Consider the following 230,686-nt stretch of genomic DNA (forward strand, 5'->3'; position numbering starts at 1 on the left):
CATGCAATGGTACATCAGTGGATACGATTAAGGCAATGGAATCCAACTACGACAACCATAACAAGACCATTGAACTAATTGGTGAGTTCGACGCTCCATCCTTTACCTTTTCATCGGGTAATTCAAAGACAATGGCAATGAATTTTGTTGTGAAACCGCATGCGATCAGCTCCGAAAAATTTACAGCATTCAGCGTGATATTACCGGTTGGCACAGAAAACAACAGTGTTCTATTTGAACTTCCGGCGGACCAAAAGAACTATACACTCAAAAATTTCCACGTCATTGATAAAAATGGGGAGAAAACCAATCTCGACACACATACTACGTTTAAAATGACCGGCACCGTACATTACAATGAATTAGAAAAGCCTGAAGCTGAGCGCGACAAAACTAATTTCAATTACAAGATAACGGACGTAACATTTGAAAAAGACTAAAATACGATTACGCAAATCTGATCTAATACATTATTAAAAAACTAAAAATATGATAAATATTGAGCTTGGAAACAGCTTCTCATTTGGATGGATAATTATTGCAATTGCCTTGATCATGGCACTGGGGATTTACATTGCGTACCGAAAACAACAAGTGATTAAAGTAAAATACATCATCGCGGTAATCGTGATGTTGGTAGTAGGAATAAAATGGCTTTTTGAAAATTAAATGCAGCGTGGTATAACGTCCGGTAGCTGCGCTACAAGCTATCTTCAATGACCTGTGGGATAAGTAAAAAACTTACAGCGTTGAATAGATTTATTTTTGTAAATTCAAATTTGAAGGTGCGCGCGATCGCCACCAAATGTCAAAAGTCAGTTTACGATGAAGTTTATTTTCGCTTTTAGTATTTTTTTATTTTTTTCCTGTGCATTCGCTCAGGAGCATCCCCAGTTTATTCCTTTCAAATCCGAAGGTAAATTAGGTTTATTAAAGATTTCCGAGACGGAACTTGTCCCGCCCGATGCTTTTGTGGACGGCCCCGGTAATTATGATGTGGTCGGAGATTTTCAAAGTTATATCATCGCGAAAAATGAAGGCGAGGACGAGGTCATTGATGCCCGTTCTGGAAAAGCGCAGTTTGTTGGACATCTGGATCGCACATGTGGCCTTTTGAAAATCAACAAAGACAGCTATTATCACTTTGAGGTAAATGGAAGCTCTATTCTGTTAAATTCGGCAAGTTCGCCAATACAACTTACGCACTCCTACAAAAAAATCGAACCAAATCAGGATGCTTGGGACAACGAAAGCGTGGATGGTAAACAGTATCTCTGGGCGTTAAAAGAAGATGAAACCTACGCTGTTTTGGACGCTAACAATAGTTTTGTTCCAATAAACTCCTTACCCAAATTTGAAAGCTTTGATCTCATATACCGAATAAACGAAAATGCACCTTTGACCCTGATCGGATTTGTGCTGGGAAGCAAAACCGCAATCCAACGTACTTTTGGTCAGAAATACGGTATACCTGAGTCGAGTCACACCGTGGAAGTCTACAATACCAGTTTTAAAAAAATAGGCAGCACAGTTTATAAACGTGAGGCAATTGCAAAACTATTCAACCAGAAAATTGAACTACGCGGCAGTATGATGCCACCTCCCAGTATGGCGAACCAGATACTTATTCCTCATAACAAAGCTATTGTACTGAACAATGAATTTAGCTTAATACCGGCAACGGACGATCCCGGACAACTGGTATTGGTTAACACCCAACAGGGAAATGCTCCCGTCCTGGGAAATGACCATTTTGATTACAGATATATCAGTACATCCCAAAATCTAAAAGCGCTCCTACAGATAAGACATGCCGAAACAGGAACTTTCTTTTATTTTGATTTTAACGGGCTATATTTCCCAAAAGGGCTTCCTTTAATCCCTAAGAATTACAGGAAATGGAACTAACAGAACGAAGAAAGATTTCAATGGAGAATAAACAAAATACGATCACAAATATCAATTTTTAACAGATGATTATTTTGATTTTAGTATTAAGTGCAATGCTGGCGACTGTAGCTTTTCTAGTCACCGAAAAAAATGCAGACGCATCACTTTCTGGATATAACACACTTTCCACAGCTGAAAAACAACAATTTGATATAAAGGCTTTTATTCCATATTTCCGAAAATTTCATCTATTACTAGCGGTTTCATATTTGCTGATTTCTATCTTCCTGCTCTTCGCTATCAGTTCGCATTGGGCGAAGATTTTTAGTATAGCTTATCCTCTGCTTGCTTATATATTTTTTATCTGGAAAGCCAATAGCTTTTTCCTAAAAAGGAATAAAAAACAGTATATTCTTTCAATTGCTGTCATTTGCTTTCTTTTTATTGTGCTTATAGCGATGATGGTTCTGTTTTTAAGGGGCTGATCCTTTGATAGCCATAATCAATCCTGGTAGGATCGAAAGTATCAAAAAAACTATTTCTAATTTTATAGGATTATCGTTGACTACATGGACAAACGCTCAGAACATATACAACAATGGATCGACACCTACAGTGAAACACTTCTCAATAGTGCACTTTTTTTGTTATCTGACAAACAGGATGGGGAGGATATTGTCCAGAATGTATTTATTTCCGCATTTGAATCTTACTATTCTTTCGAAGGCCGAAGTAGTGTGAAAACCTGGTTAATGGCTATTCTCAAAAATAAAGTCGCTGAATTTTACCGCAAAAAATATCGACACACAGAAAATGTTCCACTGGACCGATATTTTGATCAGGAAGGATCATGGAAACATGCCGATATCCTACAAGACTGGAATGAACAAGACGAAAACCTGCTTGACAACAATGATTTCAACAAAGTAATGGCGGATTGTATAGATAAATTACCTTTAAAATGGCTTATCCCAATAAAGCTTTACTACCTGGAAGAAAAAAAAGCAGACAAAGTATGTCAGGAAACAGGCATTACGACAACTAACCTATGGAAGATCCTTCAACGTGGCCGTATGCAACTTCGGGAGTGTCTGGAATTCAATTGGTTTAACATTTTATGATTTTGTAAAGGATGGTAAGACGACTCATACATCTGCTATTGATGCCCTGCAGGCAGGCAACCCTACTCATGGAAAAGCGAAACACGAACAGCATAACGTCCCTACAAAAAATCCGTCTAAACGCGCACCTCATGATCTGTAAATGGTGCCGCGCTTATAGCCGTAAGATCAATGTAATGGAAGATGCGATGAAAAAAATATTTACACAGGACGTTCCTGACAGATTCAACAAAACTGATTTACAACTATTTAAAGATAAATTAAAAGAAAAACTGAAATAATAAGATTTTTTTGTCAGGAATTTGAGGTGCATACTACTAAGAGAGAAACAATAGAAACAATTTAAATGTTAGAAAAATGCATCCCATGACACAAACAAAAAATCCCACGACCCCATCATCGCAATGGGGGTTTTACATGTCCACATTTGGCGTTGTTCTCATTCTTCTGTGGCTTGGAATATTCAAGTTTACAGCGACAGAAGCCATGGCCATTAAGCCATTGATAGCAAATCATCCGCTTTCTTCCTGGTTGTATCGCCTGCTAAGCGTACAAACAGTATCCAATATTATCGGCATCTTTGAAATCGTGGTTGCCCTACTTATTTTACTAAGTTTAAAACTCAATCCGCTGAGGCGATATGCCGGTGTGGGATTATGCATTATTTTTACAATGACCCTCAGTTATCTTTTTACCACTCCCAATATGTTGAGATATGTAAATGGGGTTCCGGTAACGGACTTCTTTATCCTCAAGGACATATTATTTCTTGGATTTGGAATCAATTTACTACAATCAGCTAACAAATAAAAGATCATGAAAATTATATCGACCATTACTATGCTCATCCTTTTTGGCTTCGCGATAGTAAAAATAGGCTTTACAAAAAGTGAAGAAAAGGTATCAGTTTCGGGGGAGAGTACCGTAGATTACAGGCTAACCAAGGAAATTTATTTCGCTGGAGGGTGCTTTTGGGGAACAGAACATTATTTTAAACAAATAAGAGGCGTAACGGCCACCGAAGTTGGTTATGCGAATGGAAAACTAGCCAATCCCAGCTATGAACAGGTATCCGAGGGCAATACTGGTTTTGTTGAAACCGTAAAAGTCAATTACGACCCGGCCAAAGTTGATTTGAAATTGTTGATTGACTTATACTTTAAAACGATTGACCCAACAAGTTTGAATAAACAGGGGAATGACATAGGTACGCAATATAGAACCGGAATTTACTTTACAAAAAAAGAGGATGAAAAAACGATCCGGGGAGAAATCGAACAGCTCGCGAAAAACTATAATTCCAAACTTGTCGTCGAAATTGCTGCATTACGTAATTTTTATACTGCTGAAAATTATCATCAGGATTATTTAGGAAAGAATCCGGGCGGCTATTGCCATATTCCGGCGGACCTATTTGAAAAGGCCCGGCAAGCAAACCAGCCCACGCGTTACAAGAAGATAGATAAAAAAATTTTGAAGAAAGAATTGACACCATTACAATATGATGTCACGCAAAATAGTGCGACCGAAAAGGCTTTTGACAATGCCTACTGGAATGAATTTAAGGAAGGTATCTATGTTGACATTACAACCGGCGAACCCTTATTTATTTCGACAGATAAGTTTGAGTCAGACTGTGGTTGGCCGAGCTTTTCCAAGCCGATTAGCGATAGTTTAATTGCCGAAAAAAACGATAAATCTTTTGGAATGAGCCGAACTGAAGTGAGAAGCAAAACAGGTGATGCTCATTTAGGGCATGTTTTTAATGATGGTCCCACCGAAAAAGGGGGATTGCGGTATTGTATCAATAGTGCCTCCTTACGCTTTGTTCCAAAAGAACAGATGAAAGCCCAAGGTTATGAGAAATTTATTCCTTTATTACAGAAGAGCGATAAATCAAAGTAGTATCCTACTCCCGATAGCCTTATTCGTAACGAGAATAAAAGTTTATTTATCTGTCTATAACTTGTTATTTTAAGATCTGCATAAGCTATTATATTGCGGCTTTTTGGATACTACCTTATAGATCAGCTATCGTAAATGTATCGGAAGTATAGGAACAAAAAAGCCAGGTTAAAAACTGGCTTTAAAAATAAACATATGATGGATTAGTAAATGGCTTCGACTGGATTTAAAATACCTTTATAAATTTACTTTTAAAGGTTTCCACGGAAACGTGAATAAGCTGTTCGATAACGACCGTCGCGGAGTCTTTGCTAAACTCTTCTAGAAATTTTCATAAATCATTTACTCTTACAGGAACAAAATACTGATAGGTATCTTCTATACTATTCTCAGACTTAAGTATATTATAACCTTTACGTTTCAAGTCCTGAAGGATATCACTCGTCAATGGTATATTCATTTTACTATTATTCCTATCTCAGACGTTCATCACGCTGTCCATTTAATTGTTCGGATTTATAGGAATTGAAAGCAATGAACATGCAAGAATAATGAGCAACCAATGTTCTTATATGTACAACGATATATCCTAGCGCATTATATATACTGTTCGACGCCGGGACATCATACATTAAACACATTCATCAGCTTTCAATCCGTGTTCAAATATAGTAAACAAAACTAATTAAATTAGCTTTATTTACTATATATTTTAGCTGAAAAATAACAAACTATTACCTATGGCATTTAATTCGACGCGGCCGGTTTTTACAACAAACAAGACAAATCCCCGGAAATATCAATTGAGGCTTACCAATCCGTGCTTGCATACCGAAAAATACACGCTGCTAATATTTGGATGAACATGTTTTCATGATGGTCAATCGTCGTCAGGTAGTTTTGTTGCGAATACCACTTCAGCGGAGTCCTATAATGAACGGCTGATATCAACGACATTGAAGATCTGATCCACGTCATCCAAACTAACTTCAAAGTCCGGATAGGTCGCTTTATCCGAATTTAGCGAACGTAATGTAAGGATTCCGTTCGCGACATCGTGATGGGCGATTTCTTTAATGATTACTCCTTCATATCGATGAACGATGACCCAGTATCTATATTTATGGGTATGGAATTTCGATTGCCAGAGCTCCCGTTTAATCAGACGCCCAGTAACAATATCACCATCCAGAACACTGGCGTCAGTCCCATCGGTCATACTGTCACCACTAACTTCAAAAGAACGGTAAGCCCCCTTGTGAAATTCATTCACCGTAATAAAATGTGCTGGTAAATCATCCATGTATTCGGCATCTGAGAATCCCGAAAGATAACCCGCTTTTGCCTTCTCAGTAACGAGCTTAGTTTGCATCAGATATCGTCCGGGCGATACCTCAAAGAATATATTGTTCTTATTTTCATCAATAAACTTAACGTCATTTGAAAAATACCCAATTGATTTTCCATTCCCAACGCTGACTGCTGCAAGAGCATCAGACTGAACGAATATACCTGACTGGGCTCGCTCCCCCTTCCCATACAGCAGCCAGTCGTATTGAACCTGTGGAAAGGCATTTTGAATCCGTGTTTTCATGGTAAGTCCAATTGGATATTCCCCTTTCTTAATGCGGGAATATACCTGCTCACGCACGCCCAATAAACTCGCGAATTCCCGATTGGTAATCCCCATCTCCAAGCGTAAAACCTCAAAATTATTATGTGGATAAGTTTCCATGTTTTTATAGGATAAGAATAAATGTTACACTAATTCATAACAATCTGACACTAAGTTACACAAGATATTAAACCTAAACAAATAAATAAACAAATAAAACACATTAAACACTAATTATGAGATAGTTATAATTAAACAAATAAGTTTAACAACGGTAGTAAACAATAAAAAAATGCGTAAAATAAAATTCAAAACACTTGAATGATTAACAATTTTGTTTAACTTTGTTTAACAATGAATTCACATCGGTAAATTATATCCGAGAAATTTATTAGACGTCAATGTCCCATCAATGGCTTCGCTTAACGAATAACAAAAAGACAGAGAAAAAAACAGGTATATACTTAAAAGGAACATCAATATGGAACGCTTCATCACAACGCATGCACAGCTAAACGGATCCGTCGGATTAAACCGGAAGGATATCAGAAATCAGAACATTATTTCAAAACAAGCACAGGAAATGGAGCTTATGTCAGTTCTATTTCCACAACAAAAATTAACTGCTGTAAAAATGCAACGAAATAACAAGACCAATTCCCGACGCATGAACACATTATATTACTCTTTCATTTTAAGCTTCTTAAAAGAAAATCATCCGGAAATATTAAGATCAATTGACAAAATTTATGAGCCTGATCTTTCCAAAATCAGTCAAGTCATCGACTGTTATTGTGAATTTATGGGTATACCCACCCAACAGATCATGGGTGAATATATCAATTATAAAGATATTCAACATCGCTACAAAGCAATCGCGGTAGTCTTGCGCATTTTTCAGCCAGAAAAATTAGACAACTTAAAAACTAAAGTAAAGAGCACAATATACAAGGAACTTGGACCGTATTTAAAGATTAATAGTGATACCTTACAAAAATCCATTATCTGCGCATGCAACCAATTTGACTTATATAATGATTTTAAGAAAGATATCAAACAGGCGTCAAATTACTATTTCATTCATAAACGTTTCAATGATAAGTAAGATGATTTTCCCAGAAATTATACCGATCATAAAATTAGTGAGCTCAACACTTTCTCTGATCGGTATAATAACCCTTAACCTTTTCGCCATATCTTCCTTCGCAGCCACCAGAGCATAAGGCTTGCCAGGACAAGTAGACCAGTAATAAAAAATAGCATACTTGTTACCATTGGTCGCTCCGTTCGTCTTGTCGTTCTTTCCGCTGACTTTAATTTTTCATCTTTGCGCAGTAGATTTTCAATGACCAGCTGACTTTGTCCAGAAATAGACTTCCGGAATACATTGCTGCTATCCGCATAAAGCGTCCGTTTTTTATTGATCTTCCCTTTACCTATCCGTACAATTCCATCCGGACTGATCTCGATTTCCGCACCCTCGATCTGCATAAGATCTTCAGATTGTTTCAGATTTCGGACGTAGGACTGCCCAACCTCCAAATGACTGCTACTGGAATCTATTTGTGACGATACCATCACTTTCCCCCTTGCCTCAAGCATATGCGATTCACTTGTCTTTACTGTTTTTTTAAATAGACCGCAGCTACTAACGAGTAGTAGCATTACGGTCAATGCAAGTATATTTTTCATTTTTCACTTTTTTTAATTCAATCTGCAATTCTTTATAAAGCTTCATCAGATCATCATATTTCACCTGTAACTCCGCCAAGGTCTTTGAACAGGCCATACGATCGTCATTGGCCAGCCTGAGTCCTTCATTGAGGTCTTCAATAATTGCTCTTAAATGTTCAATGTCTTTTTCGAGCCGGTTTGCGTAACCTTCCCATTTGTCGATGACTTTCCCGGCATTCTCTACATTCGTTGCTTCCACTTCCGCCTGCTGTTTAGGCCGTCCAACAAGGTAACCACCGATAGCCGTAACGATAGGGATAATCAATTTTTCTAAAATCTCAAGTATTTCCATAGTAGTTCTTTTTTATGAGTGATTTAAACTTCATCCATGGGAACTGTTTTCCCGGATCCTCTTTTCTTCCCGGAGCAATATCACTGTGCCCTAAAATTTCCTGAATCGGATAATGGGCAACGATTGCCTCACAGACTTCAATCGCCGCAGCAATCTGCTTCTCCGTATAAACCTCATTTCCTTTATTTTGCAGCTCGATCCCAATGCTATAATTGTTCAGATCTTTTAAACCAGCCCATGAACTCAGTCCCGCATGCCAGCATTTAATATTGAACGGTGCCAATTGTGTCACTATACCGTCCCGGCTGATATGCACATGGGCCGAAACCCTGCTCTGGGGATCCAACATCCAATGAATCGCACTAGTGGCATTGGATGCACCATCATAATGCATAATGATAAAAATAGGGCTGATAACACGGCCTTTATTAGATGTCTCGTGATAGGAAACTCCTACCAATTTGTTTTTTTCAATATCCATATCTTCTTATATTATTGATGATTTATTTCTATATTCAGCGCTTTTCCTTATTAAAATCCGGAGTTTAGTTTTATTCAATAAAAGCTGTCATGCATATTTCAGCTAGTATTTCAATACAAATTTATTTATGGGCAGCACCTGAAAAATGAAATATTACGCATATACAAGCGGTATGAAACAACTACCGAATATCAGTGAAAGAATCGCTTCTTTTTATTCCTGATGTAAAAATAAAAGCCACTTCGGACTGATGTGGCTTTAAAATTGGCGCATGGATTCGTTAAGAATATATGATCATGATTGTTAAATGTTGGCAATAAAATGAGCTTTACGAATATAACTTCTGGCTTCTAACCGACCGATAAGAAAATTCGCCAATTCAAAAGCGGTCATAGCATCACTGGGACAATCTACAAGACTTGCTTCCACTGCTCGTCCGTATTCATTTGTTGATTCGATCTTGGGCAGTCGAACCGGCATACAGTCAATACTGTTTTTTGCCAACAGCTCGTATCCAAGCTGTTTGTCCACGGTGGATAGAGGATAGTGTGTTTTCATCATTTTTTGATCAAATGGGCTATCGACATCTACACCTGCAATAAAGATATAACGTTTTACTCAGACTCGTTTGACAAAGAAATGTATTGTCCCGAAATCATTGACCGAAAATTAGCACTCCTTTGGTCGGATAAAAACATTTTTGTTACTCTTTTGTTATTTGATCGTTATAGCATAGGATGAGTTATACCGTGAAGGCTAGGAAATCGGTTCGCCTAGCCTTTTTCATCAGTCCCGCCATTTTCGGAATTCGATTTCCGATAAATAAATGAGGTCCCTAAAATAAAGCAAAAATTTAAGATTCCTTGTTAGCCACCCTAACCAAAAGAAGGTTTAAAAAGCCGCTTGACCTCCTTCGTTCTTTTTTATTAAATTAGAGACCGATCAATAATTTTCATGATGGAATTCATACTATCATAAATCGAAATATGCGTAAAACAATTAAATAGAACAAAAAATCTTCAATAGAAATTAATTACAAATGGATAAATTCAGTCTTTTAGTTGGGAATGATATCAACAATATTTCTCCGGGGATCAGTTGGAGCGATTTATTGACCAATATTAAAGCAAAATATCAGCTGACGGGATTGGAAAATGGGCAAAAACCTTTCCCAATGTTATATGAAGAGATTTTTCTAAATGCGATCAAGATGCAGCAGCTTAATGAGAGGGAACTTAAAACATATATCTCGGACAGCGTCTCCCAAATAAAGCAAAATGAAATACACCAATTAATCCGATCTCTTCCGACTAGGAATATCATCACAACAAATTATGAATTCAGTCTGGAAGGCCCCACAGCAAAGGTTAATACAAGTCTTGTCAGGGAAACAACCTATAGTGTTTTTCGTCGGCATGAAACAGCAGATAAAACATTTTGGCATATCCATGGGGATTGTGACAATCCGACCTCCATCAATCTGGGCTACGAACATTATTGCGGACAGCTCCAAAAAATGAGAGATTATGTTGTCAATGGCACCAATTACACGTCTGATACAGTATTTAAAGCGGCATTAATAAAAAGGCTGAAGCAAAAAAAGAACCTGAAACTGCAATCCTGGATAGATCTTTTCTTCACACAAGACATTCATATCCTGGGTCTTTCACTGGATTTTGTAGAGATTGATCTCTGGTGGCTATTGACCTATCGTGCTCGAAATAAGTTTTATCGAAAGAGTAATTTTATTCAAAATCAGCTATTTTATTATACAACAAAAAAATGGCATCAAATCGCTGTGGATAAAATGCAATTACTCAAAGCTAATGATGTGGAAATTATTGTTATTGATGAATCGGACAAAACAAAGTATTACAAAAAGATATTGAAAGAGATCAAAAAGCGCTATCAGCTTCCACCAGATAAATAATCCTTTTTATATGAATAACCAGAACGGAGTTTTTATAAGATTTTTGTTTCAGCGTATAGCACACTTTTTGAAGGCGCACTATGCATAAAAAAGGCATTTCCTCAATAGAGTCTCATTGACAAATTTCAGAAAAGTTGATCTTAACACTTTTTCAGCGATCGTTTTCTCTCTATTCTTCAGTTTCAGTAAAAAAATCCAGCATCTGTTGCAAAGCAGTTGCCGAATGCATTCTGTCACTATTTTCCAATGTATCCTGTGTCGCTGCGACTCCCCGTTGAACCATCTGTTTTTCAAAATAGGAAAGTGCAAGTTCTAAGCTTTCAAAATTGCCATCTGTCAGGCACGCCGCAAGTTCAAATGCATCTTGCATGGCAACATTTGCGCCCTCTCCCGCAAAAGGCGGCATACGGTGGGCAGCATCGCCAATCATGGTGAGATTAGACTGCGTAATCCAACTTTGATCGAGCGGAAAATAGTACTGTGGCCGAGGTATAAAATACACATTTTCGTTAGCAAAAAATTCCTCCCAGGCTTCCCCCCAGCCCGAAAAATTAACATTTAGCCAATCGGAAACCTGTTGTTTAAGATTAACATCATTAGACTGCTCTTTAAAAACATGTTCGGGCGCTTTTGTACTGGCGACAAACATAATGGATCCATCTCCTTTCGTTCCATACCCAATGAATTGTTCATCGCCAAAAGCCATCACCTTCCCTCCTTTTGTAAATTCAAATAGTTTAGGGGCATTTTTTTGCGCATCATAAATATTTCCCTCTACCAATGTAATTCCCGAATAAATTGGATTGGGTGCATTGAGATAAGGACGTATTTTAGAATTTGCACCATCGGCGGCAATAATGAGATCCGCATAGGCCGTTTGTCCATTTTTAAATTGCAATTTCCAGCCTTCGCCTTTTTTTTCCATTGAAACAAAATGACGATTCCAGACCACAGTATCTGTATTCAGCGAATTCAATAAGATCTCACGTAGTGGAGCGCGATCAATTTCTGGTCGGTTTTCGGCAACTGCGGCGATATGGTCATGATCGTCAAATATAACATGGAGTTTCTTATCTACGATACGTAACTTACTGGCTGTCGGACGATGATATTTATAGAATTCGTCAATAAGTCCAGCACGTGTTATCGCTTCAAGACCTGTTCCTTCATGAAGATCCAGTGTAGATCCTTGCACACGTACCCCGCTGTCAATATCGCGTTCATAAACTTGTATATCCGCCCCGCGCATCTGTAATAATCGGGCAAGGGTCAAGCCGCCTATTCCACCGCCAACGATGGCAATTTTTTTGTTTTCAATTAACATCATAGTGTTCTTAAAATATTTAAGACAAAACTATTTCGATGTCAGGGAAGATAATAGTATAAATCGGTCATTTTTATTTTTTAGCAATTCCTTAGGAACCACTCCTGCGAATTTCTTGATTTCTTTGATAAAATGATTCTGATCAAAAAAATGCTCCTCAGGAAAGAGCTTGCCCTGTGCTATATGATCTAAAGAAGCCCGAAAACGTAAAATGTTGGAATACGCTTTTAGGGAGAGCCCAAACCACTGATTAAAATAACGATTGATCTGTCGACTTGTCCAGCAGACTTTTTCTGAAAGCTCAGAAACTGTTACAGAGCCTTTACTCTTGTATATAAGATCAAATAATTTCTGTTTACGCTTATCGATAACTGTCGGTAAAACTGACAGCAACAATTGGGTAGATTTTTCAATAAACCGATCAAAATTTTGTAGATCCTGCTCACTAAAACCCAAAAAATCTTCCTTCAATAATTTACCGGAATTTATAATATCAGCTATGCTCTCCTGTAAAATATATTCTACTGCAAGTAACTTTAAACTAATGCAAAACATTACGCAATCAACTGGAATTGATGCCTGCTCATGTGGCTGTGTACCCAGGCCGAGCAATAGAATCCGGAAACCATCTGCCGGAGAGCAAAAAAGAAACAAATCCACCCGTCCATCCGGTAAGCCTATTGTTTCTTTTACCTCATTTGAGTGATTATATAGACACCAAAAACTATCCACAAAATTAGAAAGCGGGTCATCGGGTTTAATAATCTTGTAATATAGCCCTTCTTCCATTATATTATTCCACTTGTATATTATGACGTTCTTATTTATTGATTCATGCCGCTTTTATCCTTTGTTAAATTTAAAAATTAATCTCACAACATCGGGGGATCAATTCTTTTATTAACACAGAAATATACTACCGATTCCGACAGGCTTTGCGGAATAAATTTTCGTCTATTTGAAAAGCCGTTGTTCTCATAGCACGTTTATTGTTCGGCAGTATTTTCCAAATCTTCTTCAATAACTAATATCGAGTTCGGTGCCGTCATAGGATATAAATCAGGAGCCTTCGGTTATAGGGAATTTAAGTTAGACAAAAAGGTATTGGAAGATGGGTTAAAATAAAAAACAACGTGCGCTACCGGGAGCATTAACATACAGGACTCAGCAAAAAAAATTAGGATGCCATGGAAAAAAAACATGAAGAATAGCCTAGGTAGAACTATATTTTCCTATTTTATCTGGAGCGTATTACTTACTTTTATACCTTGACCTTAACACGCTAAAAATGGCAATCAAAGATATTGAAATTGTAAAAACAGAAATTCTATCCAATAATTGGTATACCTTAAAAAAGGTCACCTATCAATATACAAAACCAGACGGAACGGTGCAACAGCAAAGCCGCGAAGCTTATGATCGAGGAAATGGAGCCGTAATACTATTATATAATAAAGAATACAAGACTGTCATTTTGACCAGACAGTTCAGAATTCCAACCTATATCAACGGAAATGAATCTGGAATGTTAATTGAAGCCTGTGCTGGTTTATTGGATCAAGATTCGCCACAGGATTGTATCCGTCGGGAAACAGAAGAAGAAACAGGTTATCAGATCAAGGAAGCAAAAAAGATATTTGAAGCGTATATGTCACCCGGTTCGGTTACCGAAATTCTACATTTCTTTATCGCGGAATATACGAACGGCATGAAGATCAGTGATGGTGGTGGATTAGAAGAAGAAGAGGAAAATATAGAGATACTGGAGCTAAATATTCAAGATGCATTAGCTATGATCGAAAGCGGCGAAATCAAAGATGGTAAGACCATTATGCTACTGCAATATATTAGATTGAACAATATTTTGTAGCGATATCCTCCCAGCCGAACATCTTAATGGACTACCGCTGTAAAAACATACTTGGCCTGCTGAAAACTGATCGTTGATGGTATGTAATGTGGTATCCCCATATACACCTGTTCGGTACCCGTTCCTAAAATATATTGAGACCCTTTCTTAAGCAAAACAAAGGGTCTTCTTTTTTTCTGTCCCCAGCCAAAGGGAACATAGTAATAATCACCAGCCAGCGTATCTTTTTTGATATTCCCCTGAATCTCTCCTGAATCAATTTCACCACCCGGGCGATAAAATCGTAATTTCCCATGAAAACGGCTTTCAAAGAGATTAAGTTCAAGTTGCGCACTATCGCGATTACTATAAGCAACGTACTTCGATAGCTCTGCATCCCTTCTCTTTTCCTGGCAACCTGTAAATAGGAGGACAAACAGGATAAAACAAATTGCAATTAACCGCATTCTTCTGATAAAATTTGACTAGCCATTGATTCAGCTAAAATACAATTCGTAAATCTAACACTAAAATATTAGCCGTTACCTACGTTTGTCACGATTTTATCTGCTAAAGCTTTAAGCTGCTGCATATCGGAATAATCCAGCTTTAAGGCTTCAAAGATCTGCATGGGAATGCAACTCGCTTTTTCTTTCAGTTCTGTCCCTTGTGTAGTTAATTGTATCTTCACGACCCTTTCATCTGTTTTGCTTCGGGTACGGGTGAGCAATGACTTGCCTTCCAGCCGTTTCAGTAAAGGTGTAAGGGTTCCGTTATCCAAAAACAACTTTTCCCCAAGCTGGTTTACGGTTTGTCCGTCATTTTCCCATAGGGCCATCATCGTAATATATTGCGGATAAGTCAAATCTACCTCTTCTAAAATAGCACGATAACGTTGCATAATCTCCCGATGCAAAACATATACAGAAAAACACAACTGTTTGTCCAATTTCAATAAGTCATCCATTTTACAAAGATATTGTTTTCTTAAAGTCTGAAGATCAGGAAGTGCCTATTTATATTCGACGACAAATTCTTCTTTTGGCATTCTCACTTTTTTCATGGTAGAGATCCAATCACGAGAAGCGTCGGCAACACCGACATACATTAACGATACACTTTTCAGCCCAAGTTTATCCAACTGCAGCACCTCATCCACAACTTTATTATCAAAGCCCTCTGCCGGAGTACTGTCTACCCGCAATTCGGCTGCTTGTGCCAAGGCTAAACCCAATGCGATATAAGTTTGTCGGGCAGTATGGGCAAAATTATGCTCTGCTGCCTCATTTAGATAAATGGACTTCAATTTATCTGTATAAGATCCGAAGCGGCCCCGCGGCAAATCCCGCTCATCTGTTGTGAAATCATATACTTTATCAATGCGCTCTTCTGTATATTTATCCCAGGCCGCAAAAACCAGCACGTGAGAGCATTCGCGCATACAGTCAGGATTTAAGGCACCTTTTGCCAGTTCATCTTTCAAAGCCTGATTTTCGACCACCAATACTTTAAATGGTTGTAGCCCCGAAGATGTTGGCGCAAAGCGTGCTGCCTCCAATATCTTATCAATATTTTCTTGTGAAACCTTTTTTGTAGGATCATACGCTTTCACAGCATGTCTCCATTGTAAGTCTGTAATTAATGACATTTAATTGCTATTTTATTTTGAAAAAAGAACGGATAATATCGCCAACAATGCCGGAATCCCCTGTACAAAGAATATCTTTCTACCTGCCGTAAAACCGCCGAAAATGCCTGCAACAAGAACACAGCCCAAAAAGAATAGGCGAACATTATCGCTCCAGCCCGGATCGCTGATAAAAAACGACCAAGCCAAACCGGCTACCAAGAAGCCATTATATAAACCTTGGTTTGCGGCCAGTCCTTTTGTGGGCTTAAACAGTGCATCGGGAAGCGATTTCCCGAAACTACGCCGTCCTGCAGTCTCCCATGCAAACATTTCCATCCAAACAATGTAAATATGTTCTACCAGGACAAGTAGAGTAAGCACAGTGGCCATATGATCCATATATTATTCGTTATTTGATACTGTTAATTTTACTTCGATATTACCTCTGGTCGCATTGGAATACGGACATACCTGATGCGCTTTCTCAATCAGCTGCTGCGCAATGTCCAAGCTAACCGCAGGGATATTCGCATGCAATTCTGCCGCAAGTCCAAAACCGCCATTCTCCAATTGACCAATGCTCACCCTAGCGGTAACAGCCGTCTCACCTGTTTGTATCTTTTCTTGTCGAATCACTAAATTCAAAGCACTGTCAAAGCAGGCAGCATAACCAGCCGCAAAAAGCATTTCTGGATTTGCATAATTATCATTTGCACCACCAAGCCCCTTCGGCATCCGAACCTCCAGGTCCAATACACCATTTTCACTTTTCACCTGACCGTTTCGGCCGCCTTTGGCGGTAGCCCCTATTGTGTATAACGTTTTCATATTTTATTTTGTTTTGTTTTCGTTTCAACACCACAAATGTAGATTGAAAAATTATATTGTGCAAAATATAATTACTCTATTGACATTAAAATGAAAATTGGCGGCAATCCGAAGGGATAGGTCGTGGATATTTTGAGTTAATGAATAAAAATATCTAAATTTGATTCTTGCAAATTTAATCCATATGGAAACAACCTCAATTGAACAGTTCTACCACGAAATCAACGCAACGATACCCAAGGAAATAGCACGGGAGATCGGTCATTTTAACGTGTTTAGTTACGCAGAACTCGCTGCCGCATTGAAAGAGAAGCCCATTATGCCATACAACAAACGAACTTATTATAAAATCAGCTTAATCACAGGAAAGAATACCGCTGAATACGCCGATAAAGTGATTGAAATAGAAGAGTCTGCTTTAGTATTTGCGACACCGAAAGTACCCTATCATTGGATACCCAGAGACGAGCAGCAACAAGGTTATTTTTGCGTTTTTACCGATGATTTTTTAGCACGAAATAAAAGTGGCGTTGTTTTGGATGATCTGCCTATTTTTCAACCGGGGGGACTTCCCGTTTTTCAGATCTCCCCGGAGCAGCGTCTTGAGATTGAACACATTTTCGAAAAAATGAATAAGGAGTTATCTTCCGATTACGTGTTTAAATATGATCTTTTAAGGAATTATGTGCTAGAAATTATTCATTATGGACAGAAACTACAACCGAAAGGCATCAGCAACCCGACCCATAATGCCGCCTCTAGAATTACTTCCCTATTCATCGAGCTATTGGAAAGACAGTTCCCCATAGAATCTCCGATGCAGCGTTTGCAGCTACGGACAGCAAATGATTTTGCCGAACGCCTTGCAGTCCATGTGAACCATCTGAATAAAATTCTGAAAGACAGTACAGGGAACACAACCACCCACGTAATTAGTGCCAGAATCACACAGGAAGCAAAAATTCTTCTCAAACAAACAGACTGGAATATTTCCGAGATTGCCTACTCGCTCGGTTTCGAAGAAATAGCACATTTTTCTAATTTCTTTAAAAAGCAGACCAAGCTTTCTCCAAACAATTTTCGTTCTCAGCCGCTATAATTTGAATTTCGCAAATATTCATTTGCTTTTCACAAACGCATCGGATACTTTAAAAGCGAAATTTGTACTATTAAATTTTAAAACAAAATAAAAATGGCTAAAAATAAAATCGCTTTAGTAACTGGCGGAAGCCGGGGGTTGGGAAGGAACATGGCAATTAATCTCGCTAAAAAGGGAATCGATGTCATACTGACTTACCATAGCAACAAAGAAGAAGCAGATCATGTGGTGTCTAACATTCAGGCCTTAGGACAGCATGCCGCTGCATTTCAATTCGATGCGGGTAACATCAATTCCTTTGATCAGTTTATAGCACAAATAACCGATCATCTAAAAGAACAAACGGGGCAGCCGAATTTTGATTTTTTGATCAACAATGCAGGTACGGCATTATATGCCCCTTTTATGGATACGACAGAGGAGCAATTTGACGCAGTATACAATATCCATTATAAAGGTGTCTTTTTTCTAACCCAGAAAGCGCTTCCCTTTATAAACGACAGCGGACGTATTATTAATATATCGTCCGGTCTTGCCCGTTTCGCTTTTCCAGGCTCTTCCGCTTACGGTTCGATGAAGGGTGCGGTCGAAGTTCTGACAAGATACCTGGCCAAGGAGCTTGGACATCGTGGTATTGCAGCAAATGTCGTCGCTCCGGGCGCAATTGAAACAGATTTCGGCGGCGGACATGTACGTGATAACAAGGAAACAAATGCACATATTGCGAGTGTAACGGCATTGGGGCGTGCCGGCGTACCGGATGATATCGGCGGCGTTGTAGCCTTTTTGTGCACAGAAGACGCCCGATGGATCAATGGACAACGCATTGAGGTATCCGGAGGAATGAACCTTTAATCATCTTAATAGAAAATAAGTATATATCTTACTGTTATAATACAGGTTATATACTTATTAAAATATTGTATATTATTTTCGCTGCTATCACTCATGATTCATCTTAATGAATATAATACCAATTTCATTTTCTTTTTAAAAACAATAAGCATACTGTTAATTTGCGCTTCGAATGGCTAAGTTTGTAGGATAGATGAAGATACAACTTGCAATAATAAGTGATATACATGCCAATATTGTGGCATTGGACGAAGTACTAGCGGACATAAAAAAGAGCGGGGTAACACAGATTTACTGTTTAGGTGATCTGGTCGATTTTGCCCCATGGGGAAATGAGGTTATTGCCCGAATACAGGAAAGAAATATCCCCTGTTTACTCGGAAATCACGATCAGAGGATTGCCTTCGATGAGCCTATTATTCCCTTACCACACCACGATGCGATCGAAACAGTAAACCGTGACATCGCCATCAATCTCAGCAAAAACGATATAACAGCTGCTCACAAAAAATGGCTAGCAACATTACCTTACAATATTGAATTAACGTTCAAAGTCGGTGATCGTCTTAGAAAGATCCTGCTTGTGCACGCCAGTCTTCATAGTAATGATGAATACATTCATGAATCAACACCCAAAGCGGACCTCTCAATTCAATTACGTGAAAGAGCCATTGATATCTTGGTCATGGGTCATACCCATCACGCCTATGTCCAACGGACTGAAGAAGTCCTGTTTATCAATTGTGGGTCTGTCGGCCGAAGCAAAGAAAAAGACAGAAAGGCTTCCTATACCTTAGTGACGCTGACAGAAGAAAACATAGAAGCCAAAATAGTTAAAGTAGATTATCCGATTGAGGAAGTCGCAGCGGCTATTTATCACAGTGATATTCCCGATTTCTATGGCGATTTTTTACGCACCATAGAAAGTAATTAACAAAAATCCCCGATTGCTTATCTTATATCGTTTTAAAAAATAACTTAACTTTTTTAGGACAATATTAACACATCGGGGATATACATTTTTATTTCAGGAACAATTTCCGAATCGCTTTATTCGCCACATCCATAAGGTAAATATTGCCCTCTTTATCCACCACAACATCCTTTACCGACGTGAATTTAGCTGTCGCCAATGTACCATCCGCATAGCCATAGTTTGCTTTTATCAAGGTTGTTACCTCTTTGGTCGTCATATTGACTTCACGGATAGCATAATTATTGTTATCAGCGACGATTAATCGGTTATTCAGGCCAGGGCTAATTCCACCGATACCATTAAACCTTGCGGCAGTTCCTATGCCATCTACGTATCCAGCATCCGAATTTCCAACAAATATTATCCCGCGGTTATCACCCGGTTTCACTATTTCAATCCCATTGTTGCTGCTTGTATTCTGATCGGAATAATACAGGTAGCCCTGGTTATCCACAAAGGGTTTGCCCAACACCCAGGATGGTCCCGTTACCCTTGTATAACTTCCAGTGTTATTGACTTTGTTGACCCCCAATCCAAATCCAGCAACCGAGACATACAAATTTCCTGATAAGTCAATACACATGGCTGTCGGCGAAAATCCGCGTGCGTGTACTGTACGTTTACCTGTAGGCGTAATTTTAAAGATCTGATTTGCACGTTGATCGCTGACGTAGATATTATTTTGCTGGTCAATTGCTATTCCTGACGGATAATCAAAAATTGCGTTGGCGCCATCGACCTGCAGGATGGAAACACTCCCTGTAGGCGATACCTTCTTCACTTGTTTATTCTCTGGATCTGTGACGTAGATATAGCCTTGTTGATCAATTGCCATTCCAGCCATGTTACTGCCAAAAGTGGTCATTCCGGGGCCACCTGCCAGAGTCGTTATTCCGGCCCTACGGAATGGTCGCGGTGCCAGGGCGTCTTGGTTGCCAACGACAACTTTCACCTGACCTGTTGTTACTCCTTGTGGTGCTTCCAGTACTAATTGATTCTCACTGGCACTGCTTACCCGCGTCAAAACTCCGTTAAAATAAACGAGATTTTCTGCCAGATTTGTACTAAAACCAGTTCCCAGGATTGTAACACTCGTCCCGGCCAGACCATTGTCTGGACTCATTGAACGTATCCCCAATGTCTGATCTTTGAATTGTGGGCCTTCGACCGATTGATCATTGACAACAACCTTTACCTTGCCTGATCCAGTCCCCCCTGGAATGATCAGCTTAATCTGATTTTCGCTAATTGAAGAAATAGCGACCTGCTTTCCATTGATGAATACCTGATTTTCGTCCAATATCTTACTAAATAATAGCCCATTAATCGTCATTTCGGCTCCCTTTGGACCACTTAAAGGTGAAACTGCTTCAATCACAGGCTTGCCGACCACTGTAAACACCGGACCGGAGATCTTCTGTTCATTGATATTGACGGACAAGAGTCCCGTACCCACTCCTGCTGGTGCAACAACGACAATTTTCTCAGGGCTGGATTCCAGGACGGTAGCAATTTTACCATTAAAATCTACCACATTGCCCGAATTCAGCTTCTCGAAGCCTTCTCCTGTCAACGTAACCTTTGTTCCTGCTCCACCAGTGGCTGGTTTAATGCTGCGAATAACCTGATAGGTAAAATTCTGTCCCTGAGACTTTTTCCCGTCTACACGTACTTCCACAGCACCATATCCAGCGTCTTCGGGAACTTCAGCAATGATCACCTTATCGGTCACGCTTACCACCAATGCTTTCTTGCCATTAACGTAAACCTCCGCTGGAGTTTCAGTGCTGCCAAATCCCTCTCCGTCAATCCGTAATTGGGTACCGAGGGTACCATTCGTCGGAAAAACTTTTGCTATAGACAGGTCCTGATAAGTATAAGTGCCCACATCAAAGCTATTGTTACCATATTTCAAGACAACTGTTCCACTTTTATCACCTTTCGGCACACGTAATACGACTGCTGTGGGAGTCGCACTGATTACCTCTGCCGAATTTCCAGCAACTGTGGCTGTAAATTCAGTTATTGAACTACTGAATCCCTCTCCTTCAATGGTAACCAATGTGCCCGCCTTGCCTGAATTAGGATAATAGCTGTTCACTTTCGCTATCTCCTTATCTATCAATTCCTCTTTTTTACTACAGCTGATGAATGCAATCGCCATTGCTATGCATATCATTGTTAGTTTTATTATATTTTTCATAAGAATAAATTCTTTTTTTCACCTTATTTATTGAGTTTCACCACTCGAATCATTGTTTCAATTGTTACAATTTAAACTGTCTTCTAGGCGTCTTTTAATTAGAAAGTATAGCGAACGCCACATTGTATCTGTGCCCTCGAGTTAAAATAATCTATGCTATAAGGCTGGCCCGGATCGCTGAACGTAAATACAGGCCAGTTTTCCGCATTTTGGCTCGGGGGGAACAATGTAGGTGTTAACCCTACACTACTCGTCGAATTAAATGTATTGGGCGAAAAGTATTGAATACCCCATTTTCTATAGATCAGATTAGTCAAGTTCATAATATCCACTGAAAATGTAATAAATTGTTTTTTTGACTTCTGAACAAAGAGATCATGGGCAATGCGTAAGTCTGCCTGCAGATTCCATGGTGTTCTTCCCATATTTCGCTCTGTGAAGTCACCTCTACGGGAACTTAAGTATTCGTTGCCGTCAATAAATTGGTTAAAAGCTTCCGCCTGCTGTTGGGCGGACATCCCACCGGCGATATCCTTGAAATAACGGATTGCTTCTGTTGCTCTCGGAATGTATACCAAGCTGACCTGCTGAGGCAGTCCCTGAATACTATTATTGACGATACCATAGGTGAATGGGCTACCCGATTGCGCACTAAAATATAAGGTAAAACTTGTCCGTCCGGCGCTGCGCCATACTTGTTCATAATTTATACTTGAAACGATGCGGTGACGTATATCAAAGTTACTATAGGCCAATTTCGGATTGTTCGGAATTAACGATTGGTTGAGCTGCCAATTACTCTCCATAGAATTACGGACCCCATTGCTCAAATCTTTGGACTGTCCATAGGTATAGCTCAAAGTCGCATTCAGCTTTTCTTTGATCGTTTTCCCGATCGTCCCTGTGATGCTATACCGATAGCCTTGACTGGTATTGCTCAACAGATAAACATTTGAAAAACGATTATCAACAGTACCACTGTAAACAGGTTGCTGCTTGCCGATATCATATCCATACCATAACGGATTATCTTTATTATTTAGCTGTTGGAATAATACATCTTTTATATTTTTTGTATAAATACCTTCCAGTGTGAACTTCCAGCCTTCCGCCTGATAGTCTATCCCTAAACTTGACCGTAGAACTTGCGGCAGTACAAAATTATTATCAACCAAGTCTACCTGTGTCTTACCCGTGCTTGGATCATTGATTATGGCACCGTTTTGTCCAATAAAGTCACCTATCCCATTCTGGCTAGGTTTAATGGGATCAGAGCCCGGAGCAAAAGGTTTTTGATCAGCTTTTTGATCAAATGCACCATAACTGTCACCCGTATTGTAATAAGCATAGGCGAGCCAGGCAAATGGTATACGTCCCGTAAATAATCCGGCCCCTCCTCTTATGACCAACTGTCGGTTGTCCATTGCTTCCCATCGAAACCCAATACGTGGGGAAAGTTGGATTTTATTTAAAAATTCGTTTCTAAGGCGATTGGCGGGGGTGTATGTATAACTTGTCCCAAAACCAGGATCCGCCCACATATCGCTGACTTTGTCACTTAACGTTGGCATATCGGGTAGGCTAGCTAAATCTGCTCTAAGTCCAGGGATAATTTGTAAATGATCATTTACACGGATTTCATCCTGAACATACAGACTATACATATTGACCGAGAAGTCCGCTGCGGGATGATCTAAAATATAGGATCGTGTATTGTCTGTATAATTATAGCTCCCTCTAACACGATAAGGTACATTGGCAACAAAATCGGCAATACTGTTGTAATCCACTCGACCATTCCAACTGTTGACAAAACCATAGCGAATACGATAAAGTTCATTATGTGTTCCAAACAAAAACTTATGTCTACCTTTCGTCCAGTTCAGGTTTGCTGTAATCTCCCATGTCCCTTGTCGCATATTAAAAATACTGGCTTCGCGATCAGTTCCGAGATAGATTGTTGTTCCTGGTGTACGTCCCTGAATCTGCACCTGAGGCAAAGAAGGGTCACTCAGCGGGTCACGACGGTCGTTTACCTGCGTATACCCCAATACAACATTGGAGGAGAGATTGTTACTAAATCTACTCTTTAATTCTGCAACAGTACTCGTTTGGTTATTTTCCTGCTCAAATGCCATTCCACTGAAACGAAAATCTTGCTGATCCCTGTCCATATGTGTCGCTTTGCTGAAGATCGTATTGTTACGAATAGCCAGCTGATGCAAGGCATTGATATTCCAGTCCAAGCGGTTAAAGAATTTGGTTGAACGTGACCAATTGGTATAATTATCAGCTGTTCCAATATTAAAAATATCTCCGTAACGCGACTGCGCCGCCGTTTTTATCGCCTCGACATCAGCGCGATCCAGAATATGGGCCGTTTCAACCGTTCCTACACGCAGTTGTGTAGGATCTTGACGTCGTGTCAGCTCTTCATTGCTGAAGAAAAACAACTTATCTTTTATCAATGGAAACCCAATTCGAAATCCCGTTTGATAGTCATAAAAATCTTTATTCATTTTCCCTAGCGTTCCCACACGATCTTTCCCAGTAAGGGCGGCATTACGTCCATAAGCGTACACCGAACCCTCGACCTGATTCGTCCCGCTCCGTGTTACGGCATTGACAGATCCACCCGTAAAATTTCCTATTTTAACATCATAGGGAGCCAGATACACTTGCATATCCTGGATAGCATCGATCGATATCGGATTGGTCCGCGTGCTGCTTCCTGCCATTCCCGAGGTACCCGTCTGTCCGCCTAGAGAAGGGCTAAAACCTATCGCATCATTATTGACAGCTCCATCCACAGTCACATTATTGTACCTGAAGTTAGTTCCGCCAAAGCTATTATCCCGGCTTCCCTGTGGTGTTAGTCTAGTCACATCCGTAATCGAACGATTTGCTGTTGGCATATTTCGTACCTGTTCACGGCTAATATGACTCCCTGTTCCTACTGTACCGGCCCTAGTTTCCCGTTTTCGGCCTGTTATGACAACTTCACCAAGGGTTTCTGTGCGCTGCTGCAGGATAAAGTCAATTTGCAAAGCTTCTCCCAGGCGTACAAAGATATCCTCTCTGTGATCGGCCTGAAGCCCTATACTGCTCACATCCACTGTATACGGCCCACCGGTACGAATATTGTTCAAAGTAAAATGTCCATCTTTATCTGTGGACTGTACGTAACGCGTGCCTGTGGGGGTGTGTACAATAGTAACTGTCGCTTTCTCGACAGCGCTTCCAGCACTATTTTGAACCTTTCCGATGAGTGCACCTGATGTTTCCTGTGCCGAAGAAACAAATCCTTGCACGAGAAGTAAAAAGAGGAAAATTAACTTGAGTGTTGACAATAGCGGATAGGCGATCCCGATTGATCTTCCTATGCATATATTGTCATATTGATATCTATTCATTTCTTGTTTTCCTAAATCGTGAGATAAAACTTTTTTATTATTGTGTAATCTGCAAGCCCTGATCGACAATATGCAGTACCCCCTCACCAGTTAATATATCCTGTTTATACAGGAGGACGTCACTGGTATTACCCAGGCCACGGAGTGCGATGCCCATAAATGATCCCGGGGAGTTTACATTGGGAATCAATCTTATTTGAATACTATTTCCATCCAGCATCGTTTGCTTAGATAAATTTGTGTTACCTGTACTTAGAATATAATCGTATACAAAGCGGCGATCGCGAACGATATGATAGTTGACTACTTGTTTCAACTCTGCCAAACCTGCTTTGTCAACCTCTTGTACCGAAGCGAATCCCAGTTTCGCCATCGCCGTATTGATTGGTGCGAAAACGGTATAAGGCCCTTGATTACCTTTATCCGATAACACAGCAGTTCTTTTGACAGCTCGGGCAAATATGCTGATGCTTGCATCTGCATTGATCGCGTCCACAATCTTATCATGTACATAAGGCGTCATCACCCGGTCGAGGACCTGTACCAGTCCATTCGAGGCTGGCAAATTTTGGGTCAAAATACGGGCACCATTTAATGTGAGTACCGTATCTGCGCCTTTGACCCAATGTGTTGCATAAACTTTACCTTTTCGTGTTTGCAGCTCTTGATTAAATAAAAATGGCAGTTTATCCAATTCATATTTCCCGTCCAGTAGGTGATAATTGGCAATGTCCGCAATGATCGAAGCTCGCTCAGCTAATATTTCCACGACACTGGTGTACCCTGCGTTGGCGAAAGCATCATCTGACGGTGCAAGTAAGGTATAAGGTCCCTTACCTGTTTTCAGTTCCTTATCCATATTGCTTACACGCAAAGCAGCATTAAACGCCGATAAATTAAAATTATCAGCAACGACAAGATTCACACTGTTATTATCGAAGCCAACAGCACTGTCCTCCTTTTTACAGGCAAATGTTAGGCTACTGATCAGCAAAAGCATTACATATCTGCTAGCGCTAAATTTATATTGTCTCATCTCTATTTAAGTTTAAAACCTTTCGGAACTAACAAATTATCAAGTACGTGAATAGGTCCATTGATGGTATTGATATCCGTTTCCACCATATTGACCGGCGCCTGTTCTGCATTCTTGATCTTCATCTGGATTTTGTTTTCATTCGTTGAAAAGGCGAATGGCATTTTATAAGCATATTGAACCTGACCTGAACCGCCTATATTCACATAATAATCGTTTAACAATACAGGATCCAGGTCATTGCTATAAAATACAGTGTTGTTACCCATCGCCATACCATATGCCGGATCCTTTGTCGCCACTATCCTTCCCCAATTGCGATGATAGCTGAACAGAGTATCCATCGGATAGGCTCCACGGGGCTCAAAGTATAATTCATCATATCTCACATCTCCTCTTTTGGCATTGAACGCTAAAATATCCTGTACACTGTTAAATCCCGCCCGTTTAAAGGCATCATCCGTAGGTGCAAATGTTGCGGTCAAGGTCAGATTGGCCTCATTTTCGTAAATAGGATCGCTTTCCGCCACCCAGCCACGGGTATAAGGTGCCCTGGCATCGGGATAATAGCTTAAAAACTCCTCTTTGCTCATTCGATAACCCCACAATGGTTCAATATCATCCAACATTTTCTCAAAAAATGCCTCCTCTGCCAATCGCTGAGATTCAATAAAAAAGGTAAACCTTCCGTCTGCCTTTAATGCATCCAATATGGTCATAGTCGGTTTTTGAACAAATTTCTCCATGAAATAGATCCCCCCATCTGTTGCGGATTCGTAAGTTAATTTGCCTACTGATTTACCATTAACCAGTAGCTCTCCATCTTTTACAGCTAGATAATGTCTGTAATAATAAAGGTCATAGCGGCGTCCTATAGGTTCCTCATTATCATAAAAAGGAACACGAAATTTTGAATTTTTCAACATCGAACGAACCATTAAACTATATTTACCAAGTTTAGTCTGATCAAGCTCACCCCAGAAGCTATAAAACTGAACAAATTCGATAAGTTCTTCGGTTGTCATTTTTTGAATAGTCTCCGCTGTAATTCCAGCTTGCTTGAGCGCATTATCGGTTGGAGCCAAAACCGTGACTTTCGTATGAATACCTTGCGCTTTAATAAGTGCTGAGATATTGCTTTTTTGCCAGGCACCTAAAAATACTTTCGTCTCGTTATGTTTAGCCAGTAATTGGCCTATATCTTGTGTTGCCTCGTTTTGATAAGGAACCTGTTCACCTACAATGTCAGGCATAAATTCGGTCTTACGACAAGAGAAGATCAGGAGCAAACCCGCAACCCACATCAGTACGATATGTCGAGTGACCTTAATTGATTTATTTTTCATTTTCTTCCTTTTTAATAACCTGATCAGGACTTACTAAGCCTTGATCCAAATCATGTACCACACCGTTACTACACAGATAGTCCATTTTAGCCCCGACCGAATAACTTATATCCGCCAGGATAATTGAATAAAATGTATCGTTACTTCTAAGCTTCATATAGTAACTCATTTTCCAGGTCGGATAAGTCTCATTCGCCAAGTATTCCATGTAATGGATATTATCTTTCAAATGATACTTATACGAACCGTTCGAATTAATAATGCTGAACACCTGCGAATCCGAGATAAAAAAATGTTTATCATACATAATATAGGCACCGAATAATACCTCAGCTATATATCTTTCAGGCACGGCGGTATCTAAAAAGCTCATCGTAATTCCTTTCTTTTCCAGTGCCTCATTTGTTGGTGCGAACACCGTGAATGGACCTTTTTCAGCAAGTTGGTCCCACAGTCCAAATTTTTTCAATCCGGCGACAAACACCGTATATTCTTTTTTATCACTCAGCCATTCCTGAATATTTTTTTCAAACTGGGGCTTCATCAGCTTATCAAGCACATGCAGGACACCGTTCGACAGAACCACGTCCTTACGGATTGCCTTTGCACCGCTGAAAAACAACATGTTGGATGGTGCAGTTGCCCCGGGCATGATCGAACCTATAGACGCATATAATTCTGACCCCTCAAAAGTCGCATACCGAAAATCGACAGCGTTGCTCGGAATATCACTCAAATAAAGGCGTCGGGGAAGGATATGGTAGGCAATGATCCGCCGTAGGCTATCTTTATTCATCCTGTCAAAATCAGTTGGCCTAAATATCCCTATTTCATTAAATGCAAGATCATTGGGTACGAGCACTGTGAATGGTCCCGCTTCATTGAGCTCCACTGCCATTCCTGTCTTTTGGAGCGCAGCATCAAATAGGCGCATTTCGTAATTATTATGAATAAAATCTGCTGCCGGCCGTATATTTTCATTCGGTACAGGCATAGTAAGATTGTCATGTTTACAGCTTTGTAGGATAGAAATAGACAGGTATACAAAAAAGCAGCCTATAAACCTCATCTTAGCCATCTTATATTTTATATTTCGATTCATCTTTGCTTATGTTTAGTAGATAGGAGGTGCATATTTCCGTTGTATTGTCGTTAAGTACACTCGACCATTAACAACTTCAATCGTGTTGACCGTAGCGAAAGTGCGCGGGTTGTCTTTTCCGGAATGGACATTGACCAATAAATTCGGAAGCAGCGTTCCATTTTCATTACTTGTTAATCCAACTTTTCCATTCAGAAGACAGTTAAGTACAGCCCAATTGCTTCCTGTATTGCGGTCACTATCGTAAAAAGGATTTGTAACCGGATTCATTCCGGGCGTAAAAAAGTCAAACCGTTCCCATATGGATGTTCGAATGCCATTCGCATGATTACTTGCCCATAGCGGAAAGCTCGCATAGGAACTTACAACATCTGAGCTCGTATTACGTCTGATTGTGGCCATAAACTTACCGCGATATCCTTTTATGGTGGCGGCATAGTGGCTCAACTCTTCCTGACTTTCATAAAGCGACATATACACGTTCATTTCATCCTTGATGCCATACTTAAAACTTGCGAGTTTGTAATCGTCATCTTTTAAACTGGCATCAGCTTCCCAGAATCCTTTTGCGCTCATATTGTAAAAATTCACGTAGACCAATGAATCCGATAAAGGGAGTTTATGGAAGTTTTCCTGCCTCAATAAAATCCCATGGTCTTTCTTGACAAAATCTTTTTGCAGCAGATGCAATGTATACACCTCCTTACTTTGGAGGTTAATCACCGTATCTATCAGGATGTCATTTCTTAAGCGTTCTTCCAATTCAAAGAACGGAACTGTATTTTTGGGTCGGTAAGCAAATACAAGGCGCACTTCTCCAGATGGAATCTGTGCCCAGCTGCTTAGATCAAATCCATTTAAAACCGGACCAACCAGTACATTCTCTTTTCCCGGATATTCTGGATTACTCAAACTTGTGCTGTTGCCGATATGTGAAGGATAAGGTGGCGCATAAGGATCACGCTTGTCCAAAAAATCACCTATGATTTCTGCTCCTGTAAATTTCCCGTCAGCTCCAGTCTTTGGATTGATGAGCATACAGAAATAAGGTACCTTATCATCCTTGCTGCCCATGGTCTGCACATAATTGATGTTATTAAATACCCTGAGGTAAGCGGGCTCATCGATCTGTGTATAGTCAATTTTGGTACAAGCTGTGAACAGGATGAGAAAAAGGCCTAATACACTTACGCCATGTAATATTCTTTGTGTTTTCATCGTTTAATTTTATTTTTCAGCTGTAGTGAAGCGATCAGATTTATTCATCGAGTGTTTGCTTTAAGCGGCATTCATGAGCTCGCTTCGCCCGGTTAACCATTCCCCTATGTGAATGAATAAATCGTGATGGTTTCATTACTTATTATGTTTGATAATGATCATTCTAGCTTTCTCTTTAGCAGATGCTCCTGCACCGCTTTTTCCAATTAATGCGACGGTATAAATTCCGGGTTCGTGAGCAGGTAATGCTCTTTTTATTTTTGTATAAAGAGATTTATCCGCAATAAAGTCAGTAGATTTCAGTACATTGATATCTTCGGCCCATACGCCGGGAACCACATCAGGCTTAGATCGATAAGCCATAATCTCGTAAGGCTCCATCATCGTATTCATATTCGTGTAAGGTATATGTGTCGACGGAATTCCCGGCTGAAGATTCACATTGGAATGATTTCCGATAGCTTGCCCATTTGGAAGTGTAAACGTGATATAAGGATTACCAATGGATAGATTTAAGAAACGATTGAAAAAGAAAAACTTAAAGGCGAGCCTGCTATACGTACCATCATCTTCGGCAGGTAAAGGCAGCGTACCACTTAGATCATTGGCAATCAGTAACAGTTGAGCCCTTCCATTTTGATCCGGGTATAACCAGATCGTATAATTTTGATTACTGCGTAGCTCCGAGTTTAGGGAAGCGATAACATTGCCCGAATTGTCGACTGCCTCAATCGTATACCGTTTCTGGGTAAATACACCATACGCACTCACTTCTCCAAAATCAAGGCCCGATGCAAGTGTCTTTCCGTCTATCTTAAATCCGATGGACTGGTCTTTGTATGCATTGACTCCCTGTATCCGAAGATAACTTTGGTTCACCGGCGCAGCGATATCTGTAATAATCTGAAATGAATTCTGATAGACATTCACAGTTTCATCTATTTCATTGGAGATATAGCTAAATTTCTGCGGAGCAACTACAATCGTATATACCCCACCGGGCTTGAAGTCCTGAATGGGAGCATAGACCAGATTAGTTGATCTTGCATGATTTTCCGGGATGGTAGAAGTTGGCAGATCAATCAGACCATATTCATGTCGTTCGGATCCCAATGCAGGAAGCGGTCTCCCATCCTGAAGCAATACCTTGAATTGATAAGTACCGTAAGGCAATTCAACATAATCAGATACCTTGCGGGCAACGGATATTGCATTGGTCTTTGGGCTAACTAGCGTACCGTCGGCATAGGCCAGCGATATCTCCCCAACCAAATTCTCCTGTGGCCCCGTCAATCCACTGGCTGGATTTTTAATTGCCCCAGCTAGATTCACAATCCTGATCTTGAAATGATCGGGTTTATCCGGGCTTGTCGCTGCCCGCGCTATGGAGACAACCTCAGGCTGACCATTCATGAACGTAGTTGGTAGCAAAAAATAATCTTTGGGTGTATCATAACTATTATTTACATTGATTTTAAGATCATGGTCTACACCAAATCCCGTATAATAACGTGCAGCAAAACTCAATTCAGCCTCTTCTTTCTGGTTAAAAAGATCTTGTGGAATAGGCCATATTTTCCCCAGACGTCCATCCGTTGGGAAATACGATGTCCCCGGATATTTGTAGTTATCCTGATTTAGCGGATGTAATACCACAAAATTGGTCAAGCTATCACCATTGGCAATAAGTTGGTTGTAGTCAAATAAGTTAACAATTCTCGAATTCGAATTTGGTCTATTTTCGGTTACAGAACGATTGTCGGTAATAACGTCCAGCTTTTCTTTTTTACAAGCGGAAAAAGAAAGGGAACATAAAGCCGAAACTCCCAACAACCGCCAATAACTATTAGTAAAGACATTGATTTTCATTGGATTAAAATAAGTTATAGGTAAAACCGATCATAATTTCCGCACCACGTTTGTAGCTTCGGTTGATGTATTCATTTCCATACCATTTCCCGCCGGTCTGTGGGTTTGCATACACTGTTTTTATGGCAGGATTCATAATATTTTTGGCATAGCCTTTAAACAAGATCCGTTTATTCAACTTTTGTGAAAACACAAAATCAAGATAAGGCACGGGTTGCGTGTACAGATCAGGCTCCCCTGTCAGATTGATCTGTACCAAACGTTCGCCCACCATGTTGAAGGTCAAGGTCAGATCAGTGCCGGACTTGCCATTATCATAATTTAACCAAGCATTGATGGAATAAGGGGCTTGTTCAAACAAAGGGCTATTTTTAGGCGTGTACCGATCAAGGGAACGATTCGCTTCATAACGTTCGGCAGATTTTTTTATCTCGCTCTGTGCCAACAGGAGGTTTGTACCGAGGAACAGATTTTTCAAAGGATCATATAAGCTTCCTAAATTCTTGACTACCTCGAACTCCAGTCCCCACACTTTACCGACATTAGCATCATTTTGGAATTGAATTGTCGGAAATTCAGGGTAAGTGGCGGCCAGACCTTCCGTTTTTAAATTAAAAACTTTGACCAATTGATTCTCGATACGTTTTCCGAAAGCAGAAATAGCGATCACTTCCCCTTTTGCAGGAAACCATTCCCAACGAAAATCTGCATTTTGTGTATACTGATTTTTCAGATTAGGATTACCGACGACCAACCCCATCTGGAACGCATCAAATTCAAAGACGTTCGTAATCTCCCGCAGCTCCGGTCTTGCCAAGGTCGTATTGAAAGCTCCACGAAAATTCATATTATCGTTGAGCGTATAAGTGGCATTTACCGAATAAAAAGGTTTGTAACCTGTTTTATAGACAGAATTTGGATTAATTGGATCCAATGGAATACGTGTTCCATCCGGAGATGTTGCCGTAAGTGCAGGATCTAAAAATACATTGGCTGTATCTACCGCCGACCCGATATTGGTGAGCTCAAACCGTACTCCTCCCGCTATACGTAGCTGCTCCGCAATTTTAAGATCTAGCATACCATAAAGCGCATTGGTTTCGAAATAGCCTTTATAGTTGTTTGGTGATTTTTGGCTATTGTATAGAAATCCTCCTATTGGCATCATTCCTTCCCCCTGTCCGGCCTTGGGCAGCACAACGCCAACTATTTCATTGCTGACCAGGCGATCCAGATTTCCTTGCACATCATACAAAGGAATTGATTTATTGCCCGTAAAATTCGATCCCGGCAGAAACAATTGGTTTTCCATGAATTTGCGGTCTCTGAACAGGTAGTTAAAGCCCGTCTTTAACAACTGTTTCTGTCCAAACAGCTTAAAAGGAAAATTTAAATCCGCTTTTGCATTAAAATTGTCTTCATTTAAATTGCGCCATCTCCGACCATTGGGTTCGGCCTGGATAATGCCATAATTTCCAAATCCGTTGACATATCCCGATGTGAGTGCATACAGGTGTTCAGAATAAACATAATCATCGCTACCTGCCTGTTCTCCGACAATCGGTCGCCTATACCAGCCCCCGCCTCTGGGGGTGTAATCCACCAGACTTACAAATCTAAAATCCGGATCATTTTGTGTGGATTTTGATGTCGCCACGTTATAGCTCAATCGCGGGGAAAATTCATCTTTCAAAAACTTATGTTCACCTTGTAAATTAAATGTATTCAGATTTCGGAAAGTCTGTTTTAAAGAATGAATGGTGCTTCGGACCTCCCCCGGTAAACCTGAATATTCATAACGCCCATTCAGATTAGTTGCGATTGATTCACCCCCCCAGCTTCCGAGGTATTGCATGCTGATTTCATGCTGTGGATTGAAACGATAGGTAACACCGACAAGTGTACCATAGTTAAGAGTTTCTGTCCCTGTATTTTCTTGATAGGTTTGATATTTGCCCATAAATAAGCTATTGGGTGTAATATAATTGGGGATATTTCTAAAACTAAATATATCGGGATTACCTGTGACGACACCTTGGTAGATACTGTATTGTGTCAGTTCGCCTTGATAAGTATCAGAGAACCTTCGGTAATAATTTCCACCGACAACAAGTCCCAACTTGTGTTTACCGAAGACATCGTAGCTATTTCCAAAGGTAGCGGAATACAGTTGATTCATAGGTGCCCGTCGATATCGCGTCGTCATGACAGGATCAAAACTTTTCATAATACCATTGATGCGGTTCACTTCCTGATATCCGGAGGGACTATAGTTGCTATTGGCGATCATATCCTGAATCGAACTGAGGCCATTGGGGTATTGTTTCGCGAGATCCAGGAAATCCCGTGACAGGTCCTTTTTATTAATTCTTGTCCCTAACAATCCCATTTCGCTATTCCAGAAGCTATTATAATTACCGCCCAGACCGATATTCGAATTGAGACCGGTCTGCGCGATAAGTTCGAATGTCATCTTATCTGGTACAGATTTCGTTTTGAGTTCAACGATACCAGAAGCTGCATCTGCGGGCTTATCTGGAGTAACTGTTTTATAAACCGTAATATTGTCCAGCAGTGACGCAGGCACGAGATCCAGGGGGATCGCACTACGATCAGGATCTGAAGATGCCAGCCGCACCCCATTCAACTGCCCAATCACAGACCGGTCTCCCAGCCCTCTAACGGCAATATATTTATCATCCGTTACGGTTACTCCCGTGACACGCTGAAGTGCCTGAGTAGTTGTTATACTTCCTGTACGTTCGATCATTTCAGCAGAAATAGCATCCTGTACAATGGATGCACGCTTACGTTCTTCCAGTACGGCCGTTTCCGTATTCGTTTTGCGCCTTGCCTGAACAGTGACCTCCTCCAGGGCTGTCGCCAGTGGTGCCAGACTGATCACAAGATTTCCCTGTCCTTCTTTTATCTCCAGTTCCCTTGTCTGATAGCCTAAATACGAAACAACCAATGTTGCTGGAATTCTGGAAACCGTTAAGGAGAAGTTTCCATTGCCATCGGAATTTGTTCCGCCCGAGGTTCCCTTGACACGGATAGACACACTGGCCAGCGCGCGCTTGGTTTCCTGGTCGGTTACCCGCCCCGAGAGGAGCTGTTGCTGTACTATAGGAGTTGCTTTGCTGGAACCCGAAGGCGCAGCTGTCACAACAACTAATTTATTCTTCACGACATAACCAAAAGGCTGTCCTGCAAAACAGATCGCTAACGCCTCCTCCACGGTCGCATTTTTGAGGCTTATACTAATGGTTTTTGCTCGATTAAATAAGCCATTATCGTAAAAAAAATCATAGCCGCTCTGCTGCCTTATTTCTTTTAAAATAGTTGGGATATTGCTATTTTGCCTGTTGAGTGTAATCCGTTGACCATAAGTAAACGCACTGACTTTCACCAACAAACAAGTTAAAAATACCATGGTGATTTTCATAACACGCATGCATTGATAAAAACTCATATATTTGTTGTTGTTAATATTATTTGATGATTATTGAATCGCAACGTTATCGATAAGCTTAACACATTGACCAAAGGTGTTACCAGCACCTTTGGTTGTTTTCATTTGGCTTATCGCATGATTAGATAGGTCAATCTATCACAATAAGCCTCCTTCCATTAAGTTTTATTTTTACTTTCCCTGTGATTTCTAACATATCAATGATGGTGGATAACGGCTGAGAACGCGATACCATACCATCAAATCTGAGTTTTTCTAGTCGTTGCGGACACTCCACATCCACATTGTACCACCTCGAAATCTTACGCAACAAACTACTCAACTCTTCACCTTTAAATACAAAATCGCCCTGTGTCCATGCTACATCGTGCGAGCTATCGGTATCATCTATACGCAAGCGCTCATTTAACAATGACCTTTGTCCGGGTTTTAACAAAACAGATTCATTCCTTTTTAAAGAAGTGACGCGCACACTGCCTTCCAACAGCGTTGTCGTGGTATAGGGTTCATCGGGATAAGCATTGACATTGAAATGAGTTCCGAGTACTTCGATTTTTTGTTCTGCTGTTTCCACATAGAAAGGAATCCGTTTTCTATTCGCTCCAGTCCCTATTTCCAATTTTGAGATTTCAAAATAAATTTCGCCCGTCATACGCACTGTTCGGGCATTTTGAGCAAACTTCAATGGATAGGTTAGCGTGGAATTTGCATTCAAAAAAGCTTTGGATCCATCGGGTAGAATAACCTGATATTGATTGCCCCTATTTGTTGCAATTTTATTGACCGCAGCAGTGGCTGCGACATCTTGCTCAACGGCCCGATAGACCAATTCACCGTCTTTGTTCTTTTGTATCTCTACGCCACCCTGGAGCGCCACAACACTTCCCTTGCGAATATCTGCCAAAGAAATTACTGAACCATCTTTTAACGTGAGCACTGCAGCATCTTTTCCCGGAGAACCGACCTGTTGGACAGTTGCCATTGTTTCTTCAGGAACTTGTTGGCGGAATAAAAACAGTGAAATTGCCCCCACAGCAAATAAGGCGGCTGCAATTTTAAACCAGACCGTTTTGCCAATTTTCTTAAAACGGTGCTGGTCAGAACGCTTTTTTATCTGTTGCTGCAAACGGGAATAATTTGCCTGAACGGATTCTTCACCAGAATAATAGCCCAATGCCAGGATAGTTGTCTTTAATTCTCCAATGGACTGTTGATGTTCCGGATATTTTTGCAACCATTTTTCCCATTTCTCAATATCCTCTTTATCCGTTCTCTTGCAATAGTTAATAAAAGATTCATCTCGCAATAAAGCCTGTAAATTCAGTTCGTCCATTCTGCTCTAATTGTAATTTATCCAATAGAGCAAGGGACATCATTTTTTCACTACTTATTTTTAAGAAAAAATCAACAAAAATGAAGAAAGCAGTCCTACGGCCACTTTAAGAAAGATTTCTTGTTCACTGGATAGATTATTTTTGATCTTTTCCAGCGATTTATAGATGGTATTATAAATGGTATGAATAGAAACTTGATTCGCATCAGCAATCTCTTGATAGGAAAGGTCCAGAAAAAAGCGCTGATAAATGACCAGACGTTGTTTTGCCCCCAGCTGTTCCAGGTGCTCTTGCACCAATTGCGCAACAGTGTTTGTTGTTACCGTACGAATATATTGTTCTTCGACAGACTGATGGACAGCCGGATCATGTGGTTCTTCGGTAAAGTCCAGATCTGTTAGTTGAAGTGTTTCTTTCCGAAAGAGCTTTCGAAAGAATACGGTGATGATATAATTGTGGTAATTCCGTATTTGTCGATTGCCTGTTTTTTTCTCCCACAGTTGTAAGAACACATCATTGATAGTATCCTGAATGCGCTGCATCGACATTTTTTTCTTCAGCCCCAAATAGGAAAGATAATGGTAATAGTGTTTATATAAGGTATAAAATGACTCCTCACATTCATCTTCCACAAATTGGTCCCAAACATTCTTTAAATCTTTTCCGGTTAGTGCAAACATGATCTCCTGGTAACAATGAATTGAACAAAAGAACAAAAGTCTTATTAACAAGAGATTAACCCAAGATGAAGAATAAGGAAATTGTATGTAAATTAGCGAAGGAAGAAACTAATCAATAAACCACATAATAAGTCATGGATAGAAATTCCTTCATTGCAAACAGACTTAGAGAAGTTTTATTAAGCGGTCATTGGATTGCAAATACCAATTATCAGGAACAACTGTCGGATATCAGTTGGCAGCAGGCGATCTTCAAGATCAAGGATTTAAATACAATTGCGGCCCTTACTTATCATATCAATTACTATTTAAGGGGACTGCTTGCGGCGCTTGAAACAGGAAAACTGGAAATCAGTGACAAATACAGTTTCGACCTGCCTGAAATAACTGAAAAGAACGATTGGGATAAACTTCGGTCTGATTTTTTGACAAATGCAGCGCTTTTTGCCGATAAAGTCGAACAACTTGATGCAGAAATTTTTGACCAGCCTTTCTTTGAGGAAAAATATGGATCCTATCTCAGGAATATTGAGGGTGTGATTGAACACAGTTATTATCATTTGGGACAAATTGTCCTGATAAAGAAAATGATCAGCCAATAAATCGCATTATCGAAGGAAATTTAGCTAAGTTTGGCACCTATGATAGCAGCTTATTTTCAGTCATTAGGCCTCTTCAATCCGGAAGAAATTGACCAGATTGTTCAGCTTTTTGAATTCAGAAAGCTGAATAAAAACGATTTTTTTTTCAAGGAGAATCAACCCTGCAACGAGGTCGCCTTCATTGCCTCTGGAATTTTTCGTTCGTATTACAGCAGCTCAAGCACAGAAGATGTCACCTATTGTTTTCGATTTCCAAACAGCCTAATCGCTGCCTACTCCTCTTTTATCACCGGTGGACCAAGTGTTGAGACCATGCAGGCCCTCAGCCCCGCAGAACTCTGGGTCATCAAAAAAAGTGCTATTGACAAACTTGCTGCCGAAAGTCTAGTCTGGACAAAATATCTTAAAATGATTGCTGAACAGCAATACCTCGAACTTGAAAAACGCATCTTTCAATTACAGAAAGAAACAGCTTTACAACGTTATATGGTTTTACTTCGAGATCAACCCGAATTTGTCCAACAAATACCGCTACAATATTTAGCCTCTTATCTGGGCATTACACAACGGCATTTAAGCCGAATCCGAAGCGAAATCACTTTTTAGACATTTGTCCTATAAATCAGGGATGAGTACGGCTAACTTTGTGTTGTCAAAAGAATAACATGAAGAAGAAAATACTTGTCCTCAACGGCCACCCCAATAGGGAATCCTTCAACTTTGGTATTGCGGCAGCATACAAAAAAGGCGCTGAAGAAGCTGGAGCAGAAGTCCGTTCGATTAACATCGCTGATCTGAATTTTAATCCCAATCTTCAGTTTGGGTACCAGAAGCGAACAGCGCTCGAACCCGACCTCCTGCAAGCCTGGGAAGATATCCAATGGGCAGATCATTTAGTTTGGGTACATCCCGTTTGGTGGGGCGGTCTTCCGGCTATGATGAAAGGTTTTATCGATAGGCTCTTTTTGCCCGGTTTTACGTTCCAATACCGTGAAAACTCTCTTTTTTGGGACAAATTACTCAAAGGAAAATCTGCGCGGATTATCACCACATTAGATCAGCCCGGTTGGTATTATGCCCTTATCTATGGCAGGCCGAGTGTCAATCAACTCAAAAGATCAACCTTGCTATTTTGCGGTATATCGCCTGTAAAAGTGACATACCTCGGAATTATAAAGACTTCCGATGCGACAAAGCGGGATAAATGGCTGCAAAAAATCAAACAGCTCGGACAAAGACAAGCTTAAACCCGCTTTGTTTCGCCGGCAAATTTTTCAAAGAGTAAATGCCCTCATTTGTCTTTTTGCCAAATGGCAATTGTCCCTTTCGCGCTATGCCCTAGTTTTGTTCCATCAATTCAATACAACAGCAATATGGATATTTTAATTGGACTCCAGTGGGGAGATGAAGGAAAAGGAAAAATCATTGATCTGATCAGCCGTGATTATGACATTATCGCCCGGTTTAATGGTGGGGCAAACGCGGGGCATAGCATTTACCATAAAGGCAAACGTGTCACACTCAAACTGCTGCCCTCAGGAATCTTTTATCCCCATATCAAAAATATCATCGGTACCGGTGTGGTCATCGATCCTTTGGCACTTCGGGCGGAAGTGGAACAGCTTCAAGCCGATCTGTCTGATGCCGATTTAATTCATCGGATTATCCTATCAGCAAAGGCCCATCTTGTATTACCTACCTACAGGTACTGGGATATGTATTTCGAAGAATCCCCACAATACCGTACTATCGGAACAACAAAAAATGGCATTGCCCCCACCTATTCCAATAAAATACTCCGACACAATGTACGTGTTGGTGATATACTCTCCAACAATTTCGAAGCAGACGTGTTTCAGGTCCTAAAAAAGCAGCACCTTGAGCTGCAAGCTCTGGAGCAGGATATTCCGGCAGTACAAGAATTATTTGATAATTTTCTGAACGCATGTAATTTTTTAAAAAAGCTACAGATTACGGATACCGAAATTATCATCAATGAAGCACTCAGCAACAATAAAAAAGTATTGGCTGAAGGTGCTCAGGCCACTTTATTGGACATTGATCACGGCAGCTACCCCTATGTCACCTCCTCAAATACCATTGCCTCCGCAGCATGTGTAGGTTTGGGTGTGTCGCCCAGACTAGTTGATAAGATCTATGGAGTTACCAAGGCCTATTGCACACGTGTGGGAAACGGTCTATTTCCAACAGAGCTAACAGGCACCCTTGCTGATGAACTACGTGAAAAAGGAGGCGAATTTGGATCCAACACCAAACGGCCCCGGAGGGTGGGCTGGTTAGACCTTCCTGCATTAAAATATGCGGTCATGTTAAACGGCGTGACCGATCTTGTCCTGACAAAGGCTGACATTTTAAATGGCATGTCCGAAGTACCGATTTGCACAGCCTATGAGATAAATGGCAACACAAAAACCTTAGCCGCCCCATCTTTTGTGGACGATGCTGCGCGGCCAGTCTGGAAATTTTTTGACGGGTGGGATACACCCCTGAATAAAATCAACCAGCAGGCACAAGTTCCGAAAGAACTGAAACTATTTATCTCCTTTTTGGAAGAGGAGTTAAAGATCCCCGTAAAATATCTATCCACTGGACCGCAACGGGAAGAAATGATTATCTTAGGTAATTAATGCATGTATTATGGAGCAGCTTTTAGCCTATATCCGAAAATTTGGTCAGCTTGATAAGCGGGAGGAAGGCCTGATCAGGCAGGCCTTTGAGAAGAAGACTACTCCAAAAGCGACCTATTTTGTTGCCTGTGGAAAGGTTACCAATAGTATAGCTTTTGTAGAAAGCGGTGTATTTCGTTCCCTTTATTACAATAATAAAGGCGACGATTTTACAAGATACTTTATCTACGAAGGCCGATTTATCGGCGATTTTCAAAGTTTTCTGGACCGTACTCCATCCAACGATTATATCGAATCCATAACAGATGCACAGCTATGGAGCCTTGATATCCATAATTTTCTGCTGTTGGAAAAAGAGATCAAAATCTGGCCCTTACTGATGGCTAAGCTGTACGGTTTTGTCATTGAAAGCAAGTTAAAAACAGCAAATACGATGATGAATCTCGACGCCAGCGAGCGCTATCTGCTGTTTCTAAAGCTCTATCCCGGGCTGGCAAACCGAGTGCCCTTAGCCATGCTGGCTTCCTATCTGGGCATTACCGCTTCATCCTTAAGCCGCATCCGAAAAAATATCGTATAAAAGATACTATTCATAGCGGCCCACCATCCGCAGTGAGCCCGGCGGGCTGTCACGGAACCATGCATCAAACTGTGGTTTTGCGATATGAAATGTCAGTTTATTACCTCATTTACTCTACCATCTGTATAGCAAGCGGGTTGTAAAAACGTTGTCTTTGAGATCATCAGAAAAATTCGGCAAACTAGTCGCCTCATTGGTTACATGCTCGTTATAGACGGTAAGTTTCAGACGATTGCTGATCTGATAAGCAACACCGTAACCCAATGTACTGAATTTTACATCTCCATCGGCCGTAAAATTATCAGGCATTCCGATGGTCATTCCGCTTGCCTTTGTATTGGGATCATACACATCGTAAGCTAACAAAGCTGTCACACCTGTTTTTGCGATTTCCTGCGTAAACCAAAGGTAATAACCGTTAAATTTTCGCTGGTACAAATCCGTTGTCGGCTGTGTCGTAAAACTTCTGCTTGCATACGGGCCTTTGATATCCGCCCCTCCTGCGACACCGGGCTGGTCGCCAGCGACATATTCTGTTTTGAAGCTGGATTTTCCAAAGCTGTTGTCCAGTTCAATCTGTAAGTTTGCCCCATAGTAATTTCTGCCAATTCCTTTGCCTTCATTCTCATCGCTGGTATGCGCAATATAACCGGCTCCATTAGAGGTATAATAAGTCTTTGTGTCGTTACGGACAGATCCTTTATAGAAAGAGCCCCCAAAACCAAGGTGCAATCTCTCATCGGCAAGACTATCGAATTTAAAAGCTAAGTTTCCGATTAGATCTTTTTTGGAATCATAGTCTTTTGCTGAGTGTCCACTTCCATTTACCAGGGCGAGGTCTAAATTCAAGAATTTCACTTTACCCCCAGGGTGATAGCTGACCATCCCGCCAAGATCACGCTCCCGTGGCATTAAAGTTTGAAAAACACGTGCTCTTTCCGGGAAATCACGATAACCTGAGGAGTAAACGATAGAATAACCAAAGGGTCTGTTGAAGAGACCGGCTGTAAGACTTAAGCCTTTCTGATCAGGATGTCTCAATTGGATAAAAGCATCCATTAACTGCACGCCGTCCTGAGTCGCATCGAGTTGGAATACAATACTTGAATAGGTATCCACCCGGTCGATCTTAAGGCGGCCACGTCGGATCATAAAACGGTTGTCCGAGTTCTTGGAGAAATCGCCACCGGAGAACGAAGTTATTCCTGGAGATTGCGCCTTTTGAAACTGTGTCTGAAGGTATCCCGTGATTTTGATATCATGTGGGTCATAACTTGAGGGCGCATTGTTATTTTGCGCCATGGCTACTGCTGGACCGATCAGAGTTGCGAGTAAAAGTGCTTTTTTCATTGAATAACTTTTTTGTAGCAATGAATATCATCAGGACTTGCGAACATGTCTATAAACAGATCTTATGTCCAGATGGTTCATTGGTATTATAATAATCTCTAATATAATGAATGAATCTTAAGAGGATTACAGGTTCTGATTAAATATTACAAGCCCCCCTTATTTCAATGCCGTAAAAATAGATTCTCAATGTTAAGTTAGTATTAATAAATTGTTAGACTATTAATTTGTACACATAAAATTAATAATTTGATAATAATAGCACACGAATTTTATTCCTTTATCGCAATAGAATATCTCTTGTATAAGATTTGTTATTTTATATCCATAAAAATAGGCGAGACATCGTTCAAGATGCTCACCTACTATTTTTATAAATTAATAAAAATTAATTACCGTAACCTGGATTTTGTTCTAGATTAGGATTTGAGGAAACTTCAGATTGAGGGAGCGGCCATATAAACGATTTATCTGTATATGGAATTGCTGCACGCTTAGCCTCAACAACCACTCCCGGTTTGTAATTATCTAAACCTCCAGTCGTAAGCTGAGCAGACAAAACTTTCGCTGGCACGCCGTTTTTCCCATAAGAACTTAGCGCTAAACGGTGTAAGTCCCCCCAACGCTTTCCTTCCCCAGTAAACTCAATTCTGCGTTCCTGATAGATGGCTAGTTTTAGGTCACTAGGTGCAACCATAAACTGTTTGCTTGAAGGAACTGCTCTATTTCGAACTGCATTTAATAAGGCAAAAGCCTGTGTATTATTACCTTTATAAGCATAGGCCTCAGCAGTATTCAATAATACTTCAGAGTATCTAATAATTGGATTCCAAGAATCTAAAACCGCTATTGCTCTATATTTGTAATTGAAAACCATTTTATAGTTGCCAGTTGTCTGAATATATTGCAACTTAGTTTTCCTAGCATCTCCCTCTACCCAGAAATCGGCATTGTAAAGATTAGGGCTAGTAGCGATTAAATCACGTCCCTTGAAAGCACTTGCGGAAAACATACTCGCAATAGCTCCATTGACCCCTCCATTCTGCGCCTGCGTTTGGGCAATAGAAAAAATTGATTCCAGGTTATTTGCTTGAGAAGTAAATGGCGTCTCAACATCTGCTTCCAGTTTATACCCCCCGATCGGAGAAGTAAATGCGCCAGAACCTACATCAGCACCTAATTTCTTACCTTCAGCGATCACATTATCATAATCTGCCATGTGTAGGTAAACCCTAGTTTTCAATGCAATTGCTGCACCTTTCGTTGCTTTAGAAATGGATAGTGCCTTATCAGCTTTGGCTGCAGGAAGATAATTCTCTGCGTTATTGAGATCTTCAATAATCTTGGCGTAATCTTCAGCAACAGTACCACGTTTTTGAGAAATTCCTTCTTCTACATCAGGTGCACCCATCATCGCTTTTGTCCGATACGGCACCCCTAGATTACTACCTTTATTATCGGCATAAGGCTTACAAAAATGTAAAACTAACTCGTGATGAGCCAAAGCTCTCAAAAATAGTGCTTCTCCTTTATAAGCATTACTTTCGTCTTGCGTAATGACCCCCTTTCCAACGGCATCTTCAACTCCTTTGATAAAAACATTCGCTTGATTTATTAAGGCGTACAATTGCTCCCAGTGATTTACGTTATTAGCAGTTGTTGCAGTATAAGTTCCCTCATACGTGATTTGATAAAAAGCCTGAAGATTAACCATATCTTCACCACGCATTTCTCCCTGTTCGATTGAAGCCCCTCCGAATGGGTAGCCACGTCCAGTGGTCAAACCGGTACCAGGATTGTAACGTCCCACGGCCGCTTGCCAATATACACCGTTTAGCGCTAGTTCAATGTTTTGTTTGGAAGAAAATGCCGTGTTATCCGACAGCTTATCCAATGGTGAAAGTTCAGTAAATTTTTTACATGAAGGCATCGCTAGTGCCATTAATAACCCAGCCAATGCGAGTTTACTTTTATATTTTAGTTTCATTTTGATTTCCAATTAAATAAGTCATTAATTAAAATGAGGCATTGACGCCAAATGTAAAGGTTCTTGGAAGAGGATTAGATCTGAAGTCCAATGCAGGTTGTGCATTTGAAGTTGAACTATTCGCTAGATCCGGATCCAACCCTTTATAACCTGTGAGTACAAAAGCATTATCTACGGTAGCAAATACGCGTAGCTTGCTCAAATAAATAGTTTTCAAGAATGGCGCATTGGAAAAATTATACCCTACCCCAATACGTTGCGCTCTCAAATAAGCACCATTTTCCAAGAAACGACTATTTAAACTACCATTTAAATTCAATGCGTTGTCAACACCATAATATAATTTAGGCACATCAGTTTCTTGTCCTGGAGTAGTCCATCTGTCAAGTAACTCTTTTCCCGCATTCGCAAAGTTGGTATGGTTAAGAAGTTCCTGGCGCGTTTTGTTGTAAATCTTATATCCAAAAGCAAAACTGAAATTTAGTGACATATCAAATCCTTTATAAGCAAAAGTGTTATTAAAACCACCAAACCATTTTGGATTCCCCTGACCAAGCCATTTTTTATCAGATTCACCCAATGCCGCTCCAGAAGTATTTTTTACATTAGTTGGGTCTGCCTCATCATAAAATGCATAACCAGTGGTCCCACCAATGTTTTGAACAACACTTCCATCCGCCTTAGAATACATTGCATTTCCGTTTGCCTTATTTACGCCAACATATTCATAGCCATAGAAAGAACCCAGCGCGTGACCTACTTCCACTCGATGATAATTATATGGAATAGGTCTGCCAGCCAAAGTTTTTACACTGTTGGTCACATAGGTTGCATTTAAATTGGTATTCCATGAGAAATTCTCTTTTTTTATAATTGCTCCAGATAAACTAACTTCAATCCCCTTATTAGACATCGTACCGATATTCTGTGCGATTATATTGTCTGGAATTCCCAAAGACGGCGCTGTCGGGACCTGTAATATCATGTTATTAATATTGTTCGCAAAGTAATCAGCTGTAAAGAAAAATCTATCCTGAAGAAACGCTAAATCAATACCAAAATTCCATTTATTACTTGTTTCAAATTTTAGCTTATCATTGCCTGCTTGAGAAAAATAGATTCCATTTTCGGCACCATACTGTGTCGCTGCAAACAAACCGGCATATGGATAGAGGCCAATCTCAGTATTACCAACCTTAGCATACCCACCACGAACTTTAAATTGAGAAATTACGTTACTATTAAAAAATCCCTCTTTAGCAACGTCCCATCCCAATGAAACTCCAGGCAGCACAGCCCCTTGTTCACCAAAAGGAAGGTCCGAGAGTTTATCATGACGCAAGGATGCAGAAATTAAATACCTCTCTTTGAAAGCATAGTTTAATTTTCCGAAAATAGAACTAAATGATCTTTCAGAAGCAGCTCCTCCTAGCAGTTGATTTGTTAATGATCCTGATATAATATTTTCGTTTTCAGCAAAGTAAGTAGATGATAATCCAAATCCATGCGCAAAGAAATACCGGGTTTTTGATTTTTGGTATTCGGATCCCACTACTACAGATAGCGAGTTGTCTGTCCATTCAGTTGTATAATTAAGTAAGTTCTGCCAATTGTAGAGGTTTCTTGGCAAAGAATACTGATAAACACGTCCGCCAACACTCTGTCCGTCACCATGTCCCGGATCCCAATAAAGAAAATCTTCTCCATTTTGTGTTGTTACCCCAATTTGAGATCTAAAACTAAGTCCTTTTAAAATTTCAACATTGATAAATCCATTCCCATTAAAAGATAACATATTAGATTTATAAATATTCTTATCGAGAACATAGCGTTGATTGGTATAACTACCATAAATAGGGAGTTTGTTACTGCCCTGGCCTAGGCTCTTTAAATCCGCGGATAAATTATAGCTACCGTCAGCCCATTTCGCAGGAACATTTGGAAATGCAAAAATTGCTGCCGCAACATTGGAAGAAAGTCCGGCCTCTGAGGTATTAAAACCATAGTTGGTCTGATTGCTAACCGCTGAATTGAAACCAATTGTAACTTTATCATTAAAAACCTTTTGCTCCGCTTTGGCTCTTAAAGAAAATTTTTGTAAACTATTCGCATCAGATATCCCCTGCATATTTGTAAAGCCACCAGAAAAATAATAATTTGTTTTTTCTGTAGCCCCGCTAAATGAAAGAGCATGGTTATGCTGAAGACCTGTTCTGAAAATCTCCTTTTGCCAGTCCGTATCATAAACTTGACCACTTAGAGGATCCTTTGTCTCAAACGCGGCATCAGCTTGATTTGAATTTTTTAGCTTCTCGTTTGTGATCTCCATAAATTCTTTTGCATTTAAAAGATCAAAATATTTTGAAGGAGAGGCAGCGGCAACCCAGCCATCATAAGTCATGACAGGTGTTCCTACTTTACCCTTCTTAGTTGTAATCAGGATAACACCATTTGCAGCACGAGATCCATAGATAGCTGTAGCAGCACCATCCTTCAATACTTCTAAGCTAGCAATATCATTGGGATTGATATCTGCTAACGGGTTATTTGCCATAATCGCACCGTTGTCGCCGGAAAGGTATGGAACTCCGTCAATCACATATAATGGGGAGCTAGAACTAGATATGGAGTTTGTACCACGAATGCGAATCTTAGCGGCCTGTCCTAATAAACCTGAAGTTGTTGAAACCTGAACCCCAGCGGCCTGTCCTTGTAATGCTTTATCCAGGGATGGCACTGGAATATCCTTAATTGTTTCGCCCTTAATTGATGTGATGGCACCAGTGATTTCGCGCTTACGTTGCGTGCCATAGCCCGTTACAATAACCTCATCTAGTGCCGATGAAGATCCGTCCAAGCTTACATTATATAAACTTGAATTCTGGTTAACTAAAATTGTTTTGTCAGAAAATCCAACAGAGCGAAAAACCAATGTTTTTCCTGAGGGGACATTAATAGAATAGTTACCATTTGAATCCGTTTGAGTAGCTTGGTTGGTCCCTTGAACAAGCACAGTTACACCTGGTAATCCCTTACCATTTTCTCCTGTTACTCGGCCATTAACCTTCTTTTCTTGGGCAAATGCGACTGATGTAATAATCGCACCACCCAGCAAAAAACTGAGTAATTTGTGTTTCATATGTTTATGTTTATTTAAATTAATATGTTTCGTTAGCAATGTAGAAAAACACTTTGGTTAGCTTTTTACTTTCCAATAATTTAAGTGTGATTTCCAGTTAGTTTCATATTATTAAACATTAGACGGCCCTAATGTTAAAAATATGTTAAAACAAATATTAAAATATATTTTCACATTTGCAATGCACACATAATATTTACAGAATAAAATTTTAAAGAAAAATATTCAAACATCACAAAAACAAGGATTTATAACAATAAAAAAGGTTTTTACATTGTAACAAACATGTAAAAACCTTTTTATCCATTCAAATAGAATGTAACTCTGTACATCTAATCAAATAAATACAAGTGAATGGAAGTAAAACATTTCCTTTACTAGCAAATAAGAATGCCGCATAATTTTAGAATTATGCGACCTCTTAATTAAATATCTGATTATTTTACTTTCTTCAATTTCAAAATAAACGCACCTTGGTTTCCAAACTTAGAAAACACGTATTGTATGTTTAATTGAATTTCATCATTACATGGATCAATAAAACTTGCTGAAGCTGAACCAGCAGTAGAAACTGTTAATGATCCGTAAGCCCCCCCGCCTCCATAAACACTTGTAACGGTAGCTTCATCTCCTGCTAAGGTAGACTTGACGACAGCCGTATTATCATTAGTGTTTATATCAACAACAAATGGTTTAAACACTGGATATGCCCCAGGAATCGTCAGTTGGTTCGCACCAGTTTTAGTTAAAGTTATCTTTTGTCCAGGTTGAAAGTCAGCCCACTCATCTGATACAACTTCAAACTTACCGTCTGCGAGAAACCCATCAATATCAAATCCACAAATACAGCTATAACGAATAATTGTACTAGTTCCTGTTTGCTGCCCAACTGTTGGGCCATATGGCAAACCTCCACCCAAGGGAAACGCTAAATAAGTCTTGTTATCATCAGTAATATAATTCGCACCGAAATCAAAATTGTCGCCGCTTACGATTGTTCCAAACAAAGCTTTTAGCTGTGTACCCGTTACTTCAATCTCTGAAGGAAAACTAGTTACCTGTCCCTTCAATACCTTTACATTTGCAGCATCACCGTTTTTCATAACAACGATATCCAAATATTTCGGCTTTTTTGAATCCTTGAAATAGAGGTCAATTTTAATTTTAGCGTTGAACTTATCCGGTTCATTATCTTTTATTGATGCGTCACCCGAAACCTTTGTTATTGTGGGTTGATTCAAATAAACAATCCCATCCATCATCGCAGGGTTATCACTTTTTCTACAGGAAGCTATAAATATAATAGCAAGTAGCGTTAAAGAATATATTATCTTTTTCATAGTTTTTCAATTAAGGCATCCAAAATACTTTTGCAGTACTCAAATCCGTTTTTTGCTTTGGCGCGTTTTGATTTTTACTGATTTCATCTAAAATATAAGGAAGAGAAAGCGGAAATTTCAAGCTTTGACTTACAACAACACTAGGGCTATCTTGACCACCATTTCCTCCTGCAGGAGGTGTCATTTTTCCACCAAAATTAGCCGGATCAAACAATACTGGATATCCTGTTCTACGGTAGTCGTTATAAGGTTCGACCCAAGCTCCAAAATTAGATATCCATTTTTGGGTCATAATAATTTCCATTTTCTTTGCTGCGTTAGCTGCATCAAAAGCCGTCTTAACTTTATCCACAAAACTATCAGATGCTGCTCCAGATAATTTAGGAATTTGCTGTGAAGACCCATTTCCTTCGACTACAGCATCCACCATTTTCATAGATTCTTTCATAGCAGTTTCGAAGGTTGTGCTTGCATTTCCAGTAATTACACCAGCCTGAATCAATTCAGCCTTCCAAAACAGGATATCAGAATAAGTAATTAAACGATAAGGAGCAGCTCCTGTCGCGCTGCTGGCATTCACTCTACCGCCGTTACCATCATCATAACGACCACCGACAGGAAAAACACCCAATACAGTAACCTGATTTTGGTTATTTTTACCTTTGTTTGGTCCCTGGGTTCCGAAATACTGTGTGACAAAGCCACCATCTCTATATTCAAGATCTCCATTGAAAGCATCTGAAGCTTTCATTTGATTGAACCAGTAGTATGGGATCCTAGGGTCAACAATGTTTTTAAAAATATTTGTATTATATCCCTTCATGATCTCATAAATCCAAGGGCTTACAAACATTGTTCTTTGTGTGGCAAAATATTCTCCAAACCCAGGATTACGGTCGTCGGTAGCTCCATTAGGGCCAAAAGGAACCATAAAAGACTCAGCTGTGGTCGAAATTAAATTTCCAGAATTAATGATTGCATTAACATCTGCCGAGACATTTTTTATCTTCCGTTGCTCAAGTAATAACTTAAACTTTAGTGAATAAGCAGCCTTATTCCACTTTTTAATATCACCCTTATAAATTACATCATCATTACCGGGAATATTTAGGTCATTTTCAGAACCATTTTTCAAGTCCCCAACAGCCTCATCGATTAAGGCAATGAGTTGTGGATAAATATCTTTCCCTTCGTCATACCGAGGATATTTTATTCCTCCAACCAAACTATTAGCTTCAGTAAATGGCACAGAGCCATATAAGTCAACTAAGACAGAGAAAGTATAAGCTTTCAATATTTTCCCAATCCCAGCGTAATATAGATCCCCAGATTGCGTACTTTGTTTTATAAGTATATCTGTATTTGTCAAAACTTCTCTATACGCAAAATCCCAACCCTGTACCCAGTTAAATTCGCCTGCACCTGCACTATACTGATCTGCATCACCATACATCGTCATTTGATGCATGTAAACGGACAAATTTTGGCCGAAACCACCTTCAGACCCGCTAGCTAGTGCTTTGCCTAAATATTTTTCAACACGAGGTAAGAGCACACTGGATTTTACAATTGTTGGATTATTGGGATCATTATTAATATCTAATTGCTTTGAACAAGATACAACAGTGACTGCCAAAGCGATTCCTATTATTAATTTTATTTTTTTCATGTTATAAGCAATTAAAATCTAGCAATTAAGTTAAAGCCATATCTTCTAGTTGTCGGTGCGGCTGAAAGTTCTACACCTTGAACTGCACTAGCTCCAAAACTATTTACTTCAGGGTCAAAGTTTGAGTATTTAGGGAATCCCGGGGCAAAATGCCATAAGTTTCTTCCGGTTAGACTAACACTTAACCCTTTAATAAAGGAGTTTTCAAAGAGACGTTTAGGAAACTCATAACCTATAGACAGCTCTCTCAAACGATAAACAGTAGCATCATAAATATTCCATTCAGTAGCTGTATTAATTGCAAAGGTTTGGCCAGTTGTCGCATTAGGTGAAAAATACAGGTCATTTACCGTTATTTTAGTTTGATTCCATATGGTGTTGCCATTAGCATCCAAAATAGGTTTACCTGTATTAGGGTCTCCATATACACCAGGAAGAATCACATTGTATTCGCGATCCTCCGTTAATTTTGCAACCCCACGGCCTAGCATAGACGAATTGGTAACAGAGTACATTTTTCCACCTTTGGTCCAATCGAAAAGTGCTGCGAAAGTGAAATTTTTGTAGCTAACAACGTTATTTATACCTAATTTAAAATCGGGATTTGGATTACCTACGTTATATTCATTATTAGGATCTTGAATCATCCCGCCTGTCGCAGGATTAATCAAAACATTACCTTTATCATCTCTAAATACTTTCGTTCCACGTAAATATCCAAATGGTTGACCAGGTTCATAATACGTAGAAATCGTACCGGATAATATTCCTCGTTGTTCCATTCTATCGGTCCCTTCAATTAACTCCTCAACCATGTTCTTATTTTTGGTAAATGCAAATTGCATATTCCATTTCACATTACTTTCTGAACTTAATGGTTTTATCGTTAATCCAACTTCAATACCTTTGTTACTTATTTTACCAAAATTGGTAAAGTATTCATCGTAACCTGAAGATGTCGGTACACGGATTGCCTCTAACAAATCGGTCGAAATTCTATTGTACCAAGTAAAATCTAAATTTACACGGTCCTTAAAAAAGCGTAATTCTGTTCCAAGTTCGAGCTCTTTCGTAAACTCAGGTTTTAAGTTTGGATCAAAAGAAGTTGTATTAATACTTCCATTTGGCTGTCCTAAGAAATTCTGATCGATGATAAAGGTGTTAACCAAATTATATGGATCTGTATCTTTCCCTACTTTCGCCCAAGCAGCTCTAAGTTTTGCAAAACTTAGAATATCACTTTTCATATTCAATGCATCTGTTAAGATGAAAGATGTTGAAACAGCGGGATAGAAATAAGAACGCGAATTACTAGGCAATGTCGAAGACCAATCATTTCTTCCTGTCAAAGTCAAGAACCAATATTCTCTAAAACCTACCTGTCCCTCCGCGAATACACCCATGATACGCCTTTTGTAGAAATTATCATTGATGAATTTCTGAGCAGCAGTATTCGTTAATGAGTGGATACCTTCAGATATAAAACGTCTCCCCTCATCTGTATTACGGTCAGTGACCCGCTGATTATAGTTAAATCCGACGAAACCAGTGAAAGAAAAGTCATCATTTATCTTAGGACTAAAAATACTCCTAAATGTAGTCTCGAGCTCTCGATGATTACGTGAATCCACCACAAGTCCACCTAGCCCCTCGTACGCTCTAGATGATATTTCATAGATCTCATTGCGATCCATAAAACTCATAGATGTACCTAAATTATAGTCTAATTTCCACCAATCATTGATTGTATAATCAAAACCGAAAGAGGCAAGAACACGATTTTCCGTTGTATTTGCGTAGTTATTGTAGTCAGACCATAATGGATGGTCAAACTGAGAGCCACCTAGCCAATTCAAGTTGTGTCCATTTTTATCCTCCCATGGGAGACTCATATCCCAGTTTCTAGCCAAAAACAAAGATCTCGCAAACGCAGAGGCTGCTCCATCAACTTGGTTTTCACCGAAAAATCCCCCTCTTTGATTTGAATTACTTAACGATACAGTTCCCCGTGCATTAAATTTTTCCGAGATTTTTAAGACCCCCCCAGCTCCAATATTATATCTTTTGAAGAATGAATTCGGTACATAACCTTTGTGGTCCAGTTGCGAAATTGTTAAGTTGAAACCAGATTTGGCCGAGCCTCCAGCGATATTTACAGAATTCTCTAACAATACACCAGTTCTGAATTGTTCTTTAATATTATTTGGATACGCTCTGTAAGCAACTTTAGAACCCGGAGGATACAATTCAGGAAAAGCATCGATATAAGATGGCCACATTGGTATGCTATCGATACTACCAAATTTGGGACCCCATGAGCCATTGGAATTTGAGTAATTGAATTGTGAACCGGCACCAAACATATTTTGATACTGCGGTAAGTTCGCAAGATTTTCTGTTGAAACTGAACTTTTTAGTGTGATAGAAGTAGGTTTATCTAATTTAGCAGAACCAGATTTGGTTGTAATGATAACAACACCACTCGACGCCCTTGAACCATACAAAGCAGCAGCAGCAGATCCTTTCAAAATATTGAACGTTTCAATATCATTCGGATCCAAATTTGCAATACCAGATCCATAACCAGATCCTCCAGAAGTCATGTTACTTGTCTCCGTCATGGTATTATCGTATGGAACACCATCGACGATAATTAAAGGTTGAGTTTCCCCTGAAAAGGAATTATTACCACGCAATTGAAAGCGGGTAGCGGCACCAGGAGTACCTTGTGAAGTCCTAATATCAACCCCGGCCACTTTTCCTTGCAGATTTTTAAACAAATCCGGTTCCGAATTTTGCACCAATTCATCTGGTTTCACTTGACTCGTAGAATAGGACAAGCTTTTTGCAGATCTAGAAATACCTAAGGCAGTAACTACTACTTCTTCTAAAGCATTATCAGCTCCCGACAAAGAAACATTAAATGATGATTGTCCATCCCTAACAATTAAAGTTTTATCTGCAAATCCGACCGAGCGAAATACAATAACTTTGCCATTAGGCACCGATAATGAATAATTACCATTTGCGTCTGTTTGAGTAGCGACATTTGACCCTTGAACGGAAATTGTTACACCAGCTAATGGTTTGCCATCAGCACCCGTAACGCGACCGCTGACTTTCTTTTCCTGCGCAAAAGCAACGGATGTCAAGATCATACTGCCCACGAATAAACTGAGTAATTTGTGTTTCATATGTTTACGTTTATTAAAAATGTTTATTTTTTAAAAAAATACTATGGTTAGTAATATACTTTTCAATAATATATATTATAGTTAGTAACATGTTTTTCAACAGATTGTTTTCACCTGTTAAAAAATGTTAAATACAAAATTATAACTTTTTTCAATTTTTACAATGCTAGCATAACTTTATGATAACAATAAATTCACAAACCACTCCAACACACTGACTAACAAACAATTAATTTTAAAACAATTACCATCCAAAGTAACATTGTTAATCATAAAACCAAGTTTTTAAACTAGAATATATTGCCTGCTGATTGATTCTATATATATTTTCTCAGACAGTGTTATTTCTTCATTATTCATCGCTCTTTATTTTTCGGGACAAAGCTGTTTATTCCTTTCTGTTCATTAAAGTTTGCTTTCCAGGTTGCCGCAAAATCGCATTATCGATCAACATTATACCATTAATTTGTACTGAATGAGATTCATTTCATATTCTTGATTTACCCTCTGCCAGCTTGTATTGAACCACCAAGTCCCAATCGAAGAAATTATAAAATATGTACAGCTAAACAAAAAAGGGGGTGTCCCAAAAATGGTCAAGCTGGACAACCTGCGCTCGGGTCTAACCAAGGTAGATCTCTACGAACCCACCCTACAGGCACAGTATGCGGAATTTCTCAGTTATTATCATTGTGCAGGTATTGCCTGCAGACCTCGCCGGCCAACAGACAAAGGTAAAGTAGAGTCTTCCATAAAATATGTCAGGAACAACTTTCTGAAAGCCTTTGAAAAACTCCTCTGCTGATAAGTATCCTAAGGCAAAATGTTGCCTTTTTCGGTTATACCAAGTCTCAATATATTCGAAGACAAAAAGCCATTCCTTTGCAGAAATGGCTTCAAATAGCTATTTTTAAACTTCAAAAAATCACTTTATTTCAATTTTTCAATCTCTTCGACAGAAAGACCTGTACCACGGGCGATATCTGCTATCGGTATACCCATTTTTTTGAACTCTAAGGCTATAGCTATAGCTTCTTCCCGTTTGCCTTTTTCAATCCCCTTTCTGATGCCTTCCTTGATACCTTTCTCTACTCCTTTTCTCTCCGCTTTGTCCAATAAATATTCTTGAGTGCCCATTGTGTTACTCCTTCCTACTTTTGTTTTTATTTCTTCCTCAAAATTAGATAAATTGCATATAAAAAGCAATTTATCGTTCTCTCCTCTGCAATTGAGAATTAATTATTGAGGAAATATACTCAAAACTCGCTCATTATCGAGAATCAGAAATAATAAAAACACAAAAAGCGATCTCTTTCGAGATCGCTTTTTGTCTTATATTAAATTAAATAGACTAGCGTGTACCGCCTGCCCACCAAACATTTTCAGTGTAGACATATTGTCCATTACCGTATGCTGCCTGAACATTTGGATTCGTTGTTGTATCATCATTACCATATGGTAAGCGTAATGGAAATTTACCGGGATTTTTCAATTCGATAAGATTTTCTCCATTTGCTTTCCAACGGCGGATATCATTGTACATCTCAGTTGACTCACCAGAAGCTCCAAAGAATGCTAAATATTTTTGGTTTGCAATCTCTTTCAATGGATTAGCTTGAAATAATGGTTTAACGTTATTATCAAAATATTCGGAAGCAACTGAACTTGTAATTCTATCTGATGTTTCAGCCATTGTACCATTTGCAGCTACTGTCGGTGCTGCCAAAGCTGCATCAACGGAAACTTCCGAGTTGACGATTGAAGCGATTACTGCTTGTTTTAAAACCGGCTCTACAACACTGGCTCCCTGTCCTAGACGTTGCATTGCCTCCGCTTTCAAAAATAACAGCTCATGATAACTCAAAAGCTGAGTAGGAGCAGTTTGAGAAAATACAAATGTTGAGGTTAAATACCGATACTGTACCTGCTCGCTTTCTCCATTTGGAGCCAATAGCTTATACGATGCTGCATTTGATGCGATATCATTTACCTGTGTCCACACACCAGTCTTTGAATTTTGTGGCGTAAAAAAGTCACGGACCAAACGCGGATCTTTGCGATCAATCATTTTATCCGCTAAACTTTTACTCGCTGCCAAACCGTCTCTTGACCACTGAAAATCAAATAATGGATTTAAGTTTGTCTTACTATATAATGCAAACTTCGCTTCATCAGCAGCACTCGCGAAAGATTTATCCACATTCTTGATAACCTCGGTTAATGCAGCCGACTTATTTGAAGAAACTTTCAAAAGACGCATTCCGTAACGGGCTTTAAGCCCATACGCAAATTTCAGCCATTTGGCACTATTGCTATTATATAATATATCTTGTCCACCTGCTGCACCTGACGCATGTGTATCTCCTTTAGGAAGATTCACTATTGCCGCATCAAGATATGCAATAACTTGTTTATACAAATCTTCTTGCTTATCTAATTTGGGATTCTTATTTTCCAAAGGCTTAAACCCTTCAGAATAGGGTACATCACCAAACATATCGGTCAACAAAGCTAAGTTGTAAGCTGCCATTACCTGCCCCATACCCAATGTGGTATGGTTGCCAGCTTGTGAGCCTCCTTCTGAACATTTCTCAATGACAATACGGGCATCGCGGAGTGCAAAATACATATTCCCCCAAGTATTGTTAAACGTCGATGCTGCCGAAGGCTCATTTGTACGATGCTCTGCATTCCATGTCTGATTGAATACCCCTACTTCATGCTCCACATAGGTAGAAAGATAGGTGTTAAAATCCCCTCCTACATTGGAAAAAGCAGTTCTAGTGATCACATCAGTCAACAAAAATTTAGCCTGTACATCTGTAGGTTTGTTCACATTTTCGTTGATCTTGTCCATCGCATCCTCTGAACAAGAAGTAAAAATTACTGGAGTAGCCAAGACGCCCATGGCCAATAATCCTACTATATTTAATTTTAATTTCATTGTATTAATCTTAGAATTTAATGTTAACACCTAGTCCATAACTTGATGTGCCCGGTAGAGAAAAACGCTCGAATGCACCCGACATATTTGTATTTCCCTGTGAAACCTCAGGATCAAATCCTTTCAATTCAGACCAAAGAATAATGTTACGTGCAAATGCATTTACATCAACCTTGATTTTCGAATTTTGATAAACAGGATATCCTACAGCAACTTCACGTAACTTAACAAAAGAGGTACCTTGTATAGAAGCTTCGGAAATATTGCTCAACGTATTGAAATAATCGTATGCTTTAGAAGGATCAATCAGGATATCGTTGTTTTCGTATTGACCCGGAGCTACTTCTTTTACTGCAGCTTGCTCAAATAAAAATCCGTCTCCACTACGGAAATCAGCCGATTTTTGGGAAACACCATACACGTCTAATAATCCAGAAGTACCATGATACATTTGCCCACCTTGTTTCCAATCCAATACTGCTGAAAGCCTCACTTTCTTATATTCGAAGTTTGTATTGAAACCTAGGTTAAAATCTGGAGAAACGCTACCGATTACTTTTTCTTCACCTGCCTGCGGAAGGCCATCTTTATCAACGACAATCTGTCCGGCATCATTTCTCAAATAGGATACACCATAGATAACCGGGAATTTAGATCCTATACCTGCACGAACTTGCGGAGTAACAAAACCGCCCATAAAAATGCTGTTTACACCCTCGGCTAATTCATCGACATAATTATCGATTTTGGTAAAATTGAATGCAAAATCCCATTTGAAATCACCCGAACGATATGGCGCAACGGCTAAAGTAACTTCATGTGCATTGGTATGAATTCTACCGCCATTTGTAACTAAGCTAGAGTAACCTGTAGAAGCTGCCAAAGGTACTTCGAATATTTGGTCTTTTACATTTTGACGGGAGAAGGTATAATTCAAATTGATTAAACCATTCCAGAAGGTCAGATCCGTACCGACTTCAATCGCTTGGGTATTTTGCGGTTTCAGATTCGGGTCATAAACAATGGAGTATGGGGTATAAGAAGTTATACCGTCACTGTTGATTGGATAAATAATTGGCGTACCACTGGAAAAACCACCACCATATGTTGGTTTGTCATAATAGCTTTCGTAGTAATCTCCAGCTTGGCCAACCTCAGCATATGATGCTCTTAATTTACCCATGGTCAATACCGAATTTTTCACACCTTCCAATTCTGTAAAGACAAAGCCTGCCGAAACAGAAGGATAGAAAAATGAACGGTTGTTTCTAGGCATGGAAGAAACAATATCATTACGACCGGTTGCGTTCAAAAACAACATGTTTTTGTACGCCAACGCCAAACTACCAAATGTACCAAAGGTGCGCGTGTGACGCAATGTTTGCTCTCCGGTTACACTTGAAGCATTATTGATATGATTCCATCCCGGAAAGTTGAAATTCATTCCATAAGCGTAATCTCTTCTCCGAACACGATTTACAATCTCGTTACCAACCATGGCATCAAAGACCAAATCATCGTTGATTTTCCAATTGTATGCAGCTGTCCCCAAGGAGTTCCACTCTGTCACAGAGACATTAAAATTTTCAACTTCACCAAATCCATTTGCATGGCCATAGCCCCACAGGTCGGTATAATTGGTTGTATACGAATCAACACCTGCCTGATATTTCAGCGTTAATTTTTGGTTTTCACCTAAGTTAGTCGCATATTGTCCAAAGCCGTTACCAAAGAAACGTTGCGTATCCTCAGTGAATTTATTATTCTCAACAGCCCAATAAGCATCATCAAACCCCGATGTACCACGATAAGTATTTTGGCTTGTCGGCGCGTTTAGATAATAGGAAGGTATGCCTTTTAGATCATATGAAGCTGGAGCGCCATAAACTGTAGCTATAATTCCATTATTTGCACCTGTTTGCTTTGAAATATGTGAATTGACATAATTACCTGTGAAACCGGTCGTCCATTTATCGGACAACTTAGCTTCTCCCGATAATTTAGCTGTATAACGATCCATTCCAGTTGATGGAACAATACCGTCAGCATTTGTTGCTCCTAAAGATAACGCATAACTTCCTTTTTCAAATCCTTGCACAATATTAAAGGAGTTGTTAAAGGTATTTCCTACGTTAAAGAAATCTTTCGCATTGTTGTAAACTCGAGGAGTAGCCCAAGGATCTAAGCCTGCGTTAGCGCGTTGTGGCACATAATACTTATCTTTCTGTTTACCAAACTCCTTAGTATAATCATTATCCATATTCCCACCATACGTCGCATCATTGGCCAATTGATCGATAAGAGGGCCCCAAGACATAGAAGACAATGGTGAATACTGCCCACCTGTTCCTTGCGCATATTTTGTTTGAAATTCTGGCAATACTGAAACCTTGTCAAAAGAAACATTGGAATTGTAAGAAATCTGTGGTTTTCCCTGTTTTCCTTTTCCGCTCTTTGTGGTGATAATAATCACACCATTGGAAGCACGCATACCGTATAAAGCAGATGCCGCCTGTCCTTTCAAAACATTAATACTTTCGATATCGTTTGGATCAATATCCAGACCTCTTGACGAGTAATCGGCTCCGGTAACGGAGTTTCCAGTTGACTGATCTGAAGTCGATGAAATCGGCAATCCATCAACAATGTATAATGGCGAGTTATTTCCAGTGAATGAACGTGCACCACGGATCGTAATATTAGCAGATGCTCCCGGCATACCTGAAGAAGGTGTTACCTGAACCCCTGATACTTTACCTTGTAATGCTGTCGCCAAGTTGCTGTTAGCAGCCTCAGTCAATTTACTCCCCTTCACTTCTTGTGTAGCATAACTTAATGCTCGTTTTTGGCGCGATTGTCCCATCGCCGTCACCACCACCTCTTCCAATGCATTGTCCTGTCCTGACAAAGATACATTGAACACAGTGCTGTTGTTGTTAACAATAATGGTTTTATCATCAAAACCAACTGAACGGAAGACGACAACTTTGCCTGCAGGCACACTCAAAGAATAATTACCATCAGCATCTGTTTGTGTCGCTTGATTAGTGCCTTGTACTACCACTGTCACCCCAGGTATTGCTTTACCATCAGCAGATGTAACACGACCACTAATCTTTTTTTCCTGTGCGAATGCGACCGAAGTCAAGATCATTCCGCCAACAAGAAAACTTAGTAATGTTTGTTTCATGTTTTAGTTAGTTAATTTTATTATTTTTCTAATCCTATATATTGATATAAACTATATCCATTAACATAACTGTCTAAACACACATTGCCTAGACAATAAACAACAATATGCAAAATAGCATACCGCCATTCATGGGATAACAGTTGAAAATATTAATGGAAAAATATACCCTAGGTAGATGTAGAGTCAATCCGTTGAAAATACTCAGCTGTAAAATTTGCTCTTTTCAGCATTTACAGTATATAATAGTTAGTGCGATTTTTATTAACGGTTTCAAATATAGAAAGCCAAAGTTGCTTTTACAAGTTTTTTAACATTCTCTCCTAAAAACAAAAAATAAGGCAACAAAGCCTTCAGTATCTTGCAAATTCAAACGCAAGATTCATTTTAGAATAAAAACTCTTCAAACAATTTCAAAACAGAATTTTATACGGAATCACACATATTTAACAAAACATTAACAATGTATTAAGAAAACATTAACATGACATTCCCTTATTTTTCATCCCTAAAAAAAAGAGTAATTTATAACGATTCTAAAGTTCGGTTGAATGGAATTCTAAAAAAAAGAGACTTTACCTGGTCTGGTAAAGTCTCTTGCTATCACAAATCCTACGATGGGAATCTGTTATTTGATAGGTTTGATTAATCAATATATTCGAATTTCGTATAAGGAACCAAAACTGCAGGTATCCGCACTCCTTTATCCGTTTGATTATTCTCTAAAATCGCAGCAACAATGCGTGGCAGAGCTAATGCTGATCCATTTAGCGTATGGGCCAATTGCATTTTTCCATCTGCATTCTTGAAACGGACTTTCAGACGATTGGATTGATATGTTTCAAAATTGGAAACAGAAGAGACTTCGAGCCAGCGTTTTTGTGCAGAGCTGTATACTTCCATATCGTAAGTCAGTGCAGAAGTGAAACTCATATCACCACCACATAGGCGTAGCACACGGTAAGGTAATTCTAGTTTTTTAAGCAAACCCTGTACGTACAAGCTCATTTCCTCCAACACTTCATACGATTTTTCCGGATGTACTAGCTGTACGGCTTCTACTTTATCAAACTGGTGCAGACGATTCAAACCGCGTACATGGGCGCCATAAGAACCGGCCTCGCGACGGAAACATGGGGTATAGGCACAATGCTTAATAGGAAATTGCGCTTCCTTAACAATCACATCCCTATAAATATTGGTAACCGGCACTTCCGCTGTGGGGATCAGGTATAAATTGTCATTGTTGACGTAATACATCTGTCCCTCCTTGTCCGGCAATTGCCCTGTAGCAAACGCAGAATCTTCATTAACCAGGATGGGCACCTGTACCTCTTCATATCCTTGCTCAGCTGCCTGATCCAAAAAGAAATTGATCAATGCTCGTTGCAATTTTGCACCCTTGCCTTTATAAATTGGGAATCCCGCTCCGGCAACTTTTACGCCAAGCTCCAGATCCACGATATCATATTTGCTTAACAATTCCCAATGGGGCAATGCATCTTCTGATAAAACTGGAATTTCCCCGTTGGTTAAAACCACCTCATTGTCATCAGCACTTACACCTGCAGGAACCGATTGATGCGGTAAATTAGGCAATTGAACAATTTTATCGTTCAACTCGATTTCGATTGCTCCTAATTTATCCAACAGTTGCTTCACCTGTTCTTTATATCCGGACGATTGGGATTTAACGGCTTCAGCTTCTTCTTTTTTTCCTTGGCGCATCAGATCTCCAATCTGTTTTGCTGCCGCATTAGCTTCTGCCGAAAGGGCGTCAGATTCCGCTTGGATCTTACGGCGGTCTTCATCTAAACTGATGATTTCGTCGACCAATCCAATTTCCTTGAAATGCTTGACAGCCAATCTTTCGATAACCGTATCCCTGTTTTCACGGATATAATTTAATTGCAACATAATATAAATGTGTTATTTAAAAAATAGTGAACAAAGATAGTGAAAATTGCCGCTTTTTGGCAATAATTACAGTGATTATCCACTACACATCTTATACTATCGTAACTTCTTTACATAAATAGACATCTTGAATTGCATGAAGCAATTCTACACCTTCGCTCATTGGCTTTTGGAAAGCCTTCCGCCCTGATATCAAGCCTGTCCCACCCGCTCTTTTGTTGATCACAGCGGTTTTCACAGCTTCCTGTATATCATTCTGGCCCGAAGCCCCACCTGAATTGATCAGTCCTGCTCTGCCCGCGAAACAGTTGAGCACCTGATAGCGGCACAGATCAATCGGATGGTCTGACGACAACTGCGTATACATGCGTTCATCTAATTTTCCATAACTGCTCTTACCCATATTAAGGGCTTTAAACCCACCGTTCAGTTCGGGAAGCTTTTGTTTAATAATATCCGCTTTGATTGTCACGCCAAGGTGGTTGGCTTGACCGGTTAAATCTGCCGCTAAATGATAGTCTTTGTCTCCGGTTTTAAACGCCGGATTCCGCAAATAACACCATAGTACGGTAGCCATACCAAGTGAATGTGCTTCTTCAAATGCCTTTGCGACTTCGATAATCTGACGGTCAGATTCTTCTGAACCGAAATAAATAGTCGCGCCAACGGCCACTGCTCCCATGTTCCAAGCTTCGCGTATGGTTCCGTACAGGATTTGATCAGCACGGTTGGGATAGGTCAACAATTCGTTATGATTGATTTTGACCAGAAAGGGAATCTTATGGGCATATTTTCGCGATACCGCGCCCAATACGCCAAAAGTCGATGCTACCGCGTTACAGTTGCCCTCCAATGCCAATTTCACGATATTCTCCGGATCAAAATATTGCGGATTGGGTGCAAAAGAGGCCCCGGCACTGTGTTCTATTCCCTGATCTACCGGCAATATGGACAGGTATCCTGTATTGGCTAAGCGGCCGGTTCCAAAAAGCTGCCCCAAACTGCGTAAAACCTGCGGTGTACGGTCACTGCTACCATATACCTGATCGATAAATGTCCCTTCGGGAAGATGAAGCATCGTTTTGGAAACCGCAGGTTTGTCAAACGCTAATAGATAATCTGATTCGGCACCTAGATGTGCTTGTATTTTTTCAATGTATTGCATAATTTATACGTGCATTTATATTAGAAAATAACTCCAAAAGAGGCAGAATGTTTTAGCACATATTATATAGTAAAAAAAACTTAACTTTGACCATGTTATATTTAGTTCCAACACCTATTGGCAATCTGGAAGACATGACCTTTCGTGCAGTCAATGTTCTGAAAGAAGTAGACATCATCTTAGCAGAGGACACAAGGACAAGTGCTCCTCTTTTAAAGCATTTTGGGATAGATAAAAAGGTCTTTGCGCACCATCAGCATAACGAGCATAAAGCGGTTTCTGAAATCATCAAATTTCTGAAAGAAGGGCAACATATCGCTCTCATTTCAGATGCTGGAACACCAGCAATCTCCGATCCCGGTTTTTTATTGGTCCGCGCGGCCATCAAAGAAGGGCTGGAGGTACAATGCCTACCCGGTGCCACCGCTTTTGTTCCGGCACTGGTCAACTCAGGCCTGCCTAATGACCGCTTCTGCTTTGAAGGTTTCCTTCCCGTAAAAAAGGGACGCCAAACACGTTTAAAGGCATTGGCGGAAGAAAAAAGAACAATGATTTTCTATGAATCTCCACACCGTATACTCAAGACAATAGAAGAATTTATTACTGTTTTCGGAGCAGAAAGGCAAGCCTCTATCTCCAGGGAATTAAGTAAGCTGTACGAGGAAAATGTCCGCGGAACTTTAACTGATTTAAAATTACACTTTGAAAACAATCCAATCAAAGGAGAATTTGTATTTTGTGTAGGTGGATTGGAATAAATTTTGACAATCTTTGATTACTAAAACGTATTTGACATGAACATGGAACAATTTGCACAAGACGGACAGGATATAAAAATCATTGAAAAATTGATTACTAAAGTCCAGGACATGCTTACTCCAGGAGAAAAAATAGATTATATCGCGGTACAGAAAAAACCTGCTGTGACAATTTTACCGGACAGTATCACCATTAGTAATAAACGCATTTTTATGTGTGAATTTACCAAATTGGGCTTAGCGACGGATTTTGAAATTTTCGGATGGCAGGATATTAAGGATATTGCGTTCAAAGAAGAGATCTTTGGTTCAAAGGTCACTGTCATTCCTTTTACTGGAGAAAACTTAAGCATTGACTACATTCCAAAAGTTCAAGCCAGAAAACTCTACCAATATATCAAGGCTGCTCTCGAAAACTATAAAAAAGCGGAATTGGCCGCTGAAAAGGAAAAGATCGTCATTGCGCCAAGCAGTCCCCGGGAGACCGTTGTTGAGAAAGCTGAACCAAGCCAGCAAGCTCCGGCTCCGGCAGCAGCACCGGCACCGGTCATTGCTCCTCCGTCTGCTACTGTACAACCTGCGGCCTCTGCGCCGGTTACACCTCCGGCGACTCCCGTTCCGGTTGCTCCGATAATAGAAGAGGAAGATGATGAAATTACTTTAAAACTTAAAAAACTAAAAACACTCTTCGACAAGCAATTGATCACTCAGGACGAATACGAGCAAAAGAAAAGAGAAGTTTTATCCAGTTTATAAAATAGGTGGGTATTGTGAAGAATAACTATTTATTGGCACTTTTAAGTGCCTTTTTATTGTGGTTGGGCTGGCCTCCTATCCCCTATTCCAGCCTGCTGCTCTTTATTGGGTTTCTGCCCTTATTGATTGCACTGGAAAACATCATCCGCAGCGAAACAATTAAAAAAAAAGGGAAGAAGATTTTTCTAACGGCGGGTCTTATGGCTGTTGTCTGGAATACGGCATCCATTTACTGGGTATACAATTCCATCTCCGCAGTTATGCCTCCTTTTGCGGCTATTGTGATCAGTTTGATCCCTTTCTGCCTTGGGGCAGCTTTAATGGCGCTTGCGTTTTCCCTATATTATCAATTAAGGCGTAAAACTTCACTGCTATTATCCCTTTTTGGATTAATGGGATTCTGGATCAGCTATGAATTTCTCCACGCCTCCTGGGATCTGGCGTTTCCATGGATGACTTTAGGAAACGGCTTTGCCAACTTTCATCAATTGATCCAATGGTACGACATGACCGGCATATACGGCGGGTCTATGTGGATCTGGCTGGTAAATATCCTGGTTTTCGTACTATACCTCAATCGGAAAGGAATCTACCAGCTCAGAAACAGGCTTGTCCCTATCCTTTGCCTGGTTTTGATTTTAGCGGTTCCTGCTACTTATTCTCTGTTTCGTTATTTCAGCTACGAGGAGCATCAAAACCCTGCCCAGGTCGTGGTAGTACAGCCGAACGTGAATCCTTACATTAAGTTTCGGATCAGCCCTGAAGAACAATTGAACACCTTGTTTTCTCTTTCCAATTCTGTAGCGAAACCAAACACGGAGTTTTTTATCTGGCCCGAAACCGCCCTTTCACAAAACGGTGATTTTGATGAAGAAAACCTCCGTGAGACCTATTCCTATCAACGGATTCTACAATTTTTGGATCAGTACAAAAATGGCAATGTCTTATCGGGCATAGAGAGTTATCAATTATATAATTATGCGAAGACAACGACTGCACGTGAAATTACACCTCATATTTACCAGGACAACTTTAACGCTGCAACATTGATCGATTACTCATCCAAACTGCAATTTTATCATAAATCCAAATTGGTCCCCGGTGTGGAACAGATGCCCTTTGGCGCGGCGATGAATTTTTTAAAACCATTATTTAAAGCTTTTGGTGGCACGACAGGCGGTTACGGGAAACAGGCCGAGCCTTCGGTTTTCTATGCCCAGAGTGGTATCGGTGCTGCCCCGGTCATTTGCTACGAATCCATCTGGGGTGACTATGTAGCGAAATATGTTAAAAAAGGAGCTCAGTTTATCGCGATCATTACCAATGACGGCTGGTGGGGCAATACTTCGGGGAAAGACCAGCATCTGCAATATGCTAAACTAAGAGCCATTGAAAATAGACGCTGGGTTGCCCGGTCGGCAAATACTGGGATATCCGGTTTTATCAATCAACGCGGTGATATTGTACAGCGGACAAAATGGTGGGAACCCGCAGCACTGAATCAGGAAATCAATTTAAACGAAGAAATTACAATATATACCAAAACTGGCGATATAGCTGCTTACCTGGGCTTAGCAATTGCCCTGGGTGGATTCCTTATTATAATTATACGTCGGCAACATGCTCATTTACCATAATCTACGCGGGTTCAAAAAAATATTTCCCCAAAAACGGGAATGATCGACGCTCCCCCGGTTCATACGGAATTTGTCGCAACGATTTCAGCACAGCCTAAAAAAACGACCAAATTCTGATGAAAATAAGTCATTTAATGCATTTGATTTACTTTTGAGATTTGTAATTTTGCACCATGCAAGTATATTTTGACAATGCTGCGACTACAGCCTTAGATCCTGAAGTTATTAAAGTAATGGTAGATGTCATGGATAACAACTTTGGAAATCCATCTTCTATTCACAGTCACGGAAGACAAGTAAAAACAATCGTAGAAAAAGCGCGGAAAACGATCGCCAACCTACTCCATGTATCTCCGGCAGAAATTTTCTTTACTTCGGGGGGCACCGAAGCCGACAATATGGCCATCGTACGTTCGATCACGGACTTTGGCATCACGCATGCGATCACTTCACCAATAGAACACCATGCTGTCCTGCATACGCTGGAGGAGCTGGAGAAAGCGGGAAAAGTTCATCTTGATCTACTCAACGTAGACAGCAAAGGTAATTTAGACCTTAATCAACTGGAAGAGCTCTTAAGTAGCAATCCCCGTACGTTTGTTTCTATCATGCACGCTAATAATGAAATCGGCAACCTCAACGATATCCAACGTATATCGGAATTATGTCAGCGCTACAATGCCGTATTTCACTCCGACACGGTACAGACCATGGGGCATTATCCGCATGATCTGGGACAGCTTAAAATTGATTTTATTACTGGTGCAGCCCACAAGTTTCACGGTCCGAAAGGCGTAGGTTTCCTCTATATCAATGCCAATAACAAAATCAAACCGTTGATTTATGGTGGCGCCCAGGAACGGAATATGCGTGGCGGCACCGAAAATGTTTATGGGATAGCAGGTCTCGCGAAAGCGTTGGAACTCGCTTATGAGCATATGGATGAGCACCAGGCTTATATTCAAGCTCTTAAATCCTATATGATTGAAGAGTTACAAAAAGCTATTCCAGCTATCGAATTCAATGGCGTTGTCGAACCAGAAAAATCTTTATATACCGTACTGAATGTCTCTTTCCCTTGCAGTGATCTTGCAGATATGTTATTATTCAATTTGGATATAGCAGGCATATCCTGTTCCGGTGGAAGTGCCTGTAGCTCGGGGACCGATATTGGCTCACATGTGCTTGGGGCGATCAAAACAAATTCTGACCGGCCTTCGGTGAGATTCTCCTTTTGCAAGAACAATACAAAAGAAGAAGTGGATTTTGTTGTGTCGACGTTAAAAGAACTTTGTTTAAAAAGTAGCTAAAACTGTGGGAATATAAAAGCAAAAAAATCCGAAGAGTATTCTCTATTCTCTTCGGATTTTTTTGCTTTTATATAAATGTTATTTCCCGCGGCGGATTTCAATTCTTCGTCAGCACATAGTATTTGGAAATATCTCCCGTAATATCATTACCTGATAGATCCAATTGACTCAAGATATGGTTGCCCAATTTGAATTTATAATCGACACCATCCAACGTGATTATATTTTCATCCAATTTCCATTTTCCCTCGCGCACAAAAACATCATCGCTTTTGTTAAGATATTTGGACGAGTATTTATAGGTATTGTCTTTATGTAAAGAAATAAGCGTCTCTATACCATCGCAATCCGCACAGGGCATCACCCCTTTATATTCTCCGATCACAATTTCAGCTTTGTCTCTTCCTTTTAATTCCTGCAAATTATCTTTATAGGCAGCCACACTCTGTTTCGGATTATCACACCCTCCTAATCCAATCATTATCATCACTCCTACTGTCCAAATAAACCTTTTCATCTCTTTCCAAATTCAAAAAATCAGCATCTCATAGTTACTCTCTTAAAATTCATAACAAATTAGATACCAAAAATTTAGAAAGAACTAAAAATCATCATCTTCTTCTTCGTCCAAAAATGATAAAGCGCCCTGCAACTCGCCCAATGCATGGAAATTGCGGCTTTTACGTGCCACATCAATTCCCTGTTTATATGTTTTGATCGCAAGTTCCTGTTTGTCCAGTTTTTCGTATAATTTTCCCAGATGATAATACGTTCCGACGTAGTCCGGATGGCTATTGATCAGCTTCTCAAATCTGTCCAAAGCTTCCTGCTCATTATTTTGTTTCAGGTACTCCGCAGCAATGGCATATTTTAAAAAAGGATCTTCAGGGCTCTCTTTCAAAAATTCGTTGAGTTGATCCAATCGTGTTGACATATCTTTTTTATTTCAAACTTAATTAAAATTGGGCTCATCTGTAAACAATTATTTTTTTGCGCCCGCGTTCCCAAATGTAAATTATCTGATCGCTCCCCCTTTTTTCTGCATTTTCCACACATAGCAGGTGTTAGCTAACACTTTAGGTTTCTTTGTCGCCACTCCGTCCTTCCCTATCGAGCAATAACTTCGCAACAGATATATTCTATTTAAAATATATTTTCTATTAAAAATACTATGCTAGCATACAAAATGACATTATACTGACGGATTGTTCCTATTCAAAAAATAGATGTAGAGTTGAACAAAATTTATTAAAAAAACCATAAAATTGAACTTAATTTACAAATAAAACAAAATAAGCAGTAAAAAACCATTATAAATTCAAAATAACGTAATAGCAAAATCACGCGGTAAACCAAAATTTTAAGCGGTTGGGGGCTTTTTATTTGGGAGAAAATATGGTAAGTTTGGGTAAAACCAATCGTATATGAAAATATTAGTTTGTATAAGTAATGTCCCTGACACTACATCGAAGATCACTTTTACAAATGACAACACTGCCTTTAATACAACTGGGGTGCAGTTTATTATAAACCCTTATGACGAGATTGCCCTTTCAAAGGCAGTTGAATTAGCTGAAGGAGGAAAAGGTACAGTGACTGTCATCAATGTCGGAGATGCATCAACTGATGCGACCATTCGCAAAGCATTGGCTATAGGCGCTGACAATGCAGTACGTATTAATGCCGTTCCGAGAGATGCCTGGTTTGTTGCGAATCAGATCGCAAATTATGCCCGGGAAAATGCTTTTGACCTTATTTTAACTGGACGGGAATCCATTGATTATAATGGTGCGCAAGTTGGTGCAATCGTTGCAGAATTACTGAATATACCATCGGTATCCATTGCCAAGAAGATCGATATCGCTGCTGATGCTGTCAGTATTGAACGTGAAATAGAAGGTGGCAAAGAAGTGTTAACAGCCAAACTTCCAATTGTTATTGGTACAGCAGAAGGAGTCGCGGAGCCTAAGATACCTAACATGCGTGGTATTATGAGCGCACGCACCAAACCATTGGATGTGCTGGAACCATCCGCAGTTGATACGCTTTCCCACATTGTTAATTATGAGACTCCAGCTCCACGCAGCACTGTAAAACTAGTTGATGCTGCAGAAGTTGAGAAACTGGTTGCTCTATTACATGATGAGGCCAAAGTTATTTAATCATTAAATTCCGAAAAAACTATGTCAATACTTGTATATGTAGAAAATACCGATGGGAAATTCAAAAAGTCTGCTTTTGAAGTCGTTTCTTATGCGAAAGCCATCGCCGATAATATCAGCACCGACCTTGTTGCCATCTCGATCGGCAACGTCGCGCAGGATGAACTCGCTACACTGGGCAACTACGGTGTTTCAAAAGTGCTTACGGTCAATAATGAGCAGCTTTCCTCTTTTGTCAACCAAGCTTATGCGAGCATTATCGCGGAAGCCGCAAAGAATATAGGCGCTAATTTGCTTGTACTTTCCAACTCTTTTTCCGGCAAAGGTCTGGCACCTCGCATCGCGGCAAAACTTCACGCTGCACTCGCTGATGGGGCTTTGTCGTTACCGACTATCGAAGGTGAAAAGTTAACCGTCAAAAAGACCGCGTTTTCAAATAAAGCATTTGCTACAGTGGAATTGACCGCAGCGATCAAACTGATCGCTTTAAATCCCAATGCTTACGAAACCAAGGTAACCGGAGGTACCGCCGTTGTTGAACCTTTTGCAGCCAATATTGCTGCCACGGACTTCTCGACAATTGTTAAAGAAATTGTGCGCGCAACAGATAAAGTTTCCCTACCGGAGGCAGAAATCGTTGTCTCTGCTGGCCGTGGGCTAAAAGGTCCGGAAAACTGGGGGATGATCGAAGAACTCGCAGATGTCCTTGGTGCCGCGACAGCCTGTTCAAAACCTGTTTCTGATGCAGGATGGCGTCCACATTCCGAACACGTCGGCCAAACGGGTATCGTTGTAAGTCCCAACCTCTATATTGCTATCGGTATCTCCGGTGCTATCCAACATTTAGCCGGTGTTAGTTCTTCAAAAACAATTGTAGTGATCAACAAAGATCCCGAAGCACCATTCTTCAAAGTTGCGGATTACGGTATCGTTGGTGATGCATTTGATATTGTACCCAAATTGACACAGGCTTTAAAGGCTTACAAAGGTCATTAAGATTTTACCGCATATTTTCCTCCCCATTCATTCCAAACATGATTGGGGAGTTTTTATTTACCCTTTACCTAATTGCAATTTCCTCGATTAAAAAGGTCGGCGCAATCGAGGGAGATCGATAAATTTGTTTCACACGGAACGTAATTATAATTGCATATAAAAGCAAATTTATCTAAGTTTGTAGACCGCTTTGGAATTAAAATGAAGAAAATCAGATTAGATATCGTTGGTTTATCCTATAGTCAAACGCAATCTGGGGCTTACGCCCTTGTATTGGGAGAAGTGGAGGGCAACAGAAGACTGCCCATCATTATTGGTAGCCATGAAGCACAAGCCATCGCTATTCGGATAGAAAAAATGATTCCAAGCCGTCCCCTTACGCACGACCTGTTTCAGTCTTTTGCAGAATCTTTTGGCATTAAACTCGTCGAAGTACTCATCTACAATCTGATTGAAGGCATTTTTTATGCAAAGATCATTTGTTCTGACGGCAATAAGATGGTCGAAATTGATGCGCGTACTTCCGACGCGGTTGCTTTGGCAGTTCGTTTTGAAGCACCAATTTATGCCTACGAATTTATTATGTCATCTGCAGGGATTATTATTGAGGGACATGAATTCGCATTTTTGGAAAATCTCGACAAAGCCAACAAGGTACAAGATCCCAGTATGGTCGAGGTCGAAGAGAAGACTCCTTCCCAATCCGCTAACAACCCTTTTTCTTCGTTGACAGATGAACAACTGGAGCAGGCACTCAACCAGGCATTAACGGAAGAGAACTACGAACAAGCCGCGTTGATTAGGGATGAAATTTCCAAAAGAAAATAACTCCTCTCATTAAAGCGAAACAAAAACTCTAAATAATATCGTTTTATGTCTATTAAATTAAGATTGACCATTATGAGCTTCTTTCAGTTTTTTGTCTGGGGAGCATGGTTGATTACAATAGCTAACTATTGGTTTGGCACAAAGCAATGGGATGGTACACAATTCGGTGCCATCTTCGCTACAATGGGGATAGCTTCGCTATTTATGCCAACATTGATGGGGATAATTGCTGACCGCTGGATAAATGCTGAAAGACTATATTTTTTCCTTCATTTATCTTATGCTGCTGTTCTTTTCTACTTACCACAAGTTAATGATCCCAACACTTTTTTTTATGCGATGCTCGCAGCAATGTGTTTCTATATGCCGACATTGGCTCTATCCAACTCTATTGCCTATACCGCATTGAATGAAAACAACTATGATCTGGTCAAAGCATTCCCCCCTATCCGTGTTTTCGGAACTGTTGGATTTATCGTAGCGATGTGGATCACAAATCTGACAGGTAACAAAGCAACAGCATACCAATTTTATATTGCGGGAACAGCGGCCTTGGCCTTGAGTCTCTATGCCTTTACATTACCGAAATGCCCACCTAAAAAATTACAGCAGGAAAGTGCATCTTGGACACAGCTGTTGGGCTTAGAAGCCTTTAAATTATTTGGAAACTATAAAATGGCGCTGTTCTTTATATTTTCCATGTTCTTAGGAGCCGCATTGCAGTTGACCAACGCGTATGGGGATGTATTTTTGGACGAATTTAAATTCTATCCAAAATTTGCGGAATCCTTTGTGGTGAAATATTCGACAATTATTATGTCGATCTCGCAGATATCGGAGACGCTTTTTATCTTGGCTATCCCATTTTTTCTGAAGAGATTCGGGATCAAAAAAGTTATGTTGATCTCTATGTTTGCCTGGGTATTACGTTTTGGGCTGTTCTCATTTGGAGACCCTGCTGGCGGCCTGTGGATGATTGTACTTTCCTGTATCGTTTATGGAATGGCATTTGACTTTTTCAATATCTCAGGCTCTTTGTTTGTTGAGACATCCACAACATCAAGTATACGTAGTTCTGCTCAAGGCTTATTTATGATGATGACCAATGGTTTCGGAGCAGTATTCGGCAGTTTTGCATCCGGGTGGATAATCGACCATTATTTCACCAAAAGCTTTCAGAATGGGCAGGATCTGGCCAACTACCTGGATACGGATATCAATGATATGCATTTCCTGAATTTCTTAAAAGAGAAAAGTATCTCGCTGTTGCCTGATGGTACCCTGAACAATAATATTATGCTCAAGGACTGGCATGACATCTGGCTAGCCTTTGCCATCTACACCCTGGTTATCGCAGTACTTTTTGCAATATTCTTTAGACATAAACATGAGCGTGAGCCGCTAAATTCAAAATAACAAAAAGTCGCAAATGCGGCTTTTTGTATATTTGCAGGATGCAAAATACATCAATGGAATTGTTAACGGATTCACAATCCCAAATTTACAACTGGACTTTTCAATGGATTAACAAGCTAGGTTTGGATAACCAGACCAATCATTTTATCAATTCCATTGTTTTATTATTGCTGGTTGTCTTATTTCTGTTCATTGTCGATTACTTCAGCAAAAAAACGCTTCTGCTACTCACCATTAAAGCGATCCGGAGAAGCGCCAACCGATTTGACGACTTATTAATCCGGAATAAGACCTTAAAACTGATCGCGCATTTCGTCCCTATATTAGTTGCCCAATATATCATTCCCATTATTTTTATGGGCTTTCCTAACTGGAAAGAAAATATCAACAAATTATTGGCCATCGCAACCACCGTCGTCAGTTTGTTGATCATCCATTCCTTATTAAAAAGTATCCGGGATATCCTGCGTACCAAAAAGTCCTTTGCCGATAAACCGTTGGAGAGCTACTTACAGGTCTGTCAGATTATCATGTACTTTATCGGTGGCACCATCTGTTTCTCGATCTTGACAGGAAGCTCTCCCTGGTCATTTTTGTTGTCATTAGGAGCAGCATCAGCGATCTTAATGTTGGTATTCAAAGATACGATCCTGGGTTTTGTTGCAAGTATACAGGTATCAGCCAATGATTCAATACGTGTAGGGGACTGGATCGAAATGCCCAAATACGGCGCAGATGGGACGGTAAAGGAAATCAACCTCAATAATGTCAAAGTGCAGAACTTTGACAAGACGATCACGACAATTCCGACACATACCCTATTATCGGATTCCTTTAAAAATTATAGGGGTATGCAGCAATCTGGAGGAAGGCGCCTGAAAAGGGCGATAAATATTAAAATTTCCACGATCCGATTTTTGGACAACGAAGAAATCGAAAGACTAAAACACATACAGATTCTCCGTGCTTATATAGAAGATCGCGCGAAGACAATAGACGAATTTAACCGTATTCATCAGATAGATCCTTCCAGTCCAATAAACGGCAGGAAAATGACCAATCTGGGCATGTTCAGAGCTTATGCGCTTGCCTACCTGCGTCAAAATCCTCAGATCCACAAAACCATGCCCTTAATGGTGCGACAATTGGCTTCAACCGAACATGGTGTACCGGTCGAACTGTATTTCTTTGTCAATGACATACGGTGGGAATATTATGAAGGTATTGTCTCCGATGTTTTTGATCACCTCTTTGCCGCCACAAAATATTTCGACCTTGAGATATTCGAAAATCCGGCTTCGGATGATTTCAGGCAATTTGTTAGGAAACAACAGATCAATGTACTGAATTAGTAAAAAAGAAAACAAGATCCATAAAAACAGTGAAAGGTAATCCGGGGAGATTACCTTTTCACTTTAAAAACAAACTAAATTTTCAGACGTGTTTCACAACAGATCTACACATTAACCCTAACTCTTTATGAATCAAAAATTACTCTACACAAATATAGGACTGCTATGTTAAGTCCATCTTAAGGGAACTTTAAACTTAAAACAATTCGACAAATAGTTATTTAAATCATTTAATTCGCATCTTTTATCAATAAATCAGACTTCAATACGCTTAAAATAACTCTTGGTTCGTCAACTGAACCAATCCTATAATATTGTGTGCCAAACCTGCTGGAATTGTTTTTCAATTAATTTCTTACCCCTATTGCAATAGGGCTACTCTGGTATTTCCAAAAAAAAGGCAATCCGAAGATTGCCTTTCCTGGGATAGTAAATACTCAATTATTCTACCACAATACTTTTCGTCGCGAAATGTTCTCTGTTGAACATATCAACTGCTTTAATTTCTAACTGATATGTCCCAGCTTTAAGTTTCGGCAAATTCGTTACCCACAAATGGCTGGATTTTTCTGGATTAGATGGGCGGCGAGTTGTCATCAGCTTTTCAGCGGTATCGTATTTCGCTAGGGACTTTAAGAAAGCAGGATCACTCTCGTTGACATATTCCATCTCTTTCCAATCTCCTTGGTTAATTCGATAAGCCACTTTGTCCCCTTCCCTACCAATGAAGAAGTTTGCGTAAATGGGGTATCTTTTCGTATACTTTTCGGGTACTACAGAAGCTCCATAAATATCGATCTGATAGCTTGCTGGCTTACCTACCACTTTATAATCGAAACTATATTGATTACCTTCAATTTTCAAAACGGCATAACCCTTTGGCGTACCGTCCCGCATGGTCGAAACCGGAATTCCCTTGTCGTTCAGCTCCCCTGAATACCAATCCCCTGATGTGGTTCCGACATTATATTCGTGGTGCGCATGTTCCTGTTTCCAACCATCTTTCTGTCCATAAAAATATTGGCGTTGAAAATGTGTATGTGCCGAAAGCGAAAGTGTATGCTCAAAAGGGGCCAAAATATCAAATAGACGCTGTCTGTCTTCATTGCGAAACACATTTGAGTTTTCATGATATAATGGGATATGGAACGAAAGGACAATCAATTTGTCTTTAGCTACCTGCTTTAAGTCATTCTCAACAAAATCCAATTGATCTTTCCGAAAACCTCCAAGATACCCTTTTCCGGTACGTGGATTAGGATAGATAATATTGTCCAATACAATGAAGTGTGCATTGCCATAATTAAAGGAATAATTATTAGGGCCAAAAGTTCGCTCAAAAGACTCATCCGAAAGGCTGTCCGTTTTGGCATCATAGTTCATGTCGTGATTCCCCATGACATTATACCAAGGTAATCCCATCGTAGAAATGACCGACTTGTATTTTGGTTGAAGGGAAAGATCGTCACCGACCAAATCTCCTAGACTGATTCCGAATTTAGCGACAGATTTGTCAGCGATTTCATTGATGATGCCCTCCTTAAAAAATCCCAATTCTTCCTCGGTATATGCTTGTGGGTCACCAAAGACAAAAGCGGAAAAATTGGCTGGCTCATCTTGTTGATATAGCGCAAAGTTCACGCTGGAAGGGATTTTACCCGTTGCAGTAACACCGGGATACTTTGATGTTGGGCTACCATTAACTTTATGGATATAATAGAATTTTGGATGGTTATTCTCATCTACGGGTACTGCATATCCCGAAGGTTTGACAACGAAAATGATATTATCATTTCCCACTGGTAATTGATAGTTACCATCTTTATCTGTAGCAACAACTTCGCGGCCGTTACTGACCGAAACAGATGCTATCCCCTTCTCATTCTTATCTAATTTTCCGTTTCTGTTTACATCTAGAAAAACTTTTCCCTTTGCAAATTCTTGTGCTTGTACTGTCTGGGCCAGCGCCAAAGAAATGGCCAATGCCATAAATGTTTTCATATCGAACGTTAGTTTTGCCGCTAAAGTACCCTATTAGCATTAAGATAATATCAATTGAATATAAAGGATTCGTAAATATAAACCCGTATCAAGCAGTGACCAACTTAACAAATAAGACCTAATTAGTTCTTATATAATAGGGATTTAAATCGGACTTTATACGTGTTTATCCGAATGAGGTCCGAGTGAAGTCCGAATAAGATCCGTATCAAGTCCCTATTAGCCTATTGTTTAATATGAATTTGTCCCCTACTTGATATAAAGTTTTCCGACATCATTTCATTCAAATTTTAGGATTATAATCGCGCGAAATTATTTGAATAGTTTGGCTTATCGATAATGGATCCCATTAAATCGGAAAAAGCGTTAAAAAAAGAAGGAGAAACCAAATGCTTGGTCTCTCCTTCTTTCAATAAATATATTTATCCTTATTATCTTGCTTGGGCAGTCGCTAACATACGGTTGACTTCGTCTATCATCGATTTGGCGGCATCATGCATCCGTGGATTACCTGCAAAGTCCGCATCTAAAGTGACACGTTTTGATTTATCTTTGTAATTATATTCCAGATAAAAACGAGGTACTTTAGAATTTGTTGAATCTTTCTTCCATTCCGGACCTGTCATATCTGTATCCAAATTCCAAAACCCCAATTCCATTGCTTTGCGATGCAAATACAATAGATCATCTTTTGTGAACTTTACAGTATCCGTAATTAATGAATCTTGTTTGTCTAAATATTTATAGATACGCGTTTTTGAATTATATTCATTGACCATATGATTCGGTTCGCCATATTTGAATTCAATGGATTCAAAATCAGCAAAACGGAATGGTGCGTTTTTAATCATATTGCTATAATAATAAACACAATACATTAAAAATGGCACAATAATACAAAGGCCTAAAAAAATCTTTTTACTCTTTATTGTCATTTCTATAAAATTTTGACAAAAATAAGGATTTATATAGGGTATAAAAGTTTATGTCAAGATATGACATAAAACCTACATGGATTTCACCAGGTTAGATCTTTGGAGAACCTGCATCAACGAAAGTTTTGGCGTACCAGCTATCCGTCAGATCTGATATAATAACCCCTTTGCGCGTTGAGACATGAACAAATTTATTGTTGTGTAAGTATACGCCCACATGGTCAATCCCATTCTTACCAAAAGAAAAAAACACCAAATCACCTTCTTCCAATTTCTGAGGTTTCTTTCTTTTCACAATGCCTTCCATATCGCGTGATGTCCTTGGAAGATTACCTTTGTAGACTTCGATATATAACAGATTAACAAAACCCGAACAATCCACTCCACTTTTGGTCTGTCCCCCCATTCGATGCGGTATTCCCATCCAATCGTCGATAAATGAATAGAGCTGTGGGTTTAGCTTCTTTGTATTTACATTCAGTAAGGAGGCATAATTATCAAGACGAGATCCAGAAAAGGTTTTTCCCCGCGCCGAGCTCGCATCTGTCAACACCGAACCACTGGAGGAACGAGAACCGGAGGTAAGTACCTTTTTCTTCGTTGAACAACTGCTCAAGAATAGGAGTGCGCTTAAACAGAAGATAAAATAAGACTTAGCAATCATTATGTTCGATTTACTTTCCTGTAAGACAAACTTAAATAAATTGCTCCTGATATACAACCTATTTACCCCCTTCATAAAAAACAATTTATTCATTCTCCCTATTTTATTGATAAGCTATTCGTCATAAAGGATTATTTCCATGTACTGAGTAATTAGGATTGGTTGATCTTCATTGAAGCTTTTAGTTCAACTATCCTCAATAGCTGCGGATCTATCCTTTTCCATACCAAGAACGAAGGATCGGAAAAAGAATTGTCCAGAAATCGTAACTTTGCCGCCTAATTTATTTGAGAATGGAAAAATTAAAAGGGGCATTAGCCGTCTTTTTAGGTGCGAGTAGTTTTGGGATACTATCAACGTTTGTAAAAAAAGCATATGGTCAGGGGCTTACTTTAGGAGAAGTAACAGGGATTCAGGTATTATTTGGCATGCTTATGCTTTGGCTTATCTTTATCGTGATCAAGCTATTTTCTGGAAAAACCTTTCAATCTTCAACTAAAAAATCATCTTGGGTCAAAATATTGATCAGTGGTACATCAACGGGGCTTGTGAGTGTCTTATACTATAAATGTGTGCAGCTAGTGCCGGCATCTCTTGCTATTGTCCTACTGATGCAGTATATATGGATCGGTGTGGTCATTGAATTTATCTTTTTCAAAACAAAACCATCAAAAAACAACTTGATCGGTATTGGTATCGTATTGATTGCAACATTATTGGCAACAGGGCTCATTGAGAAAGGACTGGAGGATCTCAACTTAACAGGTTTATTATTTGGCTTCCTAGCCGCTACCGCTTATTCGGTTTTTATGATCGTGAATGGCCGTGTGGGTAATGATTATCATCCAATACAAAAAAGTGCAATCATGGTAACAGGTTCCTGTATTTTGATTTTCACGTTATTTCCACCGAACTATTTATTTAATGGTCAATTTGACGCTAATTTTCTGCATTTTGGCCTGATTCTATCTTTATTTGGCACCGTCATTCCACCATTGCTATTCGCTTATGGTTTACCAAAAACGGGCTTCTCTTTAGGTGGAATATTAAGTTCTGCAGAATTGCCTGTAGCAACCTGCATGTCTTATTTTATATTACATGAATCCGTTTCGTTGGTACAATGGATCGGTGTTCTTTTGATTTTAGGGACAGTGATCTGGTTAAATGCCGCAAAAAGCGGTGCGCACTAATCAAAAGCGTACATTTCAAAACACGAGCTCAGATATTCTATACAATCATATTGGATAGAATATCACCTAAGATCGAAAGATCTTGCAATGGAGTTTTTCTTTAGTAAAAAAGGGCAATCTTATAGAAGATTGCCCTTTTTTTGAATGTATAATTCTTAAAAAATTAATGTGCTAATGTTTCAGGAACCTCCTCAACTTCTACTTCACAAGTATCTGTTACTTCCATAAATTTGACTGGGACAACCTCGTTCACCAATAACGGATCATACAAAGTCCTCACCTTGACATAATTTTTAGAGAAACCGTGCATATAACCATCTTTTTCATCTGCTTCGAACAGGACATCTCCCTGAGCTCCAAGCTGTGATTCATAAAAAGCGCGACGTTTCTTCTCTGAAAGAATATGCAGCATCTTACTTCTATCACTACGTTGTGCTCCGGGCACAGCTCCTTCCATTTGGGCTGCAATCGTATTTTCACGTTCCGAATAGGTAAAAACGTGCAAATAGGAAATATCCATATCGTTCAGAAAATTATAGGTATCGATAAAGTCCTCGCGCGTTTCTCCAGGAAATCCAACAATCACGTCAACACCTATACAACAGTTCGGCATTAATGACTTGATGAATTCCACACGTTCAGTATAAAGCTCCCGTTTATATCTCCGGCGCATCAGACCCAAAATCTTGTTGCTTCCTGACTGTAATGGCATATGAAAATGCGGAACAAATCGCTTAGATTGTGCCACAAACTCGATGATATCGTTTGAAAGAAGATTAGGTTCAATAGAAGAAATACGTATCCGATCAATACCATCCACCTCATCCAGGGCTTTTACCAAATCCAGAAAGCGGTCTTCACGCTTACCATCCCGAATACCAAAATCACCAATATTAACCCCTGTCAATACGATTTCTTTTACACCCGAAGCAGCAATTTCTTCCGCTTGCTTGACAATCTCTTCAATCTTTCCTGAACGGCTTCCACCACGTGCCAAAGGGATTGTACAGAAAGTACATGAATAGTCACATCCATCCTGTACTTTTAAAAAGGTGCGCGTACGGTCGCCAATGGAATAAGCCGACACAAATTGATTGGTTTCATCAATCGGGCCATTATAAACAATTGTTTTTTCCTGTTTGGTCAAGTCATTGATATGTTCAATGATATTAAATTTCTCAGCAGCCCCCAATACCATATCTACCCCAGGAATCTCCGCGATCTCCTTTGGTTTTAGTTGGGCATAACAACCAACAATGGTAATATAGGCGTTCGGAGAGTGTTTTAAAGCTTCTTTGACCACTTTTCTACACTTCTTGTCAGCATTGTCCGTTACAGAACATGTATTGATTACATAGACGTCCGCACGGCTATTGAACGCTGTTGTATCATAGCCCGCATCCTTAAATAAACGTCCTATGGATGATGTCTCCGAATAATTCAGTTTACATCCAAGTGTATAAAAAGCTACTTTTTTATTCTCCATAATATTTTGCAAAATTACATTTTTTTTCAGTAACCCTTCTTATCATTTTAAGTTTTGACTTTCTCGTTATAAGGATTTTCCTTAGTTTTGACTATCTTGAAAGGTTGGATGCGCTAGAGGTTTTAAATTTTATAGCTAAAGGCAGATACAGCATCCACTGGCTATGGTTTTAATGCAATTTTGATATAGAAGGCAGTGTAAAAAAGCACACACACCTATCATATAAGCAGCAGAACACATACATATTCAAACCTCGGATATTAAAAGCATTTAATAAATAAAACTTACAGATGAAACAATATTTAGATTTACTCAGACATGTATATACGAATGGTGTTGTAAAAACGGATCGTACCGGGACAGGTACCAAAAGTGTCTTTGGATATCAGATGCGTTTCAACCTTCAGGAAGGATTTCCGCTAGTAACAACAAAGAAATTGCACTTGCGATCAATTCTTCATGAACTGATCTGGTTTTTAAAAGGTGAAACCAATATTCAGTATTTAAAAGACAATGGCGTGAGTATCTGGGACGAATGGGCTGACGAACAGGGAAACCTAGGCCCTGTCTACGGTTCGCAATGGCGCTCTTGGCCAACACCTGATGGTCGTCATATCGATCAGATCACACAGGTTATCAACCAGCTAAAAAATTCACCGGATTCCCGCCGCATTATTGTATCGGCATGGAATGTTGCTGAAATCGAAAACATGGCCTTGCCTCCTTGTCATGCTTTCTTTCAATTTTATGTAGCACCAGCACAGCCTGAGAAAGGGATTTTGAAGCCGCAATTATCCTGTCAGCTTTATCAACGTAGCGCCGACATATTTTTAGGTGTTCCTTTCAATATCGCCTCTTATGCCCTGTTAACGATGATGGTGGCACAAGTCTGTGATATGGAAGCCGCTGAATTTATACATACATTGGGCGATGCACATATCTATAGCAATCACTTTGAACAGACGGAACTACAGTTGAGCCGTGATCCAAAGCCATTGCCACAAATGAAGATAAATCCAGAGGTGCAAGATATTTTTGATTTTAAATTCGAGGATTTCGAATTACTGAATTATGAATCTCATGCTCATATCAAGGCGCCAGTTGCCGTTTAGGGAAACCTTTAAGAAGCTGTCCTAATACGCAACATCATTTTACACAACAGAACTAATCTACACGACACAAAAAATGAGTAACCCAACGATCACATTAATCGTAGCTGCCTCGGAAAACAATGCAATCGGCATCAATAACCAGATGCCCTGGCATTTACCAAATGATTTTAAATATTTTAAACGAAGCACCATTGAGCATTCTGTCCTGATGGGCAGAAAGACCTTTGAGGCCATCGGCAAGGCGTTGCCCGATCGAAGAAATATCGTCATCACACGTAATGCTAATTTTCAGGGAGAGGATATTGATGTTGCCAACAGTATCCAGGAGGCTCTTTTATATTGTCGCGACGAGCGCGAGGTATTTATCATCGGTGGAGCAAATATCTATCTACAGGCTTTACCATTGGCAAACAAAGTGCTTTTGACACGTGTACACACAACGATTCAGGCAGATGCGTTTTTTCCCGAACTATCATCAGAAGAATGGGAACTGATTTCTGCGGAACCGCATCAGGCCGATGATAAGCATGCGTTCGACTATACCTTTGAAGTGTATACAAGAAAATAATCATTGAAATGTTAAAATATTTATCTCTTGTTTTTATTTTACTTATGTCCAAGACATACGCTCAAAAGATAGATACCATATACTTGGAAAAATTACTTCAGAGTCGTCCTGATCTATTCCAACAAATATTAAATCATCCGACAAAGAATGAAGTGCAGATCCTCTACACTCAAATTGATCGCGATCAATCCAATGTCCCACATTTCAGGTCTTATAGTTATCGACTAAATCCCAATTGGTATTTCTATCCAGCAAGCACCGTAAAATTGCCAACGGCAATCTTAGCATTGGAAAAAATTAATGATTTGCATATTGAAGGATTAACTGGAGATACCCCCCTGCGCATAGATTCCGCTTTTGAAAAGCAAACCAAGGTATCCGTAGATGAATCTGCGGCCAACGGGCTGCCATCTATCGCTCAATATGTCAAAAAAATATTATTGACTAGTGACAATGATGCTCAAAATAGATTGTTCGAATTCATTGGCCGTGCCGAATTAAATGCAAAACTCAAAAAGTATGGCACAAAATATAGCCGAATTGTCAACCGCCTCGCTATTGGAGACAAGGGAATTTGGGCCAAGCATACCAACCCGTTCACTTTCAATCTGGACGACCATATCCTCTATCAGCAAAAAGCGCAATTCGATCCCAAGGATTATGATATCAAGTTAGCCAATACCCTGCAGGGGAAGGGCTACATGAATGATAAGGATCAACTTATCCATGAACCGTGGAGCTTTGAAGGTTTAAATGTATATGCGTTGGAGGATCAACAATTGATCCTAAAAAAATTATTATTTCCTGAAGCGTTCAAAAGCAAAGAGAGATTCAATTTAAAAAAGGAAGATTATAACCTACTCTATGACTACATGTCCCGCTATCCGTTTGAATCGGACTTTCCAAAATATGATCCCATAGAATTCTGGCCAACATATAGCAAATTGCTGTTCTATGGCCGTGAAAAAGATACCGTGCTGAATCCTAATATCCGAATATTCAATAAATATGGCGATTCCTATGGTTATAATATTGATAATGCTTATATCGTAGATTTTGAACATGGCGTAGAATTTCTCCTTGCTGTAGTAATTCAGTCGAATGAAAACGGTATTTACAACGATGGCATTTATGAATACGAAACCGTCACCTATCCATTTTTGAAAAACATCGGTCAGCTTCTCTACCAGGAAGAGCTAAAACGAACAAAAAAAATCAAACCCGATTTGTCCAGGTTTGATTTCAGAAAATTATAGAAAACAGCTTTCAGAATCTGAAAGCTGTTTTCTATACAATATATTCTTGTTCCTGATTGATCCAGGGATATTCATTTTTATGCAGCCAAAAATAATACGGAATTAATAATAGTCCTTCGAGAGGAATCCTTATAACACCGGAATTTATCAGGCAATCAACGATGAGAATGCTATAAAAAATAATACTTATCAGTACATCTATCTTTCCATACGAAATGGCCCTGCCTTTCTCAAACCAAAACATATAAGCCACTACGACTTTAAATAGCATAGATAGATTGCCAAGCACAACGACCGGACTTTTAAAATTTACAATTTCAAACCGTAGCTGATACATTCCAAGAATAACCGCCTCGCCCTGAACCAATGACAATAACATTAACAGAATCAAGAAAAACGCATTGACAGTAACTACCCAGCAAAACAGCTTCATCCACCAAGGCAGTAAATTTCTGCGTTTTATCTTGTTTAAACCAAAATTCCCTGTCTTTTCAAAAAAATCCGTCATAGCACTAATGTCCCTGCAAAGCGCTTTCGATCAATTCACCATAAAAGTCACCTTCTTTCATACCAAAGGCACGTACCTGTTGCGGGATAAAACTTTGCGCTGTCTGCCCGGGAATTGTATTGATCTCAATGAAATAAAAATTGTCGGTCTCACTTTCCAAAAAGAAATCCACACGCACCATACCTTTACAGTTCAACCTAACATAAATTTCCTTCAGAATACGTGCAGCGCGCTCTCGCTGTTCCACGCTCAGGTCCGCAGGCGTAATTTCCTCCGCCAGACCAGGAACATATTTGGCTTCAAAGTCAAAAAATTCACGTGTCGTACGAACCTCCGTTGCAGGCAATACAACCAATTCTCCCTTTGCATTTCGAAATATTCCTTCCGAGAATTCGCGTCCGGTCACAAATTCCTCAACAATAACCTGTTTTCCCGTATTTTCGGCATCGAAAGCCTTATCAATAGCTTCCTGTAGCTGAGCCGATTCTTTGACCTTCGTCATCCCGATACTACTTCCCCCAGCATTAGGTTTCACAAAATACGGAAGGGAAAGATTGCTTTCCACGGCGCTGACTGCTTCCGCCCGCTGTGATTCAAATAATAAAACTGATTTGGCCAAATGTAATTCAGGAATATTACTTAAAATCGCTTTGGTATAGCCTTTATTCATCGTTAAAGCTGAAGTCAGCGCATCGCATGAAGTATAAGGAATATCCAGCAAATCAAAGTAGCTCTGTAGTCGTCCATCCTCCCCCGGTACGCCATGTACCATAATAAAAGCAAGGTCAAAATTTATCGTTTCTCCAAGTAGTGGTAAGGTAAAGTTTTCGCGCAGAACAGGATGCTGCTGACCGTCTTTATCTGTATAAAACCATGCTTCTTTTGATATGGTAATCGGGTATACATCGTATCTCTCATGATCAAGTTGAGAATAGACAAAAGCGGAACTTTTAAAAGAAACTTCGGCTTCCTCTGTATAACCTCCAGTTATTAATGCTATTTTTGCTTTCATAAATTTTAGCGATTCGAATAGCAAATATAATTTGCTATACACGGAAAAACGAATAATTTTGTGAGGAATAATTTTATTTAATCATTCTGTAAAACTGGCTTCAATATTGCGGTTCTATGCAGAATTCATTTTTATCAAATACAGTAATGTCCAAAGTCGTACAATATCTTCAGACGCCCGCGTTCAGAAAAAATCTCATTGCCGCTTTCGTTGCGATAATCTGCCTATTTCTTGCGGTATATGTCGGGCTGAAAATATATACCAAACATGATGAATCCATTGCAGTCCCAAAAATAAAGGGACTTCATATCAACGCAGCCATCCAAGCGTTGGAAGATGCGGGACTAGAATATCAGATTGACTCCGTTTACCAGATGGATGCCAAACCTGGCCTGGTGATCGAACAGGACCCTGAGCAAGGATTTCACGTGAAATCCGGTCGTACAATATATCTAACAATTATCACGCAAGTAGCACCTGAGGTCTCTTTTCCAAATATCAAGGATAAAACACTGATCGAAGCAACAGCTATTTTGAAAAATCACAATCTTAAAATTGGTGATACCTCTTATGTCGCAGATATCGCCAGAGATATTGTTTTAGATGCCCAATTTGCGGGTCAATCCATTCGAAATGGACGTATGATCCCGAAAGGTTCACGAATAGATCTTATCCTTGGAAATGGCCTTGGAGCAAATGAAGTTGAAATTCCCAATTTGGTCGGACTTCCGTTAAATGAAGCTAAATTTGCACTTACGGGTGCCGGACTTGGTCTGGGAACGGTCACTTACGATCCAAATGTGACTGATACGACAACAGCCGTTATCAGCGCGCAATCTCCGGGTATAGAGAAGGGATTAACGAGCTTAGGGGCTAAAATAGATGTAACCCTTTCGTTGACGGCACCGACACCTACAACTGGTACCCCTGGAACAACAACAACGCCTAAGCCACAGGGAAATCCGACACCGTCAAATCCTCCTGCGGCGAAACCCGCGGCTCAGGGAAAAACAACAACAACAAATAATCCTCCTGCCAAAGCGACAAATACAACACCTCCAGCAGGCCAGAAAAAGGAAAATAAAAGTAATAGTTTAGGCTTCTAAAATTATTTTTGAAACCTTTACAAACATCGGATTGTTTGCATAAAAATGATTCGGATGTATGCGAAAGTTTCATTATTGATATAAAAAATCATTCTGATGGAAAATAAAAAAGGAATACCGAGTTGGTTAAAAATTGTTGCATTAATTGTCATCGTTATCGGAGGTTATTTTGCATGGACATTTTACAAGGCTTTTTTTGCCTCAAATGTTTCTGGAGAAAAGAAATACCTTTATATTCATGAAGGCGCAAAATACGAGGATGTGCTCAAATCAATTCAAGATTCCAGTCTTCTGGATGATATCGCTTCATTTGAACGTGCCGCCCAATATAAAAAGTACGAACAAAGCGTAAAACCGGGCCGTTATCTATTAAGTCCGGGAATGAACAATCGACGTCTGATCGGTAATTTAATAGGTGGTTATCAGGAACCCGTAAAATTCAGGTTTGCCAATGTAAGGCTAAAAGAAAATATGGCGGCCTTATTAGACAAAAGTTTTGAAGCAGATTCAGCACAATTTATTGCGGTATTGAACGATGAAGCTACCGCTCAAAAATTTGGTTTTACCAAGGAAAATTTAATTTCAATTTTCATTCCAAATACCTACGAAATTTACTGGAATACAAGCCCAGAAAAAGTTATTGCGCGTTTCGATGACGAATGGAAAAAGTTCTGGAATACGGACCGTATTGCGAAAGCCAAAACACTTAACTTAACGCCACAACAGGTCAGCACATTGGCCTCCATCGTCAAAGGCGAGGCGTTGCATCAAGACGAAATGCCTATGATTGCCGGCCTCTATTTAAATCGTCTAAAAAAAGGAATGCTTTTACAGGCAGATCCAACAGTGATCTTTGCTAACAATGACTTTACCATCAGAAGGGTCTTAAATAAGCATTTAAGAACCGACAACCCATACAATACGTACATCTATAGAGGCTTGCCCCCAGGTCCTATTTCTATTCCAAGTATTGCAGCTATTGATGCGGTCCTAAACTTTAAACAACACGATTATATCTATATGTGTGCAAAAGATGATTTCTCCGGATACCATAATTTTGCGAAGACAGAAGCAGAGCATCTGATCAATGCGCGCAAATTCCAGCAAGCCTTAGACGCAAGAAATATTAAAAAATAATGTTTGTATTTGATCATCAGATTCGTGTCCGCTATGCAGAAACAGACCAGATGGGCTATGTCTATTATGGCAATTATGCTGCATTTTATGAGATAGCACGAACGGAAATGCTGAGAAGTACAGGAATATCCTATAAAGAACTGGAAGAAATGGGCATTATGCTGCCTGTTACAGAGATGAAAACCAAATATCTCAAACCAGGTAGGTATGACGACCTGATAACGATCCGGGTAACGATACGTAAGAAACCAGCGGTCCGTATTATTTTTGAATACGAACTGTTCAACGAAAGTGGTGAATTACTCAATCAAGGCGAGACAACATTGGTGTTTGTCAATATGGAAAAAAACAAACCATGTATGCCCCCGCAGATCTTTCTGGATAAGATGAGTAAATACTTTAACTGATATGGGTAAATTCCACCAGTGGCTATTAAATTTTGAACCTTATTTTAGATTAATCGAATGGAGTAAACGGGTAGTTTTACCTGGTTTCGGTTCACTTCCACTTTATACAGTGGCAGTATTTTTCTTTCAGGAACTCTCCAGAGATTCAATCGTAAGCAAGGCTTCATCATTGTCATATAGCTTCCTGTTGGCGATATTTCCCGGTATCATCTTCCTATTTACGTTAATTCCCTATATTCCGATCAACAATTTTCAGGAACAACTACTGGATTTCCTAGCGGTTGTTATCCCCAAAAACGCATTCCTAGTAGTCGAAACCACCCTGGAAGATATTATCAAGAACCAAAATGGGGGGCTGTTATCTTTCGGTTTTCTGTTCGCCGCATATTTTGCGACTAATGGCATGGCCTCCTTAATGAATGCTTTCAATAAAGCATCTTTAATGACGGAAAAAAGACCTTGGTTGAGGAAAAGGCTCATTGCGCTTACACTGGCATTCCTGATCATCTTTGCCCTTACCGTAGGCATGACCATATTCACGATTGCGGGGGTGACAATCGACTATCTAAAGGAAACAACAGGTATTAAATCCAGTATGTGGGCGACACTATTAAAGCTCGCGCGATGGATCATTATTTTTGCCATCTATTTTTTTACTGTAAGCTGTATCTATAAGTTCGGCCCCTCTACCTCCAATAGATGGAAGTTATTCAGTCCAGGAGCGTCCATGGCTACCATATTGGCGATTTTAACTTTTTCGATTTTCACATTCTACATTAATCATTTTGGCGCCTACAACAAATTATACGGTTCTATAGGCACGCTGATTGTGATCATGCTATGGATTTACCTGAATACGCTGATCTTATTGTTGGGCTATGAACTAAATGCGGCCATTGCATTGTCTAAGCAAACCATTGTGATTGCCAAACCCCGGATCTTCAATTCCTTTAAAAAAGATAGCGAATAATCTTCGGAAAATCTAAAAAGACAGCATCCCCCATAAAGAAGAAGTTATATTGCCATTGAGATATAAAGTCCTCCTATTCTGACAAATGAAGGGTATTCACATGAAGCTCCTAACGCCAAATTGGTCTATAACCTTCCTGACTTGAGTATAACTAAAAGTCTTTCAATAAAATAAGAAAAATAAAATTTTGCATTAAAAGTTTTTTTGTACCTTTGCAACTCCTACAAAGTAGGAAAAAGGAGAAAATTAATTAATGGCAAAAAAACAAGAAGCAGAAAAAGAATTAGCAGCGAAAAACGCAGAGCTACAAGGTGCTGACACTAAAGTAGTGAAAGACACTGAAAAAATTGAATCAGAAGCTGATTCAAACTTAATCGACGAAATCAAATCAAACACTTGGATCACACCAGAAGGTGAATTTGACTGGGATGCAAATGATAAAGGTTTCGGAAATTATAGCGAAGCTGAACGCGCTAAACTTGAAGCACAATACGCAGATACTTTCAACCAAGTTAACCAAGGTGAAATTATTGAAGGTACTGTCGTTTCTATCAACAACAAAGACGTTGTCTTAAATGTTGGTTTCAAATCTGACGGTTTAGTTTCTTTATCCGAATTCCGTGACTTACCAGAATTAAAAATTGGTGACAAAGTTGATGTATTCGTAGAATCTCAAGAAGATGCTAACGGTCAATTAGTACTTTCTCGTAAACGTGCTAAAACTCAAAAATCTTGGGAAGCTATCAATGAAGCATTGGAAAATGATGCAATCATTACTGGTTTCGTTAAGAGCCGTACAAAAGGTGGTCTTATCGTTGACATCAAAGGTGTTGAAGCATTCTTACCTGGATCTCAAATCGATATCAAACCTATCCGTGACTACGATGTTTATGTAGGTAAAACAATGGAATTCAAAGTTGTTAAAATCAACCACGAGTTCAAAAACGTTGTCGTATCACACAAAGTGTTAATTGAAAACGACTTAGAAAACCAAAAATCTGAGATCGTTGCTAAATTAGAAAAAGGTCAAGTATTAGAAGGAACTGTTAAAAATATCACTGACTTCGGTGTGTTCATCGACTTAGGTGGTGTTGACGGTTTGTTGCATATCACAGATATCTCTTGGGGCCGTATCGAGCATCCAAAAGAAGTTTTAGCTTTAGATCAAACAATAAACGTTGTTGTTTTAGACTTTGATGATGAGAAAAAACGTATCGCTTTAGGCTTGAAACAATTATCTGAGCATCCTTGGGAATCTTTAGATACAGCATTAGAAGTTGGTTCTAAAGTGAAAGGTAAAATCGTAACAGTTGCTGATTACGGTGCTTTCTTAGAAATCATCCCAGGTGTTGAAGGTTTGATCCACGTTTCTGAAATGTCTTGGTCTCAAAACTTACGTTCTCCACAAGAGTTCTTAAAAGTTGGTGACGAGATCGAAGCTCAAATCTTAACTTTAGATCGTGATGAGCGTAAAATGAGCTTAGGTATCAAACAATTGACTCCAGATCCTTGGAAAAACATCACTGAGCGTTACCCAGTAGGTTCTAAACAAACAGCTGTTGTTAAAAACATGACTAACTTCGGTGTATTTGTTGAGTTAGAAGAAGGTATCGACGGTTTGATCCACATCTCTGATCTTTCTTGGTCTAAAAAAATCAACCACCCTAACGAATTCACTAAAGTTGGTGAAACATTAGACGTAGTTGTTTTAGAACTAGATGAAGAAAACCGTAAATTATCTTTAGGTCACAAACAATTGGAAGAAAATCCTTGGGATACTTTCGAGACCATCTTTACGGAAGGTTCTATCCACGAAGGTACTGTGATCAAAGTTGGTGACAAAGGTGATATCGTAGCTTTACAATATGGTGTTGAAGGTTTCTGTCCTTCTAAACACTCTGTTAAAGAAGACGGTTCTTCTTTGAAAGTTGATGAAGTAACTTCATTCAAAATCATCGAGTTCAACAAAGAGAACAAACGTTTGGTAATTTCTCACTCTCGTATCTGGGAAGAAGAGAAAGAAGAAGCTCGCAAAGAAGAGTCTAGCAACCGTAAAAAAGACGCTAAAGCTGAGTCTTCAGCTGTTAAAAAAGTAAAAGATTCTGTTGAAAAATCTACTTTAGGCGACTTAGACGTGTTAGCTCAATTGAAAGAGCAAATGGAAAATGATAAAAACGCTAAATAATTAGCATTTCAATCCATAAAAAGCGGCTGTTCCAAAAGAACAGCCGCTTTGTTTTTAAAGGTATGCTTTGTAATTTTGTATACATAAGAATAATTGTTATGTCATTCAAATCAGCCTTAATTAGTCCATCCGATCTTCAGGATACGTTGACAAGAGATGAAAACGTGATCCTATTAGACTGTACCATCGATAAGGTCGGTCAATCTTTAAAAGACGCAAAGTTAGAATTACTTCCAAATTCATTATTTTTTGATATCGAGGGAAAGTTTTCCGACCACGTATCGAAATTGCCGCATACTTTAGTCGCTGAACAGGTTTTCGAAAACGAAGTTCAAGCTTTGGGCATTGATCAGGATAGTACAGTCGTATTGTATGACAGATGGGGAGTCTATTCGAGTCCACGTGCGTGGTGGATGTTTAAGGTAATGGGATTTGATCAGGTGTATATCTTGAATGGTGGAGTTCCTGCATGGAAAAAAAATAAATATAAACTCGCAGACAGTCATAAACAACAGGACAAAGTCGGAAATTTTAAAGCTCATTTTCAGAAAAATTTATATGCCGACAAGGACTATATTTTAGCGCATTATAGAGCTTCCAATGTCACTATTTTTGATGCCAGAAGTAAAGGAAGATTTAGCGGTTTAGTACCAGAACCAAGAAAAGGACTCAATGGTGGTCATATCCCCCATTCCAAAAACTTACCTTTTGAAGAATTGCTCGAAGATATCTATTATAAACCAACTGACGAACTCCAGCAGCAATTTGATCAATTTAAAACGACAGCTAATGAATATATATTCTCCTGCGGCTCGGGTATAACTGCCTCTATACTTGCTTTTGCATCGTATATTTCAGGTCATACCAATATTCGGGTATACGATGGCTCATGGTCTGAATGGGGCAGAGAGGAACTCAACCTTCCAATTGAAAAATAATCAAAATAAGGTATTCCAAGAATAGAGATTTTCCTCCAGGCGAATTACTTCGGCATCAAGCAGATCACGGATAATCTCTATTCTTCGTTTTTCGGTTCCGAGCGTTAAACTTTCAACCAGATCATGTAGTCTCTTTGGAGCCTTCAACAGGCTGTTCTTTATTTCTTCCTTGATTTGCGTCCGCTGATTTTCTTTGTGTAAACGTATTAAACATAAATCGCATACCTGGCAAAAGCCGGCATTCTTCTCTCCAAAGTAAAGCAGTAGTGACTGGCTACGGCAATGAGCTTTCTCAATATAATCTATCATCCCATTGACCTCCTCCTCTTTCACCCGGTGACGATCGCGAATAAATATATGGTCGATATACAGATGCTTATAATCAACACGATTTTGTAAAAATGTCAGCTGTGGTGAATCGGTAGAAGGCAGATAACTCGCAATCTCCAATGCTTCAAGTGATTTCAAAAGCTCGACCACACGACCGTACGGAATACCGAGCTTATTGGCGAACTCATATTCATTAATCAAGATATAATTTTCGAAGATACCGCCATAAGTTCGTAAAATCGCTTTAATTAATTTATCATATTTCGCATATTGTACTTGGATTTTATACAATTCCGTACTGTCAATTTCAAATTTGAAACGGGAAGGTATTGTCACTGCTTCTGACAATGTTAGCCATCCATCACGTTCCAGAAATTTCATAGCATTCATGACAGGTATCAGTGGCAATTGGTATTTCTTTGCAAATGTGACTACATCAAAATCCAGCGTAAGCCCCTCACCTGCTCCATAAGGCACCTGAAAATGATTACATAGATAGTGATAAGTTTGCTGGATGAAAGAAATGTCGGGAAAACTAGCCTGCAAGGTGTCTACAAGCTTTTTTTTATCATTCTCTTGATAAAGAATAACAGGATATGCTTTTTTTCCATCCCGCCCCGCCCTACCGGCTTCCTGATAATACGCTTCCAACGAATCCGGTAGATCCAGGTGAATAACAAAACGAACATCTGGCTTATCAATGCCCATCCCAAACGCATTTGTTGCGACGATAACACGAATAGCATTAGTCATCCATGCGTCTTGCTTTTGATCGCGTTCCTGCCCTGAGAGCCCCGCATGATAGTAATCTGATGCTATTCCATTATTGATCAGAATACGTGCAATTTCCTGCGTTTCCCGTCGATTCCGGACGTATACGATACCAGATCCCCCCAATTTATGAATAATACGCACCATTCGCCCCATTTTGTCCTCTTCTTCGATAGCCATATAGGCCAGATTATCCCGAAGAAAACTTTTGACAAAGACATTTTCTTTCGGAAAATTTAACTTTTGCTGGATGTCAGTAATCACGCGTTCGGTCGCGGTTGCAGTCAGTGCTAAAAATGGTACTTTAGCGTGAAGCTCTTTCAGCTTTATTAACTCCAGATATGGGGGTCTAAAATCATAGCCCCATTGCGAAATACAATGCGCTTCATCTATGGCAAATAGATTAACGTTCATAAACCGGATTCGCTCCCGGACAAGATCACTGTACAAACGTTCGGGCGAAAGGTAAAGAAACTTTATTTTCCCATACACACAATTGTCGAGGGTAATATCCACCTCTCTCTTTTTCATCCCCGAATAAATGGCAACGGCCTGAATACCATTTTTCCTCAAATGTGCTACCTGATCTTTCATGAGGGCAATCAGCGGTGTCACGACAATACAGATTCCCTCCATCATCAAAGCTGGCACCTGAAAACAGATGGATTTCCCTCCTCCTGTTGGTAATAAAGCGAGTGTATCTCTACCCGAAATAACTGATTGAATAATTTCTTCCTGCAATGGCCGAAATGATTCAAAGCCCCAATATTGCCTTAAGATTGATATGCTATCTAAAGTCATAAACTCTCCTTATTCCAAACATACGCAAAATTATCTTTTATGAGATAACTCTTCATCCCCAAACTATCTAATATAGCTCGTGCCTGCAACGATTTTCTCAAGGAATTGGATCCATCCAAGATCACCTCTTTAGGTAAAATTTTGTTTACTGCAGCTGCTAGCTTTTGAATAGCATTCTTTCTGACAACCAATAATTCCGCTGCGGGTAATTCGTTGCTGAAATATTCCATCACAACTATTTTTCCGACCGGAAGTTCGACCAGATAATTATTCCTTACACTTTTACTTTTTAATGGGATAAATTGAACGTTTTCTTCGGATGCCCATACACGGATTTCCCGACCGCAGGCATATTGCAGCGCTTTGTGATTTAGCGAATCAAAAGTGCTATAAATAATAGCCTGTTTATTTTTAAAATAGGCTATTGTTAGCTCATTTCTTGTATTATATATCCGGAATCGCTCTGTATTTTCATCTATTATCTGTTGGACGATAGTTATAAATACGATCCCTGACACACAAAGAAGCCCAAGGTAGCAATATTTTCTGTCTTTCCATTGATAGGCATATAACCAAGAAAAAACAGCAGCATACGAAAGAAAAAGAAGAACCCCATCAATGAGATCAATTTGAATTGTTGAAAATGCCAATTGGTCAATGGCCTTCAGGCAATAGAGTATATATCCGATTAATTTCTCCAAAAGATAGCCCAAAAACTCATTCAACCAATCAATGGGATTGATCGTCATCAAAAAGCCCAAATACATCGTAACGGTTGAGGGAAGACCAACGAGTAGATTAGCCAATAAGAAATAGGTTGGAAACTGTCCAAAATAATATAGTGTCAATGGTGTCGTTAACACCTGCGCAGCGATTGAAATACCAACCGTATCTCTCAAAAAATGTATGAAGGAATTTTTTACAATAACGATCTTCTCAAAGATCGGCAAAAATAACAGCATGCCCAATACGGCAAGAAAGGAAAGTTGAAATCCCACATTTGTAATCGCACGGGGATCACAGAGCAGAATAATAGATGCCGCAGCAACTAAGGCGTTTAAAGTCGAACTATTTCGTTTAAAATACCGTGCAAATAGAACAAAACTTATCATAATCGCTGCTCGGACGATAGGTGGATCTAAACCAGCAATAAAAGCATAAATCCAAATAATAGAAAAAGTAATAACAACAGGTACCCAGTTCAATCTTAGCGGCCAAGGGATATACCTAAACACGAGTGATAGAAACCCGAAAAGTACCGCTACATGCATTCCAGAAACACTAAGTACATGTATGGTTCCCGTGTTTGTAAATGCCTTTATGCTTGCTTCGTCTATTTCACCTCGAAAACCATACAGTAAAGCTCCTGCAATAGCATAATATTCCCCATTCTTACAATAGCGCCTTAATTTTTTCAGAAAGCTTTCGCGTGTCCGCAAAGCTAGCTCCCTGACGTCCGGGAAATGTGAATCGTCTCTTTCAATCCGTATATAATTACTTGGATGCAAAAAAATTTGATGATAGATAGCTGATCCTTTTAAATATTCCCTGTAGTCAAATTCGAACGGATTGAAAGGAGGAGGCACCGCCGACATGGTCCCTTTCAACCACAACCGATCGGCATATCGCAATGGCCTTTTCGTAGTAGCCTTCAATGAGATCATCAGCTTCCCCGTGGTGACTATGAGACTATCCTGTATATAACCACCTAATACTTCAACCGAGAATCTCGTGGTTTCTGATTTAGTGCTGGGCTCCTGTACAATTTCGACGACATAACTGTCGAGCTGAAAATGCGAAAAATGGTTTTCCACATAAAGCGGGTCACTACGCCAAAATTGCCAGATGCCAAATAACAGGATGAGTATATAATATCCTACTAAATAGCAATATTTAAACAACGTACCCTTAAATAGGAAACAACAGAAGATTATACCTGATAATAAAATCAAGCTAACTTGCAGGTATTGAAAGCTGGAGAACGAAAACTTCAGCATTGGGGCGACAAATAAACCGATAGCGTAAATAGTAGCAATCTTTAGTAAAGGAATTCGTTCCAGCTTTTGGTAAAAACTCAATTCAGTCATAACTGCCATCTTAATTGTACCTTGATTTCGGACTTTCGGTTTCCGATGATCTCATCCAGCCCCGTTCCTATTTTCTCATTGTCAGGATAATAATAGATTCCATACTTTGTCCATATATCGAGATGACGGTTTATTCGATATCGTAAATTAAGATATGTACGCCAGCCTCTCATATTATACATGCCAAATCCCGAAGCATATAAGACATCATTCTCATAAGCATAAATCCGATTATCATAGGTGTCTGTTTGAAAATAAGCTAAGCGCGAATTCAATTGTATCTTTCCCATATCAGGTTTCCAGAAAATATCCTGATAAAACATATAACCTAAGCTATTATCTTCATATTCCTTCTGAAACAAATTACCTTCTGCCCGGTACCGAATTGTCCAGATACGGTTTAGCTTATATTGAAATTCTAGTCTCAGCTGTTGTTTTGAGCTATTTACCAATCCTGATTCCGTCTGCCCCATCCCCATATAGTTGGTTTGCTTTAACCGAGTTCGATACCTCAAACTAAGCTGCCCCTTCTTATACCAGATATAACTAAACTGGCTAAAGAAGTCCGCTCCCAAGGAACTGCTGTCAGCCTGATATTTAGCTTCGGGAAACCGGAACATATCGATGTAATTGGACCAAACTAATTTTCTTCCCAATTGGTATATAAGCCCTAGATAGATTCCCTCTTCATTAGCCGTGTTACTCGATTCTCCAAACCCCTGTCCATAAAAAGTATGGTAGTTTTTCTTATAGTCACGAACAAGGACTACGGTGGATAAACGTGGGTGCAAACTAGCGACTGCTCCCATTAACAGAGCGGATCCTCCATCTACACTACTGGCATATTCCCCAAACAGATGCACATTACGAAAAGTATAATTTGTGTAAAGGCTGATATTCCGCAGTACATCTCCTTCAAAATCATATTGCTGTCTTTTGCTCGTGCCCTTGACTTTGACAACGTCCAATTGCGATTGATTAAAACTTATTCCTACCTTGAAACGATTGTGCCGCCATAAAACATTCAGTCCGTAGGTCATTTGATGAGCTGCATTTCGATAACGCTGTTCTGTTGGGGTTCGATGTAGTCCTGTTTTCGAAATCGTCTTAATTACCCGGGATTCAATGTTGTCTTCAACATTGCCGTCAATAGCCCGATAGGAAAAATAAGGGGTGATCTCAAAGCGATCTAAGTGGAATGTTCCTGTTATTCCCCGCATAAAATCAACCTCATTCAACGAAGTATATTGTTTTACCCCCATACCCTGCCGTGCAGTATTCTGCACCAGTCCTCCTTTACCAAAGCTCAAACCATTCCACATGCCAAGTCCCTGACCGAACTGCAATGCGTAATCTCCGATAACAAGATTTCGGACCGGACCTATTGCTTTAATGTATAGACTTAATCCGTAGAAATCAAATCCCAGTTTTTGTTCACCGTAAAAAATTGGTTCCCCAGCATCTTTCTCCATATTAATTGCTAAACGAATTTTATCTTTTAAATTCGCCCGGTATCGGATAGTATATCGGTTGCGATCGCCAAGATATCGGGATTTCGTTGTATCCGTAATTTGGTACCCTTTTTGCTTTTCTAGGATCCGCCCATAACGCATCATAAATTCATGCGAAAAATCGTTGAATTTACTTCCCGCAAATGGACCGGTTTCACCAACTTTAATAAAAGGAAGCAGCAAGTTGAGTATCTTCGCGTCGAAACCATCAATAGACTGGAGCTCCAAGACGTTAATAAAATCACCGGAAACCTGACGATGATCGATCAGACGCCGCAATAGCAGCGGATCTATAAATTGTAATTCGATTAATTCTGTCCCATCAGTCTTATTGAGGTCAATCGGATGCTTTAGATAGTAGGACCATTTTTCACTTAATTCGCTTAAATCGGCATCTTCGGGTAATTCTTCCGATAAGCTCTCAAATAACTCTTCAAGATTGATTTTTTCATTTGTTTGTGCCATACAGGTTATCCCAATAAAATAACCTATAAAGAGCAAAATCTTGCTACAATATTTCATAATAGGTTTTATTTAATATTGGCTATCTGTTGGCTGAGAAACATTTACCCCGGCAGATAAATGATTCATCAGTATGAAGTTAAAAAATAAATTGAAATAAAAAAAGGTCTGATGAAAAATTCATCAGACCTCTTATTCTCGTTATAAAATTGGTATTAGATATCAATTTTTGCGTAACGTGCATTTTTTTCGATAAACTCACGGCGAGGCGCTACTTCATCACCCATTAGCATCGAGAAAATACGGTCACATTCAGCTGCATTTTCAATTGTTACTTGACGTAAAGTACGCGTATCGGGATTCATTGTCGTATCCCACAGTTGCTCTGCATTCATCTCACCAAGACCTTTATAGCGCTGTACATGTACACTATCCTCTTTACCTGTTCCTTTCAAGCGCTGTATGGCGTTGATACGTTGGTCTTCGTTCCAGGCATATTCATGTTCTTTACCTTTCTTCACAAGATACAAAGGCGGAGTGGCAATGTATACATATCCTCTTTCTATTAATTCTTTCATATATCTAAAATAGAATGTCAGAATCAAAGTTGTAATGTGGGAACCATCCACATCGGCATCGGTCATAATAATGATACGGTGGTAACGCAATTTCTCCAGGTTCAAGGCCTTTGCATCTTCAGCTGTGCCCACACTTACTCCCAAAGCAGTAAACATATTTTTGATCTCTTCGTTCTCATAGATCTTATGTTCCATTGCTTTTTCCACATTCAGGATCTTACCCCGTAGTGGCATAATGGCCTGATGTTTACGGTCACGTCCGGATTTGGCTGTACCACCCGCGGAATCCCCCTCGACAAAGTAAATTTCGCATTTTGTTGGGTCATTATCTTGACAATCGGCCAATTTACCAGGAAGCCCGGAACCACCCATTACAGTTTTGCGTTGTACCAGGTCACGTGCTTTACGTGCTGCTGCACGCGCTTGAGCAGCGATGACAACCTTTTGAACAATCGCTTTTGCTTCACGTGGGTTTTCTTCAAGGTAAACACCCAAAATCTCACCTACAGCCACATCTACCGCTCCCATTACCTCGGAGTTCCCTAATTTAGTTTTCGTCTGTCCTTCAAATTGAGGTTCTGCAACTTTAACAGAAATTACAGCTGTCAAGCCTTCACGGAAATCATCACCTGTAATTTCGACTTTCAAGTTTTTAAGTAAACCTGACTTATCTGCATACGCTTTTAAGGTACGTGTCAAACCTCTACGAAAACCCGCTACGTGTGAACCTCCTTCGATCGTATTGATATTATTCACATAAGAATGGACGTTCTCAGAATAGGTATCGTTATATTGTAAGGCCAGCTCTACAGGAATACCTTGTTTAATTCCCTCGACATAGATAGGTTCAGGAATCAAGGCCTGACGTGTACCATCCAAGAATTTAACAAATTCCTTTAGGCCGCCTTCAGAATGAAAAGTCTCCTTCTTTTCCGAACCATCTTCATTCGCTTCACGCTCATCCTCTAACGTTAAGCTAACACCTTTATTTAGGAACGCAAGCTCGCGAAGGCGATTGGCCAAGGTATCGTAATTATATACCGTGGTCTGCGTAAATATTGTTGCATCCGGATGGAATGTTACAATTGTACCCGTCTTATCCGAAACCCCAACTTCTTTAACATCATATAAAGGCTTACCAATTTGATACTCCTGTTGGTATATTTTTCCATCACGGTGTACCTCAGCTTTCAAAAGTGTAGACAATGCGTTCACACAAGATACCCCCACACCATGTAGACCACCAGACACCTTGTAGGTATCTTTGTCAAACTTACCACCAGCATGTAATACCGTCATCACGAGCTCCAACGCTGATTTATTCTCTTTTTTGTTGATTCCAGTTGGGATACCGCGACCGTTATCCCGAACAGAAATTGAATTGTCTTTATGGATGGTAACAAAGATATCTGTACAGTACCCTGCTACAGCTTCGTCGATTGAATTGTCTACAACCTCGTATACCAAGTGGTGTAATCCTTTTACACCGGTATCACCAATATACATGGATGGACGCTTACGAACCGCCTCTAAACCCTCTAATACCTGAATATTATCAGCCGAGTAGGTGGATGCATTTTTCTTTTCTTCGCTCATTGAAAAACTGTTAAATGTAATATTCAAAAATACGAAATTTTGGCCGATTTATCAAGTCTGCGGTGAAGTATTAAGCCGATAATCTGAAACAATCAAATGGTCGATAATTTTACTTTTTTAGGATTAAAAATTAAAATTTCGATTTTTTTATGTTAGGTTTGTTTCAGTATTAATTTGCAAATAATAAAAAAATGAACACTATATTTTCAATTGTATCGAAAGTTTCCTTTGGTCTTTTATTGGCTGGAACAATCGTATCATGTAACCAAGGTACTAAAACGCAAAGCGAGCCTTCAAAAAATGATTCAAACGCCGTAAGCAAAGAGAGTCAAGGTAGTACCAAGGATAAAATTGTCTATCTGAATTCAGATTCGCTTTCTGAAAAATATCAATACTTTAAAGATATTAAGTCAAAACTTGAAAACAAAGTAAAAAAAGCACAGGCTGATCTTCAAGCTAAAAGCGCAGCATTTCAACGCGAGGTTGCTGACTACCAAAAGAATGCAGCTACAATGTCCGCAACAGACAGACAAGCTACCGAACAGAAATTGGCCCGTAAACAAGATGAACTAGCACGATTAGACCAAACTGCCTCTTCATCCCTAGCCAAAGATGAATCAGAGGAGTTCAACAATGTGTACAATAAAATCACTGAGTTTTTGAAAAAACATGCTTCAGATAACGGCTATAAACTGGTGTTGACCTATTCAAAATCCAATCCTACTGTATTGTATGCTGACCCTTCACTGGAAATTACCAACGAAGTTATCAAACAGTTAAACGAAGAATATAAGTCCTCGAACAAATAAGAAGACCATAATAATTTAAGGAAAGCCATCATAGCATTTGATGGCTTTTTTAGTGGTAAGCCTTCCTGAGCCCATAACTAAACAATAAGAACGATATTTACCTTGCTATAGCTATTCGCAGCTAACAAAATTGTTTAGTATCTTGTATTGTAAAATTAGATTTATGATCAAAACGATTGTTGAAAAGGAAATCGCAAACTACGAATGGATTGATATCTTTGAACCTACCTCGGAAGACTTTACATTCATCAAGGAAAGATATAATCTAAATGAAGCCTCCATTAAAGATTCTAAAGAACCGGAACACCTTCCTAAGATAGAGGAATTTGAAAATTATACCTTTATTATTCTCCGCGTCATGTCCGACAATTTTAAAGAGAATTCGGATAGTATAGGAGAAGTAACGGATCGTCTAACCATCTTCTATGGCAGTGATTTTGTGATCACCGTCCATAAGCGTCGCATCGAATTTCTGGAGAAACTCAAAAACATTGAATTTACGAGCGTAAAGACAAAAAATAGCCGAAAACTCTCTGTATTTATTACGACAGCTGCGGTGTTCACTTTTAGCAAGACATTAGAACAATTATCCACACGCATTGATTCCTACGAAGAACTGATCTTTCTGAAACGTATGAAACAGCAGCCTGTTCTGAAAAACCTATATTTTATCAAACGACAGATAGATGTCGCCAGAAAGGTTATTTTTCTTTATAAAGAGGTTATTGAACATTTCCATTCTTCTTCGAAGAAGGATGTTTACACGCGGGATTTAAAAGACCTTCAAGTACGTACATCGACGCTATATGAAAACTTATCTGAAAACGTAGCACAATTATTAAACGTTTTCTTTAACATATCATCGAACCATACCAACGAAATCATGCGTATTTTGACTATTTTCTCTGTTTTTTTTATGCCAATTACGTTTGTGGCTGGAGTATATGGGATGAATTTTAAAAATATGCCAGAGCTGGAGTGGTATTATGGCTACCCCATAGCGATTGCGATCATGATCGCAATTTCAGTAGCCATCTATCTTTGGTTCAAAAGAAAAGGCTGGTTATGAGCCAACCTTTTTCTTGGTCATAACCACAAAGTCTTTCAGATAGAAGGGCTCAAAATAGGCAACGTCCTCAAATTCTTTATTTTGAAACTTATCAAATGCCAATTTAGACAAAAATGCAGCAGAACCTTTAAATTCCATTTGTACATGCACATGATCATTTGTTGCAAACAATACATCAAATTTATCAGCCCCTGAGCCAAATAGATGGACGCGGCTATAAGCAGCCAACAATTCGTCGTAATAGTTAGCATCTATAATTTCTGCCGAAGTAGGTTTCACCAGTTTACACTGATCGTTATAAACAGCGGAATACACTTCCATGCGACGTGCATCCAACATAGGGATAAAAGCTTCCCCTTCCTGCAGTCCGAACTGTTCCTTGTACCCTAAAAATAATGCTTCTAATGTATTGATTGCAATCAGCGGTATATCCAAGCCATAACAAAGACCTTTTGCTGTAGACACCCCAATACGAAGTCCTGTATAGGATCCTGGGCCCATGCTAACCGCTATTGCTTTAAGTTCTCGCATAGAACGTTCTGTTTTATCCAAAATCTGTTCAATCAAAACAGTCAATTTCGCAGCATGTGCGTTCGGTTCGTCCAGATCAATCACAGCAACAGTCTGTCCATTCTCACTGAGAGCAACCGAGCATACAGTGGTTGAGGTATCAATTTGTAAAATTAAATTATTCATTGTTTTATTGAAATCAAGGTACGGGGTCATGGCCATGGCCTCCCCATGGATTACAACGTGCTATTCGCTTCAAAGCCATCCAGCCGCCCTTAAATGGTCCATATTTCAAAATAGCCTCCTTGCCATATTGCGAACAAGTTGGTGTATATCTGCAATTGGCGCCCAGGAAGGGCGAAATAAATAGTTGATAGAAACGAATAATAGCTAAGAAAATAAAACTAAAGAAAGGTTTAATTCCCTTTTTCCAAATAAGCATCGGCACATTCATCCTGTAATTTTTTTAGCATTTTATTCATCGCAGTATGAAACACATCATATGCTAAGATCTGTTTGCCCACGTATTGAATAGCTAAATACAAAGTTACATTATGTTTTAACAAAAAAGGAATCAAATCATTGGATTTCTGAAGACGATAGCTTTCACGCATCATACGTTTAATTGTATTGCGATCAACTGCTTTTTTAAACCGACGTTTGGAAACGGATATAATCGACTGACAGCGGGGTAAAATGTCAGTCTCGTTGTTTTTTTCTAGAACAAAAACAATTCTAAAAGGATACAAAACAAAAGAAGAACCGCTTTTAAAAAGCGTATCAATACGCTTTTTCGCACATAACCGTTCTTCTTTTGTAAATGTATTTCTCATACGATGACTTAATCTTATCAGAAAAAGCTCTTATAAGCGGCCACCGATCTTTGTCAAAGATTAACCTTTGTGACGGTATTCGTCAGACACTGTAAGACGTTTTCTACCTTTAGCTCTACGTGAAGCTAATACTCTTCTACCGTTTGCAGAGCTCATGCGCTCTCTAAAACCGTGTTTGTTTCTTCTTTTTCTTTGCGATGGCTGAAATGTTCTTTTCATGACGCTATTATGCTAATTTGTTCTTACTTCAATTAATACAAAACTCCCCAAGAGGAATGCAAAAGTAAAGTTTATTTTAGACAAAAACAAACAATATTAAGAACATTTAGACTTTAAGTCAGAAGCCTGCGCTAATTAATTCATTGACAGCCTAAAAAACCATTTTAGAAATTCTTTAAATAAAAACAGAGCAATAAGCCCTGCTCTGTTTTATTTCACATCAAATAAGAATTTGGCTTATTTCGTTTTCAGAATATCTCTGATCTCGGTCAATAATGTTTCTTCTTTTGTCGGTGCAGCTGGTGCAGCCGGGGCAGCTTCCTCTTTACGTTTCAAAGAATTTAAACCTTTAATAACACAGAAAATACAAAATGCAACGATCAAAAACTGGATCACTACATTGATAAAATTCCCGTAGTTAAGGGACACTTCGGCTTGTTTGGCAGCTTCATCAGCAGCTTTAAGTATAATTTTCTTTGAGGAAAAGTCAACTCCACCCGTCAAATATCCTATGGGAGGCATGATAATATCGTCAACCAATGATGTAACAATTTTGCCAAATGCCCCGCCGATAACAACACCGACAGCCAAATCAACAACGCTACCGCGCATTGCGAACTCTTTAAATTCTTTTAAAAATCCCATATTAAACCATTTAATCTTTTAAAATTTTACCAAAACTAGTAATTGTCACATAAATCTAATTAAAATATACTAATTTTTTATACTAGTTCATTTATTGTTCTGCATTTTCTAACTTAAGTCCTATTTTTAAAATTACCGCTTAAAACGGTACGCTAAAGTTTTTTATTAACTTAATTTACTATATTTGCTCGTTAACTAGGGCAAAATATCAAGATATATTGTATATTGATAGTACTTTAAATTTCACACGGTAATTAAAGCCCAGAATAAGATAAAGTATCTATGAAGAAGATTCTTATTGCAGACGACCATGGCATTGTACGATTAGGTGCTTCCGTTATTATCAAGGAAACGTTAAAAAAGGCGGAAATATTCCAAGCCGAAAATTTCGATGAGGTGTTAGAAAAGATAAAACTGGAAGAATTCGACCTATTATTGCTGGACATCAATATGCCCGGAGGAAATAATATTCGAGTTGTGGAGGAAATCCTGCAAATCCAACCTGCTATTAAAATTTTAATTTTCTCATCCTATGATGAGTCGTTGTACGCATTGCGTTATATTGAAGCAGGAGCAGTAGGTTATCTTAATAAAACTACTGCAATGGCAGAATTGAGTCACGCTATACTGGCTATCCAGGAGCGCGGCAAATACATGTCAAGTAATGTTCAGGATCTCTATGTCCAAAAGCTGACGCAGAGCAAATCGGAACTCACAAAGTTAAATCCTTTAGCACGTCTGTCAAACAGGGAGGTGGATGTTGCAAAACAATTGATCAAGGGCTTAGGAATTATTGAAGTTTCCGGCTTACTTGAGCTAAGTCCATCAACTGTAAGCACCTATAAAAGCAGGATATTTGAAAAATTAAATGTTTCTAACATTCCCGAACTCATTGAGCTTTTCAGAATACACTCCAACAATTAGAATATTGTTGGAGTGTATTTTTTTTAGATTAGATCATTCATTGTAACAACTGGAATATCTTTTACATTTAAATCTTTTAACGGATCTGATTTTTTATAAGAGTATCCAACTTCTGCTTCCAAATCCCATAACATAGGAGCTAAAAAATTAAGACAAGTCGTAAAGCCTTGTACCGTTGCGGAGAAATCGCCCGTATCCTTTGAATTCTTTGCCTCATTCTCTATTTCAAAGGGGCCTTTGAAGCCGCGTTCCTGGAGTAGATCCACAAAGCCTCGCCAGTCCATACTATCTGAGCCCCCAAAGCCAGGAAGCATTGCTTCGTAGTGATGCCTATCCCAGTCATGCCCGGGAATACCTACATTTGCTTTTTTTGCTAACTCAGCATCCACATGTTGCATGGGATACATCCCCCCCCAATCTATGCGAGCGGTCGTCTGTAGATTACGTGTGGTCTTCACATGTATACGCTGTAGTCGACTTATATCGGTATTACGAATAACATCAATTGGGTTTGTGTTTTGCCAAACATCATGGGAAGGATCATAAATTTCGCCATGCGCCTTACTAGGCACCATCGCATACATCAATTTACGGGCGGCCAAAACAGCGGGTAGGTTATTATAGGTAGAGCTATAACGTGAAGAACGCCAGCCCTCCATTGGACAATTTTCATATAATATTGTTACCCCGAGGCTTTCAGCATAATTAACAATCGGTTCAAATACACGTTTGTATTCATCCAGATTTTTTTGAAATCCATCCAGCTGGTTTCCCAACTCATGATTATAACCGACGAAAGTCCCGACTTTAACATTATTTTCATCACCTCCCAACAAATGCGCTATTCGAATCAGTTTTAATAAATGATTCTGATTTTTGATCCGTTGTTCCGGATCTCCCCCGATCATATTTTCGAAGGCTCCGAGCGAAAGTTTCAGATCCGCCTGATTAAACAGCTCGAGTATCTCTTTAGCTTTAGCTGGTGTAAACCCTTCATAGTCCAAATGCGTAGCTGTATGGTCTTCACGTGTGCCGTCCTTTCTAAAAACACAAAGGTCAATTCCACCAGCACCAATTTTTTTTGTTGTCTGAATCAATTCTGGTAATGACAATTTATCAAAGGCAGAACTCATCACCCATACGGGGTTATTTAATTTTGTAGTCATAGCTTATATAATTGTATTCTATCGGAATTTAAAGATACTAAAAAAGCCATCCGATCGGATGGCTTTTTTAGTATTTTATCCCAATTCGATTAATCTACATTATCGTGTAAAAAGGAGTTGTTTGGACGAATTTCCGTATTTCCATCTTCAAACGACAGTGTAAAGCGAGACACCTGTGATTGAGAAGAATGCGGCGTATCCTCCAGTGACATTTGCTTTCTTTTATAAGCCGGCTCATTTTCCAGCTCATGAAGACCGTTCGAGGATTTCAATTTCATACTCAATTCTTTCAATCTCAGAATACGCTCTTTGGTGCGTACCAGTTGATCTTCAAATGATACCTGCTCTTCTTCCACCTGAGGCACTTCAACTTGCTCATTTGTTGCGCTGGAAGAGAACGTCGGCTTTTCGTCATAATCTGAAGCAGACGGAGCTGAATATGAATCAAATACCGTTGGCATCTGAAATTGGAAAACAGAAGGCGAAGTTTTTAATTGAAAATCACTTTCAGTAAATGAGGTTTCCTCTTCATAAGCGCCATCAAAACCTAAGTCATGACGTATCACTTGCGGCTCTTCTACAACAACCTGTTGTTGGACAACATTTTTTGGAGAAGTAAACAAGTCGGACTGCAAATTATTGGTTGTCGATGTATTTGCTGAAGGAGCTGGTGTATCCACACGTTGAACCGGAGTGACAAAGCTATTGGCCACTGGTGCTTCCTTTGGGGCAACCTGCGAAACAGGTCTCACAAAAGAATTAACCGGTTCAGGTGTCAAGGGCATAGATACTTTTGTGTTTTCACGCTCTTTATCGCGTTCTTCAGAAGTCTGAAAACCTGTCGCAATGATTGTTACGGACAGCTCATCTTCAAAGTTTTCATCGATACAGTTACCCCAGATCAAATCAGCAGATAGTCCGGCTTTTTCCTGAATATAATCCGTAATGATTGCCACCTCATCCATCGTCACTTCTTTTGTTCCAGAGGTAATATTCAACAGGATATAACGAGCACCTTCAATCTCATTGTCTTTCAACAATGGTGAAGCCAAAGCACCTTCTACTGCACGTAATGCACGGTCTTCGCCTTCGGCAATCGCGTTACCCATAATCGCTACACCGCTATCATTCATAACCGTGCGAACATCTTTAAAATCGACGTTTACATAACCGGGGATAGTGATAATTTCGGCGATACCTTTTGCAGCAGTAGTCAATATATCATCTGCTTTTGCGAAAGCTGCTGTCATCGTTAAATTTCCAAAGATTTCCCGCAAGCGATCGTTGGAGATAACAAGATAAGAATCTACATATTTACGCAATTCCGAAAGTCCCTCCTCTGCTTGTGAGCGACGGCGTTTACCTTCAAATGTAAATGGTGTAGTAATGATCGCAACAGTAAGAATACCCAATTCTTTAGCGGCCTTAGCCAAAACGGGACTTGCTCCGGTACCTGTACCACCACCCATACCGGCGGTAATAAACAACATCTTAGTATTGGTACCTAACATGCGTTTGATATCTTCAATACTTTCGATAGCAGAATTTTCACCCACATCAGGATCGGCTCCAGCACCCATACCTTCGGTTAGACTTATTCCCAATTGAACTTTATTTGGGATCGGGCTTAATTCCAACGCTTGCGCATCCGTATTACACACGATAAAATCTACTCCACTAATTCCTTGTTTATACATGTGGTTTACGGCATTGCCGCCACCACCACCAACCCCAATAACCTTAATTATTGAAGATTGTTCTTTTAACATTTCAAACTGTATTGACATAACTTATCCCTATTTAACTTATAATGAACACGATATCAAATTGAACCAAACCCACTATATGTAATGTAATAATAATATAATTTCAACAAAAGTTTTCCACATTTGTGAAATTGTGGAAAACTTCAATCATTGTGGAAAACTTACTTTTTATCTAAAAAACTTGCGTCATCAATCTCGTTCCCATCCTTAATAAATCGTTTGAACCATGACAGCAATCCTTGTTCTTTTTGCTGCTGCTCCGAAACCTCTTTCGTAGTCGTAGTCGCCTGCACTTTCTTAGCGGGTGTATGCGCTTCTCTACGACTGTCTTCTTCTTCCTCGTGCGACTGTATACCTTTGATTAACAAGCCAATACTTGTTGCATACAATGGGCTTTTCAATTCTTCAAAAAGCGGTTTTGGCAGTACTTCGTTCTTGGAGAGATATTCGTTCGGAAAACCGACACGACAATCAATTCCAGTAATATACTCCACAAGTTGTACCAGATGCTTCAATTGAGCCCCACCTCCAGTAATAACGATGCCGCCGATAAGTTTATTTTCATAACCGGAGGACTTAATCTCGTAATACACATGTTCGATAATTTCCTCCATTCTCGCCTGAATAATATAAGCTAAGTTTTTTACGGAAATTTCTTTGGGCTCACGACCTTTCAATCCAGGCACACAAATGACTTCGTTTTCTTTATTTTCATCAGCCAGGGCAGATCCAAATCGTGTTTTCAGTAATTCTGCCTGTGAACGCAATACAGAACAGCCTTGACGAATATCTTCGGTCACGATATTACCGCCTAATGGGATTACAGCAGTATGACGAATAATTCCTTCATGGAAGATTGCAACGTCAGTTGTTCCACCACCGATATCAACTAATACAACACCAGCATTTTTTTCATCTTCATCCAATACAGCTTCTGAAGACGCCAAAGGCTCTAGAATTAATTCAGCAACTTCCAGATTCGAATTATCAATACATTTTTTAATATTTTTGATATCGGTAACTCTTCCCGAAATAATATGAAAATTTGCTTCTATACGACGTCCAGCCATGCCGATAGGTTCGCGGATCCCCGGTTCATTATCTACCGTAAATTCCTGAGGTAAAACATGTATAATTTCTTCTCCTGGAGGCAGTACCAGTTTATACATATCCGAAATCAATCGTTCGATATCTCTTCGAATGATCTCATCATCACCATCAGTTTTGGTAAATATTCCACGGTGCTGGATGCTCTTAATGTGTTGACCGGCGATGCCCACATTGACAACCTTAATATCGACATTAGATTGTGCTTCGGCAATTTCTACCGCTTCCAAAATACTTCCCACAGTTTTTTGGATATTGGCTACCACCCCTCTACTTACTCCCGCAGAGTCGGCCTTACCCACACCTAATAATTCGATTTTGTTCCCTGAGCTACGTCTCCCAACCGTAACACAAATTTTGGTAGTACCAATATCGAGTCCCACGATAATTGGATTCTCTCTTTCAATTTCTGCTGCCTTTGAGTTCATAATTTCCTGTATTGTTGCTGTATTACTATAATGTATTATTTGCTACTTTTTTTGTCTGATCATCCGAGAAACTCCAATTTCCACGTTTCTCACAGATGATTTGACCTCCATATTTTACATTCACCACACCATAAGCGTTAATACCCACTTTCGGCATGATCTGCGTATAAAATGTTTTTAATAATTCAAATTTTTGTTCCAGTGAATCGGCTGATCCAACAATTAACTGCTGGGTTCCGACACGGGGCACAAGTTCGATATCATGATCCGCGTTTACATAAATCTGTACAACCTGATTACTCCACAATTCATCTTTTCCAATAAATTCCGCCACTTTCACCAAATCTTTTACCAAGGGGGTCGAAATCGTATCCAATGCCTCATTATACCCTTCGGAAATATTACCCGTAGCCACCATGATATGCGGAATATACTTCAATGTTGTCGGTATCTTTAAACCTTTGGGGTCAACATAAAACTCACGTCCATTTTTGTTGATAACCCGCATGACCGCCTCGCGCTGATCTATATTGATCCGTACTGTCCCGTCCATGTCAGCGTGAATGCTTGCATTCGACACATAAGGCAATTTTTTCAATGTCTTTTCTACACGTTGAAACGGAATATCATTGACTTTTTTTCCAACAAAACTTCCATAGTTTTGCGCAATCAGTTTTGATATATCCGCTTGATCGATAAAAGCTTCTGTACCCTCTATAACGATTTTCACTTCCTTACAAAGCTGTTGTTCATCACGTTTACCCACAATGGTCATAATCACAACAACTACGATGACCCCAATAAAAAATAGGGTAAAGTAAAGTACACGATTCCATTGTATGTCACGTAATTTTCTAAGCATGCTCAAAAATAGCTTGTAATGGTTTCACCAATTTATCTATATCTCCCGCACCCACCGTTACGATCAAATCCGGCTTTTCATTCCGGGCAAAATCCAGTACCTCTTCGGCCGTCACAATCTGTTTATGCTGTGCAGTAATTTTATCCAATAACCAGCTTGAACTAACCCCCTCAATCGGGAGTTCACGCGCAGGATATATCTCCATCAACAGTAAATTATCTGCCATGGACAATACTTCAGCAAATCCATCTACAAAATCTCTGGTTCTCGTAAACAAATGCGGTTGAAATACAACGTTCAGCTTCTTTGTCGGATATAATTTGCGCATTGAAGTCAAAAACGCGCGTAATTCTTCAGGGTGATGCGCATAATCGTCGATATACACCACTTCAGGTCTACGGACAATGTATTCAAATCGTCTTTTTACCCCCTTAAATGTTGTCAATGCATTTTTAATTGCCTCCGCTGAAATACCTAACAAACGAGCCACGGTAATAGCGGCTACGGCATTTTCAACATTGTGAATTCCCGGAATGCCCAAATGAATGTCCTCGATTTTTCCATGGACATCCTGATAATCAAAGTAAAATTCACCTTCCCTGACATGGACATTTGTTGCATAAGCGTCGGCCACCTCATGCCCGGAATAGCTGATCTGTCCTTTAAATTCCAATCCTTTTTTTATAATACGCGTACCGTCTTGAACAACCTTATCCAAAAACAGCTGGAACGATTCAAGTAAATGGCTCTTATCCCCATAAATATCCAAATGATCTGCATCCGAAGAAGTCACGATCGCAACATTCGGATGGAGGGTTAAAAATGAACGATCGAATTCATCTGCTTCGACGACCACTGTATTATTGTTGCCGTAAAGCACATTGGTACCGTAGTTCGAACTGATACCACCTAAAAAAGCGGAACAGTCATATCCGGAATCTTTCAACAGGTGCGCGACCATCGTAGACGTCGTTGTTTTACCATGTGTCCCTGCTACCGCAATTGTAAACCGGCTTTCGCTGATGATACCCAGTACTTGTGATCTTTTATATAACACGTGTCCCTGAGATTCAAAAAAAGCTTTAATTTTGGAATCTTTAGGAACTGCAGGTGTAAATATGACTAGTGTATCAGCCGCTGGCTGATGGAAAATAGGATCAATGGAACCCACCTCATCCTGATATGTGATCGAAATACCTTCTTCGGCCAAAGTCTTGGTCAATTCGGTCTCCGTACGGTCATATCCATTCACTTCACAGCCCAAATGCTTAAAATAGCGTGCAAGGCCACTCATTCCGATTCCGCCTATTCCGATCAAGTAAACTTGTTTTATTGCATCTAGATTCATGCTCATCATCTATTTCTTATTTGCCAATTTATATACTTGCTCTGCAATCTGAACGTCCGCGTCCAGCTTGCCCAGTTCTTTTATATTTTCACTCAATTGCGTTACTTGCTCCAGGTTCCTGAATAAATTCAAAGCCGCTGGAATTAATTGTTGTGCAGCATCAATATCCTTCACCAACAACGCAGCATTTTTGTTGACCAAAGCCATTGCATTTTTAGTTTGATGGTCTTCCGCAACATTAGGTGAAGGAACAAGAATAACAGACTTCCCAACAACACAGAGTTCGGAAATGGTACCTGCTCCTGCCCGGCTAATAATTACGTCAGCAGCAGCATAGGCATAATCCATTTTTTGAAGAAATGCCATCATCTTCACATTCGTGGGAAGTTTTCCTTCGAGTTCCAGACGAAGTTTGTCGATATAAAAACTTCCACATTGCCAAATCACCTGCACATCCTCTTTGGATAGCGAATCCAGATAGGCGACCACACTTTCATTCAATGTTCTGGCGCCCAGGCTCCCGCCTAACACCAAGATTGTCTTTTTGTGTTGTTCCAAGCCAAAAAACTCCAATGCCACGTCTCTTTTACCTTCAATTGCGACGGACTCTCTCCGGATGGGATTTCCCGTCAACAATACTTTATCAGCTGGAAAAAACTGTTCCATACCCTCGTAGGCTACACAGATTTTTGCCGCTTTAGCACCAACTTTTTTATTTGTTACGCCCGCATAAGAGTTCTGCTCTTGTACCACTGTCGGAACCCCCAATTTATTCGCCATCATCAATAATGGCCCTGAAGCGAAACCACCAACACCTACGACGACATCCGGTTTGAAATCCCGGATTACTTTTTTTGCCTTATTCAGGCTCTTCATTAATTTGAATGGCAATAGGATATTTTTCCAAAGTTGCTTTCTATTGATTCCTTGAATATCAAGTCCAACAATAGAATAACCTGCAGCAGGCACCTTATCCATTTCCATCCGGCCATTGGCACCTACAAATAATATTTCATTTGCAGGATCCATCGTCTTCAATGCATTTGCAATTGAAATCGCCGGAAAAATATGTCCTCCGGTACCACCCCCACTTATTATTACGCGAATTGCCATGCTCAATATATTGTTTAGGCAGGAATTGAACCGATCACCACTTTCTTAGGTTTCGGCTTTTCGTCCAGCTGCTCTTTACCTTTTAATTCTTCAATATTTCTGCTCACACTCAGGATAATCCCAAGGGCGACACTTGTAAATAAAATGGATGTCCCCCCCATACTCACTAATGGCAACGGCACACCTGTCACTGGTCCCAGCCCTACTGCCACCGCCATATTTGCCAGCGCTTGTATCGTCAAACTAAATCCTAAGCCTGCGGCCAAGAATGTCCCAAAAGCTTTGGGACTCATCGTGACGATGCGGATACACCGATACATAAAAGCCAGATACAGAAATAGCAGGATTACCCCACCAACTGTCCCATACTCCTCAATGATAATTGCATAGATAAAATCGGAATAGGGATGCGGCAATACGTTTCGTTGAACACTATTTCCCGGACCTTTACCGAAGAGTCCTCCCGTCGCGATTGCAATCTTGGCGTTATTAGCCTGATAGTTCTTATCATCCTGAAATGAGACCGGACTAGCTGACTCGTCCTTCTTTTCTACACCCAAAAATGTCTTTACCCGACTATAGTAAGTTGCCCGCCTCGGTCCGATGGAGACAACAATAATTCCCAACAAAACCACACCTGCAGAAACAATTGCGATCTGTTTAAAGGATATTCGGCCAATCAACAACAACAGTACGCTAACACCAAATAACATAATCGCAGTCGACATGTTGGCCCATGCTATCAGTACGAAAACACCACATACTGATCCCATAATAGGAAGAAAAGCTTTCTTCACATCTTTGATTTCCTCTTGTTTGCGAGACAGCATCCGTGCAAGGAAAACAATCAATGACAACTTGGCCAAATCGGAAGTCTGGAAAGTCATCCCAATACCCGGAATTGTCAGCCAACGGCTCGCCTGATTTACACTACTTCCAAACAATAAAGTAAATAGTAACAAAGGTATCGTGATCCCCATTAAGATTTTAGAAATACCCGCATAATACCGATAATCCAGTTTATGCGAGAGATACATCAAAACAAATCCAATGGCGATGATCGAAAAATGCTTCAACAGATACATTTCTGTCCCCTTACCTTCTTTATAGGCCAAGGTCCCGACCGAACTGTATACGGCCAAAAGTGACCATCCCGATAAGATAATCACAATGATCCATATCCAACGATCACCTTTTAATTTAGACATTATGTTCTGTAACATATCCTTCTCCCTTTTAATGGTTGTACCATTTATTATAATTCCATTACAGCTGCTTTAAATTTATCACCACGGTCTTCATAGTTTTTAAACCAGTCAAAACTCGCACAGGCTGGGGATAGTAATACCGTATCTCCCTTTTTGGCTAAATGTGAAGATAGGACAACAGCATCTTGCATGGAAGTACTGTTGACAATGATTTCAACATCTTGTTCAAAAGCCTTATGAATCGCTGCAGTATCCTTTCCCAGACAAACTATTGCGCGCACTTTATCCTTTACCAAATCAGTCAGCATGCTATAGTCATTTCCCTTATCCACACCACCTAATAACAATACGATTGGCGTCGAAAAACTCTCCAAAGCATACCATACGGAATTGACATTGGTAGCTTTCGAATCGTTGATATAATTAACTCCTCCGATACAAGCAACATGTTCAAGACGATGTGGAATATTCACATACGATCCCATGCTTTCCTTCATCGCTTGATTTCTCAACTCCTGTACTTTTGCAATTAATCCAGAAGCCATACTATTATAAATATTATGCTTCCCTTGCAATGACAATTCCTCAGTTCTCATAGTGAATGTATCGTTATTTGGTGTATTAATAATCATTGTTTTATTGGCCGTTAAATAAGCGCCCAATTCAACAAGCTGTTCTTGTGTAAAAGGCAGATACGTCCCTTTACTATGGTGTCTTTCCAGACCTTTTATTGTCTCAGGGTCATCCAGACAGTATATAAAATAGTCCTTCTCTGTCTGATTTTGAATCATTCTGAATTTAGAATCCACATAATTTTCCATTTTATGGTCATAACGATCCAAATGATCCGGAGTGATATTAAGTATTACAGCAATATCTGCTCTAAAATGGTACATATCGTCCAGCATAAAGCTGGATATTTCCAACACGTAACAATCAAAATTTTCACGTGCTACTTGAAGCGCAAAGCTCTTTCCAATATTACCGGCCAAACCAACATTAAGACCTCCATGCTTTAGCATTTCGTAAGTCAACATGGTCGTTGTTGACTTTCCATTAGACCCTGTAATGCAAATTAACTTGGCCGCAGTATATTGGGCAGCAAATTCTATCTCGGCTATCACAGGAATCCCTTTTTCTTTTAAGGCAATCACCAATGGCACTGTTTCTGGAATCCCGGGACTCTTAACAACAAGTGCAGCGTTCAATATGCGTGATTCGTCATGGTTGCCCTCCTCGAAAGCGATGCCTTCCGCTTTCAACTGTTCCTTATAGTGATCCGCTATCAGGCCTTTATCCGATACAAATACATCATACCCCTTCTCCTTCCCCAGGATTGCAGTCCCCACACCACTTTCACCTGCGCCTAGAACGACCAAGCTGCCGGATTGAGGATAATATGTTGTTGCAATATTTGACATCGTTATCTAATTTTTAATGTTACAATTGTCAGAATGGCCAAAATTATTCCCACAATGACAAAACGAGTGACAATTTTCGCTTCATGGTAACCCTTCTTTTGGAAGTGATGGTGCAAAGGCGACATTAAAAAGATCCTTCTTCCTTCACCATATTTCTTTTTGGTGTATTTGAAATAGGAAACCTGTAAGATGACCGAAAGATTTTCCAACAAAAACACACCACACAAGATTGGAATCAATAACTCTTTACGAATCAAAATAGCAAACGCCGCTATAATACCTCCGATTGCCAGACTCCCCGTGTCCCCCATAAAAACTTGTGCAGGATACGTATTATACCATAGAAAGCCTACACAAGCCCCAACAAATGCTCCAGCAAAAATTACGAGTTCTCCCGAATTGGGGATATACATGATATTGAGGTAATCAGAAAAGATTACGTTACCCGATACATAAGCTAAAATTGCCAAAGTAACTCCGATGATCGCCGAAGTACTCGTTGCCAAACCATCAATACCATCGGTAATATTTGCGCCATTGGATACCGCAGTAACGATAAAAATGACGACAATTAAAAAAACGATAAAAGTCAGGTAGTCGCTTTGCAAACCAAACATCTTGAAGACCTTGGCGTAGTCAAATTCATTATTTTTATAAAATGGGATATTTGTTTTAGAAGATTTTACATTTTCAGCGTATGTTTTTTCTCCTGTGCCCTCATTGATAACCACTTCCACCGGTTTAGTAGATGTCGGCTTGTCCACACCTTTGCGTACCACTATATCCGGATGAAAATACATTGTACAGGCAATTATCGCCCCTAAACCGACTTGACCGACAACTTTAAATTTACCCGCCAATCCTTCTTTATTATGTCTAAAGACTTTAATATAATCATCCAAAAAACCTATTGCACCCATCCACAATGTCGTTATAATCATGATAATCACATAGATATTGGTCAATTTGGCAAATAATAGTGTCGGGATCAATATACCGGCGATGATTATTATCCCCCCCATAGTAGGTGTACCAGCTTTCTTTTTTTCACCTTCTAGCCCCAAATCACGAATTGTCTCCCCAACTTGTTTATTATGCAAGAATTGGATCAATTTTCCCCCAAAAACCGTGGTAATAATTAATGAAGCAATCACAGCCATGGACGTCCGAAAGGAGATGTATTGAAACAATCCGCCTCCAGGTATATGGATATATTCACTAAGCCACGTAAATAGATGGTACAACATATTTCTATTTTTCGTTAAATGTATTCTCTAAAATTTCTTTATCATCAAAATGCTGTTTTACACCATTCACATCTTGATATTTTTCATGTCCTTTTCCTGCAACTAAAATAATATCACCCGGATTTGCCAGTTGATAAGCTGTACGAATCGCCTCTTTACGATCAGCTATTGAAAGTGTTTTTGCCTTTTGATCAACTCCGACACCAGCCTCGATATCTTTGATAATCTGATAGGGATCTTCCGTGCGCGGATTGTCCGATGTAATCACAAAACGGTCGCTATAACGTAAAGCTGCTTCCGCCATTTCTGGTCTCTTCGTTTTATCCCGATCACCACCACAGCCCAACACTGTAATAATTTTTTGTTCCGGACGTCGCAAAGAACTTATTGTTTTTAAGACATTTTCTACAGCATCCGGTGTATGGGCATAATCAACTATACCGAAAACACCTGATGCAGATTTCATCGTTTCAAAACGACCTTCTGCTCCTTTTAATATACTTAAAGCAGTCAGCACTTTCACTGTTTCTTGCTCCAATAAAATCGCAGCAGCATACACGGCCAACAGATTATACGCATTAAAGTCGCCGATCAATTTGACCCATACTTCTTGCCCATCTATACTCATCAGCATACCATCAAAATGGCTTTCAATAACTTTTGCTTTAAAATCGGCTCCAGAACGCAAACCATAACTCTTTCTGTGCGCAACCGTATTTTGCAACATAACCTGACCATTTCGATCATCGGCATTCGTCAATGCAAATGCATGTATGTCCAGATCATCAAAAAATTTCTTCTTTGCTTTGATATAATTATCAAAAGTTTTATGAAAATCCAGGTGATCATGTGTAATATTCGTAAATATTGCACCGGCAAACACTAAGCCTGCAATACGTTCTTGCACTAGCGCATGGGAGCTCACTTCCATAAAAGCATAGTCACAGCCATCATCGACCATGTCCCGTAACAGTTTGTTGAGCTGAATCGGATCTGGTGTCGTGTGTGTTGCAGGAATTACCTTTGCACCAATTTGATTCTGTACTGTTGACAATAAGCCAACATGATATCCCAATTCAGTAAACAACTGGAATAACAGTGTAACCACCGTTGTTTTTCCATTTGTTCCAGTCACACCAACTAGCTTAAGTTGTTCCGATGGATTACCATAGAAATTGGCAGAAGCAACCCCCAGTGCATATGCAGAGTCTGCAACTAAAATATAGGCTACAGAGTCCAATATTTCAGCAGGAAGTTCTTCAACAATAACTGCTCTCGCTCCCGAAGTAATCGCCTTATCCACAAACAAATGCCCATCAGTCTGAACACCACGCACAGCGATAAACAAACTTCCCAGCTCCACTCTTCTGGAATCAAAGCACAAAGAGTACACATCGACCTCTTCGAGGTTTCCCACCACCTGCTGAACAGGGATAGCATGCAATACTTTTTTTAAATCCATCATTACTTAAGTTCTAATTTTATCGCCGTTCCAAATGGAAGTTTTTGACCTGCAATCAATGATTGTGCTCCCACTCTTCCCTTTCCAAATACATGCGTTTTAAATCCTGCATTCTCCATCACATACAATGCATCCATCAACCCCATGCCCACTACATTTGGGACAATTCCCTCTCTATATTTTAAATCCACAAAGGGTACACCTCTATTCGATGTATCTACTTCGCCTCTCGCCACCATATCCCAATTCACCGTATTAATTCCCAACTTATCATACACTTTCTTACTCGCTTCTCTTGATCCTTGCAAGGTCAAAGGCATTCTTCCACCTACATTCACAGCTTTGAATGATTTTTTGCCCTCCATCTCCATGTCATTGGCATAGACCATATCCGCTAATTCTTTAAAAACAGGCCCAGCTATCGATGCACCGTAATATCCATTTCTCGGATTTCGAATCACGACGATAATCGAATATTTCGGATCTTCAGCCGGAAAATAACCCGCAAAAGATGACTGATATCTCCGTGCGCCATAACCTCTGGAACCATCCGCCATCTGGGCAGTCCCCGTTTTACCCCCTGAAGTATACAATGGACTAGCAACACTCCTTCCTGTTCCTTCTGTCATCACTCCTTCCATCATCCCTCTTACTTCCGCCAATGCATGATCTGAGGCAATTTTTTCATTGATAACTTTTGCCTCGAAACGCTGAATTGTATTCCCTAAATGCCTAATCTCTTTCACAAAAAGCGGCGCAATCAATTTACCATTATTTGCAACCGCGTTATAAAATGTCAAGGTCTGTAATGGTGTAATCTTCATCTCATAACCATAAGCCATCTGCACCAATGACAAACCACTCCATGATTTACTTTTCGACGTTTTCACCAGTGGAACACCTTCCCCCGGAATCTGCAGATCCAACGTTTTTCCAAAACCGAAAGAATGTAGTTTCGATGTAAACTGATCTGGGTTATCTTTATAAGCTTGATAGACAAATTTTGTTACCCCAACATTTGAAGACTCTTCAAATGCTCGCTTCGCCGAGACTATAGATTTTTTGGGCGCATGCGAATCACGAATGGTATGCTTGTAAATCGGCCAGTTACCATTTCCGATATTTATAGTTGTACTTGAATCGATCTTCTTATCATCAATCAATGCCAGATAAGAAGCAAGTTTAAACGTTGACCCCGGATCGGCACTTTGCGCAATCGCAAGATTGAACTTTTCACGATAAACACCGTCTTTATCCCGCATGAAATTTGCAACGGCACGCACTTCCCCGGTTTTGACTTCCATCATCACAACACAACCTTCATCCGCGTTACTTATGATCATTTGTTTTTCCAAAGCACGCTGAGCCATATCCTGCATATTCACATCAATGGTCGATATAATATCAGAACCGTCAACTGGTGCCACTTCAATATCCCGATTAACTGGAATCCAAACCCCACCAGCAATACGCTGCATCAATCGCTTACCACTTTTCCCATCAATGTACTCACCATATGCACCTTCTAAACCGACATGGATATTTTCCTTTACATTTTTGTAACCGATAGTCCGAGCCGCAAGGTTCACAAAAGGTAAGATCCGTTTATTCTGTCTATCCGTAATCAAACTACTTGGATAACGGTCTTTACCAATTCGAGCAGCCTTAAACAAAGGAAATTGCTTCACCTTCTTTAAATCCTGATGCGAGACATTACGCTTGATCAGCAAGTAACGCTGTTTTTTATTTCGCGCCTGTTTTAATAATGTCAAATATTGCCGGGATGATTTATCCTTAAAAAAACCAGCCAATTTTATCGCTAGAGAGTCAACTTTGAGATTGAAATAATCACTATCCTCTTCAGGTACAGCCATAGCATCAAAACGAAGTTCATATTCTGGAACAGAAGTCGCCAACAGACTACCATCGTTGGAATAGATATTTCCCCGGGCAGCTTCAACTTCGCGCTCCTGAATAGAAAGACTATCCGCCAATGCTTTCCAATGTTGCCCATCTACATATTGCAGCTTCAGCATTTTCCCAAACACCATAAATGCAAGTAGCACAATAAGTCCAAAGGCAAAATAGACGCGAACAAGAATCGTGTTTCTGATACTCATAACTCTCTCTATTTTTCTTCTTTTTTCTCTACAACTTCAATCTTGATCGGTGGCTCCAACCGTTCTTTCAAACCTAAGGAGTCTACACGTTTCGCAATCTCTGTCTGTGTGGACATTTTCATAAGTTCTGCCGACAGCGACTTATGATCCCAACCTAATTCTTTGACTTCCTTGCTTACTTTATCGATGCTCCGAATAGTTCGCTCAGCGAAGTGACGATTGGAGATATACAACAGCATCAGAAAGGCGATAAAAGCTCCAAAAGGCAAATACTCCAATATTTTGTTTAAGGAAAGGTCTCCAACGGTAAAAAGCGTTTTAATAAACGCTTCTGTTTGTTCCGCCTTTTCTTCGACAGTTTCTTGTAGTTCTTCTTGAACTTCTTCACTCAATTCTTTCTGTCTTATCGTATTCCTGCTCATCTTTTCGCTCCATTTTTTAAGACAAATCCAACCTTTCAGCAATACGCAGTTTCGCACTGCGCGATCTATTATTTTCAGCCAATTCCTGTGACGACGCCGTAATAGCTTTACGACTTAAAACATGGAACGGTTTGATTTCATTTCCAAAAAAGTCTTTCTCGACGTCACCTTTAAACTTCCCTTTGGCCATAAAATTTTTCACCAAACGGTCCTCTAAAGAGTGATAAGACATCACCACTAATCTCCCCTCGCTTTTCAACATATCAACAGTTTGCAATAAAAATTCCTGCAAAGCCTCAAGCTCACGGTTAACCTCGATGCGCAACGCCTGAAAAACCTGCGCATGATATTTATGTTCTTTCCCTTTCGGAACCATCCGTTGAATAACTTCCTTTAATCCAGCAACAGTATGTATCGGCTGAACCAAACGCGCCGTCACAATTGTTTTCGCCAGCGACTTTGCATTCATGATTTCGCCATACATCCCGAAAATCCGATGCAGATCTTCTTCTGCATAAGTGGCCAATACCGCTTTTGCATCCAAGTCCCCCACCTGATCCATACGCATATCCAAATCGGCATCAAAGCGAATGGAGAAACCGCGATCCGCTGCATCAAATTGATGCGACGAAACCCCCAGGTCTGCCAAAATCCCGTCCACCGTACGCACGCCGTACAAACGGAGACTATTTTTTAAAAACCTGAAATTCTGATGAATCAACGTAAAACGAGGATCATCAATCACATTTCCCAAAGCATCTGGATCCTGATCAAAGGCAAATAGCTTTCCCTCCGGCCCCAGTCTCCTCAGTATTTCACGAGAGTGACCACCACCACCGAAAGTTACATCCACATAAACGCCATTTGGCTTAATCGCCAAAGCATCCATGCATTCTTGCAACATGACCGGAACATGATAAACATTCTCCATATTACTATATTCCAAAATTAATATCCCCCATTACCTCGGCCGCTAAAGACGATATATCGTCCACTCCGCCATCTCCCATCAAATCATCATACCCCTCTTTAGACCAAACTTCAATTTTATTAAACTGACAGGCCAAGACCAGCTCCGTTGTTATGCCCGCAAATTCCAATAAACTTTTTGGCAACAACACACGCCCCGCTGCATCCAATGTCAACTCAGTTGCACCACGCGTAAACGCACGCACAAATGCCCGCACCTTTGGATCAAATTGATTTAACTTCGCCAGTTTGGCTGTCATCAAATCCCACTCTTCGCGTGGATAAAAAACTAAATGTTTCTCAAAACCGCGATTCACAACAAGCCCATCGCGCTCAACATGAGGCATCTGCCTCTTGAGCGCAGCCGGCAACACCATCCTTCCTTTGGCGTCTAGCTTGCATTCGAATTCTCCGATTAATTGAGTCATGTAGTCAACTATCCTATTCTAATTTAAATGTAAAAGTATACACTTTCTCCCACTTTCCCCCACTTTGCAACATAAAAAAGTTTTCCACATCGAAAAATCGCTACAAGAAAAAATACTATCCATTTTCCATACAACACATAAAACCTTATTTACAAGCAGTTAAACACGCTTTTCATTCAAGTATATCCTCAAAACAATGGCATATATTTTTCGATTTTTTTTCCGCAAATAGGAAAGGAATTGTAAAAATTTCCTCTCTGGAAACTTAATTTTGGTTCATTTTTACAAAAAAATGGGAGAAAGTGGAGCTCTGGAAAATGAAAAATTGAAAGCGTGGTTGAAAGTGGGAGAACCGAGCTGAAATAAGAACTGTAGAATTCGTTATTGTCGAGTAAAACCAATAATTTTGCATAAATTTTATTTTAATTAAGATATGCACAGAACACACACTTGTGGAGAATTAACATTGGCTGACTTAGGGAAAACGGTTACCCTAAGTGGATGGGTTCAAAAATCCCGCGATTTGGGCGGCATGACTTTCATCGATGTTAGAGACCGATATGGTATCACACAATTAACGTTCAATGCAGACGATGATGCGACTTTACGCGCGAGTGCCCTTGAACTGGGAAGAGAATATGTCATAAAAGTAACCGGAGAGGTTATTGAGCGCTCCAATAAGAATTCTAAAATATCCACCGGAGATATTGAAATCAAGGTTTCAAACCTTGAAATATTAAATGCAGCAAAGTTACCTCCATTTACGATAGAAGATGAAACGGATGGTGGTGATGATATCCGCATGAAATTCAGATACCTGGATTTACGTCGTAATCCAGTACGCGAAAATCTTATTTTGAGACACAGAACTTCACAGGAAGTGCGCCGTTATCTTGACTCTCAGCATTTTTTAGAAGTTGAAACACCATATTTAATTAAATCAACTCCTGAAGGTGCTAGAGATTTTGTAGTCCCTTCCCGCATGAATTCTGGTGAATTTTATGCATTACCTCAATCGCCACAAACATTCAAACAGTTATTGATGGTATCAGGTTTTGATCGCTATTTTCAAATTGTCAAATGTTTTCGCGATGAGGATCTACGTGCTGACCGTCAACCCGAGTTTACCCAAATTGACTGCGAAATGTCATTTGTGGAACAGGAAGACGTGCTGAATATTTTCGAAGGACTTGCCAAACATATCTTTAAAACCATCAAAGGTATAGACCTTGGATCTGTACCACGTATGACTTATGCAGATGCGATGCGTCTCTATGGATCAGACAAACCTGACATTCGTTTCGGAATGCAGTTTGTCGAATTAAATGACGTTGCAAAAGAAAAAGGCTTCCCTGTATTTGATGCAGCGGAGCTGGTTGTTGGTATTAATGCAGAAAATTGTGCACATTACACCAGAAAACAACTGGACGCTTTAACAGACTTCATTAAACGTCCGCAAATCGGGGCGACAGGCTTAGTATATGCACGTGTCAACGAAGATGGCTCAGTGAAATCTTCGGTAGACAAGTTTTTCTCGCCAGAGCAGTTAATGACGATTGCAGACAAGTTCCACGCGAAACCAGGCGATCTATTATTAATTATGGCTGGCGGCAAGGATAAAGTTCGTAAGCAGTTAAACGAACTACGTCTAGAAGTTGCTTCGCAACTCGGTCTTCGCAACAAAGACACTTTTGCTCCCCTATGGGTCATTGACTTCCCGCTATTGGAATGGGACGAGGACAGTGCCCGGTATCATGCGATGCACCACCCCTTTACTTCACCAAAACCAGAAGATATTCCATTATTGGACACTAATCCTGGCGAAGTGAGAGCAAACGCTTATGACTTTGTCTTAAATGGTGTTGAAGTGGGCGGTGGGTCTATCCGTATTCATGACAGAGAGCTGCAATCCCTTATGTTTAAACACCTTGGATTTAGTCCTGAAGAAGCACAGAAACAATTTGGTTTCTTGATGGAAGCATTCACCTATGGCGCTCCTCCACACGGAGGTTTAGCGTTTGGCTTTGACAGACTTGTCTCGCTATTAGCCGGCTTAGATACCATCCGTGACGTGATTGCCTTTCCAAAAAACAACTCCGGAAGAGATATCATGATTGATGCTCCATCAACTATTCACCAAGAACAATTGGATGAATTGAGCTTAAATATTAATATAAAAGAATAAATTTCAAGCTCGCTTTTCGAGAAACAATTTATTAACACTATATTTAAAAGTTGGTAGGAAACGACCAACTTTTTTCGTGAAAAATCAGCAGATTAGATGTCAGAGAGTACGGCGAATACGTTTTTAAAGGAAAGTGCACAGAAAGCATTTGACACCAAACATCGCGATATTATCAATTACAATATCGACAAATACAATATTGCTTTCGAAAAAGGGAAAAGCAAATTTGCGGACCTCGAGAACTCCAAAACCAAAGCAAATTTGATCAAATGGAAAGTAATGGAAAATCTCGATCGATATCTATTACAATTTGAGGCAAATTTCACGGCGCGTGGCGGAAAGGTAATCTGGGCTAATGATGCCGACGAAGCACGGGAGGAGATTTATAAAATAATCGAACGAAAAAGGACACGGTCGATTGTAAAATCTAAATCTATGGCTACGGAAGAAATTGAATTAAATCAATTTCTGGAATCCAAAAACATAGAAGCCATTGAGACTGATCTTGGAGAATATATTATTCAGCTCCTAGACCAGAAACCCTACCATTTTGTCACACCTGCTATGCATTTAAGCCTGGAAGACATCGCTAAGCTTTTTCATGAAAAATTTGATACTCCTTTAGATGCATCCGCAGAACAGTTGACACTGAAAGCTCGCGAATTGTTAAGAGACAAATATTTAGCAGCAGAAGTAGGTATTACAGGAGCTAATTTTTTAGTCGCTGAAACAGGGAGTATATCAATTACAGAAAACGAAGGTAATGCGCGTCTGACCTCTACTTTTCCAAAAACACATATTGCTGTGGTAGGTATAGAGAAAATCATCCCCTCGCTACAGGATCTGGAAGTATTTTGGCCACTTTTATCCACTCATGGTACGGGTCAAAACTTAACAGTTTATAACACACTACTCACAGGACCAAAACAGTCTTATGAATCTGATGGCCCCGAAGAAATGTATGTTATCCTGCTTGACAATGGACGCAGTAATCTCCTTGCGCAGAAAGAACAACGTCAGGGGCTGTATTGTATCCGCTGTGGAGCTTGTTTAAATGTCTGTCCTATTTATCAAAATATCGGCGGCCATACGTATGAAACAACTTATCAGGGACCAATTGGGTCTTTAATTTCACCTCATTTAAATGGGATGAAGGAGTTTAAGCATTTAAGCTATGCATCCACCCTCTGTGGTAAATGTACTGAAGTGTGTCCTGTAGGGATTGATATTCAACGCATGCTTCTTGTTAACCGAAAGGATTCGGTAGAACAGGGCTTATCGACGAAAACAGAACAAAAAGTCTGGAGCTGGTTCACATACGGAATACAACGCCGAAAACTAATTGATTTTTTTGGCGGAAAATTCAAGAACTTTTTCCTCAGAAAGTTTTTTAAGAAAACCTGGGGCGAACAACGGGAGCTACCGAAACTAGCGGAAAAATCCTTTTCCAAACAATGGAAGGAACAGCAAAAAAATAAAGATTCATAAAGCTAGGTGGTGTGCAAACTTGATTGATATCAACATAGAAAAGGGGATCTATGATCCCCCTTTCAACTAACACTCACCAATTATTAATATGAAAACTATTCTATTTATTAACCTTATGTTGTTTTCGCTTCAGCGTCAACTGCTTTCTCGTTCACACCTTTCTGAAAATCTCCTTTCCGCATTTTTCGATCCTTTCTCCAATGCTCTTTGTGCATTTTATGGTTCTCAGCGTAAGAATCCTTCAATGTCTTTTGTTGCTCCGGAGTCAATAAAGCCATCATTTTTTTATGATCAGCAGCACGTTGTCTTCTCATTTTTTCGCGATACAATTTACGCTCTGCTGCTATTTTTTTATGATCCTGTGCTTGCTTCAAATGAAATGCATATACCTCTTCCCGTTGTTGATCTGTAAACTTCAATTTTTGGTCCATGCGATCTGTTTTGATCTTAGCCAATTCTTCAGGGTTTTTATTTTTTAAGCCATCATGCTTTCTATCTTTCGAATGCTTGTTTATTAGTGCACTCATTTCATTGGTATCTGATTTAAGATCCTCTTTCTCCTGTGCGAAACCTGTTAACATTAATCCGGATAACGCCAAACTTAACATCAATTTTTTCATCTCTCTATTTTTATAAATCAACAATCTATCAATTTAATAGGCCATCTTTTCAACCTATTTATCTATAAGAGTGCTCTTGACCACCAAAAGTTTAAAACGCGATCTGTTAAATAAAGTTAAGAAAGATATTATTGGGATACTGCGCTTAAACGGATAGGTAATGTATAAGCCACCCGCACTGCACGTCCATTCTGAACACCAGGCTTCCACTTTCTCGCCTTTTTCAACAGGTTGATCGCGGCCTCCCCTGTCCCGAACTTCATATCGCGTTTTACAGCAATATCAGTCAAGGATCCGTCCCGCTCCACAACAAAAGAGACTTCGATTACGCCCGATACTCCTTGATCCAAAGCTGACTGCGGAAAACTATAATTTTCTGAAACCCACTTCATAAAAGCTGGCAGCCCGCCCACCGGAGTGGGCATGATTTCCACCGTAACAAAAGGTTGGTCAGCATTTCCATCTGTTCCCCCTCCTGACACAGTCCCCTTTGTATGTCCGGTAATTCCGCCATCCTTTTTAGACGAACCAAATTCACCTCGTGCAATATGTGTCCCGGCAGCATTCGCCTTTAATGTAATACGAGCAGTCATCGTATTGGGTTTATTCAGCTCATCCTGCGTAACAACATCCTCTGTCACTTTACTTGCTTTTGTGATCTTCGGCTCGGGCATACGCACCAAATCAAACTTCGAAAGATCCTGTGCTATCTGTTGCGGTGCTTTCTCCTGCATTAAAATAGGTTCTTCTTTCACCTCTTCTTTTTTCTCCGCCTCTTTCTGGATTTCATGGAGATCATCAGGTGTTAAATCGTCAAACGTAACAATTTTTACAGGTATATCTTTCTTAAAATAGTTATTATACCCATAAGATACCGCAATCAAAAGGAACGCGAAAGAAACAACGATGGCCAGCCCCACATTCGTAGCTCTATTTGACAAATTCCGCAATTCATAAGCACCATACATCTTGTTGCGGCCTGCAAAGATAACATCCAGCCATTCTTTGCGATAGATATTCAATTTTGAGTTCATCATAACATTAAAGCTTAAATCTTTTCATTATGATGCGCGAAACCCTTATATTTCATAAAATTTTTGCACACTCTTATGAAATCACTTTTTTTAGCTATTCTTCTACTAACATTATACGGTTGTGACAACAGTCAGAACCAATCCAAACCATCGGTTAAGAGTGAAAATAAAAAACAGATAATTTCACCTTATTTTGGCTTTTTGAATCAACAGAAAGATTCATTAATTGCACTTCCGATGGATCAGGCGATGGAAAGTCCCGAAAAATACAATTATGTCATTATCGAAAATCAAGTTAGCCCGCTGGAATTTATACAGAACAAAACGGATAATAAAGAGAGTAATGGCAGACAAACAGCCCAGAACTTTGCAAATAGTGAAGGTTCATTATTTACGATAAAAAATGAAATTAAGTCGGGCGATTTCGGAATGCTCGTCAATCAGTCGTTCGTGAATGAATATAAAATTGAACCTTTTACAAAAGTTCAGCATGAAACAAGTCCGGAAATTAAAGAAAAACTTGAAAAAAAATACAATAGGAAAATAAATAAAAGTACAACCATTGCTATACTGAAAGACAAAGCTGAATTCAATCTAACAGTTTTTGAAAATCAGCAGGACTCGGCGCTAGCCGTATTCTCTTATGCAAAAGAAGACCAGCTGATTAACCTGGATTTTCCGGCCACTTACGATGACATTAGTACTTGGCGAGTCGATGATGGTGGACAGTTTGATAATGAGGCTTTTCAGATTCTCACCGTATTGCGATCGGAAATAGGTGTTAGTTTTGTGAGCATCTTTTGGGGTGCTGAAGGTTATGAATTAAATTTCTATCAACCCAAGAAAGATAAATTTAGCTCAGCTGCGCAAGCCTATGGCTATAGCTCACCCTTATAAAATAGAGTATTGTTCCGTTAATCACATCCATTAGAGGAACAATACTTTATTCTAAAGATGCATCCTTGCCATCGGAGCGACATCCTGCCCAACAAACTCTCCTTTCAGATATTTATAATATCCAGCGATGGCAATCATTGCTGCATTATCTGTACAATATTCAAATTTTGGGATAAAAACATTCCAATGATATTGCTCTCCCATTTCGACCAATCCCTTTCTGAGTCCAGAATTTGCCGAAACACCACCCGCAATGGCAATATCCTTTACCCCAGTTTGTTTCGCGGCCTTCTTCAATTTGTTCAATAAGATAGAAACAATGCGGGATTGCACACTGGCACATAAATCTGCCATATTTTCTGTCAAGAAATCAGGATTCAATTTTAGCTGATCTTGAACAAGGTAAAGGATCGCTGTCTTCAATCCGGAAAAACTAAAATTGAGTCCAGGTATCTGCGGTTCAGGTAATTTGTAGGAACTGGGATCACCCTCTTTTGCAAATTTATCAATAAGCGGTCCACCGGGGTAAGGGAGATTCAAAACCTTAGCTGTTTTATCAAAGGCCTCCCCTGCCGCATCGTCAAGCGTCTCGCCCAATAACTCCATTTCAAAGTAATCTTTTACCAAGACAATTTGTGTATGCCCTCCCGAAACGGTAAGGCACAAAAAAGGAAAATTTGGCTTTGGTTCTTCAATAAAATGGGCCAAAATATGCGCCTGCATGTGATTTATATCTATTAACGGCACATGCTGTGCAAGCGCAAATGATTTAGCAAAAGAAGTTCCAACCAAAAGAGCGCCCAATAATCCGGGTCCACGTGTAAAACTCACTGCATCTATTTGATTTTTGCTTATTTTTGCTTGACGAATGGCTTCGTCCACCGTAGGAATAATGTTTTGTTGATGGGCACGTGAAGCTAACTCGGGAACAACTCCACCATATTTTGCGTGGATTGCCTGAGTAGCAATAACATTTGAATGAATTTCACCGTTAATACAAATAGAAGCGGAAGTTTCATCACAAGAAGATTCAATTCCTAAAATAATAGCCATAGCTAGAGGTAATAAATTAGAATACAAAAGTATCAAAAAAATAATTAAAATAATATCAATAGTCCTAGGTAGTATATTCATTATACTGCTTGCAATGGCATTATCGCTACAGCTAAAGCCCGTACAAAACTTTGTTGCACAAAAGGCTGTCAACTATTTATCCAACGAGCTCGACACCAAAATCAATTTAAAAAACATCTATTTTAAACCCTTCAAATCCCTTGTCATAGAAGGATTCGAAATCTATACACCGGAAGGCAAAAAAATCATAAAGTCCGAAAAAATTGAAGCCAGTGTCAATCTATCGCAACTGATAGAATTAAATAAAGTAGTCATCAACAAATTGAAAATTGAGAATACGGAAAGTAATTTCGAACAATTTAAGGACAGCAGCAACATCTCATTTCTAATCCGGTATTTCAACCCACCGAAAAAGGAAAAGAAGAAAAGCTCAAAAAAAATAATTTTTGATATTAAAGAACTCATCATAAATAATAATTCCCTTAACTACGTTAATCACAAACAAAAACACTACAATAAAGTTGTGGACTTTGGCGATCTGGGTATATCCAAGTTCAATGCACATTTTAAGAATATAAAAATTGATTCCAATCAAATCTCAGCGGATATCAAAACATTCAATCTTTACGAGAAAAAAGGTTTGGTGATCAAAGGGCTCCTAGCCCATGCCTCAGTCAGCGCGAAAAGCATTGAACTGATTGACCTTATGCTTACAACCAACCGTTCCACATTCAAGAATTATTTAAAATTAAGCTATACTAATTTTTCGGATTTTTCGGACTTTATTAACAAAGTCAATGTAAGGATACAGGCGCGCGATTCGCGCATACACTCTGAAGATATCGCTTTCTTTTCTTCGCCCATGCACCAGGTCGAGTTTGATGTAAAGATTAAAAAATCCGATCTGGAAGGTACCGTTTCAGCTATCAATGCTTCACAGGTAGATCTGACCATCGGGAAAAATACGAAATTAGCGGGTAATCTCAGAATTATCGGTCTACCTGACATTGACAAAACAGAGTTTATTGTTCCAAATATTTTGATTGCCTCCGAATATCGCGATCTGGAAAATGTTATCCGAGAGCTTGGCCATTTAAAGAACTTCAAACTTCCTGAAGTAGTAACCTTATTCAATAAATTCGCGTTCAAAGGGAGTCTAAATGGGCAATATAATAACTTTAAAACAAAAGGAACCTTTGCCACAGCTATCGGCGATATCACAGCAGACGGAAGAATGGATCTAAGGGAAGAAATAAAATACGCTGGTAAGTTTCAGTCACCGACATTTGATCTTGGTAAAATAACAAAAGTAAAAGATCTTGGAAGTTCGGGCTTCGATCTACAGCTTGATGGAATAGGCACCGATCCCAAGCACCTAAAGCTCAATATAACCGGTAATCTAACTAATTTCAATTTTAAAAAATACACCTATCAGCAAATACGAGTCAATGGAAACATAGACAAACAATTATTTCTTGGTTCAGGAGCAATATACGACCCAAATCTCAGATTACAGTTCACAACGGACATAGATTGGTCTAGCCGTCCCGACTATCACCTGGATGCGGATATCCAACAGGCTAATTTAAAAAAACTCAATTTCTTCCAAGGAGACTCGATCAATATTATTGACACTAAATTCCACACGAGCTTAATTGGAGACAACATCAATGACATTACCGGGGAATTTAAATCTGACAGTGTAAGTTTCACTTCTTCCAAAGGTAAATTTGCGATTAAAAATATTAATTTCCTTGCAGAAGGAGATCAAGAGGCGCGTTCGCTTACACTGCAATCTGCTATTGGGCATATAGATCTCAAAGGGAGAATAGATCTAAATACGATCGTTCCTTATTTTAAAGCACTCGCCATGCGCTACGCGCCGGCAATAGGGTTTGAAAAGAGCGCGTTCAATCGTCAGGATTTTGACCTTAATGTCAATATTAAATCATTCAGACCCATTGCGACATTCTTTAGAAAAGATATTTCTCTGGATAGCGGGGCAACGTTGAATGCCAAATTTGCCAGCGAGAAGCAAACTGCAAATTTTAATTTTTATGCCCCTGAATTCAAATATAACGGTATTCGTCTCACCCATCTGATTATCGACCAAAACGCCAATTTAAACAATATGGAGTTACAAACGTCCATAGATCAGATCAATTTTACCGATAGTACATATATCAAGAATGTTAATATTTCAAACACCTTGGTCAATGACAGCTTACAGTTCAACATTAAGATGTCAGAATTGGAAGCAAGCAATAGTTTAGATCTAAATGGTGTTATCCGATTTGCACATGCGAAGCCAGCCTTCATCAATTTCTATCCATCTAATATACTGATAAATAAAGAACAATGGCTTGTAAATAACGACGCACAATTGAAAATTTCAAAGGGAAAATGGTATTTCGAGAAACTCACGTTAAGTCATGCAGAGCAAAAAGTACATATAGATGGCATCCTGTCAAATGACATTTCAGATCAAATCAATTTAAAATTCCAGGACTTCAATCTCACCTCCCTAAATGGGATTACGAAGCCCCACGGGATTAATTTATCAGGCAACCTAAATGGAAAGATCGAAGTTAACTCGGTTTTTAAATCCCCATTTGTCGTCGCCAATATTACGACCTCTCCTATCCTTTACAACAATATCCCAATTGGCGCATTAGCACTCAGTGCCAATTACGATCCGGAGAACCAGCTCGTCAAACTCGACAGTAAAATAGAAGAAGGTGATAAACTAATTCAGCTCACCGGATCTTACAATCATTTAAGCGAAAGTAATAAGCTCGACCTTAAAGCTACTTTAGTAAATACAGACGTATTCATTTTTCAACCGTTTCTACGAAGCTTGGTGTCGAATATTAAGGGCAAAGTAAATGCAGACTTAGCGATTGCAGGCGATATCCTAAATCCTAAAATTAGCGGAACTGGAAAGCTTGACAATGCGTCAATGATTATCAATTACCTAAAGACGCCTTATCGCCTTTCCGATGAAATTAATGTGACCAATAATAGGATATTCCTTACGGGGCTCAAAATATATGATCAGAAAAATAATGTGGCTACAATCGACGGCGTTGTTGACCTCAATAAGCTAAGTGATCCTGATATAGATGTAACTGCTGAAGCAAAAAATTTCATGGTATTGAACACAACCATAAAAGATAACAACATCTATTATGGTACCGCATATGCCTCCGGAAATTTCCAGTTCAAGGGTCTGACATCTGCAATGAATATCAATATACGTGCTAAGTCAGAAGAAAATACCGTCATCAATATACCCTTTAATAGCGCCAGTACAATCTCGGATAGCGATTTTATCTATTTCATTGAAAAAGATTCCACCAAAATCAAGAAAAATCAAAAGAAACGCGATTTTGACGGTCTAACAATGAACATGGATCTGCTGATCACACCAAATGCTGAAATCAACCTTTTTTCTAGTATGGGAGAATTATCCGGAAAGGGAAATAGTAACCTCAATATGCGGATATCTTCGCTTGGAGATTTTGAAATGTTCGGTGACTTTATCATTAACAGCGGGAAGTTCAATTTCACAGCACAGGATTACATCAACAAAATTTTTGATTTAAAGGAAGGTGGTACGGTGCGATGGGCGGGTAACCCGGCTGAGGCAAATATTAATATCAATGCAATTTACCAACAAAGAACAAGCTTAGCACCACTCTATAATGCTGCGGGAAGGGAGGAAAACCCCGAGCGTGTATTAGCGCAGGCAGATATGATTTTAAAAGGACAATTGAGTCAGCCAGACATTACATTTGACATCAATTTCCCGCAAAACCCGGGGGTAAAGGATGAGTTGCAGGGATATTTTTCTGATGCCAATAATGTTAACCAGCAAGCACTTAGTTTGATTGTCAGGCGTAGCTTCACTCCGGGCACACAAAGTGATTTTGGAAAAGAGGTGAATAACACATTACTATCTGCAGGAACCGAAATTGCTTTTAATCAAATCAATAATATTATCGCGCAATCACTCAATATCAACTTCTTTGACATCAATATCAAGTCACTGAATGATGCATCCGCTTCGCTTCGTTTGTTTAATGACAGACTGGTTCTTACTGGCGGTATTTCAGATCGTCGAAGTCAGGCCCTAACTGACTTGAATGTATTCTCAGACCGTGTCTCCACTGATGCAGAAGCAATGTTTTATTTACGCAAAGACGGTCGTCTCGTCCTTCGGGCATCAAACCGTTTAAATACAAGAAATTTTCTTCTTAGCCCAAATGATGGGGAATACATCAGCGCTTTTGGACTATTATATCGGCAAGAATTTAACTCGTTCTCCGAATTTATAAAGCGGCTGTTTCCTTTAGGAAAGAAAAATAACAGCATTGTTCCCGCACAAACAGAGATAAAGAAAAGCCAGCCAAACTAACAGCAGAGAATTAAAATATAAGTAGTGACAAATCCTGGACTGTTTACTATTAACGACAAAGTATGTGAGTGGTTGACAGAATACCGCACCCCATTAATCAAATTCAATTGAGATCCAAAACAATAAAACAAAAGCGATCTACGACACAAAAAAAGGCTTCCAAGATATTTGGAAGCCTTTTTTTGTGTTTAAAATTGCTTACGCCAATTTTTCGAATTCCTTATATTCGATATCACTGCTGTTTAATTTCACCACACCTTTTAAGTGATCAAATACTTTTAAAGCTTTAGCTTCTTCAAACAAACGGTTACCTTGCTCTCTGTCTTGCAACAATTGAATTGCGAATTGATTCAATTGCTCATCAGAAGGCTCTTCGTTGATATTGTACATTTTAATTTGTGCGTAGATACGTTCTTTCGCTAAATTGATCACTTCATCATATTTAACTTCAAGACCGTTTTCAGTAACGACACGATTTTCAATGATTGTCCATTTCAAGTTGTTCAAGAAATCAGCAAAACCTTCGTTAAGCTCTTCATCAGAAATGCTAGGGTTAGTAGCTTTCAACCATCTTTTCAAGAACTCCTCAGGAAAAGTAACGTCTACTTTTTCCATACCAAAAGTATACATATCATTACGTAATTTTTGATCAGAATTTTGCTTGAATAAGTTTTCCACTTCTTCTTTGACTTTCTCCGTAAATTGAGCTTCTTCGGTTACTTCACCTTCAGCAAATAATTTATCGAAAAACTCCTGATTAAGATCAGCTTCTTCTAAACGGTTGATGTTTTTAACAGTCAACTCAAATTTAGTTACATCCAAAGCTGTCGCTTCTTCTTCAGTAATACCTAAAATACGTGCTAAATCTTCAGTTTTGAAAGCTTTCTTAACATCGATTTTAACAGTATCGTCTTTTTTAAGTCCTACCAAAGACTTTTTGATTTTTGCATCTTCAACGATATCCGTGCGGATGGAAGTTGTTTTTTCAAGACCTTCCTCTTTATCTTGTTTTAAGGTAGCATACAATACATCACCTTCTTCTGATACTTCAGGATTAGTCATCTTTCCATAGCTACGACGTAAGTTTTTGATACGATCCGCCAACGTCTCTTGATCGGCTTTGATATCGTAAACAGCAAACTCAGTCTCAGCTGTAAAAGGCAAATCAAAAGCGGGAGCTAAACCAATCTCATATTTAAAATTGAAATTATCTTTATAATCCCAGTTATATTGCGCGTCTTCTTCTAAAGGAAGTGGCTGACCCAAAACTTCTAATTTATTTTCTGAAATATAATTCGTGATTTTATCGTTCACTAATTTATTGATCTCATCAAATAAGATAGATTTACCATAGGTACGTCTGATATGTCCTACAGGAACTTGACCTGGACGGAAACCTGGTAATTTTGCCTTTTTAGCTTGCGCTTTAATCTCTTTGTCGACTTGAGGATTATAATCTTCAGGTGCTAATGCGACGTTGATTACCGCATTGATTGCATCTACATTCTCGTGTGAAATATTCATACTCTTTTTAGCTATATCGCATTCATAAAAAAATCCTCCCGAGGTTTTAAGTTCGGGAGGACATCAAGTGCGGAAGAAGGGACTCGAACCCCCACGCCTTGCGGCGCCAGATCCTAAGTCTGGTGCGGCTACCAATTACGCCACTTCCGCATTAGGATTTCTTTTGATGCCACAAAGATAGAAACCAAACCTATATCTTGCAAGTATTTTATACTCTTTTTTTTATTTTTTTTCAATATCCTATTCCTCGCTTGTATAATTCATTATTATTCATTTACTTTGAATATCAAAGTACTTTTATGGAACAGAAAGATTTATTTAAAGAGCTTGGACAAATTAGATCATTGATGGAAAAATCTTCCAAATTTGTTTCTATAAGCGGATTGTCAGGTGTACTCATTGGCTTTTACGCATTATTGGGTACCTTACTAGGTTATTATATCAGCACTAGTCATGAAACCTCGATGAATCGACTAAGGGATAATTTTACGCTATTAAACATCTTTTTAATACTTGCTATTGTCATTCTTGTGCTTTCATTACTGACCGGATGGCTCATGGCGCGTAGGAAAGCGAAGAAAAGTAGACAATCTATTTGGAACATTACAAGCAAATCTCTTTTATTTGCAGTTTCAATTCCATTGGTAACCGGGGGTGTATTAGCTTTAATTCTGCTTTCTCAGGGTTATTATCATTTGATTGCCGGAATGCTGCTTGTTTTCTATGGCTTGGCTTTAACTGCCGGCAGCATTTATACCTTCCCTGAGGTGAGATGGTTAGGTATACTGGAAATATGCTTGGGGGTACTGGCATTGTGTCTTCCCGACCACGGATTGATGTTATGGGGATTGGGATTTGGTGTGTTACATATCATCTATGGTTTTATCGTTTACAAAAAGTACGAATCGTGAAATTAGACCTTTCTTTATATGACAAAGTATTTGAAAACAGAGTCCGCTTACAGATTATGAGCGTTCTTGCAGCGAATGAAGAATACGACTTCAATTCACTCAAAGAATTATTAGATGTAACGGATGGCAATCTCGCTTCAAACCTCAAAACATTGGAGAAAGAAGAATATATTGTCGTGGAAAAAAGTTTTGTTGATCGCAAACCCAATACCAGATATAAAAGAACACCAAAAGGATTAAAAGCTTTTGAAAATCATCTCATCGCATTAGAAAATTTAATAAAACAACAATACAAATAATTTTTTTATCTATTTACTTTGAAAACCAAAGTACTTTTAAAAACGAAAACATGAAAAAAATTCGATTAAAACTCATGCTCCATCTCTACAGCTGGTCCTCCAGCGTGTATGCAGATATTTTTAAATGGAACAAAAAAGCATGGGGAATTAGCAAAGAGGAATTTTTAACCTATCCAGTCGGAAGCATCGGTCATGGTTTGGGTCTCTTTTACGCGAGTAAGGGATTTGATGTAATGGCGAAATTGGAAAATCATGATGTATTTCACGTTATAACGGAAACGGGAACCGAAATACAAGATGAAATTGCCATGCAATATCTTTTATTGGGAAATGGAAAAATAAGCCTATATCTGATCGGAATGATTACTATTGGAGGAATCCTTTTTCCCGAACATTTCAAATATTACAGGAGAACTTTCCAAAAAGGTCGGTCCCTGCAAAAATTTCATCACATCGAATTCAAGACCATACTTCATTACCAACTGACTGAATTTCAAATTGCATTATATAGCAAAAATATACAAGTAGATTTAAACAAGTGAAATCATGGAAAATTATAATAGACCGAACTCTTCGTTCGATACCGCTCAAAATTCGCTATTTGATAAAATTAGCAACTCAACTGTTCTAAAATTATTTGTTATTCTATTTCTTTCCCTTCTCTTGCTCATCCCCCTGACACTCATCAGTGATCTCATTGAGGAACGCAAAACACGCGAGCAAACCGTATCCGAAGGCATCGCCCTTAACTGGGCTCAAGAACAGGTTATTTCTGGTCCTGTCTTAGCAATCCCTTACAATGAACCTATTCAGAAGCCAGCTGAAAAAATTAATACTACTACGGCATCAGAATACAAACAGACAAAATGGATCTTCGTCCTCCCCCTAAGCGCAAATATCAGCACAGACATCAGCCCGCAACAATTATCACGTGGTATCTATAATTCCGTCGTATATAATAGCAGTATTTCGATAGATGGCCGTTTCAACAAAATTGATATAACAAAACTGGAAATTCCCACCGAAAAGATTGATTGGAAAGGAAGTCGGCTTGTATTTGGCATACAGGATTTTAAGGGACTGGGCAAACGCCCGCTCCTTACCTGGAATGAACAGGAATTGACTTTTGATCCTGATTTTAACAACCTCAAACTATTCAATCAAAATTTAGTCTGCCCCATTTCCATCAATCCCAATGAAAATGAAAACCATTTCAAAATCACACTAAACCTCAAAGGTTCCAAATCATTGAATTTTGTTCCGCTCGGTGATCAGACGAATATTTCCGCCAAAGGGAATTGGGTTAATCCAAGTTTTGTCGGTGCATTCTTACCAAGCAAACGAACGATTGACAAATCTAATTTCTCAGCCTCCTGGGAAATTCCCTCTTTTAGTCGTAAGTTACCCCAACAGTGGGCAGGAGATATCCTTCCGATCTATCATTTCGAAAAAAATAAGGGAAGTTTAACAGATGAAGCTGAATCTACTCAAGCCGCTCCGACTACGCCATCTGACACAAACATACCTAATGGTATCTTGGTTAATTCGGATATGATCACGATAAACTTTCTGCCGGACATCAATAATTATCAAAAGACAACAAGAGTTGCTAAATACGGTATATTGATTATTCTCCTAACCTTCACTTCGCTCCTATTCACCGAAATAATCAAGAAAAAAAGAATACATATTATTCAATATGTATTAATCGGTGCCGCCATGGTACTCTTTTACACGCTACTATCAGCTTTATCAGAGCATATAGGATTTAATCTGGCCTATCTAATTGCTTCGATTGCAACGGTACTGCTCATTGGAAGTTTTATTAAAGCCATTACAAAAGACCGTAAGACGTCCCTCTTGTTCGGGACTATCTTAAGCACTTTTTATCTGTTCATATACGTGCTTATGCAACTTCGGGACTACTCACTTATTGCCGGAACCATTGGCATTTTCATCATCTTGGCAATCCTGATGCGCGTTTCCACAAAAATCAATTGGTATCAATTTGACAATAATTATGCTGATCAATAGACAACATCTGAAAATTTACTGGGTCATTATCCGAATATTAATCAAAAAATAAACTTACCTCTCCAAATAGCCGCCTTTTCACAAATAAGGCGGCTATTTTTATGCTTTACTTAACATTTACTGGCAAAATCTGTAACTTGCAGGGATATTTTTCAGCATTATATATATGAAAAAACTTACAATATTTACATTAGCGATTATGGCATGCAACCTCGGCAATGCGCAAGAAAGCAAAGGTGGAAAGTCCAGTTTTAAAATGGTTGCAGAAACCCCACAACCTATTACCCCCAGTAAGCTTTGGGATCTCGGACGAGTATCTGCTGAAGGACTTTCCTCAGATGGTAAAACGTTGGTGTACGGTGTATCCAATTACAACCTGGAGAGCAATACAAGTGAGAAGAATCTTTTTACAGCTTCATTGACCAATGGTGCAGCTAGCCAATTTACCGATCAAAAGGGTGGGGAAACTGTTGTCCAAATCGAAAAAAATGGTGATGTGATCTATCTATCAAAAGGACATCTGTGGAAAAAGAATCTGACCAAAGGTGAAGCATTACAACTGACATCCGGTGAGATGGCTTTGGAAAATGTTAAATTTTCTCCAGATGGAACACATATTCTTTTTAGCCAGCCCGTATTGATCAAAAAATACCATAGTACCGATAAATATCCAGAATTGCCGAAGTCTGATGCCTACATCTATGATAATTTAGATTACCGTCATTGGGATACGTTCAATGATGGTAAATTCAACCATCCTTTTATTGCCAGTTACAGCGACGGTAAAATAGGAGAACCAGTAGATCTGCTCAAAGATCAGCCCTATTATAGTCCACAGGCACCTTTCGGCGGTGCAGAAGATTTTATCTGGTCTCCTGACAGCAAAGCAGTATTATATGTTTGCAAGAAAAACTTCGGAACAGATTATGCCATAAGCACGAATACGGATATCTACCGCTATGAGATTTCTTCCGGAGCCACGACAAACATTACTGAGGGCATGAATGGTTATGACATCGCACCAACTTATTCGCCGGACGGAAAAAGTCTCACTTGGCTCAGCATGAAAACCGAGGGCTACGAATCTGATAAAAATGACATCATCTTATTTGATAAAAACAACGCTATCCGTTTAAATCTGACTTCGCATTGGGATGGCACTATCAACAGTTTTATCTGGAGCAACGACAATCGCAAGATTTACTTTACTGCTGCAACCAAAGGCACCGTACAATTATTCGAACTGGAAGTCCCTTCGAATGTCAAATCGAAAAGTCTTCCAAAGATCCAGCAAATTTCAACCGGAGATTTTGATATTACAGGTATTGTAGGGCAAACTGGGGATAAATTGATCGTCACGTTGACAAAGTTTACACGTGCGACCGAAATTTTCAGCTTCGATCTCAAAAATAAGTCTTTGACAGCCATTACTAGGGTCAATGATGACAAGTATGCAACAATTGCTGAAAATAAAATTGAGAAACGGATTACAAAATCATCTGATGGCGCAGATTTATTTTCATGGGTAATCTATCCGCCAAATTTCGATCTCACAAAAAAATATCCAACAATACTTTACTGCGAAGGTGGACCGCAATCGGCACTCACCCAGTTTTATTCATTTCGCTGGAACCTACAGTTGATCGCATCCCAAGGTTACATTGTTATCGCACCAAACCGTAGAGGTATGCCAGGCTGGGGAGTCAAATGGAACGAAGCGATCTCCCAAGACTGGGGCGGTCAGCCGATCAGAGACTATTTGGCTGCAATAGATGATATTTCCAAGGAATCATATGTTGACACAACTCGCCGTGCAGCAATTGGAGCCAGCTATGGCGGCTATTCGGTTTACCAACTGGCTGGCGTACATCAAAACCGTTTTAAAACTTTCATTGCGCACAATGGTTTATTCGACATGAGAAGTTGGTATGGCACCACAGAAGAGCTATTCTTTGCAAATCATGAATTAGGCGGAGCATATTGGGATAACAAAAATGAAAAATCCTATACAGAATTTAATCCGATCGAAAAAGCAAACAACTGGCACACGCCTATTCTAATTTTTCAAGGTGGGAAGGATTACCGTGTTCCCATTGGCCAAGGTTTGGCAGCCTTTCAACTTGCGCAGCTAAAGAAGATAAAAAGTAGATTGGTCTATCTTCCTGACGAAAACCACTGGGTGTTATCCGGACAGAATGCCCAAGTTTGGCAAAGGGAATTCTTTACCTGGCTTAAAGAGACCCTATAAAAAAAGAAATCCTGCTAGCATATAGCAGGATTTCTTTTTTTATACCGAGTATCTTGGGAAGACTATTGTTCACCTTTTTTTCCAAAAATAGAAAGCTTAATATATTTCCCTGGTTTTTCCTTAATATCCCTCATCAGATTATCCATTTCTTTAGAAGCATTATTCAAATTGTTATATAATTCTTCATCATTGAGCAATAGACCTATCGATCCCTTACCGTTGTTAATCTTACTGGTAATATTCTGAAAATCAGACATCGTTGCATTCACCTTATTCATGGTTTGTTCAAAATCCAATCGTGCGGCCTTATCTGTTATAGTGTTAAGATTAGCCATTATCGAATTGATTTTTTCACCATTTTGCGAGAAATTGGATGTGATGGATTCCAGGTTTGCCATGATCCTATTCAATCGTCCCTTCTCATCTCCAACCAAGCCTTCCACATCTTTTGTAATCCCTTCGACATTCTTCAACGATGTTGAAATACTATGGATACTGCTTTTAAAATCGTCCTGAAATTGCTTATCTAGAACGGTATTAACCACGGAAAGTGTAGAATCCAGCTTAATTGTAATGGTCTCTATACGCTTTTGAATCGGCTCAACCTTGTCCATAATATTGGGCTGTACACCTGAATTAAGAAAATCACCATCCTTGGCCATATCCGTACTATTGCCCATTTCAAATACAATCGCCTTGCTACCCAATAAATCTGTGCTTGAAATCCGGGCGATGGTATTTTTAGGAATATGATAATGGGAATGGATCTTAAATTCTGTTTTTATTTTACCATCTGGCTGCAAAGTCATTTTGGACACCCTACCTATTTGATAACCATTCACTAAAACCGGTTTGGAAGGTGTTAATCCATCGACTGTGTTATAAGTAGTAAAAAATGTATTATCGCTACTGAAAACGTCGTTTCCTTTTAGAAAACTGTACCCAATAAATAATAGCGCGATCGCAACGGTTGCTAATATGCCGACTTTTGTTTCGTTTGATATTTTCACAAATTATTTCTTTTGTAATGCATCATTAATATAAGTTTAAAACAGTACAAAAGCAAATCTGTTTAGCGTTCTACTGAATTTTTATAAATTTTTAAAGCTGAAACCAGATTATTGACAATCTCCTGTTGTCCTTCCTCTGACAATAGATAACTCTCTTCTTCCCTATTGCTGATAAATCCAATTTCTGTCAAGACAGCTGGCATACCTGCTTCTGCAAGTACAGCTAAACCTTTTTCCCAAAATCCTCGACTATGCCTTCCTGCTTTTACATACTCACCTTCAATCATTTGTGCTAACCGGATACTTTTTTCCCGGAATCTATTTTTCATCAATGAGAAAATAATTGCACTTTCGGGATCTTTTGGATCAAATCCCTGATAGTTTTCTTTGTAATTCGATTCCAGCAAAAGTGATGCATTTTCTCGAACGGCAGCATCCTGCTGTCCTAGACGATGAGAACCTGACACTAAGCTTTCTGTTCCATGAGCACTGGAGCCACCGGAGTTACAGTGAATCGAAATAAACAGATCCGCTTTGTTTGCATTCGCCAGGCGAATACGCTTATATAATTCCACAAATTCGTCTGTTGTCCGCGTATAGATGATTTTAATCCCTGGAATATCTTTTTGAATTTGCCTTCCGAGCTTTAGTGCTACATCCAAAGCTACATTTTTTTCTAGGGATCGACGGCCCTGTGCCCCAGTATCTTTTCCACCATGCCCAGCATCAATAACAATAGTCTTGATCTGATAGTCGGGTGGCTCGGGTTGACCGTTGTTTAATTTGAAAGAATTCAATAAAAAAAATCCCAAAGTAGCAACTATAATGCTACACCATTTTCTAATTCTTAAATCTGATTTCATTGAATAATTATTTGCTCTACTATAAACGCAACAAAATGAGTCAATATTATTTCTTTAATAGATAACGATATTTAACATATTTTCTATTTGTTTTTTGACTAATTTTGTCCTTCGAAGTTTAACATTATTTCACAAAAATAACATTTGTCTTTAATTTTGAAGTCGTTAATCAACATTTTAACACTATTTATCATTCTTGCAACGAGCAATTCAACGTTGGCTCAGAGCAATATTCCATTAAAACAGAACGGACTTCAAAGTAAGGACGCTGGCTCGGCGAACAGTAAACTGCAGGATACAACAAAAATTAAGCCTATAGATTCTACCAAATCCGTTCAAGACACCACCAAGAAAAAAGGCAGTGGGCTGCAGGCGGAAGTCAGCATTATTGCTGTTGATTCTCAAAAATCGGAAGTAGCAAAGAATATTAGTCATTTATATCGCGGAGCAAAAGTAAAGTATCAGGATTTTGAGCTTTCGGCTGATTATATCCGTCTTGACCGCAATCAGAAAAAGATCTTTGCGTCGGGGATATATGATAAAAGTGGTAAATATGTAGGACGTCCTATTGTCATTATGGGTAATGGTGAATCACCCAAAACAGTAGATTCACTTTATTATGATTATGAGAAACAGGAAGGAAACACCTACGGTATTATGACTGAGGTCGATGGAGGCTTTATCCAAGCCAATATCGTTCGAAAAAATATCTATGATGAGATGTCAATCTATAAGGGGCTATACAGTACTTGTAACCTCCCACAGCCACATACTCATTTCGGAATACATATCTCGAAAGGGATAGTGACCAAAAATCAGATTATCTCTGGCCCTGCATACCTGGTGGTTATGGGGGTACCTATGCCCGTAGCCTTCCCCTTTGCATTTTTTCCAAAGCCGGATAAAAGAGCTTCAGGATTTCTTTTCCCCTCTTTCGGAGAGGACTATACGCGCGGATTTTCCATGCGTGACATTGGTTGGTATTTAGCCTTCAATGATTATTGGGATAGTGAGATTCGAGGCTCATTATATTCTAAAGGCTCTTGGGAAGCTTCAGTAAACACCCGATATACAGTCAATTACAAATACAACGGTGGATTTAACATACGCTACGCCAATACGAAAGTCGGTGTGGAAGGTACCGATAACTATGGTTCAAATAAAGATTTCAATGTGACCTGGAACCATACCCAACGCCAGGAAGCTAATCCTGGAACATCGTTCTCCGCAAGTGTAAACTTTGGTACGGCCTCATACTTTCAAAATACAGGTACAGGAAGTAACCAGACAACCTATCAAAACCTGGCTCAAAACAGAATGGGTTCTTCCATCAGTTACGGAAAAGTCTTTGCCGATGGTAAGGTTAACTTAACAGCCAGTTTAACACATAGTCAAGATATGGCTAATAGGACTATTCAATTAAGTTTGCCAAATATTAGTTTAAACGTATCTTCATTCAATCCCTTTGACAGCAAAGATCGCGTAGGCGAACAAAAATGGTATCAGCGTATTAACGTTGGTTATAGTTTCCAGGCGCAAAATACAGTCTCCACAGCAGATTCACTTCTTTTCTCGTCAGGAGGCTTCAAAAGGTTCCAAAATGGCTTCCAACACAATATTCCGGTTAGCCTCTCACTTAACGCATTTAAATATTTTCAGTTCAACACAAGTGTAAATTATACCGAACGTTGGTATTTCCAAAGCACTAGACAACGTATTGATAACACGCCATCGGGTTATAGGCAACGACTCGATACTTTACAGGGGTTTAATCGTGCTTATGATTATTCCGTATCTACTGGTCTTTCTACAAAAATCTATGGTATGTATCCAAAGATCGGAAAAATTCAAGCGATCAGACACGTTGTTACCCCGTCAATCAATCTGAACTACAGACCAGATTTTTCGGATCCCCGCTATGGATTTTACCAACATTATAATGACCAATACGGCAACCGCAACGTATATTCCATCTTCGCTCAGGGCATCTATGGATCTCCTTCTGCTGGAAAATCTGCTGGAATAGGCTTCTCAATTGACAACAATATTGAGGCTAAAGTAAAAAGCAAATCTGACACCACCGATGGCGGTTTCAAAAAGATTCCAATTCTCCAGGGTTTGACCTTTAGCGGAAATTACAATTTCGTAGCAGATTCATTGAAACTGTCTCCGATAACTTTTTCAGGTAGGACGGCCTTTTTCGACCAGAAGATGAACGTAAATTTTAACGGTACCTTTGATCCTTATTCTATAGACAATAATGGCGTCCGAATCAACAGATATGCGATCAAAGATGGAAGTTTGGCCCGCCTGACGAACTTCGGCCTATCCTTTGACTATAGCCTAAATCCAAAAGCAGCCAAATCACGTAATAACAATATTGATTCGCTGCGGAAAGAAATGTCCGGTGCCGGGATGACCCCGGAGCAGGCACAGGCTTTAGCCCGGATCAGTTCCGATCCGAATGCCTTTGTGGACTTTAATATACCCTGGAATCTAGCGGCTTCATTCAGCTTTAACATGTCTAAGTTCTTCAACTCAAGCACACGTCGAATGGACAACCAGATTACAAGTACGTTGAATTTACATGGCGATTTCAGTGTTACCCCTAAATGGAAAGTTACCTTTCAATCCGGCTACGATTTCAAACAAAAAGAAGTCGTCATGACTTCTTTTAATATCTACCGAGATTTACACTGTTGGGATATGTCCTTTGGTTGGATGCCATTCGGACGATATCGGAGTTATAATGTCACTATCCGGGCGAAGGCATCCATCTTGCAAGACCTCAAACTGACAAAAAGAGCAAGTTCTGGAGGCGGTTATTTTTAAAATAACCGCTTTTTTTGTTCCACTTACCTAAGTTCCTATACAAGATTCACTTCCATTGTACTCGAATGCATTCATTTTAAACCCCTTCTTATCAAACAATTTTAGCCTATCGTTGATCCGTAATTTTACGTAAGTTTATACTATGAAAGCAGAAATTATCACCATTGGAGACGAGATTCTTATAGGACAGATTATCGATACCAATTCCAGCTGGATTGCACAACAATTAAGAAAATTCGAAATTGATATTGTCCAGATGACATCCATTCCCGATACAGAGGAAGCTATTTTCAATACATTAAAAAGTGCTTCCGCAAGAGCCGATTTGATTTTAATTACAGGCGGACTCGGTCCAACAAAAGACGATGTTACTAAAAATACCGCTGCCAAATATTTTGGTACAACCTTAATTCGGGACGAAAAAGTACTCCAGCATGTCACCAGTTTCTTTGAAGCCCGTAATCTGGAAATGCTAGAGATTAACAAACAGCAAGCTGACGTATTGGCTAACTGTGAAATACTGTTCAACGATTATGGCACAGCTCCCGGCATGTTGGTTTCAAAAGAACAAAAGAATTATATCTTTATGCCCGGCGTCCCATTCGAAATGAAACATTTGATGGAAAAACGTGTCTTTCCATTGATCGCACAGCAAAGTAAAGATATATTTATCCATCATGAGACAATACTCGTTGGCGGTATCGGAGAATCCTATCTTGCAGAAGAAATAAAGGATATTGAAGACGAACTTCCCTCAACCATTAAATTAGCATATTTGCCCACATTGGCCTTTATCCGCTTACGGCTTTCTGGAAAAAGTAAAAACAGCGCAGATATTCTTCAAGAGGTCAAACTCTTTAAGAGTAAACTTCTGCATCGCTTAAAAAATTATGTCATTGCGGATTACGACACCAGCATTGAAGCATTTTTAATCAAGGAGTTTACGCATCAGGGGCTTACATTGACTACCGCTGAAAGCTGTACAGGGGGTAGTTTGGCTGCGTCATTAACAGCCAATCCGGGTAGCAGCGAGATCTTCGTCGGTGGTACTATCCCCTATTCCAATCGGCTAAAACAACAGTTATTGGCAGTCAAAGAAACGACTTTAGATCAATTCGGGGCAGTCAGTGAACAAACTGCCATCGAAATGGCAGCTGGAGCAAAAGCAACATTTAGTACCGACTATGCCATTGCCACCACTGGGATAGCAGGGCCGGGGGGAGGATCCGCGGACAAACCCGTGGGAACTGTCTGGATTGCAGTAGCCGGAAAAAAAGAAATTATCACAAAAAAGTTTCAATTCAACAATGACAGACTCGTCAATATCGAGCGCACACGCATGAATGCTCTTCTTCTACTTTGGAAACTGCTTATAAAAGAAGAAGTATAAGAACCGGATGAACATAAAATAATATTTCAATAAAATCGTTTTTTAAGGAATAATATTTTAAATTGTTGAAAGTAAACCACAATTTAATTAACTTCGTTTTTCTATAACGAGATTGCTAAAAATATGGCTTTATATAAACTCTTACTTCCAAAAATGGGAGAAAGTGTATCGGAAGCAACAATTACCAAATGGTTAAAACAACCAGGTGACCTGATTGAAGAAGATGACACTTTATTGGAAATCGCAACAGATAAAGTTGATTCGGAAGTACCTTCTCCTGTTAAAGGTATTTTGAAAGAACAACTTTATACCAAGGACCAAATCGTCCAGGTTGGGGATGTCGTTGCAATTATAGAAGTAGAAGGAGACAACGAAACGAGTGAACCAGCCGTTCAAGCGGAGGAAAGCCCAGGGGATCAAGCTACAGGCTCAGGCGAAGCTGCCGATCTGGAAATACCGGGTCTAGATCAATTAGAGAGTCCTAAAGAAGAAGTTACTCCGGTTCATTACGAGCACACGACTCGTTTTTATTCACCGTTGGTAAAAAACATAGCCCGTCACGAGGGACTATCTCTCGGAGAGCTTGATCGCATCCAAGGTACCGGAGTTGAAGGCCGGGTAACAAAAGAGGACATTCTTTCTTATGTTTCCAATCGAGGGTCTCGCCAAAATATAGATCATTCAAAACCGGAGATCGCTCCTGTTATCGAGAACGAACCTGTACAAGCTGTTCCGACAGCAACTGTCCATACTGTGGCAAATGGCCATGACGAAATTATTGAAATGGACCGTATGCGACGCTTGATTTCTGACCACATGGTCAAGAGCGTTCAAGTATCCCCACATGTCTGTTCATTTGTGGAAGCGGATGTCACTAACCTCGTGCTCTGGCGCAATAAAGTAAAAGATGCCTATAAAAAACGTGAGGGAGAGAATATAACATTCACACCACTGTTTATAGAAGCAATTACCAAGGCGCTAAAAGACTTTCCTTTGGTTAATATATCAATAGACGGTTATAATATTATCAAAAAGAAAAATATCAATATAGGTATGGCGGCAGCGTTGCCCAATGGCAATCTCATTGTCCCCGTAATAAAAAATGCCGATCAACTGAGTCTGGTAGGGCTGAGCAAATCGGTTAATGACCTTGCACAACGCTCACGCGCCAATAAACTAAAACCTGATGATACCCAAGACGGGACATTTACATTTACCAACATAGGTGCCTTTGGCAATATTATGGGAACACCGATTATCAATCAACCTCAAGCTGCAATATTGGCAGTCGGCACCATAACAAAAAAACCCGCTGTGATTGAAACGGAATACGGCGATATGATCGGAATCCGACATATGATGTATCTTTCCCTGTCTTACGATCATCGTGCAATAGATGGTGCCTTAGGCGGCATGTTCTTAAAACAGGTTGCGGACTATCTCGAAAACTGGGATAGCAACAGAGAAATCTAATGGCAACAACATCGTCAAAAAAATGGCTGTCAAAAAGTGATATAAATATTTTTGAACAGCCATTTTTTTATTTTAAAATATTTCTACATGAGGGTACCTCAAATAGTTGATTTCCGACACATCACACACATTTATAGATATTTATACGTTTTTATAGCTTACTATTTTCAAATTGGAATTTCTTTTTCTTTATCACCAATTGGAAGCGTAAATAAAGTAAAAGAGACGAAGTCAATAAGCCTAAAGTAAGACCATACCAAATGCCTTTAATACCCCAGTCAAAGAGTATCCCCATTACATAACCACTCGGCAACCCGATAATCCAATAGGCGATAAAAGTGATGATGGTTGGAATATTAACATCTCCCATACCTCTTAAAACCCCCAGCCCAACGACTTGTGTACCATCAAATAGCTGAAAAAGACCTGCAATGATCAGTAATTGAGCTGCGATAACAACCACTGCTTTATCCGAGGTAAAAATGTATGGCAAATAATTATTAAAAATTGCAAATAAGGAAGCAGTAATCAGCATAAAAAGTAAAACCAGCTGATAAGATGTGATGGCAAAGCGCTCCAAGCGGAACAGATTTCTATTTCCATAGCTATTTCCCACTTTAATTGTTGCCGCAGCAGCGATACCACTTGCCATCATATATGTCATCGCGGCGAGCTGAATAGCGACCTGATGAGAAGCCTGTGCGGTAGCACTAATTGTTCCCGCCAGTAATGATGCTCCTGCAAACGCACCGATTTCGAAAACATATTGCATCGCGACCGGAGCTCCGATCCGCAATATTTTCCCAAATCTTACCCGATCTATGACTGTAATTTTAAAATGTTGTATATAACCATTGAACTTCTTCGAACGCAAGACATAAGTCATCATCACTGACATCATCAAAATACGGTCAATCAACGTACTATATCCAACACCTTTCACTCCCATGGGCGTAATTCCGAACATGCCCTTGACGAAGATGATAGCCAAGATAATATTGAGAACATTTCCCCATATGGTTACGTTCATGGCTTGTTTAGTAAATCCCAAACCTTCGGCAAATTGTTTAAATGTACTGAATACCATTAAAGGTAACATGGAAAGACTTAGAATAAGTAAATAAGGTTTCGCCTCTTTGACAACAGCCGGATCCTGATTCAGATGATCAATTGCAAGCATAGAGCCAAAATAAACTAAACAGAACAATAATATTCCTGTAATGATATTCAACCAGAAACTATTTGATAACAATACTGCACACTCCTTCTTGTTATCACGGCCATTTTCCTGAGCAATCAATGGTGTGATACCATAAGCAATTCCTAATCCAATGACCATAACGATCATAAAAACAGCATTCACCAAGGACACAGCAGCCAATGGAATCGTTCCAGCAAAATGTCCGACAATAACGCTATCGGCGGTATGTACCAAGGTATGTCCCAGCTGCGAAATGACAACCGGTCCGGCCAATATAATTGTACTTTTATAATACGGCTTGAATGTTTTAAATTTTCCCAACATAATCAATTCCTCAAAAAATAGGCACAAAAATACGAAGTTATTTCCGATCTATCGTCATATTAAAAATTATTTAGCAAAAATATAACAAAATTTACCCGACAAGTATCAACCCATTGTTAAGTAATTTTTATGTTTCAAATACCTTAAAATTATCTTAAATTTACTCGTTGGTCTAAGAACTATAGAAATATAAATGTAACTTAGCATCTAGTTAGTAATCAAAAGAAGAGGAAAAGAGTATGTACAATCCAGTAATAACATTCCTAAACATCGGAACACAGGAAATGATTTTAATCGTGTTTGCGATCTTGTTACTTTTTGGTGGCAAGAAGCTTCCTGAATTGGCCAGAGGTTTAGGAAGAGGGATACGAGAGTTCAAAGATGCATCTGAAGGCATCAAACGAGAGATTTCAGATCAGATCAATAATTTCGAAAAAGACATAGACACGAAGACAGAGGTCAAAGAGGAGACCGTTCCAAATGAAGTAAAAGTTGCGGAAGAGCAAGCGAAAGCTGAACAAGAGAACCAAGCTGTGGAAACAGCTGAAAATACGGAATCTGAACCAGCAAAGAAAAAATATGAATTTTCAACTCCCGCAGGGGTGGTGGAGCACAATCCACATAAGCAATTGGATTACGGAGAAGAACCTTCTCATATCACTTACGGATATAATGACCACTTTGCTGAGGGCAAAAATAACGAAGGCGAGCAAAAGAAACCTTCAGAACAGGATAACACCAACAAACCTGCTTAACCTTATTACATTAATTTACAATTAGATATTTAATAGAGCTGTTGAATCGTTATTCAACAGCTTTCCTTTTTAAAGTATACCAATAATGAGCTTATTATCACACGAAATTACAATTGCTAACGAGCTATCCATAAGCGAAAAACAAGTTCGCACGACAATCGAACTATTAGACGAGGGCGCCACTGTTCCATTTATTTCCCGTTATCGTAAAGAGATGACCGGCAGCCTGGATGAAGTTCAAATCACCAATATCAGAGATCGCAATCAACAGTTAAAGGAACTGGACAAGCGCAAAGAAGCTGTATTAAAATCCATCAATGATCAAGGAAAATTGACAGCAGAACTTGAACAACAAGTCATGACCGCCGAGACTATGGCAAATCTGGAAGATATTTACCTACCTTATAAGCCAAAGCGCAAAACAAGAGCCAGTGTTGCCCGCGAAAAAGGATTACAGCCTTTGGCAGATCTCCTTTTGGCCCAAGACCAGGTTGATTTTCTGGCACTTGCAAGTTCGTTGGTTGACGAGGAAAAAGGGGTTAAAAATACTGAAGAGGCTTTAGCTGGGGCACGTGATATCATTGCTGAAATTATTGCTGAAGATGCCACCGTGCGGTCTAAATCAAGAGCGATATTCCTGGAAAAAGGAGAATTTGTATCAAGAGTAGTTCCCGGAAAAGAGGAAGCAGCGATTAAATATAAAGATTATTACGAATGGTCAGAGTCATTAAAAGATGCTCCCTCCCATCGTGTTCTGGCGATGCGCCGTGGTGAAAAAGAGGAATTGCTTTATCTGGATATCGACATCAATGAAGAAGATATTCTCCCAACCATTGAATCTATATATATCAAAGCTTCCAACGAGGCGGCTTCACAAGTAAAATTAGCATTGACAGACAGCTATAAGCGATTATTGAAACCGTCTATGGAAACAGAAATTCGTGTGTTGACCCGTCAAAAAGCAGATGAAGAAGCGATCAAAGTTTTTGCGGACAATGTTCGCCAATTGCTTTTAGCAGCACCATTGGGACAGAAAAGACTACTTGCAATAGATCCCGGATTCCGAACAGGATGTAAAACCGTTGTATTGGATGAACAAGGTCAGCTCAAAGAAAACACGGCAATTTTTCCACACAATGGAGCAAATGGACTTGCAGAAGCACAGAAAACAGTCAACTATTTAGTATCGAAACATGATATTCAGGCCATTGCGATCGGTAATGGAACCGCGGGACGTGAGACTGAAGATTTTATAAAAAAGCTGGGGCTCAACAACGTTACTATTGTGATGGTCAATGAAAGTGGAGCCTCTATCTATTCAGCCTCAGAAACAGCCCGGGAAGAATTTCCTGATCACGATATTACTGTACGTGGTGCCGTATCAATCGGAAGGAGATTAATGGATCCACTGGCGGAACTTGTCAAAATTGACCCTAAGTCAATTGGCGTAGGACAGTATCAACATGATGTAGACCAAAATAAGCTGCAGACGTCTTTGGACGATACCGTCATCAGCTGTGTAAACGCTGTAGGTGTGGAATTGAACACGGCATCCAAACAAATTCTTTCGTACGTCTCTGGGCTAGGACCATCCTTGGCACAACAGATTATTAAATATAGAAATGAAAATGGTCCGTTTACTTCACGTCGTGAATTAAAAAAAGTTCCGCGTCTAGGAGACAAAGCTTTTGAACAAGCAGCAGGCTTTCTTCGGATCAGACATGCGGACAATCCGCTGGATTCCTCGGCCGTACACCCCGAACGTTATGCCTTGGTTGAACAGATGGCCAAAGATTTAGGTAAAAAAGTAGAAGATTTACTCAAAGATGCTGAATTAAGAAAATCCATTCCATTGAAAAACTATATTTCTGAGGAAGTTGGGCTACCAACATTAAATGATATTCTGAATGAGCTTGCCAAACCGGGGCTTGACCCGAGGGAAAAGTTTGAAGCTTTTTCATTTACCGAAGGCGTCAATAGCATTGGCGACCTACGCATTGGGATGAAACTTCCTGGTATCGTTACCAACATTACAAACTTTGGTGCTTTTGTTGATATCGGTGTACATCAAGATGGCTTGGTACACCTGAGCCAATTATCCAACCGATATATATCCGACCCACATGAGGTAGTCAAAGTGCAGCAGCATGTGACAGTAACGGTGACCGAAGTGGATGAGAAACGCAACCGTATTGCCCTATCGATGAAAACAGATGAAAAACCTGTTCTCCCCAAGAATAAACGAAATGAGAGCAAACGGCAAGCGGAACCAGAAACAGACATGGCGAGTAAACTGGCCGCGTTGGCAAGTAAGTTCAAATAAATCCTACGATTAAATAAAGGCTGATTCTTTGCTAAAGAATCAGCCTTTATTATTGCTTCGCAATCTTCAATAGACAGTTCAATACTTTTATTTTGTATCTTTAGAAGACAACAAGCCTTAATATGATATGAGACACTGTATTATACTCCTGTGCCTTTCACTGGTAATGCTGCATTTTCAAGCGAGAGCCCAATTGGCAGAGGGAGCGTATATTTCCCAAACCGGCACAAGCAAAAACTTAATTTTGATCAAAGATCATTATCTCTCCTTCATCGACTATGATGACAGCAAAAAGCAATTTGGTTATACCTGGGGTGGCCCCATACAACAACAAGGCAATAATACCAGCATTACGATCGAATATGACACAAAAGATTCGACCCATATTGGGAAGACAGCCAATCTTTACTTTAAAATACAAAATGATGCTATCCAAATAAAAACACCGGACTCCGAGCGAATTTTCAAAAGGCAGAAAGCCATCGCACAAGATTTAGATGCTTTATGGAGAATTACGGGCAGGCAGCAAGAAGCCAAGATGCATGAGATTCCAAAAGCGGACCGCAAGACAATAAAGATATTGGTAGACGGTTATTTCCAATGGATTGCCATTAACCCAGGCCAAAAAGGATTTTATGGAACAGGGGGTGGATACTATAGTTTCAAAAACAATCTTTACACAGAAAAAATACTTTTCTTTTCAAGGGATAATACAAGAGTAGGACAAGAGCTCCACTTTAACGGAAAACTGGAAAATAACGAATGGCACCACAGTGGAAAAAGTTCCAAGGGAGATGATATTTATGAAATCTGGAGCAAAGAATTAGCAAATTAACAAGATGACAATAGAAGAATTTCAATCATTAGACAGTCCTATTCATCATTGGTCTGCGGTACAAAAATCGTTGTGGTATGACAAAAAAGGGGATTGGAAAACAGCACATGATCTCATTGATCAGCTGGATGGATTAGATGCCGCCCATGTACATGCCTATCTACACCGCAAAGAAGGAGACCCTTGGAATGCCCGTTATTGGTACAACCGAGCCAAACAAACGGTCTATACAGGTAGTTTAGAGGCTGAATGGGCTGAATTATTCAAACTATATTTCCAATAGCGCGAATCATCATTATTCTAACCCCAAAAAGATGCCCCTTAGTCGGCCTGTGCGGGTATCCTCAGCTCCTCTAGTTTATTTCTCCTAAATTTTATTTACAAGCTGTTCACAAGCAAAACAATATATTTAGTAATTGTAAAAAACAATAAATATAGCCCATAAATACAACAACACAAATCCACAATGTATTTGAGTAACAAAAATAACACAAAGGAAAAATAATAAAAGACCAATAGCGAAATGGCATGAATATTGACCATAATTTTCTATACTTTAAAAAGTATACTTTTCATAAATTTAGGTTAATAATTGGTTAGGTTAAACACCTGAAGCTCCCCGCTTCAGGTGTTTTTTTTCTACAACAACCAATATCGATAATTAAATCCAAGTACTCCTTATCTGTCTTATTTTAAAATCAATAATTTATTCCTTTTCTGATTTTTCATTCGATCCTATCAAATAAAAAACTGCTTTCTTTTTGGTCACCTACCCTAAGATCCCTTCCCATTTCAACTGAAAAAAGACAGGAGTTTTTCCAGAATAACGAAAACTACATCAATTTTACCGGCACAAACACAATTCTCTGATAATTCTCCTTCTCGAATAAAACACCTATTCTATTTTTATCCAAAAGCACCAGATCTGAGTAGGCAGCATAATCACCTTTTACACCCTCAGGCGCTTTTGAAACGACCTGATTGAAGAACCAAGTTTTTCCCTTATCCTTACTTAATCGGAGCGTCAAATTATCTCTTCTGTTAGCTGTTGCAGAATTGCAAACGGCTAGCATATACCTTCCTTTTCTTCTCCAGGAAAGCGCGGAACCTTGATTAACCGGATCCGGCAGATTTTTATCATAATATGTTGTATCCCAAGTAACACCACCATCACTTGAATACGATACGATTCGCTCTTTCACATTACCTTGCTGGTTACGGGAATTCATATACAGTCCTATATTCGATATTTGTGCAGCCATTGTCTCGTTTGATCCCTCAAATTTGACGCTCGCTCCTATCTTGAATGTCTTTCCGTGATCATCCGAGTAATACGAATGGGCAAAATAGTCTTTGCCATCTGCTTTTGGATTTCCTTCGGAATGATTCGCAGGAATATAAATACGTCCTTTATATTTACCCGAGTCAAATTGCAGCGCATGCCCCGGTGTATTAGCGTAAGTTCGCCAGTCCTCCTGAAAGTTATATTGTGTATTTACAGAAGGCTGATTGGGACGATGTGTCCCAAGGGTAATATTTTCTGGACCAGACCAAGTCTTGCCACCGTCGGTCGAACTGATCAACCAGCACTCGCGTAAGCCATTGCCTTTTCGTACCTCGCTTTCATGATTATTACCAGTATTATAAAAAAGTAATAGACGTCCTTTAGGAAACATAGGATCCAATAAATCTACCACGGGCGCAGGATTTCCAACCTGCAAATTATCATTATCAACAGCTACATGCAATGGCCCCCATGTTTTACCCTGATCCGGACTGACTTTATAAACGATATCTACGTTACCAAAATCGCCCGCATGGTCGACCCTGCCCTCGGCAAAAGCAATCAGCTGTCCGGTTTTATCCTTTACAATAGCGGGTATACGATAGCTTTTATAACCATCTTCGCCAGAAACGAATACATTCACTTCCTGCGCGCCCACTGAAGTAAACAATCCCAAACATAATGTAATCACAAAACCTTTCTTCATTTCATCCCAAATAATATTCATCGCAGTCACCTTAATTTTTTACTATAAAAATAGAATAATCTTCTATCTTTAACGAAACAACAAAGAAATCAACAAAAAATCTATTATAATTATGAAAATTAAAGCGATCTTCCTTGGGGTAGTGCTTCTTGGCATATTCAACTGGGTATCGGGGCAAAACAAGCCCAATATCGTTATTATCATATCGGACGACCACGCCTATCAAGCGATTGGCGCTTATGGTTCCGTATATGGAAAAACACCACAGATAGATCGCATAGCAAATCAGGGTGCTATTTTTAAAAATGCATTTGTCAACAATTCTATCTGTGGTCCATCTCGCGCAACGTTGTTAACTGGTAAATACAGCCATAAAAATGGATTTAAGGACAATGAAACTTCCCAATTCGATTTTAGTCAGGATCTTTTTGTAAAGCAATTGCAAAAGGTAGGTTATAATACGGCATGGGTTGGCAAAATTCATTTGGGAGAAAAGCTCCAGGGATTCAATTATTATGATATCCTAGTAGGTCAGGGCACTTATTTCAACCCCGAATTTATTAGTAAACAGGGTCGCAAACATACCGAAGGCTATGTTTCTGATATTGTAACGGAAAAAGCAATTAATTGGTTAGATACCATAGATTCCGACCGACCTTTTTGCTTAGTCATCGGCCATAAAGCAACACACCGTACCTGGATGCCGGACCCAAAAGACTTTGGGACTTATGACTCTGTGAACTTTACCTTACCACCAACATTTTACGATGACTATCAAAGCAGACAGGCCGCTTCGTTACAAGAAATGTCCATTGATAAGAATATGAAGATGGGCTACGATCTAAAGATGTTCAAATCATTGGAGGATATGATGGAAGATGGAAATTTTAAACGAATGAACCAAGCACAAAAAGACCGCTACGTCGCCTACTACCGTCCTATTTACGAAAAGTTAAAGCAAGATAATCTGACGGGCAAACGGCTTGCTGAATGGAAGTTCAAGCGCTACATGATTGACTATCTCAACACCGCTCAGTCTATGGACCGGAATATTGGCAGGGTATTGGATTATCTGGACCAAAAATCGCTCAGTGAAAATACAATCGTTATTTATCTTTCAGACCAAGGTTTCTATATGGGCGAACACGGCTGGTTTGACAAATGCTGGATGTACGAGGAATCTTTCCGTACACCAATGGTCATGCGTTATCCAGCCTTATTGCATCCGCAATCAACTATCGAAGCGAAAGTTGTCAATGCAGATATTGCTCCTACTTTGTTGGAGCTCGCTTCAGTCAAACAGCCAAAAGATATGCAAGGAAAATCTTTTGTTCACGTGCTAAAAAATAACAAAGAAGAACATCGCAAGGATCTTTTCTATCATTATTTTGAAAATGGAGAACATGCTGTGAGTCCTCATTTTGGTGTCCGGGATGATCGTTATAAATTGATCCGTTATTATAAACGTGTCGAAAATTGGGAGCTCTTCGATCTTGAAAAAGATCCCAATGAACGACATAATGTATATAAAGATCCGGTGTATAAAAGTGTTGTCAGCAGGATGAAAAAGAAACTTGCCAGCCAAATGCGCGAATTTGATGACAAAGAAGCCGAAGCGATTTATAAGGTAAATATCGATCGGTAAGTAAAAAGAGAGAATCCTCCGCTGGAAATTTATGAATGAACAGAGCGATAAATGAAATTAGGAATAACAACGCCTACACCGGAAATCTTGGCCGCCGGTTGCCCTAACCTTATACCGGCTTTTGTCCAGACTGCTTATGAGCAAATTCCACCATTCATTCCGGCTATGACCGAGAAATCACCTATCGATGACCTACCCAGATAGGTTAACAGTAGGTTAGCGGTAGGTGCCAGTCTGAGATACTGGCGACCACAACCCATAGTCGGGGCGAACAAAGGCAATGATTGCTGCGAAGCGAAGGCTTACAACCAAACACTTCACTGCGCCTGCATTATCCGCCGTCGACGAAGAGTCTGAGCTAGAAAGAAAAATCAATTTCGGAGAACAATAAAGCTGCACCTAACATCGGTTCGGCGAAATGCAGAATAAAAAGAAAAACTCAAATTTCGGATTTCTGTTCCAAAAATGCTGTTGACATTAGCTTTTTTATTAATTCAGCCACTTTTTCCAAATCTTAAGCATCGGGCTTTTACCGATCAACGCATCAGTATACATTGGGCGCAACGGGCTTTCATCTTACTGAGAGTTCTATTCAAGCATTCTGACCTTTTTATTACAAAAAACACAAAAATAAAGTATAGTTATCAGGTGGATTTTATATATTTGCATTAACATTTTTTAACACATGAAACTAAACTATCTACTAATGCCTGAAAAACGAATGCCACAAGGAGATATTTTTCCAGGTAATTATTAAATGTCTCCGATAACCCTTTCAAACAGAAAATAATAACTCATTATTAATATTTTAATATGGCAAAAAACAACATAGATTTTGTCGTACTGGCAGCGCTTTGCTTAAGCACGGGCACGCTATACGCTCAATCTACCATAAAAGGTAAAGTAGTCGATAACAACAGCAGCCCTATTCAAGGTGCAACGATTACAGAAATAATAAGTAAAAAACAGGTGCAAACGGATGCAAATGGCCTATTCGAATTACCGTCAAATAGTAATTCCATCAGCATCCAGGTTCAATATATTGGTTTTGATTCCAAAACTGTCCAAACCAATCCAAATGGGCTTACCACTATTCAACTGTTACCGACGAGTTCCCAACTGGATGAAGTCGTTGTAACCGCCCTGGGTATTTCTCGCGAAAAGAAATCATTAGGATATGCAGTCCAAGAAGTCAAATCTGTTGAACTTCAAACACGTCCTACGAATGCACTCAGTGCACTTTCCGGAAAAGTAGCAGGTCTTCAAGTAACTACTTCAGGAGGCAATATGGGTGGATCCAACCATGTTTTGCTTCGGGGTATCAATTCAATTGCGGGAAATAACCAACCACTTTATGTGGTTGATGGCACGCCTATCGATAACACGGATTTAAACTCCTCATCGACCATTAACGGAAGCGCAGGCAAAGACGTTGGAAATATGATACAAGACATCAATCCTGACGATATCGATAACATCTCGGTGTTAAAAGGTCCCTCGGCTGCTGCATTATATGGTTCTAGAGCCGCTAACGGTGTTATACTGATCACGACCAAGCGTGCTTCAAAGGGTGAAAAAATAGATATTTCGTTAAACACGGGTGTTGATTTTGAGAATATTGTCCGACTTCCAAAAAGACAACATTTATACGGTCAGGGTTACTCTACTGCTTTTCAAACTCAAAATATCAATGGTACAGACTACAAAATCGTAGATTATGCTGCAGATGAAAGCTGGGGTCCTAAACTCGATGGTACACCTGTCTTACAGTGGTATAATTTAAACCCTGAAGACGAATCCAATTACCTGAATCCGTCGCCATGGCTTTATCCAAAAAATGATGTCAGTTATTTCTTTCGGACTGGTGTAGCCAATACCAATAATTTTGCTATCGCCGGCAATAGTGGAAATACAAATTACAGATTTTCCTACACGAACAAAAATGTAAAAGGAACAACTCCAAATTCTAGTTTAGGTCGTAATACGTTTAACTTTTCCGGAGGAACACAGCTGGGCAAATTGAAAATAAATTCTAATTTCAACTACATCCGTAACGCATCCATAGGCCGCCCATGGACAGGTGCATCCAACAGAAATATTATCCTCGAGGCATTCCAATGGGGAGCAGTACAAGTGGATTACAAGTTATTAGAAAATTATAAACGTGAGGATGGAACTCCATTAGCATGGAACCGTAGCGGTTGGCAAAATACACCCACGGACGAAGCAACAAAATTCATAGACAATCCTTATTGGTCAGCTTACGAGTCTTATATGGAAGATAATAGAGACCGCTTTTATGGAAATATTGGATTACAATATGACTTAAATAGCTGGCTTTCCTTAGGAGCTAAAGTACATGGAGATATTTACTCGTTCCAATCTCAGGACCGTATCGCTGTATACTCTCGCAGCACTTCACAATATGAAGAGACAAGTAATAAACTGAACGAATACAATTATGAATTTTTAGCTACAGCCAAAAAAAACTGGGATAAATTCTCACTTATTGGAAATATCGGAGCCAATCTTCGTGACCAGCAGCGCAAGCAAGATTATGCCATTACGCAGGGCGGTCTAATTATTCCAAATTATTATAATTTAAGAAATGCCAATGCAGTCGAAATTAAAAACTATAAATATCACAGACGGATCGCATCTGTTTATGGAAGCTTTTCTTTAGGATATAATGATTTTCTTTACTTAGATGGAACAGTGCGTAATGACTGGTCTTCAACATTACCAACAGATAACAACTCTTTTATATATCCTTCCCTAACAGGTAGTTTTGTCTTTAGTCAATTAGAAGCATTCAAACAATTGAATTGGTTAAGTTTCGGAAAAATACGTTTAGGATGGGCGCAGGTCGGGAATGACACAGATCCTTATCAACTGTATAAGGTCTATGAACCCGAGCAATCATATGAAGGGCAAGCTTCCTATGGCCTCCCGAGTATTAAACCAAATGCTAATTTAAAACCTGAAATTACCAGTTCTTGGGAAACAGGTCTGAACGTGCAATTGTTCAAAAATCGCTTAGGATTTGATATAACCTACTACAACAATAATTCCAGAAATCAAATCCTTCCTGTCCCTGTTTCTTCGTCTTTTGGATACGCAAGCAAAGTATTTAATGCAGGAAAAATTAATAACAAAGGTCTCGAAATTGTTCTTAATGGCACGCCAATCAAAAATGAAAACTTTACTTGGGACGCTACAATTAACTGGGCCAAAAACAAAAACAAAGTGATCAAATTAGACGATCAGGTAAATACATTGAGTTTAAGCAATTCGTTAGTTGAATTAGTAGCACGTGAAGGCGAGTCCTATGGACAATTTTTAGGCTATGACTTTGTATATGCAGCAGATGGACAACGCGTTGTTCAGGCAGATGGAACTTACATGAAAACCTCCCAATTGGTACCCCTGGGATCTATTCTTCCTGATTTCACCTTTGGTTTTCAAAATAGCTTCCGCTACAAAAACTTTAGCTTAGGATTTTTGGTCTCAGGTCGTGTTGGCGGAAAATTTTTCTCCCAAACGTATAAAGTTGGTATGTATTCAGGCATCCTGGACAAAACAGCGGCTAATAATATCCGTGAAACGGGTGTTGTTTTGGATGGTGTCAAAGGCGATGTCACATTCCACAGCGACGGTACATATGCCGTTGAGAACGTTCAACAAAATACCACCAATATTACAGCGCAGCAATGGGCGCGCAATGAGTACAATGGCCCTACCACTTTTTCCATTTTTGATGCCACTTATGTTAAACTGAGAGAAGTGACGCTAGGTTATAATTTCAAATTAGCCAATGCCAAAGTCATTAAAAATATTGGGGTCAATGTCTATGGCCGTAATCTTTGGAATATCTACACCAAGAGTAAATACATTGATCCTGAATTCACCTCCAGTGGCGGTAATGTACAGGGTATTGAAGGTGGTAATATCCCCGTTCCAGTTACTTACGGTTTTAATGTAAACCTTAAATTCTAAAAAAATGAAAATATCAACTATATTATATACTTCAGTAATCGGTACTTCACTTATTGTTACATCATGCTCTAAGTCTACGTTTAACGATATAAATACAGATCCTAACCGTCCCGCCACCGTTACAACACCGACAATTTTGGTAACTGCCGAAAAGCAATTGATTAATGCCTTACGAAGCGAGGAGGTCAGTTTACGTGGAGCACAATTATTTTCACAATATTTTGCCCAAAATATATACACCGATCAATCGCGTTATCAAATACCAACGAGTTATTCCGATAATTACTGGACGGCAACTTACAAATCGCTCAATAATCTGAATGAAATTATAAAACTCAATTCAAATGAAAAGACTAAGGCCATCGCCGCAGCAGGAACAGCAGGTTCCAATGCGAACCAGATTGCGATTGCAAGAATTCTTAAATCTTATGCTTTTCAATCATTAACCGATGTTTTTGGTAATATTCCCTATGAGTCTTACGGAAATAAAGATGCTGATTTTGAAGCCCTGCAACAGGACCCAGACAACTTAACGCCTAAATATGCAAGTCAGGAAAAAATCTATAAAGATATTCTAAACGAACTGCAACAAGCGGCCGATACCTTAACGAAATATGCAACAGCAACCACATTTGGTAATGCCGACATTATCTACAAGGGATCTAATACCAGCTGGGCAAAATTCGCCAATTCACTACGTTTGCGTGTGGCCAATCGCATGAAAGCCAAAGATGCCGCATTGGCAGCGACCCATATTGCCGATGCGATAAAGAAAGGCATATTTACCACCAACAGCGACAATGCCGTATTTAAATATTCTAAAACTCCACCCAATGAGGCTCCACTATTCCGAGCCACTGTGACAGCCAAACGGCAAGATTTCGCCATTTCAAATGTGCTTATCGAAACTCTACAAGGCACACGTGGTCCCTTTAAAACTGTAGACCCTCGCTTGTCTAAATTCGCAAAACCAACATCCTCAGGAAATGCCTATTTCGGCCAGCCGTATGGGCTTCCCTTAGCCGCCGGCAATCTCTTTCCTCTAGCTAAAATCTCACTCCCGAGCGATATTATTAATGCTGCAGATTATGGCGAAGTTCTTCTGGAATACGCTGAAGTAGCATTCCTCTTGGCAGAAAATAACAATTGGGATCAAACTAATTACGAGAAAGGAACTCGCGCTTCGCTAGAAAAGTGGGGGGTATCGCAAGAAGATATTAATAGCTATATCAGCAAACTGCCAGCTGCTAATAAAGAGCATGTGCTTTCCCAAAAATACTTAGCACTTTTCAATCAGAGCATAGAAGCTTGGTCAGAAATCAGAAGAACAGGCTACCCATTATTTCTCATCAAAAAAGGAGATGTTACCTGGAGCGGAACTATCGATGGCAAACCGGTTACCTATACCTTTAATCCCGAAGTTGGTGATGCCATACCGAGCCGTTTGGTGTATCCATTGAAGGAACAAAGTACAAATAGATCAAATTATCAAGCAGCCCTGGCGCAACAAGGAGATGATGTGATCAACACCAAAGTATGGTGGAATAAATAAAAAAGTAATTTCTACCCATTTGAACACCTGAAGTTTAAGATTTCAGGTGTTTTTTTTTCCAATTATTTCATAACTTCGTAAAGACCATTAAGAAAGAATGCCATGGATGATCAAACATTAGATAAAATCGACCAACTGAGTGAAGAGGGTAATGCCTATTGTGATGAAGAGAACTTTCGCGAAGCAATTAGGGTATGGACTGAAGCGCTCAATTTAATCCCTAGCCCACAAAATGTCCACGCTGAAAGTCTTTGGCTGGAAGCCTCCATTGGGGATGCTTATTTCTTGGAGGATGATTTCGAAAATGCACTTACCCACTTTGAAAACGCCAAGAGCAATATCATAGAAAATGCCTATGAAAATCCATTTATCATGCTACGGTTAGGACAGTGTTACTTCGAAACAGCGAATACCGAATCTGCACAAGAATACCTCCTCCGGGCATATATGATGGAAGGAAAGGAAATTTTTGAAGAAGAATCTCCGGACTATTTTAACTTTTTGGCTGACAATGTGGAGTTAGATTAATCAATTGCATCTGCCATCTCATAAGTAAATCAGATTCAAGAATAGGTGCTCCCTCGACAAATATGGTCCAATATTTTTGCTGTGGTTCATCCTTTCTCGTCAGCTTGTCATAATATAGAAGCTGACGAAATCATCCCCTCTTTCATATTCACAGCGGCCAAGAAAGGCTCTCTAAATTGAATTCCGATTTATCGTCGGAGATTGTGTGAATGAAATAACCAGTATAAATAGAATAATAAGCGAAAAAATAGCAGTTTTTTTAGATGAAGAAAAATTAAATATTCTATATTTGCATCAATTTATATTTGATCTAAATAAACTACCATGAAGAATAGAACACGATATATGATGTTCGCAGCAGGGAGCCTTGTCCTTCTCGGGACTCAGTTACATGCACAAGAGTTATCTCTCCTCGTTAAAAATACAGAAAATCAACCAGTGGCTCAAGCTAATATCAAACTCAATGGAAAAAACATTGGTTACTCAAATCAGCAGGGGCAATTTTACCTTTCTAAAGTACCGACAAATTCCCCGCTAAAATTTCGCGTTTCCTATACCGGTTTCTCGCCCCTTGAAAAGATGGTGCGTTTAGATACGGTCAGTGGTCCTATCCTATTTCAGTTAAATGCAACACAGACTTTAGACGAGATTATCGTTACCGCTGGTCGTAAAGCCGAAAGTATCTCTACAGTTCCCTCCTCAGTATCCATTTTAACAACAAAAGAGATCGAGGCACAGAGCCAGATCAGCACCAATCTTTCCACAATACTTGGCAATACAATTCCAGGGCTAGGAACAGCGACCAATAAAGCAACCAATTCGGGTCAGACCTTACGTGGACGGTCAGTACTGGTTTTAATAGACGGCATTCCCCAATCCACACCATTAATGAACGGCCAACGTGATCTACGCACCATTGATCCTAGCGTTATTGAGCGTGTGGAAGTTATTAAAGGAGCAACCTCCATCTATGGAAATGGTTCAGCTGGTGGGATCATCAATTATATCACGCGCAATCCGGCAAAAGATTCAGCTCCTATCCAAGGAATTACTACTCTAAGGACAACCTTCAATCCCATAAACAGTGCTGGAACGTTGGGCTATCGTGTCGCTCAAACATTCTATGGGCGAAAAAACAGATGGGATTACACCGTTAGCGGATCAGCGGATTACGTAGGTCTTCAACGCGATGGCGATGGAACAGCGCTCGGTCAAACCGACGGTCTTTCCAATACCTATCAATACAACGCATTCCTCAAACTCGGCTACACCATCGATAGCAGTTCCAATCTGTCCGCAGTATATAATTTTTATCGAAGCAACCAGCACAACAGATACATCAGCCAAACAGGTGTCTATGGACAGTCCCCTACCATCGGAGTAAAAGGAGATGACCCTGGCAAACCTGCCGGTACGCCATACAATCACAATGCAATGCTGACGTATACCAAAAATAATCTTTTTGCCTCCACCTCTCTCGTTGCATCGACCTATTACAACACCTTTCGGTCCATGAATCGTTATGTCGAAAAAGCATCGGCCTGGTATGGTCCCGGCCAGACACAGATCAACTCCGAGAAAAAAGGGCTACGGATCAATCTTAACACCCCATTTCAAGTATTTGGCTCTAACGCAGATGTCACTTACGGACTTGATCTCCTGAATGATGTTACGGATCAAAATCTGACCGATGGCAGGGTTTATATTCCTTATATGAATATGCTCAATGTTGCTCCCTATGCCCAGATAAAAATTGATTTCCTCGAAAATCTAATTTTCAAAGGTGGGGTTAGATATGAAAATGCAACAGTCAAGATCAAAGATTTTAACACCATTGCTACCGGACCGAATAATGAAGGCAGTATTGCTGTTAAAGGTGGTGAAATACCGTATAAAGGAGCCACGTTCAATGCCGGCCTTCGCTATAATAAATATGCATTCTTTAATCCCTTTATAAGCTTTTCACAGGGTTTTGCCATCAATGAACTTGGCCGAATTGTCCGCAGGGCAACCGACAACGATCTAGATAGTCTAAAAACAGATCCCATCATTACCAATAACTATGAAATCGGGTTTTCCAGCAACTACAGTATTTTCCAATTATCTGCTTCCTACTATTATAGTACTTCAAAAATGGGCGTGGAACTTGTAGACATTGGCGGTTATCTGATGCCACAACGACTTCCCGAGGATGTCTATGGATATGAAGTAGCCCTTAGTGCAACCATCAGCCCGCAACTGACTGTGGGTGGAACTTATGCTTATGTGGAGGGAAAATCGAAAAAAGAAGACGGTACGAAATCCTACCTCAATGGTTCGCGTATTTCTCCGATCAAGGCAACTGGATATATCTATTATACACCGATCAAGCCATTAACCTTCCAAATGTTCTGGGTGCATACCGGGGCTCGTGACAGATTCCTGCCTAACGACAAAGGTGTATATAAAAACAGCGAGGGGCCGGTTAAACCAGTAGATCTTTTTAACTTAAATGGTAATTATCAGATCAATAAACAATGGTCATTGGGACTAGGCGTTGAAAATCTTTTCAATAAGAACTACTACCCAGTTGTAAGTCAATACCGTGCGCTAAATGAGGAATATGTAAGAGGTCAGGGAATGATGGCTTCCTTTAACATCAATTACAAATTTTAGATGATTAAGTCGAGCATACTTTGGCTGCATAAATGGCTCGGGATTATCACAGGGATTGTCGTGTGTATTTTGAGCCTAACGGGATGTATATATACCTTTCAGGATGAGATCAAACTATGGGTTTATCCTGAAAAGTATTATATTGCACACGCAGATAATGCTACCGCTCCCTTACCGCTAAGTACCTTATTGAGCAATGCCCAAAGCAGTCTTGAAAATAATCAGAAAATCACACGGGTGGATCTCTATCCTGCCAAAGATCGGACCTGGATATTCCGTGCCATAAAAACAGACGAAGAAGCTTTTGGGCATTGGAATTACTTTCGGTATTATAAACGGGTATTTATCAATCCTTATACCGGAGAGGTTCAACAGGTTGAAAACACAAAAACAGAGTTCTTTCAGCTCATTTTGCAACTTCACCTCAACTTGTTATTGGGCAAAAAATATGGGCATGCCTTAGTAAGTTGGTCTACAGCACTATTTATTATCATTCTATTAAGCGGGATCGTATTGTGGTGGCCGAAAAAATGGAAAGGAAAAAATTTCCGCAGAAGCTTTTGGGTTGACACAAAGGTTAAATGGAAGCGCCTAAATCACGATCTGCACAATGTGATTGGTTTTTATAGTCTCTTTATTGCGCTGGCTTTTGCTATTACAGGATTGGCATTTGCATTTCCAGGATTCAAAAAGACTTATATCGATACATTCAATCTTTTTCAAAAGGAAGCGACATCTACGAAGCTACCTGTCCCGACACCGATTCCTTTGGCTTACGAAAAATTTCAGGACAATGCACTGCACTATAGCCTCAAAAATTATCCGCAGGCCGAAATGCTTTCCATCCGACTGAAAAAAGAGACCGAACCAGAAATAGATATCCAGATCAGACGGTACGAAAAACGAAGTGGCGTCTTTGACTGGCTTTATTTTGATAAAAAACGAGCTGCTCTAAAACAAATCAAATCCGGTGAGAATTTACGGCTGGGCGATAAGCTCGGAACACTCAATTATGATATTCACACCGGTAGCATTGGTGGCCTAACGACAAAGATCATTACGTTTACTATAAGCCTTTTTTGTGCTTCCTTGCCAATAACTGGTTATATTATCTGGCTGAACAAAAGCAAGAAGACAAAAAAGAAGAAAAGGTTATCAACATAATGTTAATAAACACTGTTAATAACTAGCTATTTTGTTTTAAACAGGTTACTAACAGAGTTATCAACACAATGTGGAAAAAGTACGTTAACAATGTTGCCATTTAGGAGCAAATAAGTTATCCTGGTCCAAAATCCTCAGAAATAAGATAGCACAGGAACTACACTATTCATAAAACATTCCAAGTATAGATATCAAAAAGCCGGTACACTCCCATATCGGCTTTTATTTAAACAAAATATAGATATTCTGATTAGAAAGTGCTACCACTACAACAGGAAAATAATATTTCAAAAATCAAATAGTTAACACAAGTAATCACGGTAAAAAAAACTAATAATAAGCAAGATAACAATTGTTATTGATCCAGCCAGCGCTGAAAATTCGGCGATCGTTCTTCACTAACAATAGCCTCAATCCCCTTTGGAGTTGGGGGAATTAATTCCAATTTAATTCTATTCCGACTTATTTTTAACATAGAATGAATGGAATCAATACGAATAAGAAATTTCCGATTAATCTGAAAAAAGACGAATGGATCTACCTGCGTCACCAAGTGAACAAGGCTATCTTCAATGATATAAGCCACCCCCGACTCCTTCTCCACCGCATACAATTCTTTATCTTCCGCCATAAAGTAAGCAATATTGGCTATCGACAACGACTTTAAGAAGTTACCGTACTTTACAAGGAAGCGTTGTTTTAAACGAACCTCTGCTTTGGGTAACAGCGGCTCAATACGTTTCATGGTCTGCGTGAGTTCTTCTGCATCGAAAGGTTTTAACAGATAGGCATAACCTTGATTTTGAAAAGCCTCCAATGCATATTGTTCATAGGCTGTTGTAAAAATAAGCGGCACATCAATAGATACCTGCTTAAATATTTCAAAACTCAGTCCATCCATCAGGTGGACATCCATAAAGATCAGGTCAAAATGATGCTTATTGATAGTCTTCACCGCTTCCTGAATCTCCTTTGCATTGGTAAAGGTCAATGCGCCATCCCCATAAAGGTCTGTCAACATCTCCTTTAAGCCTACAAAAGCCCAGTCTTCGTCTTCGACAATCAATATATTCCATCCCATGGGTTGAATGTAATAAAAAATCCATTTTCTAAGAAAGAAAATGGATTAATATATAAAGGATTAAAAAAAATTGACCTTATTTTAATAGATCTGGATTATTATTGATCGCTTCCTGTGGATAACGGATCACATAGCGCGGATCGTTTTGCTGCAAGGTCACCGTTCTACCAAAACTCGCATGTGTTATTGCAGGCCTTGTTGTGCGTTTTAAATCATACCAACGCAGACCTTCAAGAGCCAATTCACGTTTACGTTCAAGTAATACCGCATCCAGCAATTGTTCTTTGGACAAATTTGCGTCAGCTTTGACTTGCTGTGTATAAGCATCAGCCGTAAATCTGTTTTTCTTTAACGCGGACAGATATTTTAAGGCTTCTGCTGTATTTCCTAAACGCGCATCACATTCGGCAATTGTCAAATAAAGATCTGCATTTCTGAAGCTCACATTAAAACGGTTTTCTCCTCCTTTAAGGGAAACATAGTCACCCCCTCTTTTTTGGAAGTAACGTCCCTTTCTCAAATCACCATCTGAGTAGGACGACAATAAAGAAGGCGAAATAAATGAACTCGAACGTACTTCCGAGATAGATACTTTCTCCAGCGCCATAATGATTTCGGCAGACTCAAAATCATTAGGTAATAAACTTCCCGTAACATTGAGATCTACTAGCTTGTCGTTTATTTTCAAAGCTTGCTTTGCCGCTTCTATTGCTTCCTGCCATTCCCCGCGATATAAATGAAGACGTGATGCCATTGCATATGCTCCACGTTTACTAAAGCGGTAATTCACACCTTTCGCCTGATCATCTACTGTAAGCAATGCCGTCCCCTTTTCCATATCTGATAACACCTGCGCATAGGAATCACCAATGGTTGCAGGTACAAAACGTTGTTCCAGGTCGATTTTGGTCGATAACGGAACTCCACGCAAACCTGCATTGCTTGTTGAATAGACTTCGCTGTAGCAATTCAATAACTCAAAATGCGCATAGGCACGCATCAGGTAAGCCTCACCTTTGATCTGATCGACGTTAGCGTTACCCTTCAATTTTTCGTCAATCGTACTGATGATCTGGTTACTGTAGAAAATACTCTTATAGAAGGCCAGATACGGATAAGCAGTGGTTGCCGGATCGGGATTTTGATCGTTCCAGAGATAAATATCTTTGGTCCGGGCAGCATCTGTAGAGCTTTCATCCAACAGCAGTTCGTCGGTACGTAACGACAGATACGATTTATGTGCCGGAAAACTCGTGTAGCCACTTGTCATCAAGCCTCTAAAATCACTTTCTGAGGTAGGAATGACAGTCCCCACCGGTTGTATATCTAAGTATTTATTGCAGGAAGTCAATACACTCGCTGTCATGATCATTCCAAAATAAACTATCTTCTTCATTTTATAATCAATTAAAAGAATTAAAAACTTGCCGAAAGACCAAAAGCAAAAGATTTGCTGATCGGTTGCGCATAATAATTACCATAGGTTTCTGGGTCAAAATATCCCTCATAATTCGCCCCAAAAACAAATAGATTACGCCCCTCTACATTCACACGCAAATTGTTTGCTCCGATCTTTTTGCTTAAGCCTGCAGGCAAGGTATATCCAAGACGAATGCTATTGATACGGACATAACTCATTTTCTTCGCCCAGATATCGTACTGACTAAATGAATTGATCGGATCATTACTTTCCATCCAGCCATACGCCATCCAACGGTCATTTAGTTCCGAACTGATACTTCCCAATGCCGGCAACGCTTTATTTCCTTGCAAAGCCATCAACAGATCTTTGGTATAATTCTGTCCACGATCTACGAGCGCCGGATTGTAGGTTGGCGCACGGTTTACCCAACGCTCTAAATTGAATACAGCTGAAATCGCCAGATCAAAATTAGCATAGCGAAAACGGTTGGTCATACCACCAGTAAACTTAGGGTCTTTACTGCCCTTATATTTAAATTTCGAGCGATAGACTGCCGCGGTCATATCCGTCTGCGACATATATCCCGGTAAGAATTCCGCCCATGGATCGTATAATCCGTAAAACTCTTCAAAACTCGAAACAGAGCCATCCTGATTTCTGAATTGCATCACACCGTCTTTATCCAATCCAGCTGTTTCCAGTACATACATACCATTGATCGGACGCCCCTCTTGTGTCTCTGGTGCATAAGCTTTGGGATTATTCATGACCTTCAATAATTTATTATTATTGTGGGCAATGTTAAAATCCGTTGACCAGGAGAATTTTTCGGTCTGAATCTGACGGCTCGTTATGGTCAATTCCACCCCCTGATTTCTTGCCGAAGCCCAGTTTACCTGGACATCCTGGAAACCATTTTCCATAGGTAAGGCACTATTTGCAATCAGGTCTTTACTTGTTCTATTGTAATAATCAACTGTAATATTCAGCCTATTTTTCCAAAGCCCCAAATCAATTCCAGCGTTATAAGATTGTGTGCGTTCCCAACGTAATTTGTCATTGGCAGGCATACCTACCACTACTGTTCCTTCTGGATAGCCAGGTAGTATCGTTGAATTGTCATAGTTTCCAACAATAAACGGATAGGTATTGCGATCCACATTTCCCTGAATACCATACGAAGCACGGACACGGAGATCAGATAAGGCTGTTTTACCCTTGATAAATTCTTCTTCCAGCACATTCCAAGATCCAGACAATGACCAGATCGGCAGAAAACGATATTGCGGATCTACCCCAAACATATTGGAACCATCATAACGAATGCTACCATAGACATTATATTTGCGGTCAAAGGTATAAGTCGCATTTCCATAAAAAGAGGCATATGAATTCTCTATAAACCCTTTTTTATAGGGATTAAATCGTTTATCATCCTGATAGTTGCTATTCGGAAAAACAATATTCTGTGTGGTCAAAGTTGATGGATTATACCCAAAACCTTTGGATGAAACCATTGTATTCTTACTTCGTCTCAGTTCTGTTCCGCCCATGAGTTCCAGCTCATGTTTTTCATTCCAGGTTTTGTTGTATTTTAAGTAAGTTTTCCAGTTGTATTGAAAAATGCTATTATGGTTATTTTCAATTTTACCGCCTGTAGGTAAAAAATATTTAAACGTTTTACTTGCGGAATCGTAATACCTTGTTGCAGCACGCAATTTACGGGTGTTGTAACTTTCCTGATCGGCAAATCGCTCCATACTATTTTCATCAAACTGCAAGCCAAATTCGGTACGTAAAGACAATTGCGGTATAATGGTATACTCCAGGTAACCAATCGCTTTCAACGCCTTATTTGTCAATGCATATTTGGTATTTTCCCGCTCTTCTATTGAATTAAAAGAAATGTAGGTATCTTTTTCATAGCCTTCGATATCCGGATCGTAATTATACTTCCCAGATTGATCGCGCACAGTCAAATAAGGGTTAACCAAACGCATATAATTACTCGGATTGGTAAATGCATCGTCATCCTGGATCGGGTTTCGTCTGTTTGAAACCGACCCTAGTAAATTAATTCCTGCTTTAAACCGATCGTTAATATTGAAATCATTGTTTAATGTCAATGAATAACGGCGTAGATCTGCTCCTTTAGTTGCTCCTTTTTCATCATAAAAGCCGCTGGACAGATAATAACGATGCGCGTCATTACCCCCAGAGATCGAGGCTGAATACTGCTGGTTTAAGGCCTGACGGTACAACTCTTTTCCCCAGTCTGTTTGCTGAAGGCGCAATTGATTGATGGATTGCTGCACATCCGGAGACAAAGCGGCTAATCCGCCAGAACGATAAGCATCCAGTGCATCTGCGTTATCCAGAATACGCATAATCGCCCCCTTACCTGTACGGTAATTCAAGTCGGTGCGGTTGGCCATTAATAACTCAAAATCCACCTTCTCGTTGGCGTTCATCAAGTTGAGTTTGCCAAAGTCGGGACGTTCGGTAACAAAGGTATTTGCTGAGACCTGTAATTTCGCCGGACCTGACTTACCTCTTTTTGTCGTGATCACAATAACGCCGTTAGCTGCACGCGCACCATAAATCGAAGTTGCTGCCGCATCTTTTAATACCGTGATATCTGCAATATCATCGGGATTGATTCCTGCGATCGGAAGATTATTCAGACTATTCAGGTTATCCTTATCAATCCGATTCGGCAATTCTGTCCCTTCTATAGGTAATCCATCAATAACCCACAACGGATCCTGTGTACCATTGAGTGATACTGTACCGCGGATACGGATCTGTGGCGCACTATTTGGACCACCATTAAAATTGCTCAATTGTAAACCTGCTACCTGACCAGCAAGCATTTCATCAATAGATGCAACACCTGTCTGCTTGATATCAGCTACATTGATTTTATTATATGCTGTTGTATTTTTACGTTTTTTGATATCGGTATATCCTGTTACAATGACTTCATCCAGTGATTCACCACTCGGTTGTAGCAAAATCGTTCTGTGATCCTGAAATACCGGAACCTGAATACGTTGGTATCCCACATAACTGATGGTGACGTATTTTAAGTTTCCCGGAACTTTTAAGCGAAATTCGCCCGAAGCGTCAGTCAATGATCCCAATGCAGATTGCTGTACCTGATTGGGTACGCCAATGTCCTCCGCTACTGCCGAACTTTCGACAACAACCGTCGCCCCCACGACGGGCTTTAATGTGACCGCATCCAGTACCTTTCCTTTCAGCTCCTTGGATTCCTGTGCCTGTGCCATTTGCACACACATAAAGGTCAGCGGTATTAAAAACTTATTCATTTTGGTAGATGTTGATATAATAGATGTTAATATATTAGTTCAATTCCAGGGTATTTGCAATACGCAATTGCAGATCCATATAATGTGCCTTTGTTGTGGCATCTCCTGTCCGGTGTTTCTGTTTCAACAATTGGTAGATCTCATACAGTTCAGCACGTTTATAGGTCAGCATATCCGATGTACGGATCATTCCTGTGACATGTACATTACGTAAACCCGTTTGTGCAGAAGCTGCATGATGCGGATGCAAGCACAGATTAGGTTGAGTTCCCTCAATCAATTGTTCGACACCAGCTAATTTCTTGGCATTTAATTTCTCCATGGACTTATTCGTAGAGACCATCAGTACATCCACGTAATTCTGCTGCAACATGCGTGTTTTAAGATCCAATGCCTGTTCACTGACCGTTTTTGCGAAGATCTCCTTGCGTACCGATGCTAAAAATGCTGGTGCACTCCATGCCTTCTTGTCGCCAAAGAGGTTTTCCATTTCAACCATGCGCAGTAGACGCTCATCGTTGACCAATTTATAGAGCATAGCATACTGAAATTCGCGCTGAAGATTATAAGGTGCATATTCAAACGGTCCCATAGGTGAATCTCTTAAAGGAAAAGTTTTCGCCATCAGTTCCGGAACAAATAGCCACTCCGGCATATAGAACACATTTTTCTTTAAATATTCCAGTGCAGCTACCTGCTTCTCCTTAGGGACTGGGCTATACGCATTCTTTTGGTCGCCCAAAACAGCATTTTCAAGATAAATACCACCAATATTATTGAGCACATGGTCAGCGTAAGCATACCATTGACCAACGACGCCCATATATAATTTACCGGCACGATAATAGTCGTCCCCCGTATTTGTGGTCCAGTTGATGATATTCGGCATCATTCGACGCAAATTTTTCATCCCATATTCACCAGCTTTCATTGCATCATCACCAAGATCTTCGGATTGTGCGCGTGGATCGACAATATTCTTGGAATCCTGTTGTTCACCATAATGATATATCGGGTCATGCACATGAGCATCAATTTCTTTCCGCAACAACGGTATTTCATCCCAAGGTTGTGCTTTGCCGTACCAGCGGTAAGCCCATCCGATAGCATACTTATCATAGGCTCCGATCACTGGTGTAATCTGTTCAACACCGTCTTCAGGTTGCGCGACATAGTTGAAGCGCGCATAATCCATAATCGATGGTGCCGTACCGCCCATTTTTGCCGTAAAGCTTTTGCTACGGAGTGAATCCACTGGAAAACTGGCCGACGACCCCATATTGTGCATTAGCCCTAAGGTATGTCCGATCTCATGGGAAGAAACAAAACGGATGGCATGGGCCATTTTTTCATCCGAGAACACGTTCGACCGCACGGAGGTATCCACGATACCTGTTTGTATGCGCATCCAGCTATTTAGGATCGTCATCACGTTATGCCACCAGATCACATCCGCTTCTAAAATTTCGCCTGAACGGGGATCCACCACAGATGGCCCCATCGCATTGGCCTGCGCTGACGCAGCGTATACAATAGAAGATACATTTGCATCATCCGGATCAAATTTGACACTATCCGGTTGTTGTTTGGCCAAAATCGCATTTTTAAAACCGGCTGCCTCAAATGCTTCCTGCCAGTCGTGAACACCGTCGATGATGGCTTGTCGCCATTGTTTTGGTGTGGCCGGATCCAGGTAAAAAACAATAGGTTTCTTTGGTTCTACCAATTCACCTTTCAGGTAACGGGCTTTGTCCTCATCTTTCGGCTCAAGCCGCCAGCGGTTCACCAGATTTTTTTTATCCAGTTCCTGTTGTTTATCGTTAAAATACCAACGCGGCGAGGTAAAAAAACCAATACGCGGATCCGCAAAACGTGCTACCATCGGCGTTTCAGGCAGTTCATAAAGGTTACTTGTTACCTCTAATGAAACTGGTACCGATTCATTTCCCTCTGTTACCTTTGTCGACAAGACCGATTTCACAACAATATTATTGGAGTACGATTTAATTTCTTCGATGGTCGATATACTGGTTTTAGGAGAAGTACCTAAACCCAAAGCGGTGAAAACATCCGTAAAGCTCTTCTCTGATCCATCAAACACTTTATTGACTTTGATCACCACGGCACTGGAGTCTTTTGAATAACTCTCCACCTTGAACGATTCAATGTAAGAGGGACGATAATTATCATAGACCGATGCAGCAATCGCATCCCCTTTAGGCACTTCCACCTGAGGTTTAATCTCCGAAACCCATACCTCTTTTTTCTCTTTGCGCAGGGTAAACCGAATGACCTTATTTTCATAGTTCATTCCCTTATTTACACCAGCTTCATTCAGTGCTAAGGGAACGGAAGACAATTTTTGGATCAGGAGAATGTCCTGTCCCATTTTTTTCAATGGAATTTCAAAGTAATAATTATTTTCCTTTCGGATCACAGCAAACATGCCGCTATCCACGCGTGCATCTTTAAACAGTTTGTCATAGGCAATCGTCGTATCTTTCTTGGCGGTAGAATCTTTCGCAGAGGTAACAGTCTCTTTTTTTCGTAAACCTACAGTTTGCAATACAGAACAAGATTGCATGAGGCCTGCCGAAAATAAGAGGCTTAGGGCTAGCTTGGTATAAGTGTTGTTCATTTAGAATAATTATTTCTGAGTGCTGTTTTTCAATAGCATCCATGCATTTGTTGCACCCGCTTTGTTTTTCAATGGCATTGAAGCGATCAGCTGCGCAGGATAGTTCTCTTATCACGCGCTATTGAGCTGAAGATCATTTCATCCGAATAAGATTAGGTTAATCTTGCAATTAAATTCCTAGATCAGGAGCCAAATTTGTTAAAAATATTGTACAGAATCACTTCAAAAGGGACGAGCACGTATTTCATACGTATGAACACGCGCTTCAAAACTACGAACACGTATCCAGCAGAACTATTCCTGTACTAATCTAACGATCCAGTAGGGGTAAATTGACAAAAAAACAGCCCTTTTCTTTTCCATAACCAAAGCCATCCAGTGTATAATGGGAATACATAGACGCTAGGTAATTAAGTCCATATCCCTCCCCTTCCGTTGCAGTTCCTTGCCGCGGCTGCCAATTGTTGCTTACTTGGATGATATTGACCTCCGATAGATAAACAATATGGATCTGAAGTGGATTTTCCGTTGAAATACGTGTATGCTTAATCGCGTTTTCCACCAGCATCTGCAAGGCCAGACGTGGTAGCCGCGCACCCATCACATCCATTGGAATGGAAATTTCCATATCTTTCAACGCTGTTCCAAAACGCACCTGCTGCAAAAAGAAATAAGCTTTTGCCAGTTCCAGCTCTTCCTGTACCGAAGACCAGTCCGACTCGTCCGTACGCAGCATTTTTCGATAGACCTTGGTCATTTTACCGACAAATGACTTGGCCAGATCATTGTCCTTCCCGATCAGATATTGGAGCGAGCCAAAGGTATTGAACAAAAAATGTGGATTGATCTGCTGCTGCAGTTGAACCAGACGCATCTGCGTATATTCATTTTCCTGTTGCAGCGCCATTAATTTGAGCTGCTGAGTCTTGCGGCGCTCCAGTACATTAAAATAGATAAGCGCTATGGCTACGAGCATCAGGCCTACGCCAAGTAATATACTATAGGTCATGACCCCCTGAACTTCCTCCTCAATGGTCAACAGCAGGGTACTTACCCGAATTTCACCCCCCACAAAAATAATGGAACAGGGATAGGAGGTAACCATCACATCCAGCTTTAGGTAATCCGATTTGACGATCTTCCCCTGAGTAATAATATCCCCGTCCTTCGGAAGCCCCCATTTTCGGTTTTCAGGTGAAACGATGCAGATCCCTTTATCGCTAAATATTTCAAAATAAGCCCTTCTGCCAAAATAGCGATTGGCGAAATAAGCATTTAATTTTTCAATATCGACATAGATATGGTATAAGCGATGCTGTATCGTACGCGTTTTGAGCAGTATCCACATCCTATTGTCGACACGGTCCAACTCGCTTGCAGGAATGAGAATAAGTAAGGAATCACGACCGATATCCCCTGACGGCACGGTTTCAATCAACCTTTTCTCAGACGTGTATAACTCCTGCTGTAACAATTCCAGTTGCTTATTCAGCAGCAGCATATTTTCATCGGCAAAATCTACCAATATTCTTTTATTCAGTCGATCTATTTTATGATGAATCATACCGAGCAGTCCCCCACCTATCAACAGCAACAAAAGCAAACAGAAAATGAGGATGGTACCGCTTTTCTGTTCAGCATTTTTAAATCGAAATTTCACGCTGCAAAAATACGGGAAAAATCCCGAGCATTACAAAACCAGCTGATAAGAAAGGACTTTTGCCGATCCGTTTGTCATTGAATCACGACATATTTTAGGTAAAAAGCCAAAAATAAATCTATCAATAAGCGAACTTTAGCAATAAATTTCGGAATTTTGTAGCCACAAAAAAACAACACTGTGTCAAAAGCAACATTTCTAAAACTTGCCAAACGAATCTCTATCGGTCTCGCAAGTTTAATAACACTATTAGTTCTTTGTATATTATCTATTCCCTATATCTTCGAAAAGGAAGTAAACGACAAAGTCAAGTCGTTGGCAAACGAACATATCAATGGGGATCTCAATTATACAAAGGTCAGATTGACCTTCTTTGATCAATTCCCACTATTGACAGCGTCAATGGATGACGTGTTGCTAAAGGGCGCTGAGCCATTCAAAAAAGACACCCTGCTTGCAGCCAAACAGGTAAGCTTTGGGATTGACCTCCTGAGCCTGCTCAAATCAAAAATCATTATTGACAAGTTTATCGTCAACCAAGGAAAGATCAATATTTTGGTTGATTCCTCAGGTAATGCAAACTATAATATCTACAAGTCTACACCAACGGATTCCACCAAGACAAAAGATAATTCCGAGAGCAGCGCACTGGCTTTTCAGCTGATCAGATTTGAAAAGACTAATCTACATTACGAAGATCAATCTATCCCATTATGGATTGACGCAAAAAATCTGGACTACGAGGGTAAAGGTGATCTGATGTCGAATATCTTTGATTTGAATACCAGAGCCAAGATTGCCGCTTTTTCTTTTTCCTTTGACAATGAACTCTATGTCGACAAAAAATCCATTGACGCCACCTTATTAACCCGTATCAACACCGATAATCTATCCTTTGTATTTGAACGAAATGATATCAAGATTAACCGGCTACCAGTAAGATTCCGGGGATTATTATCCTTTATCTCACACGGTTATCATCTTGATTTCAAGTTAAAATCCCAGGAGAGTACCCTGAGTGAATTGCTGTCACTGGTTCCAAATAGTTACGCCTCATGGATAAAGGATCTATCCGTAAAGGGTACATCCGAAGTATTTGTAAATTTAATCGGTGATTATATTGTTGACAATAATGAGATGCCCGATTTATCCCTGGGACTGACCATCAATAACGGATATATGGCTTATAAACAATCCAATAATCCATTGACAGACTGGAATGCAAAATTAAAGATTGATCTTCCGGCATTAAATCCCGACTCGCTCCGGATTGACCTCAGACAATTTGACTTTAAAGTCGCATCAGGTTACTTCAATGCAAAAGGACAGATCGTGGGGCTCCATCCGGTCACTGTACATGCCGACATGAAAAGCGATCTCGACCTAGGTATCCTCTATTCTTCCCTACAATTTCCCGGATTCTCCTTGGGCGGGCGATGGAATCTTGACGCAAAAATCGACGGAACCTATGCCCGTGCAACACGCAGAGTTGGTCTCCAGAAACGCGAGCAAGAATATATCGCTTCCATACCGACATTTGATATTAAAAACACCCTAACGGATGGACATTTCAAATTGGCCGATCTCCCTAAAGGACTTGAAAAGATCGCGTATCGCTTAGAAGCAAAAGATCCGGACGGCCAAATGAAAAGCGCATCCATTTCTATTCACGATATCTCAGTTCAGGCGCTCAATAACTATATTAAAGGTTATGTTTCAATAACAGATTTCAACAAAATTGCGGTACAGTCCGATCTTAAGGCCCTATTCAATTTGGCCGATATCAAAAGCTTCTATCCGGTCAAAGATATCGAACTGGCAGGCCTGATCGATGTCAACCTCAATGCAAAAGGGTATGTCGATCTCAAACGGAATATTTTTCCGGAAACCAATACCTCCATTGTGATGAAAAACGGCTTTATCAAATCCAAGGAATACCCTATTCCAATGGAAAATATACATGTTGAAGCTTTTGTAAATAGCAAAAAAGGATCATTACGTGATTTAAGTGTAAAAATACTACCTGTCTCATTCACATTTGCCGGAGAACCTTTTTTCCTGCATGCAGATCTGCGCAATTTCAATAACATCAACTATAATATTCAATCCAAAGGAAAACTCAACCTTGGTCCCATCTATAAGTTTTTCGCCTTGGACGGAACCAATGTCGATGGTTTTATCCACACAGATTTTAGCCTCAAGGGACTCCAGAGCGATGCAACCAGTGGCCGCTATTCCAGACTCAATAATCGTGGACGCATCAATATCGGCCAGATCCAGGTACAGACAGACCTACTCTCTCAGCCTATAGCGATCAAAAGCGGTGACTTTAGTTTTCATCAGGAGAAAATGAACTTTGATAGATTCCTGGTCAACTATGGTAGAAATTCGATCTCCATAAAAGGTTACATGAATAATATCATCAATTATCTGACAAATAGCAACGCCGCTTTACAAGGACAGTTCACACTCAATAGTAAAAAAATCACTGTGGATGACTTCATGGTTTTTGCAGATACGCCTTCAGCAGCGTCCTCTTCTTCGGAGACAGGTGTGGTCCTTTTGCCTAAAAATCTTGATGTTCAGGTGCTAGGTTTGGTCAACAATGTTTCTTACAACAACATGAACATCAAAGATTTTAAGGGGGATCTACAGATCAAAGAAGGCAAACTGACGCTCAACAACACTACTTTTGAACTGGCAGGATTAAAAGCAGCTATGAATGGAAATTATAGACCAATAAATCCCCGTAGAGCCTCATTCGACTACGCCGTAAAAGCGGACAGCTTTGATATCCAACGTGCCTATAAAGAAATTCCAATGTTCAGAGAGATGGTGACTGCTGCCAAAAATGCCCATGGCCTTGTATCGCTGGATTATAAATTAGGAGGGTTACTGAACGGTAATATGCAGCCTGTCATGCCTTCCATTGTCGGTGAAGGTACCCTGACATTGAACCAGATTAAATTCAGAGGTTTCAAATTACTAAATGGCATCAGCGAATCTACCTCAAAAGAAAAATTGAAAGACGGCGAAGTGAAAAAAGTCGTCATCAAATCGCATATCAAAAATAATGTCATGACCATTGAACGTACCAAAATGAAGATGATGGGATTCAGACCACGATTTGAAGGTCAAGTTACATTAGATGGACGGATGAATCTTGGGTTCAGACTCGGACTGCCTCCATTTGGAATCTTCGGAATCCCAATGCGCATCACGGGTACCGCTGATAATTTTCAACTCAAAATGGGAAAATATAGAGAGGAGGATCTCGACATGGACATGGACGATGAGGACAGCAAAATCTATAAAGAATCCCAAAAAGAAAATACCACGGCGGAAAAATAGATAGTAAAATCTAGATCCCATTATTTAAGAATATAGTGGGATTTATTATCTTTATTACTGCATTTAAACACATTGAAACTATGCGATATCTAACAAGCGTATTATTTGCGGTATTGGCCATCTGTAGCTGGTCAAGTTTTAGCGCCGTTCAAGATCAAAAAAATCCATTGTATGGAAAGATATTTCGGGAAATAAATGAAATCCCCGGATTGAGCAGTTACGGCCATGCTTCCGGAGCAGTAATAGATGCGGGTAAAAGTGCCAGTGGAGACTATCGCTTTGCCGCCGGATATTATACCAACGATAAAAACGGCATCTGTATTTTAAACGAATTGCTTGACGACAAGGAGAATGGAAAGGGGCAGGTAAAATATAAAATACTGGACACGATCAATATCCGTAAACTGAAATCCAACGAACAGCTTAGTCTCTGTAATTGCAGGTTAGGCAAAAAAGTAGACAGTGAAATTGTTGCCATTAGCGTTGTGGAAGAAAACAAAGAATACTTTGATCAGATTGTCGAAGCCTGGCGATTGAATACCAGGACCGGAAAAATTAGTCCGATAAAGCATACTAAAACAATCAATTGTACCAATGAAGGCTATAGCATCTAATAAGGCTGCCCGAGGCATTTAGCCTAGATCAGGCCATCTGCTTTCAATTTGTCAAAGACATATAATACACCGATGACCTGAATAGGTTCACGTAAATAATCTTCATGGGAGAAGTACTTCACTTCTCCTATTTCATTACTAGGCTGTATCGTTTCTGTGAGCGGATATAGAAAGCAGTCTTGTTCCATGATCACTTCGGGTACCATACCATACGCAGGGGCCGTGATGTGACAGTAGTATGAAATCTTTTTGGGATCAAGGTCGATGTTCAGTTCCTCTGAAATCTCCCGGCGAAGGGATTGCAGGGAATCTTCCCCCGCATCAATTTTTCCACCGGGAAGATACCAGGCTTTTTTATTGTTGCTATAAGCAAGTAATATTTTATGATCCGCTATACTAATCAATCCAGCTGTTGGTAAACCTTGTACAATTGTAGACATTCGTTTCTTTGTATATTCTAATTTAAAGTATCGTTCTGTATTAAAGTATCCTGTCGTGAAGTTACTTTTTTAACGGCATTTTTCCAAGTACAACTCTATCACCTCATCGAGGCAAGCTATGCCGCTGCACCCTGATTTATCAATAAAATTCCGCAGAGAACGGCGAAACACAATTCTCCAATTAATTAATGCTTGTGATAAGTTTAATTAATGCATCTGATACGAACGATTTTTGGAATAGTGATCATTTTTCAGAAGCAATCTTTTCAAGCTCCTAAGAAAAATCTGCGCATGTTCCATTGTAAAACATAGCGGTGGCAAAAGCCGCAAAGTATAAGCACCGGCATATCCCGTAAAGATTTTCTCGCCAAACAGCAGTTCATGACGCAGCTGCCGTATATCAGTGTCAAACTCCACACCGATCATTAATCCCTTTCCCCGCACCTCAGCAATGCCCGTCATGTCCTGTAATTCTTCCATTAAAAATGTACCAACCTTTGCCGCATTATCCATCAGCTTTTCATCCCGAATAACTTCCAATACAGCAATTGCTGCCGCACAGGCCAGATGATTGCCTCCAAAGGTTGTTCCCAGTTGCCCCATTATGGGTGTGATGTCAGGAGAGATCAGCGTTGCGGCCATCGGGAGGCCATTGGCAATTCCTTTCGCCACAGTAATCAGATCCCCTTTTATTCCGGCATGCTGATGTGCAAAAAATTTCCCCGTACGGCCATATCCTGACTGGATCTCATCGAGAATAAGCATCGTTCCCGTCGCCGTACAGATCTGCCTGATTTCTCGTAAAAACGCTGCGGAAGCAACATGGATTCCGCCGACTCCTTGAATCGGTTCTACAATCAGGGCGCAGTATTCCTCCGTTTCCAGCTGTTTTCTCAAACTGGACGGGTCATTGAAAGGTGTAAAAAAATAATGACGATTATCGTTTACCGCAGCTCGGATGCTAATTATATCGGTAGCGGATACAGCTCCCGAAGTGCGTCCGTGAAAAGCATTGGATAGGGATAAAACCTTTTTTCGTCCCGTAACAAAAGAAGATAGCTTCAAGGCATTTTCGTTTGCCTCCGCACCGGAATTAGAGAAAAACACCCCATAGTCTACATACCCACTGATCAGTCCCAATTGATCTGCCAGTTTATTTTGCAGATCATTGTATATCGTATTCGAATAGAAACCGATCTTATTGAGCTGACGCAAGGTACTTTCTACAATATGCGGATGGGTATGCCCTACAGCAATAACAGCATGTCCACCATACATATCCAAGTAAGCCTGTCCCGACTGGTCGTACACAAAGCAGCCAGCAGCACGGTCAATCTGTATGGCCAATTTTTCAAATACCGAAAATGGTTTCATCAAATGATCAAGATTTGGTTTACCTCAAAAATCAGATTAAATCTCCCCTTAGAGGTGGTCCAGTATCAATTTAAAGTCAATAGTCCAGTCTCGGATAGCGAATGCAAGCTACTCATCACAAGTCGAATGCATGAACAACAAATGCGCTCGGATCACTGTAAGAGGTTTCAATCTTGCAGAACAATTGTATCTTTGGGTGAATTACCCGATATAATTGATCATGCTCAGACCCTGGAATTTGACAATGGAGATTGACCGATCTTCCCCAAAGGCGATTTACTTACAGCTAGCAGATAGTATTGCTGCGGATATACAGTCGGGCAGATTAACCCGCGGAACAGCGCTGCCCAGCAGCAGGGCACTCGCGGCACAATTAAAACTAAACCGCAATACGGTTGTTGAAGCGTTCCAGCAGCTTCTGAGTGAAGGCTGGGTAGTGAGTGAGCAACGCCGTGGAATTTTCGTTGCCCAGCAGCTTCCACAATTAATTGCCACAACCGAATACACAGCGCACAGCATCACTGAACCACAGGCCTCAGTACCACTGCGTATTATCTTTGATGATGGTAATCCGGATAGTAAAATCGCACCCATAGATCAGCTTGGACGTGCCTATCGGCAGATTTTTAAACGGAGTGCCCGATGGAAAATGATGGGGTATGCTGATCCGAGAGGACATATTGACTTCAGGCAGGCGATCGCGGATATGCTCAATCAGGAGCGTAATATGAATATTACGCTGGACAACCTATGCATCAGCCGTGGCAGCCAAATGGCTATGTACCTCGTTGCTCAATGCCTATTGAAAAAGGACGATTTTATCTTCGTTGAATCTCCGGGTTATCATTCAGCCTGGAAGATTTTTGAGCATACTGGCGCACAACTCATAGAAATCCCTGTCGACCAGGATGGAATTCTTGTTGAGGAAATGATCCCCCATTTCAAAGAAAACAAAAATATTAAGGCAGCATACCTTACACCACATCGGCAGTACCCGACTACGGCTACATTAAGTCAGGCACGTAGATCCGAGCTGATTCAACTGTCCAATCGGTATGGATTTACGCTTATCGAGGATGATTATGACTACGAATTTCACTTCGACCATACGCCATGTTACCCGCTGGCTGCTGATACCGAACTACAAAGCTCGATCTACATCGGGACATTGAGCAAAGTGGTCGCCCCCGCACTTCGCATAGGTTATCTGGTCAGCAAAGATGAACATCTTTTGCAGGCTATCGCGCAACTGCGCTATATGGTCGATATACAGGGAGATAATATCATGGAGCAGGCAGTTCTGGAACTTATCCAGGATGGTACCGTTAGAAGACACATCCGCAAAGCCACCAACTATTACAGGAACAAGCGCGACTTTATGGTCAAACAGCTGGACCTGCATCTATCGGAGCATATCAGTTATCAACCTCCTCGAGGCGGATTGGCTGTCTGGCTTGAATTCAGACATCAGGTAAACTGGACATTATTGTTCAAAAAGCTGAAAGAAAAATCAATTCATATCCCCCACCCCGACAATTACCATAAAGACAATTGCTATGGAGGCTTGCGCCTAGGGTATGGTTCACTTTCCGAAGAACAGATCGAAGACGGAATCCAGATCTTAGCCGATCTCCTCCAGCTTGCCCGAATTTCATAAAATGCTCTCAATCCATCAAAAAAAGATAGACCGTTTCCTTATTCTGAAAAGAACAAAAAGATTAATATTTCGAAAAACACAAAACAAACAACATATAATTTCGCCCCATTAAGACCAATTAAAAGATTAGTATAGACTAAAGGTTAAAAACGGTTAATTTTGCCACAAAACGTAATTATTTTGTCAAAAACCTATCTTTTCCGCTTTTAATTGTACAAATTAACCGTAGTTTTACGGCGCAAAATTACACCCTGTCTAATTTGTTAGATCTGGCTGTATAAAAAGAGAGAAAAGAGTACATTATTTTATGACTGAAAGAATACCGAGCAGGCCGTATGCAGCAATAACTGGGGTTGGAGGATATATTCCACCAAACAGAAGATCCAATACCGATTTAGAGCAGTTTTGCGAGACCTCCGATGAATGGATTATCAAACGTACAGGAATTAAGGAGCGAAGGATATTGGATGAAAATCTTGCCACATCGGACATGGCGGTCAAAGCCATTCAGGATTTAGCAAAGCAATACAATAAAGACCTTCGGGATGTCGATGCGCTTATCGTCGCAACTTCAACACCAGATATGCCTATGCCAGCAACGGCAAATATTATTCTCGAAAAATTGGGATTGTCCAACGTATGGGCTTTTGATGTCAATGCAGCTTGTTCAGGTTTTCTCTATGCACTGGATATGGCGTCGTCACTTGTGGAGACACAACGTTACAAAAATATTCTTGTTGTCGGCGCAGATAACATCAGTACCTATGTCGATCTAAAAGATCGTTCCACCAATATTCTTTTCGGCGATGGCGCTGGAGTTATATGGCTCGAACCTTCACTTGAAGGGGGCGTCATGGATGCCTACCTACGTAGCAATGGCGCTGGACGTGAGTTTTTGAAAATCGAGGCCGGTGGTTCACTCTACCCGATTGACAGTAATCTTCCTGTAAACGACAACCGCTTTCTCAAGCAAGACGGCAAAACAGTTTTCAAACATGCTGTTCAGTCCATGAGTGATGCTTGTAATACCGTTTTACAGCGTAATAACTTACAAATTGAGGATATAAACTGGTTAATTCCACATCAAGCCAACCAACGTATCATCGATGCCGTTGGCCGCAGTCTTAATATCCCTGAAGACAGAGCACTCAGCAATATCGAATACTTAGGCAATACCATTGCTGCGACGATCCCTTTGTGTATCTGGCAAAATATAAAGAAACTGAACACCGGTGATTTAGTGATGCTTACGGCTTTCGGAGCAGGCTTTTCCTGGGGAGCGAGCATCTTTAAGTGGATGATCTAACAATCAAAACAGCGTCGGTCAAAAGTCCCTGAGCAATATAAAAAGCGCCAGAAATCGTTAAATTTCTGGCGCTTTCTTTTGTACTTTCCATTATGGAGAACATCTGCTTAAAAACGTTGGACTTCCGGAGAAACAAGAGGTCTAAAAATTCATCTCAACAAGTATATTAACAGGGAGCTAATAGGAACATTGTCCGTGCTCCATACGGACCTCATTCGGATGAAAGCGTATAAAAGTCCGAATAATTTCACAATCAGACCTATGTTATTGAAGGAGATAATCCCCGCTTGCCCCTTTATTAGCCTGTAAAAGAGAAAAATAAAATCGTTCGTTAATAATTCAACGATAGTCCTACACCAAATCCCATATCGCTGTCATAATGCGTTCTGAAAGCCATATTTTTTGTAATGACATAATTCAGCCCTGCCATATATTCAAGGTCCGAGTTGACCATAAAATCACCACGTATTCTACGGGAGATCGGGATATCCTCACGCATCATTTGCAATCGGACAATACCGTCATGATATACTTCGGCCTGAAAATTTACCAGCATCGGCAGTGTATACATAAAACCCAGACTCACCGCCTTGCGGCTATCTTTTTTATTGGCCTGACCAAAGATGTTTTTTTCATGTTCGTCTTCACCCATTCGGCGGTAGCGGTAATCAAAACCTACAAAAGGCATAAACCACTGCATCTTTCCGAAAAACCGTCCCAGGTGTGTCTCCACCTCATAACCATGCATATCGTTGTAACCCAATCGCCATTCCGACCCAAGTTGCCAGCGCGCATTCTGGAACATCGCCTGGCCATCATTTCCGTTGGTCGCAAAATCATTCTGCGCCATGAAATGCGTCATATTGCTTTCATGTTGCAGCTCTTTATAGGCTTTGGCTTTATCGGGTAGATATGGATTTTTATAGTCATCCACAGCAAATACCCGGTTCATTCCGGCCATCATATGGTATAAGATATGGCAATGGAAAAACCAATCACCTTCTTCATTTGCCAAAAATTCTATGGTATCGGTCTCCATTGGCATGATATCGACCACATTTTTCAGCGGAGCCTTTGTGCCTTTACCATTTAGCAGCCTAAAGTCAAAGCCATGCAAATGGATCGGGTGGCGCATCATCGAGTTGTTGTAGATGGTAATCCGTAACACCTCCCCTTTTTTCACCGGGATCTTATCCGTTTCCGAAAGGATCTTGTTATCCATGCTCCACACATAGCGGTTCATGTTTCCCGTAAGCGTAAACTTAAGGTTACGCACAGGAGCGCTCTTTGGCAATTCGGTATCATGGGGAGATTCTAGCATCGCATAATTCAATGTGACAATATCCCCCAATGCATTCGCATTGTAACGGTTTGGATCCTCATCCGCCTTCATCTTACCGTGATCCATACCACTATGCTTACCATGATCTTCTTTTTTCTTTCCATCTCCGGTAATTTCAGAATACATGACCACATTCATATCCATCTGATTCAGGCTCATATTCATGCCCATATCATTCAGATTACCATCCATCTTCATCATGTCATTCATCATCTTCATTCCCTCAAAATATTTGAGACGAGGGAGTGGTGAAATCAATTGCTTGATGCCATTACCAACAAAATAACTTGCCGATTGGGTCCGATCCTCCGTTGTCGCCATAAACTCGTAGGCTGTTCCCACATTCGGGATCGTCACCACGACATCATAGGTCTCCGATACGGCGATCATTAGCCTATCCACCTCCACAGGTACCACATCATTCCCATCATTAGCGACCACGGTAATTTTTCCACCGGCGTAGCGCAACCAAAAATAGGATGAAGCGCCACCATTGGAAATCCGTAAACGCACTTTATCTCCCGCCTTCAATACTTTGCCGTCCACTTCCTTTAGATCCGTGGAATGGGCACCATTCAACAGAATCTTGTCGTAGTACACATCACTGACATCCATGGCGAGCTGACGCTTCCACTCATTGGTGATTTTCGTTCCAAATTTCCCCTCTTTGATCGCCTCCGCGTAAGATTGTGTCGCCCCTTTTTTAATGGCTGCCCAGTCATTTCCCGTATGCAGCATCCGCTGAATATTATCCGGATTATAATTTGTCCACTCGCTTATGATGACCGGAATAGTAGGTAAGTCATCTATCCCTTTGCGAAAAGTCTTGTCATCGCCCCGTTTGTTCAGAATAAGACTACCGTACATACCGATCTGTTCCTGCAAACCCGAGTGCGAATGATACCAGTGTGTTCCATGCTGGATGATCGGGAAACGATAGGTATAGGTTGAATTAGGCTTGATAGGTTCCTGTGTCAGATGCGGTACGCCGTCCTCTTTGTTCGGCAGAAAGATACCGTGCCAGTGTAGGGAGGTACTCTCTTTCAGTTCATTATGAACTACAATTTCCGCGGTGTCTCCCTCGGTAAATGTCAAGGTTGGCATAGGGATCTGTCCATTTACGGCAATGGCACGTTTTGCTTTGCCTGCATAGTTCACAATGGTGTCCCGAACATACAGTTCGTGACGTACCACCTTCTGTGCCAACACAGCAGCCTGTGTCATCAATAGTAAAACAATTATTAATATATTTCTCTTATTACTCATTTTCATGCAATTACTTAATTAAAACTCCATTACTTTTAGGTCCCGCACCATACTGATAGACCAGCTGTGCGCCATGGTGCCCCGTGATACATACTGCGACTGACAAACTTATCAACAAAATTACGATCAAACAGTTTGCCCAGATGACAGAACTCAACCTTAGTGACATGAACCGAACAGCTGTGGTAATTCCCGCCATCCAGAAGGTAAGCCAGGCATAACGCTGGTGAATATCAAACACAGCAAAGGCTTCTCCATCGGCATCTCCCGAAATATGGGATGCTGTCTGGATTGCTGCAAAAGCCCCTATTGTTCCCAAAAGCAATAGGACAAAAGTCACTATATTTAACTCCCGTCGGTATCGGTTATAGCTTACAGCCACCACCTGACTGAGCAAAGCTAAAAGCAGCAGTACAAATCTTCCTTCGCCGTATGTGCGGCCTGCGTATGATTCGGTTTTGAGTTGTTGCAGGCAGCAAGTGTCATTGCTGCAACTACAATCCGTATGATTCTTTTCATTTTAAATCTATTTATTGATTTAAATTTTCAACATACTTCCGATAATTATCTTCGTTCTCAAAGTAAGAAACCTCACCTTGATCACCAGTTATCGCAATTGCGGCACTGGCCTTATCTACCTCTTTCCCGGACAGAGGATCAATAGCAACACGAACAGCGGCTTCGTTAGGGATTCGTTCCTTACACATGTCACAGCAACCATAATAAACCCTACCCTCATGTTTAACCATCAGCTGTTTCTTGGCCATAAAAGCATCGTTGACCATGCACACCTCTTCAGTAGGCACAAGATCTCCCTTTTTGTATTGTTTCGTAGCAGCTGCCAACTGCATTATTGTATCCTTTTCGGACTCCATAAGTATCGCCTTCGATTTGCTTTGTGGATTGGTGCATGCCGTCAATAAGAAGACAAACACCGCTATAATAGCAACTAAATATTTCATTGGGTCTGCTATTTGTTAAGCGTTTCAACTGTACTTCCACAAGTGATCATCTGCGATCCGTAGAAGGGGTTTTTAACCGCTTTTTCCTTACTCAACCAGTTTGCACCTTTGCCGTCATTAAACATCGGACAATGTTGATAGTAGACAGGACTCCCGAAAGAACTCACTTTGGCCAATTCATAGAGCTTCAGGGAAAGCGAGGCAAATGCCACACGTTGTTTGGTCACATCTTTGCTCTTAGTAATGGCAGCGGCGTCAGTAGTCAGGTTGTCCATCACTTTCATCCATACGGTATGTTCGGCGGGAGCAAGCTTATTCATATTCACGGCTTTGACCGCCTCCTGCAATAGGGCAGCTTTATTTGCTGCCGCCGATGCATCTGTTTTGACCAGCGCATCTTTTAAAGCGAAGTATTGATTGAGCAGATTGGTCAACTGTGTGTCTTTTCCCTTACCCGCGTCCGTTTCCGCCGCTGCTTGATGGGCTGAATGATCGGCTGCCGGCATGCTCCGTTGTCCGTCCTGCGAAATGACTTTCATAGGCTGGCTTTCTGCCTTTGGCTTCAAGGTTCTGGCGTATTGATCGGCTTTAGGCAACTGTGCATAAACATCATCCGGAGCCAGAAATTTCTCATTATCAAATCCCGCCAGGGCAATCCGTTTTAAGATTTCATCTGCATTTGTTTTTGACGCATCATAGGTAATGGTCGCCATATTCGTTTCCCGGTCCCACTCCACCTGGGCAGACTTTCCAGACTTACCTTCTCCCTCAATGACCGCTTTCGCCGCCGGCGTATTTCCAAACACCTTTACGGTCGCTGTTTTCGCATTTTTGATCTGTGCATGTATTGTAACATTGGTCAGTAATACCAGGCTTACCATACCAATTAGTGAAATTGATTTCATAGTTAAATTATATATTTTGCGCTTGTTACGCTTGATTTGTCTTTAAACATCGTTTCCAATCCCTACATATTTGATCTGTGTTTGTACTTTTCAAATAGGGATATTTCACGATAAATAAAATTTGATTAAATAAATACCAATGAAAACTGCTCTTCAAAGCAATTGAGCTGCTGACTGGCATCGGATAATGTCAGCCAATGGGAATTTTCATTGAATAACTAAAAGAGATTTTGAATGTAGAAAACGATTCAAAAGGAATAGCATGGGCTATTGTCGATTAGGCTATTTTGGGTGGTTGCCAGATCGAAAAATAAGCATCCGAACAAAAAGATTGCTTATACAGGGTGTATAGTTTTAATTGATCCGTATCAAAAAGTAAGATCAATTCCGCTTCATAAAAAGGAATAATGGGATTACACTGCGTGGAGGTTCGGCAAGATTTTTCGCCGCAATGTTTACTGCAGCCATCACCGTGATCTTGTGTTGTTTGTGAATCCTCGCTTTTATCCTTACAGCAATCCTTTCCTTCGATATCTTTTATATCGCGGCTATTCTGCGCATGATGTAAATCTTGACCTTTGTCAGTAGCTTTTATACCTTCACCCTTATCGGCCGCATTTACATATGGTTCTTTTTCCGAGCAACAGGACTTTTTGTCCTCCTGCTTGGTTTTTTCAGGACTCAGATGGCAGGCAAACACCGGGCTCGGAGCTAAAAACAGCCCCAATATACAGATGACCAACAGGATGTTGACTTTTACCCACATAACGGATTAAAATTTATCTTTTTTCAGCTACCCGATTACAAATGTCAGGTTAAATCTTCTATTACGGAATAAAGGTCGCAATTTTTTTCCAAATCGCTGTTGTACTATTTTTTATTTTATTTATAAGATTTCATTTCCGGTCTCCGAAATGACACCTATCTATTTCTCCTGTTCCTTGATCCATTTAAGCATCAGTAGGCAGCCGGGCTTATATACGCCACCGTGGTCAAAGCCCTGCAATTGATACAGAGACGTTTTGGTATGCCCAACCTGTTTTAGTATCGCTGCGAGATGCGCATTCTCTTCGTATCTAGCTGGAAGTTCCAATTGTGGATCACCGGTAATCAATACAGTAGCAGGTGCGTCCTTACGTGCAAAGGATATCGGCGCATATTGATCCATCTGCGGGATTGCCATCGACTGTCCGCGTTCCTTTTTGATCGTATAATGTGTATTGGTCTGACCACTGATCGGTATCAGCCCCTTTATTTTATTTGCGCTGACCCCCCGTTTTTGCAGATAACTGCTATCAAGTCCCACCATTAGCGCCAGATATCCTCCCGCAGAATGTCCCGAAACATAAATCTTCGCCGGATCACCCCCATAAGATGCAATATGTGAAAAGGCCCAGGCTACAGCTTCAGCAGCATCGTCAATATAATCCGGGGCTTTCACTTTGGGGCTCAGTCTATAATTGACCGCAACCACCGCCAGCCCTTTCTCCTTAAGTTCCAAAGGAATAAATTTATTCCCTTCTTCCAGTCCTCCGCCATGAAACCACACAATCGTGGAAAAGTTCTTTCGATCGGTCGGGACATAGAGATCGAGCTTGCAACGTTCTTTTTTATACCCGTCGGTATCAGTAATTTTACAATAGCTAATATTTTCTATGGTACGGTATTTTTGCGCAAAAATTTGGTTCGATGAAATGAGTAAAAAGAATACAATAAGAAATTTTGAAGACATATTAAATGGGTTTAAGGATTCACATCCATAAAGTTAGCAAAAACCTTTCAGATCCCTCTCTCCTCTGCACAGATTGTTTGTCCTGCCATACGAAGCAACGGTTCAACAGCATCTATACATTTTTTTCGGAGAATATTCAGTATTACCTCGTGGAGGACATAACAAAAGATAAATTTTCCTGTTATTAGTAAGGAAACTGTAATTACTTTAGAAAAAATTATTAACGTAATATGGAGCAGATAAAAATACAGACACATATTGCTGCGCGGGTGGAAACCATCTGGAATGCCTACACCTCTGCGGAGGACATCATGGAATGGAACCGGGCATCTGAAGACTGGCATTGCACGGACGCAATTAACGATTTACGCGTCGGGGGAAAATTTAAAAATCGCATGGAAGCAAAGGACGGTTCGGTCGGCTTCGATCTTACAGGAACCTATACTGCACTTGAGCCCTTTAAAAAAATCGCCTATGTGATGCCCGATGGCCGTCAGGTAACAATCAATTTTAATACAAAAAAATCTGCTACGGATATCGAGGTTATTTTTGATGCCGAGTCTGAAAATCCTATCGAGGTGCAACGCCACGGTTGGCAAGCCATCCTCGACAATTTTAAAGCTTATGTGGAAAAAACATACGGCAACACATCCTATGGACAGACGCATTAAATACATCGGTTATTGGCCTTTGCTGCGGCAACGATCATCCCAACGAATAGACATATAATAACGGACATACTTGGATTGCTAACGACAATGGTTATCTTTAGCCAAAATTTGATGTCCCAGTATATACCCTACGGATCAAATTCCAACGAAAAGCGATAAAGACATAACATATGACAATAATTAACAATTATGAAGAGTACAAAGCCTTTGAAGGAAAGTCATTAGGCGAATCTCAATGGCACACAATCGACCAAAAACAGATTAACCAGTTTGCAGATGCAACATTAGACCACCAATGGATTCACCTCGACAGCGAAAGAGCGAAAACAGAGAGTCCGTTTAAATCAACCATTGCACATGGTTATCTGACATTATCACTTATTCCTTATTTGTGGAAGCAGATTGCCGAAGTACGGAATGTCAAAATGGAAATCAATTATGGTATCGAAAATCTGCGTTTTGCGCAGCCTGTGCTGGTCGATAATGAAGTACAATTACATACACACGTTAAATCTGTTGCCAACCTCAGGGGAGTTGTCAAAGTAACCATTGAGGCAACCTTAAAAATTAAAGATAGTGCCAAACCGGCCTATGTGGGGGATGTCATCTTTTTATACCACTTCAATTAAGTCAATCAGAACAACATCCATTTTAATGGATTTAGACAGACTATTTGTATGTTAGCTGATTTAGAAATAAAACAGATCACAAATCATAAGGACTATCCTTATGATTTGTTGCTTTTGGCAGATGAGACAGTCGCTGCTATCAATAAGTATCTTTTTGATTCCGCTGTCTTTGTTGTCGAGGAACATCAGCAGCCCATTGCTGTATTTTGTTTGTACCACATCGATAATGAAACCCTGGAAATCAAAAATATCGCCGTCACCCCCGCGTACCAGAACAGCGGGCTTGGCAGTAAAATATTACGTCATATCCAACAAACTTATTCTGCGCAATATACAAATCTGATTGTTGGAACGGCAGATTGCGGTCTGGACCAGATCAGATTCTACGAACGCAATGGTTTTGTTAAATATGGTATCCGTCCGAATTTTTTTATTGAAAATTACGAACAGCCCATCTATGAAAACGGTCAATTGTTAAAAGATATGGTTTTACTGAAATACCAGTCCCAACATTCCTAAAGTCGGTTTTCTGTTGCTATTCGACGCGCACTATATTTCTACAGACAGAAATAAATATAAAGCAACACGGGGACGGCGAGGCTCAGCCACAATATCAGCCCCTGCAAGATCGCCTTACAACCTACAGACAGCAACACATCTCTCGACAGGCTGGCTCCAATCAGAAAGAGCGTCAAGGTGAGTCCGGCTTTAGCGATCTCAACAACATAAGTTCCCATACTCCTGAAAAATGGAATATAGCTATTCAGGATAATAGCCAATATAAATAATCCGATAAAATATGGAATCTTGATACGCGTCCCCTTATTTTTAAAGGCAAGGGCGCTCAACAACGAAATCGGAATTATCCATAATGCCCGTGTTAATTTAACGGTTGTCGCCACCTGTAGCGCCTCGGAACCATACTTACTTGCCGCACCAACCACCGAACTCGTATCCTGTATCGCAACGGCACACCAGAGTCCAAATTGTGTCTGGGAGAGATCCAGGAAACCACCGATGACCGGGAATACAAATAGGGCAACAGCATTTAAGACAAAGATGGTTCCCAACGCTACACTGATCTGCTTTTCATTCGCCTTCATTGTGGGTGAAACTGCAGCGATGGCACTCCCGCCGCAAATAGCTGTTCCTACAGTGATGAGATAAGCGGTCATTTTTTCTAGCTTTAACAATTCAGCCAATACATAGCCCAGCAACAATGTTCCGATAATAGAAATAACTGTTAGCAAAAAACCGTCTTTGCCCGTCTGAACAGCATTATCAATATGCATACCAAAGCCTAAGCCGACAACGGAGAGCTGTAACAGCATCTGCGTGGCTCTATGATTAACAGCCAAAAAGGGATGTCCGATCCATTGGGCAACAATAATACCTAGCAGCAGCGCCAAAGGAGCCGATATGATCGGTGTCAGACATAGGATAAGTAAGAGAGTAAAGATGATTTCCCGGATGGAGATCTTTTTATTGAGCATATGCTTGTATCGCATCGTAAAGTTTATCTTTTTGTACATGATAACTGTGTTTGATCTTGCACAAAATTGAATAACTTTTACTCATGAATAAAACTACAAAAACTAATGAGTCATAACTAAAAATTATACAGAATTAAATATGGAAGAATCAGCATTTAATATCATTAGATGAGAGCCGGATTAATTGCGTTAATGGATAATTATCCAGAGCCGTATTGCACTATGTTTGCTCAACCGGAAAAATAATAGGTATAAGCTAACATAAAGAATAAAAATAACCCTTATATTTCAGTAGGCTTCAAAAAAATTAAATAAAACAATGAGACTAACTGCGACACACCCCAAACTACCGATGCGCGACAAAGCTGTCACAAGTGATTTTTACTTAGGCCAGCTAGGGTTCATGCCTTGCGGCACCGAAGATTATGAAGGGTATCTGATGATCAAAAAAGATCAGATCGAGATTCATTTTTTTGAATTCAGGGAGCTGTCTCCCGAAGAAAATTATGGCATGATCTATATCCGCACCGATGATATTGATGCACTCTATCAATCTTTTCTAGCACGCAACATTGCTATCCATCCGAATGGCAAACTGGAGACAAAACCTTGGGGTCAGCGTGAATTTTCCATATTGGATCCGGATAACAATTTGCTAACGTTCGGACAGGAGGATTAGCGCTAAACATTCGACCCAAAGATCATCAACCTGATGCTAAGGTAGTTACTATATCGGACACAAGCAGACTGAACAGATGGCACTTTATTGAAGCTATGCTGTCCAATGGAAAACGACACGACATACAAAGAGGAAATATCCGTTCAGACGATTAGATACGACAAGAAAAAATAAAAAAAATGCCTGTCATCATCACGCGAAAACGGAGTATAACGATGACAGGCGCTATAATTTATATACGAGTTTACTGTCTCAGAATGGACTAACCGAATAAGTCTGAGCTCAGGTAACGGTCTCCTCGATCACATGCAATAAAAACAATGACACCTTCCTCAATTTCATCGGCAATTTTCAGGGCGCCGGCAAATGCTCCGCCTGTACTCATACCTGCAAAAACCCCTTCCCGTTTCACCAGTTCACGCGCCAGTTCGGTTGCTTCCTGTTGTGAAATATCAATGACACGATCCACGCGGCTCGGATCAAATATTTTCGGTAGATAAGCTTCTGGCCAACGTCTGATTCCGGGAATAGACGACTCAGGGGTAGGCTGACAACCGACAATTTGTATTGCCGGATTTTTTTCCTTGAGGTAAATGGAATTTCCCATAATCGTTCCTGTTGTACCCATTGCACTCACGAAATGGGTGATTTTCCCATCTGTGTCACGCCAGATTTCAGGTCCAGTCGTTTTGATATGCGCTTTGTAATTATCAGGATTGGCAAATTGATTTAAAATAAAACAACCTTCATTTGCTGCTTTTGCTTCGGCGTAATCGCGGCATATCTCCATTGACTCCAGAAGCGTAACCTTGGCACCGAAAGCTTCCATGGTCAGCGTACGCTCACGGGTAGAAGACGCAGGCATGACCAATTCAAGACTCAAACCATATATCCCGGCAATCATGGCCAGGGCAATCCCCGTATTTCCACTGGTTGCCTCAATAAGTTTACTTTCTTTCGAAATCTCACCACGCTCCATGGCCGAACGGATCATATTTAAGGCTGCACGGTCCTTGACAGAGCCAGCAGGGTTATTCCCTTCCATCTTTGCAAAGATCCGTACTTTTGGATTTGTATGAAATTGGGTGATCTCCACCAATGGTGTATTTCCGATGGTATCTATAATATTTCCCATAATGTATCTATATGATTGGTTTTGAATCAATGAATTTTGTGGTCGCCTGATGATACACAGTCGTATACGGTTCCACTGAACTTGTCAGCCAAACATTACCTCCGATGACCGAATGGTGGCCGATACGTGTTTCACCCCCCAAAATAGTTGCTCCCGAGTAAATAATGACGTGGTCTTCGATTGTTGGATGACGTTTGACATTTGACAACACCTTATCCACACTCAAAGCGCCCAGCGTTACCCCCTGATAGAGTTTAACGTAGTTTCCGATTGTACAGGTTTCCCCAATCACCAATCCGGTCCCATGATCTATGTGGAGATGATGACCGATGGTCGCTCCCGGATGAATATCAATTCCTGTCTTGGAATGCGCATGCTCAGTCAATATCCGTGGGATCAGGGGGACCCCCAGACGATGTAACTCATTTGCCATCCGGAAAATACAGATTGCAAAAAAACCGGGGTAGGTACGTACGACCTCGCGCTTGTTCTGTGCCGCAGGATCCCCATCCATCAATGCATCAGCATCCTGGCACATGAGTTCATACAAAGCCGGAATGCGTTCAAAAAACTGATGAGCTACTTGCGCATGATTGCAATGACCACAGGCTTTTGATTTGCTCAGGAGCTGCTCCAGCTCCAGCTCAAATTGTCCAAAAGCAAGCTTTACATCGTCCACCGATTTCATCTCGCCCGAATTTCGCTCCGGAAAAAGCACATCCAGAATTTTGGTAGCCCAGCCGCAGATCTTCTTATTGGAAGGCATTTCTAAAACAGCTAATTGCTGCTCGTAGATATGTTGATAAAAATCATGCATCTTCAAAAGTAAATATTAAAACAATCTTAGCTCAAGTTTCTATTGTATAGAATTCTAATGGAGAAACATACAAATTTAATGTCTCTCTTTGATCTGCAAGAGCTTTATTCTTAAACAAAGATACTATACAATATTGATAGATTAAGCCTTATTACCACTTAACTATGTGATTAAATCCTTTTTATTTTTATTTGAGTTTTAGGATAGCTAAAGATTCCCTCCTCATTGCTGTCTCATCGACGTCATTTCTTCTTCGCATCAACGCAAGTTGCAATTTAGAAACCTGCTTATGCTTCTTAAAGCACTAAGCGGTCAAACAGGTTTTGCAATGTTGCTTCGGGATCTTCACATAGTCCGGGATGCGAGGCTGAGCATTGGATGAGCGTACTCCGTTTGGCAGTAAGCCAACGAAAACGCTCGGTGATATCCAGGGCAGCCAACTTTCCGGCATCTTTATCTCCATTGCATATCCGTTGAAAGGAAGACAAGTGGTTTTCAATAAGTTCCAGTTCAATTTTTGGACAGAGTGCCCTTACCTTCTGCTCATCTATGGCGTAAACCATCCTGGCAAAACGATATTTACGGCAATAGAGCGCAATACCGACATTTATAAATTCCTCACGCTCTACACGCGGTACCAATCGTACCACAGCATATTCATATAAGGTTTTTTCTGGCATCTTCTATCTGTTTTACAAAAATTGACGAATTCGCCACACGTTGCTTCAAGAAGGAAACATACACTTCTCTGGCATCTGCCGCAGTCAGTTCGCGTTCAGAATCCACTAACCATTCGTCCGGTACGACAGCCAATATCTTACGAAAAACATCGTCCGTAAAAATAGAACTGAATTCAGCATCTATTTTTCCGACAACGCTCGCATTTTTTAACAACACATGGTCTTTAATCTGTACAAATGGTTTGACCGATTGCTCTTCCCAATTGTCCCAACTGTGGTGAAAATATAAGGATGCCCCATGGTCGATCAGCCATAATTCTTTATGCCAGATCAGCATATTGGTGTTCCGTACCGTACGGTCCACATTCATCAGTAAAGCATCAAGCCACACAATTTTTGAAGCCTCTTCTGCGCCGATCACGTCAACATTGGCATCAAAAGTAATCGCCCCACTCAAAAAATGAAGCCCGAGATTTTTCCCCACGCTAAATTTGAGCAGGTCTTGTATTTCCTCATCCGGTTCCGAGCGCCCAAAAGATTCATCAAGATGTGCAAAGACAATTTCGGGAACTCTTAATCTTAAAAGCCTTGCCAGCTCTCCACCGATGAGTTCAGCAATGAGTGCCTTACGGCCCTGCCCTGCTCCTCTGAATTTAATGACATAACTAAAGCCATCGTCTGCATCGACCAGCGCAGGCAAAGATCCACCTTCCCGAAATGGCTGAACATATCGGATAATCTCTACCTCGCGAATGATAGGTTGTTGAAAATTCATGAATTTCTTTTTTCTTTCTGTTCAAAGTTGACCGCCAACGCCGGACATGGTATCAAACAAAGATAAAGTTACCTTTATTTATAAGTTTGTTCGTCATACCCGTAACAAATTTATTGTTATCCCACAACGGTCGAACCTTTTATTCGTGGAAATATCTTAAATATTTATTTATATTTTAGCAAAACAGCGCAAATTGTACATTCATTTGACCATTAGAAGTACTATTTTCTAATTATATTTGTCCTATAATCTCGACTTGTCTCATCAAGTTCTTTTCAAAAACGATATGGATACTATTCAGGAATATAACAGTGTGATCAAGCACTGCCAAGATTTATTTATAAAAAAAACAAAAGATTATGGTACGGCATGGCGGATTATGCGCCTTTCCTCCATTACCGACCAGATTTATATTAAGGCACAACGTATACGTACCCTCGAAGTCAAAAAAGTATCTAAAGTTGGTGAAGGGGTCGTGGATGAATATATCGGTATCATTAATTATTGCATCATGGCCATGATCCAGATTGATCTTGGTGAAGATGGAGAGGAAAACCTCGACCCTGCCTTTGTCAATCAAAAATACACGGAAAAGGTAACCGAAACAAGGGACCTCATGCTAGCCAAAAATCATGATTACGGTGAGGCCTGGCGTGATATGCGCGTTTCTTCGATGACAGATCTGATCTTAATGAAAATCCACCGCGTCAAACAGATCGAAGACAATGACGGGCAGACCATCGTTTCAGAAGGCATTCATGCCAATTACCAGGATATGCTCAACTACGCAGTTTTTGCGTTAATTAAGTTAGGACTCGCACAACAATAATCGGATGATGACAGCACAACAGACAACAAAAACAAATTACCTTTTAGGTTTTTGCCGCATTTTCACTGGACTTCTTTTTATTTTCTCCGGATTTATCAAGGCCAATGATCCTACCGGCTTCGGCTATAAATTGCAGGAATATTTCGAAGTGTTCCACCTGACTGCCTTCAATGAATATGCTACGGCCATGGCCGTGGTGATCTGTGGCTTTGAAATCCTATTAGGTGCGCTCCTATTGTTTGGGGTCTACGCCAATCTGGTGGCTTGGGGCCTACTGTTGTTGATCCTATTTTTCACCTTTCTGACATTCTATTCCGCATTTTTCGAAGTCGTTACTTCCTGCGGTTGTTTTGGTGATGCCATACCACTGACCCCTTGGCAATCTTTTTCTAAAGATCTGGTGTTATTGGCTTTGATCCTGATCATCTTTTTTAATCGCAAACAGATCCGGTCTATTATCAAAGGTTCCGGCAATCAATTTGTTGTCACATTGATTACAGCTGTTGTTTCCTTGGGTATAGGAGTATATACGGTCAATTATCTCCCTTTTATTGATTTCTTGCCTTATAAGATCGGCAACAATCTACCTTCTCTGATGGTCCTTCCTGAAGGAAAACAGGCCGATGTCTTTGAGCAGCTCTATACCATGAAAAACAAGAAGACCGGCGAGACTAAGAAAGTGAATGACAAAGTGTATATGGCAGATAAACTTTGGGAGGATGAGTCTTGGGAGATCATTGGCGAACCAAAAAGCAAACTCGTCAAAAAAGGATATGACATTCCTATTCCAGACCTTTTGATTACTGATGCGGACGGTGCTGATCATACACAGGAGATCATCGCCAACCCTTATTATAATATTATCATCGTCGCCAAGGATCTTTCATCGACCAATATAGATGCCATCCAGAAAATCAATCAGACGGTGACACAGATGACCAAAGATTACAATGGTCTTCGCGTTGTCCTGCTGACCGCCTCGGCTTCCAAAGATGCACAATACCTGAGTGACAAGATGCAATTGATTGCAGAAATCTATTATGCGGATTTAATTCCATTGAAAAGTATGGTCCGGGCCAATCCCGGTGTGATCCTGTTAAAAGGGGGGAATGTAATGGGCAAATGGCATTACAATAATTTCCCGGATGCAAAGACGATTGAAGACAATTTTTTAAGTAAGGACAAATAATACAATATGCCTAAACCTATATTTTTGATTGGCTATATGGGCAGTGGAAAAACCACACTGGGAAAAAAGCTGGCCAGCAAATTAGATTTACCTTTTATCGATACCGACGAGGAGATTGTGAAACAGATCGGCATGAGCATTACCGACTATTTCGGCCAGCATGGTGAAGAACAATTCCGAAAGCTGGAACGCGAGCAGTTGCGTAAATTTGCGGGCAGCTACGCGGTCATCTCCACGGGGGGCGGTGCCCCTTGTTTTTTTGACAATATGGATTGGATCGAAGCCAATGGTTATGCGGTCTATCTGCAAATGACTCCAAAAGCCTTATTTGACCGCCTGTCGCAGTCAAAATTACATAAAAGACCTATTCTGATCGGTAAATCACCGGAAGAACTACGGGCTTTTATTGAAGAGAAATTAACGGAACGCGAGCCTTACTATACTCGGGCTCATCTGACAATAGATCAGCTCAATACCACAGTAGAAACGTTAGTTGCCCTAATCAATCAGCATAATTTATAGTCGCATAATAGTTAAAAATGAGAATACGCCTGTACTGCTTCCTTTTATTCCTGACCTGTATAGCTGTTTGCAGCTGTTTTCGCCATAGTGGTGATACAGAAGGCTTACCTGTGGGCAAGCGCATCCAGCTGACCACAGTAGAGGATCTTTATCAGTTTCTGACCTATGATGACAACCGCTATCCATTGGTCAGTCTGCACCGTGGCGGGCCTACTTCTGGCTATCCGGAAAATGCTTTGGAAACCTTTGCATATAATGCCAGTCTGCAGCCTGTTATTGTAGAGTGCGATGTTAGATTAAGCAAAGATTCGGCACTGGTACTCATGCATGACAATACCCTAAACCGCACGACAACAGGCCGGGGATCTGTTAGTGAACGTACTTTGGCGGAGCTCAAAAAACTGCGTCTGGTAGACAACGACAAGAAAATAACACCCTACAAAATCCCAACACTCGATGAAGCCCTGGCCTGGGGAAAAGGCAAGGTTATTTTCACACTGGATATTAAAAACGAGGTACCTTACGAATCCGTAATCAATGTCATTCGTAAACAGCGTGCCGAATCCAGTGTTGTTATCATTACTTATAGTGCCGGTCAGGCCGGAAAAGTACACAATCTTGCCGGGGATCTGATGATATCTGCTTCAGTGAAGAGCCTAGCGGATATCGCCCGTCTCAACGAAAAAGATGTACCGGACAATAAGTTACTGGCCTTCGTCGGTACACGGGAAGCTGATCCGCAGCTAACCAAAGTATTGCATGATCATGGGATCATGTGTATCTTGGGCACGCAGGGTAATCTCGACAGACAAGCTGCAAAGAAAGGATTTCAGCTGTATGCCAGCTTTATAGAACGTGGCGCAGATATACTGAGTACTGATCGTCCGATCGAGGCAGGTAGAGCGTTAAGTTTTTATATCAAGAAAAGGGGTATAAGTTCTAAATTTGTGCAGTAAATTATTGCTCATGTCAAACTGAACTATTCTTAATAAAAAAAAACAGCTCTCGACCCCAAAAAGAGAGCTACGGTTTTCAGAAAATTTATTCCGTTGTGCCGAGCCAGCTAACTAAGTTTCCTATTGAAAACTATAAAATTAATATATTAGACTTTGTTCATAATGATTCATCCGGAACCATAATCTTCCTATACTACTGCCCTAAATTCTCAGCAAAGAATAATATAACTTTTTCCAGTACCTGTCTTTCGGGTTCAGATCGTTCATACAAGTCATAACATGGGTCACCTTTGACAATGAACAACTATTTTTTGGGAGGCCTCAATCCCAAAAACTTAATATAATTTAAAAAAATATTAAGCGCATACTACCTGTATCTTCTAAATATATACAACACGAAAAATCAGTTTACCAAACATCAAATCAGTTTACCAAACATCGCGATTAGATACATTTAGGCTATCTCGGATATAAAAAACCACGGGACGCAATTCCCTGATTTCTATGGGTAGTTCCTCTGCGTCAAAATCTATTGGAACTATCTTTTCCGATGCTATTTTCATTTGCTCCATATTCCTTACAGTTTTTTAAGCTCTTCTTCAGGCCAAGTGACCAATTCTTTTAACAAGTAAGTCTTTGGCTCAGCTTCGTCATCAAATTGTTCCAAAAACTCCGGCAGGTCGCCTTCAACTTTTAAAAGCTTTCCTTCCTGCAGCACGTCATAGCCCTCCGCAAGCCATTGCTCTATTTTTTTCCTATTGACTTGAATATGTTCCATCTTAAAATATCTAAGTTTATACTTCCATTACGCTTTTTTAAATAAGTTAAACCGCCATGTATATACAAGATAAACAATGCTCCGGCAGATATCGTTTCGGTAATCTGAATTTGAATCCGCAAGCATTCGACTACAATATAAACAAGAAGCTAAAAAACTATCCTCAAGGATTAAAAGTAGAATAAAATAAAAAATAACACCCTTAAAATAAAATAGTTAATAAATAACGATATTTCGACCCATCGAAACACGAATAATTGGCAGAGTATTTGTATAAACAGCGAAAGTTCTCGATTCGAAAACTTAACGCTAACATTTTTTTAATATCATGAAAAAAGTACTTCTACCTTTTCTGACACTTTTTACACTTGTATTTGCCATTAACCAACAGGCAAACGCGCAAACTCCTTACCGTACAGCTCTTGGCCTTGGCATTGACGTCGGTGATGGCCCAACATTATACGGCCCACAGATCAAACACAATTTTGGTGGCAATGATGCCGGAAATGCACAGGTATTATTTGGCGACAACATCACGGTTGTCGGTGTAGATTATTCTTACAACCAACGTATCTCTGGAACACGCGGTTTATCGTGGTATGTCGGTGTGGGGCCACAAGTATCTTTTGTTGACTATGGCAAATGGCATGGCTACTGGGACGATGACTACCATTGGAAAGATGGTGATACCGAAACTTTTTTTGCTATCCGTCCAGCATTGGGTCTGGAGTTCAGAATTCCTTCAGCACCATTAGCAATGCATTTTGACTGGAAACCATGGTGGAACTTATCACATGGTTCTAACTTTGAACCATCCCGTTTCTCATTGGGTTTCAAGTTTGTATTGAAATAAAAAAACAATATATCCGGAAACAAAAAATCCTGCTGGCGCTATGTCCATGCAGGATTTTTTGTTTTACAATTCTCGCGTCTCAATACTGCACTCTTCCCATAGTATTTTGTCCTTTTTGTATTCTTTTAAATATCAGAGCTTCCCGTGCTAGCCCCATGCGTCCTTGATCTTCAACCCTCTAATTGGCTATTTGGCTATATCGAGCTCCTTACAAACAGTTTAATCTTACAGAACTATTCGGCGAAAGCCCCGCAAGTGCTTTACTATGCTCCTCCGTTTGTAATAATAGCACAACAAGACACAGCTTTTATACCCCTCGTTTTTTCAGATAGTCAGTAGCCAATTGTATATATACTGGAGTTGCTTCTTTTGCATCTGGTTATTCGTAAAATCGCTCCACTGAGGTGACACGAAATTGATTTAAAAATATTTCTTTAAGCGTAACAAGATTATAATATTTTGCACAGATCCAGTCTAATACGCTGATCAATTTACTTAAAGGCTCTTTATCTTTAAACCAACAAAGAACGTTCGTGGCATATTAGGACCATAAATGTAATTGCTATCCCGATTTTTACCGGTATCGAAATCATGTTGATAAGCGTTAAAAACATTCTTTACACCCCCATAAATTTCGATCATGTTGTTAAATTTTGACAGACTAAAAGTATGCGACACTTTACTATTTAACTCTGAGAATGCTTTTGTATGAACCATTTCATCCTCTGGAAAATTGTCCGCACCACCAGCATGAGCGATCTTCATTTTACCCGTGTACACATAGTTCAGATTGATTGTCCAGCGTTTATCCGGTGTGATATTGAGGTTTGCAAAACCATATTCATCTGGTGTTCTCAGGAATGATCTTGTCGCTTCTATACCCTCCAGGTAAGATACAGGATTTTCATATTTGCTCTGTTGCAAGGTAAAACCTGTTTCCAGTTGCATCTTTTTATTATAATTGGCACGTAATTCAAGTGTAGTTCCTGCTACCTTCGCGTTATTCCCATTATGTTTTTCAAACACCTTACCAAAGTCGTCCGTACCGATTTCTTCAAGTACAAAGGCATTTTTCAGCTGTGTATAGAATCCCTCCAATGTAAAACCCGCAATCCATTTCTCCGTGGCTTTATCATAGTTTACCGAACCGCTAAAACTCTTTGATCGCTCCTCCCGAAGATCTGGAGCTAATTGAACACGTGAAACACCACCTCCCGCAAAGGCAATATGAAGGTCTGTATCAAATGCCTGTGGCGCCCGAAAACCCGTTCCATAGCTAAGACGGAACTGCGTATTGGCCGCATGCTTATATAACAGCGCTATACGTGGACTGACAATCACTTTGTCCAATAGGTTATGCTTGTCCACCCGAACCCCGGATAGCAAGTTAAACTTGTCCGCAAAGTCCCAGTCACTCTGAAAAAAGCTCCCCCAATCTTTCGTGTGCTGATCGACCAAATAGTTATAACTCGGAATTTCGTCGTAAACTTTATCGGACACATATTCCGATCCGACGGTCAATACATTCCGATGGTTCAAAAAATTGCTAACCTCGTGGTTCAATTGAAAACCGCCCTGCAATGTGGTTGTCTTTGAATCGCCATAAGGCGGATTTTTGAGATGATTTTCGATCTCTTCCGGACTATCCGGAAATATCCCGGTATAATGCTTTCTATTGGTATTTTGAAAAGCTGTATAGAAGATCAATGCCGATTTATCCTGATTAAAATTGATCTGGTAATCCGCGCTCCCCATCCATATTTTATGGGTACGTTCCTCGGACTGAAGTGTAAGGTAGGCTGGTTTTTTCGTCATCTCACCCCCAAATCTATATTCATTCAGATTGCTCAGGGAAACCTGCAATTTTTGATTGTCCGAGAACCGATAGAATGAGTTGATACCGAAGGAGGTATTTTCAATTTTAGGTATTTCCGAAAAATTATCGCCATTTGCATCGTAAAAGCCGCGATCCCGTTTATTGAAGAAAAAGGATGTTCCAGCATTCCCCTTTTCATTGACCAAGGTAGCATTTCCGCCAAGGTTAAAATCGCTTGTCTTGCCATCAATGCTTTGGTAAAAAGAATTGACTTCATAACCACTCTGCTTCGGTAATTTGGTGATCACATTGACTGTGCCCCCTATGGCACTTGAACCATATAACGAAGATCCGCCACCGCGAACCACCTCAATCTTTTCGATCATATTGACAGGCAATTGCTCCATACCATAGAGTCCCATCAAAGGACTGAAAATAGGCCGCCCATTGATCAGTATCTGCGAATATCCTCCCTGGAGTCCATTCATCCGCAATTGGGTGTAGTTACAGGTCTGACAATCAGTTTCCACCCGCAAGCCCGGCTGAAACTTCAGCCCTTCAGAAAGATTACATACTTGCAGATTGTCCAGGGTTTTACTCTCCAATATATTGACAATTACCGGACTCTCCGTTTTTCGTTTGAATGTTTTAGTGCCCGTGACCACAATTTCATCCAAAAAGAAAATGGAACGGTCTAAACGGATGTTCCTGGCCACAGTACCCCTATCGATCCGAATCGAATCACGATGGACATTAAAACCGATATGTTTGACTTCCACTCCCCAGGTACCAGAGGGAATCTTTTCCAATGTAAATCGTCCAAGATTGTTAGACTTCGTACCCATCTTTAGTGCAGGAATCACCACGGATACCGATTTCAACGGGAGTCCATTGCTATCATAAATTTTACCTACTACCCCACCTGTCTGCCCAAAGGAAATAAATCCGATCAGCATGAATACTGTTGTCAAGAGAACTCTGAATCCCGTCATCATTGTTTTGTTTTGATTAATTATAAATTTAGAAACACAAATCTAGTAAGTTAGATTGAACTAACAAAATATTTTCTAACATGACTATTAGACACAACTAATATTTGGTAAATTTGTACTATGATATCACAGACCGAAGAGAACTACTTAAAAGCATTATACAATCTGACCTACCTAAAAGGCGAGGCTAGCGTCAATGAGATCAGTAAACGACTGGAAATCAAAATGCCAACGGTAAATAGTATGATGAAAAAGCTATCTGAAAAAGGTTTGGTCCATTACGAAAGCTATAAACCCCTCAAGCTTACAGAAGAAGGAAAAAAAGAAGCTGCGCTTATTATTCGCAAACATCGACTTACCGAAATGTATCTCGTAGAAAAGATGGGCTTTGCATGGGATGAAGTTCACCAGATCGCGGAACAGATCGAGCACATCCATTCTCCTGAATTTTTCACCAAGATGGATCAATTATTGGGCTACCCGACAGTAGACCCCCATGGCTCGCCGATTCCTGACCATAATGGTGTAATGCGTTCGGAGAACTATGTCTTCCTTGATACCTGTGAAATCGGAAATGTGGTCACATTAATGGCTGTACAGCCTTCCTCCAAAGAATTGTTACAATACCTAAACTCTAAAAACCTAGAATTGGGTACAACATTAACGATTCACTCCATCGAACCATTTGACCGCAGTATCACAGTTAGTTATGACAAGCGGTCCGCAGAAGTACTCAGCAGCAAAGTTACCGCAACCTTACTTGTACGCCCTATTTCTTAAAAATATAGCTAACTACTATTTTAATCGACATCATCCTAATTGCTGGAGCCAGCTTCTATGGCTCCGCTGTCATCTATGGCAAAAAAAACAAACCAGTATAAACCTACAAAACAATCCTCGTTAAGATTTATTGCACAAAATTTTGTTAGTCTAATCTAATTTTATAATTTAGCTAAACTAAAAATAAAATAAGCAATGATAAACAATCAGGTAATAGCATTGGGGTTATTAAAAAAGGGGGAGCTTGCAAGCATTGTGGGGATAGCGACAGACTGTCGCCAGGAAATCCGACAGCGCTTGCTTGACCTAGGTTTTGTCAGGGGCGCGGAAATAAGCATCCAGAATATAAGTCCCCTAGGTGATCCGATCGCCTATAATATACACGGCACCGTGATTTCACTTCGTAAAGAGGATTCGTTACAGGTATTGATTACCCATAAATAGATGACGATGAAAAAACATACAGCATGTGAAACCTGCCAGCTGAATCCCACTTCAGATCTAAAACAATGGGGAACAGATTTGGGAAATTCCACCTACACTATTGCTTTAGCCGGAAATCCCAACACGGGTAAAAGTTCCATTTTTAACGCGCTAACTGGATTAAAACAGCATACTGGAAACTGGCCGGGTAAAACTGTTACGCGAGCTGAAGGAAGTTATTCACATAGAGGCGATAAATTTAAAATCATTGATCTCCCCGGCACCTACTCCTTACTTTCAACATCCGAAGATGAAGAGGTCGCCCGAGATTTTATCCTATTTGGCCAACCCGATGTCACCGTCATTGTCGTCGATGCCAGCAGGCTGCAACGCAATTTCAGTCTGGTTCTACAAATTCTCGAAATTAGCAACAAAGCGGTCTTATGCCTCAACTTGATGGACGAGGCGCGGCGTCATCGGATAGAGATTGATGCACGAACCCTATCAAAGGATCTCGGCATCCCTGTTATTGCCACCAGCGCCCGTACTAAAGAAGGACTTTCAGACCTCCTGGCGGCTATCCATCAAGTGGCTGACGGTAGTTTCCTCCCCGCAAAAATGACCTCTTTTCAGTTGACAAAGCAAACAGGCACTGCTGTTGCAACAATAGCCAACCATCTCGACACGCTGGACAGCAAGTTAACCAACACGAATTGGCTGGCCATGCGCCTGATCGAAGATGATAAAAGCATTATTGATGCCTTACAAAAAGGACAACTATCCAATTCCATTGACAGTGAAAACTTAGCCCCCATATTGCATTACGCCACAGCATATCGGTTTAAACTAGGAGATAATTATCGAAATGAGCTGGTTGAAGCGATCTATGCAAAAGCGAGCAAACTGGTAAAAGACCATGTTTCAACAGATTCGGACAGCTATTCATTTCGAGTGGACCGCAGTATCGATCATATCGTCACCCACCGTATCTGGGGATTTCCGATTATGTTTATGCTGCTCGGATTGATCCTTTGGCTTACCATAACGGGGGCAAATTATCCTTCACAAATGCTATCAACTTTATTGCTCGATTATGTTTATCCGTTTTTAAAGGATGCGTCAACAGACATGAATATTCCTGTTTGGCTAGGTGGGTTTCTGATTGACGGGATCTATTTGGCTACTGCCTGGGTCATATCGGTCATGCTGCCACCGATGGCGATCTTCTTTCCATTATTTACATTATTGGAAGATTTTGGTTACCTCCCTAGAGTTGCATTCAATCTAGATCGGATATTCAAAAAAGCCGGCGCTCATGGTAAACAGGCACTAACAATGAGTATGGGCTTTGGCTGCAATGCCGCAGGTGTTGTTGCAACAAGGATTATCAACAGTCCACGTGAAAAGTTGATTGCTATCGTCACCAATAACTTCTCGCTTTGCAATGGAAGATGGCCCACACAGATTTTGACCGCCAGTATTTTTTTAGGTATTTTGGTTCCTGCCAAATGGTCTAGTTCCGTCGCTATGTTTGCTGTAATTTTCATTGCGATACTTGGTATTGCATTTACATTTTTAACCTCCTGGCTATTGTCAAAAACATTACTCAAAGGAGAATCCTCATTCTTTACGCTAGAACTACCCCCTTATCGCCCACCGAGATTCTTTCAGACATTATACAGCTCATTCATAGACCGCACATTGATCGTTTTATGGCGGGCTATCATCTTTGCTGCACCCGCTGGTGCGATTATTTGGTTGATCTGCAACATTCATATCGCTGATCAAAATATAGCGCTCTGGCTCATTCATGGCCTCAACCCGATGGGTCTATTTATAGGTCTAAATGGAGTTATCTTATTGGCTTATATCGTTGCCATTCCAGCCAATGAAATTGTTATCCCAACCATACTCATGTTAACTGCGCTCACGGTAGGGAGTACCGGAGCTGGTACGGGTGTATTGTTTGAAGGCTCAGCAAACGAGGTGTCGACCCTATTACACGCGGGTGGGTGGACAACATTGACCGCCATTAATTTGATGCTGTTCAGTCTCCTACACAATCCCTGCAGCACAACAATATACACCATTTATAAGGAAACGGGAAGTCGCAAATGGACCGCAGTAGCGACATTGTTACCCGTATTTTATGGCCTGATCGTATGTTTCCTGGTAACAAAAGTTTGGTACTTTTTTGCCTAATCTGTTGACCTATGATGCCTGCCCATATACCGTGCTAATTGTTTGCAAACAGTTAAGTCTATTCGAACTAAACCTTAGCGACAAAATCCGGCTATCGTATGATTTTATTGTGATCCCATTGATATGTAATGGGATCTCCGGTCGCAATTTCTCGCTCAAGGATCTGTGCCGGGGTGAGATGTTCCAGATACATAATGAGCGCTCTTAAACTGTTACCATGTGCGACAATAAGAACATTGTTACCTGCGTCCAACTCTGGCTGTATGAAATTCTCAAAATAAGGTATCACCCGATCGTAGGTATCTTTTAAGCTTTCACCGCCCGGGGGAGCGACATCAAAAGATCTTCGCCAGATATGTACTTGCTCCACCCCATATTTTTCAGCGGTTTCATCCTTATTTAGTCCTTCTAAGTTTCCGTAGCTCCGCTCATTCAGTGCAGCATCAACGATAATCGGAATATTGGGCTTTGCGATCTCGTTGAGAATGATCTCCAAAGTATGTTGTGCCCGGATCAGTGTAGAAGTAAATGCGATATCAATTGATTCTTTTGCCAATGCTTTTCCTGCCTTTTTTGCTTCCAGTTGTCCTAAAGCTGTAATATCAATATTTTGCCAACCTGTGAAACGGTTCTCCAGGTTCCATTGTGATTGCCCGTGACGGACTAAAAATAATTTTGCCATTACTCCTATTATTTATTGTTTTAGCGGATAGCTACCCAAAGTGGACCTACATCCAGCACACCACATCGATGAGATTTATTGAGGGAGTACTATATGGATCTTCACTTACCAGATCTTATCTATTGTAGCTATTCATAGATAAAATAATGCTTTGTGGTGTTTTGTTTTAAAGAGATAGCTAATCCACCCGGTATAGCATAAATTTTATTTATTATTCGCGTTCAAATAATTGTTCTTTGAATAAATCAAAAAAAAGCGCTCTCTTAGGCTTCTCCATATTTGTTTTTTCTGCAAATTGCTGATAGGCTGATGTCGCTCTTTTCAGTTCGGATTGAATCTCATTTTGATCGAGTTGAGCGTGAACAACAAGATGTAACAAATAATATAACACACGCTTAAGCATACGATCAGCCTGCTCGAAATCGCCTAAAGCAATATAAGTATTTGCGAGATTATTGCATGAGATAATATAGACCTGTATAACAGGAACTTCCAAATAAATACAGTCAGTAAGATGGTTATTTAATAGCTCCACACTGGCCAATGCACACTGATAACTCAATAAGGCCTCCTCAAATTTATCTGCATTATAAAGCAAATTGCTTGAAAGTGTTAACGTTTGCCAATACCGCTCTATAGCACGTAGATCACTATTGGCCATAGCTTTTTGTTTTCTGTTTTAAGATTTTTATCGCTCGTTTCAATTGACCAATCTGCTGCATTTCTTTCGTTGCCAATTGAATATCAGCCTTCATCAGGTTGGTATCACGAACATGACGCTCTAATCTTCTTCTATTTTCCTCCAATAAGATGATCACATATTCCATTATTGTTTTTTTTCGTTATTTTATAAACAAAAATAATAAGTTAGTCAAATCTAACAAAATTATTAACAATAAATAACATTAAAAAAAAACAACTTAGAGGAAGGATTAAACACGATAAAAAAAGCAACCTCTTTTAGTTGGCATTTTAAAATTCAAATTCGCCTACTAATATAAATATTGCCCACAAAAAAAGCCTCTGGAATTACTCCAAAGGCTTTTTTATAATCAATAGAAAAGCGTTATGCTTTTTCTTCTTTTAATTTCGACGATTCTTTTTTTGGTTCCTTTTCCTCAAAACCTGAGCGCAAGATTTCATCCCATAAGGACGAACTCACACCGAATCCTTTTTCTGGATCGGAATAATGGTGCAGCATGTGATGCTGCTTAATACGCTTGAAGATTCCGCTCTTAAAATTTGCGTGATGCATGGCGTAGTGACATTCATCATAGATCAGATATCCCACCATAAATCCCGAGAAAAAGCAAGCTAGGATAAATTCATTCGAAAAGAATAATGTAAATCCAAAATAGACCAAAGCCGCTAACGGAATACTGGCTGAAAGAGGCATAACCAAACGCATCCGATCTCTAGGGTAGTCGTGGTGTACACCGTGAAAGATAAAAGCGATCCGTTTCCCCCATTCCGATGTCGGGTGGAAATGAAATACCCAACGATGTAATGCATATTCAAATGCTGTCCAGAATGCCAGACCAAAAACAAAATAACCAATATATGTCAATAGATCAACATCACCCCAGACCAGAGCTTTATATGAAAAGAAAACAACTACGGGTACATAGAAAATCAAAGGTACGCTCCAGTGCACTTTCGTCAACGACTCTAAAAAGTCATTTTTGAACATGCGTGTAGATTCCGTAGAATTTGAAACATAATTACGCTTTGCCATAATACTATTTTTATTATTCCCTCACAAAAATAAGTATTTTAAGCACAAATGAAGAAGGGTCTAGGCTAGAAAAACAAAATATCTGACCTTTTCAACAAAAAAGTTAAACACCTGCTAACATCCTTTACAGCTTAAAACCTTTTATTTGATCTATTAGCTCTAATTTTCTTAAATTTTCAACGCTTTAAGCGCAAACCCACAAGAGTCAAAATTGACAAAATCAAGACAGTTTACTATTTAAAGTTGACTGTTCCGCCGGCCACTTTCTTTTCAATGCGTTGTTCAGGCTTGCCATAGACATCTATCGTACCGCCGCCACGTGTCTTTGTCTCGATGGAATCCACTGCATTGACTTCTGCCTTCCCTCCCCCGTTTACCGTAACTGTTGTTGTTGTTGTCTTAAAATCCTTCCCCTCATATTTGCCGCCAAAATTGGAGATAATCTCCTGTTTGTCCGCTTTACCATAAAGTGCTATTGTTGCACCGGAGGTCACTTTCACTTCAGCACTTTTTACTTCCGCGTGCAAATCGACCAGACCACCTTCGGAAGCGTAGACTTTGAGATGATCAGCCAACACGGTATTGTTTGACGTAGCAAATACCTTTGCTCCTTTTTTTGCTTCTACATTTTTCAAACTTTTGTAGTAAACTTTCACAGAGATATTGCCCCCCTGCAGCATATTTAGCGTGTTCATTTTTAAAGCTAAAGCACCATTTGTATTGACCACCTTCACATTCTCGTAATTCTGCCCTTCGAATGTCACCAGAGACTCATTGGCCTTGATCAATTCTACCTGTATTTTATCTGTCGCGACTACCGAACTAAAATCCCCCACATTTTGTTTAGCCTGTCCAAATCCCACCTGGGTCATTAATAAAAGAAACGCACTGATTCCTAAAATTTTCATAGTTATATTATCCGTTTTTTGATTACTTGATATGCCCTTTCCCGCTGTATTTTCACTTATTTTGTGTACAGGGATTATATGCGCATATTGACTTATTCCGTATTTTCGGTTGTCAAAAAACACGCCAATCATCATCCTCACGTTGCTTTTTAACCTATTTTGACAAAAAAAAGGTGTCCTAATTTTTAGGACACCCCGCTATTCATATTTTGTTTTGCTTATAACTTACTGTTTACATCTACCGCATTCAGATCAGCAAATGCTTCTTTCAAGCGAGCAACAAATGCTTCTTCACCCTTACGTAACCATACACGTGGGTCGTAATATTTTTTGTTTGGAGAATCAGTACCTTCAGGGTTTCCGATCTGTCCTTGCAAATAATCGTGATTTTTAGCTTCGTAAGCTCTAACACCATCCCAGAACGCCCATTGCATATCGGTATCGATATTCATTTTGATCGCTCCATAAGAAATAGCTTCTGCAATTTCTTCAGGTGAAGAACCAGATCCACCGTGGAACACAAAGTTAACTGGCTTTTCAGCAGTAAGCTTATATTTCTCGCGGATATACTCTTGTGAATTATGTAAGATGACCGGTTGTAATTTTACATTACCCGGTTTGTACACGCCATGTACGTTACCGAATGCTGCTGCAACGGTAAATTTGTCAGATACTTTAGACAATTCTTCGTAGGCATAAGCAACCTCCTCTGGTTGTGTGTATAATTTAGAGCTGTCCACATCCGAGTTGTCAACACCATCTTCTTCTCCACCTGTAACACCCAATTCGATCTCCACAGTCATACCCAGTGGTTTCATACGTGCTAAGTATTTTGCAGAAATTTCGATATTCTCTTCGATCGGTTCTTCAGATAAATCCAACATATGTGAAGAGAACAAAGGTTTACCATGTTGAGCGAAGAATTTCTCACCCGCATCCAATAAACCGTCGATCCAAGGTAAAAGTTTTTTAGCCGCGTGATCCGTGTGCAAAATTACGGCAACACCATAGTGTTCTGCCAATAAATGTACGTGCTGTGCTGCAGATACCGCACCCAATACACACGCTTGCAAGTTATCATTATTTAATGTTTTACCAGCATAGAATTGTGCGCCACCGTTTGACAATTGAATAATTACAGGAGAGTTTACTGCTTTAGCAGTTTCCATTACCGCATTGATAGAATTTGTTCCGATAATGTTTACCGCAGGCAAAGCAAATTTATGTTTCTTTGCAACTTCAAACAACTCTTGTACTTGATCTCCCGTCAATACACCTTTAAAATCTTTTAGGCTCATATTACTGTTATTGATTTATTTTAATCTTTATTAACTCTTGAAGCTACTAAATTATTAAAAATAATTATTACTTCCTAATTTTTAGAGTGTACTAAATACACTATCATTTGTTTATTACTCTAATCACCCGAATCGCGATAGACCTACCCGGTCTACCGCCGGGATTAAATCAGTTCATTCCATAGGGATATCGCTCCTTCTTTCAAAAAAATGCAGTGGATACTTCTATAATACATTAGGGATTGATTAAATTTGAGCTCACCAATATTGGAATCATTATGCTACAGGTATACGGTATCAAAAACTGTAACACAGTAAAGAAAGCCCTAACATGGTTAGAAGAAAATCAGATTGATTTTCAATTTCATGACTTTAAGAAAGAAGGCGTCAGTGATGAAAAACTTAAGGAATGGGAGAAAAAAGTGGACTGGCAGTCTTTGGTCAACAAAAAAGGGACAACCTGGAAGAAATTGACAGCCGAAGAGCAAGCGCAGGTTGTCGATTCCAGTAGCGCCAATAAAGTGCTCAAAGCCCACACAAGCATGATCAAACGCCCAGTGATTGAGTATGGTAAAGGCATCCTGCTCGGTTTCAGTGAAGACGACTATAAAATCAACTTAAAATAGTTGTTACAAGCTCCTTAAAAAGGAGCTTTTTTTTGCCTTATCTACTTTTCATTGTATATTGTGACCAATAAACGTAATTTAATTCGAACAGCTATGATGAAAAGACTTGCATTGGCTTCTTTCAGCCTTATTGCACTGAGCTATGCTTTTCCGTCCTTTTCCCAGGAAAAAACATCCAACTATAGTTATACTGAAGCCTTTGCGCCGTTGTTTTTCAAAAATAATGGCAATGATTATCGCTCCGCGGCCGGCAAACCCGGTCCCGGATATTGGCAAAATGCGGCGGACTACAAGATACAGGCTTCATTAAACGACCAAAATGATCAGGTAACCGGTGCAGTAGAGATTACCTACAGTAATAATAGTCCTGACAATATGGATTACCTCTGGCTACAATTGGACCAAAATATGTTTTCACAGCATGGACGTGGGCAGTTGATCTCTCCATTGACCAATAGCCGATATGGCGACGGAAATTCAAGATTTGACGGTGGGTATCAGATTCAGTCTGTCACCGACGTCAATGGAAAAGCCATAGAGCATATCATAGATGATACCCGCATGCAACTGCGACTTCCGACGGCACTGAAAAGTAAGGGTGGAAAAATTACTTTCAAAATCACCTATCAATATACAGTACCCCAATATGGTGCCGACCGTACAGGTATCCTGGATACTAAGAATGGAAAAATCTATGCCATCGCACAATGGTTTCCCAGACTTTGTGTATATGACGATATTAGAGGCTGGAACACCCTGCCTTACACAGGCCCCGGAGAATTCTACCGCGAGTTCGGAAATTATCAGGTCGAAATCACCGCGCCAGCCAGCCACATCGTTGTGCTGGGGGGTGAACTTTTAAATCCACAGGAAGTATTCACGGCGGACCAGTTCAAAAGATACCAGCTCGCCCTGCGCAGTGATGAAACCGTATTGATCCGCTCCGCCGAAGAAGTGACGGCAAAAAGTTCAAGACCGGCCAAAAAGACACTGACCTGGAAATATCAGCTCAATAATGCACAGGATATTGCTTGGGCCTCCTCCACCGCCTTTATATTGGATGGCGCAAAAATCAATCTCCCAAGCGGCAAAAAGGCACTTGCCCTATCAGCCTATCCAGTAGAAAGCAATAGCAACAATGCCTGGGAACGTTCGACAGAATATACCAAAGCCGCCATCGAAATTTATTCCAAAAATTGGTTTGAATACCCGTATCCTGTAGCCGTAAATGTTGCTTCCAATGTGGGGGGTATGGAATATCCTGCCTTGTCTTTCTGTGGCAATCAAGCTAAAGCAGCTTCCCTTTGGGGGGTCACTAATCATGAATTTGGCCATAACTGGTTTCCTATGATCGTCGCCTCCAACGAACGCGAGCATGGTTGGATGGATGAAGGGTTCAATACCTTTATCAATGAACTGGCAACTCAAGAATTCAACAATGGTGAGTATCATCGTCCACAGGCCAGTCGTTCGTATATTTTCACATCGCAAAATCTCGAGCCGATCATGAGTACACCACAAAATATGAAGGAACGTAATATTGGTGCCCTTGTGTATTACAAACCAGCTTATGGACTCAAATTATTGCGCAATGAGATCATTGGCAAAGAACGCTTCGATTACGCCTTCAAAAAATATATTCAGGAATGGGCTTATAAACATCCGACACCCGAGGACTTCTTTAAAGCGATCGAAAATGGAACCGGGGAAAGTCTTAACTGGTTCTGGCGCGGATGGTTTGTCAATAACTGGCAAATGGACCAAGCGATCAAGTCCGTTTCCTATGTCAACAATCAACCTATGTTAGGTGCATTGATCACAGTAGAGAACCTCGAAAAATTACCTATGCCCATTATCGTCGAAGCAACCACAGTTTCAGGTAAAAAAATAAGAAAAAAATTACCTGTGGAAGTCTGGGAAAGAAATAACGTTTGGCAGTTTAAAATCCCTACAGGCGAAGCCCTGCTTTCCGTACAGCTGGATCCTGACGATGTCATGCCCGACAAGAATCCGGATAATAATACATGGAAAGCAAATTAGAGCGTTAATTCAAAATCTATTCGTTATTTTTGGTAAAGAAATTCTACGTTATGAAACCATTATGAACACTTCAAAAAATTGCTCATAATGGTTTCATTGTGCCAGAGGAATAAAACGGAAGGTAACAAGCTCATTTATGTATATTTATTATATCCCCATGAAAGTCACACAAACGATTCTAAGCTGCTTATTTATTATATTGATCAGCGGGCAGCTATTTGCACAGGAAAAAACCAAAGGTATTATTATGGAGCTTGTCAGCGGAGAAAAAATTGAAGCTGCACAGATCCAGAATTTACGGAGCAAGGTAGAAGTTCAGACCAATAGGGATGGATCATTTGCGATTGATGCCAGTATCAATGATCTACTTTTGATTAAAGCAACCGGATACGAGCAGGATACTGTATTTATATATGACTCGAGCTTACGAAGAATTTATTTGAATAGAATAAATACTCCCATTGAATTGAATCAAGTTGTTGTTGAACGGATGACCGATAGTAGACTTGCAGCTGAAATCCAGCGCGAAAAAGTCGCCGGAAAATATTCGGATGCCAGCCAAAACCGCGGCGGGATCCGTATCTCTCCAAGCCGTATATTCAGCAAGGAAGGGAAACAGGCTCGCTCAAATTATAAACTTCTTGTCGCGGAACTCGAAAAAAGAACGGTTGACCGCAAGTTTACAGACAATCTCATTAAAGAAGTAACACCGCTTGACGGCTCCGAACTGGCTTTATTTAAAGAAAGATTCAGACCTTCTTATAAGTTTATCCAAAATAGCAGCCAGGAAACATTACGGGTCTACGTGATGGATAGTTACAAGAAATTTAACGAGAAAAAATAAAAAACAAGACTTTTTATCATGTGATTGTCAGAAGGTTTTAAACTGTAATATTTTTTATTTCAGTTTAAAACCTTTTCCATTACTTTTGTGTTATCAAAATCAGAAAATCAGCACGGGATGTTACACAACTTGAGATTTGCAACAGCTTTACATATTATGGTCTTAGCACAATTGGAGGAGTCCGGACGATGGCTTTCCTCTGAATATATTGCTTCAAGTATCCAGGTAAACGCTGTTGTTGTCCGAAAGGAAATTTCCTCCCTGAAAGCGGCCGCTTTATTAATCAGTAAAGAGGGCAAAGGTGGCGGCATTCGCATAAATAATGAAAAAGAGCGCATCACCCTTGCCGACATTTATCAAAGTACTAAACAAAATGAGCTATCGGGTAAATTCAACACCCCAAACCCAGCTTGTATTGTCGGTAAAAACATCAATGCCAGATTGCAGGAGCTTTATCAGGAAGTCGACACTGATATTGCATTGCGTCTGGAAAAAATGACGCTTGCTGATTTTAGTAAAACATTTAATTAAAAACACATGAAAGTAGCAGTAATTGGATCCACAGGATATGTAGGAACACATCTTGTGAAAGAATTGGTTGACCGAAATTACGAAGTCGTTGCACTCGCTCGCCATACAGAAAACATTCCATCGAATGACAGCATAACAAAATTAGCTGTTGATATCAATAATCACGATCAACTGGTAAGCGCTCTGACAGGCACAGATGTTGTTGTTTCGGCATTTAACGCTGGTTGGACCAACCCCAACCTCTACGAAGATTTTACTAAAGGGGCTTTAGCCATTCAAGAGGCGGTTAAAGATGCCGGCGTGAAACGTTTTATTGTCGTCGGTGGAGCGGGAAGTTTGTTAATCGAGGGTAATCGTCTTGTCGATTCACCTGAATTTCCAAAAGAGATCAAACCTGGAGCACTGGCCGCCGCAGATTACTTAGATACCATCCGCAAAGAAGATCAACTCGAATGGACAATGATCAGTCCTGCCATAGAAATGAATCCACAGGCAGGTGGTGTGCGAACTGGTAAGTACCGTACAGGATTGGACGCGCCGGTATTTGATCACGAAGGGCGTTCAAGACTATCGGTCGAAGATCTTGCTGTTGCCATCGTTGACGAGATCGCAAATAAACAATTTATAAACAAACGCTTTACAGCAGCATACTAATAGGATACAATCATTTGATTTATATATAATACAAAATTTTATTACAAAAGGGAAGCGCAATCTTCCCTTTTGTCGTTGATATCATTTATATTTGACATTAATTAAACAATTAAAAAGCTAAATATCGTAAAGAATTAACCCTATGCTATTTAAAAAATCGATTCCTAAACTGATTGCTGAGGCAAATGAAAATGGTGAACATACCCTAAAACGAACATTAACGAGTGGCGGATTAATTGCGCTAGGCGTTGGAGCCATTATTGGAGCAGGACTATTTTCCTTAACTGGAATTGCCGCTGCAGAGAATGCTGGTCCCGCTGTTATCTTATCGTTTATTATCGCTGCCGTTGGTTGTGCTTTTGCCGGCCTATGTTACGCCGAATTTGCGTCCATGATTCCGGTCGCCGGAAGTGCTTACACCTACTCCTATGCGACAATGGGGGAATTTGTAGCCTGGATCATCGGTTGGGATCTTGTTCTGGAGTATGCTCTCGCCGGTGCCACCGTAGCCGTCAGTTGGTCGCAATACTTTAATCAGCTCCTGATGATTTTCCACATCCATTTACCCGACGCCCTACTGAAAGGCCCTTGGGAAGGTGGTATGGTTAATTTACCGGCAATCATTATTGTATGTTTGCTTTCTCTGCTATTAATGCGTGGAACACAGGAATCGTCACGCGTAAACAACATCCTGGTAATCTTAAAAGTAGGTGTCGTATTGATTTTTATCGCATTGGGCTGGAGCTTTATCAACCCTGCAAACCACGACCCATTTATTCCGGTAAATGCAGGCGAGGAAATGGTCAAAAATGGTCAACAAAGTCTGTGGACTTTTTTAAAGAGCGATGACTTTGGTCATTTTGGGTTCAGCGGTGTATTGCGTGCAGCGGGTGTTGTATTCTTTGCTTTCATTGGCTTTGATGCGGTAAGTACTGCTGCTCAGGAAGCAAAAAATCCAAAAAAAGGTATGCCAATTGGTATTATCGGCTCATTGGTTATCTGTACCCTTCTTTATGTATTGTTCTCCTATGTAATGACAGGTATTGAAAATTATACCATGTTTAAAGGCGATGCCAAACCAGTAGCAACGGCATTTGCGAAAACAGGATACCATTTTCTAAATACAGCATTAATTATTACGATTATTGCAGGTTATACATCCGTTATTCTAGTCATGTTACTAGGACAAAGCCGTGTATTCTACTCCATGAGTAAAGATGGCCTGCTTCCAAAAATATTTTCGGACCTTTCCAAAAGACAGACTCCTTGGAAAACAAATGCAATCTTTATGGTCTTCGTAAGTATCTTCGCTGGATTTGTTCCCGTCTCCGATCTTGGTCACATGGTGAGTATAGGAACCTTATTTGCGTTTACATTGGTTTGTGTAGGGATATTGGTACTCCGCAAAACAGATCCCAATCTGGAACGTCCATTCAAAACACCTTTAGTTCCATTTGTTCCGATCATGGGTATCCTTGTCTGTGTACTGATGATGGCCTCATTACCTATTGAAAGCTGGGAGCGTCTGGCAATCTGGCTGGCTTTAGGCCTATTGATTTACTTCGTTTATGGCAAGAAGCATAGTGTCATCCGTAAACAACATAGAGATCAACAAGGTATAGAATAATACAGACAAACACCATTCAGTAACACTTGTCTCGGTATAAAAATAGGGGCTTCTTAAAAAGAAGCCCCTATTTTTATACCGACAATATTGTTTTTAGTTACCAACGTATCCTTCCAAAATTGCTTATAAAGCGCTCAGTTTAAAATAACCATTTGCAATCACATCTTCTTTCAATCCTGTTTTAGGCACAATCTGAATATGGTATTTTTCCTTATCAGCATCAAGCAACAGGTCTTCTATTTCATAAATATCATCGACATCGAGCCCATATTTATCATCAATATGAGCGGTGCTATGGTGTTTCCAAAAAACGGTTCGTTTAGCCTTCTCAGTAGCCTTTCCCAAATTCGGCGCAACAATAAGTTCTTTATAGTGAAATTCATCAAATTCATTCGGTTTATAGCCGCCAAGATTGACAAAAAACAACTTCAATTCCGTGTCAGAAATTGCCGCATCATTTTTTTCCACGACCGCAATTTCATACTCGCCGATTTTATTGACGATCCGATAAGCATCAATATGAATTTTTCCATCGGCATCAGGCCAAAAATCTTTAATTGGATCTATAAAATCCTTCAGTTCATTTCCGATTCCGAAAAAAATATCATGTTGTTCCGTACGTCTATTTTTAGGTTTACAACCAATCAAAATCATAAATAATTTCATATGCAATAGTCTGTCTCTGTATGAGAATATCAAATATTCAGGTTATTTTCATTCCTGTTTTTGCTTTCGATCGTGGATATTTCATAACTTAAGCCCACTGAACAATAAAAATAACGATTATTCATCACATTTAATACACATAACCCCTTGACTATGAGTAAAATTTTATTATCATTTACGTTACTATTCCTATCCTTATGCTCTTTCGGGCAAAAACGAAGCACTGATAGAAAACTCGAAAAACAAATTAAACAGCTTATTCATGGTTTTCAGGGAGAAGTAGGTGTCTATGTACACGACCTAAAAAAACACAAAGAAGTTAATATCGGAGCCGACAGCATCTTTCCCACAGCAAGTGTTGTCAAAATCCCGATTTTAGTGGGCGTCTTTGATAAAATTGAAAAAGGACAGTTGCAATTAGATCAGGAGCTTGTCTACCGCGAGAGCCAAAAATATGGCGGTTCGGGCCTGATGCAATTCTTTAAGGACAGCAGCAAGGTTGATCTCAAGACACTTATTGCTCTTATGCTTTCTTATAGTGACAATGTCACGAGTATCTGGAATCAAAAACTTGCAGGTGGTGGAATAGCTATCAATACGCTGATGGCCGACCTTCAATTGCGGCATACGCGTGTAAACTCACAAACGGAAGGAAGAAAAACGGACTGGGAAAAATATGGCTGGGGACAGACCACACCAAAAGAGATGGCCGACCTCCTTACCCTGATCCGTCAGGGAAAGGTCATCTCGGAAAAATCCTCCGATCGCATGTATCGTTTTCTGGGCAATATGTTCTATGATGAAAGAGGGCTTTCCCAGATTCCTTCGACCGTAAAGGCCGCCTCCAAAACGGGATCATTGGATGATGTACGTAATGAAGTAATGTTGGTCAATGCACCCAAAGGCGATTATGTCTTTAGTATATTCACTAAAAACAATCAGGATCAGAGTTGGGGCAAAACCAATGCAGCAGAAGTGCTGACACGTAAGCTCTCCAAACTGCTATGGGATTATTACAATAAATAAATTAAACCAAGTGGACCGATAGCCGAACCACAAACAGATTACAAGGATAATAATAGGCCCGGTCATCGTATTGAATACTTTAAATTTAGATACGTTGGATTATACCATGATGACATGGGCGCTGCTGGTCTATTCTTGAGCCTAGTATAAGTTGTAAAAAAATAGGGAACGTTTCTGTTCCCTACTTTTTTAACTTAATCCCGCACTACGTGGATTGGTTTTCAACTATACATTTTTTGGGCTTTGCCGCTCAGGTCGGTACTACTTTTTAAAAGCGTCTTTCACATCTTTAGCAGCTTCTTTTGTGCCAGAAGCAACATCTTTAGCTACCTTTTTAGTACCATCAGCAACATCACCGGCGACTTTTTTAGTACCATCCGCGACATCTTTTGCCACATCTTTGGTTTTATCGGCGGCTGTATTCGCAGCGTCTACCGTAGCATCTTTTGCGTCTTTCAACCCTTCCTTCACATCCTGCCCCGCGTCACGTAAAGCTGTTTTGGTTTTTTCCCAAGCTGTATTAGCCTCCTCCGAAGCAGCACGTGCTTTTTCTTCAGCAGCTTTATCACCTTTGGCAATCGCTTCATCTAAAGCCTTTTTTGCTTCCTCAGCTTTCAAACGCGCGCTTTCTTCGGCGTTCTTTAAGTCTGCAATCGCTGCATCTACGTGCTCGCCTACTGTTTGTGCAGTATCAGTCGAATCTGACGCTTTTTTCTCTGAATTGTTACAAGAAGACATTACCAATGCTCCTGCTACTACCGCTAAAAGTGCAATTTTTTTCATTAGATTTTTTTTTAATGGCAAGAAGGTATCATGAGGTTGTATTTACCCATTTTGGACTCCCACTAACCACATGATACGCTCATGTAAGTTTGTAATTATATGATTAATTAGTCCATAATTTACAACTTCTATGCCAAATAGACAAACTTACTGTTTCGGATAAATTGTTCCCTTTGCAGCTTCCAATGTATTTTTTAATAATCCAACGATGGTCATCAGGCCCACACCACCCGGTACTGGAGTGATCCAGGAAGCCTTTGGCGCAACATGTTCAAAATCCACGTCCCCATATAATTTAAATCCAGATTTCGTCTCGGTTGAGGTTTCTCTATTGATACCCACGTCAATCACCACAGCACCCTCTTTCACCATATCCGCCGTAACGAAATTCTTCCGACCGATTGCCGCTACAACGATATCAGCACGTAATACCTCGGTTTTAAGATCTTGCGTACGGCTATGCGTTAACGTAACAGTACAGTTTCCGGGATTGGCATTGCGAGCCAATAAGATGCTCATCGGCGAACCAACAATATTACTGCGGCCTACAACCACGGCATGCTTGCCTGCTGTCTCGATCTTGTAATAATCCAACATCAACATAATACCATAAGGTGTCGCAGGGATGAAACATGGAAGATTACGTTGCATCCGGCCAAGGTTTATCGGGTGAAATCCGTCCACATCTTTACGATAATCTATTGCTTCGGTAATCTTGTCCGGATCAATATGTTTGGGTAAAGGCAATTGCACGATCAGCCCATCAATAGAATCATCTTTATTGATTTCCTGAACCTTAGCGATCAATTCCTCTTCAGTGATTGTCTCATCATAACGGATGTTTGTCGATTCGAAGCCGACCAATTGGCAATTACGCATTTTGCTCGCCACATAAGTCTCGCTACCACCGTCGTTACCAACCAGGATAGCTACCAAATGTGGTTTCCGACCCGTTTGAGTTGTAAATTCAGCTGCATCTAACGCAATCTGCTCTTTAATTTTTTCGGAAACTAGTTTACCATCTAATAGATTCATGTTTAGGAGATTTGATTGTATTTAAAAGGAGCCCAAGAGCTCCTTTATTTTGTATAATTTAAAATCTTATTAATCCAATTTCAATACCGCCATAAATGCTGATTGCGGAATTTCTACGTTCCCAACCTGACGCATGCGTTTTTTACCTTTTTTCTGCTTTTCCAACAATTTACGTTTTCGCGAGATATCACCACCGTAACATTTTGCCGTCACATCCTTACGTAAGGCAGAAATCGTCTCACGGGCGATAATTTTTGCACCAATAGAAGCTTGGATGCGGATCTCAAACTGTTGACGCGGAAGAAGTTCCTTCAGTTTCTCACAGATTTTCTTACCGAAATCGTAGGCATTGCTTCGGTGGATCAAAGAAGACAGGGCGTCCACCGGCTCATCATTCAATCGGATATCCAGTTTAACCAGATCCGAAGTACGGTAACCGATCTGGTGATAGTCAAATGAAGCATACCCTTTGGAAATTGTTTTCAACTTGTCATAGAAATCAAATACGATCTCACCCATTGGCATTTCAAAGACCAATTCTACACGATCCGAAGTCAGGTAATGCTGATTCATAATCGTACCACGTTTTTGAATACACAGTGACATGATCGGTCCTACAAAATCCGATTTAGTAATGATATTCGCTTTGATATAAGGTTCTTCAATCGAATCCAATTTACTTGGATCAGGTAAATCCGAAGGGTTGTGTACGATCACCTCTTCCTTATCCTTCGTCATATACGCTTTATAGGACACGTTGGGAACCGTAGTGATTACCGTCATGTCAAACTCTCTTTCCAGACGTTCCTGAATAATTTCCATGTGAAGCATTCCTAAGAAACCACAACGGAAACCAAAACCTAAGGCCGCTGAAGACTCCGGTTCAAAGACCAGAGAAGCGTCGTTCAACTGCAGACGGTGCATTGATTCACGTAGTTCCTCGTAGTCTTCTGTATCTACAGGGTAGATACCGGCAAAGACCATTGGTTTCACTTCCTCAAATCCTTGGATTGCCTCAGCACAAGGGCGATCTTTATGAGTAATGGTATCCCCTACTTTCACTTCACGCGCCTCCTTGATACCGGAGATAATATAGCCTACGTCCCCTGTTTTAATAACCTCTTTTGGCACTTGGTTAAGCTTCAAAGTACCGATCTCATCAGCAAAATATTCTTTACCTGTCGCTACGAATTTCACTCTGTCCCCTTTACGGATCTCGCCGTTTTCAACTTTGAAATAAGCCATGATCCCACGAAAAGAGTTAAACACCGAGTCAAAAATCAATGCTTGCAACGGTGCGTCAGCCTCCCCCACAGGATGTGGTATACGTTCAACAATGGCTTCCAGGATATCTGGGACCCCAAGACCTGTCTTTCCGGAAGCAGGAATAATTGCCTCACGTTCACCACCGATTAGATCCACAATTTGATCTTTCACCTCTTCGGGCATCGCACCCGGAAGATCCATCTTGTTTAAAATCGGGATGATTTCGAGGTCATGCTCTAAAGCCAAATATAAATTTGAAATTGTTTGTGCCTGAATACCCTGTGAGGCATCCACAATCAATAAAGCCCCTTCACAGGCAGCAATAGAACGGGATACTTCATAAGAAAAGTCAACGTGTCCGGGAGTATCAATCAGGTTCAAAATATATTCTTGACCATCTTTTTTATAATTCATTTGGATGGCGTGACTCTTGATCGTAATACCACGTTCACGTTCCAAATCCATATTATCAAGTAATTGTGCCTGTGCTTCGCGCTGACTAATGGTATTGGTATACTCTAAAAGGCGATCTGCCAAAGTACTTTTGCCATGGTCGATATGCGCAATAATACAGAAATTACGAATGTGCTTCATATAGGATTTTTAAACTCTTTTGCTAAAGGGCAAAGATACCTTTTTTTATACATATTTATAGAATCAAGTATATTTTTCATCAGTTGACTTTAGTCTGATGAAAAGTTTTGCTATATACATGAGACACAAGCAAAAAGCATTTTATTTTTGATCCGCTACGGCATAGGAAAAATGTTTCTGGTTGCGTGTCACCTTATCCATATCCCATGCGATCTTACCTTTAAACTGTTCTGAACGTATCGGGCAGTCCGCGACCTGACAATACCGGCAGCATTGCGGGAGACAGGGATCGGCATGGACAAAAAACTCCGTACGCACGGACATTTCTTTATTGACAATCTTATCAACAGCCGAAATCTCATCATGAACTTTTATCAGGTCAAGGTAGTTTGGCAAAGTGAGGTGACAGTCGACATGCAGTTCATTGCCATAGCGCTGCACCCGAAGATTATGCACGTCAATCCACTCATCCTTACGATTACGTTCCAAAATCGCTACCACATCCTGCACAAGTTCGGTATCTGATTCATCCATCAGGCCACCGATAGACTGCCGAAGTAATTTATAGCCATTTAACAAGATAAAGAGCCCCAATATAATGGAGATTACCACATCGATCCATTGGAATCCCGTTAGTTTCATCAGGATTAAACCCAATATCAATCCAATTGTACTGTAAGCATCCACCTGCAGGTGTTTGCCGTCGGCAATTAGGGTAATGGACCCAAGGGCGCGTCCCCTTTTCATGATATAAAATCCCACAGCAAAATTGATCAGCGAGGTGATTCCGATCAAGTAGATCCCCTGTACGAGATGAGTTATCTCTGCCGGAAAAAAGATATTATAACAGGCTTTGGCTAAAATAATCGCTCCAGCTATAAAAATCAGTCCCCCCTCAAGGAAAACAGAAAAGAACTCAACTTTACCGTGTCCATAGGGGTGATTTTCATCTTTAGGCTGTGCCGCAAGATAAATACTATAGAAAGCGAAACCAGACGCGATCACATTGACGATGCTTTCGGCGGCATCTGTAAAGATGGCACTGGAATCTGTCAAAAAATAAGCTACGAACTTAATGAGCATTAAGCCTAATCCTGTAAACAGCGATAATAAAACCAATCTTGTTTGTTTTGACATGACCTGTATTTTGTAGGGCAAAGGTAAAGATATAACGCCAAATCAACTCGATTAGTTTTACACATCAATAGCACAGCGATGTCAATTATTAGCGGGCTAAATCGCATCAATCGCTTTTTGTTAGCAAAGCCCCAACAAAAACAACCTTTTTCTTTGTAAATTTTCAAAAATAAAGACCATTATTTGCAACGTATATAATATCTTTGTCTTACCATGAGCACATCATCATACTTATCAGACAGGATAAATAATTTGTCCGAATCGGCTACACTTAAAATGACCAAGTTGGGCCGCGAATTAGCAGCAAAAGGCGTTAATGTAATCAGCCTTAGCGTAGGTGAACCTGATTTTAACACTCCTGAACATGTAAAAGATGCAGCAAAAAAGGCCTTGGATGAAAACTGGACACGTTATTCGCCAGTACCAGGATACCCTGAATTGCGTCAGGCGATTGTAAATAAGCTAAAAACAGAGAATAATCTGGATTATGATATTTCGCAGATCGTTGTTTCAACAGGTGCAAAACAATCCCTGTCTAATGTGATCCTAACGTTGATCAATCCAGGTGACGAGGTAATCATACCAACACCATACTGGGTATCCTACTCGGAGATGGTTATTTTAGCAGAGGGAAAATCAGTCTTTATCAATACAGAAATCGACAATAACTTTAAGATTACGCCAGAGCAATTGGAAGCGGCCATTACGCCAAAAACCAAACTGTTCATGTTCTCTTCACCAAACAATCCAACTGGAACAGTTTATAGTAAAGATGAATTAGCGGCATTAGCGAAAGTTTTTGAAAAATATCCACAGATATTTATTTTATCTGATGAGATCTATGAGCACATTAACTTTGTGGACAAACACGAATCTATCGCACAGTTTGACAGCATCAAAGATCGCGTTATTATCATCAATGGTTTTTCAAAAGCCTTTGCCATGACAGGCTGGCGTTTGGGTTATATTGCGGCAAACAAAACAATTGCTGCGGCAAATGATAAATTACAAGGCCAGACAACCTCAGGTACTTGTTCTATTTCACAACGTGCCGGTATCGTCGCTTACGAGCAAGGATTAGCGTCAGTCAATAAAATGAAAGAAGCTTTTGCGCGCCGTCGTCAATTGGTTTACGATCTATTGAGCGATATCCCGGGAGTACGTACCAATCTTCCAGAAGGCGCATTCTACTTCTTCCCGGAAATTTCTTCCTTCTTTGGTAAGAAAGATCAGGATGGTAATATCATCAAAAACTCGTCTGATCTAGCTTTATATCTACTGAATGTTGGCCATGTCGCTACTGTAGGCGGTGATTCATTTGGTAATGACAACTACATCCGCTTATCGTATGCTGCTTCTGACGAAAGTCTGATCGAAGCATTAAAGCGCATCAAAGTAGCATTAGGCAAATTAGCATAATCAGTATATATTATAAAAAATGGGCTGTTCAATCAAATTGGACAGCCTTTTTTTATCAATCTCAGTCTTTTCAATCCCTCTGTATTCCCTATAGCGGTATAATCCAATACATTCTCTCATTTAATCTGCTCCATCACTTCAATAAATTTTCTTCCTTTGTTCTTCGGGTCAAAAAGCATTTTTTCTACCTTATCCAGTTCAAGAGCATCTAAATGCCCAGGCAGCAGACTCTCTTTCATCAATCTAAGTAATTGTGCCCAGTCGGCACGGTTAATGCTGTGCTGGATCAATTGCATCATCTGCACGGCATTACGGTATTCTTTTCCTGCTTTCAGTTCTACAACCATATCCATCCAGTCACCGTAAGTGAAAACTCTGTTTTTTTCCCGTTGCAGTTGCAATGCTTTCATCTTGACCATGTCATAGCCCAGCAGCGTTTCCGTTACAGAATCGATATCCATGCAAGCAGCGATTTTCACATAATCTTTTGGAAATTCCAAACGCGCATCGTCATCCAGGAGCTTACAGAACGCGGGCACCTCCTTTTTTAGAGAATCACAGTTCTGTTGTGCCTGCACAGCAGTTGTTATTAAAACAAGTACAATAGCGGATATCCACGGATAAAAAGAGTTTAATTTCATGCTCCCAAGATACCCATTTTTGGAAAATATCATCCCCAGCACATAATTTACATTGATTTTAGCGCTTCAGATAAATATTTATTACATTTACCTTTATGAGTATTTTAACAGAAAAATTCAAAACGAAGCATGATACGGCTCCGTTTTCACAGATAAAAAACGAAGATTATATCCCTGCGTTTGACGCAGCGATCCAAAAAACAAAAGCTGAGGTCGACGCCATCGTCAATAATCCCGAAGAAGCTACATTTGACAATACCATTGCAGCGATGTCTTATTCCGGACAGACCTTAGATAGATTGTCCAGTATCTTTTTCAACCTGCATTCCGCAGAGACCAATGATGAACTAGAAAAGATAGCACAGGACGTTGCCCCAAAATTATCCGCTTTAAGCAATGATATTACCTTAAACTTTGACCTGTTCAAACGTGTAAAAGCAGTTTATGATCAAAAAGATCAACTGACACTTACAGCAGAGCAAACAACGTTATTGGAAAAATCATACAAGGATTTTGTCCGCAATGGAGCGCTATTGAACGATGAGCAGAAAGAACAGCTGCGCGCAATTGATGCTGAGCTATCGCTTTTAAAACTAAAATTCGGAGAGAATGTCCTTGCGGAAACCAATGCTTATCAACTGCTGGTTACTGAGGAAAAAGATTTGGCTGGACTTCCGGAGGGTGCCATTGAGGCAGCCCATGCATTGGCCAAGGCCAATGAAAAAGAAGGCTGGTTATTTACCCTGGATTTCCCAAGTTACCTCCCTTTCGTAAC

At 40.0% G+C, this 230,686-nt stretch carries 194 protein-coding genes and 1 tRNA gene (2 of these 195 running past the window's edge); 90 read left to right on the forward strand and 105 right to left on the reverse strand.

The annotated features are described in order from the left end of the window. The 8 genes from ABTV71_RS22510 to msrB all read left to right on the forward strand — a co-directional run. A protein-coding gene (locus ABTV71_RS22510) for a hypothetical protein (protein ID WP_121126360.1) crosses the window boundary here: on the forward strand, nt 1–440 show its 3' portion. 64 nt of this gene lie to the left of the window's left edge; only the last 440 of its 504 coding nucleotides appear in the window; its start codon lies beyond the left edge, outside the window; its stop codon occupies nt 438–440. Nucleotides 441–489: 49 nt separating this feature from the next. Next, nucleotides 490–669: a hypothetical protein gene (locus ABTV71_RS22515; protein WP_121126359.1), complete on the forward strand. Its 180-nt coding sequence runs from the start codon at nt 490–492 to the stop codon at nt 667–669. A 156-nt stretch (nt 670–825) separates the two neighbouring features. Then, a complete protein-coding gene (locus ABTV71_RS22520; protein ID WP_433901175.1) occupies nt 826–1,908 on the forward strand; it encodes a hypothetical protein in 1,083 nt (360 codons plus the stop codon). 65 nt (nt 1,909–1,973) lie between these two features. Next, nucleotides 1,974–2,375, forward strand: coding sequence for a DUF3784 domain-containing protein (locus ABTV71_RS22525; protein WP_433901176.1), 402 nt, complete (start codon nt 1,974–1,976; stop codon nt 2,373–2,375). An 84-nt stretch (nt 2,376–2,459) separates the two neighbouring features. Then, nucleotides 2,460–3,011: a sigma-70 family RNA polymerase sigma factor gene (locus tag ABTV71_RS22530; protein WP_121126356.1), complete on the forward strand. Its 552-nt coding sequence runs from the start codon at nt 2,460–2,462 to the stop codon at nt 3,009–3,011. A gap of 11 nt (nt 3,012–3,022) precedes the next feature. Then, the gene (locus ABTV71_RS22535; protein ID WP_147430517.1) at nt 3,023–3,292 is read left to right on the forward strand and encodes a hypothetical protein; all 270 of its coding nucleotides are present in this window, start codon (nt 3,023–3,025) and stop codon (nt 3,290–3,292) included. An 85-nt stretch (nt 3,293–3,377) separates the two neighbouring features. Continuing rightward, entirely contained in the window at nt 3,378–3,821 is a 444-nt protein-coding gene (locus tag ABTV71_RS22540) for a DUF417 family protein (RefSeq protein ID WP_121126354.1), read from the forward strand. A 6-nt stretch (nt 3,822–3,827) separates the two neighbouring features. Then, nucleotides 3,828–4,916, forward strand: a complete 1,089-nt coding sequence (msrB, locus tag ABTV71_RS22545) for a peptide-methionine (R)-S-oxide reductase MsrB (RefSeq protein WP_433901177.1) — start codon at nt 3,828–3,830, stop codon at nt 4,914–4,916. A gap of 928 nt (nt 4,917–5,844) precedes the next feature. Here msrB and ABTV71_RS22550 read toward each other — a convergent pair. Further along, entirely contained in the window at nt 5,845–6,651 is an 807-nt protein-coding gene (locus ABTV71_RS22550; protein ID WP_121126352.1) for a LexA family transcriptional regulator, read from the reverse strand. A 361-nt stretch (nt 6,652–7,012) separates the two neighbouring features. Here ABTV71_RS22550 and ABTV71_RS22555 point away from each other — a divergent pair, with 361 nt between their 5' ends. Further along, nucleotides 7,013–7,636 (forward strand): hypothetical protein, encoded by a 624-nt coding sequence (locus ABTV71_RS22555; RefSeq protein WP_121126351.1) that lies wholly within the window; start codon nt 7,013–7,015, stop codon nt 7,634–7,636. 74 nt (nt 7,637–7,710) lie between these two features. Here ABTV71_RS22555 and ABTV71_RS22560 read toward each other — a convergent pair whose 3' ends face one another. The 4 genes from ABTV71_RS22560 to ABTV71_RS22575 all read right to left on the reverse strand — a co-directional run bounded on the left by ABTV71_RS22560 (nt 7,711) and on the right by ABTV71_RS22575 (nt 9,599). Next, on the reverse strand, nt 7,711–8,223 hold the full coding sequence (locus tag ABTV71_RS22560; protein WP_433901178.1) for a hypothetical protein: 513 nt from the start codon (nt 8,221–8,223) through the stop codon (nt 7,711–7,713). Next, the gene (locus tag ABTV71_RS22565) at nt 8,180–8,557 is read right to left on the reverse strand and encodes a hypothetical protein (RefSeq protein ID WP_433901179.1); all 378 of its coding nucleotides are present in this window, start codon (nt 8,555–8,557) and stop codon (nt 8,180–8,182) included. Before ABTV71_RS22565 ends, ABTV71_RS22560 begins: the two co-directional genes overlap by 44 nt. Then, nucleotides 8,544–9,038, reverse strand: a complete 495-nt coding sequence (locus ABTV71_RS22570; RefSeq protein WP_433901180.1) for an N-acetylmuramoyl-L-alanine amidase — start codon at nt 9,036–9,038, stop codon at nt 8,544–8,546. The genes ABTV71_RS22565 and ABTV71_RS22570 overlap by 14 nt, the downstream gene beginning before the upstream one ends. A 303-nt stretch (nt 9,039–9,341) precedes the next feature. Further along, nucleotides 9,342–9,599, reverse strand: coding sequence for a hypothetical protein (locus ABTV71_RS22575; RefSeq protein ID WP_433901181.1), 258 nt, complete (start codon nt 9,597–9,599; stop codon nt 9,342–9,344). 478 nt (nt 9,600–10,077) lie between these two features. On the opposite strand from ABTV71_RS22575, the gene ABTV71_RS22580 reads away from it, so the two are divergent. Next, nucleotides 10,078–10,968, forward strand: coding sequence for a hypothetical protein (locus tag ABTV71_RS22580; RefSeq protein ID WP_433901182.1), 891 nt, complete (start codon nt 10,078–10,080; stop codon nt 10,966–10,968). A gap of 169 nt (nt 10,969–11,137) precedes the next feature. Here the strand turns inward: ABTV71_RS22580 and ABTV71_RS22585 are convergent, their stop codons facing one another. Both ABTV71_RS22585 and ABTV71_RS22590 read right to left on the reverse strand, forming a co-directional pair. Continuing rightward, nucleotides 11,138–12,295 carry an FAD-dependent oxidoreductase gene (locus tag ABTV71_RS22585; RefSeq protein ID WP_433901183.1) on the reverse strand — a complete coding sequence of 386 codons (1,158 nt, stop codon included), beginning with the start codon at nt 12,293–12,295 and terminating at the stop codon, nt 11,138–11,140. Nucleotides 12,296–12,322: 27 nt separating this feature from the next. Further along, the gene (locus tag ABTV71_RS22590) at nt 12,323–13,081 is read right to left on the reverse strand and encodes a helix-turn-helix domain-containing protein (RefSeq protein WP_433901184.1); all 759 of its coding nucleotides are present in this window, start codon (nt 13,079–13,081) and stop codon (nt 12,323–12,325) included. 499 nt (nt 13,082–13,580) lie between these two features. Here ABTV71_RS22590 and nudK point away from each other — a divergent pair, with 499 nt between their 5' ends. After that, a complete protein-coding gene (gene nudK / locus ABTV71_RS22595) occupies nt 13,581–14,162 on the forward strand; it encodes a GDP-mannose pyrophosphatase NudK (RefSeq protein WP_433901185.1) in 582 nt (193 codons plus the stop codon). A gap of 23 nt (nt 14,163–14,185) precedes the next feature. Here the strand turns inward: nudK and ABTV71_RS22600 are convergent, their stop codons facing one another. The 5 genes from ABTV71_RS22600 to ABTV71_RS22620 form a co-directional block, all read right to left on the reverse strand. Beyond that, nucleotides 14,186–14,608, reverse strand: a complete 423-nt coding sequence (locus ABTV71_RS22600; RefSeq protein ID WP_121126342.1) for a hypothetical protein — start codon at nt 14,606–14,608, stop codon at nt 14,186–14,188. Between the two features lie 68 nt (nt 14,609–14,676). After that, a complete protein-coding gene (locus ABTV71_RS22605; RefSeq protein WP_121126341.1) occupies nt 14,677–15,108 on the reverse strand; it encodes a MarR family winged helix-turn-helix transcriptional regulator in 432 nt (143 codons plus the stop codon). Nucleotides 15,109–15,153: 45 nt separating this feature from the next. Continuing rightward, on the reverse strand, nt 15,154–15,789 hold the full coding sequence (locus ABTV71_RS22610) for a nitroreductase family protein (protein ID WP_433901186.1): 636 nt from the start codon (nt 15,787–15,789) through the stop codon (nt 15,154–15,156). Between the two features lie 12 nt (nt 15,790–15,801). Further along, a complete protein-coding gene (locus ABTV71_RS22615; protein WP_433901187.1) occupies nt 15,802–16,170 on the reverse strand; it encodes a DUF1304 domain-containing protein in 369 nt (122 codons plus the stop codon). A gap of 3 nt (nt 16,171–16,173) precedes the next feature. Continuing rightward, the gene (locus ABTV71_RS22620; protein WP_433901188.1) at nt 16,174–16,599 is read right to left on the reverse strand and encodes an organic hydroperoxide resistance protein; all 426 of its coding nucleotides are present in this window, start codon (nt 16,597–16,599) and stop codon (nt 16,174–16,176) included. A gap of 184 nt (nt 16,600–16,783) precedes the next feature. On the opposite strand from ABTV71_RS22620, the gene ABTV71_RS22625 reads away from it, so the two are divergent. From ABTV71_RS22625 to ABTV71_RS22635, 3 genes are all read left to right on the forward strand, one after another. Beyond that, the gene (locus tag ABTV71_RS22625) at nt 16,784–17,698 is read left to right on the forward strand and encodes a helix-turn-helix domain-containing protein (RefSeq protein WP_121126337.1); all 915 of its coding nucleotides are present in this window, start codon (nt 16,784–16,786) and stop codon (nt 17,696–17,698) included. Between the two features lie 93 nt (nt 17,699–17,791). Next, nucleotides 17,792–18,553 carry an SDR family NAD(P)-dependent oxidoreductase gene (locus tag ABTV71_RS22630; RefSeq protein WP_433901189.1) on the forward strand — a complete coding sequence of 254 codons (762 nt, stop codon included), beginning with the start codon at nt 17,792–17,794 and terminating at the stop codon, nt 18,551–18,553. Nucleotides 18,554–18,746: 193 nt separating this feature from the next. Next, the gene (locus tag ABTV71_RS22635) at nt 18,747–19,487 is read left to right on the forward strand and encodes a metallophosphoesterase family protein (protein ID WP_121126335.1); all 741 of its coding nucleotides are present in this window, start codon (nt 18,747–18,749) and stop codon (nt 19,485–19,487) included. Between the two features lie 88 nt (nt 19,488–19,575). On the opposite strand, the gene ABTV71_RS22640 is transcribed toward ABTV71_RS22635, so the two are convergent. The 10 genes from ABTV71_RS22640 to ABTV71_RS22685 form a co-directional block, all read right to left on the reverse strand. Continuing rightward, entirely contained in the window at nt 19,576–21,732 is a 2,157-nt protein-coding gene (locus ABTV71_RS22640) for an IPT/TIG domain-containing protein (RefSeq protein WP_433901190.1), read from the reverse strand. Nucleotides 21,733–21,830: 98 nt separating this feature from the next. Next, the gene (locus ABTV71_RS22645; RefSeq protein ID WP_433901191.1) at nt 21,831–25,145 is read right to left on the reverse strand and encodes a TonB-dependent receptor; all 3,315 of its coding nucleotides are present in this window, start codon (nt 25,143–25,145) and stop codon (nt 21,831–21,833) included. Between the two features lie 37 nt (nt 25,146–25,182). Further along, a complete protein-coding gene (locus ABTV71_RS22650; protein WP_433901192.1) occupies nt 25,183–26,181 on the reverse strand; it encodes a fasciclin domain-containing protein in 999 nt (332 codons plus the stop codon). Between the two features lie 2 nt (nt 26,182–26,183). Next, nucleotides 26,184–27,527 (reverse strand): fasciclin domain-containing protein, encoded by a 1,344-nt coding sequence (locus ABTV71_RS22655; protein ID WP_433901193.1) that lies wholly within the window; start codon nt 27,525–27,527, stop codon nt 26,184–26,186. Further along, a complete protein-coding gene (locus tag ABTV71_RS22660) occupies nt 27,517–28,629 on the reverse strand; it encodes a fasciclin domain-containing protein (protein WP_433901194.1) in 1,113 nt (370 codons plus the stop codon). Before ABTV71_RS22660 ends, ABTV71_RS22655 begins: the two co-directional genes overlap by 11 nt. Nucleotides 28,630–28,641: 12 nt before the next feature. Beyond that, nucleotides 28,642–29,847 (reverse strand): hypothetical protein, encoded by a 1,206-nt coding sequence (locus tag ABTV71_RS22665; protein ID WP_433901195.1) that lies wholly within the window; start codon nt 29,845–29,847, stop codon nt 28,642–28,644. 135 nt (nt 29,848–29,982) lie between these two features. Continuing rightward, a complete protein-coding gene (locus ABTV71_RS22670) occupies nt 29,983–31,716 on the reverse strand; it encodes a DUF4397 domain-containing protein (RefSeq protein WP_433901196.1) in 1,734 nt (577 codons plus the stop codon). Nucleotides 31,717–31,720: 4 nt separating this feature from the next. Continuing rightward, nucleotides 31,721–35,188: a carboxypeptidase-like regulatory domain-containing protein gene (locus tag ABTV71_RS22675; protein WP_433901197.1), complete on the reverse strand. Its 3,468-nt coding sequence runs from the start codon at nt 35,186–35,188 to the stop codon at nt 31,721–31,723. 130 nt (nt 35,189–35,318) lie between these two features. Then, nucleotides 35,319–36,521 carry a FecR family protein gene (locus tag ABTV71_RS22680; protein ID WP_433901198.1) on the reverse strand — a complete coding sequence of 401 codons (1,203 nt, stop codon included), beginning with the start codon at nt 36,519–36,521 and terminating at the stop codon, nt 35,319–35,321. Between the two features lie 60 nt (nt 36,522–36,581). Then, nucleotides 36,582–37,202 carry an RNA polymerase sigma factor gene (locus ABTV71_RS22685; protein ID WP_121126326.1) on the reverse strand — a complete coding sequence of 207 codons (621 nt, stop codon included), beginning with the start codon at nt 37,200–37,202 and terminating at the stop codon, nt 36,582–36,584. A gap of 134 nt (nt 37,203–37,336) precedes the next feature. On the opposite strand from ABTV71_RS22685, the gene ABTV71_RS22690 reads away from it, so the two are divergent. The 5 genes from ABTV71_RS22690 to ABTV71_RS22710 all read left to right on the forward strand — a co-directional run bounded on the left by ABTV71_RS22690 (nt 37,337) and on the right by ABTV71_RS22710 (nt 41,032). Next, nucleotides 37,337–37,804, forward strand: coding sequence for a DinB family protein (locus ABTV71_RS22690; RefSeq protein WP_121126325.1), 468 nt, complete (start codon nt 37,337–37,339; stop codon nt 37,802–37,804). A 39-nt stretch (nt 37,805–37,843) separates the two neighbouring features. Then, on the forward strand, nt 37,844–38,410 hold the full coding sequence (locus tag ABTV71_RS22695; protein ID WP_433901199.1) for a Crp/Fnr family transcriptional regulator: 567 nt from the start codon (nt 37,844–37,846) through the stop codon (nt 38,408–38,410). A 59-nt stretch (nt 38,411–38,469) separates the two neighbouring features. Continuing rightward, a complete protein-coding gene (locus ABTV71_RS22700) occupies nt 38,470–39,051 on the forward strand; it encodes an NAD(P)H-dependent oxidoreductase (RefSeq protein ID WP_433901200.1) in 582 nt (193 codons plus the stop codon). Nucleotides 39,052–39,177: 126 nt separating this feature from the next. Next, the gene (locus ABTV71_RS22705; RefSeq protein WP_433901201.1) at nt 39,178–40,452 is read left to right on the forward strand and encodes an adenylosuccinate synthase; all 1,275 of its coding nucleotides are present in this window, start codon (nt 39,178–39,180) and stop codon (nt 40,450–40,452) included. Between the two features lie 10 nt (nt 40,453–40,462). Next, the gene (locus ABTV71_RS22710; protein WP_433901202.1) at nt 40,463–41,032 is read left to right on the forward strand and encodes a Crp/Fnr family transcriptional regulator; all 570 of its coding nucleotides are present in this window, start codon (nt 40,463–40,465) and stop codon (nt 41,030–41,032) included. A 114-nt stretch (nt 41,033–41,146) separates the two neighbouring features. On the opposite strand, the gene ABTV71_RS22715 is transcribed toward ABTV71_RS22710, so the two are convergent. From ABTV71_RS22715 to ABTV71_RS22740, 6 genes are all read right to left on the reverse strand, one after another. Then, nucleotides 41,147–42,382: a porin gene (locus ABTV71_RS22715; protein ID WP_121126320.1), complete on the reverse strand. Its 1,236-nt coding sequence runs from the start codon at nt 42,380–42,382 to the stop codon at nt 41,147–41,149. A 388-nt stretch (nt 42,383–42,770) separates the two neighbouring features. Further along, nucleotides 42,771–44,369 (reverse strand): RagB/SusD family nutrient uptake outer membrane protein, encoded by a 1,599-nt coding sequence (locus ABTV71_RS22720; RefSeq protein WP_433901203.1) that lies wholly within the window; start codon nt 44,367–44,369, stop codon nt 42,771–42,773. 28 nt (nt 44,370–44,397) lie between these two features. Next, nucleotides 44,398–47,508 (reverse strand): SusC/RagA family TonB-linked outer membrane protein, encoded by a 3,111-nt coding sequence (locus tag ABTV71_RS22725; protein ID WP_433901204.1) that lies wholly within the window; start codon nt 47,506–47,508, stop codon nt 44,398–44,400. 437 nt (nt 47,509–47,945) lie between these two features. Continuing rightward, nucleotides 47,946–48,848 carry a hypothetical protein gene (locus tag ABTV71_RS22730; RefSeq protein WP_433901205.1) on the reverse strand — a complete coding sequence of 301 codons (903 nt, stop codon included), beginning with the start codon at nt 48,846–48,848 and terminating at the stop codon, nt 47,946–47,948. A gap of 10 nt (nt 48,849–48,858) precedes the next feature. Beyond that, nucleotides 48,859–50,517: a SusD/RagB family nutrient-binding outer membrane lipoprotein gene (locus ABTV71_RS22735; protein ID WP_433901206.1), complete on the reverse strand. Its 1,659-nt coding sequence runs from the start codon at nt 50,515–50,517 to the stop codon at nt 48,859–48,861. Nucleotides 50,518–50,528: 11 nt separating this feature from the next. After that, nucleotides 50,529–53,711, reverse strand: a complete 3,183-nt coding sequence (locus ABTV71_RS22740; RefSeq protein WP_433901207.1) for a SusC/RagA family TonB-linked outer membrane protein — start codon at nt 53,709–53,711, stop codon at nt 50,529–50,531. A gap of 592 nt (nt 53,712–54,303) precedes the next feature. On the opposite strand from ABTV71_RS22740, the gene ABTV71_RS22745 reads away from it, so the two are divergent. After that, on the forward strand, nt 54,304–54,516 hold the full coding sequence (locus tag ABTV71_RS22745; protein ID WP_433901208.1) for a hypothetical protein: 213 nt from the start codon (nt 54,304–54,306) through the stop codon (nt 54,514–54,516). Nucleotides 54,517–54,641: 125 nt separating this feature from the next. Here ABTV71_RS22745 and ABTV71_RS22750 read toward each other — a convergent pair whose 3' ends face one another. The 5 genes from ABTV71_RS22750 to ABTV71_RS22770 all read right to left on the reverse strand — a co-directional run bounded on the left by ABTV71_RS22750 (nt 54,642) and on the right by ABTV71_RS22770 (nt 62,927). Continuing rightward, entirely contained in the window at nt 54,642–54,848 is a 207-nt protein-coding gene (locus tag ABTV71_RS22750) for a hypothetical protein (protein ID WP_433901209.1), read from the reverse strand. Between the two features lie 214 nt (nt 54,849–55,062). Continuing rightward, complete coding sequence (locus ABTV71_RS22755) at nt 55,063–56,655, reverse strand: SusD/RagB family nutrient-binding outer membrane lipoprotein (RefSeq protein ID WP_433901210.1); 1,593 nt, start codon at nt 56,653–56,655, stop codon at nt 55,063–55,065. A 10-nt stretch (nt 56,656–56,665) separates the two neighbouring features. Further along, nucleotides 56,666–59,845: a SusC/RagA family TonB-linked outer membrane protein gene (locus tag ABTV71_RS22760; protein ID WP_433901211.1), complete on the reverse strand. Its 3,180-nt coding sequence runs from the start codon at nt 59,843–59,845 to the stop codon at nt 56,666–56,668. 645 nt (nt 59,846–60,490) lie between these two features. After that, complete coding sequence (gene serS / locus ABTV71_RS22765) at nt 60,491–61,762, reverse strand: serine--tRNA ligase (protein ID WP_433901212.1); 1,272 nt, start codon at nt 61,760–61,762, stop codon at nt 60,491–60,493. Nucleotides 61,763–61,853: 91 nt separating this feature from the next. Then, a complete protein-coding gene (locus ABTV71_RS22770) occupies nt 61,854–62,927 on the reverse strand; it encodes a class I fructose-bisphosphate aldolase (protein ID WP_433901213.1) in 1,074 nt (357 codons plus the stop codon). Nucleotides 62,928–63,019: 92 nt separating this feature from the next. Between ABTV71_RS22770 and rsmI the strand changes: the two genes are divergently transcribed. The 4 genes from rsmI to ABTV71_RS22790 all read left to right on the forward strand — a co-directional run bounded on the left by rsmI (nt 63,020) and on the right by ABTV71_RS22790 (nt 67,388). Beyond that, complete coding sequence (gene rsmI, locus ABTV71_RS22775; protein ID WP_121125796.1) at nt 63,020–63,685, forward strand: 16S rRNA (cytidine(1402)-2'-O)-methyltransferase; 666 nt, start codon at nt 63,020–63,022, stop codon at nt 63,683–63,685. A gap of 36 nt (nt 63,686–63,721) precedes the next feature. Further along, nucleotides 63,722–64,441, forward strand: a complete 720-nt coding sequence (locus ABTV71_RS22780; protein ID WP_433901214.1) for a PH domain-containing protein — start codon at nt 63,722–63,724, stop codon at nt 64,439–64,441. A 14-nt stretch (nt 64,442–64,455) separates the two neighbouring features. Continuing rightward, the gene (gene lnt / locus ABTV71_RS22785) at nt 64,456–66,078 is read left to right on the forward strand and encodes an apolipoprotein N-acyltransferase (RefSeq protein ID WP_121125911.1); all 1,623 of its coding nucleotides are present in this window, start codon (nt 64,456–64,458) and stop codon (nt 66,076–66,078) included. Between the two features lie 173 nt (nt 66,079–66,251). After that, nucleotides 66,252–67,388, forward strand: coding sequence for a cysteine desulfurase family protein (locus ABTV71_RS22790; protein ID WP_121125798.1), 1,137 nt, complete (start codon nt 66,252–66,254; stop codon nt 67,386–67,388). A gap of 97 nt (nt 67,389–67,485) precedes the next feature. On the opposite strand, the gene ABTV71_RS22795 is transcribed toward ABTV71_RS22790, so the two are convergent. Together ABTV71_RS22795 and ABTV71_RS22800 are read right to left on the reverse strand one after the other, a co-directional pair. After that, nucleotides 67,486–67,905 carry a copper resistance protein NlpE gene (locus ABTV71_RS22795; protein WP_121125799.1) on the reverse strand — a complete coding sequence of 140 codons (420 nt, stop codon included), beginning with the start codon at nt 67,903–67,905 and terminating at the stop codon, nt 67,486–67,488. Between the two features lie 84 nt (nt 67,906–67,989). Next, on the reverse strand, nt 67,990–68,322 hold the full coding sequence (locus ABTV71_RS22800) for a tetratricopeptide repeat protein (protein ID WP_121125800.1): 333 nt from the start codon (nt 68,320–68,322) through the stop codon (nt 67,990–67,992). A 490-nt stretch (nt 68,323–68,812) separates the two neighbouring features. Between ABTV71_RS22800 and ABTV71_RS22805 the strand changes: the two genes are divergently transcribed. The 5 genes from ABTV71_RS22805 to ABTV71_RS22825 all read left to right on the forward strand — a co-directional run bounded on the left by ABTV71_RS22805 (nt 68,813) and on the right by ABTV71_RS22825 (nt 74,142). After that, the gene (locus ABTV71_RS22805; RefSeq protein ID WP_433901215.1) at nt 68,813–69,550 is read left to right on the forward strand and encodes an electron transfer flavoprotein subunit beta/FixA family protein; all 738 of its coding nucleotides are present in this window, start codon (nt 68,813–68,815) and stop codon (nt 69,548–69,550) included. Between the two features lie 21 nt (nt 69,551–69,571). Next, a complete protein-coding gene (locus ABTV71_RS22810; protein WP_433901216.1) occupies nt 69,572–70,546 on the forward strand; it encodes an electron transfer flavoprotein subunit alpha/FixB family protein in 975 nt (324 codons plus the stop codon). Between the two features lie 201 nt (nt 70,547–70,747). Continuing rightward, on the forward strand, nt 70,748–71,374 hold the full coding sequence (locus ABTV71_RS22815; protein WP_121125803.1) for a bifunctional nuclease family protein: 627 nt from the start codon (nt 70,748–70,750) through the stop codon (nt 71,372–71,374). Nucleotides 71,375–71,419: 45 nt separating this feature from the next. Further along, nucleotides 71,420–72,790 carry a nucleoside permease gene (locus ABTV71_RS22820; protein ID WP_433901217.1) on the forward strand — a complete coding sequence of 457 codons (1,371 nt, stop codon included), beginning with the start codon at nt 71,420–71,422 and terminating at the stop codon, nt 72,788–72,790. Nucleotides 72,791–72,828: 38 nt separating this feature from the next. Continuing rightward, nucleotides 72,829–74,142 (forward strand): mechanosensitive ion channel family protein, encoded by a 1,314-nt coding sequence (locus ABTV71_RS22825; protein WP_433901218.1) that lies wholly within the window; start codon nt 72,829–72,831, stop codon nt 74,140–74,142. Nucleotides 74,143–74,583: 441 nt separating this feature from the next. On the opposite strand, the gene ABTV71_RS22830 is transcribed toward ABTV71_RS22825, so the two are convergent. From ABTV71_RS22830 to ABTV71_RS22840, 3 genes are all read right to left on the reverse strand, one after another. Further along, nucleotides 74,584–76,143 (reverse strand): calcineurin-like phosphoesterase C-terminal domain-containing protein, encoded by a 1,560-nt coding sequence (locus ABTV71_RS22830; protein WP_433901219.1) that lies wholly within the window; start codon nt 76,141–76,143, stop codon nt 74,584–74,586. Nucleotides 76,144–76,574: 431 nt separating this feature from the next. Next, the gene (locus ABTV71_RS22835) at nt 76,575–76,994 is read right to left on the reverse strand and encodes a hypothetical protein (RefSeq protein WP_120260009.1); all 420 of its coding nucleotides are present in this window, start codon (nt 76,992–76,994) and stop codon (nt 76,575–76,577) included. Nucleotides 76,995–77,169: 175 nt separating this feature from the next. After that, on the reverse strand, nt 77,170–77,835 hold the full coding sequence (locus ABTV71_RS22840) for a C40 family peptidase (protein WP_245971381.1): 666 nt from the start codon (nt 77,833–77,835) through the stop codon (nt 77,170–77,172). A 200-nt stretch (nt 77,836–78,035) separates the two neighbouring features. Here ABTV71_RS22840 and ABTV71_RS22845 point away from each other — a divergent pair, with 200 nt between their 5' ends. After that, the gene (locus ABTV71_RS22845) at nt 78,036–78,932 is read left to right on the forward strand and encodes an EamA family transporter (protein ID WP_433901220.1); all 897 of its coding nucleotides are present in this window, start codon (nt 78,036–78,038) and stop codon (nt 78,930–78,932) included. Nucleotides 78,933–79,095: 163 nt separating this feature from the next. Here ABTV71_RS22845 and mtaB read toward each other — a convergent pair whose 3' ends face one another. Beyond that, the gene (gene mtaB, locus ABTV71_RS22850; protein ID WP_433901221.1) at nt 79,096–80,418 is read right to left on the reverse strand and encodes a tRNA (N(6)-L-threonylcarbamoyladenosine(37)-C(2))-methylthiotransferase MtaB; all 1,323 of its coding nucleotides are present in this window, start codon (nt 80,416–80,418) and stop codon (nt 79,096–79,098) included. A 290-nt stretch (nt 80,419–80,708) separates the two neighbouring features. Between mtaB and ABTV71_RS22855 the strand changes: the two genes are divergently transcribed. The 3 genes from ABTV71_RS22855 (at nt 80,709) to ABTV71_RS22865 (ending at nt 83,354) form a co-directional block, all read left to right on the forward strand. Then, on the forward strand, nt 80,709–81,530 hold the full coding sequence (locus ABTV71_RS22855; RefSeq protein WP_433901222.1) for a thymidylate synthase: 822 nt from the start codon (nt 80,709–80,711) through the stop codon (nt 81,528–81,530). Between the two features lie 73 nt (nt 81,531–81,603). Beyond that, entirely contained in the window at nt 81,604–82,098 is a 495-nt protein-coding gene (locus ABTV71_RS22860) for a dihydrofolate reductase (RefSeq protein WP_433901223.1), read from the forward strand. Between the two features lie 44 nt (nt 82,099–82,142). After that, nucleotides 82,143–83,354, forward strand: coding sequence for a serine hydrolase (locus tag ABTV71_RS22865; RefSeq protein ID WP_433901224.1), 1,212 nt, complete (start codon nt 82,143–82,145; stop codon nt 83,352–83,354). Nucleotides 83,355–83,385: 31 nt separating this feature from the next. On the opposite strand, the gene ABTV71_RS22870 is transcribed toward ABTV71_RS22865, so the two are convergent. Both ABTV71_RS22870 and ABTV71_RS22875 read right to left on the reverse strand, forming a co-directional pair. Next, nucleotides 83,386–83,862: a hypothetical protein gene (locus ABTV71_RS22870; protein WP_433901225.1), complete on the reverse strand. Its 477-nt coding sequence runs from the start codon at nt 83,860–83,862 to the stop codon at nt 83,386–83,388. A gap of 4 nt (nt 83,863–83,866) precedes the next feature. Further along, entirely contained in the window at nt 83,867–84,874 is a 1,008-nt protein-coding gene (locus ABTV71_RS22875; RefSeq protein WP_121125812.1) for a D-alanine--D-alanine ligase, read from the reverse strand. A gap of 116 nt (nt 84,875–84,990) precedes the next feature. Here ABTV71_RS22875 and ABTV71_RS22880 point away from each other — a divergent pair, with 116 nt between their 5' ends. From ABTV71_RS22880 to ABTV71_RS22905, 6 genes are all read left to right on the forward strand, one after another. Further along, a complete protein-coding gene (locus ABTV71_RS22880; RefSeq protein WP_433901226.1) occupies nt 84,991–85,980 on the forward strand; it encodes a PASTA domain-containing protein in 990 nt (329 codons plus the stop codon). Between the two features lie 96 nt (nt 85,981–86,076). Then, nucleotides 86,077–87,117: an endolytic transglycosylase MltG gene (gene mltG, locus ABTV71_RS22885; RefSeq protein WP_433901227.1), complete on the forward strand. Its 1,041-nt coding sequence runs from the start codon at nt 86,077–86,079 to the stop codon at nt 87,115–87,117. Then, nucleotides 87,117–87,524: an acyl-CoA thioesterase gene (locus ABTV71_RS22890; protein ID WP_121125814.1), complete on the forward strand. Its 408-nt coding sequence runs from the start codon at nt 87,117–87,119 to the stop codon at nt 87,522–87,524. Before mltG ends, ABTV71_RS22890 begins: the two co-directional genes overlap by 1 nt. Nucleotide 87,525: 1 nt before the next feature. Then, nucleotides 87,526–88,494, forward strand: coding sequence for a YihY/virulence factor BrkB family protein (locus ABTV71_RS22895; protein ID WP_108636519.1), 969 nt, complete (start codon nt 87,526–87,528; stop codon nt 88,492–88,494). 253 nt (nt 88,495–88,747) lie between these two features. After that, nucleotides 88,748–90,679 carry a 30S ribosomal protein S1 gene (gene rpsA, locus ABTV71_RS22900; protein WP_121125815.1) on the forward strand — a complete coding sequence of 644 codons (1,932 nt, stop codon included), beginning with the start codon at nt 88,748–88,750 and terminating at the stop codon, nt 90,677–90,679. A gap of 98 nt (nt 90,680–90,777) precedes the next feature. After that, a complete protein-coding gene (locus ABTV71_RS22905) occupies nt 90,778–91,617 on the forward strand; it encodes a sulfurtransferase (RefSeq protein ID WP_433901228.1) in 840 nt (279 codons plus the stop codon). Here ABTV71_RS22905 and ABTV71_RS22910 read toward each other — a convergent pair whose 3' ends face one another. The 4 genes from ABTV71_RS22910 to gyrB form a co-directional block, all read right to left on the reverse strand. Continuing rightward, entirely contained in the window at nt 91,618–93,519 is a 1,902-nt protein-coding gene (locus tag ABTV71_RS22910) for a RecQ family ATP-dependent DNA helicase (protein WP_121125817.1), read from the reverse strand. Beyond that, nucleotides 93,516–95,606 (reverse strand): ComEC/Rec2 family competence protein, encoded by a 2,091-nt coding sequence (locus tag ABTV71_RS22915; protein WP_433901229.1) that lies wholly within the window; start codon nt 95,604–95,606, stop codon nt 93,516–93,518. The genes ABTV71_RS22910 and ABTV71_RS22915 overlap by 4 nt, the downstream gene beginning before the upstream one ends. Continuing rightward, complete coding sequence (locus ABTV71_RS22920; protein WP_433901230.1) at nt 95,603–97,582, reverse strand: ComEA family DNA-binding protein; 1,980 nt, start codon at nt 97,580–97,582, stop codon at nt 95,603–95,605. Before ABTV71_RS22920 ends, ABTV71_RS22915 begins: the two co-directional genes overlap by 4 nt. A 212-nt stretch (nt 97,583–97,794) precedes the next feature. Further along, a complete protein-coding gene (gyrB, locus tag ABTV71_RS22925; RefSeq protein ID WP_121125820.1) occupies nt 97,795–99,753 on the reverse strand; it encodes a DNA topoisomerase (ATP-hydrolyzing) subunit B in 1,959 nt (652 codons plus the stop codon). 191 nt (nt 99,754–99,944) lie between these two features. Here gyrB and ABTV71_RS22930 point away from each other — a divergent pair, with 191 nt between their 5' ends. Together ABTV71_RS22930 and ABTV71_RS22935 are read left to right on the forward strand one after the other, a co-directional pair. Further along, nucleotides 99,945–100,562 (forward strand): OmpH family outer membrane protein, encoded by a 618-nt coding sequence (locus ABTV71_RS22930; RefSeq protein WP_121125821.1) that lies wholly within the window; start codon nt 99,945–99,947, stop codon nt 100,560–100,562. Nucleotides 100,563–100,725: 163 nt separating this feature from the next. Beyond that, nucleotides 100,726–101,631 carry a CorA family divalent cation transporter gene (locus ABTV71_RS22935; protein WP_121125822.1) on the forward strand — a complete coding sequence of 302 codons (906 nt, stop codon included), beginning with the start codon at nt 100,726–100,728 and terminating at the stop codon, nt 101,629–101,631. On the opposite strand, the gene tsaB is transcribed toward ABTV71_RS22935, so the two are convergent. From tsaB to mscL, 5 genes are all read right to left on the reverse strand, one after another. Further along, nucleotides 101,626–102,327 carry a tRNA (adenosine(37)-N6)-threonylcarbamoyltransferase complex dimerization subunit type 1 TsaB gene (gene tsaB / locus ABTV71_RS22940; RefSeq protein WP_433901231.1) on the reverse strand — a complete coding sequence of 234 codons (702 nt, stop codon included), beginning with the start codon at nt 102,325–102,327 and terminating at the stop codon, nt 101,626–101,628. The two genes, ABTV71_RS22935 and tsaB, sit on opposite strands and share 6 nt — an antisense overlap. Before the next feature lie 13 nt (nt 102,328–102,340). After that, nucleotides 102,341–102,595, reverse strand: a complete 255-nt coding sequence (gene yidD, locus ABTV71_RS22945) for a membrane protein insertion efficiency factor YidD (RefSeq protein WP_108636510.1) — start codon at nt 102,593–102,595, stop codon at nt 102,341–102,343. Beyond that, complete coding sequence (locus tag ABTV71_RS22950) at nt 102,558–102,974, reverse strand: ribonuclease P protein component (protein WP_433901232.1); 417 nt, start codon at nt 102,972–102,974, stop codon at nt 102,558–102,560. Before ABTV71_RS22950 ends, yidD begins: the two co-directional genes overlap by 38 nt. 60 nt (nt 102,975–103,034) lie before the next feature. Beyond that, entirely contained in the window at nt 103,035–103,193 is a 159-nt protein-coding gene (rpmH, locus tag ABTV71_RS22955) for a 50S ribosomal protein L34 (protein ID WP_075991291.1), read from the reverse strand. A gap of 237 nt (nt 103,194–103,430) precedes the next feature. Beyond that, nucleotides 103,431–103,838, reverse strand: a complete 408-nt coding sequence (gene mscL, locus ABTV71_RS22960) for a large-conductance mechanosensitive channel protein MscL (protein WP_108636508.1) — start codon at nt 103,836–103,838, stop codon at nt 103,431–103,433. Nucleotides 103,839–104,120: 282 nt separating this feature from the next. On the opposite strand from mscL, the gene ABTV71_RS22965 reads away from it, so the two are divergent. Beyond that, nucleotides 104,121–104,762: a response regulator gene (locus tag ABTV71_RS22965; RefSeq protein ID WP_104384264.1), complete on the forward strand. Its 642-nt coding sequence runs from the start codon at nt 104,121–104,123 to the stop codon at nt 104,760–104,762. Nucleotides 104,763–104,785: 23 nt separating this feature from the next. On the opposite strand, the gene ABTV71_RS22970 is transcribed toward ABTV71_RS22965, so the two are convergent. The 14 genes from ABTV71_RS22970 to mraZ form a co-directional block, all read right to left on the reverse strand. Beyond that, nucleotides 104,786–105,928: a sugar phosphate isomerase/epimerase family protein gene (locus ABTV71_RS22970; RefSeq protein WP_121125825.1), complete on the reverse strand. Its 1,143-nt coding sequence runs from the start codon at nt 105,926–105,928 to the stop codon at nt 104,786–104,788. 89 nt (nt 105,929–106,017) lie between these two features. Continuing rightward, nucleotides 106,018–107,715, reverse strand: coding sequence for a cell division protein FtsZ (ftsZ, locus tag ABTV71_RS22975; RefSeq protein WP_433901233.1), 1,698 nt, complete (start codon nt 107,713–107,715; stop codon nt 106,018–106,020). 140 nt (nt 107,716–107,855) lie between these two features. Next, nucleotides 107,856–109,229, reverse strand: a complete 1,374-nt coding sequence (gene ftsA / locus ABTV71_RS22980; RefSeq protein ID WP_121125827.1) for a cell division protein FtsA — start codon at nt 109,227–109,229, stop codon at nt 107,856–107,858. A gap of 25 nt (nt 109,230–109,254) precedes the next feature. Beyond that, entirely contained in the window at nt 109,255–110,091 is an 837-nt protein-coding gene (locus tag ABTV71_RS22985) for a cell division protein FtsQ/DivIB (RefSeq protein ID WP_121125828.1), read from the reverse strand. Further along, the gene (gene murC, locus ABTV71_RS22990; protein ID WP_433903727.1) at nt 110,084–111,439 is read right to left on the reverse strand and encodes a UDP-N-acetylmuramate--L-alanine ligase; all 1,356 of its coding nucleotides are present in this window, start codon (nt 111,437–111,439) and stop codon (nt 110,084–110,086) included. Before murC ends, ABTV71_RS22985 begins: the two co-directional genes overlap by 8 nt. A 9-nt stretch (nt 111,440–111,448) precedes the next feature. Then, nucleotides 111,449–112,552 carry an undecaprenyldiphospho-muramoylpentapeptide beta-N-acetylglucosaminyltransferase gene (murG, locus tag ABTV71_RS22995; protein ID WP_433901234.1) on the reverse strand — a complete coding sequence of 368 codons (1,104 nt, stop codon included), beginning with the start codon at nt 112,550–112,552 and terminating at the stop codon, nt 111,449–111,451. A gap of 14 nt (nt 112,553–112,566) precedes the next feature. Then, nucleotides 112,567–113,775, reverse strand: a complete 1,209-nt coding sequence (locus ABTV71_RS23000; protein WP_121125830.1) for an FtsW/RodA/SpoVE family cell cycle protein — start codon at nt 113,773–113,775, stop codon at nt 112,567–112,569. 32 nt (nt 113,776–113,807) lie between these two features. Then, on the reverse strand, nt 113,808–115,181 hold the full coding sequence (murD, locus tag ABTV71_RS23005) for a UDP-N-acetylmuramoyl-L-alanine--D-glutamate ligase (protein WP_121125831.1): 1,374 nt from the start codon (nt 115,179–115,181) through the stop codon (nt 113,808–113,810). A gap of 2 nt (nt 115,182–115,183) precedes the next feature. After that, nucleotides 115,184–116,428 (reverse strand): phospho-N-acetylmuramoyl-pentapeptide-transferase, encoded by a 1,245-nt coding sequence (gene mraY / locus ABTV71_RS23010; protein ID WP_433901235.1) that lies wholly within the window; start codon nt 116,426–116,428, stop codon nt 115,184–115,186. Nucleotides 116,429–116,432: 4 nt separating this feature from the next. Beyond that, a complete protein-coding gene (locus ABTV71_RS23015) occupies nt 116,433–117,893 on the reverse strand; it encodes a UDP-N-acetylmuramoyl-L-alanyl-D-glutamate--2,6-diaminopimelate ligase (protein ID WP_433901236.1) in 1,461 nt (486 codons plus the stop codon). Then, a complete protein-coding gene (locus ABTV71_RS23020) occupies nt 117,893–120,010 on the reverse strand; it encodes a penicillin-binding protein (protein WP_121125834.1) in 2,118 nt (705 codons plus the stop codon). The genes ABTV71_RS23015 and ABTV71_RS23020 overlap by 1 nt, the downstream gene beginning before the upstream one ends. Nucleotides 120,011–120,018: 8 nt before the next feature. Further along, nucleotides 120,019–120,432 (reverse strand): FtsL-like putative cell division protein, encoded by a 414-nt coding sequence (locus ABTV71_RS23025; RefSeq protein WP_121125835.1) that lies wholly within the window; start codon nt 120,430–120,432, stop codon nt 120,019–120,021. A 16-nt stretch (nt 120,433–120,448) separates the two neighbouring features. Beyond that, nucleotides 120,449–121,363: a 16S rRNA (cytosine(1402)-N(4))-methyltransferase RsmH gene (gene rsmH / locus ABTV71_RS23030; protein WP_121125836.1), complete on the reverse strand. Its 915-nt coding sequence runs from the start codon at nt 121,361–121,363 to the stop codon at nt 120,449–120,451. A gap of 4 nt (nt 121,364–121,367) precedes the next feature. Beyond that, on the reverse strand, nt 121,368–121,829 hold the full coding sequence (gene mraZ / locus ABTV71_RS23035) for a division/cell wall cluster transcriptional repressor MraZ (protein WP_121125837.1): 462 nt from the start codon (nt 121,827–121,829) through the stop codon (nt 121,368–121,370). 433 nt (nt 121,830–122,262) lie between these two features. Here mraZ and aspS point away from each other — a divergent pair, with 433 nt between their 5' ends. Both aspS and ABTV71_RS23045 read left to right on the forward strand, forming a co-directional pair. Next, nucleotides 122,263–124,014 carry an aspartate--tRNA ligase gene (gene aspS, locus ABTV71_RS23040; protein WP_433901237.1) on the forward strand — a complete coding sequence of 584 codons (1,752 nt, stop codon included), beginning with the start codon at nt 122,263–122,265 and terminating at the stop codon, nt 124,012–124,014. 96 nt (nt 124,015–124,110) lie between these two features. Further along, nucleotides 124,111–125,502 carry a LutB/LldF family L-lactate oxidation iron-sulfur protein gene (locus tag ABTV71_RS23045; RefSeq protein WP_121125839.1) on the forward strand — a complete coding sequence of 464 codons (1,392 nt, stop codon included), beginning with the start codon at nt 124,111–124,113 and terminating at the stop codon, nt 125,500–125,502. Between the two features lie 113 nt (nt 125,503–125,615). Here ABTV71_RS23045 and ABTV71_RS23050 read toward each other — a convergent pair whose 3' ends face one another. Together ABTV71_RS23050 and ABTV71_RS23055 are read right to left on the reverse strand one after the other, a co-directional pair. Further along, nucleotides 125,616–126,122, reverse strand: a complete 507-nt coding sequence (locus ABTV71_RS23050; protein WP_433901238.1) for a hypothetical protein — start codon at nt 126,120–126,122, stop codon at nt 125,616–125,618. A 128-nt stretch (nt 126,123–126,250) separates the two neighbouring features. Next, nucleotides 126,251–127,159 carry an energy transducer TonB gene (locus ABTV71_RS23055; RefSeq protein WP_433901239.1) on the reverse strand — a complete coding sequence of 303 codons (909 nt, stop codon included), beginning with the start codon at nt 127,157–127,159 and terminating at the stop codon, nt 126,251–126,253. A gap of 72 nt (nt 127,160–127,231) precedes the next feature. On the opposite strand from ABTV71_RS23055, the gene ABTV71_RS23060 reads away from it, so the two are divergent. Next, a complete protein-coding gene (locus ABTV71_RS23060; RefSeq protein WP_121125842.1) occupies nt 127,232–128,053 on the forward strand; it encodes a hypothetical protein in 822 nt (273 codons plus the stop codon). 51 nt (nt 128,054–128,104) lie between these two features. On the opposite strand, the gene tsaD is transcribed toward ABTV71_RS23060, so the two are convergent. Further along, entirely contained in the window at nt 128,105–129,106 is a 1,002-nt protein-coding gene (gene tsaD, locus ABTV71_RS23065) for a tRNA (adenosine(37)-N6)-threonylcarbamoyltransferase complex transferase subunit TsaD (RefSeq protein ID WP_121125843.1), read from the reverse strand. A gap of 94 nt (nt 129,107–129,200) precedes the next feature. Between tsaD and ABTV71_RS23070 the strand changes: the two genes are divergently transcribed. After that, complete coding sequence (locus ABTV71_RS23070; protein ID WP_433901240.1) at nt 129,201–133,544, forward strand: translocation/assembly module TamB domain-containing protein; 4,344 nt, start codon at nt 129,201–129,203, stop codon at nt 133,542–133,544. A gap of 198 nt (nt 133,545–133,742) precedes the next feature. Here the strand turns inward: ABTV71_RS23070 and ABTV71_RS23075 are convergent, their stop codons facing one another. Next, nucleotides 133,743–135,068 carry a trigger factor gene (locus ABTV71_RS23075; protein ID WP_433901241.1) on the reverse strand — a complete coding sequence of 442 codons (1,326 nt, stop codon included), beginning with the start codon at nt 135,066–135,068 and terminating at the stop codon, nt 133,743–133,745. A 68-nt stretch (nt 135,069–135,136) separates the two neighbouring features. Further along, a tRNA-Leu gene (locus tag ABTV71_RS23080) sits at nt 135,137–135,218 on the reverse strand. A 149-nt stretch (nt 135,219–135,367) separates the two neighbouring features. On the opposite strand from ABTV71_RS23080, the gene ABTV71_RS23085 reads away from it, so the two are divergent. The 5 genes from ABTV71_RS23085 to ABTV71_RS23105 all read left to right on the forward strand — a co-directional run bounded on the left by ABTV71_RS23085 (nt 135,368) and on the right by ABTV71_RS23105 (nt 140,560). Then, a complete protein-coding gene (locus tag ABTV71_RS23085; protein ID WP_433901242.1) occupies nt 135,368–135,979 on the forward strand; it encodes a hypothetical protein in 612 nt (203 codons plus the stop codon). After that, the gene (locus ABTV71_RS23090) at nt 135,976–136,278 is read left to right on the forward strand and encodes a winged helix-turn-helix domain-containing protein (RefSeq protein ID WP_121125847.1); all 303 of its coding nucleotides are present in this window, start codon (nt 135,976–135,978) and stop codon (nt 136,276–136,278) included. The genes ABTV71_RS23085 and ABTV71_RS23090 overlap by 4 nt, the downstream gene beginning before the upstream one ends. Before the next feature lie 50 nt (nt 136,279–136,328). Continuing rightward, nucleotides 136,329–136,820 (forward strand): hypothetical protein, encoded by a 492-nt coding sequence (locus tag ABTV71_RS23095; protein WP_433901243.1) that lies wholly within the window; start codon nt 136,329–136,331, stop codon nt 136,818–136,820. Between the two features lie 4 nt (nt 136,821–136,824). Next, nucleotides 136,825–138,312 carry a cell envelope integrity protein CreD gene (gene creD / locus ABTV71_RS23100; protein WP_433901244.1) on the forward strand — a complete coding sequence of 496 codons (1,488 nt, stop codon included), beginning with the start codon at nt 136,825–136,827 and terminating at the stop codon, nt 138,310–138,312. 166 nt (nt 138,313–138,478) lie between these two features. Continuing rightward, nucleotides 138,479–140,560: a prolyl oligopeptidase family serine peptidase gene (locus ABTV71_RS23105; RefSeq protein ID WP_433901245.1), complete on the forward strand. Its 2,082-nt coding sequence runs from the start codon at nt 138,479–138,481 to the stop codon at nt 140,558–140,560. A gap of 62 nt (nt 140,561–140,622) precedes the next feature. On the opposite strand, the gene ABTV71_RS23110 is transcribed toward ABTV71_RS23105, so the two are convergent. Further along, nucleotides 140,623–141,570 (reverse strand): MlaD family protein, encoded by a 948-nt coding sequence (locus ABTV71_RS23110; RefSeq protein WP_121125851.1) that lies wholly within the window; start codon nt 141,568–141,570, stop codon nt 140,623–140,625. 62 nt (nt 141,571–141,632) lie between these two features. Next, nucleotides 141,633–142,433 (reverse strand): N-acetylmuramoyl-L-alanine amidase family protein, encoded by an 801-nt coding sequence (locus ABTV71_RS23115; RefSeq protein WP_433901246.1) that lies wholly within the window; start codon nt 142,431–142,433, stop codon nt 141,633–141,635. Between the two features lie 156 nt (nt 142,434–142,589). Here ABTV71_RS23115 and ABTV71_RS23120 point away from each other — a divergent pair, with 156 nt between their 5' ends. The 3 genes from ABTV71_RS23120 to ABTV71_RS23130 all read left to right on the forward strand — a co-directional run bounded on the left by ABTV71_RS23120 (nt 142,590) and on the right by ABTV71_RS23130 (nt 148,128). Then, nucleotides 142,590–145,265 (forward strand): putative LPS assembly protein LptD, encoded by a 2,676-nt coding sequence (locus tag ABTV71_RS23120; protein ID WP_433901247.1) that lies wholly within the window; start codon nt 142,590–142,592, stop codon nt 145,263–145,265. A gap of 142 nt (nt 145,266–145,407) precedes the next feature. After that, a complete protein-coding gene (locus tag ABTV71_RS23125) occupies nt 145,408–146,655 on the forward strand; it encodes a competence/damage-inducible protein A (RefSeq protein WP_433901248.1) in 1,248 nt (415 codons plus the stop codon). 123 nt (nt 146,656–146,778) lie between these two features. After that, nucleotides 146,779–148,128, forward strand: coding sequence for a dihydrolipoamide acetyltransferase family protein (locus tag ABTV71_RS23130; protein ID WP_433901249.1), 1,350 nt, complete (start codon nt 146,779–146,781; stop codon nt 148,126–148,128). A gap of 151 nt (nt 148,129–148,279) precedes the next feature. Here the strand turns inward: ABTV71_RS23130 and ABTV71_RS23135 are convergent, their stop codons facing one another. Further along, a complete protein-coding gene (locus ABTV71_RS23135; protein ID WP_433901250.1) occupies nt 148,280–149,653 on the reverse strand; it encodes an MATE family efflux transporter in 1,374 nt (457 codons plus the stop codon). A gap of 239 nt (nt 149,654–149,892) precedes the next feature. Between ABTV71_RS23135 and ABTV71_RS23140 the strand changes: the two genes are divergently transcribed. The 4 genes from ABTV71_RS23140 (at nt 149,893) to ABTV71_RS23155 (ending at nt 153,849) form a co-directional block, all read left to right on the forward strand. Further along, nucleotides 149,893–150,408, forward strand: a complete 516-nt coding sequence (locus ABTV71_RS23140; protein ID WP_121125856.1) for a Sec-independent protein translocase subunit TatA/TatB — start codon at nt 149,893–149,895, stop codon at nt 150,406–150,408. 85 nt (nt 150,409–150,493) lie between these two features. Further along, nucleotides 150,494–152,731, forward strand: coding sequence for a Tex family protein (locus ABTV71_RS23145; protein WP_433901251.1), 2,238 nt, complete (start codon nt 150,494–150,496; stop codon nt 152,729–152,731). Between the two features lie 127 nt (nt 152,732–152,858). Continuing rightward, a complete protein-coding gene (locus ABTV71_RS23150; protein ID WP_433901252.1) occupies nt 152,859–153,566 on the forward strand; it encodes a hypothetical protein in 708 nt (235 codons plus the stop codon). A gap of 4 nt (nt 153,567–153,570) precedes the next feature. Continuing rightward, the gene (locus ABTV71_RS23155) at nt 153,571–153,849 is read left to right on the forward strand and encodes a hypothetical protein (RefSeq protein ID WP_121125859.1); all 279 of its coding nucleotides are present in this window, start codon (nt 153,571–153,573) and stop codon (nt 153,847–153,849) included. Between the two features lie 550 nt (nt 153,850–154,399). Here the strand turns inward: ABTV71_RS23155 and ABTV71_RS23160 are convergent. Continuing rightward, nucleotides 154,400–155,578 (reverse strand): sialidase family protein, encoded by a 1,179-nt coding sequence (locus tag ABTV71_RS23160; protein WP_433901253.1) that lies wholly within the window; start codon nt 155,576–155,578, stop codon nt 154,400–154,402. Nucleotides 155,579–155,669: 91 nt separating this feature from the next. Here ABTV71_RS23160 and ABTV71_RS23165 point away from each other — a divergent pair, with 91 nt between their 5' ends. The 7 genes from ABTV71_RS23165 (at nt 155,670) to ABTV71_RS23195 (ending at nt 167,097) form a co-directional block, all read left to right on the forward strand. Next, nucleotides 155,670–157,202, forward strand: coding sequence for a sulfatase family protein (locus ABTV71_RS23165; RefSeq protein WP_433901254.1), 1,533 nt, complete (start codon nt 155,670–155,672; stop codon nt 157,200–157,202). A gap of 51 nt (nt 157,203–157,253) precedes the next feature. Beyond that, nucleotides 157,254–157,406, forward strand: a complete 153-nt coding sequence (locus tag ABTV71_RS23170) for a hypothetical protein (protein ID WP_433901255.1) — start codon at nt 157,254–157,256, stop codon at nt 157,404–157,406. A 609-nt stretch (nt 157,407–158,015) separates the two neighbouring features. Then, a complete protein-coding gene (locus ABTV71_RS23175) occupies nt 158,016–161,198 on the forward strand; it encodes a SusC/RagA family TonB-linked outer membrane protein (protein WP_433901256.1) in 3,183 nt (1,060 codons plus the stop codon). Between the two features lie 4 nt (nt 161,199–161,202). Further along, nucleotides 161,203–162,750: a SusD/RagB family nutrient-binding outer membrane lipoprotein gene (locus ABTV71_RS23180; protein WP_433901257.1), complete on the forward strand. Its 1,548-nt coding sequence runs from the start codon at nt 161,203–161,205 to the stop codon at nt 162,748–162,750. Between the two features lie 102 nt (nt 162,751–162,852). Beyond that, nucleotides 162,853–163,278 carry a hypothetical protein gene (locus ABTV71_RS23185; RefSeq protein ID WP_433901258.1) on the forward strand — a complete coding sequence of 142 codons (426 nt, stop codon included), beginning with the start codon at nt 162,853–162,855 and terminating at the stop codon, nt 163,276–163,278. Nucleotides 163,279–163,602: 324 nt separating this feature from the next. Then, nucleotides 163,603–165,933, forward strand: coding sequence for a TonB-dependent receptor (locus tag ABTV71_RS23190; RefSeq protein ID WP_433901259.1), 2,331 nt, complete (start codon nt 163,603–163,605; stop codon nt 165,931–165,933). Continuing rightward, nucleotides 165,934–167,097, forward strand: coding sequence for a PepSY-associated TM helix domain-containing protein (locus ABTV71_RS23195; protein WP_433901260.1), 1,164 nt, complete (start codon nt 165,934–165,936; stop codon nt 167,095–167,097). Between the two features lie 355 nt (nt 167,098–167,452). Here ABTV71_RS23195 and ABTV71_RS23200 read toward each other — a convergent pair whose 3' ends face one another. The 5 genes from ABTV71_RS23200 to ABTV71_RS23220 all read right to left on the reverse strand — a co-directional run bounded on the left by ABTV71_RS23200 (nt 167,453) and on the right by ABTV71_RS23220 (nt 177,231). Next, nucleotides 167,453–168,178 (reverse strand): LytR/AlgR family response regulator transcription factor, encoded by a 726-nt coding sequence (locus ABTV71_RS23200; RefSeq protein WP_433901261.1) that lies wholly within the window; start codon nt 168,176–168,178, stop codon nt 167,453–167,455. Nucleotides 168,179–168,254: 76 nt separating this feature from the next. Then, nucleotides 168,255–169,574 (reverse strand): RagB/SusD family nutrient uptake outer membrane protein, encoded by a 1,320-nt coding sequence (locus ABTV71_RS23205; RefSeq protein WP_433901262.1) that lies wholly within the window; start codon nt 169,572–169,574, stop codon nt 168,255–168,257. Between the two features lie 20 nt (nt 169,575–169,594). Beyond that, a complete protein-coding gene (locus ABTV71_RS23210) occupies nt 169,595–172,933 on the reverse strand; it encodes a SusC/RagA family TonB-linked outer membrane protein (RefSeq protein ID WP_433901263.1) in 3,339 nt (1,112 codons plus the stop codon). Between the two features lie 34 nt (nt 172,934–172,967). Further along, the gene (locus ABTV71_RS23215) at nt 172,968–175,571 is read right to left on the reverse strand and encodes a zinc-dependent metalloprotease (RefSeq protein ID WP_433901264.1); all 2,604 of its coding nucleotides are present in this window, start codon (nt 175,569–175,571) and stop codon (nt 172,968–172,970) included. A 310-nt stretch (nt 175,572–175,881) separates the two neighbouring features. Next, nucleotides 175,882–177,231, reverse strand: a complete 1,350-nt coding sequence (locus tag ABTV71_RS23220) for a sensor histidine kinase (protein WP_433901265.1) — start codon at nt 177,229–177,231, stop codon at nt 175,882–175,884. A gap of 180 nt (nt 177,232–177,411) precedes the next feature. Between ABTV71_RS23220 and ABTV71_RS23225 the strand changes: the two genes are divergently transcribed. Further along, nucleotides 177,412–180,582 carry an AsmA family protein gene (locus ABTV71_RS23225; RefSeq protein ID WP_433901266.1) on the forward strand — a complete coding sequence of 1,057 codons (3,171 nt, stop codon included), beginning with the start codon at nt 177,412–177,414 and terminating at the stop codon, nt 180,580–180,582. A gap of 80 nt (nt 180,583–180,662) precedes the next feature. Beyond that, nucleotides 180,663–181,196, forward strand: a complete 534-nt coding sequence (locus ABTV71_RS23230; RefSeq protein WP_433901267.1) for a hypothetical protein — start codon at nt 180,663–180,665, stop codon at nt 181,194–181,196. Nucleotides 181,197–181,219: 23 nt separating this feature from the next. On the opposite strand, the gene ABTV71_RS23235 is transcribed toward ABTV71_RS23230, so the two are convergent. After that, nucleotides 181,220–181,636 (reverse strand): NUDIX hydrolase, encoded by a 417-nt coding sequence (locus ABTV71_RS23235; RefSeq protein WP_121125871.1) that lies wholly within the window; start codon nt 181,634–181,636, stop codon nt 181,220–181,222. Nucleotides 181,637–181,843: 207 nt separating this feature from the next. After that, a complete protein-coding gene (locus tag ABTV71_RS23240) occupies nt 181,844–183,010 on the reverse strand; it encodes an aspartate aminotransferase family protein (RefSeq protein ID WP_433901268.1) in 1,167 nt (388 codons plus the stop codon). A gap of 244 nt (nt 183,011–183,254) precedes the next feature. Here ABTV71_RS23240 and ABTV71_RS23245 point away from each other — a divergent pair, with 244 nt between their 5' ends. Both ABTV71_RS23245 and ABTV71_RS23250 read left to right on the forward strand, forming a co-directional pair. Then, nucleotides 183,255–184,667: a PLP-dependent aminotransferase family protein gene (locus tag ABTV71_RS23245; RefSeq protein WP_433901269.1), complete on the forward strand. Its 1,413-nt coding sequence runs from the start codon at nt 183,255–183,257 to the stop codon at nt 184,665–184,667. 307 nt (nt 184,668–184,974) lie between these two features. Beyond that, nucleotides 184,975–185,973, forward strand: a complete 999-nt coding sequence (locus ABTV71_RS23250) for a beta-ketoacyl-ACP synthase III (RefSeq protein ID WP_121125874.1) — start codon at nt 184,975–184,977, stop codon at nt 185,971–185,973. A 331-nt stretch (nt 185,974–186,304) separates the two neighbouring features. Here the strand turns inward: ABTV71_RS23250 and ABTV71_RS23255 are convergent, their stop codons facing one another. From ABTV71_RS23255 to ABTV71_RS23280, 6 genes are all read right to left on the reverse strand, one after another. Further along, nucleotides 186,305–188,581, reverse strand: a complete 2,277-nt coding sequence (locus ABTV71_RS23255; protein WP_433901270.1) for a multicopper oxidase family protein — start codon at nt 188,579–188,581, stop codon at nt 186,305–186,307. Nucleotides 188,582–188,591: 10 nt separating this feature from the next. Then, nucleotides 188,592–188,921, reverse strand: a complete 330-nt coding sequence (locus tag ABTV71_RS23260; protein ID WP_433901271.1) for a hypothetical protein — start codon at nt 188,919–188,921, stop codon at nt 188,592–188,594. A gap of 190 nt (nt 188,922–189,111) precedes the next feature. Then, nucleotides 189,112–189,543 carry a hypothetical protein gene (locus ABTV71_RS23265; RefSeq protein ID WP_121125876.1) on the reverse strand — a complete coding sequence of 144 codons (432 nt, stop codon included), beginning with the start codon at nt 189,541–189,543 and terminating at the stop codon, nt 189,112–189,114. 8 nt (nt 189,544–189,551) lie between these two features. Next, a complete protein-coding gene (locus ABTV71_RS23270) occupies nt 189,552–190,448 on the reverse strand; it encodes a DUF3347 domain-containing protein (protein ID WP_433901272.1) in 897 nt (298 codons plus the stop codon). A gap of 277 nt (nt 190,449–190,725) precedes the next feature. Continuing rightward, complete coding sequence (locus ABTV71_RS23275) at nt 190,726–191,214, reverse strand: hypothetical protein (RefSeq protein WP_433901273.1); 489 nt, start codon at nt 191,212–191,214, stop codon at nt 190,726–190,728. 159 nt (nt 191,215–191,373) lie between these two features. Further along, nucleotides 191,374–192,180, reverse strand: a complete 807-nt coding sequence (locus ABTV71_RS23280; protein ID WP_433901274.1) for an alpha/beta hydrolase — start codon at nt 192,178–192,180, stop codon at nt 191,374–191,376. A 230-nt stretch (nt 192,181–192,410) separates the two neighbouring features. On the opposite strand from ABTV71_RS23280, the gene ABTV71_RS23285 reads away from it, so the two are divergent. From ABTV71_RS23285 to ABTV71_RS23295, 3 genes are all read left to right on the forward strand, one after another. Beyond that, nucleotides 192,411–192,851, forward strand: coding sequence for an SRPBCC domain-containing protein (locus ABTV71_RS23285; protein WP_433901275.1), 441 nt, complete (start codon nt 192,411–192,413; stop codon nt 192,849–192,851). Between the two features lie 170 nt (nt 192,852–193,021). Further along, nucleotides 193,022–193,480 (forward strand): MaoC family dehydratase, encoded by a 459-nt coding sequence (locus ABTV71_RS23290; RefSeq protein ID WP_104384189.1) that lies wholly within the window; start codon nt 193,022–193,024, stop codon nt 193,478–193,480. 48 nt (nt 193,481–193,528) lie between these two features. After that, nucleotides 193,529–193,999: a GNAT family N-acetyltransferase gene (locus ABTV71_RS23295; RefSeq protein WP_433901276.1), complete on the forward strand. Its 471-nt coding sequence runs from the start codon at nt 193,529–193,531 to the stop codon at nt 193,997–193,999. A 38-nt stretch (nt 194,000–194,037) separates the two neighbouring features. On the opposite strand, the gene ABTV71_RS23300 is transcribed toward ABTV71_RS23295, so the two are convergent. After that, entirely contained in the window at nt 194,038–195,012 is a 975-nt protein-coding gene (locus ABTV71_RS23300) for a YeiH family protein (protein WP_433901277.1), read from the reverse strand. A gap of 280 nt (nt 195,013–195,292) precedes the next feature. Here ABTV71_RS23300 and ABTV71_RS23305 point away from each other — a divergent pair, with 280 nt between their 5' ends. Then, nucleotides 195,293–195,652, forward strand: coding sequence for a bleomycin resistance protein (locus tag ABTV71_RS23305; protein ID WP_121125882.1), 360 nt, complete (start codon nt 195,293–195,295; stop codon nt 195,650–195,652). Nucleotides 195,653–195,914: 262 nt separating this feature from the next. On the opposite strand, the gene cysM is transcribed toward ABTV71_RS23305, so the two are convergent. The 4 genes from cysM to ABTV71_RS23325 all read right to left on the reverse strand — a co-directional run bounded on the left by cysM (nt 195,915) and on the right by ABTV71_RS23325 (nt 199,059). After that, a complete protein-coding gene (gene cysM / locus ABTV71_RS23310; protein ID WP_433901278.1) occupies nt 195,915–196,787 on the reverse strand; it encodes a cysteine synthase CysM in 873 nt (290 codons plus the stop codon). A gap of 7 nt (nt 196,788–196,794) precedes the next feature. After that, nucleotides 196,795–197,604: a serine O-acetyltransferase gene (locus ABTV71_RS23315; protein ID WP_121125884.1), complete on the reverse strand. Its 810-nt coding sequence runs from the start codon at nt 197,602–197,604 to the stop codon at nt 196,795–196,797. A gap of 296 nt (nt 197,605–197,900) precedes the next feature. Beyond that, nucleotides 197,901–198,284 carry a DUF3037 domain-containing protein gene (locus ABTV71_RS23320; protein ID WP_121125885.1) on the reverse strand — a complete coding sequence of 128 codons (384 nt, stop codon included), beginning with the start codon at nt 198,282–198,284 and terminating at the stop codon, nt 197,901–197,903. Then, nucleotides 198,262–199,059, reverse strand: a complete 798-nt coding sequence (locus tag ABTV71_RS23325; protein ID WP_433901279.1) for a HipA family kinase — start codon at nt 199,057–199,059, stop codon at nt 198,262–198,264. Before ABTV71_RS23325 ends, ABTV71_RS23320 begins: the two co-directional genes overlap by 23 nt. A gap of 286 nt (nt 199,060–199,345) precedes the next feature. Between ABTV71_RS23325 and ABTV71_RS23330 the strand changes: the two genes are divergently transcribed. The 4 genes from ABTV71_RS23330 to ABTV71_RS23345 are packed head-to-tail and all read left to right on the forward strand — an operon-like array spanning nt 199,346 to nt 202,555. After that, entirely contained in the window at nt 199,346–199,888 is a 543-nt protein-coding gene (locus ABTV71_RS23330) for a DUF1599 domain-containing protein (RefSeq protein ID WP_077438693.1), read from the forward strand. A gap of 4 nt (nt 199,889–199,892) precedes the next feature. Then, nucleotides 199,893–201,077 carry a BT_3928 family protein gene (locus tag ABTV71_RS23335; RefSeq protein WP_433901280.1) on the forward strand — a complete coding sequence of 395 codons (1,185 nt, stop codon included), beginning with the start codon at nt 199,893–199,895 and terminating at the stop codon, nt 201,075–201,077. Nucleotides 201,078–201,083: 6 nt separating this feature from the next. Beyond that, complete coding sequence (locus tag ABTV71_RS23340) at nt 201,084–201,599, forward strand: shikimate kinase (RefSeq protein WP_121125887.1); 516 nt, start codon at nt 201,084–201,086, stop codon at nt 201,597–201,599. A 17-nt stretch (nt 201,600–201,616) separates the two neighbouring features. Continuing rightward, nucleotides 201,617–202,555, forward strand: a complete 939-nt coding sequence (locus ABTV71_RS23345) for a glycerophosphodiester phosphodiesterase family protein (protein WP_121125888.1) — start codon at nt 201,617–201,619, stop codon at nt 202,553–202,555. A 577-nt stretch (nt 202,556–203,132) separates the two neighbouring features. Here ABTV71_RS23345 and ABTV71_RS23350 read toward each other — a convergent pair. After that, the gene (locus tag ABTV71_RS23350; RefSeq protein WP_121125889.1) at nt 203,133–203,333 is read right to left on the reverse strand and encodes a hypothetical protein; all 201 of its coding nucleotides are present in this window, start codon (nt 203,331–203,333) and stop codon (nt 203,133–203,135) included. Nucleotides 203,334–203,661: 328 nt separating this feature from the next. Here ABTV71_RS23350 and ABTV71_RS23355 point away from each other — a divergent pair, with 328 nt between their 5' ends. Beyond that, the gene (locus ABTV71_RS23355) at nt 203,662–204,186 is read left to right on the forward strand and encodes a hypothetical protein (protein WP_121125890.1); all 525 of its coding nucleotides are present in this window, start codon (nt 203,662–203,664) and stop codon (nt 204,184–204,186) included. 495 nt (nt 204,187–204,681) lie between these two features. Here ABTV71_RS23355 and ABTV71_RS23360 read toward each other — a convergent pair whose 3' ends face one another. Next, the gene (locus tag ABTV71_RS23360) at nt 204,682–206,997 is read right to left on the reverse strand and encodes a TonB-dependent receptor (protein WP_433901281.1); all 2,316 of its coding nucleotides are present in this window, start codon (nt 206,995–206,997) and stop codon (nt 204,682–204,684) included. Between the two features lie 117 nt (nt 206,998–207,114). On the opposite strand from ABTV71_RS23360, the gene ABTV71_RS23365 reads away from it, so the two are divergent. The 3 genes from ABTV71_RS23365 to feoB all read left to right on the forward strand — a co-directional run bounded on the left by ABTV71_RS23365 (nt 207,115) and on the right by feoB (nt 210,399). Then, entirely contained in the window at nt 207,115–207,774 is a 660-nt protein-coding gene (locus ABTV71_RS23365; RefSeq protein ID WP_121125892.1) for a metal-dependent transcriptional regulator, read from the forward strand. Between the two features lie 195 nt (nt 207,775–207,969). Next, complete coding sequence (locus ABTV71_RS23370) at nt 207,970–208,218, forward strand: FeoA family protein (protein WP_121125893.1); 249 nt, start codon at nt 207,970–207,972, stop codon at nt 208,216–208,218. Between the two features lie 6 nt (nt 208,219–208,224). Next, nucleotides 208,225–210,399, forward strand: a complete 2,175-nt coding sequence (gene feoB, locus ABTV71_RS23375) for a ferrous iron transport protein B (RefSeq protein WP_433901282.1) — start codon at nt 208,225–208,227, stop codon at nt 210,397–210,399. A 91-nt stretch (nt 210,400–210,490) separates the two neighbouring features. Here feoB and ABTV71_RS23380 read toward each other — a convergent pair whose 3' ends face one another. The 6 genes from ABTV71_RS23380 to fbaA form a co-directional block, all read right to left on the reverse strand. After that, nucleotides 210,491–211,081, reverse strand: coding sequence for a 2,3-bisphosphoglycerate-dependent phosphoglycerate mutase (locus ABTV71_RS23380; RefSeq protein ID WP_433901283.1), 591 nt, complete (start codon nt 211,079–211,081; stop codon nt 210,491–210,493). A 211-nt stretch (nt 211,082–211,292) separates the two neighbouring features. After that, nucleotides 211,293–211,742: a tetratricopeptide repeat protein gene (locus tag ABTV71_RS23385; protein ID WP_121125895.1), complete on the reverse strand. Its 450-nt coding sequence runs from the start codon at nt 211,740–211,742 to the stop codon at nt 211,293–211,295. Continuing rightward, a complete protein-coding gene (locus ABTV71_RS23390; RefSeq protein ID WP_183078771.1) occupies nt 211,732–211,908 on the reverse strand; it encodes a hypothetical protein in 177 nt (58 codons plus the stop codon). The genes ABTV71_RS23385 and ABTV71_RS23390 overlap by 11 nt, the downstream gene beginning before the upstream one ends. 239 nt (nt 211,909–212,147) lie before the next feature. After that, on the reverse strand, nt 212,148–212,816 hold the full coding sequence (locus ABTV71_RS23395) for a sterol desaturase family protein (RefSeq protein WP_245971386.1): 669 nt from the start codon (nt 212,814–212,816) through the stop codon (nt 212,148–212,150). A gap of 233 nt (nt 212,817–213,049) precedes the next feature. Then, on the reverse strand, nt 213,050–213,724 hold the full coding sequence (locus ABTV71_RS23400; RefSeq protein WP_433901284.1) for a head GIN domain-containing protein: 675 nt from the start codon (nt 213,722–213,724) through the stop codon (nt 213,050–213,052). 218 nt (nt 213,725–213,942) lie between these two features. After that, entirely contained in the window at nt 213,943–215,022 is a 1,080-nt protein-coding gene (gene fbaA / locus ABTV71_RS23405; RefSeq protein ID WP_104384168.1) for a class II fructose-bisphosphate aldolase, read from the reverse strand. Between the two features lie 242 nt (nt 215,023–215,264). On the opposite strand from fbaA, the gene ABTV71_RS23410 reads away from it, so the two are divergent. The 6 genes from ABTV71_RS23410 to ABTV71_RS23435 all read left to right on the forward strand — a co-directional run bounded on the left by ABTV71_RS23410 (nt 215,265) and on the right by ABTV71_RS23435 (nt 221,344). Then, nucleotides 215,265–215,648: an ArsC family reductase gene (locus ABTV71_RS23410; RefSeq protein WP_317125736.1), complete on the forward strand. Its 384-nt coding sequence runs from the start codon at nt 215,265–215,267 to the stop codon at nt 215,646–215,648. 93 nt (nt 215,649–215,741) lie between these two features. Next, nucleotides 215,742–217,688 carry a M1 family metallopeptidase gene (locus tag ABTV71_RS23415; RefSeq protein ID WP_220700123.1) on the forward strand — a complete coding sequence of 649 codons (1,947 nt, stop codon included), beginning with the start codon at nt 215,742–215,744 and terminating at the stop codon, nt 217,686–217,688. Between the two features lie 157 nt (nt 217,689–217,845). Next, nucleotides 217,846–218,532 (forward strand): hypothetical protein, encoded by a 687-nt coding sequence (locus tag ABTV71_RS23420; RefSeq protein WP_121125899.1) that lies wholly within the window; start codon nt 217,846–217,848, stop codon nt 218,530–218,532. A gap of 117 nt (nt 218,533–218,649) precedes the next feature. Then, complete coding sequence (locus ABTV71_RS23425; RefSeq protein ID WP_433901285.1) at nt 218,650–219,063, forward strand: Rrf2 family transcriptional regulator; 414 nt, start codon at nt 218,650–218,652, stop codon at nt 219,061–219,063. A gap of 6 nt (nt 219,064–219,069) precedes the next feature. Further along, nucleotides 219,070–219,717 carry an NAD(P)-dependent oxidoreductase gene (locus ABTV71_RS23430; protein ID WP_433901286.1) on the forward strand — a complete coding sequence of 216 codons (648 nt, stop codon included), beginning with the start codon at nt 219,070–219,072 and terminating at the stop codon, nt 219,715–219,717. Nucleotides 219,718–219,859: 142 nt separating this feature from the next. After that, nucleotides 219,860–221,344: an amino acid permease gene (locus ABTV71_RS23435; protein ID WP_433901287.1), complete on the forward strand. Its 1,485-nt coding sequence runs from the start codon at nt 219,860–219,862 to the stop codon at nt 221,342–221,344. A gap of 123 nt (nt 221,345–221,467) precedes the next feature. Here ABTV71_RS23435 and ABTV71_RS23440 read toward each other — a convergent pair whose 3' ends face one another. Then, on the reverse strand, nt 221,468–222,010 hold the full coding sequence (locus ABTV71_RS23440; protein WP_108636420.1) for a DUF1543 domain-containing protein: 543 nt from the start codon (nt 222,008–222,010) through the stop codon (nt 221,468–221,470). Nucleotides 222,011–222,163: 153 nt separating this feature from the next. On the opposite strand from ABTV71_RS23440, the gene ABTV71_RS23445 reads away from it, so the two are divergent. After that, nucleotides 222,164–223,036 (forward strand): serine hydrolase, encoded by an 873-nt coding sequence (locus ABTV71_RS23445; RefSeq protein WP_433901288.1) that lies wholly within the window; start codon nt 222,164–222,166, stop codon nt 223,034–223,036. Between the two features lie 261 nt (nt 223,037–223,297). On the opposite strand, the gene ABTV71_RS23450 is transcribed toward ABTV71_RS23445, so the two are convergent. The 4 genes from ABTV71_RS23450 to ABTV71_RS23465 all read right to left on the reverse strand — a co-directional run bounded on the left by ABTV71_RS23450 (nt 223,298) and on the right by ABTV71_RS23465 (nt 227,851). Continuing rightward, nucleotides 223,298–223,819, reverse strand: coding sequence for a hypothetical protein (locus tag ABTV71_RS23450; protein WP_121125904.1), 522 nt, complete (start codon nt 223,817–223,819; stop codon nt 223,298–223,300). A 147-nt stretch (nt 223,820–223,966) separates the two neighbouring features. Beyond that, nucleotides 223,967–224,854 carry a bifunctional 5,10-methylenetetrahydrofolate dehydrogenase/5,10-methenyltetrahydrofolate cyclohydrolase gene (locus tag ABTV71_RS23455; RefSeq protein WP_433901289.1) on the reverse strand — a complete coding sequence of 296 codons (888 nt, stop codon included), beginning with the start codon at nt 224,852–224,854 and terminating at the stop codon, nt 223,967–223,969. A 69-nt stretch (nt 224,855–224,923) separates the two neighbouring features. Continuing rightward, nucleotides 224,924–226,714 (reverse strand): translation elongation factor 4, encoded by a 1,791-nt coding sequence (lepA, locus tag ABTV71_RS23460; protein WP_121125906.1) that lies wholly within the window; start codon nt 226,712–226,714, stop codon nt 224,924–224,926. Nucleotides 226,715–226,855: 141 nt separating this feature from the next. After that, nucleotides 226,856–227,851 carry a cation diffusion facilitator family transporter gene (locus tag ABTV71_RS23465; RefSeq protein WP_433901290.1) on the reverse strand — a complete coding sequence of 332 codons (996 nt, stop codon included), beginning with the start codon at nt 227,849–227,851 and terminating at the stop codon, nt 226,856–226,858. Nucleotides 227,852–228,064: 213 nt separating this feature from the next. Here ABTV71_RS23465 and ABTV71_RS23470 point away from each other — a divergent pair, with 213 nt between their 5' ends. Continuing rightward, nucleotides 228,065–229,270: a pyridoxal phosphate-dependent aminotransferase gene (locus tag ABTV71_RS23470; protein WP_245971387.1), complete on the forward strand. Its 1,206-nt coding sequence runs from the start codon at nt 228,065–228,067 to the stop codon at nt 229,268–229,270. 116 nt (nt 229,271–229,386) lie between these two features. On the opposite strand, the gene ABTV71_RS23475 is transcribed toward ABTV71_RS23470, so the two are convergent. Beyond that, nucleotides 229,387–229,911, reverse strand: coding sequence for a hypothetical protein (locus ABTV71_RS23475; RefSeq protein ID WP_433901291.1), 525 nt, complete (start codon nt 229,909–229,911; stop codon nt 229,387–229,389). A 95-nt stretch (nt 229,912–230,006) separates the two neighbouring features. On the opposite strand from ABTV71_RS23475, the gene ABTV71_RS23480 reads away from it, so the two are divergent. Continuing rightward, nucleotides 230,007–230,686, forward strand: the beginning of a protein-coding gene (locus ABTV71_RS23480) for a M3 family metallopeptidase (RefSeq protein ID WP_433901292.1). It continues 1,351 nt past the right edge of the window; 680 of the gene's 2,031 nt are visible here — the first part of the coding sequence; it begins with the start codon at nt 230,007–230,009; its stop codon lies beyond the right edge, outside the window.

The sequence above is a fragment of the Sphingobacterium puteale genome (assembly GCF_050986225.1).
GTDB classification, from domain to species: Bacteria; Bacteroidota; Bacteroidia; order Sphingobacteriales; family Sphingobacteriaceae; genus Sphingobacterium; species Sphingobacterium puteale.

Bases quoted from the DNA above. Each gene is read 5' to 3' on its own strand.
- ABTV71_RS22515 (WP_121126359.1), top strand. From the start codon at position 490: ATGATAAATATTGAGCTTGGAAACAGCTTCTCATTTGGATGGATAATT.
- ABTV71_RS22520 (WP_433901175.1), top strand. From the start codon at position 826: ATGAAGTTTATTTTCGCTTTTAGTATTTTTTTATTTTTTTCCTGTGCA.
- ABTV71_RS22525 (WP_433901176.1), top strand. From the start codon at position 1,974: ATGATTATTTTGATTTTAGTATTAAGTGCAATGCTGGCGACTGTAGCT.
- ABTV71_RS22530 (WP_121126356.1), top strand. From the start codon at position 2,460: ATGGACAAACGCTCAGAACATATACAACAATGGATCGACACCTACAGT.
- ABTV71_RS22535 (WP_147430517.1), top strand. From the start codon at position 3,023: ATGGTAAGACGACTCATACATCTGCTATTGATGCCCTGCAGGCAGGCA.
- ABTV71_RS22540 (WP_121126354.1), top strand. From the start codon at position 3,378: ATGACACAAACAAAAAATCCCACGACCCCATCATCGCAATGGGGGTTT.
- msrB (WP_433901177.1), top strand. From the start codon at position 3,828: ATGAAAATTATATCGACCATTACTATGCTCATCCTTTTTGGCTTCGCG.
- ABTV71_RS22550 (WP_121126352.1), bottom strand. From the start codon at position 6,651: ATGGAAACTTATCCACATAATAATTTTGAGGTTTTACGCTTGGAGATG.
- ABTV71_RS22555 (WP_121126351.1), top strand. From the start codon at position 7,013: ATGGAACGCTTCATCACAACGCATGCACAGCTAAACGGATCCGTCGGA.
- ABTV71_RS22560 (WP_433901178.1), bottom strand. From the start codon at position 8,223: ATGAAAAATATACTTGCATTGACCGTAATGCTACTACTCGTTAGTAGC.
- ABTV71_RS22565 (WP_433901179.1), bottom strand. From the start codon at position 8,557: ATGGAAATACTTGAGATTTTAGAAAAATTGATTATCCCTATCGTTACG.
- ABTV71_RS22570 (WP_433901180.1), bottom strand. From the start codon at position 9,038: ATGGATATTGAAAAAAACAAATTGGTAGGAGTTTCCTATCACGAGACA.
- ABTV71_RS22575 (WP_433901181.1), bottom strand. From the start codon at position 9,599: ATGATGAAAACACACTATCCTCTATCCACCGTGGACAAACAGCTTGGA.
- ABTV71_RS22580 (WP_433901182.1), top strand. From the start codon at position 10,078: ATGGATAAATTCAGTCTTTTAGTTGGGAATGATATCAACAATATTTCT.
- ABTV71_RS22585 (WP_433901183.1), bottom strand. From the start codon at position 12,295: ATGATGTTAATTGAAAACAAAAAAATTGCCATCGTTGGCGGTGGAATA.
- ABTV71_RS22590 (WP_433901184.1), bottom strand. From the start codon at position 13,081: ATGGAAGAAGGGCTATATTACAAGATTATTAAACCCGATGACCCGCTT.
- nudK (WP_433901185.1), top strand. From the start codon at position 13,581: ATGGCAATCAAAGATATTGAAATTGTAAAAACAGAAATTCTATCCAAT.
- ABTV71_RS22600 (WP_121126342.1), bottom strand. From the start codon at position 14,608: ATGCGGTTAATTGCAATTTGTTTTATCCTGTTTGTCCTCCTATTTACA.
- ABTV71_RS22605 (WP_121126341.1), bottom strand. From the start codon at position 15,108: ATGGATGACTTATTGAAATTGGACAAACAGTTGTGTTTTTCTGTATAT.
- ABTV71_RS22610 (WP_433901186.1), bottom strand. From the start codon at position 15,789: ATGTCATTAATTACAGACTTACAATGGAGACATGCTGTGAAAGCGTAT.
- ABTV71_RS22615 (WP_433901187.1), bottom strand. From the start codon at position 16,170: ATGGATCATATGGCCACTGTGCTTACTCTACTTGTCCTGGTAGAACAT.
- ABTV71_RS22620 (WP_433901188.1), bottom strand. From the start codon at position 16,599: ATGAAAACGTTATACACAATAGGGGCTACCGCCAAAGGCGGCCGAAAC.
- ABTV71_RS22625 (WP_121126337.1), top strand. From the start codon at position 16,784: ATGGAAACAACCTCAATTGAACAGTTCTACCACGAAATCAACGCAACG.
- ABTV71_RS22630 (WP_433901189.1), top strand. From the start codon at position 17,792: ATGGCTAAAAATAAAATCGCTTTAGTAACTGGCGGAAGCCGGGGGTTG.
- ABTV71_RS22635 (WP_121126335.1), top strand. From the start codon at position 18,747: ATGAAGATACAACTTGCAATAATAAGTGATATACATGCCAATATTGTG.
- ABTV71_RS22640 (WP_433901190.1), bottom strand. From the start codon at position 21,732: ATGAAAAATATAATAAAACTAACAATGATATGCATAGCAATGGCGATT.
- ABTV71_RS22645 (WP_433901191.1), bottom strand. From the start codon at position 25,145: ATGAATAGATATCAATATGACAATATATGCATAGGAAGATCAATCGGG.
- ABTV71_RS22650 (WP_433901192.1), bottom strand. From the start codon at position 26,181: ATGAGACAATATAAATTTAGCGCTAGCAGATATGTAATGCTTTTGCTG.
- ABTV71_RS22655 (WP_433901193.1), bottom strand. From the start codon at position 27,527: ATGAAAAATAAATCAATTAAGGTCACTCGACATATCGTACTGATGTGG.
- ABTV71_RS22660 (WP_433901194.1), bottom strand. From the start codon at position 28,629: ATGAATCGAAATATAAAATATAAGATGGCTAAGATGAGGTTTATAGGC.
- ABTV71_RS22665 (WP_433901195.1), bottom strand. From the start codon at position 29,847: ATGAAAACACAAAGAATATTACATGGCGTAAGTGTATTAGGCCTTTTT.
- ABTV71_RS22670 (WP_433901196.1), bottom strand. From the start codon at position 31,716: ATGAAAATCAATGTCTTTACTAATAGTTATTGGCGGTTGTTGGGAGTT.
- ABTV71_RS22675 (WP_433901197.1), bottom strand. From the start codon at position 35,188: ATGAGTTTTTATCAATGCATGCGTGTTATGAAAATCACCATGGTATTT.
- ABTV71_RS22680 (WP_433901198.1), bottom strand. From the start codon at position 36,521: ATGGACGAACTGAATTTACAGGCTTTATTGCGAGATGAATCTTTTATT.
- ABTV71_RS22685 (WP_121126326.1), bottom strand. From the start codon at position 37,202: ATGTTTGCACTAACCGGAAAAGATTTAAAGAATGTTTGGGACCAATTT.
- ABTV71_RS22690 (WP_121126325.1), top strand. From the start codon at position 37,337: ATGGATAGAAATTCCTTCATTGCAAACAGACTTAGAGAAGTTTTATTA.
- ABTV71_RS22695 (WP_433901199.1), top strand. From the start codon at position 37,844: ATGATAGCAGCTTATTTTCAGTCATTAGGCCTCTTCAATCCGGAAGAA.
- ABTV71_RS22700 (WP_433901200.1), top strand. From the start codon at position 38,470: ATGAAGAAGAAAATACTTGTCCTCAACGGCCACCCCAATAGGGAATCC.
- ABTV71_RS22705 (WP_433901201.1), top strand. From the start codon at position 39,178: ATGGATATTTTAATTGGACTCCAGTGGGGAGATGAAGGAAAAGGAAAA.
- ABTV71_RS22710 (WP_433901202.1), top strand. From the start codon at position 40,463: ATGGAGCAGCTTTTAGCCTATATCCGAAAATTTGGTCAGCTTGATAAG.
- ABTV71_RS22715 (WP_121126320.1), bottom strand. From the start codon at position 42,382: ATGAAAAAAGCACTTTTACTCGCAACTCTGATCGGTCCAGCAGTAGCC.
- ABTV71_RS22720 (WP_433901203.1), bottom strand. From the start codon at position 44,369: ATGAAACTAAAATATAAAAGTAAACTCGCATTGGCTGGGTTATTAATG.
- ABTV71_RS22725 (WP_433901204.1), bottom strand. From the start codon at position 47,508: ATGAAACACAAATTACTCAGTTTTTTGCTGGGTGGTGCGATTATTACA.
- ABTV71_RS22730 (WP_433901205.1), bottom strand. From the start codon at position 48,848: ATGAAAAAGATAATATATTCTTTAACGCTACTTGCTATTATATTTATA.
- ABTV71_RS22735 (WP_433901206.1), bottom strand. From the start codon at position 50,517: ATGAAAAAAATAAAATTAATAATAGGAATCGCTTTGGCAGTCACTGTT.
- ABTV71_RS22740 (WP_433901207.1), bottom strand. From the start codon at position 53,711: ATGAAACACAAATTACTCAGTTTATTCGTGGGCAGTATGATCTTGACA.
- ABTV71_RS22745 (WP_433901208.1), top strand. From the start codon at position 54,304: ATGGTCAAGCTGGACAACCTGCGCTCGGGTCTAACCAAGGTAGATCTC.
- ABTV71_RS22750 (WP_433901209.1), bottom strand. From the start codon at position 54,848: ATGGGCACTCAAGAATATTTATTGGACAAAGCGGAGAGAAAAGGAGTA.
- ABTV71_RS22755 (WP_433901210.1), bottom strand. From the start codon at position 56,655: ATGAAATTAAAATTAAATATAGTAGGATTATTGGCCATGGGCGTCTTG.
- ABTV71_RS22760 (WP_433901211.1), bottom strand. From the start codon at position 59,845: ATGAAACAAACATTACTAAGTTTTCTTGTTGGCGGAATGATCTTGACT.
- serS (WP_433901212.1), bottom strand. From the start codon at position 61,762: ATGTTGCAATTAAATTATATCCGTGAAAACAGGGATACGGTTATCGAA.
- ABTV71_RS22770 (WP_433901213.1), bottom strand. From the start codon at position 62,927: ATGCAATACATTGAAAAAATACAAGCACATCTAGGTGCCGAATCAGAT.
- rsmI (WP_121125796.1), top strand. From the start codon at position 63,020: ATGTTATATTTAGTTCCAACACCTATTGGCAATCTGGAAGACATGACC.
- ABTV71_RS22780 (WP_433901214.1), top strand. From the start codon at position 63,722: ATGAACATGGAACAATTTGCACAAGACGGACAGGATATAAAAATCATT.
- ABTV71_RS22790 (WP_121125798.1), top strand. From the start codon at position 66,252: ATGCAAGTATATTTTGACAATGCTGCGACTACAGCCTTAGATCCTGAA.
- ABTV71_RS22795 (WP_121125799.1), bottom strand. From the start codon at position 67,905: ATGAAAAGGTTTATTTGGACAGTAGGAGTGATGATAATGATTGGATTA.
- ABTV71_RS22800 (WP_121125800.1), bottom strand. From the start codon at position 68,322: ATGTCAACACGATTGGATCAACTCAACGAATTTTTGAAAGAGAGCCCT.
- ABTV71_RS22805 (WP_433901215.1), top strand. From the start codon at position 68,813: ATGAAAATATTAGTTTGTATAAGTAATGTCCCTGACACTACATCGAAG.
- ABTV71_RS22810 (WP_433901216.1), top strand. From the start codon at position 69,572: ATGTCAATACTTGTATATGTAGAAAATACCGATGGGAAATTCAAAAAG.
- ABTV71_RS22815 (WP_121125803.1), top strand. From the start codon at position 70,748: ATGAAGAAAATCAGATTAGATATCGTTGGTTTATCCTATAGTCAAACG.
- ABTV71_RS22820 (WP_433901217.1), top strand. From the start codon at position 71,420: ATGTCTATTAAATTAAGATTGACCATTATGAGCTTCTTTCAGTTTTTT.
- ABTV71_RS22825 (WP_433901218.1), top strand. From the start codon at position 72,829: ATGCAAAATACATCAATGGAATTGTTAACGGATTCACAATCCCAAATT.
- ABTV71_RS22830 (WP_433901219.1), bottom strand. From the start codon at position 76,143: ATGAAAACATTTATGGCATTGGCCATTTCTTTGGCGCTGGCCCAGACA.
- ABTV71_RS22835 (WP_120260009.1), bottom strand. From the start codon at position 76,994: ATGATTAAAAACGCACCATTCCGTTTTGCTGATTTTGAATCCATTGAA.
- ABTV71_RS22840 (WP_245971381.1), bottom strand. From the start codon at position 77,835: ATGAATAAATTGTTTTTTATGAAGGGGGTAAATAGGTTGTATATCAGG.
- ABTV71_RS22845 (WP_433901220.1), top strand. From the start codon at position 78,036: ATGGAAAAATTAAAAGGGGCATTAGCCGTCTTTTTAGGTGCGAGTAGT.
- mtaB (WP_433901221.1), bottom strand. From the start codon at position 80,418: ATGGAGAATAAAAAAGTAGCTTTTTATACACTTGGATGTAAACTGAAT.
- ABTV71_RS22855 (WP_433901222.1), top strand. From the start codon at position 80,709: ATGAAACAATATTTAGATTTACTCAGACATGTATATACGAATGGTGTT.
- ABTV71_RS22860 (WP_433901223.1), top strand. From the start codon at position 81,604: ATGAGTAACCCAACGATCACATTAATCGTAGCTGCCTCGGAAAACAAT.
- ABTV71_RS22865 (WP_433901224.1), top strand. From the start codon at position 82,143: ATGTCCAAGACATACGCTCAAAAGATAGATACCATATACTTGGAAAAA.
- ABTV71_RS22870 (WP_433901225.1), bottom strand. From the start codon at position 83,862: ATGACGGATTTTTTTGAAAAGACAGGGAATTTTGGTTTAAACAAGATA.
- ABTV71_RS22875 (WP_121125812.1), bottom strand. From the start codon at position 84,874: ATGAAAGCAAAAATAGCATTAATAACTGGAGGTTATACAGAGGAAGCC.
- ABTV71_RS22880 (WP_433901226.1), top strand. From the start codon at position 84,991: ATGCAGAATTCATTTTTATCAAATACAGTAATGTCCAAAGTCGTACAA.
- mltG (WP_433901227.1), top strand. From the start codon at position 86,077: ATGGAAAATAAAAAAGGAATACCGAGTTGGTTAAAAATTGTTGCATTA.
- ABTV71_RS22890 (WP_121125814.1), top strand. From the start codon at position 87,117: ATGTTTGTATTTGATCATCAGATTCGTGTCCGCTATGCAGAAACAGAC.
- ABTV71_RS22895 (WP_108636519.1), top strand. From the start codon at position 87,526: ATGGGTAAATTCCACCAGTGGCTATTAAATTTTGAACCTTATTTTAGA.
- rpsA (WP_121125815.1), top strand. From the start codon at position 88,748: ATGGCAAAAAAACAAGAAGCAGAAAAAGAATTAGCAGCGAAAAACGCA.
- ABTV71_RS22905 (WP_433901228.1), top strand. From the start codon at position 90,778: ATGTCATTCAAATCAGCCTTAATTAGTCCATCCGATCTTCAGGATACG.
- ABTV71_RS22910 (WP_121125817.1), bottom strand. From the start codon at position 93,519: ATGACTTTAGATAGCATATCAATCTTAAGGCAATATTGGGGCTTTGAA.
- ABTV71_RS22915 (WP_433901229.1), bottom strand. From the start codon at position 95,606: ATGACTGAATTGAGTTTTTACCAAAAGCTGGAACGAATTCCTTTACTA.
- ABTV71_RS22920 (WP_433901230.1), bottom strand. From the start codon at position 97,582: ATGGCACAAACAAATGAAAAAATCAATCTTGAAGAGTTATTTGAGAGC.
- gyrB (WP_121125820.1), bottom strand. From the start codon at position 99,753: ATGAGCGAAGAAAAGAAAAATGCATCCACCTACTCGGCTGATAATATT.
- ABTV71_RS22930 (WP_121125821.1), top strand. From the start codon at position 99,945: ATGAACACTATATTTTCAATTGTATCGAAAGTTTCCTTTGGTCTTTTA.
- ABTV71_RS22935 (WP_121125822.1), top strand. From the start codon at position 100,726: ATGATCAAAACGATTGTTGAAAAGGAAATCGCAAACTACGAATGGATT.
- tsaB (WP_433901231.1), bottom strand. From the start codon at position 102,327: ATGAATAATTTAATTTTACAAATTGATACCTCAACCACTGTATGCTCG.
- yidD (WP_108636510.1), bottom strand. From the start codon at position 102,595: ATGAATGTGCCGATGCTTATTTGGAAAAAGGGAATTAAACCTTTCTTT.
- ABTV71_RS22950 (WP_433901232.1), bottom strand. From the start codon at position 102,974: ATGAGAAATACATTTACAAAAGAAGAACGGTTATGTGCGAAAAAGCGT.
- rpmH (WP_075991291.1), bottom strand. From the start codon at position 103,193: ATGAAAAGAACATTTCAGCCATCGCAAAGAAAAAGAAGAAACAAACAC.
- mscL (WP_108636508.1), bottom strand. From the start codon at position 103,838: ATGGGATTTTTAAAAGAATTTAAAGAGTTCGCAATGCGCGGTAGCGTT.
- ABTV71_RS22965 (WP_104384264.1), top strand. From the start codon at position 104,121: ATGAAGAAGATTCTTATTGCAGACGACCATGGCATTGTACGATTAGGT.
- ABTV71_RS22970 (WP_121125825.1), bottom strand. From the start codon at position 105,928: ATGACTACAAAATTAAATAACCCCGTATGGGTGATGAGTTCTGCCTTT.
- ftsZ (WP_433901233.1), bottom strand. From the start codon at position 107,715: ATGTCAATACAGTTTGAAATGTTAAAAGAACAATCTTCAATAATTAAG.
- ftsA (WP_121125827.1), bottom strand. From the start codon at position 109,229: ATGAACTCAAAGGCAGCAGAAATTGAAAGAGAGAATCCAATTATCGTG.
- ABTV71_RS22985 (WP_121125828.1), bottom strand. From the start codon at position 110,091: ATGCTTAGAAAATTACGTGACATACAATGGAATCGTGTACTTTACTTT.
- murC (WP_433903727.1), bottom strand. From the start codon at position 111,439: ATGAATCTAGATGCAATAAAACAAGTTTACTTGATCGGAATAGGCGGA.
- murG (WP_433901234.1), bottom strand. From the start codon at position 112,552: ATGGCAATTCGCGTAATAATAAGTGGGGGTGGTACCGGAGGACATATT.
- ABTV71_RS23000 (WP_121125830.1), bottom strand. From the start codon at position 113,775: ATGTTACAGAACATAATGTCTAAATTAAAAGGTGATCGTTGGATATGG.
- murD (WP_121125831.1), bottom strand. From the start codon at position 115,181: ATGTCAAATATTGCAACAACATATTATCCTCAATCCGGCAGCTTGGTC.
- mraY (WP_433901235.1), bottom strand. From the start codon at position 116,428: ATGTTGTACCATCTATTTACGTGGCTTAGTGAATATATCCATATACCT.
- ABTV71_RS23015 (WP_433901236.1), bottom strand. From the start codon at position 117,893: ATGATGGATTTAAAAAAAGTATTGCATGCTATCCCTGTTCAGCAGGTG.
- ABTV71_RS23020 (WP_121125834.1), bottom strand. From the start codon at position 120,010: ATGAGTATCAGAAACACGATTCTTGTTCGCGTCTATTTTGCCTTTGGA.
- ABTV71_RS23025 (WP_121125835.1), bottom strand. From the start codon at position 120,432: ATGAGCAGGAATACGATAAGACAGAAAGAATTGAGTGAAGAAGTTCAA.
- rsmH (WP_121125836.1), bottom strand. From the start codon at position 121,363: ATGGAGAATGTTTATCATGTTCCGGTCATGTTGCAAGAATGCATGGAT.
- mraZ (WP_121125837.1), bottom strand. From the start codon at position 121,829: ATGACTCAATTAATCGGAGAATTCGAATGCAAGCTAGACGCCAAAGGA.
- aspS (WP_433901237.1), top strand. From the start codon at position 122,263: ATGCACAGAACACACACTTGTGGAGAATTAACATTGGCTGACTTAGGG.
- ABTV71_RS23045 (WP_121125839.1), top strand. From the start codon at position 124,111: ATGTCAGAGAGTACGGCGAATACGTTTTTAAAGGAAAGTGCACAGAAA.
- ABTV71_RS23050 (WP_433901238.1), bottom strand. From the start codon at position 126,122: ATGAAAAAATTGATGTTAAGTTTGGCGTTATCCGGATTAATGTTAACA.
- ABTV71_RS23055 (WP_433901239.1), bottom strand. From the start codon at position 127,159: ATGATGAACTCAAAATTGAATATCTATCGCAAAGAATGGCTGGATGTT.
- ABTV71_RS23060 (WP_121125842.1), top strand. From the start codon at position 127,232: ATGAAATCACTTTTTTTAGCTATTCTTCTACTAACATTATACGGTTGT.
- tsaD (WP_121125843.1), bottom strand. From the start codon at position 129,106: ATGGCTATTATTTTAGGAATTGAATCTTCTTGTGATGAAACTTCCGCT.
- ABTV71_RS23070 (WP_433901240.1), top strand. From the start codon at position 129,201: ATGGCATTATCGCTACAGCTAAAGCCCGTACAAAACTTTGTTGCACAA.
- ABTV71_RS23075 (WP_433901241.1), bottom strand. From the start codon at position 135,068: ATGAATATTTCACACGAGAATGTAGATGCAATCAATGCGGTAATCAAC.
- ABTV71_RS23085 (WP_433901242.1), top strand. From the start codon at position 135,368: ATGGAACAGAAAGATTTATTTAAAGAGCTTGGACAAATTAGATCATTG.
- ABTV71_RS23095 (WP_433901243.1), top strand. From the start codon at position 136,329: ATGAAAAAAATTCGATTAAAACTCATGCTCCATCTCTACAGCTGGTCC.
- creD (WP_433901244.1), top strand. From the start codon at position 136,825: ATGGAAAATTATAATAGACCGAACTCTTCGTTCGATACCGCTCAAAAT.
- ABTV71_RS23105 (WP_433901245.1), top strand. From the start codon at position 138,479: ATGAAAAAACTTACAATATTTACATTAGCGATTATGGCATGCAACCTC.
- ABTV71_RS23115 (WP_433901246.1), bottom strand. From the start codon at position 142,433: ATGAAATCAGATTTAAGAATTAGAAAATGGTGTAGCATTATAGTTGCT.
- ABTV71_RS23125 (WP_433901248.1), top strand. From the start codon at position 145,408: ATGAAAGCAGAAATTATCACCATTGGAGACGAGATTCTTATAGGACAG.
- ABTV71_RS23130 (WP_433901249.1), top strand. From the start codon at position 146,779: ATGGCTTTATATAAACTCTTACTTCCAAAAATGGGAGAAAGTGTATCG.
- ABTV71_RS23135 (WP_433901250.1), bottom strand. From the start codon at position 149,653: ATGTTGGGAAAATTTAAAACATTCAAGCCGTATTATAAAAGTACAATT.
- ABTV71_RS23140 (WP_121125856.1), top strand. From the start codon at position 149,893: ATGTACAATCCAGTAATAACATTCCTAAACATCGGAACACAGGAAATG.
- ABTV71_RS23145 (WP_433901251.1), top strand. From the start codon at position 150,494: ATGAGCTTATTATCACACGAAATTACAATTGCTAACGAGCTATCCATA.
- ABTV71_RS23150 (WP_433901252.1), top strand. From the start codon at position 152,859: ATGAGACACTGTATTATACTCCTGTGCCTTTCACTGGTAATGCTGCAT.
- ABTV71_RS23155 (WP_121125859.1), top strand. From the start codon at position 153,571: ATGACAATAGAAGAATTTCAATCATTAGACAGTCCTATTCATCATTGG.
- ABTV71_RS23160 (WP_433901253.1), bottom strand. From the start codon at position 155,578: ATGAATATTATTTGGGATGAAATGAAGAAAGGTTTTGTGATTACATTA.
- ABTV71_RS23165 (WP_433901254.1), top strand. From the start codon at position 155,670: ATGAAAATTAAAGCGATCTTCCTTGGGGTAGTGCTTCTTGGCATATTC.
- ABTV71_RS23170 (WP_433901255.1), top strand. From the start codon at position 157,254: ATGAAATTAGGAATAACAACGCCTACACCGGAAATCTTGGCCGCCGGT.
- ABTV71_RS23175 (WP_433901256.1), top strand. From the start codon at position 158,016: ATGGCAAAAAACAACATAGATTTTGTCGTACTGGCAGCGCTTTGCTTA.
- ABTV71_RS23180 (WP_433901257.1), top strand. From the start codon at position 161,203: ATGAAAATATCAACTATATTATATACTTCAGTAATCGGTACTTCACTT.
- ABTV71_RS23185 (WP_433901258.1), top strand. From the start codon at position 162,853: ATGGATGATCAAACATTAGATAAAATCGACCAACTGAGTGAAGAGGGT.
- ABTV71_RS23190 (WP_433901259.1), top strand. From the start codon at position 163,603: ATGAAGAATAGAACACGATATATGATGTTCGCAGCAGGGAGCCTTGTC.
- ABTV71_RS23195 (WP_433901260.1), top strand. From the start codon at position 165,934: ATGATTAAGTCGAGCATACTTTGGCTGCATAAATGGCTCGGGATTATC.
- ABTV71_RS23200 (WP_433901261.1), bottom strand. From the start codon at position 168,178: ATGGGATGGAATATATTGATTGTCGAAGACGAAGACTGGGCTTTTGTA.
- ABTV71_RS23205 (WP_433901262.1), bottom strand. From the start codon at position 169,574: ATGAAGAAGATAGTTTATTTTGGAATGATCATGACAGCGAGTGTATTG.
- ABTV71_RS23210 (WP_433901263.1), bottom strand. From the start codon at position 172,933: ATGAATAAGTTTTTAATACCGCTGACCTTTATGTGTGTGCAAATGGCA.
- ABTV71_RS23215 (WP_433901264.1), bottom strand. From the start codon at position 175,571: ATGAACAACACTTATACCAAGCTAGCCCTAAGCCTCTTATTTTCGGCA.
- ABTV71_RS23230 (WP_433901267.1), top strand. From the start codon at position 180,663: ATGCGATATCTAACAAGCGTATTATTTGCGGTATTGGCCATCTGTAGC.
- ABTV71_RS23235 (WP_121125871.1), bottom strand. From the start codon at position 181,636: ATGTCTACAATTGTACAAGGTTTACCAACAGCTGGATTGATTAGTATA.
- ABTV71_RS23240 (WP_433901268.1), bottom strand. From the start codon at position 183,010: ATGAAACCATTTTCGGTATTTGAAAAATTGGCCATACAGATTGACCGT.
- ABTV71_RS23245 (WP_433901269.1), top strand. From the start codon at position 183,255: ATGGAGATTGACCGATCTTCCCCAAAGGCGATTTACTTACAGCTAGCA.
- ABTV71_RS23250 (WP_121125874.1), top strand. From the start codon at position 184,975: ATGACTGAAAGAATACCGAGCAGGCCGTATGCAGCAATAACTGGGGTT.
- ABTV71_RS23255 (WP_433901270.1), bottom strand. From the start codon at position 188,581: ATGAGTAATAAGAGAAATATATTAATAATTGTTTTACTATTGATGACA.
- ABTV71_RS23265 (WP_121125876.1), bottom strand. From the start codon at position 189,543: ATGAAATATTTAGTTGCTATTATAGCGGTGTTTGTCTTCTTATTGACG.
- ABTV71_RS23270 (WP_433901272.1), bottom strand. From the start codon at position 190,448: ATGAAATCAATTTCACTAATTGGTATGGTAAGCCTGGTATTACTGACC.
- ABTV71_RS23275 (WP_433901273.1), bottom strand. From the start codon at position 191,214: ATGTGGGTAAAAGTCAACATCCTGTTGGTCATCTGTATATTGGGGCTG.
- ABTV71_RS23280 (WP_433901274.1), bottom strand. From the start codon at position 192,180: ATGTCTTCAAAATTTCTTATTGTATTCTTTTTACTCATTTCATCGAAC.
- ABTV71_RS23285 (WP_433901275.1), top strand. From the start codon at position 192,411: ATGGAGCAGATAAAAATACAGACACATATTGCTGCGCGGGTGGAAACC.
- ABTV71_RS23290 (WP_104384189.1), top strand. From the start codon at position 193,022: ATGACAATAATTAACAATTATGAAGAGTACAAAGCCTTTGAAGGAAAG.
- ABTV71_RS23295 (WP_433901276.1), top strand. From the start codon at position 193,529: ATGTTAGCTGATTTAGAAATAAAACAGATCACAAATCATAAGGACTAT.
- ABTV71_RS23300 (WP_433901277.1), bottom strand. From the start codon at position 195,012: ATGTACAAAAAGATAAACTTTACGATGCGATACAAGCATATGCTCAAT.
- ABTV71_RS23305 (WP_121125882.1), top strand. From the start codon at position 195,293: ATGAGACTAACTGCGACACACCCCAAACTACCGATGCGCGACAAAGCT.
- cysM (WP_433901278.1), bottom strand. From the start codon at position 196,787: ATGGGAAATATTATAGATACCATCGGAAATACACCATTGGTGGAGATC.
- ABTV71_RS23315 (WP_121125884.1), bottom strand. From the start codon at position 197,604: ATGCATGATTTTTATCAACATATCTACGAGCAGCAATTAGCTGTTTTA.
- ABTV71_RS23320 (WP_121125885.1), bottom strand. From the start codon at position 198,284: ATGCCAGAAAAAACCTTATATGAATATGCTGTGGTACGATTGGTACCG.
- ABTV71_RS23325 (WP_433901279.1), bottom strand. From the start codon at position 199,059: ATGAATTTTCAACAACCTATCATTCGCGAGGTAGAGATTATCCGATAT.
- ABTV71_RS23330 (WP_077438693.1), top strand. From the start codon at position 199,346: ATGGATACTATTCAGGAATATAACAGTGTGATCAAGCACTGCCAAGAT.
- ABTV71_RS23335 (WP_433901280.1), top strand. From the start codon at position 199,893: ATGATGACAGCACAACAGACAACAAAAACAAATTACCTTTTAGGTTTT.
- ABTV71_RS23340 (WP_121125887.1), top strand. From the start codon at position 201,084: ATGCCTAAACCTATATTTTTGATTGGCTATATGGGCAGTGGAAAAACC.
- ABTV71_RS23345 (WP_121125888.1), top strand. From the start codon at position 201,617: ATGAGAATACGCCTGTACTGCTTCCTTTTATTCCTGACCTGTATAGCT.
- ABTV71_RS23350 (WP_121125889.1), bottom strand. From the start codon at position 203,333: ATGGAACATATTCAAGTCAATAGGAAAAAAATAGAGCAATGGCTTGCG.
- ABTV71_RS23355 (WP_121125890.1), top strand. From the start codon at position 203,662: ATGAAAAAAGTACTTCTACCTTTTCTGACACTTTTTACACTTGTATTT.
- ABTV71_RS23360 (WP_433901281.1), bottom strand. From the start codon at position 206,997: ATGATGACGGGATTCAGAGTTCTCTTGACAACAGTATTCATGCTGATC.
- ABTV71_RS23365 (WP_121125892.1), top strand. From the start codon at position 207,115: ATGATATCACAGACCGAAGAGAACTACTTAAAAGCATTATACAATCTG.
- ABTV71_RS23370 (WP_121125893.1), top strand. From the start codon at position 207,970: ATGATAAACAATCAGGTAATAGCATTGGGGTTATTAAAAAAGGGGGAG.
- feoB (WP_433901282.1), top strand. From the start codon at position 208,225: ATGAAAAAACATACAGCATGTGAAACCTGCCAGCTGAATCCCACTTCA.
- ABTV71_RS23380 (WP_433901283.1), bottom strand. From the start codon at position 211,081: ATGGCAAAATTATTTTTAGTCCGTCACGGGCAATCACAATGGAACCTG.
- ABTV71_RS23385 (WP_121125895.1), bottom strand. From the start codon at position 211,742: ATGGCCAATAGTGATCTACGTGCTATAGAGCGGTATTGGCAAACGTTA.
- ABTV71_RS23390 (WP_183078771.1), bottom strand. From the start codon at position 211,908: ATGGAATATGTGATCATCTTATTGGAGGAAAATAGAAGAAGATTAGAG.
- ABTV71_RS23395 (WP_245971386.1), bottom strand. From the start codon at position 212,816: ATGGCAAAGCGTAATTATGTTTCAAATTCTACGGAATCTACACGCATG.
- ABTV71_RS23400 (WP_433901284.1), bottom strand. From the start codon at position 213,724: ATGAAAATTTTAGGAATCAGTGCGTTTCTTTTATTAATGACCCAGGTG.
- fbaA (WP_104384168.1), bottom strand. From the start codon at position 215,022: ATGAGCCTAAAAGATTTTAAAGGTGTATTGACGGGAGATCAAGTACAA.
- ABTV71_RS23415 (WP_220700123.1), top strand. From the start codon at position 215,742: ATGATGAAAAGACTTGCATTGGCTTCTTTCAGCCTTATTGCACTGAGC.
- ABTV71_RS23420 (WP_121125899.1), top strand. From the start codon at position 217,846: ATGAAAGTCACACAAACGATTCTAAGCTGCTTATTTATTATATTGATC.
- ABTV71_RS23425 (WP_433901285.1), top strand. From the start codon at position 218,650: ATGTTACACAACTTGAGATTTGCAACAGCTTTACATATTATGGTCTTA.
- ABTV71_RS23430 (WP_433901286.1), top strand. From the start codon at position 219,070: ATGAAAGTAGCAGTAATTGGATCCACAGGATATGTAGGAACACATCTT.
- ABTV71_RS23435 (WP_433901287.1), top strand. From the start codon at position 219,860: ATGCTATTTAAAAAATCGATTCCTAAACTGATTGCTGAGGCAAATGAA.
- ABTV71_RS23440 (WP_108636420.1), bottom strand. From the start codon at position 222,010: ATGAAATTATTTATGATTTTGATTGGTTGTAAACCTAAAAATAGACGT.
- ABTV71_RS23445 (WP_433901288.1), top strand. From the start codon at position 222,164: ATGAGTAAAATTTTATTATCATTTACGTTACTATTCCTATCCTTATGC.
- ABTV71_RS23450 (WP_121125904.1), bottom strand. From the start codon at position 223,819: ATGAAAAAAATTGCACTTTTAGCGGTAGTAGCAGGAGCATTGGTAATG.
- ABTV71_RS23455 (WP_433901289.1), bottom strand. From the start codon at position 224,854: ATGAATCTATTAGATGGTAAACTAGTTTCCGAAAAAATTAAAGAGCAG.
- lepA (WP_121125906.1), bottom strand. From the start codon at position 226,714: ATGAAGCACATTCGTAATTTCTGTATTATTGCGCATATCGACCATGGC.
- ABTV71_RS23465 (WP_433901290.1), bottom strand. From the start codon at position 227,851: ATGTCAAAACAAACAAGATTGGTTTTATTATCGCTGTTTACAGGATTA.
- ABTV71_RS23470 (WP_245971387.1), top strand. From the start codon at position 228,065: ATGAGCACATCATCATACTTATCAGACAGGATAAATAATTTGTCCGAA.
- ABTV71_RS23475 (WP_433901291.1), bottom strand. From the start codon at position 229,911: ATGAAATTAAACTCTTTTTATCCGTGGATATCCGCTATTGTACTTGTT.